General features: G+C 42.4%; 207 protein-coding genes, 1 tRNA gene, 1 other RNA gene, 1 pseudogene and 1 riboswitch (2 of these 211 only partly in view). Of the genes and pseudogenes, 150 read left to right on the forward strand and 60 right to left on the reverse strand.

Annotation, left to right across the window (positions count from 1 at the left end; genetic code table 11):
• Nucleotides 1-133, forward strand: the 3' portion of a protein-coding gene (locus N483_RS03565; protein WP_023397270.1) for a hypothetical protein. Its footprint begins 1,130 nt before the window's first position; the window shows 133 of its 1,263 coding nt (coding positions 1,131-1,263); the start codon falls outside the window, past its left edge; its stop codon occupies nucleotides 131-133.
• A 102-nt stretch (nucleotides 134-235) separates the two neighbouring features.
• Here the strand turns inward: N483_RS03565 and N483_RS03570 are convergent, their stop codons facing one another.
• The gene (locus N483_RS03570; RefSeq protein WP_036974879.1) at nucleotides 236-1,144 is read right to left on the reverse strand and encodes an AEC family transporter; all 909 of its coding nucleotides are present in this window, start codon (nucleotides 1,142-1,144) and stop codon (nucleotides 236-238) included.
• 150 nt (nucleotides 1,145-1,294) lie between these two features.
• Here N483_RS03570 and N483_RS03575 point away from each other — a divergent pair, with 150 nt between their 5' ends.
• Nucleotides 1,295-1,666, forward strand: a complete 372-nt coding sequence (locus N483_RS03575) for a YacL family protein (protein WP_023397268.1) — start codon at nucleotides 1,295-1,297, stop codon at nucleotides 1,664-1,666.
• 7 nt (nucleotides 1,667-1,673) lie between these two features.
• Here the strand turns inward: N483_RS03575 and N483_RS03580 are convergent, their stop codons facing one another.
• A complete protein-coding gene (locus tag N483_RS03580) occupies nucleotides 1,674-2,390 on the reverse strand; it encodes a 2OG-Fe(II) oxygenase (RefSeq protein ID WP_023397267.1) in 717 nt (238 codons plus the stop codon).
• A gap of 29 nt (nucleotides 2,391-2,419) precedes the next feature.
• On the opposite strand from N483_RS03580, the gene N483_RS03585 reads away from it, so the two are divergent.
• Nucleotides 2,420-2,812, forward strand: coding sequence for an acyl-CoA thioesterase (locus tag N483_RS03585; protein WP_023397266.1), 393 nt, complete (start codon nucleotides 2,420-2,422; stop codon nucleotides 2,810-2,812).
• A 38-nt stretch (nucleotides 2,813-2,850) separates the two neighbouring features.
• Here the strand turns inward: N483_RS03585 and N483_RS03590 are convergent, their stop codons facing one another.
• Together N483_RS03590 and uvrA are read right to left on the reverse strand one after the other, a co-directional pair.
• Nucleotides 2,851-3,912: a hypothetical protein gene (locus N483_RS03590; RefSeq protein ID WP_052027325.1), complete on the reverse strand. Its 1,062-nt coding sequence runs from the start codon at nucleotides 3,910-3,912 to the stop codon at nucleotides 2,851-2,853.
• A gap of 67 nt (nucleotides 3,913-3,979) precedes the next feature.
• Nucleotides 3,980-6,799: an excinuclease ABC subunit UvrA gene (uvrA, locus tag N483_RS03595; protein ID WP_023397264.1), complete on the reverse strand. Its 2,820-nt coding sequence runs from the start codon at nucleotides 6,797-6,799 to the stop codon at nucleotides 3,980-3,982.
• A 425-nt stretch (nucleotides 6,800-7,224) separates the two neighbouring features.
• Between uvrA and N483_RS03600 the strand changes: the two genes are divergently transcribed.
• The 4 genes from N483_RS03600 (at nucleotide 7,225) to N483_RS03615 (ending at nucleotide 11,945) form a co-directional block, all read left to right on the forward strand.
• The gene (locus tag N483_RS03600) at nucleotides 7,225-7,914 is read left to right on the forward strand and encodes a substrate-binding periplasmic protein (RefSeq protein ID WP_052027324.1); all 690 of its coding nucleotides are present in this window, start codon (nucleotides 7,225-7,227) and stop codon (nucleotides 7,912-7,914) included.
• Between the two features lie 52 nt (nucleotides 7,915-7,966).
• Entirely contained in the window at nucleotides 7,967-9,334 is a 1,368-nt protein-coding gene (locus N483_RS03605; protein ID WP_023397262.1) for an MFS transporter, read from the forward strand.
• 107 nt (nucleotides 9,335-9,441) lie between these two features.
• The gene (gene ssb / locus N483_RS03610; protein WP_023397261.1) at nucleotides 9,442-10,104 is read left to right on the forward strand and encodes a single-stranded DNA-binding protein; all 663 of its coding nucleotides are present in this window, start codon (nucleotides 9,442-9,444) and stop codon (nucleotides 10,102-10,104) included.
• A 212-nt stretch (nucleotides 10,105-10,316) separates the two neighbouring features.
• Complete coding sequence (locus N483_RS03615; protein ID WP_023397260.1) at nucleotides 10,317-11,945, forward strand: EAL domain-containing protein; 1,629 nt, start codon at nucleotides 10,317-10,319, stop codon at nucleotides 11,943-11,945.
• On the opposite strand, the gene N483_RS03620 is transcribed toward N483_RS03615, so the two are convergent.
• Entirely contained in the window at nucleotides 11,937-12,839 is a 903-nt protein-coding gene (locus N483_RS03620) for a 1-aminocyclopropane-1-carboxylate deaminase/D-cysteine desulfhydrase (RefSeq protein ID WP_023397259.1), read from the reverse strand. The genes N483_RS03615 and N483_RS03620 overlap by 9 nt on opposite strands.
• 211 nt (nucleotides 12,840-13,050) lie before the next feature.
• On the opposite strand from N483_RS03620, the gene N483_RS03625 reads away from it, so the two are divergent.
• From N483_RS03625 to tldD, 9 genes are all read left to right on the forward strand, one after another.
• Entirely contained in the window at nucleotides 13,051-15,063 is a 2,013-nt protein-coding gene (locus N483_RS03625; RefSeq protein WP_023397258.1) for an SUMF1/EgtB/PvdO family nonheme iron enzyme, read from the forward strand.
• 131 nt (nucleotides 15,064-15,194) lie between these two features.
• Nucleotides 15,195-16,238 (forward strand): rod shape-determining protein, encoded by a 1,044-nt coding sequence (locus N483_RS03630; protein ID WP_010376642.1) that lies wholly within the window; start codon nucleotides 15,195-15,197, stop codon nucleotides 16,236-16,238.
• Entirely contained in the window at nucleotides 16,238-17,080 is an 843-nt protein-coding gene (mreC, locus tag N483_RS03635) for a rod shape-determining protein MreC (RefSeq protein ID WP_023397257.1), read from the forward strand. The genes N483_RS03630 and mreC overlap by 1 nt, the downstream gene beginning before the upstream one ends.
• Nucleotides 17,070-17,546 (forward strand): rod shape-determining protein MreD, encoded by a 477-nt coding sequence (gene mreD / locus N483_RS03640; RefSeq protein WP_023397256.1) that lies wholly within the window; start codon nucleotides 17,070-17,072, stop codon nucleotides 17,544-17,546. Before mreC ends, mreD begins: the two co-directional genes overlap by 11 nt.
• Nucleotides 17,546-18,124 (forward strand): Maf family protein, encoded by a 579-nt coding sequence (locus N483_RS03645; protein WP_023397255.1) that lies wholly within the window; start codon nucleotides 17,546-17,548, stop codon nucleotides 18,122-18,124. The genes mreD and N483_RS03645 overlap by 1 nt, the downstream gene beginning before the upstream one ends.
• Nucleotides 18,117-19,589, forward strand: coding sequence for a ribonuclease G (gene rng, locus N483_RS03650; protein ID WP_023397254.1), 1,473 nt, complete (start codon nucleotides 18,117-18,119; stop codon nucleotides 19,587-19,589). Before N483_RS03645 ends, rng begins: the two co-directional genes overlap by 8 nt.
• 6 nt (nucleotides 19,590-19,595) lie before the next feature.
• The gene (locus N483_RS03655; protein WP_023397253.1) at nucleotides 19,596-23,672 is read left to right on the forward strand and encodes a YhdP family protein; all 4,077 of its coding nucleotides are present in this window, start codon (nucleotides 19,596-19,598) and stop codon (nucleotides 23,670-23,672) included.
• A gap of 10 nt (nucleotides 23,673-23,682) precedes the next feature.
• Nucleotides 23,683-24,510: a carbon-nitrogen hydrolase family protein gene (locus N483_RS03660; protein WP_155250702.1), complete on the forward strand. Its 828-nt coding sequence runs from the start codon at nucleotides 23,683-23,685 to the stop codon at nucleotides 24,508-24,510.
• A complete protein-coding gene (gene tldD / locus N483_RS03665; protein WP_023397251.1) occupies nucleotides 24,507-25,946 on the forward strand; it encodes a metalloprotease TldD in 1,440 nt (479 codons plus the stop codon). Before N483_RS03660 ends, tldD begins: the two co-directional genes overlap by 4 nt.
• Nucleotides 25,947-25,985: 39 nt before the next feature.
• Here tldD and yjgA read toward each other — a convergent pair whose 3' ends face one another.
• Nucleotides 25,986-26,510: a ribosome biogenesis factor YjgA gene (gene yjgA, locus N483_RS03670; RefSeq protein WP_023397250.1), complete on the reverse strand. Its 525-nt coding sequence runs from the start codon at nucleotides 26,508-26,510 to the stop codon at nucleotides 25,986-25,988.
• Between the two features lie 151 nt (nucleotides 26,511-26,661).
• On the opposite strand from yjgA, the gene pmbA reads away from it, so the two are divergent.
• The gene (pmbA, locus tag N483_RS03675) at nucleotides 26,662-28,011 is read left to right on the forward strand and encodes a metalloprotease PmbA (protein ID WP_036974897.1); all 1,350 of its coding nucleotides are present in this window, start codon (nucleotides 26,662-26,664) and stop codon (nucleotides 28,009-28,011) included.
• Between the two features lie 38 nt (nucleotides 28,012-28,049).
• Here the strand turns inward: pmbA and mgtE are convergent, their stop codons facing one another.
• From mgtE to N483_RS03735, 12 genes are all read right to left on the reverse strand, one after another.
• Entirely contained in the window at nucleotides 28,050-29,408 is a 1,359-nt protein-coding gene (gene mgtE, locus N483_RS03680; protein ID WP_023397248.1) for a magnesium transporter, read from the reverse strand.
• A 317-nt stretch (nucleotides 29,409-29,725) separates the two neighbouring features.
• The gene (locus N483_RS03685; RefSeq protein WP_023397247.1) at nucleotides 29,726-30,004 is read right to left on the reverse strand and encodes an HPr family phosphocarrier protein; all 279 of its coding nucleotides are present in this window, start codon (nucleotides 30,002-30,004) and stop codon (nucleotides 29,726-29,728) included.
• Nucleotides 30,004-30,846, reverse strand: coding sequence for an RNase adapter RapZ (rapZ, locus tag N483_RS03690; RefSeq protein ID WP_023397246.1), 843 nt, complete (start codon nucleotides 30,844-30,846; stop codon nucleotides 30,004-30,006). Before rapZ ends, N483_RS03685 begins: the two co-directional genes overlap by 1 nt.
• 12 nt (nucleotides 30,847-30,858) lie before the next feature.
• Entirely contained in the window at nucleotides 30,859-31,314 is a 456-nt protein-coding gene (gene ptsN / locus N483_RS03695; protein ID WP_023397245.1) for a PTS IIA-like nitrogen regulatory protein PtsN, read from the reverse strand.
• Nucleotides 31,315-31,317: 3 nt separating this feature from the next.
• Nucleotides 31,318-31,605: a ribosome hibernation promoting factor gene (gene hpf, locus N483_RS03700; RefSeq protein ID WP_023397244.1), complete on the reverse strand. Its 288-nt coding sequence runs from the start codon at nucleotides 31,603-31,605 to the stop codon at nucleotides 31,318-31,320.
• Nucleotides 31,606-31,631: 26 nt separating this feature from the next.
• On the reverse strand, nucleotides 31,632-33,143 hold the full coding sequence (locus N483_RS03705; protein WP_023397243.1) for an RNA polymerase factor sigma-54: 1,512 nt from the start codon (nucleotides 33,141-33,143) through the stop codon (nucleotides 31,632-31,634).
• Nucleotides 33,144-33,184: 41 nt separating this feature from the next.
• The gene (gene lptB / locus N483_RS03710; RefSeq protein WP_023397242.1) at nucleotides 33,185-33,910 is read right to left on the reverse strand and encodes an LPS export ABC transporter ATP-binding protein; all 726 of its coding nucleotides are present in this window, start codon (nucleotides 33,908-33,910) and stop codon (nucleotides 33,185-33,187) included.
• Nucleotides 33,907-34,437 (reverse strand): lipopolysaccharide transport periplasmic protein LptA, encoded by a 531-nt coding sequence (lptA, locus tag N483_RS03715; protein WP_036974896.1) that lies wholly within the window; start codon nucleotides 34,435-34,437, stop codon nucleotides 33,907-33,909. The genes lptB and lptA overlap by 4 nt, the downstream gene beginning before the upstream one ends.
• Nucleotides 34,427-34,981, reverse strand: coding sequence for an LPS export ABC transporter periplasmic protein LptC (lptC, locus tag N483_RS03720; protein WP_023397240.1), 555 nt, complete (start codon nucleotides 34,979-34,981; stop codon nucleotides 34,427-34,429). Before lptC ends, lptA begins: the two co-directional genes overlap by 11 nt.
• A complete protein-coding gene (gene kdsC / locus N483_RS03725) occupies nucleotides 34,978-35,529 on the reverse strand; it encodes a 3-deoxy-manno-octulosonate-8-phosphatase KdsC (RefSeq protein ID WP_023397239.1) in 552 nt (183 codons plus the stop codon). Before kdsC ends, lptC begins: the two co-directional genes overlap by 4 nt.
• A gap of 1 nt (nucleotide 35,530) precedes the next feature.
• Nucleotides 35,531-36,502: a KpsF/GutQ family sugar-phosphate isomerase gene (locus N483_RS03730; RefSeq protein WP_023397238.1), complete on the reverse strand. Its 972-nt coding sequence runs from the start codon at nucleotides 36,500-36,502 to the stop codon at nucleotides 35,531-35,533.
• Nucleotides 36,503-36,510: 8 nt separating this feature from the next.
• A complete protein-coding gene (locus N483_RS03735; protein WP_023397237.1) occupies nucleotides 36,511-37,473 on the reverse strand; it encodes a calcium/sodium antiporter in 963 nt (320 codons plus the stop codon).
• Between the two features lie 234 nt (nucleotides 37,474-37,707).
• Here N483_RS03735 and N483_RS03740 point away from each other — a divergent pair, with 234 nt between their 5' ends.
• Genes N483_RS03740 through murA form a run of 7 tightly spaced genes read left to right on the forward strand, consistent with a single transcriptional unit; the run spans nucleotide 37,708 to nucleotide 42,377 of the window.
• The gene (locus N483_RS03740) at nucleotides 37,708-38,523 is read left to right on the forward strand and encodes an ATP-binding cassette domain-containing protein (protein ID WP_036974877.1); all 816 of its coding nucleotides are present in this window, start codon (nucleotides 37,708-37,710) and stop codon (nucleotides 38,521-38,523) included.
• A 2-nt stretch (nucleotides 38,524-38,525) separates the two neighbouring features.
• On the forward strand, nucleotides 38,526-39,302 hold the full coding sequence (gene mlaE / locus N483_RS03745) for a lipid asymmetry maintenance ABC transporter permease subunit MlaE (RefSeq protein ID WP_023397235.1): 777 nt from the start codon (nucleotides 38,526-38,528) through the stop codon (nucleotides 39,300-39,302).
• 12 nt (nucleotides 39,303-39,314) lie between these two features.
• Nucleotides 39,315-39,860, forward strand: coding sequence for an outer membrane lipid asymmetry maintenance protein MlaD (mlaD, locus tag N483_RS03750; RefSeq protein WP_023397234.1), 546 nt, complete (start codon nucleotides 39,315-39,317; stop codon nucleotides 39,858-39,860).
• A gap of 6 nt (nucleotides 39,861-39,866) precedes the next feature.
• Nucleotides 39,867-40,550, forward strand: a complete 684-nt coding sequence (locus N483_RS03755) for an MlaC/ttg2D family ABC transporter substrate-binding protein (RefSeq protein WP_023397233.1) — start codon at nucleotides 39,867-39,869, stop codon at nucleotides 40,548-40,550.
• On the forward strand, nucleotides 40,543-40,836 hold the full coding sequence (locus N483_RS03760; RefSeq protein WP_036974894.1) for an STAS domain-containing protein: 294 nt from the start codon (nucleotides 40,543-40,545) through the stop codon (nucleotides 40,834-40,836). The genes N483_RS03755 and N483_RS03760 overlap by 8 nt, the downstream gene beginning before the upstream one ends.
• A gap of 5 nt (nucleotides 40,837-40,841) precedes the next feature.
• Complete coding sequence (locus tag N483_RS03765; RefSeq protein WP_023397231.1) at nucleotides 40,842-41,099, forward strand: BolA family protein; 258 nt, start codon at nucleotides 40,842-40,844, stop codon at nucleotides 41,097-41,099.
• A 12-nt stretch (nucleotides 41,100-41,111) separates the two neighbouring features.
• Entirely contained in the window at nucleotides 41,112-42,377 is a 1,266-nt protein-coding gene (murA, locus tag N483_RS03770) for a UDP-N-acetylglucosamine 1-carboxyvinyltransferase (RefSeq protein ID WP_023397230.1), read from the forward strand.
• A gap of 87 nt (nucleotides 42,378-42,464) precedes the next feature.
• Here murA and N483_RS03775 read toward each other — a convergent pair whose 3' ends face one another.
• The 3 genes from N483_RS03775 to N483_RS03785 all read right to left on the reverse strand — a co-directional run bounded on the left by N483_RS03775 (nucleotide 42,465) and on the right by N483_RS03785 (nucleotide 45,625).
• Nucleotides 42,465-43,406 (reverse strand): trypsin-like peptidase domain-containing protein, encoded by a 942-nt coding sequence (locus N483_RS03775; RefSeq protein ID WP_419555102.1) that lies wholly within the window; start codon nucleotides 43,404-43,406, stop codon nucleotides 42,465-42,467.
• A gap of 235 nt (nucleotides 43,407-43,641) precedes the next feature.
• Nucleotides 43,642-44,994 (reverse strand): DegQ family serine endoprotease, encoded by a 1,353-nt coding sequence (locus N483_RS03780; protein WP_023397228.1) that lies wholly within the window; start codon nucleotides 44,992-44,994, stop codon nucleotides 43,642-43,644.
• 175 nt (nucleotides 44,995-45,169) lie between these two features.
• Nucleotides 45,170-45,625, reverse strand: coding sequence for a ZapG family protein (locus N483_RS03785; protein WP_023397227.1), 456 nt, complete (start codon nucleotides 45,623-45,625; stop codon nucleotides 45,170-45,172).
• Between the two features lie 138 nt (nucleotides 45,626-45,763).
• Between N483_RS03785 and zapE the strand changes: the two genes are divergently transcribed.
• From zapE to N483_RS03830, 9 genes are all read left to right on the forward strand, one after another.
• Nucleotides 45,764-46,852, forward strand: a complete 1,089-nt coding sequence (gene zapE, locus N483_RS03790; protein ID WP_036974892.1) for a cell division protein ZapE — start codon at nucleotides 45,764-45,766, stop codon at nucleotides 46,850-46,852.
• Nucleotides 46,853-47,074: 222 nt separating this feature from the next.
• Nucleotides 47,075-47,503: a 50S ribosomal protein L13 gene (rplM, locus tag N483_RS03795; RefSeq protein WP_023397225.1), complete on the forward strand. Its 429-nt coding sequence runs from the start codon at nucleotides 47,075-47,077 to the stop codon at nucleotides 47,501-47,503.
• A gap of 8 nt (nucleotides 47,504-47,511) precedes the next feature.
• Nucleotides 47,512-47,904, forward strand: a complete 393-nt coding sequence (gene rpsI / locus N483_RS03800) for a 30S ribosomal protein S9 (RefSeq protein WP_145925054.1) — start codon at nucleotides 47,512-47,514, stop codon at nucleotides 47,902-47,904.
• 254 nt (nucleotides 47,905-48,158) lie between these two features.
• Nucleotides 48,159-48,464 (forward strand): hypothetical protein, encoded by a 306-nt coding sequence (locus N483_RS03805; RefSeq protein WP_023397223.1) that lies wholly within the window; start codon nucleotides 48,159-48,161, stop codon nucleotides 48,462-48,464.
• Nucleotides 48,465-48,906: 442 nt separating this feature from the next.
• Nucleotides 48,907-49,497, forward strand: a complete 591-nt coding sequence (gene petA, locus N483_RS03810; RefSeq protein ID WP_023397222.1) for a ubiquinol-cytochrome c reductase iron-sulfur subunit — start codon at nucleotides 48,907-48,909, stop codon at nucleotides 49,495-49,497.
• 107 nt (nucleotides 49,498-49,604) lie between these two features.
• Nucleotides 49,605-50,828 (forward strand): cytochrome b, encoded by a 1,224-nt coding sequence (locus tag N483_RS03815; protein ID WP_052027326.1) that lies wholly within the window; start codon nucleotides 49,605-49,607, stop codon nucleotides 50,826-50,828.
• Nucleotides 50,825-51,562 (forward strand): cytochrome c1, encoded by a 738-nt coding sequence (locus N483_RS03820; protein ID WP_023397220.1) that lies wholly within the window; start codon nucleotides 50,825-50,827, stop codon nucleotides 51,560-51,562. The genes N483_RS03815 and N483_RS03820 overlap by 4 nt, the downstream gene beginning before the upstream one ends.
• 98 nt (nucleotides 51,563-51,660) lie before the next feature.
• The gene (gene sspA / locus N483_RS03825) at nucleotides 51,661-52,284 is read left to right on the forward strand and encodes a stringent starvation protein SspA (RefSeq protein WP_023397219.1); all 624 of its coding nucleotides are present in this window, start codon (nucleotides 51,661-51,663) and stop codon (nucleotides 52,282-52,284) included.
• Nucleotides 52,284-52,736 (forward strand): ClpXP protease specificity-enhancing factor, encoded by a 453-nt coding sequence (locus tag N483_RS03830; protein WP_023397218.1) that lies wholly within the window; start codon nucleotides 52,284-52,286, stop codon nucleotides 52,734-52,736. Before sspA ends, N483_RS03830 begins: the two co-directional genes overlap by 1 nt.
• Nucleotides 52,737-52,776: 40 nt before the next feature.
• Here N483_RS03830 and dolP read toward each other — a convergent pair whose 3' ends face one another.
• Genes dolP through N483_RS03850 form a run of 4 tightly spaced genes read right to left on the reverse strand, consistent with a single transcriptional unit; the run spans nucleotide 52,777 to nucleotide 56,225 of the window.
• Nucleotides 52,777-53,343 carry a division/outer membrane stress-associated lipid-binding lipoprotein gene (gene dolP, locus N483_RS03835; protein ID WP_023397217.1) on the reverse strand — a complete coding sequence of 189 codons (567 nt, stop codon included), beginning with the start codon at nucleotides 53,341-53,343 and terminating at the stop codon, nucleotides 52,777-52,779.
• Nucleotides 53,344-53,345: 2 nt separating this feature from the next.
• Nucleotides 53,346-53,930 carry an SIS domain-containing protein gene (locus N483_RS03840; RefSeq protein WP_023397216.1) on the reverse strand — a complete coding sequence of 195 codons (585 nt, stop codon included), beginning with the start codon at nucleotides 53,928-53,930 and terminating at the stop codon, nucleotides 53,346-53,348.
• A gap of 1 nt (nucleotide 53,931) precedes the next feature.
• A complete protein-coding gene (locus N483_RS03845) occupies nucleotides 53,932-54,297 on the reverse strand; it encodes a YraN family protein (protein WP_023397215.1) in 366 nt (121 codons plus the stop codon).
• Nucleotides 54,298-54,353: 56 nt separating this feature from the next.
• Complete coding sequence (locus N483_RS03850) at nucleotides 54,354-56,225, reverse strand: penicillin-binding protein activator (protein WP_036974884.1); 1,872 nt, start codon at nucleotides 56,223-56,225, stop codon at nucleotides 54,354-54,356.
• Nucleotides 56,226-56,287: 62 nt separating this feature from the next.
• Here N483_RS03850 and rsmI point away from each other — a divergent pair, with 62 nt between their 5' ends.
• The 3 genes from rsmI to N483_RS03865 all read left to right on the forward strand — a co-directional run bounded on the left by rsmI (nucleotide 56,288) and on the right by N483_RS03865 (nucleotide 59,588).
• The gene (gene rsmI / locus N483_RS03855; RefSeq protein WP_023397213.1) at nucleotides 56,288-57,151 is read left to right on the forward strand and encodes a 16S rRNA (cytidine(1402)-2'-O)-methyltransferase; all 864 of its coding nucleotides are present in this window, start codon (nucleotides 56,288-56,290) and stop codon (nucleotides 57,149-57,151) included.
• A gap of 43 nt (nucleotides 57,152-57,194) precedes the next feature.
• Nucleotides 57,195-57,555: RNase P RNA component class A (gene rnpB, locus N483_RS03860), an RNA gene on the forward strand.
• Between the two features lie 305 nt (nucleotides 57,556-57,860).
• On the forward strand, nucleotides 57,861-59,588 hold the full coding sequence (locus N483_RS03865; protein WP_023397212.1) for an alkaline phosphatase: 1,728 nt from the start codon (nucleotides 57,861-57,863) through the stop codon (nucleotides 59,586-59,588).
• Between the two features lie 45 nt (nucleotides 59,589-59,633).
• Here the strand turns inward: N483_RS03865 and N483_RS03870 are convergent, their stop codons facing one another.
• Nucleotides 59,634-62,636 (reverse strand): EAL domain-containing protein, encoded by a 3,003-nt coding sequence (locus N483_RS03870; RefSeq protein WP_023397211.1) that lies wholly within the window; start codon nucleotides 62,634-62,636, stop codon nucleotides 59,634-59,636.
• Nucleotides 62,637-63,076: 440 nt separating this feature from the next.
• Here N483_RS03870 and mraZ point away from each other — a divergent pair, with 440 nt between their 5' ends.
• The 16 genes from mraZ (at nucleotide 63,077) to lpxC (ending at nucleotide 80,743) form a co-directional block, all read left to right on the forward strand.
• A complete protein-coding gene (mraZ, locus tag N483_RS03875; protein ID WP_023397210.1) occupies nucleotides 63,077-63,535 on the forward strand; it encodes a division/cell wall cluster transcriptional repressor MraZ in 459 nt (152 codons plus the stop codon).
• Between the two features lie 22 nt (nucleotides 63,536-63,557).
• Nucleotides 63,558-64,493 carry a 16S rRNA (cytosine(1402)-N(4))-methyltransferase RsmH gene (gene rsmH, locus N483_RS03880; RefSeq protein ID WP_023397209.1) on the forward strand — a complete coding sequence of 312 codons (936 nt, stop codon included), beginning with the start codon at nucleotides 63,558-63,560 and terminating at the stop codon, nucleotides 64,491-64,493.
• On the forward strand, nucleotides 64,494-64,817 hold the full coding sequence (gene ftsL, locus N483_RS03885; protein WP_023397208.1) for a cell division protein FtsL: 324 nt from the start codon (nucleotides 64,494-64,496) through the stop codon (nucleotides 64,815-64,817).
• On the forward strand, nucleotides 64,814-66,628 hold the full coding sequence (locus N483_RS03890; RefSeq protein WP_023397207.1) for a peptidoglycan D,D-transpeptidase FtsI family protein: 1,815 nt from the start codon (nucleotides 64,814-64,816) through the stop codon (nucleotides 66,626-66,628). Before ftsL ends, N483_RS03890 begins: the two co-directional genes overlap by 4 nt.
• The gene (gene murE, locus N483_RS03895) at nucleotides 66,621-68,084 is read left to right on the forward strand and encodes a UDP-N-acetylmuramoyl-L-alanyl-D-glutamate--2,6-diaminopimelate ligase (protein ID WP_023397206.1); all 1,464 of its coding nucleotides are present in this window, start codon (nucleotides 66,621-66,623) and stop codon (nucleotides 68,082-68,084) included. The genes N483_RS03890 and murE overlap by 8 nt, the downstream gene beginning before the upstream one ends.
• Nucleotides 68,081-69,469 (forward strand): UDP-N-acetylmuramoyl-tripeptide--D-alanyl-D-alanine ligase, encoded by a 1,389-nt coding sequence (locus N483_RS03900; protein ID WP_023397205.1) that lies wholly within the window; start codon nucleotides 68,081-68,083, stop codon nucleotides 69,467-69,469. Before murE ends, N483_RS03900 begins: the two co-directional genes overlap by 4 nt.
• Nucleotides 69,463-70,545, forward strand: coding sequence for a phospho-N-acetylmuramoyl-pentapeptide-transferase (gene mraY / locus N483_RS03905; protein WP_023397204.1), 1,083 nt, complete (start codon nucleotides 69,463-69,465; stop codon nucleotides 70,543-70,545). The genes N483_RS03900 and mraY overlap by 7 nt, the downstream gene beginning before the upstream one ends.
• On the forward strand, nucleotides 70,545-71,864 hold the full coding sequence (gene murD, locus N483_RS03910; RefSeq protein ID WP_023397203.1) for a UDP-N-acetylmuramoyl-L-alanine--D-glutamate ligase: 1,320 nt from the start codon (nucleotides 70,545-70,547) through the stop codon (nucleotides 71,862-71,864). The genes mraY and murD overlap by 1 nt, the downstream gene beginning before the upstream one ends.
• A complete protein-coding gene (gene ftsW, locus N483_RS03915) occupies nucleotides 71,865-73,040 on the forward strand; it encodes a cell division protein FtsW (RefSeq protein WP_023397202.1) in 1,176 nt (391 codons plus the stop codon).
• Nucleotides 73,037-74,125: an undecaprenyldiphospho-muramoylpentapeptide beta-N-acetylglucosaminyltransferase gene (gene murG / locus N483_RS03920; RefSeq protein ID WP_023397201.1), complete on the forward strand. Its 1,089-nt coding sequence runs from the start codon at nucleotides 73,037-73,039 to the stop codon at nucleotides 74,123-74,125. Before ftsW ends, murG begins: the two co-directional genes overlap by 4 nt.
• Nucleotides 74,126-74,138: 13 nt before the next feature.
• Nucleotides 74,139-75,545 (forward strand): UDP-N-acetylmuramate--L-alanine ligase, encoded by a 1,407-nt coding sequence (murC, locus tag N483_RS03925; protein ID WP_216594440.1) that lies wholly within the window; start codon nucleotides 74,139-74,141, stop codon nucleotides 75,543-75,545.
• Complete coding sequence (locus N483_RS03930) at nucleotides 75,545-76,453, forward strand: D-alanine--D-alanine ligase (RefSeq protein ID WP_023397199.1); 909 nt, start codon at nucleotides 75,545-75,547, stop codon at nucleotides 76,451-76,453. Before murC ends, N483_RS03930 begins: the two co-directional genes overlap by 1 nt.
• A gap of 1 nt (nucleotide 76,454) precedes the next feature.
• Nucleotides 76,455-77,234, forward strand: coding sequence for a cell division protein FtsQ/DivIB (locus tag N483_RS03935; protein WP_023397198.1), 780 nt, complete (start codon nucleotides 76,455-76,457; stop codon nucleotides 77,232-77,234).
• Nucleotides 77,231-78,463 carry a cell division protein FtsA gene (gene ftsA, locus N483_RS03940; protein WP_023397197.1) on the forward strand — a complete coding sequence of 411 codons (1,233 nt, stop codon included), beginning with the start codon at nucleotides 77,231-77,233 and terminating at the stop codon, nucleotides 78,461-78,463. Before N483_RS03935 ends, ftsA begins: the two co-directional genes overlap by 4 nt.
• Nucleotides 78,464-78,484: 21 nt before the next feature.
• Nucleotides 78,485-79,741, forward strand: a complete 1,257-nt coding sequence (ftsZ, locus tag N483_RS03945) for a cell division protein FtsZ (protein ID WP_023397196.1) — start codon at nucleotides 78,485-78,487, stop codon at nucleotides 79,739-79,741.
• A 78-nt stretch (nucleotides 79,742-79,819) separates the two neighbouring features.
• On the forward strand, nucleotides 79,820-80,743 hold the full coding sequence (gene lpxC, locus N483_RS03950) for a UDP-3-O-acyl-N-acetylglucosamine deacetylase (protein WP_023397195.1): 924 nt from the start codon (nucleotides 79,820-79,822) through the stop codon (nucleotides 80,741-80,743).
• A gap of 44 nt (nucleotides 80,744-80,787) precedes the next feature.
• Here the strand turns inward: lpxC and N483_RS03955 are convergent, their stop codons facing one another.
• Entirely contained in the window at nucleotides 80,788-81,261 is a 474-nt protein-coding gene (locus tag N483_RS03955) for a DUF721 domain-containing protein (protein WP_023397328.1), read from the reverse strand.
• A 482-nt stretch (nucleotides 81,262-81,743) separates the two neighbouring features.
• Between N483_RS03955 and secA the strand changes: the two genes are divergently transcribed.
• The 6 genes from secA to N483_RS26850 all read left to right on the forward strand — a co-directional run bounded on the left by secA (nucleotide 81,744) and on the right by N483_RS26850 (nucleotide 91,965).
• The gene (secA, locus tag N483_RS03960) at nucleotides 81,744-84,452 is read left to right on the forward strand and encodes a preprotein translocase subunit SecA (protein WP_023397329.1); all 2,709 of its coding nucleotides are present in this window, start codon (nucleotides 81,744-81,746) and stop codon (nucleotides 84,450-84,452) included.
• Between the two features lie 60 nt (nucleotides 84,453-84,512).
• Nucleotides 84,513-84,908: an 8-oxo-dGTP diphosphatase MutT gene (gene mutT / locus N483_RS03965; protein ID WP_023397330.1), complete on the forward strand. Its 396-nt coding sequence runs from the start codon at nucleotides 84,513-84,515 to the stop codon at nucleotides 84,906-84,908.
• 88 nt (nucleotides 84,909-84,996) lie between these two features.
• Nucleotides 84,997-87,060 carry a M13 family metallopeptidase gene (locus N483_RS03970; protein WP_023397331.1) on the forward strand — a complete coding sequence of 688 codons (2,064 nt, stop codon included), beginning with the start codon at nucleotides 84,997-84,999 and terminating at the stop codon, nucleotides 87,058-87,060.
• Nucleotides 87,061-87,332: 272 nt separating this feature from the next.
• The gene (locus N483_RS03975) at nucleotides 87,333-89,930 is read left to right on the forward strand and encodes a family 20 glycosylhydrolase (protein WP_023397332.1); all 2,598 of its coding nucleotides are present in this window, start codon (nucleotides 87,333-87,335) and stop codon (nucleotides 89,928-89,930) included.
• Between the two features lie 209 nt (nucleotides 89,931-90,139).
• A complete protein-coding gene (gene nagP, locus N483_RS03980; RefSeq protein WP_023397333.1) occupies nucleotides 90,140-91,426 on the forward strand; it encodes an N-acetylglucosamine MFS transporter NagP in 1,287 nt (428 codons plus the stop codon).
• Between the two features lie 398 nt (nucleotides 91,427-91,824).
• Nucleotides 91,825-91,965, forward strand: a complete 141-nt coding sequence (locus N483_RS26850; protein ID WP_023397334.1) for a hypothetical protein — start codon at nucleotides 91,825-91,827, stop codon at nucleotides 91,963-91,965.
• 70 nt (nucleotides 91,966-92,035) lie between these two features.
• On the opposite strand, the gene N483_RS03985 is transcribed toward N483_RS26850, so the two are convergent.
• Nucleotides 92,036-92,111, reverse strand: a tRNA-His gene (locus tag N483_RS03985).
• Between the two features lie 182 nt (nucleotides 92,112-92,293).
• On the opposite strand from N483_RS03985, the gene N483_RS03990 reads away from it, so the two are divergent.
• The 47 genes from N483_RS03990 to N483_RS04220 all read left to right on the forward strand — a co-directional run bounded on the left by N483_RS03990 (nucleotide 92,294) and on the right by N483_RS04220 (nucleotide 149,332).
• The gene (locus N483_RS03990; RefSeq protein ID WP_023397335.1) at nucleotides 92,294-93,109 is read left to right on the forward strand and encodes a mechanosensitive ion channel family protein; all 816 of its coding nucleotides are present in this window, start codon (nucleotides 92,294-92,296) and stop codon (nucleotides 93,107-93,109) included.
• Between the two features lie 19 nt (nucleotides 93,110-93,128).
• Complete coding sequence (locus N483_RS03995; RefSeq protein ID WP_023397336.1) at nucleotides 93,129-93,929, forward strand: DUF481 domain-containing protein; 801 nt, start codon at nucleotides 93,129-93,131, stop codon at nucleotides 93,927-93,929.
• Nucleotides 93,930-94,055: 126 nt separating this feature from the next.
• Nucleotides 94,056-96,677 carry a polysaccharide biosynthesis/export family protein gene (locus tag N483_RS04000; RefSeq protein ID WP_023397337.1) on the forward strand — a complete coding sequence of 874 codons (2,622 nt, stop codon included), beginning with the start codon at nucleotides 94,056-94,058 and terminating at the stop codon, nucleotides 96,675-96,677.
• 69 nt (nucleotides 96,678-96,746) lie between these two features.
• Nucleotides 96,747-97,700 carry a Wzz/FepE/Etk N-terminal domain-containing protein gene (locus tag N483_RS04005; RefSeq protein WP_023397338.1) on the forward strand — a complete coding sequence of 318 codons (954 nt, stop codon included), beginning with the start codon at nucleotides 96,747-96,749 and terminating at the stop codon, nucleotides 97,698-97,700.
• 46 nt (nucleotides 97,701-97,746) lie between these two features.
• Nucleotides 97,747-98,817 carry a UDP-N-acetylglucosamine--undecaprenyl-phosphate N-acetylglucosaminephosphotransferase gene (gene wecA, locus N483_RS04010; protein WP_023397339.1) on the forward strand — a complete coding sequence of 357 codons (1,071 nt, stop codon included), beginning with the start codon at nucleotides 97,747-97,749 and terminating at the stop codon, nucleotides 98,815-98,817.
• Nucleotides 98,818-98,848: 31 nt separating this feature from the next.
• A complete protein-coding gene (locus tag N483_RS04015; protein ID WP_023397340.1) occupies nucleotides 98,849-100,039 on the forward strand; it encodes a UDP-N-acetylglucosamine 4,6-dehydratase in 1,191 nt (396 codons plus the stop codon).
• Nucleotides 100,040-100,051: 12 nt separating this feature from the next.
• A complete protein-coding gene (locus N483_RS04020) occupies nucleotides 100,052-101,200 on the forward strand; it encodes a LegC family aminotransferase (protein ID WP_023397341.1) in 1,149 nt (382 codons plus the stop codon).
• A complete protein-coding gene (gene neuC / locus N483_RS04025; protein WP_023397342.1) occupies nucleotides 101,197-102,351 on the forward strand; it encodes a UDP-N-acetylglucosamine 2-epimerase in 1,155 nt (384 codons plus the stop codon). The genes N483_RS04020 and neuC overlap by 4 nt, the downstream gene beginning before the upstream one ends.
• The gene (gene neuB, locus N483_RS04030; RefSeq protein WP_023397343.1) at nucleotides 102,341-103,360 is read left to right on the forward strand and encodes an N-acetylneuraminate synthase; all 1,020 of its coding nucleotides are present in this window, start codon (nucleotides 102,341-102,343) and stop codon (nucleotides 103,358-103,360) included. The genes neuC and neuB overlap by 11 nt, the downstream gene beginning before the upstream one ends.
• Before the next feature lies 1 nt (nucleotide 103,361).
• Nucleotides 103,362-104,306, forward strand: coding sequence for an ATP-grasp domain-containing protein (locus tag N483_RS04035; protein WP_023397344.1), 945 nt, complete (start codon nucleotides 103,362-103,364; stop codon nucleotides 104,304-104,306).
• A gap of 1 nt (nucleotide 104,307) precedes the next feature.
• On the forward strand, nucleotides 104,308-104,991 hold the full coding sequence (locus N483_RS04040) for an HAD family hydrolase (protein WP_023397345.1): 684 nt from the start codon (nucleotides 104,308-104,310) through the stop codon (nucleotides 104,989-104,991).
• A gap of 75 nt (nucleotides 104,992-105,066) precedes the next feature.
• Nucleotides 105,067-106,128: a nucleotidyltransferase family protein gene (locus N483_RS04045; protein ID WP_023397346.1), complete on the forward strand. Its 1,062-nt coding sequence runs from the start codon at nucleotides 105,067-105,069 to the stop codon at nucleotides 106,126-106,128.
• Between the two features lies 1 nt (nucleotide 106,129).
• Nucleotides 106,130-106,822, forward strand: a complete 693-nt coding sequence (locus tag N483_RS04050) for a cytidylyltransferase domain-containing protein (protein ID WP_023397347.1) — start codon at nucleotides 106,130-106,132, stop codon at nucleotides 106,820-106,822.
• A gap of 114 nt (nucleotides 106,823-106,936) precedes the next feature.
• A complete protein-coding gene (locus tag N483_RS04055) occupies nucleotides 106,937-108,244 on the forward strand; it encodes a hypothetical protein (protein ID WP_023397348.1) in 1,308 nt (435 codons plus the stop codon).
• A complete protein-coding gene (locus tag N483_RS04060; protein WP_023397349.1) occupies nucleotides 108,237-109,547 on the forward strand; it encodes a capsule polysaccharide export protein in 1,311 nt (436 codons plus the stop codon). The genes N483_RS04055 and N483_RS04060 overlap by 8 nt, the downstream gene beginning before the upstream one ends.
• Nucleotides 109,544-110,782 (forward strand): oligosaccharide flippase family protein, encoded by a 1,239-nt coding sequence (locus N483_RS04065; RefSeq protein ID WP_023397350.1) that lies wholly within the window; start codon nucleotides 109,544-109,546, stop codon nucleotides 110,780-110,782. Before N483_RS04060 ends, N483_RS04065 begins: the two co-directional genes overlap by 4 nt.
• Before the next feature lie 95 nt (nucleotides 110,783-110,877).
• On the forward strand, nucleotides 110,878-112,044 hold the full coding sequence (locus N483_RS04070; protein WP_023397351.1) for a glycosyltransferase family 4 protein: 1,167 nt from the start codon (nucleotides 110,878-110,880) through the stop codon (nucleotides 112,042-112,044).
• 21 nt (nucleotides 112,045-112,065) lie between these two features.
• A complete protein-coding gene (locus tag N483_RS04075) occupies nucleotides 112,066-112,779 on the forward strand; it encodes a WecB/TagA/CpsF family glycosyltransferase (RefSeq protein WP_023397352.1) in 714 nt (237 codons plus the stop codon).
• A gap of 312 nt (nucleotides 112,780-113,091) precedes the next feature.
• Complete coding sequence (locus N483_RS04080; protein ID WP_023397353.1) at nucleotides 113,092-114,498, forward strand: mannose-1-phosphate guanylyltransferase/mannose-6-phosphate isomerase; 1,407 nt, start codon at nucleotides 113,092-113,094, stop codon at nucleotides 114,496-114,498.
• Complete coding sequence (locus N483_RS04085; protein ID WP_023397354.1) at nucleotides 114,498-115,937, forward strand: phosphomannomutase; 1,440 nt, start codon at nucleotides 114,498-114,500, stop codon at nucleotides 115,935-115,937. Before N483_RS04080 ends, N483_RS04085 begins: the two co-directional genes overlap by 1 nt.
• Nucleotides 115,938-116,593: 656 nt before the next feature.
• The gene (locus tag N483_RS04090; RefSeq protein ID WP_023397355.1) at nucleotides 116,594-117,760 is read left to right on the forward strand and encodes a nucleotide sugar dehydrogenase; all 1,167 of its coding nucleotides are present in this window, start codon (nucleotides 116,594-116,596) and stop codon (nucleotides 117,758-117,760) included.
• 771 nt (nucleotides 117,761-118,531) lie between these two features.
• Entirely contained in the window at nucleotides 118,532-119,656 is a 1,125-nt protein-coding gene (locus tag N483_RS04095; RefSeq protein ID WP_023397356.1) for a polysaccharide export protein, read from the forward strand.
• 15 nt (nucleotides 119,657-119,671) lie between these two features.
• Nucleotides 119,672-120,106 carry a low molecular weight protein-tyrosine-phosphatase gene (locus N483_RS04100; protein ID WP_023397357.1) on the forward strand — a complete coding sequence of 145 codons (435 nt, stop codon included), beginning with the start codon at nucleotides 119,672-119,674 and terminating at the stop codon, nucleotides 120,104-120,106.
• A 14-nt stretch (nucleotides 120,107-120,120) separates the two neighbouring features.
• The gene (locus N483_RS04105; RefSeq protein ID WP_023397358.1) at nucleotides 120,121-122,358 is read left to right on the forward strand and encodes a polysaccharide biosynthesis tyrosine autokinase; all 2,238 of its coding nucleotides are present in this window, start codon (nucleotides 120,121-120,123) and stop codon (nucleotides 122,356-122,358) included.
• A 79-nt stretch (nucleotides 122,359-122,437) separates the two neighbouring features.
• Nucleotides 122,438-123,556 (forward strand): non-hydrolyzing UDP-N-acetylglucosamine 2-epimerase, encoded by a 1,119-nt coding sequence (gene wecB, locus N483_RS04110; protein ID WP_023397359.1) that lies wholly within the window; start codon nucleotides 122,438-122,440, stop codon nucleotides 123,554-123,556.
• 71 nt (nucleotides 123,557-123,627) lie between these two features.
• Nucleotides 123,628-124,887 (forward strand): UDP-N-acetyl-D-mannosamine dehydrogenase, encoded by a 1,260-nt coding sequence (wecC, locus tag N483_RS04115; protein WP_023397360.1) that lies wholly within the window; start codon nucleotides 123,628-123,630, stop codon nucleotides 124,885-124,887.
• On the forward strand, nucleotides 124,888-125,955 hold the full coding sequence (gene rfbB, locus N483_RS04120) for a dTDP-glucose 4,6-dehydratase (RefSeq protein ID WP_023397361.1): 1,068 nt from the start codon (nucleotides 124,888-124,890) through the stop codon (nucleotides 125,953-125,955).
• 12 nt (nucleotides 125,956-125,967) lie between these two features.
• On the forward strand, nucleotides 125,968-126,837 hold the full coding sequence (gene rfbA, locus N483_RS04125) for a glucose-1-phosphate thymidylyltransferase RfbA (protein ID WP_023397362.1): 870 nt from the start codon (nucleotides 125,968-125,970) through the stop codon (nucleotides 126,835-126,837).
• A gap of 6 nt (nucleotides 126,838-126,843) precedes the next feature.
• Entirely contained in the window at nucleotides 126,844-127,899 is a 1,056-nt protein-coding gene (locus N483_RS04130; RefSeq protein WP_023397363.1) for a TDP-N-acetylfucosamine:lipid II N-acetylfucosaminyltransferase, read from the forward strand.
• A gap of 6 nt (nucleotides 127,900-127,905) precedes the next feature.
• A complete protein-coding gene (locus N483_RS04135; protein ID WP_023397364.1) occupies nucleotides 127,906-128,769 on the forward strand; it encodes a methionyl-tRNA formyltransferase in 864 nt (287 codons plus the stop codon).
• The gene (gene rffA / locus N483_RS04140) at nucleotides 128,769-129,896 is read left to right on the forward strand and encodes a dTDP-4-amino-4,6-dideoxygalactose transaminase (RefSeq protein ID WP_023397365.1); all 1,128 of its coding nucleotides are present in this window, start codon (nucleotides 128,769-128,771) and stop codon (nucleotides 129,894-129,896) included. Before N483_RS04135 ends, rffA begins: the two co-directional genes overlap by 1 nt.
• Nucleotides 129,896-131,152: a glycosyltransferase gene (locus N483_RS04145; RefSeq protein WP_023397366.1), complete on the forward strand. Its 1,257-nt coding sequence runs from the start codon at nucleotides 129,896-129,898 to the stop codon at nucleotides 131,150-131,152. The genes rffA and N483_RS04145 overlap by 1 nt, the downstream gene beginning before the upstream one ends.
• A complete protein-coding gene (locus N483_RS04150; protein WP_023397367.1) occupies nucleotides 131,142-132,470 on the forward strand; it encodes a lipopolysaccharide biosynthesis protein in 1,329 nt (442 codons plus the stop codon). The genes N483_RS04145 and N483_RS04150 overlap by 11 nt, the downstream gene beginning before the upstream one ends.
• Entirely contained in the window at nucleotides 132,471-133,574 is a 1,104-nt protein-coding gene (locus N483_RS04155; RefSeq protein ID WP_036974960.1) for a glycosyltransferase, read from the forward strand. It begins immediately after the preceding gene.
• Complete coding sequence (locus N483_RS04160) at nucleotides 133,571-134,734, forward strand: hypothetical protein (RefSeq protein ID WP_023397369.1); 1,164 nt, start codon at nucleotides 133,571-133,573, stop codon at nucleotides 134,732-134,734. Before N483_RS04155 ends, N483_RS04160 begins: the two co-directional genes overlap by 4 nt.
• The gene (locus N483_RS04165; protein ID WP_023397370.1) at nucleotides 134,734-135,861 is read left to right on the forward strand and encodes a glycosyltransferase family 4 protein; all 1,128 of its coding nucleotides are present in this window, start codon (nucleotides 134,734-134,736) and stop codon (nucleotides 135,859-135,861) included. Before N483_RS04160 ends, N483_RS04165 begins: the two co-directional genes overlap by 1 nt.
• A gap of 1 nt (nucleotide 135,862) precedes the next feature.
• Entirely contained in the window at nucleotides 135,863-137,095 is a 1,233-nt protein-coding gene (locus N483_RS04170; RefSeq protein WP_172642395.1) for a glycosyltransferase, read from the forward strand.
• A gap of 8 nt (nucleotides 137,096-137,103) precedes the next feature.
• The gene (gene gmd / locus N483_RS04175) at nucleotides 137,104-138,225 is read left to right on the forward strand and encodes a GDP-mannose 4,6-dehydratase (protein WP_023397372.1); all 1,122 of its coding nucleotides are present in this window, start codon (nucleotides 137,104-137,106) and stop codon (nucleotides 138,223-138,225) included.
• A 65-nt stretch (nucleotides 138,226-138,290) separates the two neighbouring features.
• Nucleotides 138,291-139,256, forward strand: coding sequence for a GDP-L-fucose synthase (gene fcl, locus N483_RS04180; protein ID WP_023397373.1), 966 nt, complete (start codon nucleotides 138,291-138,293; stop codon nucleotides 139,254-139,256).
• 11 nt (nucleotides 139,257-139,267) lie between these two features.
• Nucleotides 139,268-139,741 (forward strand): GDP-mannose mannosyl hydrolase, encoded by a 474-nt coding sequence (locus N483_RS04185; protein ID WP_023397374.1) that lies wholly within the window; start codon nucleotides 139,268-139,270, stop codon nucleotides 139,739-139,741.
• Nucleotides 139,742-139,744: 3 nt separating this feature from the next.
• A complete protein-coding gene (locus N483_RS04190) occupies nucleotides 139,745-141,151 on the forward strand; it encodes a mannose-1-phosphate guanylyltransferase/mannose-6-phosphate isomerase (RefSeq protein WP_023397375.1) in 1,407 nt (468 codons plus the stop codon).
• Between the two features lie 2 nt (nucleotides 141,152-141,153).
• Nucleotides 141,154-142,566, forward strand: a complete 1,413-nt coding sequence (locus tag N483_RS04195; protein ID WP_080672534.1) for a phosphomannomutase — start codon at nucleotides 141,154-141,156, stop codon at nucleotides 142,564-142,566.
• Nucleotides 142,563-143,324, forward strand: coding sequence for a glycosyltransferase family 2 protein (locus N483_RS04200; protein WP_023397377.1), 762 nt, complete (start codon nucleotides 142,563-142,565; stop codon nucleotides 143,322-143,324). Before N483_RS04195 ends, N483_RS04200 begins: the two co-directional genes overlap by 4 nt.
• A complete protein-coding gene (locus tag N483_RS04205; RefSeq protein ID WP_023397378.1) occupies nucleotides 143,314-144,246 on the forward strand; it encodes a UDP-glucose 4-epimerase family protein in 933 nt (310 codons plus the stop codon). Before N483_RS04200 ends, N483_RS04205 begins: the two co-directional genes overlap by 11 nt.
• Before the next feature lie 12 nt (nucleotides 144,247-144,258).
• Nucleotides 144,259-144,813, forward strand: coding sequence for a sugar transferase (locus N483_RS04210; protein WP_023397379.1), 555 nt, complete (start codon nucleotides 144,259-144,261; stop codon nucleotides 144,811-144,813).
• Nucleotides 144,814-145,007: 194 nt separating this feature from the next.
• Nucleotides 145,008-146,957 carry a polysaccharide biosynthesis protein gene (locus N483_RS04215; RefSeq protein WP_023397380.1) on the forward strand — a complete coding sequence of 650 codons (1,950 nt, stop codon included), beginning with the start codon at nucleotides 145,008-145,010 and terminating at the stop codon, nucleotides 146,955-146,957.
• Nucleotides 146,958-147,208: 251 nt separating this feature from the next.
• On the forward strand, nucleotides 147,209-149,332 hold the full coding sequence (locus N483_RS04220) for a YjbH domain-containing protein (RefSeq protein ID WP_023397381.1): 2,124 nt from the start codon (nucleotides 147,209-147,211) through the stop codon (nucleotides 149,330-149,332).
• Between the two features lie 956 nt (nucleotides 149,333-150,288).
• On the opposite strand, the gene N483_RS04225 is transcribed toward N483_RS04220, so the two are convergent.
• Both N483_RS04225 and N483_RS04230 read right to left on the reverse strand, forming a co-directional pair.
• A complete protein-coding gene (locus tag N483_RS04225) occupies nucleotides 150,289-152,205 on the reverse strand; it encodes a hypothetical protein (protein WP_023397382.1) in 1,917 nt (638 codons plus the stop codon).
• Between the two features lie 236 nt (nucleotides 152,206-152,441).
• Nucleotides 152,442-153,098 carry a Crp/Fnr family transcriptional regulator gene (locus N483_RS04230; RefSeq protein WP_023397383.1) on the reverse strand — a complete coding sequence of 219 codons (657 nt, stop codon included), beginning with the start codon at nucleotides 153,096-153,098 and terminating at the stop codon, nucleotides 152,442-152,444.
• Nucleotides 153,099-153,413: 315 nt separating this feature from the next.
• On the opposite strand from N483_RS04230, the gene N483_RS26535 reads away from it, so the two are divergent.
• Complete coding sequence (locus N483_RS26535) at nucleotides 153,414-153,632, forward strand: YgjV family protein (protein WP_023397384.1); 219 nt, start codon at nucleotides 153,414-153,416, stop codon at nucleotides 153,630-153,632.
• On the opposite strand, the gene N483_RS04235 is transcribed toward N483_RS26535, so the two are convergent.
• Nucleotides 153,629-155,272: an amidohydrolase gene (locus N483_RS04235; protein ID WP_023397385.1), complete on the reverse strand. Its 1,644-nt coding sequence runs from the start codon at nucleotides 155,270-155,272 to the stop codon at nucleotides 153,629-153,631. The genes N483_RS26535 and N483_RS04235 overlap by 4 nt on opposite strands.
• Nucleotides 155,273-155,401: 129 nt before the next feature.
• The gene (locus N483_RS04240) at nucleotides 155,402-155,611 is read right to left on the reverse strand and encodes a hypothetical protein (protein WP_023397386.1); all 210 of its coding nucleotides are present in this window, start codon (nucleotides 155,609-155,611) and stop codon (nucleotides 155,402-155,404) included.
• A 192-nt stretch (nucleotides 155,612-155,803) separates the two neighbouring features.
• On the opposite strand from N483_RS04240, the gene proB reads away from it, so the two are divergent.
• The 4 genes from proB (at nucleotide 155,804) to gltX (ending at nucleotide 159,995) form a co-directional block, all read left to right on the forward strand.
• Nucleotides 155,804-156,922, forward strand: coding sequence for a glutamate 5-kinase (gene proB, locus N483_RS04245; RefSeq protein ID WP_023397387.1), 1,119 nt, complete (start codon nucleotides 155,804-155,806; stop codon nucleotides 156,920-156,922).
• 48 nt (nucleotides 156,923-156,970) lie between these two features.
• Nucleotides 156,971-157,924 (forward strand): GGDEF domain-containing protein, encoded by a 954-nt coding sequence (locus N483_RS04250; protein WP_023397388.1) that lies wholly within the window; start codon nucleotides 156,971-156,973, stop codon nucleotides 157,922-157,924.
• Nucleotides 157,925-158,048: 124 nt separating this feature from the next.
• A complete protein-coding gene (locus N483_RS04255) occupies nucleotides 158,049-158,414 on the forward strand; it encodes a glutaredoxin family protein (protein WP_023397389.1) in 366 nt (121 codons plus the stop codon).
• Nucleotides 158,415-158,507: 93 nt separating this feature from the next.
• Nucleotides 158,508-159,995, forward strand: coding sequence for a glutamate--tRNA ligase (gene gltX / locus N483_RS04260; RefSeq protein WP_023397390.1), 1,488 nt, complete (start codon nucleotides 158,508-158,510; stop codon nucleotides 159,993-159,995).
• 23 nt (nucleotides 159,996-160,018) lie between these two features.
• On the opposite strand, the gene N483_RS04265 is transcribed toward gltX, so the two are convergent.
• The 3 genes from N483_RS04265 to N483_RS04275 all read right to left on the reverse strand — a co-directional run bounded on the left by N483_RS04265 (nucleotide 160,019) and on the right by N483_RS04275 (nucleotide 161,882).
• Nucleotides 160,019-160,465 (reverse strand): MarR family winged helix-turn-helix transcriptional regulator, encoded by a 447-nt coding sequence (locus N483_RS04265; RefSeq protein ID WP_023397391.1) that lies wholly within the window; start codon nucleotides 160,463-160,465, stop codon nucleotides 160,019-160,021.
• Nucleotides 160,465-160,944, reverse strand: coding sequence for a glutathione peroxidase (locus N483_RS04270; protein WP_023397392.1), 480 nt, complete (start codon nucleotides 160,942-160,944; stop codon nucleotides 160,465-160,467). Before N483_RS04270 ends, N483_RS04265 begins: the two co-directional genes overlap by 1 nt.
• A gap of 74 nt (nucleotides 160,945-161,018) precedes the next feature.
• Nucleotides 161,019-161,882, reverse strand: coding sequence for a LysR family transcriptional regulator (locus N483_RS04275; RefSeq protein ID WP_023397393.1), 864 nt, complete (start codon nucleotides 161,880-161,882; stop codon nucleotides 161,019-161,021).
• A gap of 152 nt (nucleotides 161,883-162,034) precedes the next feature.
• Here N483_RS04275 and N483_RS04280 point away from each other — a divergent pair, with 152 nt between their 5' ends.
• The 3 genes from N483_RS04280 (at nucleotide 162,035) to N483_RS04290 (ending at nucleotide 164,894) form a co-directional block, all read left to right on the forward strand.
• Entirely contained in the window at nucleotides 162,035-163,189 is a 1,155-nt protein-coding gene (locus tag N483_RS04280) for an iron-containing alcohol dehydrogenase (protein WP_023397394.1), read from the forward strand.
• A 169-nt stretch (nucleotides 163,190-163,358) separates the two neighbouring features.
• Nucleotides 163,359-163,997 carry a cytochrome b/b6 domain-containing protein gene (locus N483_RS04285; protein WP_023397395.1) on the forward strand — a complete coding sequence of 213 codons (639 nt, stop codon included), beginning with the start codon at nucleotides 163,359-163,361 and terminating at the stop codon, nucleotides 163,995-163,997.
• 201 nt (nucleotides 163,998-164,198) lie between these two features.
• The gene (locus N483_RS04290) at nucleotides 164,199-164,894 is read left to right on the forward strand and encodes a DUF3581 family protein (protein ID WP_023397396.1); all 696 of its coding nucleotides are present in this window, start codon (nucleotides 164,199-164,201) and stop codon (nucleotides 164,892-164,894) included.
• A gap of 14 nt (nucleotides 164,895-164,908) precedes the next feature.
• Here N483_RS04290 and argE read toward each other — a convergent pair whose 3' ends face one another.
• The gene (argE, locus tag N483_RS04295) at nucleotides 164,909-166,087 is read right to left on the reverse strand and encodes an acetylornithine deacetylase (protein WP_023397397.1); all 1,179 of its coding nucleotides are present in this window, start codon (nucleotides 166,085-166,087) and stop codon (nucleotides 164,909-164,911) included.
• Nucleotides 166,088-166,255: 168 nt separating this feature from the next.
• Here argE and argC point away from each other — a divergent pair, with 168 nt between their 5' ends.
• The 7 genes and pseudogenes from argC (at nucleotide 166,256) to N483_RS04325 (ending at nucleotide 172,793) form a co-directional block, all read left to right on the forward strand.
• Complete coding sequence (gene argC / locus N483_RS04300; protein WP_023397398.1) at nucleotides 166,256-167,263, forward strand: N-acetyl-gamma-glutamyl-phosphate reductase; 1,008 nt, start codon at nucleotides 166,256-166,258, stop codon at nucleotides 167,261-167,263.
• Complete coding sequence (gene argB / locus N483_RS04305) at nucleotides 167,260-168,048, forward strand: acetylglutamate kinase (RefSeq protein ID WP_023397399.1); 789 nt, start codon at nucleotides 167,260-167,262, stop codon at nucleotides 168,046-168,048. Before argC ends, argB begins: the two co-directional genes overlap by 4 nt.
• An 8-nt stretch (nucleotides 168,049-168,056) precedes the next feature.
• Nucleotides 168,057-168,974, forward strand: a complete 918-nt coding sequence (locus tag N483_RS04310) for an ornithine carbamoyltransferase (RefSeq protein ID WP_023397400.1) — start codon at nucleotides 168,057-168,059, stop codon at nucleotides 168,972-168,974.
• Between the two features lie 13 nt (nucleotides 168,975-168,987).
• Entirely contained in the window at nucleotides 168,988-170,199 is a 1,212-nt protein-coding gene (locus tag N483_RS04315) for an argininosuccinate synthase (RefSeq protein WP_023397401.1), read from the forward strand.
• A 22-nt stretch (nucleotides 170,200-170,221) separates the two neighbouring features.
• Nucleotides 170,222-171,586 (forward strand): annotated as a pseudogene (gene argH / locus N483_RS04320) (argininosuccinate lyase); the annotation flags it as partial.
• A gap of 528 nt (nucleotides 171,587-172,114) precedes the next feature.
• A complete protein-coding gene (locus tag N483_RS26855) occupies nucleotides 172,115-172,291 on the forward strand; it encodes a hypothetical protein (protein ID WP_155250705.1) in 177 nt (58 codons plus the stop codon).
• A 46-nt stretch (nucleotides 172,292-172,337) separates the two neighbouring features.
• Complete coding sequence (locus tag N483_RS04325; RefSeq protein ID WP_052027327.1) at nucleotides 172,338-172,793, forward strand: hypothetical protein; 456 nt, start codon at nucleotides 172,338-172,340, stop codon at nucleotides 172,791-172,793.
• Nucleotides 172,794-172,839: 46 nt separating this feature from the next.
• Here N483_RS04325 and N483_RS04330 read toward each other — a convergent pair whose 3' ends face one another.
• Together N483_RS04330 and coaD are read right to left on the reverse strand one after the other, a co-directional pair.
• Nucleotides 172,840-174,195, reverse strand: a complete 1,356-nt coding sequence (locus tag N483_RS04330) for a capsule assembly Wzi family protein (protein WP_023397405.1) — start codon at nucleotides 174,193-174,195, stop codon at nucleotides 172,840-172,842.
• Nucleotides 174,192-174,674, reverse strand: a complete 483-nt coding sequence (gene coaD / locus N483_RS04335) for a pantetheine-phosphate adenylyltransferase (RefSeq protein ID WP_023397406.1) — start codon at nucleotides 174,672-174,674, stop codon at nucleotides 174,192-174,194. Before coaD ends, N483_RS04330 begins: the two co-directional genes overlap by 4 nt.
• Before the next feature lie 171 nt (nucleotides 174,675-174,845).
• Here coaD and N483_RS04340 point away from each other — a divergent pair, with 171 nt between their 5' ends.
• Both N483_RS04340 and thiI read left to right on the forward strand, forming a co-directional pair.
• A complete protein-coding gene (locus tag N483_RS04340) occupies nucleotides 174,846-175,502 on the forward strand; it encodes a TetR/AcrR family transcriptional regulator (RefSeq protein ID WP_023397407.1) in 657 nt (218 codons plus the stop codon).
• 180 nt (nucleotides 175,503-175,682) lie between these two features.
• Nucleotides 175,683-177,140 carry a tRNA uracil 4-sulfurtransferase ThiI gene (thiI, locus tag N483_RS04345; RefSeq protein WP_023397408.1) on the forward strand — a complete coding sequence of 486 codons (1,458 nt, stop codon included), beginning with the start codon at nucleotides 175,683-175,685 and terminating at the stop codon, nucleotides 177,138-177,140.
• Between the two features lie 13 nt (nucleotides 177,141-177,153).
• Here the strand turns inward: thiI and N483_RS04350 are convergent, their stop codons facing one another.
• Entirely contained in the window at nucleotides 177,154-178,050 is an 897-nt protein-coding gene (locus tag N483_RS04350; RefSeq protein WP_023397409.1) for a ketopantoate reductase family protein, read from the reverse strand.
• Nucleotides 178,047-178,400, reverse strand: coding sequence for a VanZ family protein (locus N483_RS04355; protein WP_036974981.1), 354 nt, complete (start codon nucleotides 178,398-178,400; stop codon nucleotides 178,047-178,049). The genes N483_RS04350 and N483_RS04355 overlap by 4 nt, the downstream gene beginning before the upstream one ends.
• A 204-nt stretch (nucleotides 178,401-178,604) precedes the next feature.
• Here N483_RS04355 and N483_RS04360 point away from each other — a divergent pair, with 204 nt between their 5' ends.
• A complete protein-coding gene (locus N483_RS04360; protein ID WP_023397411.1) occupies nucleotides 178,605-179,087 on the forward strand; it encodes a YajQ family cyclic di-GMP-binding protein in 483 nt (160 codons plus the stop codon).
• 85 nt (nucleotides 179,088-179,172) lie between these two features.
• Nucleotides 179,173-179,345: riboswitch (cobalamin riboswitch) on the forward strand.
• 39 nt (nucleotides 179,346-179,384) lie between these two features.
• Nucleotides 179,385-181,241: a TonB-dependent receptor domain-containing protein gene (locus tag N483_RS04365; RefSeq protein ID WP_023397412.1), complete on the forward strand. Its 1,857-nt coding sequence runs from the start codon at nucleotides 179,385-179,387 to the stop codon at nucleotides 181,239-181,241.
• A gap of 34 nt (nucleotides 181,242-181,275) precedes the next feature.
• Here N483_RS04365 and msrA read toward each other — a convergent pair whose 3' ends face one another.
• Genes msrA through N483_RS04380 form a run of 3 tightly spaced genes read right to left on the reverse strand, consistent with a single transcriptional unit; the run spans nucleotide 181,276 to nucleotide 185,969 of the window.
• Complete coding sequence (msrA, locus tag N483_RS04370; protein ID WP_419555103.1) at nucleotides 181,276-181,809, reverse strand: peptide-methionine (S)-S-oxide reductase MsrA; 534 nt, start codon at nucleotides 181,807-181,809, stop codon at nucleotides 181,276-181,278.
• Nucleotides 181,806-184,916, reverse strand: a complete 3,111-nt coding sequence (locus N483_RS04375; RefSeq protein ID WP_023397414.1) for an efflux RND transporter permease subunit — start codon at nucleotides 184,914-184,916, stop codon at nucleotides 181,806-181,808. Before N483_RS04375 ends, msrA begins: the two co-directional genes overlap by 4 nt.
• Before the next feature lie 3 nt (nucleotides 184,917-184,919).
• Nucleotides 184,920-185,969, reverse strand: a complete 1,050-nt coding sequence (locus tag N483_RS04380) for an efflux RND transporter periplasmic adaptor subunit (RefSeq protein ID WP_023397415.1) — start codon at nucleotides 185,967-185,969, stop codon at nucleotides 184,920-184,922.
• 228 nt (nucleotides 185,970-186,197) lie between these two features.
• Between N483_RS04380 and N483_RS04385 the strand changes: the two genes are divergently transcribed.
• Genes N483_RS04385 through N483_RS04405 form a run of 5 tightly spaced genes read left to right on the forward strand, consistent with a single transcriptional unit; the run spans nucleotide 186,198 to nucleotide 190,270 of the window.
• Complete coding sequence (locus N483_RS04385) at nucleotides 186,198-186,905, forward strand: DUF2982 domain-containing protein (protein WP_023397416.1); 708 nt, start codon at nucleotides 186,198-186,200, stop codon at nucleotides 186,903-186,905.
• A gap of 17 nt (nucleotides 186,906-186,922) precedes the next feature.
• The gene (locus N483_RS04390) at nucleotides 186,923-187,255 is read left to right on the forward strand and encodes a hypothetical protein (RefSeq protein WP_023397417.1); all 333 of its coding nucleotides are present in this window, start codon (nucleotides 186,923-186,925) and stop codon (nucleotides 187,253-187,255) included.
• A gap of 32 nt (nucleotides 187,256-187,287) precedes the next feature.
• A complete protein-coding gene (locus N483_RS04395) occupies nucleotides 187,288-188,907 on the forward strand; it encodes a DUF1566 domain-containing protein (protein ID WP_023397418.1) in 1,620 nt (539 codons plus the stop codon).
• Complete coding sequence (locus tag N483_RS04400; RefSeq protein WP_023397419.1) at nucleotides 188,897-189,433, forward strand: DUF1566 domain-containing protein; 537 nt, start codon at nucleotides 188,897-188,899, stop codon at nucleotides 189,431-189,433. The genes N483_RS04395 and N483_RS04400 overlap by 11 nt, the downstream gene beginning before the upstream one ends.
• A gap of 54 nt (nucleotides 189,434-189,487) precedes the next feature.
• Complete coding sequence (locus N483_RS04405; protein ID WP_023397420.1) at nucleotides 189,488-190,270, forward strand: YggN family protein; 783 nt, start codon at nucleotides 189,488-189,490, stop codon at nucleotides 190,268-190,270.
• On the opposite strand, the gene N483_RS04410 is transcribed toward N483_RS04405, so the two are convergent.
• The 7 genes from N483_RS04410 to N483_RS04440 form a co-directional block, all read right to left on the reverse strand.
• Nucleotides 190,267-191,106 carry an amidohydrolase family protein gene (locus tag N483_RS04410; RefSeq protein WP_023397421.1) on the reverse strand — a complete coding sequence of 280 codons (840 nt, stop codon included), beginning with the start codon at nucleotides 191,104-191,106 and terminating at the stop codon, nucleotides 190,267-190,269. The two genes, N483_RS04405 and N483_RS04410, sit on opposite strands and share 4 nt — an antisense overlap.
• Nucleotides 191,106-191,834 carry an SDR family NAD(P)-dependent oxidoreductase gene (locus N483_RS04415; RefSeq protein WP_023397422.1) on the reverse strand — a complete coding sequence of 243 codons (729 nt, stop codon included), beginning with the start codon at nucleotides 191,832-191,834 and terminating at the stop codon, nucleotides 191,106-191,108. Before N483_RS04415 ends, N483_RS04410 begins: the two co-directional genes overlap by 1 nt.
• 9 nt (nucleotides 191,835-191,843) lie before the next feature.
• Nucleotides 191,844-192,338, reverse strand: coding sequence for an FKBP-type peptidyl-prolyl cis-trans isomerase (locus N483_RS04420; RefSeq protein WP_023397423.1), 495 nt, complete (start codon nucleotides 192,336-192,338; stop codon nucleotides 191,844-191,846).
• A gap of 49 nt (nucleotides 192,339-192,387) precedes the next feature.
• Nucleotides 192,388-193,887 carry a transglycosylase SLT domain-containing protein gene (locus tag N483_RS04425; protein ID WP_052027328.1) on the reverse strand — a complete coding sequence of 500 codons (1,500 nt, stop codon included), beginning with the start codon at nucleotides 193,885-193,887 and terminating at the stop codon, nucleotides 192,388-192,390.
• A gap of 105 nt (nucleotides 193,888-193,992) precedes the next feature.
• Nucleotides 193,993-194,946, reverse strand: coding sequence for a hypothetical protein (locus N483_RS04430; protein WP_023397425.1), 954 nt, complete (start codon nucleotides 194,944-194,946; stop codon nucleotides 193,993-193,995).
• Between the two features lies 1 nt (nucleotide 194,947).
• Entirely contained in the window at nucleotides 194,948-195,235 is a 288-nt protein-coding gene (locus N483_RS04435; RefSeq protein ID WP_023397426.1) for a cell division protein ZapA, read from the reverse strand.
• Nucleotides 195,235-195,462 carry a hypothetical protein gene (locus N483_RS04440; RefSeq protein WP_023397427.1) on the reverse strand — a complete coding sequence of 76 codons (228 nt, stop codon included), beginning with the start codon at nucleotides 195,460-195,462 and terminating at the stop codon, nucleotides 195,235-195,237. The genes N483_RS04435 and N483_RS04440 overlap by 1 nt, the downstream gene beginning before the upstream one ends.
• A 228-nt stretch (nucleotides 195,463-195,690) precedes the next feature.
• Here N483_RS04440 and N483_RS04445 point away from each other — a divergent pair, with 228 nt between their 5' ends.
• Nucleotides 195,691-196,527: a 23S rRNA (adenine(2030)-N(6))-methyltransferase RlmJ gene (locus N483_RS04445; RefSeq protein ID WP_023397428.1), complete on the forward strand. Its 837-nt coding sequence runs from the start codon at nucleotides 195,691-195,693 to the stop codon at nucleotides 196,525-196,527.
• Nucleotides 196,528-196,644: 117 nt separating this feature from the next.
• Complete coding sequence (locus N483_RS04450) at nucleotides 196,645-197,934, forward strand: EAL and HDOD domain-containing protein (protein WP_036974966.1); 1,290 nt, start codon at nucleotides 196,645-196,647, stop codon at nucleotides 197,932-197,934.
• Between the two features lie 27 nt (nucleotides 197,935-197,961).
• Here the strand turns inward: N483_RS04450 and N483_RS04455 are convergent, their stop codons facing one another.
• The 3 genes from N483_RS04455 to N483_RS04465 all read right to left on the reverse strand — a co-directional run bounded on the left by N483_RS04455 (nucleotide 197,962) and on the right by N483_RS04465 (nucleotide 202,222).
• Nucleotides 197,962-199,458, reverse strand: a complete 1,497-nt coding sequence (locus tag N483_RS04455) for an exopolyphosphatase (RefSeq protein WP_023397430.1) — start codon at nucleotides 199,456-199,458, stop codon at nucleotides 197,962-197,964.
• Nucleotide 199,459: 1 nt separating this feature from the next.
• Nucleotides 199,460-201,547, reverse strand: coding sequence for a polyphosphate kinase 1 (ppk1, locus tag N483_RS04460; RefSeq protein WP_023397431.1), 2,088 nt, complete (start codon nucleotides 201,545-201,547; stop codon nucleotides 199,460-199,462).
• 168 nt (nucleotides 201,548-201,715) lie between these two features.
• On the reverse strand, nucleotides 201,716-202,222 hold the full coding sequence (locus N483_RS04465) for a glycine cleavage system protein R (protein ID WP_023397432.1): 507 nt from the start codon (nucleotides 202,220-202,222) through the stop codon (nucleotides 201,716-201,718).
• A 271-nt stretch (nucleotides 202,223-202,493) separates the two neighbouring features.
• Between N483_RS04465 and N483_RS04470 the strand changes: the two genes are divergently transcribed.
• From N483_RS04470 to N483_RS04500, 7 genes are all read left to right on the forward strand, one after another.
• Nucleotides 202,494-204,728 carry an ABC transporter permease subunit gene (locus N483_RS04470; protein WP_023397433.1) on the forward strand — a complete coding sequence of 745 codons (2,235 nt, stop codon included), beginning with the start codon at nucleotides 202,494-202,496 and terminating at the stop codon, nucleotides 204,726-204,728.
• A gap of 14 nt (nucleotides 204,729-204,742) precedes the next feature.
• A complete protein-coding gene (gene pstA, locus N483_RS04475) occupies nucleotides 204,743-206,392 on the forward strand; it encodes a phosphate ABC transporter permease PstA (RefSeq protein WP_023397434.1) in 1,650 nt (549 codons plus the stop codon).
• A 29-nt stretch (nucleotides 206,393-206,421) separates the two neighbouring features.
• Nucleotides 206,422-207,249: a phosphate ABC transporter ATP-binding protein PstB gene (pstB, locus tag N483_RS04480; RefSeq protein WP_023397435.1), complete on the forward strand. Its 828-nt coding sequence runs from the start codon at nucleotides 206,422-206,424 to the stop codon at nucleotides 207,247-207,249.
• 67 nt (nucleotides 207,250-207,316) lie between these two features.
• Nucleotides 207,317-208,018, forward strand: a complete 702-nt coding sequence (gene phoU / locus N483_RS04485; protein ID WP_023397436.1) for a phosphate signaling complex protein PhoU — start codon at nucleotides 207,317-207,319, stop codon at nucleotides 208,016-208,018.
• Between the two features lie 131 nt (nucleotides 208,019-208,149).
• Complete coding sequence (locus N483_RS04490; RefSeq protein WP_023397437.1) at nucleotides 208,150-208,827, forward strand: TIGR00153 family protein; 678 nt, start codon at nucleotides 208,150-208,152, stop codon at nucleotides 208,825-208,827.
• 174 nt (nucleotides 208,828-209,001) lie between these two features.
• Nucleotides 209,002-210,270 carry an inorganic phosphate transporter gene (locus N483_RS04495; RefSeq protein ID WP_023397438.1) on the forward strand — a complete coding sequence of 423 codons (1,269 nt, stop codon included), beginning with the start codon at nucleotides 209,002-209,004 and terminating at the stop codon, nucleotides 210,268-210,270.
• 75 nt (nucleotides 210,271-210,345) lie between these two features.
• On the forward strand, nucleotides 210,346-211,251 hold the full coding sequence (locus tag N483_RS04500) for a hydrogen peroxide-inducible genes activator (RefSeq protein ID WP_036974996.1): 906 nt from the start codon (nucleotides 210,346-210,348) through the stop codon (nucleotides 211,249-211,251).
• Between the two features lie 31 nt (nucleotides 211,252-211,282).
• Here N483_RS04500 and N483_RS27425 read toward each other — a convergent pair whose 3' ends face one another.
• Complete coding sequence (locus N483_RS27425; protein ID WP_023397440.1) at nucleotides 211,283-211,480, reverse strand: hypothetical protein; 198 nt, start codon at nucleotides 211,478-211,480, stop codon at nucleotides 211,283-211,285.
• A gap of 153 nt (nucleotides 211,481-211,633) precedes the next feature.
• On the reverse strand, nucleotides 211,634-214,141 hold the full coding sequence (locus tag N483_RS04505; protein ID WP_023397441.1) for an EAL domain-containing protein: 2,508 nt from the start codon (nucleotides 214,139-214,141) through the stop codon (nucleotides 211,634-211,636).
• A gap of 269 nt (nucleotides 214,142-214,410) precedes the next feature.
• On the opposite strand from N483_RS04505, the gene queA reads away from it, so the two are divergent.
• The 8 genes from queA to N483_RS04545 all read left to right on the forward strand — a co-directional run bounded on the left by queA (nucleotide 214,411) and on the right by N483_RS04545 (nucleotide 223,655).
• Nucleotides 214,411-215,445 (forward strand): tRNA preQ1(34) S-adenosylmethionine ribosyltransferase-isomerase QueA, encoded by a 1,035-nt coding sequence (queA, locus tag N483_RS04510; protein ID WP_023397442.1) that lies wholly within the window; start codon nucleotides 214,411-214,413, stop codon nucleotides 215,443-215,445.
• Between the two features lie 205 nt (nucleotides 215,446-215,650).
• The gene (gene tgt / locus N483_RS04515; RefSeq protein ID WP_023397443.1) at nucleotides 215,651-216,781 is read left to right on the forward strand and encodes a tRNA guanosine(34) transglycosylase Tgt; all 1,131 of its coding nucleotides are present in this window, start codon (nucleotides 215,651-215,653) and stop codon (nucleotides 216,779-216,781) included.
• Nucleotides 216,782-216,815: 34 nt separating this feature from the next.
• Nucleotides 216,816-217,154: a preprotein translocase subunit YajC gene (gene yajC, locus N483_RS04520; protein ID WP_023397444.1), complete on the forward strand. Its 339-nt coding sequence runs from the start codon at nucleotides 216,816-216,818 to the stop codon at nucleotides 217,152-217,154.
• Nucleotides 217,155-217,175: 21 nt separating this feature from the next.
• Complete coding sequence (gene secD / locus N483_RS04525; RefSeq protein ID WP_023397445.1) at nucleotides 217,176-219,035, forward strand: protein translocase subunit SecD; 1,860 nt, start codon at nucleotides 217,176-217,178, stop codon at nucleotides 219,033-219,035.
• A gap of 8 nt (nucleotides 219,036-219,043) precedes the next feature.
• Nucleotides 219,044-219,985, forward strand: a complete 942-nt coding sequence (secF, locus tag N483_RS04530; protein WP_023397446.1) for a protein translocase subunit SecF — start codon at nucleotides 219,044-219,046, stop codon at nucleotides 219,983-219,985.
• A 159-nt stretch (nucleotides 219,986-220,144) separates the two neighbouring features.
• Nucleotides 220,145-220,675, forward strand: coding sequence for a hypothetical protein (locus tag N483_RS04535; protein WP_023397447.1), 531 nt, complete (start codon nucleotides 220,145-220,147; stop codon nucleotides 220,673-220,675).
• A 193-nt stretch (nucleotides 220,676-220,868) separates the two neighbouring features.
• Complete coding sequence (locus tag N483_RS04540) at nucleotides 220,869-222,647, forward strand: bifunctional diguanylate cyclase/phosphodiesterase (RefSeq protein ID WP_023397448.1); 1,779 nt, start codon at nucleotides 220,869-220,871, stop codon at nucleotides 222,645-222,647.
• A gap of 213 nt (nucleotides 222,648-222,860) precedes the next feature.
• Nucleotides 222,861-223,655: a substrate-binding periplasmic protein gene (locus N483_RS04545; RefSeq protein ID WP_023397449.1), complete on the forward strand. Its 795-nt coding sequence runs from the start codon at nucleotides 222,861-222,863 to the stop codon at nucleotides 223,653-223,655.
• Nucleotides 223,656-223,661: 6 nt separating this feature from the next.
• Here N483_RS04545 and N483_RS04550 read toward each other — a convergent pair whose 3' ends face one another.
• The 5 genes from N483_RS04550 to N483_RS04565 all read right to left on the reverse strand — a co-directional run bounded on the left by N483_RS04550 (nucleotide 223,662) and on the right by N483_RS04565 (nucleotide 227,670).
• Nucleotides 223,662-224,276: a hypothetical protein gene (locus N483_RS04550; protein WP_023397450.1), complete on the reverse strand. Its 615-nt coding sequence runs from the start codon at nucleotides 224,274-224,276 to the stop codon at nucleotides 223,662-223,664.
• A 25-nt stretch (nucleotides 224,277-224,301) separates the two neighbouring features.
• Nucleotides 224,302-224,457 (reverse strand): hypothetical protein, encoded by a 156-nt coding sequence (locus N483_RS26860; RefSeq protein ID WP_023397451.1) that lies wholly within the window; start codon nucleotides 224,455-224,457, stop codon nucleotides 224,302-224,304.
• A gap of 347 nt (nucleotides 224,458-224,804) precedes the next feature.
• A complete protein-coding gene (locus N483_RS04555) occupies nucleotides 224,805-226,436 on the reverse strand; it encodes a methyl-accepting chemotaxis protein (protein WP_023397452.1) in 1,632 nt (543 codons plus the stop codon).
• 145 nt (nucleotides 226,437-226,581) lie between these two features.
• Entirely contained in the window at nucleotides 226,582-227,292 is a 711-nt protein-coding gene (rsuA, locus tag N483_RS04560) for a 16S rRNA pseudouridine(516) synthase RsuA (protein WP_023397453.1), read from the reverse strand.
• A 48-nt stretch (nucleotides 227,293-227,340) separates the two neighbouring features.
• Nucleotides 227,341-227,670, reverse strand: a complete 330-nt coding sequence (locus N483_RS04565; RefSeq protein WP_023397454.1) for a 5-carboxymethyl-2-hydroxymuconate Delta-isomerase — start codon at nucleotides 227,668-227,670, stop codon at nucleotides 227,341-227,343.
• Between the two features lie 207 nt (nucleotides 227,671-227,877).
• On the opposite strand from N483_RS04565, the gene N483_RS04570 reads away from it, so the two are divergent.
• The 4 genes in view from N483_RS04570 to N483_RS04585 are tightly spaced (at most 12 nt apart) and all read left to right on the forward strand, a layout consistent with a single transcriptional unit that may run on beyond the window.
• On the forward strand, nucleotides 227,878-228,663 hold the full coding sequence (locus N483_RS04570; RefSeq protein ID WP_036975000.1) for a hypothetical protein: 786 nt from the start codon (nucleotides 227,878-227,880) through the stop codon (nucleotides 228,661-228,663).
• Nucleotides 228,656-229,279, forward strand: coding sequence for a LysE family translocator (locus tag N483_RS04575; RefSeq protein WP_023397456.1), 624 nt, complete (start codon nucleotides 228,656-228,658; stop codon nucleotides 229,277-229,279). Before N483_RS04570 ends, N483_RS04575 begins: the two co-directional genes overlap by 8 nt.
• 8 nt (nucleotides 229,280-229,287) lie before the next feature.
• Nucleotides 229,288-229,788: a gamma-glutamylcyclotransferase family protein gene (locus N483_RS04580; RefSeq protein WP_023397457.1), complete on the forward strand. Its 501-nt coding sequence runs from the start codon at nucleotides 229,288-229,290 to the stop codon at nucleotides 229,786-229,788.
• Between the two features lie 12 nt (nucleotides 229,789-229,800).
• Nucleotides 229,801-230,686, forward strand: the 5' portion of a protein-coding gene (locus tag N483_RS04585; RefSeq protein WP_023397458.1) for a serine hydrolase. 677 nt of this gene lie beyond the right edge of the window; 886 of the gene's 1,563 nt are visible here — the first part of the coding sequence; the start codon lies at nucleotides 229,801-229,803; the stop codon falls past the right edge of the window.

Genomic DNA, 230,686 nt, shown 5'->3' on the forward strand with positions numbered 1-230,686 from the left:
TACACGCGGACTATTAAAGTTAGACTTTGGTAATACTGATCTAAATATTAAAGGTACATTCGATTTAACTTTACCTAGTTCAACGGGTGTGAGTGAACAGCTTGAAGGTGAATTTGATCTTGTACTTGAATAAGTGTTGATAGCTGTTCAAAAGGGTCGTATTGATAACCAAATTCAACTGTAAAGTTACGAGGGTTGCAAAGATACATTTTGCAACCTTATTTTTTAAAATATCTTAAAGAACAAGCCAGTACAGCCACAGACTCATAGTTAGTGGGCTTAGAAGTGTGGACATGACAACGCTACTTGCCAGCGTTGCTTGCGCACATTTTTGCTGCCTAGCTACAAGGTAAGCATTCACACCAAGTGGGGATGCGGCCATTAACGTCAATACAGAAATATGCACCGAGGGTAAGCCCAACATCGATGCAAACCCCCAAACTATTGCAGGCAATAGCATGAGTTTCACTAGGCTTAGCAGTAGTGCACTCTGCCATGCTTGTTTCAATGAGTATTGCACTAAACTGACTCCCAGTACAAAAAGAGCACCTGCAATAGCGGGTTTAGCCAACCAATCTAATCCAGAAAGCACTAGAGTGGGAATAGAAAATTCAACTGCGTTAAGGAGCAGTCCTAAGCTGATACTCAATACAATCGGGTTGATAAATAAAGGTTTCAGTGTAGTTATAAGAGATTGTTGAGCTGTACTTGAGAACAAAAAGCTCAACGCAAACAGCAATGCACTATGAAAGGTAATAATCATAAATACCATTGCACCAGCATCATTGCCTAGGGCTGCGATGATCACCGGAAGGCCAACCAAAACCGTATTAGAATAGGTTCCCCCAAGTCCCCACATAGCAGCGTCACTTAAAGCCTCTCGATGAACGAGCCACTTTGCTGCAAGGGTTAAAAAGTAGCAGGCAGCCACGGGTAAGTAGAATGCGAGCATAATCTCAGCTGAAGCAACCTGAGACAGATCGGCACGATACATGTTTAAGAATAAAAATACTGGAATGGCGAGATAAAAAATAAAGCGCCTAAGCCCTTCTAGTTGATTGGTTGCAATAAAGCCACTCTTACCGCATACAAACCCGGTGAGTACTAAAAAAATCAAAGGAAAAAGAATTTCAACGGGTGTCATAAGCATACTGTTTACGCGTTAAGGAGCAGTATTATACGAATTACACAAATATTTTCACTGTCTTAATGAGGCTTATATTATTAACCGGATTACCCTTTTATTGTGAGTTAAGGATATAATTAAAGACTGTCCAGAAGAAATGAAAGTAGTATGGAATATCAGTTTATTAGAGATCCAATCACCGGCTATCGTGTTCGTATGTCGCAAGAGCATGCGCTGGTAGGTCGTTGGCTGAACGAAGAATTGGCAATTGCCGATGTGAAACAGTTTGTACAACAAATGGATATGATAGGCCAAGGTCAGGAAGAAATACACTTAGAAGGCAAAGAAGTACGTCTTACGCTATCAAAAGATGAAGCATTATTTGAAGCGCACACGCTGTATCAAAATGAGGTTGATCTATCTCGCTATGAAGATGATTTTTTAGAATTAGACGAAGATGGATTAATGGCAGGGTGTGGGTTTGAAGATTTTCAAGCCCTGATGCTTGACTGGCAAGCATTTACTCAGGGCCGCAGGTAATTGTCGTTTAAGCTGTTGCTTGTTGAGGCGGTGCGCCGTATAAACGTTCGGCTCTTTGGAATAGCACCCAAGAGGTGAGAATATATTTATCATTGGAGCGCGGCATGTTGCCCCTGTGAGTATGGGTGAAATAACTAGGGGCGATCACCATACTGCCCTGCTTTGGTGCTAGCTTTTTGTTTTGATAGAAAAACTCAGTTTCTCCGCCTTCTTCAACATCATTGAGGTAAAACATAAATAACAACACGCGGTGTAGCGCTTCATTGTGATGAAGTTGAGGGTATACCTCACTGTGCCAGTATGGATAGCCGCCTTTATTTACGGGATACTTTTGCGCTTGAATGGGGCCAAGTCTAAACAGTTGTTGAGTTAATACGTGAAGTTGGGGCTTACCTACTTCTTCAAAGTTTTCTACAGTTAGGTTTACTGGTTCACCTGTTTGCGGATGGTAGACATTGAGACCAAACGCCCCTAGCATCATAAAAAAGTGTTCTTCGATGTATTGAAATAGATACTTTGATGTGACTTGTTCAATTTCTCGCAATTGATTTTGATATTCAGGGTGATTGTTGAGATATAAATCTTGGCTGACTTTTTTGCTAAGGTCGACGCCGCCAGAAGTTTGCCCTTGAGCTAAATGTGGACTTTTATCAAAGGTTTGCATAAATTTGTTGCAAAACTCTGCACTGAGTGCATTGTCATAAACGCGAATAAAATCAGTCATCTCAATCCTCAAAGGTTGTTAGAATTATTATGCTTACAGAAAAAATCATGCCACGTTTTAGTGAAACTGACGTGCTAGGCCATATAAACAATACCGTACTCCCCGTTTGGTTTGAAGCGGCAAGGGCACCTATTTTCAAAATTTTTACACCAGATTTAAATCCACGCAACTGGAAGTTGATTGTTGCTAAGGTGGAAGTCACTTTTAAAGGAGAGCTATTTTACGGTCAGGAAGTGGAGATCAAGACCATGATTGAAAAAGTGGGCAATAGCTCCTTTGTTATTTTACAGCAAGCCTGGCAGCACGCAGAGTGCTGCGCTGAGGGGCGAACTACCATGGTACGTTATGACTTTGCAGCGAAAGCATCGCAATCTCTTGATGAACGTGAGCGAACTGCGTTGTCAGAGTATCTCGTAAAGTAGCAATAAGGCGCTGTATATACAGCGCCATCTAGTATTGGTTATTTGGTCATTACCCGAGTCTTAAATTGATGTCCTAGCGCTGCGGAGATGCAGGGGAGGACATCGTATTTGTAGCTTGATAAAGTATTGGAGTCATCGAGTTTGGTGATTTGTAAAATCTCGTAATCATTCAATTCAATTACTCGTGTTCCTGATGCATGTTCACAACGTGAGCGTGAGTCAGCTTCATACTCATAGATAAAATGTGCCAATATACGTTTTAAGTGGGTTTCGTACTTAACCGAATTTTCACTGACTGTAGAAATTCTCATTTTAAAATCTTCAAAGTCAGGGTCTTGCTCTGCCGATACTTTTTGTTGATCTGCGGGCTCAAGTTTTAATACATTCACTGTGCTAGTTTGCGGTCCTTCATTATTTGCAGTTGTCACATTGATAGGTTGATTGGCGATAATCTCAAACCACCCTTTGAAAAACTGATTCACGCCACCAGACAAGCCTGTGTGCGATAACAGATTGGCTACTTGTACCAGAATAAATAAGCTAAAGATAAAACGTAACAGCCCAGTGGTCACTGGGAATTTGTAATCTATGGGTTGCCAAATACGGTGTAAGCCAAATGGCCTAAGTAATATCAGCATTAATAAGTATAACGGCTGAATGATTTGTAAGAGCAGCAACAATACAATGGTGGTAAGAAAAAACCATGTTGGCAGCGAGAGAAGGACACTGAGATTATGGCTATATGGCAAAGGATCTGAACTGACACCTGTAATGTCATTGATCATGCCAGCGGCTTGTACCAATGCATAGTTAGCGATAAAGGCATAAAAGAGTAAAATAATTGCCTTACCAGGTAAACTCTCCCAAAACACCAAAAATTTTGGCCAAAATTCATAGGCCATGGCACACAGAACAAGTACTGCAACCAAATTCACCCAGCCGGTATTATCCTGATTTGCAAATACTATTGCGTAGATGCTAATAAAAAAAGCTGAAAAGTAAAGTCGTTGTGGTGTGTTAAGTGAATGCCAAAAGCGTTCGAATGGTGCGCTTATTTTTGTCGCAGCTTGCTTCATTGCGATCCAAGCGGGGTGGTTCATTGTTATTATCATCCCTACTGTTAAAACCAAGTTGCAGCGGCGAGTATACGCCGCTGCACCTCAGTATTTATAACATAGGCTTAAGATAACGACCAGTATGGGATTGCGGGTGCTGTGCCACTTCTTCAGGTGTGCCTGACACCAAAATTTGACCTCCGCCTGAGCCTCCTTCTGGGCCAAGGTCGACAATCCAGTCTGCGGTTTTAATGACATCCAAGTTGTGCTCGATAACCACAACCGTGTTGCCATGATCTCGAAGCCGATGCAGTACTACTAGTAGCTGTTGAATATCGTGAAAATGCAGGCCTGTGGTTGGTTCATCCAAAATGTAGAGTGTTTTACCTGTATCCCGCTTGGATAACTCACGAGCTAACTTAACTCGTTGTGCCTCACCGCCAGAGAGTGTTGTAGCTGCTTGACCGAGACGGATATATGATAAACCAACGTCCATAAGAGTTTGTAGCTTGCGGTTGATAGCGGGAATTTTATCGAAAAATTCTCTGGCATCTTCAACGGTCATCTCCAAAACTTCATGGATATTCTTACCTTTGTATAACACCTCTAGAGTTTCTCTATTATAACGTTTACCTGTACATACATCGCAGGGAACATAGACGTCTGGTAAAAAGTGCATCTCTACCTTGAGTACCCCGTCACCCTGACAAGCCTCACAGCGACCACCTTTGACATTAAAACTAAATCGACCCACTTTATAACCACGAGAGCGGGCCTCTTGAGTACCTGCAAATAGTTCTCGGATCGCAGTAAAGATACCTGTGTAAGTTGCGGGGTTGGAACGCGGAGTTCTGCCTATTGGGCTTTGATCAATGTCGATGACTTTGTCAAAGTGATCCAGACCTTTAATGTCCTTATGTGGTGCAGGCTCTGACACTGTAGCACCATTTAAAGCACGGTGCGCCAGTTTATATAAAGTGTCATTGACCAGGGTCGATTTACCTGAACCTGATACACCTGTGATGCACGTCATCAAGCCAAATGGGATCCTTAAGTCGACATTTTTTAAGTTGTTACCAGTTGCTCCAAACAGCTCTAACCATTTATCATTTGACTGGTGTCGCTCTTTTGGTACTGCGATTTCTTTACTACCTGCTAAATACTGCCCTGTTAGAGAGTCTGGGTTTGCAATAATGTCTTCTCGACTCCCCTCTGCTACCACATGGCCACCATGAACGCCTGCACCAGGGCCTATATCAATAATGTGATCCGCGGCGCGTATTGCGTCTTCATCATGTTCGACGACAATAACGGTATTTCCGAGATCACGTAAATGTGTCAGTGTGCTAAGAAGTCGATCGTTATCCCTTTGGTGTAGGCCAATTGAGGGTTCATCGAGTACATACATAACGCCTACCAGCCCGGCTCCTATTTGGCTTGCCAGCCTGATCCGTTGAGCTTCACCACCCGATAAAGTGTCAGCACTGCGCTCGAGAGATAAGTAGTTGAGTCCAACATTGATTAAAAATGACAGTCTATCGCGGATTTCTTTTAATACTTTTTCAGCGATTTGTGCTTTTTGGCCCGTGAGCGTCAACGACTCAAAAAACTGACATGCTTCACCAATACTCATCGTTGTGACGACTGGTAGATTAGTATCGCCAATAAAGACGTGTCTCGCTTCTTCTCTGAGGCGTGAACCATTACAGCTTGGGCATGCTTGACTGGTTTGGTATTTTGCGAGCTCTTCACGAACTGAAGTGGATTCGGTTTCATGATAGCGGCGGTTCATATTATTTAACACGCCTTCAAACTCGTGATTTCGGGTGATCAGATCACCTCTATCATTGCGATAATTAAAGGCAATTTTGGTGTTGCCAGAGCCTTCTAAGACAACCTTTTGCGCCGCTTCGGGCAGCTCGCCAAAGGGAAGCTCTAAATCAAAGTCGTAGTGCTCTGCAACAGAGCTGAGCATCTGAAAGTAATAGAAACTACGCTTGTCCCACCCTTTAATTGCACCGCCAGCAAGACTTAACTCAGGATTCTGTACAACTCGATTTGGATCGAAATACTGCCTTACACCTAGACCATCACAGCTTTGACAAGCACCGGCTGGATTGTTAAACGAAAACAGCCGAGGCTCCAACTCCGCCATTGCGTAGCCGCAGGTTGGGCAGGCAAAATTGGCTGAAAAAATAATGTCTTCAGCATCTGGGTCATCCATACTGGCAATTTGTGCAATACCATCTGCTAAATCCAGCGCAGTTTCAAAGGATTCAGCTAAACGTTGTTGCAGGCCATCTTTGACTTTAAATCGGTCGACCACAACTTCTATCGTGTGCTTTTTATGCAGTTCTAATGTCGGAGGATCTGACAGGTCACATACTTCACCATCGATCCGTGCTCGTATGAAACCTTGGCTTGCCAACTGCTCTAATAACTTAACATGTTCACCTTTACGGTTTTTAACTACCGGGGCGAGTAACATGAGTTTACTGCCTTCAGGTTGAGCCAGAGCTGTATCAACCATTTGGCTGATAGTTTGCGCTTTCAGAGGGAGATCGTGGGTCGGGCAGCGGGGTTCTCCAACACGGGCGAATAACAGTCGCAAATAATCATAGATTTCAGTGATGGTACCAACTGTTGAGCGCGGGTTATGCGAAGTTGACTTTTGCTCGATAGAAATTGCAGGGGATAGCCCCTCAATGTGGTCAACGTCAGGCTTCTCCATCAGAGATAAAAACTGTCTGGCATAAGCGGAAAGAGATTCTACATAGCGTCTTTGGCCTTCAGCGTATAGCGTATCGAAAGCGAGCGATGACTTCCCTGAACCAGATAGTCCTGTAATGACGATTAATTTGTCTCTTGGGATGGTCAAAGAGATGTCTTTGAGGTTATGCGTTCGCGCACCTCTTACTTCTATTTTATCCATAGTGGCCTTTTGTGAATCTCATGTGCTTGCAACCAATTCTTGGAGTGTATATCACATTCGCTTATTTTTAATATTTCACCGCTGCGCTGAGATATGTATACCTTACATGACACTATTTGAAGCTAAGTGATCATTCAATGGGTATGCAAACTAAATTATGGGTAGCTGTATACTCATACAGTATACATAAAAGCTGTGGTTATTCTACCTTTGCTACGTGCTAAGCGCTGTGATGGCTCACTCAAATGAGGTAGATTGCAAAACTAGCTGGATTAAGCCCTGCATGGTATCGCATCGCAAAGACAAAATTAAGCTTTTGTAAAAATAAACAACTAAACTTGTTTTTGAGTATTGGCAACAGAGTTGTGTGTGTGCGCTTTTTGCTTTTGAGTCTTTTTTTTCTGTCGCCAGTGTGGGCGTGTGAGATGACGGTGCGATTTGAAAATTACGCCGCACAATCGCGCTTGGATGAAGAAAAAGGCTGGCATGGCATGGATGTAGACTTTGCTAAGGCATTACTTGATGAAGCTGGGTGTAGTTATAAATTTGTCAGTATTCCTTGGGGCCGATCTTTGAAAATGCTCGAAGCAGGTAATATTGATTTGGTGCTGAGTGTTACGCAAACTGAAGAACGTACCAAGTTTGCCCACTTTGTTGGCCCACAACGGATGGAAACTATTGTATTTGCTATGAATGCAGAGCGGTTATTTGATGTGGAAACAATGGAAGACTTATTTTCTCTACCTGTGCCAGTAGCTATTCAACAGGGGGCATTTTATGGCCCTAGATTCACACAGCGGTATGAAAAACAATTAAACAAAGGTACTCAATTTATTTTTGTTCCCGATAATCAAACTAAGCTAAGTTTACTAAAACATGGGCGCATAGCCGGATTTTTGGAAGAAAAATTTAACATCATTTTTCAGTCAACCAATCACCCTGATTTTATGACCATCAAGATCGCGCCCTTAATAATCAATCAGTCTCCTGTTTATTATGCATTTAGCAAAAAAAGTGTGTCTGAGAAGCAATTAAAGCAGTTGACTGAAGCCTTTAGTTCATTAAATAAATCTGGGCGTTTAAGTGAGATATTAAAAAAATATCAGTTAGACTGAGTTTTTGCTAAACTAGCTCGCGATTTTTTACTGTTTGACTTTACATTGCTTTATGTCCAATCAATCTTTGAACCAAATTGAAAAACGCGCCGCATTTTCGTTAGCGGGTGTCTTCGCATTTCGCATGCTCGGGTTATTCATGCTCATGCCTGTGTTGGCGATTTATAGTGATTCTTTCGAAGATGTGTCACCGCTTTGGATTGGTTTGGCCATTGGGGCGTATGGTTTGACCCAAGCGCTATTGCAAATACCAATGGGGTGGCTATCGGATAAGTACGGGCGTAAACCCATTATTATTGGTGGGTTAGTTGTTTTTGCTATCGGCTCTGTGATAGCGGCAACGGCTGAGTCTATTTACTGGGTAACCGCCGGCAGGGCTCTTCAAGGTATGGGGGCGATTGCCAGTGCGCTACTTGCCTTGGCGTCTGATTTAAGCCGTGATGAGCAGCGACCAAAAGTGATGGCCGTAATAGGTATGTGTATCGGGCTAAGCTTTGCGGTGGCGATGTTAGTGGGCCCCATGGTCGCAGCTGCTTTTGGTATTGCGGGGGTATTTTGGTTAACTGCAATTTTGGCTTTAGTGGGCATCTTGATTGTGTTATTTGTGGTTCCAAATGCAGTGCACAAAGCACCTAAAGGCGATACGGTGGCATCCTTGTCAGATATCAAGAACCTTATTAAACACCCACAACTGCTGCGTCTTGACCTTGGGGTGTTAATGCTACATTTAACGCTAACAACCCTGTTTGTGGTGTTACCAGCCAAGTTAATCGACGATGGTCTGGACGCACAGTCTCATTGGCAAATATATATCCCAGTACTCATTTTAGCTTTTGTGTTGATGGCGCCAATGATGATTGTTGCGATCAAAAAACAAAAAGAAAAGCAGGTCTTTTTGGGCGCAATTGCGATGTTAAGCATAAGCACTTTTCTGCTGATTTGGCTATCACATTCACTGTGGGGCATTGCACTGGCTATGACTTTATACTTCATCGCATTTAACTTCCTAGAAGCCACAATGCCAGCATTGGTATCTAGAATATCGCCTGCTACACAAAAAGGTTCAGCGATGGGCGTGTTTTCTTCCGGCCAATTCTTGGGGGCTTTTCTAGGTGGTGTGCTGGGAGGGTATCTCGCGCAAAACTACGAAACGCAATCTGTATTTGCCGCTGCGGCAGGAATTGGGGTAATATGGCTGGTTATTGCATGGCGCATGCAAGTCCCTCCACGTAGTAAGGCGCTGAGCTTTGTAACGGAACTCGATAAACCTCAGCATGCACAAACACTTGCTGATAAACTGGTTACATTACCGGGCGTGTTAGAGGCGACTGTTGTCAGTGAAGAAAATCGCGCTTATCTAAAAGTGGACGAAAGTAAATTTGATTTAAACCAAGCTAAGCAAATTTTATATCCTGCGTAACGGGTACTTGGTTGCGATGAGAAGTCGAATTCGAAGCGCAATCGTTATACAATCGTGTTGTAGAATATAACTAAGCAATGCTTGTAATTGTGTGAGGAGAGGGTGCCATGGCACGCGGTGTGAATAAAGTAATCTTGGTGGGTAACTTAGGCCAAGATCCTGAAGTACGATATATGCCCAACGGTAATGGTGTGGCGAATATTAGTATTGCTACCACTGATAGTTGGAAAGACAAAAATACAGGCCAGATGCAAGAGCGTACTGAATGGCACAGAGTGGTGTTGTTTGGCAAATTAGCTGAAGTGGCTGGTGAATACTTACGCAAGGGTTCTCAGGTTTATATTGAAGGCCGTTTGCAAACGCGTAAGTGGACTGATCAAAGTGGTCAAGATAAATACACCACGGAGATTGTCGTTGATATGGGCGGCCAAATGCAAATGTTAGGCGGTCGCAACGAGCAGGGTGGTCAATATCAGTCTGGTGGTAACCAAGGTGGTTATGGTCAGCAGCAAGGCGGTTTTGCACCTCAGCAAAACAACCAACAGCAATATGGTCAGCAGCCTGCAGCTCAGCAAGGTGGCTTTGCTCCTCAGCAACAAGCACCTCAACAAAGTGCACCTCAACCACAAAACAACAACTTTGGTGGCCAGTCTCAAAGTGCACCAGCTCAAGGCAGTCAGCCACAGGGCGGTTTTGCACCTCAGCAGCAAGGCAGTGCTTCTAATCCAATGGAGCCACCAATCGACTTTGACGACGATATTCCGTTCTAAGCGTTATCTGAGATCGACTGTTGATACAACAGAAAAAGCCTCGTTTGATACGAGGCTTTTTTGTTTTTGGCTTTTAAGACGTAATGAGGTTCAAACCCACTAAAAATAATACATGCAAGATCAGCAGCTTTTAGGATTCTTAATCAGGTCTCCTTGAGTTTTGTATTAGATTGAACAAAACTTTAATCAGAATCATTAATGGCAGCTCTATCATGTTTCACTTTGCGCTTACAGAACACTCAGTTAAACGTGAGTACGTGTTTTTGGGGGCGTGGTGTGTGTTATTCATGGTATTAAACTTGGCGATAGTCCAGTTTACCGGCACTTGGATAGCAGAAGAAGCAAATCGTCTAAATGTTCAATTGGCGTACTACATTGTACCCGTTCCAGCTCAAGAGTTAAGTGTGTTGGCCCAGCAATTTGGGTTTAGTATTTTCCCCAGCAATGATGCGTTAATAGCTTGGCTTTCAAGCCCTTATCATTTTAAAGTTGGTGAGCATTCAATGAGCCTCTATCCAAGTAATATGATCAATTGGGCTGTTACGTGCTGTTTGTGGCTCAATGCAGTATTAGTGAGTGCAGGTGTATTGGGCTGGATTGCTATGTCGAAGCGGGCTAAGTCCCCTGATCGTAGGCGCAAACTGATTGGCGATAAAACGATGAGTGCCAGCCCAGATGTAATGCATGTTGCTACAGAGCAGCAAGTAACCATGTTTGCGATGTTTAAGTGGCGTTGTGAATTACCCAAACATATCGAGCCACAAAGCCATTTTAGCGTGACATTGGCCAAGTGTTTTAACAAATATAAGTACTGTTCGGCCAAGTATCTATCGTCAGGTACACTCACCGTCACACTCAGCGTATTAAATAAAGATGAAGTAGAGCAAACTGTTAAACGATTGCATGAAGTGGTGTATCAGGCTTTGCTAGCTTTCAGGGGGGATTTATCACGCAGCGCGGTAAAATGTGGAGCATGCTTTTACAGCGAAGGAGCAGACCAAACACAAGTATATCAAATTGCGAGGTCGTCCCTCAGTGTCGCGCAAAATCACGTTTGGCAGCATATTCATATGTTACCGCTCAATCACACCTTAGCCGAAAGCCTATTGGATGCTGAAATCAACATCATGGAAGACATTAGAGCAGGTCGGTTTGTGTTATTTTGCCAGCCCTTGTTTGATTTTAAATCACAGGATGTGATCCAAAGTGAAGCGCTGTTGCGTGTAAGACATAAAACCTTGGGGCTGATCACCGCTGGTCAATTTATCCATAAAATACATCTTAATGAACACTTAATTGAACTTGATAAAGCCATCGTTGTACAGGCGTTAAAAGTGCTGGCAAAAGAGCCTAGAGGGTTTTCTGTGAGTGTAAATTTACACGTAGTGAATTGGTCCAATAGTGATTTTTTAAACTGGCTGATTGTGACGCTGAAAGAATCGGGTCGAGCGAGCGAAGTGACCTTGGAATTAATGATTAATGATTTTTACCAACATAAGGCTTATTTTGAGCAGTTTTTTAGCTCGCTGGCGTCATTAGGAACGAATGTGGTATTGGATCATGTTATTAAACCGCTAGACATAGTGCAGCTCCATACATTGCATAATGTGGTGGGGATCAAACTTGCCTTTGAATTAATTCATGACATTAACAGTTGTGCCAAACGCAGGGCGGTCGTCAAACAAATCGTGAATCAAGCGAAAAAGTTGCAGATCCCAGTCTATGCAGTGGGGGTTGAAACACAGGATGAGTTTAATTGTATCAAGCGATTGGGTGTAGATGGAGCACAAGGCTATTTCTTCAGTGCTCCGCTGTTAGAGTTGGAAAACAGTTTAAATTAGTTGTCGATAACGCAAACCATCAAGCCCTTGCAAACCACCTGTATGTATGGCGACGATGGTGCTGCCGCGAGGGAAGTAATCTTGTTGAATGAGTTGCCAAAGGCCAAAGAGCATTTTTCCACTATAAATAGGTTCTAGAGGGAGATGGTATTGGCGTTTCATGTGCTGACAAAACTGCCACAAAGCAGCTGAAAATTTGCCATAACCTCCATCGTGAAACTGCGAAAGTATCTGCCAGTTTGGTTTTGTTGCAGCACTGGGGTTCAATTTAGTGACCTCTTCATTGAGATAGTGAGCGCCTTTTAGTACCGCAAGTCCCAGCACGTGTGTTGCATCATCAATACCGTTTAGTAGCCCCGCGAGTGTTCCACCACTGCCGACAGCACAGCAAAGGTAGTCGCTTCTAGGGAGAGATTGGGCTAGCTCTTTACAACCTTGTAGGGCGAATTTGTTACTGCCGCCTTCGGGAATGATGTACGCGGTTGGAAATTGACGCTGAAGTTGTGCCAAATAGTCTGTTTCATGGCGCTGGCGATACTCGACACGGGTAACTGGAAGCAAATTAACGCCACAGGCTTTTGCAAAGCGAAGTGTTGGATTTTTGGGGTCTAGGTTTGGACCTCTGACAATGAAATGGGCAGGTATCTGAAATACCTTGCTCGCCATTGCTGTGGCGTATAAATGATTGGAAAATGCGCCACCAAATGTAAGGAGCGATTGGTATTGCTGACGTTTTAGCTCTAGGAGGTTGTATTTCAGTTTTCGCCATTTATTACCTTGTACTGTAGGGTGAAGTAGGTCGTCTCTTTTTATAATTAAGTCGATTTTCTTTTCTACCAATAATGGGTGATTAATGGTCTGAAGAGGCGATTCTGTGTGGCTTGAGGTCAGCATATGATTTTCGAATTATCTATAAATAGGCGCTTTGAGGTTATTATTTCATGAAAATGTGCTCAGAACACTGGTAAGGACGTGACTATTAGTTGTAAACTCAGATATTAATTGTGCAAGGCTTGTGTTTTACTTCGTAAGTACATAGCATTAAGCATTAAAACATTAAAAATAACAAAGACCAAAACAACTGCCGCTGTTGGGAATGGAATATATGCGAATTGCTCCTTTATCTCTTTTTGTCTCTGCCGCCTTATTGTCTGTAAGTGTTTGGGCACAAGATACTGCGACTGTGACAGCTATCGAGTCAGAGCGCTCCGAGAAACAAGCTGAGTTAGATAGATATACTCAGGTATTAGACAAACACGTGGCTGAAGAAGCCCGTTTACAATCACAGCTTGAACTGTTGAGGAATAACTCGACAGAGTTGGACAAAGAAAAAAATCAGGCACTAGATGCCATGAATGACTTGTATCGTCGCCTTATCGACGATCCTTCTATCGATATTTCCTCTGCACAGACGAGATATCAGCAATCAGTGGCTGATCATAAGTCTAACAAAGAAGATATTGCGATGCAGTTAGCGGCCATAGCATCGCACCGTAAAGATATTGAGCAAATTCGCGTTAGCAAACACACCTTAGTTAACACACTTGCTAGCTTAAAAGACCAGCTGAGCACGGCGCGCGTTGAGCGACTTCGCAATGAGTTTACTCGAGAGGGGACATTGGAAGTTGAGCATACCATTAACTGTAAGCGCACCGAGACACTGGCAGCGTGTGAACAGAGGGGCCAACAGCTAGGATTGCAAAAAGCGACCAAGCGCTTTATCGATCAAATCTTTGCCAACTTAACCGAGCAGCGTATTGTCGAACCAAAAAGGCACCTAGCAGGTGCTCAAGTGCAGGTTGTCAGTAGCCATGTAATAGGCAGTGCGTTTAGCGGTCAAGGTAATTACAGCGTTAATTTAAGTGTCACAATGCGTGGTGACGTGAACAACAGTCGCCTGTGTGGCTTGTTGACACTTGATAATCGTTTTTGTAGTGAGTATGGCACACCGCTGTCAGTTGGATATCAAGCAAGCTATCCAACAACATTTAGTGATAGCCAGCTCACATTCAAAGATGAGTTAGATAAACCTGAAACAAGTATTCCTAGTGTTACTACATTGCAGCCAAAGGCTGAAATCAAATCACAAATTATTCAGCAATCACCACAAGACAGACAAGTTGATCTGACATTACGTTCAAATGTCTATGATGATGAAGTGTTTATTGATGGCGTAAGCTACGGCTCGACCAAGTTAGTTGTGAGTGTACCACTTGGCTCATACGATATTGAAATTCGCAAGCTCGGTTATGAGTCATATACGGCAAGAGTCGATGTACGACGTGCTCGAACGATTAACGCGAAGCTCATAAAAAAGCCTGAGTCGATTGCTGCACCGACACCCAAAAGAGAGCAAGTTGAGCGCCAAGCAGCGGTACAAAAATCGGTGACTCCTAACTTGATTAAAAACAAAGAGGTCATTATCCCTGCTGGGTCCTTCCAAATGGGGGATTTGACGGGAAATGGACTAGCCAATGAGCGCCCTGTTGTTGAAAAAGTGCTCAGTCATTCGTATGCAATGCAAAGTAATGAAGTGACGGTTGCTGAATTTCGACAGTTTGTCACCAGCTCAGGATTTCAAACTGAAGCAGAAAAAGGCGCTGGATGTGCTCACTACAAAAATGGTGAGCCGATTTGGGAAAGTGAATACAATTGGAGCAACCCAGGTTTTGAGCAGGCAGATAACTTTCCTGTTGTTTGCGTGACATACGAAGATGCAAAGGCTTATGCCAACTGGTTGTCAGCCGAACAGGGGATCCAATATCGTCTACCCAATGAAGTTGAGTGGGAATACGCAGCGAGAGCTGGTACTGGTTCTGAGTACCCGTGGGGCAATGAGATTGGTAGAGGGCTCGCTAACTGCGGTTGGTGTGGTAGTGAGTGGTCAAATAAAAGTCCTGCTCCTGTAGGTGAATTTTCACCAAATAACTATGGTTTATATGATACCGTTGGCAACGTGTGGGAGTGGACGCAAAAGCGAGCTTCACAAGAGGATGTAACGGTACGCGGTGGTGCATGGAATTTTGCACCTAGCTTGGCTCGAGTGTCGACTCGCCTAGCGCTAGCGCCTGATTTTAGAGCCAACTACATTGGTTTTAGATTGGTTCGAGAAAGATAACTAAAACGTGCCCTGAAATAAGGGCACGTTCAGTCAAAGTGCAGTTTGCATTTTGTAGACTTAAATATTTCAGCCTTAGCGCACAGTTGCTTTGGCTTGGTTAAAAGAATTCTTTAAGGTTACCCAGCCTCATGTTTAAAAAGCTACGTGGATTATTTTCAAATGACCTGTCTATTGATTTAGGCACGGCTAATACACTGATTTATGTAAAAGAAGAAGGTATCGTATTAAACGAGCCCTCGGTGGTGGCAATTCGTCAGGAGAGAGCTGGCGGGCCAAAGAGTGTTGCTTCAGTAGGCACTGCTGCAAAACAAATGCTAGGCAGAACACCTGGAAATATTAAAGCCATCAGACCTATGAAAGATGGTGTTATTGCCGATTTCTATGTTACTGAAAAGATGCTTCAACACTTTATAAAACAGGTTCACAATAACAACTTTATGCGCCCAAGTCCTCGCGTTTTGATTTGTGTACCGTGTGGTGCAACACAAGTTGAAAAACGTGCGATCCGTGAATCCGCAATGGGTGCAGGCGCCCGCGAAGTATATTTGATTGAAGAGCCAATGGCAGCAGCGATTGGAGCTGGCCTACCGGTATCTGAGGCGACAGGTTCGATGGTTGTTGATATCGGTGGTGGTACTACTGAGGTTGCAATTATCTCGCTCAATGGTGTGGTTTACTCGTCTTCAGTGCGCATTGGTGGTGATAAATTTGATGAAGCCATTATTAATTATGTAAGACGTAACTTCGGTAGTCTGATCGGTGAAGCTACTGCTGAACATATTAAGCATGAAATCGGCTCCGCATTTAAGAGTGAAACACCAATTGAGATAGAGGTACGTGGTCGTAACCTTGCTGAAGGTGTACCGCGCTCGTTTACCCTGAATTCCCATGAAATTTTAGAAGCGTTGCAAGAGCCTTTGATGGGCATTGTGAGTGCTGTTATGGTTGCCTTGGAGCAATCGCCACCAGAACTGGCTTCAGATATTTCTGCTCATGGTATGGTGTTAACTGGTGGTGGGGCTTTACTGAAAGACCTTGATCGTCTATTAATGGAAGAAACAGGTATCCCAGTTGTGGTTGCTGATGATCCTCTCACTTGTGTAGCACGAGGCGGTGGTAAAGCATTAGAGATGATAGACATGCATGGTGGCGACGTATTTAGTTACGACTGATGAATTTACTGTTTGGCCGAAGCATATCTTTACAACTGCGACTTACTGTCGCAGTTGTGCTTAGTATTGTCCTGATCATAGGCGATAGATACACCTCTGGCGGCACGTTTGTCAGAACCACGCTAAATACGTTAGTAAGCCCTGTTTTGTATGCAGCAAATATACCCTATGAGCTATTTAACGTCGGGGCAAAAAGCTTGCATACCAGAGATAGATTGCTCGATGAAAATGAAGTGCTCAGGGCCAAGCAATTATTGCAAAGCGAGCAACTTCAACAGTACCAGTTTCTGCTCAAAGAAAATAATGAACTAAGGGCACTGCTAGGTGCGTCTGCGCGTCAATCCCATAACCGACAAATTGCGCAAGTGCTTTCGGTGCGTTCCAATCGATATAACCACCAAGTAGTCATTAATAAGGGCACCATTGATGGAGTGTCGGAGGGACAAGCAGTTATCGATGAGTTAGGACTAGTAGGTCAACTAACACATGTAGGCACAACGACATCCCGTGTTTTACTCATGACAGATACAACCCATGCGACTCCGGTAAGAATACTGAGAAATGATGTCAGCATGGTGGTTGAAGGGATAGGTAAAATTAACCTAGTTCAATTGGCACATGTTTCCCATAGCTTGGATATTCGCATCGGCGATATTTTGGTCACTTCAGGGCTCGGTAGTCGTTTTCCTGAAGGTTATCCTGTCGCCGTCGTTACAGAAATCGATAGAGATGAGGGACTGCCTTTTGCCAAAGTTTATGCTGAACCGATTGCTCAGCTAGATAGGGTAAGATTGCTGGTAATTTTGGGAGAGAACTCCACAGAGGTCAGTGATGAGCCGTAGTTTTTCTTTTATTACCTTTAGTGTTTTTTTGGCACTTATCATGGCATTAATGCCATTACCTTTCTCATTAGAACCTTTTAGGCCTGATTGGGTCTTACTGGTATTGATGTATTGGTCTATCGCGCTACCACATAGAGTGAATATAGGCTGGGCTTGGTGTACAGGACTGATCATGGATTTGGCCGTAGGTTCGCCATTGGGTATAAATTCATTGACCTATTCTGTATGTATTTATATTACGGTCAGTAATTTCCAGAAACTAAGAAATTTCTCACTGTGGCAACAAGCCATGTTAATTGGCTTGTTTTTAGCGCTCTACCACTTATTGCAGTTTTGGTTAAATCATTTCCTATTAGATATTTATTTTAACCCTGCATACTTATGGCCAGCATTGATTGGCATGTTATGTTGGCCTTGGATATTTCTATTGCTGAGAAAATACCGTAGACACTTTAGGATCCGTTAATGGCAGTAAAATTATATTTGGCTTCGGCTTCTCCACGCCGAAAAGCGCTATTGAGCCAACTGGGATACACCTTTGAGCAATTTTCTGTTGATGCCGATGAGAGTGCACACCCAAATGAGGAGCCACATGCCTTGGTTGAGCGCCTCGCGCGTTTGAAGGCACAAAGTGGAGTTGGTATTGGTGATGAAGACCGTCCCGTACTAGGCAGTGATACTGTTGTTGTGGCCGATGGAAAAGCCTTGGGTAAGCCACAGAACAAAGCTGACTTTATGTCAATGATGACAATGCTTTCAGGTAAAACTCATCAAGTGATGACGGCAATAGCAGTGGCCGATAAGCATGCAGTAATAAGCAAAACAGTGATAACTGACGTAACATTTAAAGTACTTTCTACGGCAGAAATAGAACAGTATTGGTCAAGCGGTGAACCGCTAGACAAAGCTGGCGGTTATGGAATTCAGGGCTTAGGCGGTCGGTTTGTGACGCAATTGAGTGGTAGTTATTTTGCTGTAGTGGGACTGCCTTTGTACGAAACAGACGAACTAATTCAAACTTTTATGGCGGAACGAGATGAGTAGCGAATTATTGATCAATGTGACACCAAGCGAAAGTCGCGTCGCACTAATTGAAAATGGCGTATTGCAGGAAGTTCAGGTAGAACGTGTTGGCAATTTAGGCATTGTTGGCAATATATATTTGGGCAAAGTGAGTCGAGTCTTACCGGGTATGCAGGCTGCTTTTGTAGATATTGGCTTGGAAAAAGCTGCATTTTTACATGCTTCCGATATTGTCAGCAGTGCATCTATAGAAGAGGCTGTTGATGAACAGCCGGTAAAAAAAGTACAAGATATTAGAGAGCTGGTTAAGCAGGGCCAGTTTATTATGGTTCAGGTAGTCAAAGACCCTATAGGTACCAAAGGGGCACGTTTGACCACAGATATAACCATTCCGTCTCGCTATCTGGTATTTATGCCTGATGCCACCCATGTCGGAGTCAGCCAAAGAATTGAAACAGAAGAAGAGCGCGATCGCTTAAAACGCATTGTCGCTCAGTATAACGATGAAAATGGCGGGTTTATTGTTCGTACAGCAGCTGAAGGTGCAGCTGAGGCTGAATTGAAACACGATGCTGAATTTTTAAAAAAACTCTGGCAAAAGATAGTCAGTAAGCGCAGAAAAACCAGCAAAGCGAGCATACTGCACGAAGATTTAACACTCGCATTTCGTACTTTACGCGACTATGTCGGTGAAGATATGGAGCGTATTAGAGTGGATTCAAAGCTCACATATCAACAGCTAAAGTCTTTTACAGAAGAGTTTGTTCCGCAACTCTCAGAAACACTTGAGTATTATCCTGGTGAACGCCCTATCTTTGACTTGTTTGATGTAGAAGCCGAAATTCAAAAGGCGCTGCATCGTAAAGTGGAGTTAAAATCTGGCGGGTATTTGATCATTGACCAAACAGAGGCAATGACAACTGTAGACGTGAATACCGGTGCGTTTGTAGGCCATAGAAACCTCGAAGAAACGATCTTTAATACCAATGTTGAAGCGACATCCGCAATCGCTCGTCAGCTTAGGTTAAGGAACCTTGGCGGTATTATTATTATTGACTTTATCGATATGATTTCCGATGAACACAAGCGGCGCGTATTGCATTCATTAGAAGCTGCGCTGGCAAAAGATCGTGCTAAGGCAAATATTAATGGTTTATCTGCACTCGGTCTTGTAGAAATGACGCGTAAACGCACTAGAGAAAGCTTAGAGCATATTTTATGTGATGTTTGCCCATCGTGCTCAGGCAGAGGTTCACTCAAAACAGTAGAAACAGTATGTTATGAGATATTACGTGAGATAGTGCGGGTAAATAGGGCCTATGATGCTGACAAGTTTATGGTGTATGCATCTGCGGCAGTCAGTGAGGCGTTGGTGAATGATGAGTATCATAATTTGGCAGAGCTTGAGCTGTTCATCGGAAAGCAAGTGAGTATCCAAACTGAGAACTTGTACAGCCAAGAGCAGTTTGATGTGGTAATGATGTAGGCCAATATGCACCCCAAAACAATCTGCTTTTTTTGTATCAGAAAAGTGTGGCAAATCTTTGCTGTCACTTTGGTTATGATCGCGGTATTGGTTTCGTTGCTAAAATTAAGCCTGCCATATGCCAATGATTACAAAAATAGCATTGAATCTTTGATTTACAGGCAACTTAATGTTGAATTGAGTATCGGCTCTATCAGCGCCAGCTGGCAAGGAACAGGGCCTGCCTTACTACTCGAAAATGTCAGTTTTGAAGACAATCAAAACGCACCGATTTCTCTGCACATTGACAACACCAGTTTACAGGTCAATGTCGTGCAATCTCTTAGGCAATGGCAGTTGGTGTCAAACTATTTCGTGTTAGATGGCTTCAAAGCAAATATTCACCTTGATAGGCTCGATTTGCAGGGAGACTCTGGAGATTTTGAGCAGCAAGCATTGATCGAAGGATTGTTTTTGGGGGAAACGGGGCACTTTGCAGTACAAAACAGTGAAGTAAACTTATTCAAAGAAAATAGACCACACCATAGTGTGCTTATTCAAGATATGGTGTGGCAGAACAGCGTCAGTGCACATCACGGTGAAGGTCGCTTAATATTCCCAAGCCTCTCACTGGGAAGCTTAAATACACGAGTCAAACTCAAAGGGGAAACTCTACAAAGCATTGAGGGTGATATTTATCTGCAAGCCAGTGAACTCAATGTTTTAGACTTAATCGGTGAGCATTTCAATACTAACCATCGCGATTTAAGTGCAAGTATAAACGGGCAATTGTGGGCCAGTTTAGAGTTGGGCAAATTAAAAGATATTTTGGTTCAATTTGAACCGAGTTACATCACTTGGTTGTCCGAAAATAAGCCTAATAAACTGGGTCTAGATAGTGGCCAATTCTATCTCAAGCCGTCAGGTCAAGGCTGGTCACTTTCAAGTTCGGAATTTATATTTCGTAGCGCTGAGCAAGTATATCAACCCGCGCATTTTCAAGGGTCATGGTCTGTCGATCAAGGAGCCCTTTGGCTTCAACAACTTAACTTAGAGCCGTTTGCACATGCACTTGCTCTTACCCACTATAACTGGGCAAAGGAAGTTGGTAAAAGTGATTTTCAAGGCACTTTGAGCAAAGCAAGGTTGCAATGGGGTGCTCAGGAAGGTTTAAGTATTTGGGGTTCCTTACTGGATGTTGGTTGGCAAGAAACCGAAGCAGCCCCTGGCTTAGAGGGGCTTAACCTAGAGCTTAATTGGCACGCGCAGCGTGGTGTCGTGAGCGTCAGTGCGCATCAACGTCAGCTGGTTACCGGGCCGCGTTTTGTAGCGCCGATTGACATCGATGAGCTCAACGGTGACATCCACTTTTGGCAGGACAGTAATGCTAAGTGGCATGTCGATTCCGATAATTTATGGCTGAGTAATTCACAACTTGCGGTAGCGTTAGAGTTTCATACTCGGCTATTTGAGCAGCCTGAGCTGGATTTATACGCAGAGGCCTACGGTAAAGACGCGTCTATTGCAGGGCGATATTTTCCATTGGATCTTATGCATAGCAATTTAGTGGAATACCTTGAACGCGGCATCATTGCTGGTAAGCATGTTAATGCTCAAGTGCTGTTTTCAGGGCCTTTGGCTGCGTTTCCGTTTCGAGATAAACAAGGGCAATTTGAAGTGCTTGCGCTCATTGATGAGGCTGAATTTTTATTTGCTCCGGATTGGCCTAGTGTGAAAAATGCGGGCGTAGAATTGCATTTTCATAATGAGCGTATGGATATTACGGCGGGCTCAGGGCAATTAGCAAATCAATCGATAGCCGGTGAAGTGGTGGTAAGTCTTCCCGATCTTGAGCAAGCCGACAATCTTTATGTCAACATAAAACAGCAAACAGAGGCTGCAAGTTTACTGTCATTTTTTGCGGCCACGCCAATCGCAGATCCACTCGTCAATGTATTTGAAATCGTACAAGGTTCAGGTCAAGTATCCGGCAATATTGAACTCGACATAGACCTTAATAATCTCGACGTTGTCGCCAAAGGTGTTGTTGACCTCAATGATATTGGTGTATTCCTGAGTAAACCGGGTATGCAATTAAACAATGTTTTTGGAGAATTGACTTTCCATGATGATGAAATAGCACTCCTTAATGCCAAAGCAACTTGGCTTAATATGCCAATGGATTTTTCTGTCAATGGCAGTGGCGATCAAGACAGTTATGAAGTGAGTGTGTCGACTAACTTACTGGCATCAAGTGAGCATTTACTCCCCTATGGGCATGGTTTAATGGATGGTTTCATTGCAGGTGAAGCGGCGTTGGAAACCCAGCTAACGTTAAATTTTGCTGAGCAAGGTTTTAACTATTTAGCGAGTTTTAGCTCCGATTTAAGTGATGTGTCTGTCATGTTACCCGCGCCGTATAGCCAAGAGACTGGTACCAAAGGGAAGCTAATTGGCGAAGTGAGAGGTGATGATATTTCCAATCTGATCACCGCAAACGTAAATGATTTACTCTACTTCAATGGCATTTTAGATAACCAAAGTGGCCAGTTTAGCAAAGCACATTTGATTGTGAGCGAGCAAAATCGTGGTTTAGAGCAGTCGGGATTTAACGTAACTATCGACCATGCTCAGTTACAACTAGATGAGTGGTTTGCATTTTTAGATAGGATAATAGAAAAAAGCGAAAACTCAGACAGGGATGCAGAAAGTCTATTACCTGCACTCAATGAAATCCGAGCTAATCTCAGTGAGCTATCTGTCGGAGATGTACTGTTTAACGATGTTGAAATGGTGATGCGTCCGAATGATCAAGGTTTGTCAATGCGCTTAAATGGCAAGGAGCTCAGGGCACAAGTACAGTTTCCCACGCAGCAAACTTCGCCGATAAGAGTGCAGGCAGATTATCTAAGGCTCAACTCAAAACAACCAACTCAAGAAGAGGAAGGCCAAACTAGTTCACCACAAGATGATAGCTGGCTGGCCAATATTCCGGCAATAGAATTTGGCTGTGATGATTGCCGTGTGAACCAATATCAATTAGATAGAGTGACCTTGTCCATGCTTGGTAACGGTGAGCAACTGACGATCAGCAATCTTAACATTGATAAGGGCGCACATTCTTTGACAGCTAATGGCAGCTGGAAAAGTGGTCGCTCACAACTAAGTGGTAATTTAAGTAGCGCTGATTTTGGTGACTTGATGGAAGAGTTTGATATCACCTCTACTGTTAAGGATTCCCAAGCAAATATTGATTTTGATTTAAACTGGCAAGCAGCGCCGTATGATTTTCAGTGGGCAACATTAGGCGGAGATATTAAATGGCGGTTAGGAGAGGGGCATTTAACTGACATCAGTGATCAAGGCGCGCGTGTTTTTTCATTGCTGAGTCTCGACTCTTTGGTACGCAAATTGAAGCTCGACTTTCGAGATGTATTTGCAAAAGGGTTTTTCTACAATCAAATGGAAGGCAGCTTGCAATTAGATAACGGCATTGCTTATACCCAAGACACTAAAATGGATGGTGTGCCTGCCGATCTTAGTATTTCAGGTTATGCCAATTTAAAAACTCACGAAATCAATTATGATTTGGCAATTGCGCCCCAAGTTACTTCAAGCCTACCGGTTATTGTGGGCTGGATGGTTAATCCTGTGACCGGTCTTGCCGCATTGGCAATTGATAAAGTTATCCATTCTGCTCGAGTGATCTCTGAAATTAACTTTAAAGTAACCGGCACAATGCAAGAGCCCATTGTCACCGAAGTGGACCGCAAGAGCAGGGAAGTTACACTCCCTGGTGTAAAGCCTCCAGCTTCAACTGAGTCTAACGACACAAAACAGCCAGATAATGAAAATCCTGAAGGGCCTAAAAAGGATATGGAAAATACCGTGCCTATACAGGCCCCTGTCCAGCAACAAAACCCTTCAGATACAAAAGCCAATCCCTCTGAGACTGAACAAAAGCTCAAACAGCTTGGTAATGGCGTAGTTGAAGCTCCAACCATCACATCGTCTGACAGCGAAGCACAGCAAAGTATCACGGCTGATGAGGGCAGTTTGTCGAGTGGTAAAGCTGAAACACCGTACATCTTTGACTTAAAGTGATATGAATTTTATGACTGTAAATGATGCTAATGTAGTTGTGCTCCCAATGTGTTCAGGCATAGATCCTGAAAAAAACTTTGACTATGTCGCACAACAGTTAGAAGCACTCACCATAGAGGGGCCGACCTTAGTGTGTTTACCCGAAGCTTGGTTGGCGTTTTGCAAAAGTGGTGCTGATACCTTCAAGATAGCAAGTAGCAGCGAGTATTGGATAGAGAAAATCTCGCAGCTATGTAGGAGAAATAAGATATGGCTAAGTGCAGGAACTATTCCTATCCCGTGCACTTCTGAAAAATACTATGCAGCGAGCTGCCTGTTTAACGAACGAGGGGAGCTCGTCGCTCAATACAATAAAATCCATTTATTTGATGCTGATGTACATGACAAATCAAAGCAGTATAGAGAGTCTCAACACACCGAAGCTGGGAATGAAGTTGTAGTTGTAGATAGTCCCTTTGGTAGACTAGGCTTAAGTGTGTGCTATGACATGCGTTTTACAGGACTATATCAGGTTCAGCGCGAGCAGGGTGCCTCTATATTACTGATCCCCAGCGCATTCACTACCGTGACGGGCAAGGCACATTGGTTACCGTTATTGCAAGCTAGGGCCATCGAAACACAGAGTTTTGTTATCGCCGCGGCGCAAGTTGGTGAGCACCAAAATGGACGAGCAACATTTGGTCACAGCGTGATAATTTCTCCTTGGGGAGAGGTACAAGATAATAGTGAATTATCTTTGCAGCCAATACAAAGACGGTTAAATTTAGCCGAGCTGGACAACATCAGGCTGTCTATGCCTGTGTTCAAGCACAATCGATTTAAGAGCAATATTATATGAATCAAGTTGAAAAAAGCTTGTTAGCTGATAGCCAGTTAACTAGAGAACAGCTAGAGCAAACACTCAGCTACATTCACCAGCACAATGTGGATTATTCCGATCTGTACTTTCAATCTAGCTATCATGAAACTTGGGTACTTGAAGATGGCAAGATCAAAGAGGGAAGTTATAACATTGAGCGTGGTGTTGGTGTGCGAGCAGTGAGTGGAGAGCAGACTGGGTTTAGTTATTCTGATGCCATCAATCTGGAAGCCATTAATCAAGCTGCTGAGGCGGCGAGATCGATTGCTCAACAAGGCAAATCGCAAAATGTGCAAGTGTTTACTGATATACAGGCACCAGTTCAATTTCAGCCAGTTCAACCGTTATTGAGTATGAGTGATGAAGAGAAAATCTCATTGCTCAGAGAAGTCGATAGTGCAATTAGAGATTTGGCCCCGGATGCAGAGCAAGTCGTTTGCTCTATCGCGGCGGTATATGAAGAAGTATTGATAGCGGCGAGTGATGGTACGTTTGCCACAGATATTCGTCCTTTAGTTCGTTTAAATTGCTCTGTGTTATTGGAAAACAATGGACGCAGAGAGCGGGGAAGTGCCGGTGGTGGTGCGCGCTTGGACTACGGATACTTTAAAGAGCTTGAAAACGGTAAGCCTCGTTGGATGAGTTATGTCGAAGAAGCGGTAAGACAAGCACAGGTTAACCTGACAGCTATTGATGCTCCCGCTGGTACCATGCCTGTGGTCTTAGGCGCTGGTTGGCCGGGAGTACTATTACATGAAGCTGTAGGACATGGTTTGGAAGGTGATTTTAACCGCAAGGGGGCATCTGCGTTTAGTGGTCGAGTGGGTGAGCAAGTGGCGTCATCACTATGCACGGTCGTGGACGATGGCACCATGGCTAACCGACGAGGTTCTTTAAATATAGATGATGAAGGTACGCCAGCAGGTTATAATGTACTGATTGAAAAGGGTATTTTAAAAGGTTACATGCAAGATAAGACCAATGCCCGTTTGATGGATGCAAAGCCCACCGGTAACGCTCGCAGAGAATCATTTGCCCATTTACCTATGCCTCGAATGACAAACACCTATATGTTGCCAGGAGAGACTAGCCAGCAAGAAATCATCAGCTCTGTGAAGAAGGGAATATTTGCGAGAAACTTTGGTGGTGGCCAGGTTGATATCACTTCTGGGAAATTCGTATTTTCTGCTTCAGAGGCGTACTTGATTGAAGATGGTAAAGTAACGCAGCCAATTAAAGGCGCAACGTTGATCGGCAATGGCCCAGAAGCAATGCAGCAGATCTCTATGGTTGGAAACGATTTAGAGCTCGACAGAGGCGTGGGTGTTTGTGGTAAAGACGGTCAAAGTGTCCCGGTTGGTGTCGGCCAGCCAAGCCTTAAAATTGATCAGCTAACAGTAGGTGGTACTGCGTAATATCAGTATGAGGGGAAGCGTGTCCCCTCATACTATCAACTAAGGCAAGATGGCTTCTTTCAAATATTGAAACAGCTCTTTGTACCCTTTTGCTGGTTTTTCTGCTTTCAATTCTTTGTTCGCTTGACGGACGAGTTGACGCAGTTTTTGTCGCTCCATGTCTGGGTGTTGCTCAAGTAATTCATTTATTTTGCTATCACCTTGCGCCAACACTTCATCACGAACGCGCTCCACCTGACCCAGTAATACTTCCGCTTGGTTGTTTTTATTTAATAACATATCTAATGCAGACTGAAGTTGCTCTACATTATCAGTCGTTCGAAGCACTTTCGCGATGTAATTCATGTGACGGCGGTAGGCGTCGTGTTTACCACGAATTTTGTCAGCGAGCGCCATGGCTTCAATGAGCTCATTGCTCAGTGGTAGTTTATCGCGTTGCTTTTTCCCCAACTCGGCTATATCAATACCAAGCTGTTGATATTGTTGAGCATCTCTTTTTAGCTCGCTTTTGGATACATAGATGATTTCTTCATCTTCGATGTTGTGATCTGGTTTTTTTGCCATAATCTAAGGCCATAAAATATTACAATTATATTGATTATACCAAGAAGCGACAAAAAATATCGCTCATCGTGCGGCCTTTAGTGATCTATCCCAGCGAAAATGCCACTCCTGTGTTAGGATTGTAATGTTTACAAGTATTTGGAAAATCAACATGAACGATAACCAAGCTGGATCTATATACCAGCAAATCGATGAAGTAAAAGACGCTGTCTCCGAAGTACTGGATCTTGCATCCCAGTTGGGTGCAACTTCTGCTGAAGCGGCTATGAGCCGTACTTCAGGGCTATCGGTTAGTACGCGAATGGGCGAAGTCGATACGATTGAGTTTAATCAAGATGGTAGCTTGGGGATCAGTGTATATGTTGGTAATCATAAGGGTTCAGCTTCCACTGCAGATCTAAGTGAGCAAGCATTGCGCTCAGTTGTGAAAAAAGCCATAGAAATAGCTAAGTATACAGCCGATGATGATTGCAATGGTTTGGCTGATAAGGACCTAATGGCGTGTTCTATGCCTGAACTGGATCTCTATCACCCTTGGTCATTATCCCCGCAAGAAGCCATTCAACACTGTATAGAAGCAGAAAAATCAGCGCTTGAATTTGATAGTCGCATTGTAAACTCTGATGGTGCGAGCATAGCCTCTCATCAAGGGTTACGAGTGTATGGAAATAGTCATGGATTTCTTGCCGGTTTCCCTCGCACACGCCACACATTGAGCACTATGGTTATTGGCCAAGAAGGCGATGTGATGCAAAGGGATTCAGCGTTCAGTATTGCGAGAAAACACGAACTGTTAAAAGCGCCCAATACAGTAGGGATTGAAGCCGCGCAGTCTACAATTGCCAAACTAAATAGCCAAAAGCTATCAACGATGAAAGTGCCAGTGGTGTTTCGTGCTGATATAGCAAACAGTCTATTTGGTCACTTGGTTTCTGCGATTGGCGGTGGTGCGCTGTATCGTAAGTCGAGCTTTTTACTTGATACACTTGGTAAGCAAATTTTTAATCCATGTGTTTCTATTGCTGAACGACCGCATTTATTGCAAGGTTTGGCGTCGAGCTCGTTTGACAGTGAAGGGGTGTATACGCAGGACAGAGAGATAGTCGTCGACGGTACATTGCAAACTTATTTAATGGCAAGTTATGCAGCAAGAAAGCTGGGTATGAAGGCGACAGGGCACGCGGGTGGTATTCACAATTGGTTGATTCAAAAGACACATGATGACCTGAGTGCTGTGCTTAAAGAGATGGGCACAGGTTTGTTAGTCACAGAGTTAATGGGGCAAGGAGTGAATACGGTAACTGGTGATTACTCTCGTGGCGCTGCGGGTTTTTGGGTAGAAAATGGCGAGATTCAGTATCCTGTAAGCGAAATTACCATAGCGGGAAATCTCAAAGACATGTTCCAAAATATTCAAGCAATTGGTGGGGATGTCGAGTTGAGAGGGGCCGTACAAACAGGCTCAGTATTGATAGAAAGTATGCAAATCGCCGGAGCGTAAATAGACAAAACTCTATGATTTATTGCTCTAAGCCAAGCTTAGAGCAAGAACCAGGTTGCGGTGCCTAGAAACGCAAATATTCCGACAATATCCGTGACTGTAGTCAGGACTACGCTTCCTGCTAACGCAGGATCTATCTTCATACGCTTTAAAAGCAAGGGGATACTCGCTCCAGCGATCCCGGCAGCAACCAAATTCATAAACATGGCAAAGGCTATCACTGCACCAAGCTTAAAGTCCCACTGCCAAAGGGCTACTACACCCGCGATTAACAAAGACCACAGCACGCCATTGAGCGCGCCGATAGCAAGCTCTTTACCAAGTAAAAACCTTTGGTTAGTTTGATTGACATGGCCTAAAGCAATACCACGGATCACCAGTGTTAAGGTCTGGCTACCTGCAACTCCACCCATGCTGGGTACTATGCCATTGAGTACCGCTAGAATGGGTAAAATATCGAGCGTACTTTCAAAAAAGCTGGCGACAAAGGCTGCAAGTAGTGCTGTTAGTAAATTGATCCCAAGCCAAATTGAGCGTCTTTGGCTACTTTTCATAACAGGTGCAAAGGTATCTTCCTCATCCTCTAGACCTGCCATACTCATTAAGCTATGTTCGGCATCCTCTCTAATTACATCAACGATATCATCAATGGTGATCCTGCCTAATAGCTGCGTTTGATCATCGACTACCGGTGCCGAAATCCAATTGTGGCGCTCAAATAGCTGGGCTACTTCGCTTTCGGGCATTGTCACTGGGATCGTTTCTCTTTCCTCGTTCATCAGCTCTTGTACGAGCTTGTCTGGAGGATTAGTCAGCAATATACCTATGGGTAAAGAGCCCAAAAAGCGGTTTTCTTTGTCGACGACATAAAGGTCGTCGGTACCCTGTGGTAATTCTTCTTTTAATCGCAAATAGCGCAGTACCACATCTAAACTTACATCAGGTCGAATGGTGATGGTATCACCATTCATCAATGCTCCAGCAGAGTCTTCATTGTATGACAGTGCGAGTGTGGCACGTGCTCTATCTTGGCTATCCATTGCACTGATAACATCTTGATAGACAGGGACGGGCAAGCTACGCAGAACTTCACCTAAGTCATCATCGTCCATATCTTCCGTGGCTGCCGCGATTAACTCAGGCTCCATTTTGGCAATTATACTTAGTCGGACGTCTTCAGATAGCTCTTCAAGTACATCCCCCTGGATATCGGGATCAACTAATTGCCATAAGGCTGTTCTAATTTTATGAGGCGATGATTCGAGTAGTAGTGCTGTATCACATGGTGGGATCTCTGCCAATGTCTGTCTGACTTGAACGAACTGTCCACTGTTTATTGCTTTAGTTACTTGCTGTAATTGTTCCAGTGTATAGTCTTGTTCAAAAACGTCAGGCATAGGCTTCCAAATTTCAATTTAAGAATTAGTGATAGTGTTTTTTGATTAGCCATCCAGGACGGCTAATATGTATCCCACTAGATATGTTGACAGTGATCAACCTTGCGGCCATTACTGCCTTAGCATTCTAAAGTTATGGCGTTCAAAATAAATAGATCTGGGAGATCCTATCCGCGCCGTGCCAAATTACTGTAAAAGTGAAAATAATATAATGATTATAGCTGCTTAAATTAAAAGTATTGTATTACAGTTTATTTGCAGTAACAGATCTGTTGGGACAAAAAGTAGAACCCTCACAGCTCATTCGAAGTTAGACGTCATTCTGATTCATGGAACTTATCTTCAATGAGATTTCCAATTGCGAGCAAAGCGTCTTGTGCATCGGGACCTGTGCAGGTTACTTTTACTTCTTTACCCTGACTGCTTTCCAGCAGCAACAGAGCCAATACGCTGTCTCCTGGCGCACTTTTATCACCTTGATATAGAGTAACTTGAGCGTTAAATTGAGTAGACAACTGTGCTAGTACTGTTGCTGCTCGAGCATGTAAACCCAACTTATTTTTTATTAGAAAAACGCCTTCGTATTCTCGCGTCATTACTCTTGTTCTCGGTGACGAATCTTGACATTGGAGTGAGTCCTTTGAAAGCGCTCTCCAAGTGTTTGAGCCAAATATACGGAGCGGTGCTGACCACCAGTACAACCGATAGCGATTGTTAAGTAGCTTCGATTATTACGCTCTAAGTGTGGTAGCCAAGTTTGCATAAAAGTCTGAATTTGCCAAACAAACTTTTGAACTATGCTATGGCTTGATAAATAATCCACTACGGGCTGATCTAAGCCTGTTAAGGGCTTCAATTCAGGCTCCCAATGCGGGTTTGGTAAAAAACGTGCATCAAAGACATAATCAGCCTCTTTAGGGATCCCGTGCTTAAACCCGAATGACTCGAACGTGATAATAAGCTGTTTGTCTTTTTGCCCGAGGATTTTTTCACGTACACTCTCTGCTAACTGATGAACACTGAGATCTGTGGTATCTATGGTGACATCAGCACGGCGGATTAACACATCAAGTAAGTTGCGCTCTTGTTTTATGGCCAAGTCTAGAGGTAAGTCGTTTAAAGACAGCGGGTGTAAGCGTCGCGTTTCAGAAAAGCGTTTAACCAGAGTTTGATCGTCACAATCTAAATAAAAAACACGTGGTTTCGCAAAACCAGGTAAATACTCTAAGATATCATGAAATTCTTGTTGCTCTTTAGGTAAGTTTCTAACATCGATGCTTACCGCAATTTTATTGTAGCTATCAGAGACACTGCGAACTAGAGCAGGCAGCAGGTTAACTGGAATATTATCAGCGCAGTAATAACCCAAGTCTTCTAAAACTCTTAATGCAACAGATTTACCTGAGCCAGAGCGGCCACTGATAATTATGAGTTCCACGTTTAATTCCTATTATTTATCAAACTCAACAAGGACTTGATGAAGCTCGCTATCATTACTTGCTTGCCTAAGTCGTTTACAAAAAGCTTTGTTATTTAGTTTACCAGCGATACTGGCTAAGGTCTCTAAATGTTGTTTATTTTCACCATCTGGTACGATGAGTGCAACAAAAATGTCCACATTGCGATCGTCATAGGCATCAAAAGGAATGGCTTGTTGGTTTACAAGTATGATGGCAATAATGTTATTTAAACCTGGCAACCTGCCATGCGGGATCGCTATCCCTTTACCTATCCCTGTACTGCCTAGCTTTTCGCGGTTTAAAAGTGCTTCTAGAATCTCATGTTGATTGGCACTTGGAATTTTTGACTGCGCCAGCTCACTAATATATTGAAGTATTCTTTTTTTACTATTAAAAAGGACCGCAGCTTTGCTACAGTCCTCGGAAATGAGTGTGCTAAGTTTCATGATTTAGTGTCGAGTTAGCTTCTCTTTATGTTTAATCACTTGTCGATCTAGCTTATCAATTAAACCATCAATTGCTGCATACATATCTTTATGCTCTGTAGAAGCAAACAATTCACCTCCGTTGACATGCAATGTGGCTTCTGCTTTTTGTATGAGTTTTTCGACATCTAAGATTACATGTACGTTGTTGATGTGATCAAAATGCCTTTCTAGCTTCGCAAACTTACTCGTTACGTAGTCTCTTAATGAATCGGTAATTTCTACATGGCGACCAGTTAAATTTAGTTGCATAAGCATTTTTCCTTCTTTTGTTACGCCTAAATCAAGCTCTTACGTTGATTAGACGGTGGAATAGCCAAAGACTCTCGGTATTTGGCAATAGTACGTCTTGCCACCTTAATACCTTGATCAGCTAATACATCTGCAATTTTGCTATCACTTAAAGGCTTAGCAGCGTTTTCAGCAGCAATTAGCTTTTTGATGAGTGCTCGGATCGCTGTGGAAGAACATTCACCACCATTCTCGGTACTAACGTGGCTCGAGAAGAAGTATTTCAATTCATAAATGCCACGAGGCGTGTGCATGTATTTTTGCGTTGTTACTCGAGATATTGTCGACTCGTGCATGTCAACCATTTCAGCAACATCATTGAGTACCATAGGTCTCATTGCCTCAGGGCCATGTTCAAAGAATGCCTGTTGTTGCTGCACAATGCAATTAGTAACTTTCAATAAAGTTTCATTTCTGCTTTCAAGGCTTTTAATAAACCATTTTGCTTCTTGTAAATGAGAGCGAATGAATTGACTGTCACTGCTTGATTTTACAGAGCGAGACATAGCAGCATAATGATCGTTAACTCTTATTTTAGGCATAGAATCAGGGTTTAGCTCAACAACCCAACGTCCCTTGACCTTTTTAACGGAGACATCGGGGATCACGTAATCGGCCTCTTCTTGCACTATACTTGCAGCAGGCTTAGGGTTTAAGCTGTGGATCAACGTCATCACTTCTTTTAGCTCACCTTCTTTGAGCTTTGTTTTCTTCATGATAGTACGATAATCACGATTCGCTAATAGATCGATATGTTCATCGATAACTAGCTTGGTTTGTTCAAGCCAAGGCGTGCCTGCCGCAAATTGATTGAGTTGCACAATTAAGCATTCCTGAAGGCTTCGAGCGGCGATCCCTACTGGGTCAAAGAGTTGGATGCGTTTTAGGACAGCTTCAACTTCATCGAGCTCGACGGGGTCTTGATCATTGTCGAGATTCAAGCTTTCTAAAATGTCTTCGCACGATACTGTTAAAATGCCAGAGTCATCTACACCCTCAACAATTGACAGTGCGATCAACCTGTCCGTCGCGCTAAATGGTGTGAGCTCAAGCTGCCACATCAAGTATTCTTGCAAGCTTTCAGTTGTCTGTCCTTGGTAGACGCTTTCATCTTCAGGCATAGGCCCTGATGAACTTACCGGCGCCGCACTGATGTATTCATCCCAAGTCACATCCATCGCCATCTCATCGCTGAGGGTCTCTTTATTTAGAGCTGTATCAGTGTCTTGTTCATAATCGCTGATCTGTGGCTCAGGGATCTCCTCAGAGCTGGACTCTGCTTTTTCGCTTGCCTGTGATTGCTCTTGCGTTTTGTCTAGACCGTTGTCAAAAGATTCTTGTTCGTTTTCTTCTACTTCCAATAAAGGATTGCTGTCCAGCGCTTCTTGAATTTCTTGCTGGAGGTCTAATGTGCTCAACTGCAGCAGGCGTATCGCTTGCTGTAGTTGTGGTGTCATTGTTAATTGCTGCCCCATGCGCAGCTGTAGCGATTGCCTCATGTATCTCTAACAATCCTTTCTGTTGTTACGCTTATTCTTAACTATAGCCTGAATTGTTCGCCTAAGTAGACATCTCGGACTGTTTGATCCGCTAAAACATGTTCAGGGCTACCTGAAGCAATTAATTCACCATGGGAAACAATATAGGCTTTTTCACATACATCCAATGTTTCACGTACATTGTGATCTGTGATCAACACACCGATTCCACGATTTTTTAAATGCTCAATAATTTTCTTTATATCTAACACTGAAATGGGATCAACGCCAGCAAAAGGCTCATCTAATAGAATAAATTTTGGATCTGCGGCTAAAGCGCGAGCAATTTCTACTCGACGACGCTCTCCACCGGAAAGCGCCATTCCTAAACTAGAGCGAATATGTTGAATATTAAATTCGTCCAATAATTCGTTTAGTATCGTTTCACGCTGAGCTTTATTTAGGTCTTTACGTGTTTCCAAAATAGCCATTAAATTTTGATAAACCGTCAACTTTCTGAATATCGATGACTCTTGTGGTAAATAGCCGATCCCCATACGTGCGCGGCTATGCATTGGCAGCAAGGTGATATCCTGCTGATCAATATGAATGCTGCCTTTGTCACTTGGCACTAAACCCACAATCATATAAAAAGTGGTGGTTTTACCTGCGCCATTAGGCCCTAGCAATCCCACTATGCTTCCAGCTTCAACACTTAGTTCGACGTTTTTTACAACTTGTCTGCCTTTGTAGCTTTTGGCGAGTGCTGTGGCTTTTAGTGTGCTCACTGTTGCTCCTTGTTACCATCTTGTTTTTTATCAACAGGGAGTAAGACAGTTCTTACACGCTTACCTTCGTCATTGGCTTTTTGTGCGCTGATCAGCTGTTTCTCCATATCGTAGAGAATTTCTTGAGCGGAAATCTTTTGACCGGCTTGACTGATCTCTGCGTTGCCTTTGATTGTCAGAAGACGATTTGCTACATCGTAACGCACTTCGTTGGCGCTGGCTTTTAGTAGTGAGCCATCAGTTTGTCGTTCCTGAAAGATTGCTGGGGAGCCAGTTGCAACTAATAATTGTTTATTTTCGCCTAGCTCCTCTCGTCTGTGCACTTCAAGTCGATCGGCAAAGATTTTTCTCTGGCCATGAATAATTTCGACATTTTCTTCAAATACGCCGATGTTAGTCTGTAATTGTGCTTGCTGCTTGCCTGAACTGATAATGACTTGCTCTGGGTTACTATTAGCCAATACGCAGTGTGGCAGTAGTCCAATAGCACAAGTGAATAGTAGGGTTGCACTTAGTTTATTGCTTATCATAAATCGTTTCGGTGTGGTTGATGAGTTCAATGACCTCAATATTGAGATCGGCGATAAGGCCTTTTCCAGTAATGGTTACACTCGGGCCTGTAATGACCACGGGCTGTTCTGAGCGCATCATCCGGTTGGTGATCTCGAGCCGGAGGTTGTCTGCGTCAATGTGCGTGATCATTGCTGTTTCGTTCAAGTTGGTTGCTTTAACGTTGCCTTCTAAAATCAAGGTATCGTTTTCATATAAAGTGGCTTCGTTTGCAGCGAGTTGCCAATTGTGCTGCCCATTGTGTAATACAAAAATAGGGGCTTCAAAATGGCTAAATCCCAACTCCTGATAGAGCTCCATTCTTTTTGCTGTAATTTGATAACTGAGCTGCCCATTTTCTGCAAAAGAAGTCTGTTTCAAATCGACTGCTACATAATCAGGCTTGGCAATTGTTTCTTCTTGTTGTTGAGTTTGCTGCTCTGTTTGTATTAAAAAAGGATACCAAAGCCACAGCATGGTAGCGCCGAAAACTACGAGTAGTATGACTCGTAAATTAGTCATGTACTGCTCCCATTAGAGAGTAGCTCGTTGCCCTGACTTAACATTAATAAGTCGGTGAGTTCCCTGACGGCGCCAAAGCCTCCAGGCATCATAGTCGTATAGTGAGCCAAGTTTTTCACCAGCGGATGCGCGTCAGCAACAGCCACTGCAAAGCCAACTTGTTGCATGACAGGGATATCAGGTCCGTCGTCACCAATATAGGCGATTTGCTCGTCAGTTAAATTAAGTTCGGCCTTTAATTTGTCATAAGCTTGCAGCTTGTTTTCTTGGCCTTGGTAAATATGATTAACGTTTAGGCTAGTCATTCGCTGCTTAACAATTTCTGAATGGCGGCCTGTGATCACGGCAACTTCAACACCTGTTTCAATGAGTGCTTTAATCCCAAAACCGTCTTTGGTATTAAATGCTTTTAGTTCTTCACCTTGATTTCCCAAGTAAATGCGGCCGTCAGAAAATACACCGTCAATATCACAAATTAGCAGTTTGACTGCTTTGGCTCTGTCACCTATTTGAGATGTGATGGGTTGATAAAGCTCACTAAACTGCATGTTATAATACTCCTGCGCGCAATAAGTCTTGGGTATTTAATGCCCCAATAGGGTGCTGGTTTTCATCGATCACAATGAGGCCATTAATTCGTTTCTTTTCCATAATATTGAGTGCTTCAGCTGCGAGCATATCTGGTGAAGCCGTAGTACAGCAAATCGTCATAACCGAATCAATAGTATCATTATGCAGATCAATTTTTTGCTCAATAACCCGGCGTAAGTCACCGTCGGTAAACAGACCACACAGTTGACCTTGTTGATCGACAATAGCGGTCATGCCTAGCCCTTTGGCTGACATTTCAAACAACGCATCTTTTATTAAGCTACCAGTCGGTGTTTTAGGCACCCCGTCACCTTTGTGCATAATCTCTTCTAAAGTAAGGAGAAGTCGTTTTCCGAGACTGCCGCCGGGATGAGAGAGTGCAAAATCATCAGCGGTAAAGCCTCTGGATTCTAGTAGGGCTACAGCAAGTGCATCCCCCATTACCAGTGTTGCCGTGGTGCTTGCGGTGGGGGCTAATCCCAACGGACAAGCTTCTTTAGATACCTTGATGCAAAGATGGACATCTGCTTGCTGTGCCATGGTCGATTGCTCATTGCCAGTCATGCTTATGATATGCGCCCCAATTCGCTTAATAACAGGGATGATACCGATCACTTCACCAGTTTCGCCAGAATTTGAAATCAGCAAAACGACATCATCGGAGGTGATCATGCCTAAATCGCCGTGGCTCGCTTCTCCGGGGTGAACAAAGAACGATGGCGTCCCAGTGCTCGCTAATGTAGCAGCAACTTTATTGCCGATGTGACCGGATTTGCCCATACCGATAACGATGACACGCCCTTTACAGTTCAGCATAAGCTCGCAGGCGTTAGCAAAGCTAGTATCGATAAACTGGTTTAATTCAGTAATTGCTTGTTGTTCAATTTCCAAAACACGCTTTGCAGATTCAATAAATGACAGGTGCTTCATGCCAACTCCTAAATAATGGCGTACATATAGCCAATAAACGCAGCGAGTAACACGCCACCTTCCAGACGATTAATTTGTCGTTTACCTCTGAGGTTTACGCTCATTACAATGAGCGCGACCGTCGCACCCAGCATTACGTAGATATCTCGCTGTGCGATGTTCATATCGAGTGATGCTGGGTTTAAAATACCAGCAATAGACAATACTGCGAGGATATTGAAAATATTCGAGCCAATGATGTTGCCAAGTGCTAAATCATCTTCATTCTTAAGCACACCCGCTACACATGCAGCTAGTTCAGGTAAACTCGTACCAATAGCGATAATGGTCAAGCCGATCAATAAATCACTCATACCAAAGAATTTAGCAATATCAACAGCGGAGTCAACGAGCACGTCAGCACTGATTGGCAGTATTATCATGCCAACAATCAACCAAAAAACAGCCTTGCCAGTAGGTACATTGTCTGGGACTTCATCACATGCCTCAGAAACTAACGGGTCGTCTTCTTGAGCGTGATTACTGTTTTTAGTGATATAAATTAGGCCTAGAATAAACGTTGCGAATCCGACAAGTAAGACATAGCCCTCTGTTGCACTGAAATAATTATCGCTCACAATGTACCAAGCACCCAGCGAAACAATAATTAAAAGTGGCATCTCGCGTCGTAGTATTCCTGAGCCGACGGCCAAAGGTCTGAGTAAAGCTGTAATACCTAAAACCAACAGTATATTGGCAATATTGGAACCAATGGCATTACCGACAGCTGTGTCGGTTTTATCAGATAAAGCGGCTTGTGCTGCAACCATCATTTCGGGTGCGGAAGAACCCATGGCAACAATTGTTAGGCCAACAATTAAAGTGGGGACGCCAAGGTTTTTTGCTAAAGCAGCCGCACCAAAAACAAATCTATCTGCGCTCCAAACCAGTGCAACAAAACCTAAGATAAGAATGACAAAAGATAAAACCATGAAACCTATGCCGAGCAACTAAATACAGTGCGGTAAATATTATCAAATGCGTTGTCAAATGTATAAATAATCTGTTCTTGATAGCGTATTACTGTAGACGGGTAAACCGATAAATTTACGAGAACGGGTGATAATCCACGTTTTGTAACCGTGTCCATTACAAAATTTTACCAATTTGCATTTTCCATCTTGGTGTAAAAAAACGTATTATTCACCAATTGGTGAAATCGATATATGGAGAGCGACTTGTCGCAGTCAATCGTTGAAGTCAAGGATGTAACCTTTTCTCGCGGTGATAGGGTCATATATAAAAATATGAGCTTCTCAGTGCCTAGAGGTAAAATTACAGCCATCATGGGGCCTAGTGGTATTGGTAAAACAACCATGTTGCGCTTGATAGGTGGTCAACTTCGCCCAGATAGTGGCGATATTACGTTTATGGGCTCAAGTGTGCCAGCTATGTCTCGTTCTGAGTTATATCAAGCACGAAAACAAATGAGCATGCTATTCCAAAGTGGCGCACTTTTTACCGACATGTCCGTTTTTGACAATGTTGCTTTTCCACTACGTGAACATACTCAGCTAAGTGAAGACTTAATTCGCCTTATCGTATTAATGAAACTACAAGCGGTTGGCTTACGCGGTGCGCGATCGCTTATGCCTGCAGAGCTGTCAGGTGGTATGGCTAGGCGAGCTGCATTAGCAAGAGCAATAGCACTTGACCCTGAACTAATTATGTACGATGAACCCTTTGCGGGGCAAGATCCGATTTCAATGGGTGTGCTGGTCAGAATGATTAAATCTCTGAATGAAGTGTTGGGACTGTCATCACTCATTGTGACCCATGATGTCACTGAAGTACTCAGTATTGCTGATCATGTTGTTATCATCGCAGAGCAGGGTGTTATAGGCAGTGGCTCACCAGAACAGATGTTGGCACATAGTTCTCCGCTTGTGCAGCAATTTTTGCAAGGATTGTCGGATGGTCCAGTCCCGTTTCATTTTAAAGCTGCGCCGTATGAACAGGAATTATTGGATGGAGGCCTATAAGCGTGGATTTTTTACAAAAGTTAGGACATAAAACGCTCAGCCGCTTTGCATCTATCGGTCGTGCGACACAAATGTTACTAGGGGCTTTGTTGAATGTGCCCAACCTCCGACAAGGAACACCTTTACTGATAAAGCAGCTTTACATGGTTGGTCACCAGTCTCTTTTGATCATCATGGTATCAGGTTTATTTATAGGCATGGTGTTAGCGCTGCAAGGCTATACGGTGTTAGTAGGTTATGGTGCTGAAGACAGCTTGGGGCCATTGGTAGCACTGAGCTTGTTACGAGAGCTTGGCCCTGTTGTGACAGCCTTATTATTTGCCGGTCGTGCAGGCAGTGCTTTAACCGCAGAAATTGGTTTGATGAAAGCAACAGAGCAGCTATCTAGTTTAGAAATGATGGCTGTGGACCCTTTAAAACGCGTTGTAGCACCTCGTTTTTGGGCCGGCTTTATCAGTATGCCTTTATTGGCATTGATATTTTCCGCTGTGGCAATTATTGGCGCACACTTAGTCGGTGTTGATTGGCTAGGCGTGGACTCTGGAAGCTTTTGGTCAATCATGCAGTCTCAGGTTTCGCTACAACAAGATATAATGAATGGTCTTATAAAAAGTTTTGTATTTGCGTTAATCGTTACGTGGATCGCATTGTATAAAGGCTATGATTGTATCCCTACTTCAGAAGGGATAAGCAAGGCGACAACGGAAACCGTTGTGCATTCTTCACTGGCTGTTTTAGGCTTTGATTTTGTATTAACAGCAGTGATGTTTTCGAGTTAAGGGTTAGGAAAAATGAATACACGGAAAATAGAAATTTTAGTTGGCTTATTTGTAGCCTTAGGTGTCGCTGCGTTTGTTATGCTTGCTATGAAAGTGGCTAATGCTGGGATCAGTGGCAATGGTGAAACATATAGACTGGAAGCCAAGTTTGACAATATCGGCTCGTTAAAAACTCGTGCTCCAATTAAGGTAGGTGGTGTTGTCATTGGTCGTGTTGAGGGCATTCAAATTCATCCTGAAGAGTTTGTCCCAGTTGTGAGTATGAGCATTGATAAAACGTATGAATGTCAGTTCTCTGATACCACTTCTGTATCCATTTTGACCTCGGGTATACTTGGGGAGCAATACTTAGGTATTTCACCTGTTATCGCTTCAGAATCTGCAAAACAAACGTGTTTAGGGAATGAAGTTTCAGCACAGGATGAAGTAGATCTAGACGATCTCTTTGGTGTTGAAAGTCTAGCGCTGAAAGACGGCGATGCGATAACGGATACTAAGTCAGCGCTCGTATTAGAAGAACTGATAGGTCAATTCTTGTTTAATCAAAGCAGCGAGTAAGCAGATATGTCGAAGAATCATTTTTTTGTTGTGAGCATTTTTATTTTCTCGTTGTTGGTATCGTTTGCCAATGCGATGCAGGTTGACTTGAAAGACCCGTATAAAATGGTTCAACAGGTTGCAGAAAATACCTTTCAGCGAGTAGCCAAAGATCAAAATATTATTGCCAAAGATAAAGAGCACTTGAGAGTGATCGTTGAGCAGGAGCTTTTACCTTATATCGACTATAAATATGCGGCTTATAGAGTATTGGGCAGCTATATTCAAAAAGTGCGTACGATTAAAGATAAGGAAGAGAAAAAGCAGGCGGTACAGAACATCAAGGTGTTCATTGAGGTGTTTAAATCGTATTTAGTTGCCACGTATGCGGGCGTATTCACTCAGTACACAGATCAAAAAGTAGAGTTTGAAACACCACGTGCTATAGGCGACGCGAATGTGGCTACTGTAAAAACTAGGATCATTGAAGCGGGTAAACCTGATATCAAAATTGACTTTAAGGTACGTAAAAACAAACAAGGCGAGTGGCGTGCATTTGATATGATGGCAGAAGGGATCAGCCTACTTGATGCGAAACAAAGTGAGTTACATGGTATTTTGCGTCAGCAGGGGATTGAGCATGTGATCACGCTGTTAGAAAAGAAAAGTCAGCTGCCGGTCCAGTTTAGAGGGGACGATGGAAATGCCTAATTTGCACTTCACTAAGGTTGCTGATGATACGGTCGCGGTTAAAGGTGAATTGACTCGTGACACGCTGATAAATGAATCACTTCTTAATCAATTGTTAGAAAATGCGCAGTCAGAGCTGTATTTTGACCTTTGTGAGGTCTCAAGGGTTGACACCGCGGGTTTAGCTTGGTTAATTCACTCTTTAGGAAAATTGAAACAACAAGGCACACGCCTTGAGTTAAAGAATAGACCTGAGCAATTGCAAAATTTAATGGAATTGGGGCAGGTCACAACCTTATTTGAGTGAGTCCAATGGAAACGAATCAAGTCGAAACTGTTTTACAACAATCTTTGACCTTAGACGAAGTAAAAGTAAAAGCGAATGGCAGTCACTATGAAGTGATTGCCGTTGGTGAGTGTTTTGATGGACTAAGACGCGTTAAAAGAGAACAAATGGTATACGCCCCATTGATGGAAGTAATCAAAGATGGGACGATCCATGCAGTAAGCATAAAAGCATTCACACCTACCGAGTGGCAGCGCGAGCAGAAGTTTATTTTGCCACAATAATTAGGAGCCACAATGGATCAATTTGTAATCCAAGGTGGCACCACTTTAAACGGTGAAGTCACTATATCTGGAGCCAAGAATGCGGCTCTACCCATCTTATTTGCTGCATTACTTGCAGATGGCAAAAGTACATTTAGTAACGTACCTCAGCTGCGCGATATTGTTACGACAGAAGCGCTACTGCGAACACTAGGTGCTGAAGTAAATTGGCGTGGAGAATTACTGGAAGTAGATGGGCGCTGTGTTGACAAAGTACTGGCCCCTTATGAGCTTGTAAAGCAGATGCGTGCGTCTGTTTTAGCGCTAGGACCATTGTTAGCGCGTTTTGGCAAAGCACAGGTCTCTTTGCCAGGCGGCTGTGCCATTGGTGCTCGTCCGGTTGATTTACATATCTCAGGCCTTGAAAAGATGGGCGCTCAAATTAGTGTTGAAAATGGTTATATCAATGCTCAAACGCCACAGGGAAAGCGCTTGCAAGGCGCGGAAATTTTCATGGAAACCGTGTCGGTCGGTGCGACAGAAAACCTCTTAATGGCCGCAACTTTGGCTGAGGGGACCACTGTGTTAGAAAACGCAGCTCGCGAACCTGAGATCATCAATTTAGCACTGTGTCTAACTGCCATGGGTGCCAAAATTCAAGGGGCGGGTTCAAGCCGCATTGAAATACAAGGTGTTGAAAAGTTAGATGGCTGTGAGCATAAAATTCTACCTGATCGCATTGAAACAGGCACATTTTTAGTCGCCGCAGCAATGAGCAAAGGTGAAGTATTGTGTCGCAATACGGATCACGCTAGTCTCGAACCTGTACTTGAAAAGCTACGTCAAGCCAATGCCGCAGTTGAGGTCAATGGCGATAGCATATTTGTCAGTATGAAAAATCGAGATCTTAAAGCGGTAAATATCAAGACCATGCCACATCCTGGTTTCCCAACAGATATGCAAGCGCAATTTACGGCACTCAATGTGGTTGCAAATGGCAGTGCAACGATTACCGAAACGATTTTTGAAAATCGCTTTATGCATGTGCCAGAGCTTCAGCGAATGGGCGCCAATATTCGTCTTGAAGGCAACACTGCAATTTGTGATGAAACCACGCGTTTATCGGGTGCACAAGTGATGGCAACAGATTTGCGTGCTTCAGCTAGCTTGATTTTAACGGGCATTGTCGCACAAGGTGAAACTGTCGTTGACCGCATTTATCATGTTGATAGAGGTTATCAAAAAATAGAAGATAAGCTCAGTCGTCTTGGGGCAAATATTCGCCGTAAGCACAACTAAGATCGCGCGCTAAGTGAAGAAGCTCACCATAGCTGGATGAACCAATTATGGTGTCGCTTCACCGCTCGCTTTTTCTAGATAGGAGCACTAGTAAATCGGGGTTTCAAGCTCGACTACCTCGACCATAAATACGAGGCGCTCTCCATTGCGATTCACTTCAAACTCAAGCTCGGTACCGGGTTCTGTGTTGCCAATGGTACGCAGTGTTTTTTGCGGGTTGGTAATGGCATTTCCCGCAACTTTGGTGACAATGTCTCCATCTTTCATGCCCGCTTGCCAAACAGGACCTAGGGGGTCAAGCTCGCTGATCCGTAGACCCATGATCGGGGTGTAAACATCGGTAATAACCTGCCCCTTGTTATCCACTGCGGTGCCTTTGAAACCCAAATAGCCCCGAATAACGCGGCCGTCTTCAATAATTTTAGTCATAACATCCTTGGCAAGCCGATAGGGTACTGCAAAGGAGATACCTTCAATATCAATGTTGTATCGAGTGGTGAATTGAGCAGATGTAATACCAACTAAAGTACCATTTGAGTTGACCAGAGCGCCGCCTGAGTTACCCACGTTGACCGCAGCATCGGTTTGCAGCAGGCTATTATATTGGCTCTCTGTTAAAGTTTGTTTACCTGTGGCACTAATGATCCCTTGCGTGATGGTTTGTCCAAGGTTGAGCGGGTTGCCGATGGCCAGTACTACGTCCCCAATACGCGGGATTAAATTGTCATTCATTGGAATAACTGGCAGATGATCTTCATTGACTTTGATGACCGCGAGGTCTGTAATGGTGTCGAATCCGATCAGCACACCATAATATTGTCTACCATCGGGCAATAAAACAATGATTTGATCTGCACTATTGATAACGTGATAGTTAGTTAAGATATAGCCATCCGAACTCATGATCACCCCAGAGCCCAATTCTTGGATGCGATTTTGGCGCTTAAATCGAGGTACAGAACTAAAACTTTCTGAAAATATGGTGACAACAGCAGGTGCTGCTCTGCTAACACCATTGGCAAAACTCATTTGCTGAACAGTGTATGGCACGTTTAGATTGGCTGCTTTTTCTCTTAACTCAGGTTTTAACCAGAGGATCAAAAGAGCAATACCGAGCCCTATCAAAGCGGGGGCGAGAATAAATCTAATAAATTGAAGCACGGTTTATTGTTATACGTATTTTATTTTGTGATAAAGCTATCATGACACAAAACAACGCAGCGGCAAGAGCCACTGCGCAATTCTAGCTGTTTTTTGTAACTCTTTACTGAATTAGGTAGAAAACAGAATCTCTTCCGCGTTTAATGCCAAGTACAATGTTGCCTTGAATATCGTCAATCAGACTCTTCATTTCTCTGACAGTAGTTACTCGTTGGCGGTTAACCTGCATTATCACATCGCCTTCTTGCAGTCCGACTCGAGCTGCTGGCGAACGCTCATCAATACTGACAACTACAATACCTTGATTGCCATTGCGCTCATTACTTTCAAGGACCGCACCTCGTAAGCTTGGATGGATCCGGTCAGCCTGAGCTTGTCGTTCATTTTGGCCTTGTAATTTAACATCTAAGGTACGTTTTTTACCATCACGGTAAATGCCGACTTCAATTTCACGGCCTTCTCCAAGGGTGGCGATTTTTCCGCGCAGCTCTTCAATACTTTCTACTTTATCGCCGTCGATACTGGTAATCACATCATTTGCTTTAACTCCAGCTTCAGCGGCTGCTGAATCAGGGGTGACTTCTTGAATATAAACACCTTGTTTGACATCAAATCCTTGGGCTTCAGCAAGACCAGCATTGAGTGTGCGGCCGACAATACCAAGGGAGCCACGTCGGACTTGGCCATACTCGATGATTTGGTCGACTAAGTTTTTCATCATGTTGGACGGGATTGCAAAGCCTATCCCAACATTACCGCCTGAAGCGCCCAGAATTGCGGTGTTAATACCAATTAGCTCACCTTTTAAGTTGACTAATGCGCCGCCTGAATTCCCTTGATTGATTGCTGCATCAGTTTGAATAAAGTCTTCATAACCTTCGATATTCAGGCCACTGCGGCCAAGTGCACTGACGATACCTGATGTCACTGTGTGGCTCAAGCCAAATGGGTTACCGATGGCAACTGAAAAATCACCAACACGGAGTTTATCTGAATCAGCGAGCTTTACTTCTGTAAGATCTTCGTTATCAATCTGAAGCAGTGCAATGTCAGATTCTTTGTCAGCACCAATTAATTTGGCCTTAAATTCGCGGCCATCTTTGAGTGTAACAATGATATTGTCGGCTTCGTCTATCACATGGTTATTGGTGACAACATAGCCTTCTCCGGCATCTATGATCACCCCTGAACCTAAACCGCTAAAAGGACGTTTTTGTGTTCGTGGAGCTGGGTTGCCGAAGAAGAAATCAAATGGGTCAACACGGCGGCGTACTTCTTTAGCGCCTGAAACTTGGATACTCACGACGCCTGGTGTTACACGCTCTAACATCGGCGCTAGCGTCGGCAGTTGTTGGCCATCGACCGCAACAGGTAGCCTAGCTTCTGCGCTATGTGGAAGCAAAAGTAAGCTGGAAGAGAAAAGCGCTGCGGATAATAAAGTTAATTTTAATTTCATAGTCTGGAAATTCTCCTAAATAACAGCGTTAAACACATCACTTTTACTGCTTATTAAGCAGCCGCTTAGAATGCCCTTTAAGCGGTATGATGTGAGTCAGAATTAAAGAGCGGATAATACCCGCTCTGTTATTCGGTGGTTATTTCTAAAGACTATGAGGCTGAAAAAAAGTTCATCAAGAAGTTTTTAATTGCTCGCTTTTTGCGCGATCATCGTTAAATAAACCGCTTTCTCCTTCGGCATAATCAACCGGTTGTTGGTGATGAGTTGACTCACTATTACGCCTTTTTTCAGGTCTTGCGCGCAATGATGCTTGAAGTTGTTCAGTGGTCTCTTTAGAGAAAAACGGCTCACTTGAGTGACTGCGTTTTTCTTCAAGTAAAAGCTGGTTGGTGTCTTCTACGTGCTGAAGCAGTTGGCTGTAATTGTCCTGCATTTTGCCAACTAGCTTTTTAGTATTTGCTAAGTGGTCTGCGACGTCCTGCCTATATTGTTCCAAGTTTTGCTCAGCTTGCTGCGCTTGCTGTTCTAATTCTTCATGTTTGAACTGCTTTTTGGTAAAGAGTGAACCTAAGAAAAATGCACTGATCGCCACGATGATCAATAAGCCCAACCATGCAATTGTTGTCATATTTACTCCTGTGTAAGGTGAGTATCACCTAATTACTTTTACTAAAATGCTATCTATCGATAGGTTAAATATACGCTGAGATTGGATGCGTGTTAATATATTGGGCAAATAAAACTGCTCTGTTTAATAAAAAATATGATGACGCCGTGGGAAAAGTATCAACAAGATCTTACAAGAGATGACTTTCAGTACGACAGTGCGCAAGAGAATGCGGTAAAGCATTTGCAGCGTTTATATGACGATTTGATATCTCAACCGCCTGAGCCAAAAGGCTTCTTTGCTAAGCTTTTTGGTAAAAAACAAATGGAGCCCGTAAAAGGACTCTATTTTTGGGGAGGGGTAGGCCGAGGTAAAACGTATTTGGTTGACACATTCTATGAAGCTTTACCCGGTGACAGAAAAATGCGCGTGCATTTTCACCGTTTTATGCATCGTGTTCACGATGAATTAAAAAAGCTCAAAGAGGTAAAAAACCCACTCAACGTTGTTGCCGACATATTTAAGTCAGAGACGGACATCATTTGCTTCGATGAGTTCTTTGTCCAAGATATTACCGATGCGATGTTATTAGGTGGCTTGATGGAGGCGTTGTTTGAACGCGGAATTGTCCTTGTTGCGACGTCCAATATTGTGCCTGATGAGCTGTATCGTAACGGTTTGCAGCGAGCGCGATTTTTACCTGCTATAGCACTTGTTAAAGCCAATACAGAAATTGTCAATGTGGATTCTGGTATAGACTATCGATTACGTACGTTGGAGTCCGCAGAAATTTTTCATAGTCCGCTTGATGCACAAGCCGATGACAATTTATTTGAGTACTTTGATAAGTTGTCACCAGAACCTGGCGTGTTTGATTCTGAAATCGAAATTGAAGGGCGTATGATTAAAACGCGTAAGGTATCAGATTGCATCGCTATGTTTGATTTTACGCAGTTATGTGAAACGGCTCGTTCGCAGGTAGATTATATGGAGATTAGCCGTTTGTATAACACGGTTATCTTATCGAATGTAAAGCAAATGGGGCAGTCTAATGATGATGCTGCACGGCGTTTTATTGCCTTGGTCGATGAGTTTTACGAGCGCAATGTGACCCTGATCATTTCTTCAGAGGCACCCATTGATGACATTTATACGCAAGGTACATTAAACTTTGAATTCAGACGTTGTATCAGTCGCTTACAAGAAATGCAATCCCTCGAATACCTGTCACGAGAACACTTAGCTTAATTAAATAACATTTCTAGTGGAAAAATCAGCCACACGCTGGTTTTTCCAAGTTACCCTTGCTATAATCCGCGGCCTGCCACGTTGCGTTCTATAGCCCTCGTCGGCTTAGCCACCGACTTGAGCGGCAAAAAAGTCTTAAACTCGAAGGGGTTGAAGCACCATTAGTAGAGCGGTAGTCCTTTGACTACCAGTGGTTTTAACTGAAAACTTTGGATTTTATAAATGAAAACGTTTGTTGCTAAACCAGAAACTGTAAAACGTGACTGGTACGTAGTTGACGCTGAAGGTAAAACTTTAGGTCGTATTGCTACTGAAATCGCTGCTCGCCTTCGCGGTAAGCACAAGGCTGAGTACACTCCACATGTTGACACTGGTGATTACATCATCGTTATCAACGCTGAGAAAGTTACTGTAACTGGTAACAAAGCACAGCAGAAAATGTACTACGCTCACTCTGGTTACCCAGGTGGTCTTAAGTCTGTTAACTTCGAAAAACTTCAAGCTAAAAAGCCTGAAATGATCATCGAAAAAGCAGTTAAAGGCATGTTACCTCGCGGTCCTCTAGGTCGTGAAATGTTCCGTAAACTTAAAGTTTACGCTGGTAACGAGCACAACCATGCGGCACAACAGCCTCAGGTTCTAGACATTTAAGGAGCACTATCATGGCAAATCAATACTACGGTACAGGTCGTCGTAAAAGTTCAAGTGCTCGCGTATTCTTACGCCCAGGCACTGGCAACATCGTAATTAATCAACGTTCTATCGAAGAATACTTCGGTCGTGAAACTTCTCGCATGGTTGTTCGTCAGCCACTAGAGCTAGTTGAACTAACTGAGAAGTTTGACCTTTACATCACTGTTGCAGGTGGTGGTATGACTGGTCAAGCTGGCGCAATCCGCCACGGTATCACTCGTGCACTTATGGAGTTTGACGAGTCACTACGTCCTACTCTACGTAAAGCTGGCTTCGTTACTCGTGACGCTCGTCGCGTTGAACGTAAGAAAGTTGGTCTTAAGAAAGCACGTAAGAAGACACAGTTCTCAAAACGTTAATTTATTACGTTTCAGAATTTGCAAAAACCCAGCCTTGTGCTGGGTTTTTTGTTTTAAGTACTATTGTGATGTTTAAACTATTGGTACAATTGCGATTAGCCGCTTTTCATTCACCGAGGGGGTGATTGAAACGACAGGTGAACAGCCACAATTTGTTGGGTTCCTTCGATTTGAAAAGTTTCATTGAAGCAAACTACAGGCGAATATTGTGGTTTTATATTTTAAAAACAACAATAAAAATGAAAGGATTAGTCATGAAATACCTTATTAGTATCTTTATTCTCATTTCCACATTTGCAGTTCAAGCAGAGGTGACCTGTAAGGGTAAAATTATTAAACTAGTGAAGTGGACAGATAAGAATCAAGCGGCGATTTATTTAGACAACACAAACACTCGCTGGATCTTATTACCCGACGATCAAACTTCATTATCCATGGCATTGACTGCATATGCATCGGGAAAAGAGGTTGCATTATATTGGCGAGATCGTGATGTAACGAGCTGTTCAGCTGGCTGGGAGCACTATCGTAAATTGAATGGCTATTTTTTAATTCAATAGTGATATTTAAACATAAAAGCAAAGCGGTTTATGCCGCTTTGTATGTCCTCTAAAAATACCTTCCGTACTATTTTAAACTTTCTAAAAAGCCTAAATGTTATTTTTCGGCTGACCAATTTATCGCCATTTCTCTGCTACACTTGCAGGGCAAGTAAATTATATCGCGATATCATCTGATTAATTTTTCATTCATTTGAAAAGAGGTTGATCTTGGTCAGGGAATCATTGCGAAAGACGTCATATCATAACCTGTCGTTTCTAGTCTTGGCTGTTTATTGAAGCGTTTAGCACTTTATATGGTCATCATTAGAATAGTAATAACCTTGTTAAATAAATGGTTTTTACTAATGATCGCGTCTATTTTGAAATATCTTAAAATTAACCTGCTGTAACTGATGTTCTCAATATAGCAAGTGTTGAGGATCATAGTGGAGATAAGTGGATGAGCAATGCGCCTGTTGACAACAGCCGACGCCGTTTTTTAACTATCGCTACCTCTGTCGTAGGTGGTGTTGGTGCGGTTGGAGCTGCTGTTCCTTTTATTGCGTCTTGGAATCCAAGTGAGCGTGCTAAATCTGCAGGGGCTCCTGTAGAAGTGGACATAAGCAAACTTGAGCCTGGACAACTAATTCGTGTTGAGTGGCGAGGGAAACCTGTATGGGTTATTTATCGTACACCAAAAATGCTAGAACAAATGAAACAACACGAAGATCAACTTCGTGACCCCAACTCCAACGAGGCACAACAGTTGGACTCGGCAAAAAACAGCTACCGCTCAAAGCGAGAGGAAATTTTTGTTGCGGTTGGGATCTGTACCCACTTGGGTTGTTCTCCAACGTTTATGAATGGTGGGTTCGGCGAGAAAGTGGAAGGTACGGCTGATGGCTTTTTCTGCCCATGCCATGGTTCTAAATTCGATATGGCTGGACGTGTTTTCCAAAATGTTCCCGCACCATTGAACTTGGAAGTACCACCGTACACCTTCCTTGATGACACCACAATTCTTGTGGGCGAAGAAGAGGAGGTGGCATAATGGCAACTAAATATGAAGAACAAAGCCCGGCTACAGATGCGCCGAGCAAGCAATCTAGCGATGGTGTTGTCAGCTCTGTAGTAGGCTGGATCAACGATCGCATTCCTATGACGCGTGTGTGGAATATGCACATTGCGCAATACCCAGCTCCGAAAAATTTCAATTTTTGGTATTTATTTGGTTCCTTAGCGATTTTGGTTTTGGTTAATCAAATTGTGACAGGAATTTGGTTAACAATGAACTTTGTGCCTTCTGCAGAGGGCGCATTTGCTTCAGTTGAATACATCATGCGAGATGTTGAATACGGTTGGTTGTTGAGGTACCTCCACTCCACTGGTGCTTCTGCATTTTTTGTCGTCGTATACTTGCATATGTTCCGTGGCATGATCTACGGCTCTTATCAGAAGCCAAGAGAATTGTTATGGCTCTTTGGCATGCTGATATTTCTCGCGCTAATGGCTGAAGCCTTCATGGGTTATTTATTGCCTTGGGGTCAGATGTCATTTTGGGGGGCACAGGTAATTATTTCGTTATTTGGTGCGATCCCGTTTGTCGGCGAAGATCTAACTCTTTGGATCCGAGGTGATTATGTTATCTCCGGCGCGACCCTAAACCGTTTCTTTGCATTGCATGTAATTGCCTTACCTTTAGTATTAGTTATTCTTGTGTTCCTACATATTGTAGCGCTACATGAAGTGGGCTCTAACAACCCTGACGGTATTGAGATCAAACGTAAAAAAGGCTCAGTGGCTGAAGAGGACAAGCCTAAGTTTGAATTCCATGAATACTACACGAGTAAAAAAGACATTGTAGATGCCATTCCATTCCATCCTTATTACACTGTAAAGGACGTCTTGGGCGTTGCTGGTTTCCTTATTTTGTTCTGTTGGGTCGTGTTTTTCATGCCTGAAATGAATGGTTTCTTCTTAGAAGCGCCAAACTTTGAAGCGGCAAACCCACTTAAAACACCAGAACATATCTTCCCTGTTTGGTATTTTACGCCTTTCTATGCGATTTTACGTGCTATTCCTGATAAACTATTTGGCGTAGTGGCGATGGGCGCCTCAATTGTTATGCTGGCATTATTGCCATGGCTAGATAGAGGTAAGGTGCGCTCCATTCGTTATCGCAGTATTTGGCATAAGTTAAATATCGCACAGTTTGTAGTGACCTTCTTAATTTTAGGTTGGGCTGGTGCTACACCACAGACGGTATTTTCTACAATCTTGTCGCAAATTTGTACTGTGACGTATTTCATGTTCTTTGTATTGTTATATTTCTATTCAAAGAATGAAGCGACAAAGCCACTACCGACGAGGTTGACGAAATGATGAAAAAGCTATTAATCGGTTTGTTCGCATTGTTGCCAACCTTCGCAATGGCAGCAGGTCCATCAGTTCCGCTTATGGACGCTAATATTGATTTGAGGGACAATGCATCTTTGCAGCGTGGCGCTAAACTATTTATGAATTACTGTTTAGGTTGTCACCAGATGCAATATCAACGTTATGAACGCACCTTTCGTGATATTGGTATCCCTGTTGAAATAGGTAAAGAGACATTAATTTTTGATGACTCTAAAGTAGGTTCGCACATCCTTAACTCAATGTCTCAGGATGATGCTGCCAAATGGTTTGGTGCGGCACCGCCAGATTTAACCTTGATATCTCGAGTTAAATCACCAAATTACATTTATACCTACTTAAAGTCGTTTTATAAAGATGAGTCTCGTCCTTTTGGTGTGAATAATGTTGTATTTCCACTGGTGGGAATGCCTCACGTTCTACAAGAACTACAGGGCTTACCAACGGCAATTACAGAAGATGTCGTTGAAAATGGTGAGACTGTAACCAAAATTGTGGGTGTCGAAACTGACGGCTCCGGTGAGATGAGTGATGATGAATACGATCAAGCAGCAAGGGATCTCACTAACTTTTTAGCGTATGTGGGTGAGCCTTCTCGATTAGAATCAGAAGCAATAGGTATCAAAGTGCTTGGATTCTTGGTAATCTTCTTCATCTTAGCTTTCTTATTGAAGAAAGAGTACTGGAGAGACGTTCATTAATTTGAACACTCAATGGTGATTATAGGTAATAGGGGCATATGCCCCTATTGCTGTTTAAAGTGATTTGATTACTTTGTGATTAATTTATGGAGGTAGGCATGGCCGTAGCTGCCAATAAGCGCCCAGTTATGACTCTTTTTTCTGGTGCAAACTGTATGTATAGCCATCAGGTTCGTATCGTTTTAGCAGAAAAAGGTGTAAGTGTTGATATTCATCTGGCTGAAAAGGATAACTTGCCAGAAGCGCTACACGAAATTAACCCATATGGTACTGTTCCGACGCTGATCGATCGTGAACTTGGCTTGTATCAAGCAAATATCATTATGGAATATTTGGATGAGCGTTTCCCGCATCCACCGTTGATGCCAGTATATCCAGTTATGCGTGGTCGCAGCCGCTTAATGATGCACCGTATCGAAAATGATTGGTACAGCCTTGCTGATAAAATTCTATCAGGAAACGATGCTGATAACGCGCGTAAAGAGTTAACTGAAGCTCTGCTTGCTGTGGCACCTATCTTTGGCGAAGCACCTTACTTTATGAGTGAAGAGTTTAGCTTGGTAGACTGCTTTATGGCACCATTACTATGGCGTTTGCCTCAATTGGGTATTGAACTTAACGGCAGTGGCGCAAGTGAATTGAAAGATTACATGCTTCGTTTATTCGAACGTGAGTCTTTCCAGGCGTCTCTGACTGATATTGAGCGCGAGATCCGCAGCTAATGACATCAAATCGACCTTATTTACTAAGGGCGTTCTATGAGTGGATAGTGGACAATCAGTGCACTCCACATATAGTAGTCAATGCCAACTATCCTCATGTTCAAGTGCCAGTCCAATTTGTACAAGATGGACAAATTGTACTTAACGTGAGCCCTAGCGCGGCAAACAACTTCTCAATGGATAACGACGCACTGAGCTTCAGTGCGCGTTTTTCTGGCCAGCCTATGCAGGTATATGTACCTGTTGAGGCGGTTCTGGCTATCTACGCGAGAGAAAATGGTGAAGGGACTATTTTCTCTGAGGCAAGTATTGAAGAGGATTACGAAGAACAAGCGTATGACTCTGCTGATGACGTAGAGCAGGAAGTTGAAATACAGTCTGAGGACACTGAAGAGAAACCTTCAGGTACAGACAAGCCTAAAAAAGGCGCGCATTTGCGCGTTATTAAATAGAAAAAAACCTGCAATAGCAGGTTTTTTTATATCTGATCACTTATAAATATTCGAATGCTTTAATAACCTTTTCAACTCCGTGGATATTCCGTGCAATCTCAACGGCCTTTTCGGCTTCTGCGGGAGCGACCATTCCCATTAGAAAGACTTCAGCATTTTCAGTAACAACTTTGATATTACTCCCATTGACATTGTCATCAGCAAGGAGTTGTGTTTTTACTTTTGACGTCAGCCAAGTATCGTGTCCTTTTGTAGCAAGGCCGATATTGCTGCCAATACGGATCTGATTGAATAATTTCTTTACACCAATAACAGACTGTACTGCCTTGTTTGCTTCGGTACGCATTTCTACATTGGCAACTTGCCCCGTTAGCAATACAGTTCCGTTTACACTTACTACATTAATGTTGGCATGTTTTGCTAGCCTTTGAATTTTCTTGAGTGCGATGGTCGCTTTAATTTCAATGCTATTGTCGTCGATTTGGGAGCCAATTGTGCGCCTGTCATTGGCTGCCGATACGGCGCTGGCTGTTCCTGCAACAACAGCGGCTGCACACCCTTGAAGCAAAGACAGTATCGAGATTAACAAGATGGTTCTTAACATCATAATTAGGCATCCTGTGGGAATAAAATGTTGTCGATGAGCTGGCTTAGGCAATGTACTGTAAACATGTGAGACTCTAAAATTCGACTAGGTCGTTTACTAGGGACTCTAATTTCTACGTCATTAGGTCCCAATAATCCTGTTAGTTCGCCACCGTCATTGCCCGTCAATGCAATGACCTTTAAGTCTTTGGTCAAAGCAGATTCGACTGCACTGATAACTTCTTTTTCATTACCATTGAGCGCAACAGCGAAAAGTAAATCTCCTTCTTGAGCTACAGCCCTGATCTGACGAGCATACAGCTCCGTGAGAGTATTAGTGTGTTGGCTACTCAAATTGATGTTGGATTGACTCAATGTCAATGCAGGTAAACATGGGCGCTCAGTTTCATAAAAGTTAATCAATAAGCTGGCAAAATGCTCAGCAAGCATGTGGCTGCTAGGCTCACCACAGCAGATCAATTTATTGCCATTAATTAAGGTCTGAGAAATGACGTATGCAGCCGTTTCTAGTTGTTCTGGAAGTGCCTCTCCCGCCGCTATTTGCGCTTGAATGCTTTCGGTAAAGATGGCTTTGATAGATTCTTGCATATTAAAAAACGTTCTTTATCCATTGTATCGCATGTGGGGTGTTCCCCTGTATTGCAACAAAGTCTACGCGCAGCGCAACATTATGCAAGGTAAAATCTTGCATATATTGGTAGATACTGCGCCTTAGACGCTGTTGTTTTTGTTGTGAAAGTGTATTGAGTGCACCGCCATATTTGAGACTTTTGCGGTATTTAACTTCCACAAATACCCAAGTTTGGGCATCTTTCATGATTAAATCAATTTCTCCATGTCTACACAAGTAATTACGTGAAACTGGTGTTAGGCCGTGTTTTTTTAAGTAACGCTCTGCAATAGTTTCAAAGTAAAGACCTTTCTCTCGTGTATTAGTAAAAATTCCTTTTAGCATTTCATCTGTCCTTAATTGATTGCTCCTAGCAGCTTAGGGTGCCCCAGAACCATACTTTATTCTTTTTGCATAAAAAGAGGAGTCGGCAGGCGTTCATCTAAACTCACGAGGCGAATACTATTTTTATGGTATTGTCCCCAACTTAATTTTCTGTGTATTTGATTGGCTTCTTTTATGCTCAAAGAGCCCGTTAAACCATCGAATTCTTTGCCTGGAATTTTGCTTAACTGCTTAAGTTCCGGAATGAGATTGAGTGCATCATGTGCCATCGCAAACAGCCGCTGCTCAATATCTGCTTGTTCAGGCCACAAGCGGGCATAGGTATCACGTAAATTTCGTTCGTTGATGGCATCGGGAAGCATCCAAGGAAGCTCGGTAAAATATAACCCTTCTAAATCACCTTTGTCTGTTTTGTCGATTTGTTTGCTGTAACTTCGAGAACTGGCGTAGAGCGGGATCCGCTCCGCAAAGGTACTGACATTGACATCCAGGTACGGTTTGATCAAACGGGTTTCAATTGCGTCGCCTAAAATATAAATCGCGTCTATGTCTCGCCTAGAGCGTGTTTCACTTTCCACTTCACTACGAAATAAGCTTTTAACTTCTTTGATCCTAGCTTTTGAGCTATCCACCTCAAGCAACCCAGTGATCACCTCGACCATGTCTTCACTGTTGTTGTAAAACCCAGCCTCAGGCTCTGTTTTACTGAAGTTTTGCCACTGTGAATTAAAGTGAGCAATGAGACGTTGGCCAGATGGTGTATTCGGTGCGAGCAGCATAGGCTTTTGAAAACCTTTTGCTAAAAAGTGTACCATTGCTTGTTCTACTTCATGCTCAGGGTTAAGAGCAAAATAATAGTGTTCAGTATGGATGCGCTCGGCATCTTCTGGGTCTATTTCATTCAAAAAAATAGCAGCAGATTGAGCGACAAAACTGCTGGATTTAACTTTGACTATATTGGATTTTAAAAGTGGCCCTATGATGAAATCTGCTTGAACTTTTTGTAGTTCTCTCTCAATCAGCTCTGCGCTGTCCATTTCATCAATAAAGTAAATTTCATTTACTTGGCTTTTATCCATCGCAGCTAAGAAACCATTTTTCAACGCGGCACCTAAACGCTCGCTACTACCTGATTGTGGTAATAAAATTGCTAGCTTAGTTGCTTGGTAGGGCGCCAAGTTGATGGTCGATTTGACTTCACTGGGAATAATGAAACTGCCCGGGTGATTTTTATAGCGCCTTTGCCAATTATTCATGGCTTGGTGCAGTTGCACGGTTGAGCCTAAATAGACTTGGTGATACTTTGCAAGTTTGACCCACCCCTGTTGAATGACTGAACCGCGGTCAAAGCGCTCGAGCGCATAGGAAGATAGCTGTTGTAAAGCGGACCAAATATCTTTGTCTAGTCCTGCGATGGTGAGTTTATTTTGTTGCGCGATATCTGCGCTCTTAAAGTAGTGAACGAGCGCCTTTTTGGGTAATTTTTGGGAGGCAAAAATACTGCCTGTCAGATACTGGTGCCATCCTCTATGCTCTGCAAGCTTTAGCTGTGCATTGACGGTTTGTAATATGGTGTGGGCACTCTCATATTTTCCTTGTTCTTTTTGCGCAAAGGCGATGTATAGCTTGTTTTGCACATGATCGACACTTGCTTTAGTCTCTAGTTCAAAACATACCTGCTCTAGCACCGGCCAGTTTTGTTCGCTGATAGCTGCTTCTCTAGCACTGTAGAGTAACTGTATTCTGCTAGCGCCTTGTTTGGATAGAGCAAGGGTATACAATGCATTTGCATTTAGATTTTCCTGTGGCTGGGCTTTTTGGACCTGAGATTGCGGGTTACTTACAGGTTGTTGGTTTTTGGGGGTTGTACCACACGCTGATAACCCGGACAATATAGCCACTATTAGACTTAATTTTTTCAGTTGCACGCGTATACCTTCACTCATCACCTTGTATGTGAATATCTTACTGACTGATCTTGGAGAGCTCAATGACAAAAGCCGAAACCTTAGACAAAATAGGCACCCTTTACATCGTCGCAACACCTATTGGCAATTTAGACGATATTAGTGAACGCGCGCTGAAAACCTTGGCTGAAGTAGATCTGATCGCAGCAGAAGATACGCGCCACACTGGCAAACTATTGAGCCACTTTAATATTAAAGCAAAAACCTTTGCTTTGCATGATCATAATGAAAAACAAAAAGCGCAACAAATCGTAGACTGGTTGAACGAAGGAAAAGATATCGCTTTGGTGTCTGATGCAGGCACTCCTTTAATCAGTGATCCTGGCTATGCTGTGGTCAATCTGTGTAGAGATGTCGGCGCAAAAGTTACACCCGTGCCTGGCGCGTGTGCTGCGATTGCCGCTGTCAGTTGTTCCGGGTTGCCGACCGACAAATTTCAATTTGTCGGTTTTACCCCAGCAAAAAGTCAGGCAAGACAACAGTTTTTTAAAGATGCGTTTGATTCGGGGATCACCAGCATTATGTACGAAAGCACTCATCGCATTATGGCCAGTTTAGGAGATTTAGCTACCGCGCTGGGGGAACAACAGCAGGTGGTGTTTGCGAAGGAGTTGACTAAAACGTACGAGACGTTTTTTAGTGGTCCTGTGTGTGAGTTGATAGAGTTTTTGACTGATGAGCCGGAGCGCCAACGAGGTGAGCTGGTGTTAATTTTGCCTGGAAAAGGGAAAGAAACGGCAGCAATCACACCTGAAGCACAGAAATTAATCACACTTTTAGAGAGCGAGATGCCGCTTAAGAAGGCATGTGGAGTTGCAGCAGAGTACTTCGGATTAAAGAAAAATGCACTGTATAAAGCCATCATTGCTCAAAGAGAAGAATCCTAGAAAAATCGCTGTGATTTAGCCTAGAAAAGGGTATAATACGCGCCGAGTTGGCCGGATAATCGCTGCTTGTGACGAAAATGATCAAGGGGAGGAAAGTCCGGGCTCCACAGGGCAGGGTGCCAGCTAACGGCTGGGGGGTGAAAGCCCACGACAAGTGCAGCAGAGAGAAGACCGCCAACTTCGGTTGGTAAGGGTGAAAGGGTGCGGTAAGAGCGCACCGGACCACTGGTAACAGTTGGTTGCAAGGTAAACTCCACCCGGAGCAAGACCAAATAGGGTTCCTTATGGTGTGGCCCACATCGGAACCGGGTAGGTTGCTTGAGCCTAAGAGCGATTTTAGGCCTAGACGAATGATTATCACCTCGCAAGAGGGACAGAACCCGGCTTATAGGCCAACTCACATTTTTAACTGATCGCCCATTGTTTTGGGCGATCAGAACTTACCTTACGAACTTACTATACTCTATCTAGCTATCAAAGCTCACGTATACCTCGGCATGCAATTTTACGCACTTTTAAATAAGCTCCCCTTTTCATATTACACAGGCAAGCAGAGTTAATAATTGCCTATGTTTTATATAATTTCCATAAATACAATAATATAGGAATAAAAGCGTAACTTAGTTGACATGTTCCTGAAATAAAAAAGTCATTTTTAAATCGTAGACTTGCCGCTGCTCACAATCGATTACGTTTTAGGAACATAAAAATGAAAATGAAGCTTATTGCGCTTGCGGTGTCCGCAGCTGTGCTTTCCGGGTGTAATGATGATACTTCGACAGTTGAAGTCCTCAAAGAAGTTGAAGTCGTCAAAGAAGTCCCAAAAGAAGTTGAAGTGATCAAGGAAGTTGAAGTAATTAAAGAAGTACCAACAAAACAACCTGAACCACCTGCGCCACCAACACCAGTTACCTCAGTTAAAAATGTCATCTTAATGATTGGTGATGGTATGGGACCTCAGCAAGTTGGTTTATTGGAAGAATATGCTCAACGCGCACCGAACTCCATTTATAAAGATAAAAATAATCAAACTGCACTATCCAAATTTGCCAATGCTGGGCACCTAGGACTTTCGCTTAATGCACCTCATGGTCCTTCCGGTAGTCTGGTAACTGACTCTGCGTGCTCTGCAACTCAGCTTGCAACCGGCATTGCGGCTGGATCAGAGATGATAGGCCTAGATACACAAGGCAACAAAGTTGCGACTATCCTTGAAAAAGCCAAGGCCATGGGTAAGGCAACGGGTTTAGTTTCTGATACGCGTATTACTCATGCTACTCCAGCGGCATTTGCGTCACACCAACCACATCGCTCCTATGAAGATAAAATTGCGCAAGAACTTATTTCATCAGGCAATGTGGATGTCATGCTTTCTGGCGGTGCGCGAGTTTTCCTTCCTAAAAATGTGGCAACAGATACAAAAACGCAGGATCAATTAGCTAAGCTAGGCATGCCTGCAAGTGTGTATAAGAAGTCAAAACGCGATGATTTGAAGAACCTTGTTTTAGATGCGAAAAATGAATACGGCTATACGCTAGCGTTCGATAAGACGCAATTGAGTAAAGTCGAAGGCGATAAATTGCTTGGCTTATTTGCAAATTCTGGCATGGACGATGGTATTGCTTACAGAAAGTGTCAGCAAGCCAATGACTGTACTCAGCCATCACTGAAAGAAATGACAGTTAAAGCGCTTGATATATTGGCCAAAGATGAAGATGGCTTTTTCTTGATGATTGAAGGTGGCCAAATTGATTGGGCTGGTCATGCAAACGACGCGGGCTGGATGCTCAACGAATTGCTGAAGTTTGATGAAGCTGTGGAAGCTGTCTATGAGTGGGTCAAAGATCGTGACGATACGCTTGTCGTTGTGACGGCGGACCACGAAACGGGTAGTTTCGGCTTTAGTTATTCTGATCACAACACGCCTACAGCTGTGGCTTTGCCTGGTGATGGTATGGGTGATGCTCTTTATAAACCTAAGTTTAACTTTGGCGCACTGTCTTTACTTGATACTTTGTACAATCAAGAAGGAACATTTTACGACATTATGGGTGACGTAGATGGTAACTATAATTTTGCAAATAGCAGCGCTGAGCAATGGCAAACTGCCATTACTAAACACACACCTTACACCGTTACACTAGAGCAAGCGGCAACCATTCATGAATCTCATGAGGTCAATGGCGATGGCCACCCACTGCCTCATTTTGAAGATTTCTCTGACTTTTACGTCTACGGCACGGAAGACTTTACTGGAAAGATCGCACGTGTTGTTGCAACTCAGCAAAATGTGGTTTGGGGTACTGGTACCCATACAGCAGCGCCTGTACCTGTCTATGCATTTGGCCCTGAAGGCGTGACAAAGCAATTCTCAACACTACAGCATCATGTTGATATCGCGACCAAGATGATGAATGCGTTGGGTGTAAATGAATAATTGATTCAATCCAAACGACCAAAGCCATCTTAATGATGGCTTTTTTTATGCTTTACCACGCTCTAGGTACGAGATAAACGCCTCTTTTGGTAATGGTTTACTATAAAAATATCCTTGTCCAAAGTCACAACCGGCTTGTTTGAGAAGTTCATGCTGTGTTGCTGTTTCAATGCCTTCAGCTATCACTTTGAGCCCCAGCTGGTGCGCCATCAAAATCATAGTTTCACACAGTACTAAATCGTCTTCATTGATTTCGATACCGTCAACAAAGCGTTTATCAATTTTGATAAACTCGGTATCCATTTGTTTGAGGTACGCTAGTGATGAATAGCCTGTGCCAAAGTCATCTAAAGCAATGGCAAACCCTTGCTGGATTAATTTTGTAAGGCGTTTTTGACTGCGCCCTTCACCTTGCATCATTAAACCTTCAGTTATCTCAAGCACTAACATATCTGGTGTGAGTTGATGTTTAGAGAGTTGATGTTGCCAAGCTAGCAGCGTTGTGTGTTTAGCGCTAAATTGGATCGGTGAAACGTTAATGCTTAATTGTAACTGGCTATGCAAGTTGCGGGTCTTTTGCAGCACTTCAACAGCTTGGTCAAAAGCAAACTCGCCCAACTGATGGATCAACTGAGTTTCTTCCGCTAACGGAATAAACTGAGCTGGACTTATCATCCCTTTATTAGGGTGTTGCCAGCGGATCAATGCTTCTGCTTTAGTGATCTGGCGCGTATGCATTGAAACAATAGGTTGAAAGTGCATTTCAAACTGGTTTTGTGCCAGCGCAAAGCGCATATCTTTTAGTAGTAAAATGCGTTGCTCTGCTTTTTCTCTCAATTCTGAGCTAAATAGGGCAAAACCATTTCTGCCAATCTGTTTGGCTTTATACATGGCTTGATCGGCTGCTTTTAGTAATTGCTCGGTGTTCTTACCATCCTCTGGGGCGAAGGCGATACCAATACTTGCCGCGATGGGGTAGGTGTCGTTTTCCAATGTAAAAGGGACTTTTAGTGCGTCTAAGATCTGCTCGGCTAATTCAATTGCATTTTTACGGTCTGTACAACGATCGTAGATCAACACGAATTCGTCACCACCTATCCGCGTTAGCCTTGCTGAAGACTCGGATAATTTTTTGAGGCGTTTGGCAATTTGTTTTAGCAGGATATCTCCGTAATAGTGCCCCAGCGTATCATTAATGTCTTTAAAATGATCAATATCGAGTAGCAGTATTGCAAAGGTGTGTTCCGGCAGTCCAAACAGAGTATTCAGCTGTTTTTTAAGGCTGGTGCGGTTGGGGAGATCAGTGAGCTCGTCAAAGTGGCTTTGTCGCCAAAGCTGTTCATCTTTTAACTTTTTATCCGTGATATCTGCAAAAATACCAACCCGGCGGTAGGGTTCATCATGTTCATCGTAAACCGTATCTATGGTCAACCACTCTGTATAGAGCTCACCATTTTTACGTTTATTGATGATTTCACCTTGCCACTTTCCTGTCTTGATAATTGATTGCCAGAGTTGCTCATAAAAGCTGGCATCGTGGCGACCTGAACTAAGGATCGAAGTTGTTTTACCAACGACTTCACGCTGCTCAAACCCAGTTACTCGAGTAAAAGCAGGGTTAATATCTAAAATATACCCTTGGGCATCTGTGATCACCATGCACTCACTGCTGTTATTGTATGTTAACGCTGCTAAGTTAAGAGCCTCTTCTTGCTGCTTTTTCTGACTAATGTCGCGCATAATGAGTATCGCTTCATCCTTGTGATCGATACGCTGTATACGGATCTCAAAAACAGTATTCTGGCCATTTTCTTTGTGTGCATATTCAAAATAAGTACTTGCTTGGTTTTCAAGCATTGCCATCGCGGCTTTGATGCGAATATTGATATGAGTGGGAAAGATTTCTTGAATGTACTGCTTATTGTTGACTCGATCACCATGTTTATCGAGGATTTTAGCCGCTTTGTTTAGCCTTAGATAGTTATCGGGAAGGGCTTTTATCAAGGTATTGAGTTCGGCATTTTTATTGTGTGCGATGGTTTCAGCATGCAGTCGCACTGCTGCCATTCGTTCAAAGTGTGCCGCAAGCTCTGCCAGCTCTTTGGGCATATCGGCGTGCTCAAGTTTATGTTCTTTTCCGTGCGCCAATGCACCTATTGCCTTACTAAAGTTATTTAGAGGCGTCAATAATGAGCGATTGAGCTGAGCACGGCCAGTCCAAAAAAGCACCAGTATTGTAAGTAAAAACAACGCGGTTACAAGTATAAATTGACTGTTTACTTCATGCAGTGCGTCATCGAATGGAAAATCAAAATAGATACTGAGCTCAGATTGGGGGGCTTGCAACGGCAGCCTAAAGTAAACGTGATGAAGCCCTTTTTTATCTTTGACTGTCTTGGTCACATAAGGTTGAAGGTCACTAGGCCAATCGTCGCTTACCGAGCGCCCGAGTGTTTTTTTCGAATAAGGGTATTCGGCTACTATCTGGGCATAGTTGTCTGCAACCATAACACGTGTGCCTATTGGCAAGGGCAGGTGAGAGAGTGACTCACTCCAATTTGTTAGTCTGCGTACGGCAAAAATTACCATTTTTAACTGACTTTGTTGATAGACAGGCTGTGCAAAATTGAGGGTTTCGCTATATACACTGCGATCGTTTTGGTACTCACCGATGCTAAATGTTCCAGTTCTGATAGCCTGCAAAAAGTAGGCTCTGTCGGCAATACTAATGGGGGCTTTGAGTGGATGTAACGAACAAAAAACATGGCCTGTGGGGGTCGCTAAGCCAAAATTTGCAAACTCTTTATTAATAATCAACGCATGTTTTAGTAACTTTGGACAGCCTTGTTGTTGCGTATCTAACAGTGTCGCATCTTTGGCTAAATTATAGAGCAAATGCTGCGTGTCAGTAATGTCTACACGTTGCAAGGTCGCGATCTGGTTGGCAAAAAATAGCGCATCTTGCTCTTTGCCATGCAAAATATCCGAACGCTGTTCAACCAAAAGTGCAAAAACCGCTAAAAAGCCAGGTATGGAGAGCAGCAGCATTAGTCTAAAAAAGCGGTGTTTTATTGATGAATAAAGAATAGTGAGATCTCAATTTGTAAATACATGTATATGATAACCGCGAGTTTGTAAATCGCCAAACACAAGCACAATTTATCTAATTTAAGATATGATTTTTATCAAAGAGTTGAGTGAGAAAGGCTTAATTGGTGGTGATATTTTTCATTCATCAAAAGCGATTTTCCGCAAAATTTATTATTAATTTGCGCTTTGTTTTCTTCTATTCCCACTTTTTACCACACTTATCATAAACTTCGTTGAAAGCCTGATTTTTTCTGGATTTTGGCTTGCTTTATGACGCCCTGATAGCTTGACAAAATGGCTTGTCAAGCCCTAGACTTGTCAACTGTGGTAGAATGTGGGTTAAAGTGGATCAATTTGGATCAAAATGTACATTTCTTAGTGAACAGGGCAACAGCAAGATGTTTCGCGGCGCGAACTTAATTAGCCTTGATGATAAAGGGCGATTCTCGATACCGACCAAGTATCGCGATACTTTGTTGTCTGAAGAAATGGGCACTGTCATTTGTACCATTGCGATTAATGAACCCTGCCTGTGGGTGTATCCCTTATCTGAGTGGCAGGATATTGAAGCGCGTTTACAAAAGTTATCGAATACAAATCCAAGGGTCAGACGGTGGCAAAGAATGCTGTTGGGGCATGCCACTGAGTATCAATTGGATAAAAATGGCCGCATTTTATTAGCTCCAGCCCTGCGCAGTTATGCCAACTTAGGGAAGAAGTTAATGCTTGTCGGCTTGTTAAATAAGTTTGAGATCTGGGATGAAGCACGTTGGAACGAACAAATGCGTCTCGATACAGAGATCGAGCGCAGTGGTGACGTGGAAGAAAGTTCAGATCTTGATGGTTTTTCTTTATAGAGTACAGGTGTAGCTCACAATTATGAGTTCAGAATTAGAACATATATCGGTGTTAATGGATGAAACACTCGATGCACTAGATATCAAACCCAGTGGTACATATATTGACGGCACTTTTGGACGTGGCGGTCACTCGGGACAAATTCTGAAACGTTTGGGTGAGTCAGGGCGTTTACAGGCAATAGATCAGGATCCTCAGGCGATCCAAGCGGCACAGAAGTTTGCTCAAGATACACGCTTTTCTATTGCACACAATCGTTTTTCAAATATTGCGCAAGTTGCCAGTGAAGCAGGACTTACCGGCAAAGTGGATGGTATTTTGTTAGATATTGGTGTGTCATCTCCGCAGCTGGATGATGCCGATCGTGGTTTTAGCTTTATGAAAGAGGGACCATTGGATATGCGCATGAATCCAGAAGCTGGACGTAGCGCAGCTCAGTGGCTTGCCGAAGCCGAACTGGAAGACATGGTGTATGTAATTAAAAAGTATGGTGAGGAAAAGTTTGCCAGACGTATTGCGCACAAAATTATTGAAACCCGTGAAGAAACTGAGATCACAACAACAAAACAATTAGCAGATCTAATTGATGAAGCTGTGCCAGTTAAAGATAAACACAAACACCCTGCAACACGCACATTTCAAGCTATTCGTATTTACATCAATAGTGAACTAGAAGAAATTCAAACGGCACTGTCGGCGTCACTTGATGTATTGAAACCAGGTGGCCGATTGGTTGTTATTTCTTTTCATTCACTAGAAGACAGAATCGTTAAACAATTTATTAAAAAGCAGAGCAAGGGGGAAGCAATTCCGAGAGGGCTACCGCTGACAGATGACCAAATCAATAAAAATTTGACACTAAAAGCGATAGGTAAAGCGATCAAGCCAAGCAAGACGGAAATTAATAATAACCCCCGAGCAAGAAGCTCTGTACTGCGTATTGCTGAGAAATTGTAAATGGCTAAACCTGTGCAACGTCAACCTCAGCTTTTTTTGGAGATTTGCCAAGTTTTGTTGGCGAACAAGCTGACTTTTTTGCTGCTCGTCAGTGTATTTATATCATCTTTGGTGGTGGTGCAAATAACACATTCGACTCGGCAACAGTTGATATTGCAAGATCAGCTACTCCAGCAAAGAGATGAGTTGGACCTAGAGTGGCGCTACTTACTTGTAGAAGAAGAGTTTTATTCTCAGCATGCAAGAATAGAAGAAATCGCAAAAACACAATTAAAAATGTTGCGTCCTACAAGTAAAGAAGAACAGGTGATAGAACTACCATGAAAACGAAGAATACGTCACCACAAAACTTAATCGCATGGCGGTTCATCCTTGTTTGTGTGATGTTGGGCTCTGTGTTTTTAGCCTTGATAGCTAGAGCTGCATATCTGCAAGTTATAGAGCCAGACAAAGCGCGAGAAGAAAATGCCAAGCGTACTGTGAGAAAAGAAAAACTGCATGTTCAGCGTGGTATGATCTATGACCGCAACGGCAAAGAACTCGCAGTGAGCGTACCGGTTGTCAGTGTATATGCTGATCCTTATGCACTGGAAAAAGCATTGAAGAAAAAGGTGTTACGTCAGGCGAGAAAAAACCGCGAAGACCATGTTGCGCTGGCCGAAAATGAAACCCAGCTCAAAGCTCGTACACAGCAATTGTACCAAGGTCAGGCTCGTTGGCGTGAGTTGTCCGATGTCCTACAGCTTCCAGCTGATCAAGTAAATACTAAATTGCGTGGTAACGCAAAGCGTCGTTTTGTCTATTTGAAACGTCAAGTAACGCCTGCGGTGGCTAAATATATTAGACAAATGCGGTTGCCCGGAATCCATTTGCTTGATGAATCAAAGCGCTTCTATCCAAGTGGTGAAATTGCTGCACACGTTTTAGGTGTGACCAATATTGATGGCATTGGTATTGAAGGAATTGAAAAACGTTTCGATACGGCACTGACGGGAACCGAAGGGCTAAGGACTATTCGTAAAGATGCACAAGGTCGAGAAGTACAAGTTTTGTCAGAGGAAGAGCGTGTCGAACCTGAAGACATTCATCTCAGTATTGATCATCGTATTCAAACCATTGCTTATGTAGCGTTAAAGTCAGCAGTTTTGACATATCAGGCGACTTCAGGATCAGCCATGGTTGTCGATGTGCATACCGGTGAAATCCTCGCAATGGTGAATAGTCCGAGTTTTAATCCAAATGATATGAGCACGGCAGCACCATATAAACGCCGTAATCGCGCTATTACAGATTTATTTGAACCCGGTTCTACTCTTAAGCCCTTGGCAATATTAGCGGGTCTAGAATACGGTGCGATCACAGCGGATGAAATCATCGATACTTACCCCGGTTGGATGCGTTTAGGTGGTAGCTTAGTAAAAGATACGCGTAATCATGGTGAAATGTCGCTGCGAGAAATATTAAAAGTGTCCAGCAATATGGGCGTGGCCAAAATCAGCCAAAAATTGCCCAAAGATTATTTTGTTGGCACGTATCAAAAAGCGGGGTTTGGAGAAGATACTGGCACCATGATGATTGGAGAAAGCTCAGGATTATTCTATCCAAATAGAAGGTGGTCAGATTTTGAAATTGCTACATTATCATATGGTTATGCTGTTTCTGCCAGTACGGCGCAGATAGCAAGACTTTATGCGATGATAGGTGCTGGTGGTATTTCTAGACCTCTAACAATACTAAAGCAGGAGCAACCTCAACCTGGCGAACGCATCTTTAAAGAAGAGGACACCAAAGCGGTGATCTCAATGATGGAATCAATTTTTGAGAAAGGCGGGACGGCATCCATGATCAAAGTGGACGGCTATCGGGCTGCTGGCAAAACAGGAACATCGGAAAAAGCCATTGCCGGTGGTTATGGTGATGAATATGTTGGCTACTTTGCCGGTGTTGCTCCTGTTAGTGACCCTCGTTTAGCGGTCGTGGTGATGGTTAATGAACCTGGTGGTGATGTGTATTATGGAGGTCAGACCGCAGGCCCTGTTTTTGCCGAGATTGTTTCTAATTCATTACGTATGTTGAACGTAGCTCCAGACAAAGAAAGCGTAGCATATTTATCAGGAAAAAATGACGATGCGTGACTTAACTAAAGTGCTCAAAAACTTTGGCGTAGTAAGTCCCCAAATCAGCGTGAATGCACTGCGTTTAGACAGTCGCGAAATATGTGTGGGCGATTGCTTTATCGCTGTTGTTGGACACCAATTGGATGGTACACAATTTATATCCGCAGCAATTAAACAAGGCGCAACATGTATTTTGGTTGACGACAGTACACACCTAGGCAGTTTCGAGGTGCCTGTCATACGCGTTACAAATTTAAAGCAAAATTTATCGCAAATTGCAGCTCAATTTTATCAAGAGCCAAGTACAAAAATGACTGTTGTTGGTGTCACAGGCACTAATGGAAAGTCAACAACAACGGCTATGATTGCGAACCTAGCACAGCAGTGTGGTACACCGAGTGCCGTGATAGGAACGTTGGGCTATGGCGAGCCTGAGCGACTAACACCTTTAACTAACACGACCCCTTCGGCTGTATTGTTGCAGCAAATATTTAGTGAGCTACAGACTCAATACCAGCAGGTGGCGATGGAGGTGTCGTCACACGGTATTGTGCAAGGGCGAGTTGAACATGTTGACTTTGACATTGCTGTTTTCACCAATTTAAGTCGTGATCACTTAGATTATCATGGTGATATGGAAAATTATGCGCGAGCTAAAAAGCGTCTGTTTAGCGAGAGTAATGCCAAAATTAAAGTGCTTAATATCGATGACGCATATGCGCAGCAGTGGCTTGACGAGTTTGACACACAGCAGTGTGTAGTTTATGGCAAGCAACCACAGGATAATGTGTACGAGCACTATGTGTTTTTTGATAACGTACAGTGCCACCAAAATGGAATTTCTCTAAACCTTAATACTTCTTGGGGCAATACTGAGATCACAACAGGCTTGTTTGGACAGTTTAATATTTATAATTTGTCGGCCGCGATCGCTTCTTTATTAATTCAAGGCTACGCGCTTGAACAGCTTCAGGCCGCAGCAACCAAACTGTTGCCTGTTGATGGTCGCATGCAAGCGTTTTATCAACCCGGATTCCCAACCTGTATTGTCGATTATGCGCACACCCCTGAAGCGCTGGAATTAACACTGCGGGCTTTGCAGCAACATGTGCCGGGCAAGGTTAGCTGTGTGTTTGGATGTGGCGGTGATCGTGACAAAGGAAAAAGGCCACTGATGGCCCGCGCAGCAGAGCAATTTGCTGATACGGTGATCATTACCAGTGATAACCCTCGAAGTGAAGACCCTAACACAATTATTAGTGACATTAAGGCTGGGCTCAGAGAACCTCAGTATGCTGTGTCACAACCAGATAGAGAAAAAGCCATTAGATATGCGATTGAACATGCTGATGAAAACAGCGTGGTATTGATTGCAGGTAAAGGCCATGAAGACTATCAAATTATAGGAAACCAGACATTAAGCTTCTGTGATAGAAGTTTAGTGAAATTAATTTTACAGGGGGAAAGTGCATGATCAAGATGGATTTTTCTTGGCTTGCAGAAGTACTTGAGGCCCCTTTTAGTGGGCAGAATTTGGCGGTTGCCAATATCAATACAGATACAAGAACAATAACCGATAACGAAGTCTTTTTAGCGCTCAAAGGTGCAAATTTTGATGGTCATAAGTTTGTTGAAGAAGCAAAAAATAAAGGTGCTATAGCGGTCATTGTATCAGAGCGTGTCGACGCTGATATTGTTCAGTTTGTGGTATCTGACACACGTGTTGCGTTAGGCAAGCTTGGGCAAGCGGTTATAAAACAGGTTGCGCCAAAAACCGTCGCAATAACGGGCAGTGTGGGAAAAACCACGGTAAAAGAGATGACTGCGGCAATATTATCACGCCGTGGCAAAGTGCTCGCGACCAAAGGGAATTTCAACAATGATATTGGTGTCCCTTTGACTTTACTGCGTTTATCGGAAGATGACGAATATGCTGTCATTGAACTGGGCGCCAATCATATTGGGGAAATAGCCTATACAAGCGGTTTAACCAACCCAGATGTTGCTGTTGTGTGCAATGTTGCTCCTTCTCATTTAGAAGGTTTTGGCTCTATTGAAGGTATAGGTCAAGCCAAAGGAGAAATATTTGGCGGGTTAAAGTCTGATGGTGTAGCAATTATAAACTGTGACAGTGAGTTCGCCCCCATGTGGGAGGAGAACTTGACTTCTCAATCAGTTCAACGCTTTTCTATGAACAGTAAACTGGATGTGTGGGCTCAAGACATTCAACTGGATGAGTCTGGATGTGCCGAGTTTGTGCTTTGTACGCCGCATGCGTCACAAAATGTAAAGTTAGCACTGCCAGGCAAGCACAATGTGATGAATGCCGTGATCGCAGCCTCTTTAACGCTTCCTTTTGGTACGTCGTTAGAGGATATCGCCGTTGCACTTAAAGATATGCCAATTGTAAAAGGCCGAGTCAATGTCATTGATGTGTCCAGTTCATTGCGTGTTGTTGATGACACATACAATGCCAACGTACGTTCAGTCAAAGCAGCCATAGAGTTATTGAAAGACATGCCTGGTACACGAGTATTGGCACTGGGAGACATGGCAGAGTTAGGTGAAGATGCACGGGCTTACCACAAAGAAGTCGGTGAATATGCGAAGCAGCAAGGTATTGACGCAGTGTATACGCTGGGTGTGTTGAGTCGCTATGCAAGCGAAGTATTTGACACGCCAAATCGTCACTTTTCTACCCGTGAACATATGCTCGAAGAGCTTTCACAATTCATTAAACACGAGACAGAGCAGTGCACACTGCTTGTCAAAGGATCGCGTAGTGCCCGCATGGAGCTATTGGTCGCTGATCTGATTTCAGCGCATACAAACTCAGAAAGTGGGGACCGACAATGTTAGTTTGGTTAGCAGAGTATTTAACGCAATACTACAGCGGTTTTAACGTATTTTCTTATTTGACAGTACGAGCTATTTTAGGGATTTTAACCGCCTTACTTATATCGCTGTATTTTGGTCCTAAACTGATCCGTGCATTACAGCGCATGCAGATAGGTCAAACGGTAAGAGATGATGGTCCTGAGTCTCACCTATCCAAATCAGGCACACCCACAATGGGTGGTTTGCTGATCCTAGGAGCAATCTTTGTCAGCTCCTTAATGTGGGGGGATTTGAGTAATAAATACGTGTGGGTCACATTGTTTGTGATTGGTTCACTAGGTATCGTTGGTTTTGTTGATGATTACAGAAAAGTGATCCGTAAAGATAGTAAGGGATTGATTGCAAGGTGGAAGTATTTTTGGCAATCCGTTATTGCAATATCCGTCGCGGCATTTTTATATTCAACGACTACCTCAGCTGCTGAAACGTCTCTTGTTGTGCCGTTTTTCAAAGATGTATTGCCACAGCTGGGACTGTTTTATCTTGTAATGAGCTATTTTGTGATTGTGGGAACATCTAATGCGGTGAATCTAACCGATGGTTTAGATGGTTTGGCAATAGTACCTACTATTTTGGTAGCAGCAGCTTTAGCGATCATTGCTTATTTAACTGGTAACGTAAACTTCTCAAATTATCTCCACATTCCTCATATACCATTGGCCAGTGAGCTGGTGGTTGTCTGTACTGCTATCGTCGGAGCTGGACTTGGATTTTTGTGGTTCAACACCTATCCGGCCCAAGTATTTATGGGTGATGTTGGCTCTTTAGCGCTGGGTGGAGCTCTTGGAATAATCGCTATTTTAGTCAGACAAGAATTGGTACTAGTGATCATGGGAGGGGTGTTTGTAATGGAAGCCTTATCTGTCATTTTACAGGTAGGTTCATATAAGTTACGTGGCCAGCGTATTTTTAGAATGGCACCTATACACCATCACTATGAACTAAAAGGTTGGCCTGAACCACGTGTTATTGTGCGTTTTTGGATCATCTCCTTCATCTTAGTATTGGCTGGTTTGGCAACCTTAAAGATAAGATAATGAATTATTTAGAGACGTTGAAGCAGAAAAAGGTCACAGTGCTAGGGCTCGGTATATCCGGGCTTGGTACCGTGCGCTTTTTGTTACAACAAGGGATCTTTCCTAAAGTAGTTGATACGCGACCTGTTCCACCAGGTGCGGATTGGCTCGCGCACAATGCTCCAGAATGTGAGGCTGTGTTTGGCCCACTTGCTGAAGGCGCGTTGATTGATACCGATATAATTATTATTAGTCCAGGGATCCCGCTGTATGACAGATATGTTGTAGAAGCGATAGCGCACGGTGCTGAAGTGGTCGGTGATATCGAGGTTTTTGCGCGACTAAACACGGCTCCAGTCGTTGCCGTCACTGGATCAAATGGAAAATCTACTGTGGTAAGCCTAGCAGAAACGGTTTGTCAGTCAGCGGGATTGAAAGTGGGTTTGGGTGGTAATATCGGTACTTCAGTGCTGGACTTACTTGATCAAGATTTAGATATTGTCATTTTGGAATTGTCGAGCTTTCAGCTCGAGACCACACAAAACTTAAAGTGTCGCAGTGCCATGATCCTCAACATTACTGAAGATCACATGGACCGATACCCTGACTTTGAAGCTTATTGCGCGGCGAAAAAGCGCATCTATCAAAAAACAGACTTACTTGTTTTCAATGCTGATGATGAAAAAACCCATCAAGCACACAGACACTCAGTTGGCGTTGGTTTGCACAAAGCGGACTACTGTATTGCAACGACTGAGCAGGGCGACTTTTTTAGTATAAATGGCAAACACGTTTTCACAGTGGATAGCTTAAAGCTATCAGGCAAGCATAACCAGTTTAATGCTTTGGCTGTCATGGCATTATTGTCACCTTTTACAATTACTAAACAGGCTTATCAAGACGCTTTTTCGCGCTTTGGTGGGCTTTCACATCGCTGCCAGCTGATTGCAGAAGTAGCCGGGGTAAAATATTTTAACGATTCTAAAGCGACGAATGTCGGCGCAACGGTCACGGCACTTGAAAGCTTGCAAGCCGAAGCTCAGAAAATAATTCTAATTTTAGGTGGAGATGCAAAAGGGGCTGATGTCTCTCCATTGGCTGCACCAATTCAAAGCTATTGCAGGGCAATTTACTGTTTTGGCAAAGATGCGGCTCTGTTTTCTTCGATGCATACTCATAGTCACTTGGTTGGTTCATTAAAAGATGCAGTTATTGGGGCAAGTCAGCAAGCGCAAGCTGGCGATATCGTATTACTAGCCCCGGCGTGTGCAAGCATTGATATGTATCCAAATTATATGGCTCGTGGTGATGAGTTTTGCAAATGGGTTGGGGAGTTGTAAATGATTGCGACCATCAACCTAAAAGGCATATTTAAATCGAGCAAAGCAGATACCTTGTTTGATTTACCATTGTTATATGCAATGTTGTGTTTAATCGGGGTCGGGTTTGTGATGGTCACCAGTGCCTCTATGCCTGTTGCGGAAAGGCTGTACGATAACCCTTATCATATCATTGTGCGTCACGGCATGTTTTTGATTATGGGAATGGTGCTTTTTTGGTTAAGTACGTCTGTATCCATGGCTTGGTGGAAACGCTTTAATCCTTATTTGTTGCTCTTTGGGGTGGTGCTGTTGATCTTGGTTTTAATCGTTGGTCGAGAGGTGAACGGAGCTAAACGTTGGATCCCAATTGGACCCGTTGGTGTGCAAGCAGCGGAAGTAGCAAAGCTTTATTTTATAAGTTATATCGCGGGCTATTTGGTTCGTAAACGAGATGAGGTGCAAGAAAACATAAAAGGGTTTGCAAAACCTATTGTGGTGTTTGCGGTTTATGCCTTTTTAATACTGATGCAGCCAGACTTAGGCACGGTTGTTGTGATCTTCGTCACCACAGTTGGTTTACTGTTTTTAGCTGGTGCAAAGCTCTGGCAATTTTTTGTGCTCATGCTCACCGGCATTTTCTTGGTGATTATGCTGATCATTTTTGAACCTTATCGAATGGCAAGGGTGGTAGGATTTTTAGAGCCCTGGAAAGATCCATTTGGTAAGGGATATCAGCTTGTTCAGTCTTTGATGGCTTATGGACAAGGCGGCTGGTTTGGTCAAGGGCTTGGTAACAGTGTGCAAAAACTACAGTATTTACCCGAAGCGCATAACGACTTCATTTTTGCAGTAATTGCCGAAGAACTGGGCTTTTTGGGTGTTGTTTGTGTGTTATTTATGTTGGGTATGTTGGTCTTTCGTGCTTTGGTCATCGGCCAACAAGCACTCAAGTCGCAAAAAGAATATGAAGGATATTTAGCCCTCGGAATAGGAATTTGGTTTGCGTTTCAGACATTAGTCAATGTCGGAGCGAGTGCAGGTATGTTGCCAACGAAAGGACTCACTTTGCCATTTGTATCTTATGGTGGCTCAAGTTTATTGGTCATGACAATTGCTGCAGGATTGCTGCAACGAATAGATTTCGAAACCAAAATGTCTACGAGGCAGGCAACTTCAAGAGGTGGTAAGCGATGAGTAGGCGATTATTGGTTGCTGCTGGTGGTACAGGTGGGCACATTTTCCCGGGTATCGCTGTCGCAGAAAAATTGAAACAACTTGGCTGGGAAGTTTCTTGGGTTGGTACTGAGGATAGAATGGAAGCTCAGGTTGTACCTAGTCATGGCTTTGATATTGACTTTATTAAGGTAAAAGGGTTGAGAGGCAATGGTTTAAAACGCCTGTTAAAGGCCCCTTTTATGATCCTTAAAGCCATCATTGCAGCGAGAAATATACTCAAAACCCATAAACCAGATGCTGTGCTTACGATGGGGGGTTATGTAACTGGGCCTGTTGGGATCGCAGCAAAAATGTTAGGAGTACCACTTATCATCCACGAGCAAAATGCGGTGGCTGGTTTTAGCAATAAACTATTAGCCAAGTTGGCTACGCGTGTATTGTGCGCCTTTCATGGTGCGTTTGCGGATAGGGCGTGTGATATTGTAGGTAATCCAATAAGAGATTCGGTGACCCAGATTCAGTCTAAACCGATTACACAGCAAGTGAATTGCCTAGTGGTTGGTGGTTCTTTGGGGGCAAAAGCATTAAACGACACATTACCTGACGTCTTTTCATCTCTCAATGAGAATAACCAAGCATCGTTAGCTGTTTGGCATCAGTCAGGTAAAGGGCATGGTGACGGCGTAGCCAAGCGCTATGAAGGTCAATCGTTTGACTGTAAAGTCACTGAGTTTATCGAAAATATGGATCAGGCTTATGAGTGGGCTGATATTATAATTTGCCGCGCGGGCGCTTTGACTGTTAGTGAAGTTGCGGCGGCAGGAAAAATGGCCGTTTTTGTGCCACTGCCTCACGCTGTAGATGATCACCAGACATTAAACGCTCGCGCTTTAGTGGATGAACAAGCTGCCCTAATGGTTCCTCAGTCTGAGCTGAATATGTCAAATATGGTTTCACTGTTAGAGCCATTTTTTGCCGAGCCACACTTAATTGAAGAAAAAGCATTGCGCGCCAAAGCGTGCGCGCAACTTGATGCCACAAGTTCAGTGGTTGAAATAATTAAAGAAGTTACTAATCGAAGAGAAAGTTGTGAAAGAAAATAAATATCGCCGTGCTATGAGACGAATCAACACCATTCACTTTATTGGAATAGGTGGTGCTGGTATGGGCGGTATAGCAGAAGTGTTGGCGTATGAAGGGTACCGGATCACAGGCTCAGACATTGCACAAAATGCGATGACAGAAAGGCTGTTAAAAATTGGTGCTGAGATTTTTATAGGTCACGATGCGGCTAATGTAACTGATGCTGATGTGGTGGTGGTCTCCAGTGCAATTGATACAAACAACCCTGAGATCATGGCCGCTCAGCAGGCACGTATTCCGGTTGTAAGGCGTGCTGAAATGCTCGCTGAGTTAATGCGTTTTAGGCACGGAATTGCGGTGGCTGGTACTCACGGAAAAACAACAACAACTAGCCTAGTCGCAAGTATTTTTGCTGAAGCTAAGTTAGATCCAACATTTATTATTGGTGGGTTGCTAAATAGCGCAGGAAGTAACGCTAAAGTGGGCAGTAGCGACGTACTCATTGCCGAAGCTGATGAGAGTGATGCTTCTTTTTTGCATTTACAACCAATGGCTTCCGTGATCACCAATATTGAAGCAGATCATATGGATACGTATGGTGGTGATTTTGAAAAGCTCAAAGATACCTACGTTGATTTTATTCATAACTTACCGTTTTACGGATTGGCAGTTGTGTGTATTGATTCGCCAGTGGTTAGAGAGCTGTTGCCACGATTTGCAAGGCCAACAATTACTTATGGTGAGAGCGAAGATGCGGATTATCGAATGACCGACTATGTGCAAAACGTGGAGAGTTGCAGCTTCACGGTATTGCATAAATCTGGTTCAAGCGTTGAGATCACGCTAAATATGCCAGGTAAACACAATGCACTTAATGCGACGGCTGCCATCGCAATAGCAAAAGATCACGATATTGATAGCAGTGCTATCCAAGTTGCTTTAAAAGAGTTTGCAGGTATCGGGCGACGCTTCCAGCACTACGGTACGTTTACAAATGATTCTGGTGAAGTGATGTTAGTCGATGATTATGGTCATCATCCATCTGAGGTGGCTGTGACAATTGAAGCTGCGCGTGCCGGTTGGCCTGATAAGCGGTTAGTAATGCTGTATCAACCACATAGATATACGCGTACTCGTGATCTTTATGAAGAGTTTGTTAAAGTGCTCGCGGAAGTTGATCAATTGATCTTATTAGATGTCTATGCTGCTGGTGAATCGACCATTGTTGGTGCAGATAGTAAAGCTTTGTGCAGGAGTTTACGTCAGCGAGGAGTTGAACCTATCCATGTGGCCCAGCACGAAGAATTGATGACTGTGTTGGCGGATGTGATAGAAGACAATGATTTAGTGATCACTCAAGGTGCAGGTAACATAGGTCAGATCGTGAAGCAATTAGCCGCGACAGAACTATCCAAGCAAAAGTTAAGAGCGGAGAGTTAATGAGTAAATTTGGAAAGGTTGCTGTTTTACTAGGCGGTAGTTCAGCTGAACGAGAAGTCTCTTTGGCCTCAGGTAATGCGATTGTCGCAGCACTAAAAAGCCAAGGGGTTGATGTGATCGCCTTTGATCCTGCACAGCGCAATATCTCGGAACTAACCGCGCTCAATGTAAAGCGTGTTTTTATCGCTTTGCACGGCAGAGGTGGTGAGGATGGTACAGTGCAAGGTGCTCTTGAGTTTATGGGCATCCCTTACACTGGTAGCGGTGTACTGGGAAGTGCATTGGCAATGGATAAAATTCGTTGCAAGCATCTATTTGAATCGGCTAAGTTGAGCACGGCAAAATATGCGGTTGTTGATAAACATAGTGGCTATGATGCCAAAGCTATTATTAAAGAATTAGGTCAAGTCATGGTAAAGCCGAGCCACGAAGGGTCGAGCGTTGGTATGGCGAAGGCACACGATGAAACATCATTAATAGAAGCTTTGAATGCAGCGTTTAAGTTTGATAATCAAGTGCTAGTAGAACAGTGGATAGAAGGGCGAGAATTTACAGTTGCTATCTTAGATGGGCAACCGTTGCCTGTTATTGAGATGCGTACTCCACGTGGGTTTTACGATTATCAAGCAAAGTATAAAGAAACGACAACAGAATACATATGCCCAGCAGAGTTAACACCCGCTTATACTGAGCAATTGCAAGTGATGTCGTTACATGCATTCGAGTTGGTTGGTGCTAGCGGTTGGGGGCGTGTTGATGCAATGCAAGATGCAAATGGACAGTTTTATTTACTTGAAGTAAATACTGTACCAGGCATGACGGAGACTTCTTTGGTACCTAAGGCGGCAAAAGCACAAGATATTAGCTTTGAACAGTTAGTCGTTCGCATTTTAGAGCAAACGTTATAATATGCGCCCAAATATGAAAAAAGCGTTTACGAAAGTCGGCAGATTGAATTGGTCTGCGATACTTGGTGTTGGCTTTTTTCTAGGTGTGTTGTTTTTTTTAGTGCGCAGTGTGTTTTGGGTCAGCGACTGGTTGGTCGAGCACCGAGATGCGCAGATTAAAACGTTAACCGTGTTGGGAGATCCTTTTTACACTGAGGAACACGACATTGTTGAAGCGATAAAACGAACAGACTTAACCAGCTTTTTTCAATTAAATGTGAAAGCGGTTCAGGCTGCCGTTAAGGATTTACCTTGGGTTGCATCTGTGTCTGTGCGTAAGCAGTGGCCTGACACAATTCAGGTTTATGTTGTTGAGCATAAACCCGTCGCATTTTGGAATAGTGATTCACTACTAAATGCGGATGGCGTCATATTTCAAGCTAATAGCACTAAGTTATCTACTAACTTACCTCAGTTGTATGGCCCCGAGGGAAGTGAAGGTGAAGCTTGGGAAACGTTTTTGCAATTGAAGGCCATGTTGGCAGTCAATTCATTCGAGTTGACTAGTTTGGCGCTTTCCGAGCGGTTTGCTTGGCAGTTATGGTTAAAAAATGGCATCGAACTAAATTTAGGCAGAGAAGAAAAAGCAAAGAGAGTGCAAAGATTCATTGACGTGTATCCGCTTTTAAAAAGACCCGAAGGTGCACTGCTTGATGTGATCGATTTGCGTTATGATACAGGGCTGGCGGTAAGTTGGAGATACCCCCAGGTACATGAGAAAAAAGAAAAGAGTAAAGCATGACCAAGTCAGCAGAAAGAAACTTAGTGATAGGACTCGATGTAGGTACTGCAAAAGTAGTTGCTACCGTCGGTGAGATCACATCCGATAATCAATTAAGTATTGTTGGCGTTGGTAACCAAGTTGCGCACGGTATGGATAAGGGCGGAGTCAACGATCTTAATTTGGTATCTGATTCGATTAAACGTGCAATTGATGAAGCCGAATTAATGGCAGATTGCAGAATTAGCTCGGTGTATCTGGGTATTTCGGGTAAACATATTCAATGCCAAAACGAAAGTGGTGTAGTTGCAATTAATAACACAGAAGTCACAGATGATGATATTGCAAATGTTATCCATATTGCTCGGTCTGTGCCTATTTCGGCAGAGCGCAAAATGCTGCATTCGTTGCCGCAAGAGTACAGCATTGATATGCAAGAGGGGATCAAAAACCCGCTTGGTATGAGTGGAGTAAGGATGGAAGCGAAAGCACATATTATTACTTGCTCCAATGACATGGCTAAGAATATAGAAAAGTGCGTAGAGCGATGCGGGCTTGAAGTTGATCAGCTCACTTTTACAGCTTTAGCTTCTTGTTACTCAGTTTTGACAGAAGATGAAAAAGAGCTGGGGGCTGCTGTAGTAGATATCGGTGGCGGTACTATGGATATTGCCATTTATGTAAATGGCGCGCTGCGTCATACGGCAGTAATTCCTGTTGCCGGTAACCAAGTTACCGGAGATATTGCAAAAATATTTAGAACGCCACTCTCACATGCTGAGTCTTTGAAGGTACAATACGCGTTTGCTAGCAGTCAAATGGCCAGTGTTGAAGAAACAATTGAAGTGCCAAGCGTAGGCGGACGGCCCTCTCGGATCATGTCTCGTCATACCTTATCTGAGGTAGTTGAGCCGAGATTTAGAGAGCTGTTTGAGTTAGTTCAAGAAGAAATTCGTCGCTCTGGTTTTGAAGACCAAATTGCGGCAGGTGTTGTCATGACCGGTGGCAGCGCCAAAATGAAAGGGGCTTTGGAAGTTGCAGAAGACATCTTTCAAATGCCCGTAAGGATAGGAAAGCCTGTTGGGATCACAGGATTAACAGATTATGTTGATGATCCGGCATATGCAACAGCGGTAGGTTTGTTACAATACGGCCGTACGCTGCAAGCCAAAAATGCACAAAAGGCGAAAGTAGATGCCGAAGAAGGTTGGTGGAGCCGAGTAACTAAATGGTTTCAAGGTGAGTTTTAAAGCTCAAGTCGGAGAGTGAAGATGTTTGATATTATGGAGCAACACGGCGAAGAAGCCGTAATTAAAGTAATTGGTGTTGGCGGCGGCGGTGGCAACGCCGTTGAGCACATGGTAAAGCAAGAAATAGAAGGTGTACGCTTCATTGTTGCCAACACTGACGCGCAAGCGTTAAGAAAGTCATCTGCGGATGTCACTGTCCAGCTTGGTACGCAAATTACGCAAGGCTTAGGGGCAGGTGCTAACCCAGAAGTTGGTAAAAGTGCAGCTGAAGAAGACGTTGAAACGATTAAAGCGAGCCTCGAAGGTGCTGATATGGTCTTTATCGCCGCAGGTATGGGTGGCGGTACAGGTACTGGTGCTGCACCTGTGGTTGCGCGTGTCGCCAAAGAGCTGGGGATTTTGACCGTTGCCGTTGTTACGCGTCCTTTTGACTTGGAAGGTAAAAAGCGTATGGCAGCAGCCGATCATGGGATCGGAGAGTTGTCTGAAATTGTAGATTCACTTATTACAATTCCTAACAACAAGTTACTGAAAGTACTTGGCAAAGGGACTACATTATTAGACGCATTTGCAAAAGCTAACGATGTTCTTTATGGCGCGGTGCAAGGTATTGCAGAATTAATTACCCGTTCAGGTCTGATTAACGTCGACTTTGCTGATGTAAGAACGGTAATGTCGGCAATGGGTACTGCCATGATGGGTACCGCAGCAGCATCTGGTCCAGATCGCGCACAAGAAGCTGCTGAAGCTGCTATTTCAAGCCCGCTGCTTGAAGATGTGGATTTGACAGGTGCAAAAGGTATTTTGGTTAATATTACCGCTGGTATGGATATCACCATTGAAGAGTTTGAAGTGGTGGGTAACCACGTCAAGGCACTGGCGTCTGAAAATGCAACAGTGGTGGTAGGTGCAGTTATTGATCCTGAAATGAGTGACGAATTACGCGTTACTGTTGTGGCCACGGGCCTTGGTGGCGAACGTAAACCTCAGTTTGGCATTGTCGATAAAGGCATTCAAGGTCTTGCTGGACAAGCTGCAACTGGGACTCATGGCCCAAGTCATACTAACGATGACTTTGTGCCAAGCTTTGGCGGTGCGGGCAATAAGCCTGTTGAATCACAGCCTAGCAGTGATACAGGTGCAGGGTTTAGCGCAGAGCCCAACACAATACAGACCAAAGAGACAATTAAAACGACTGAGCAACCAAAAGAAACTGGTGAAAAAGAAAAAGGTGACTATTTCGATATCCCAGCGTTTTTGAGAAAGCAGTCAGACTAGGATAAAAAATGACCGATTGGCAAGGGGTGTTATATGTGATACACTCCGCGGTCTATCTAACTTAAAGTGGGCGAATATATGATTAAACAACGTACAATTGCAGAAGTTGTTAAAGCCACAGGTGTAGGTTTACACAAAGGTGAAAAGGTCACGATCACTCTCCGACCTGCGAGCGCAAATACTGGTATTGTATTTCGTCGCGTAGATCTAGACCCTGTTGTCGATTTCGAGACAACTCCTGAAGCTGTGGGTGATACGCAATTGTGTACTTGTTTAACTAATAAAGATGGTGTTCGCCTTTCTACGACTGAGCATTTAATTGCGGCGGTCGCAGCTTTAGGTATCGATAATCTTATCGTTGAACTAGACAGTGCCGAAGTACCAATTATGGATGGTAGTGCATTACCATTTATATATTTGATCCAAAAAGGCGGTATTGCTGAGTTAAATGTAGCGAAACGATTTATTCGTATCAAAGAAACTGTACGTGTTGAAGACGGTGACAAATGGGCTGAAATCGAGCCGTATGACGGGTTCCATATCGATTTTGAAATTGCATTTGATCACCCTGCAATTAATGCAAGTCGTCAACGCATTGGTCTGGATATTACTGCACAAAGCTTCACGCAAGAAATTAGTCGAGCGCGTACTTTCGGTTTTATGAAAGATATTGAGTATATGCATGCCAATAACCTAGCGCTTGGCGGGAGCATGGATAACGCTGTTGTATTAGATGACTTTAAAGTGCTAAACCCAAATGGTCTGCGTTACAAAGATGAGTTTGTAAAGCACAAAATATTAGACTGTGTGGGTGATTTGTTTATGACGGGTCACAACATTTTAGGCAAAGTGACATGTTATAAATCTGGTCACGGTTTAAACAATAAACTACTGCGCGAGGTCATGGCAAATGAACAAGCGTGGGAGTGGGTTAGCTTTGACGAGCCTGTTACCATGCCAGCACCTGGTTTGGAAGCTGGACAACAAACAGCAACAGCATAAAAAAATGACGCGAAAGCGTCATTTTTTTTAGATTGCTTCAGCAATTATTTGTTGGCGTGTTTTGCCAATTTTAAAAGTTTTTCTTTAAGCCCAGCAGGAGCTGCGTCGGCCAGCATTGTGAGTTGCTGCGCAGTAGATTCACTCAAACGGTGTTGTTGGGAGGCGGGCTTTTTAGACTCGACGACACGTTTTGATAACCGTTGTTGAGCTTCTGGGGTGGCGGTGATTTTCACTTGGCTGCAATCATGAAAGCCTGATTGTCTGAATTCCGACAAGATTTCCATTTTGAGATAACCAAGGCGAGTAGCCAATGTTGCGGAAGCTGCTTCGATGTGTAAAGTACCTTGACTATAATTAGAAACACGACACTTTTTACTCAGAATTGGTCCCAATGCCTTATTCAAAGGTGCTTGTAACGCTGCAATATCTTGCGCTTTTTCGACATAGTTGGATAATTTGTTAGACCACTTAGGTGCCAACTCAGAGAGCGATTTAGGGTCAAATCTATTTTTAGCCATACCGTCTCCTCTATATAGTATATAGTTTGCGCTTATTTAACATTACACCTAGCAAAGGCCATTGCAATATTTCCACCTGCTCTATTTTACCTTAATTTTACGCTAGGGTAATGCTTAGTCGCATTCGAAATGTCGATATCTAATATAGGGCAGTCTTGTTCTGTATATTCGACTTGAAGTTTAGAGCAGCTATCCCCATATCTGCATAAATGACAAACAATACCGTCATATCCGAAGGATATTATAGAGTGACCATATGCGTAATTACGTGTATTCTGAACCCCCCTTGCGATAGACATGTTATTAAATAGGAACAGTTTTCGCTTAGGTGGTTTGCAGATGCGCATAGTCTGGTATGATAGGGTATAAAATTAACTCGGCACACAGCACAAATTCGACTTTGTCGCCAACAGGACTTAGTAAGCCTTTTGGGAATACGCGAATGCACGGGCTTACAAACATAAGATTGAAATGGTTTAAACATGATAACTAAAATTTTTACCAAGATTTTTGGTAGCCGTAACGACCGGATGATCAAAAATTTACGCAAAACGGTCGCTTTAGTTAATGCTTTGGAAGAGCAGTATAGCAAGCTATCTGATGAACAACTAAAAGCAAAAACAGCAGAGTTTAGACAAAGATTTGAGCAAGGAACCAGCTTAGACGAATTACTTCCTGAAGCATTCGCTACTGTTCGTGAGGCCTCAAAACGCGTCTTTGAAATGCGTCATTTTGACGTGCAAATGATAGGTGGTATGGTTTTGCATCAAGGCCGTATTTCTGAGATGCGTACTGGTGAAGGTAAAACACTGACAGCAACCTTGCCTGCATACCTTAATGGTTTAACAGGTAAAGGTGTCCACGTGATCACCGTGAATGATTATCTGGCAAAGCGTGATGCTGAAAATAACCGCCCGTTATTTGAGTTTTTAGGCCTGAGTGTAGGCTGTAATATTCCAGGTATGATGCCTGCACAGAAAAAAGAAGCTTATGCAGCTGATATCACGTACGGTACAAACAATGAGTTTGGCTTCGATTATCTGCGTGATAACATGGCGTTTAGCATTGAAGAACGTGTACAGCGCCCATTGCATTATGCGGTTGTGGATGAAGTTGACTCGATCTTAATTGATGAGGCAAGAACACCGCTGATCATTTCAGGTCCGGCAGAAGACAGCTCTGAACTTTATACCCAGATCAACAAAATCGTCCCTGAGCTTATTCAACAAGAAAAAGAAGATGAAGAAGGCGTTGAAGGCGATGGTGATTACACAATTGATGAAAAATCAAAGCAGGCCCATTTAACCGAGCGTGGTCAGGTTAAAGTCGAAGAACTGTTGATTAAGCACAGTTTGATTGAAGAAGACGATTCTTTGTATTCAGCAGGTAACATCACGTTATTAAGCCATATTTATGCGGCGCTACGTGCACATAAGTTGTATCAAAAAGATGTCGACTATGTGGTTAAAGATAATGAAGTTATTATTGTTGATGAACACACGGGCCGTACAATGGAAGGCCGTCGCTGGTCAGAAGGTCTACACCAAGCTGTAGAAGCCAAAGAGGGGGTTCGTATTCAAAATGAAAACCAAACTCTTGCTTCGATCACATTCCAAAATTACTTCCGTCTATATGACAAACTATCGGGCATGACGGGTACAGCAGATACTGAAGCATTTGAATTTCAGTCAATCTATGGCTTAGATACTGTAGTTATCCCTACCAATAAGCCGATGATACGTGATGATCGTGCAGATTTGGTTTACCTGACTCAAGAAGAAAAGTTTGAAGCAATTTTGGCCGATATTAGAGACTGCCAAAAGCGAGGACAGCCTGTTCTTGTTGGTACTATTTCAATTGAAAGTTCTGAATATCTATCTCACTTTTTACGTAAAGAAAAGATTGAGCACAATGTCCTTAATGCTAAGTTCCATGCGCAAGAAGCTGACATCATCGCTGATGCTGGTTTACCGGGGAATGTTACAATCGCTACAAACATGGCGGGCCGTGGTACGGATATCGTACTAGGTGGTAACTGGCAAAATGATATTGCAAAAATTGACAACCCAAGTGAAGAGCAAATATCAGAGGCTAAAGCAAAATGGAAAGAGCTTCACGATAAAGTACTAGACGCCGGTGGTTTACATATCATTGGTACCGAGCGCCATGAATCACGACGTATTGATAATCAGCTACGTGGTCGTTCTGGTCGCCAAGGGGATGCAGGTTCAAGCCGTTTTTACCTGTCTATGGATGATGCATTAATGCGTATTTTTGCTGGTGAGCGTATGACAACAATGATGCGCAAACTAGGTATGCAACGCGGCGAAGCAATTGAGCACCCATGGGTAAACCGAGCAATAGAAAACGCACAACGCAAAGTGGAAGCGCGTAACTTTGATATTCGTAAACAGTTACTAGAGTACGATGATGTAGCAAACGATCAGCGTCGAGTTGTTTATGAGCAGCGTAACGAGCTACTGGAAGAAGGCGATATCTCAGAAACAGTGAACGCTATTCGTAGCGATGTACTCAATGGCACGATTGACCGCTTTATTCCACCGCAAAGCTTGGCTGAAATGTGGGATATCCCAGGTTTAGAAGAGCGCTTAAAAGCCGACCTACTGTTGGACTTACCAATTGGTAAATGGCTTGAAGAAGACAGCAAATTGTATGAAGAGTCACTACGTGAGCGTATCATCGAAGAGGCCGAAGCTGCATACAAGCAAAAAGAAGAACAAGTTGGTGTTGAAGTACTGCGTCATTTTGAAAAAGCAGTCATGCTACAAAGCTTGGATCAACATTGGAAGGATCACTTGGCTGCAATGGATCACCTGCGTCAAGGTATTCACCTACGTGGTTATGCACAGAAAAACCCTAAGCAAGAGTATAAACGTGAGTCATTTGAACTGTTCTCTAATATGCTTGAAACGCTTAAAGTTGATGTGGTTGGTGTACTGAGCAAAGTACAGGTGCGCGCCGAAGAAGATGTTGAGAAAGTTGAAGAGCAGCATCGTCGTAGCGAACAAATGCCAAGACAATATCAGCATGAAGAAGCTGAAAAAGTCGGCGGTGAGGCTCCGCAAGGCGCAGCGGTTGCTGCGAGAGCGGAACCTAAAGTTGGCCGCAATGAGCCGTGTCCGTGCGGTTCAGGTAAGAAATATAAACAGTGTTGCGGTAAACTAAGCTAGGCGTACACTGAAATTAATACAAAAGCGGCCTAAAGGTCGCTTTTTTTATGGGGTAAAAAGATGACTAAAAAAGTAGTCAATGTTGCAGTTGGTGTGATTGAAAAACAAGCACAGTACTTTGTCTGTAAGCGAAGTGATGAGCAACACCAAGGTGGACTCTGGGAGTTTCCGGGTGGAAAAGTGGAAGACAATGAAAGTGTTGAGCAGGCGCTTTCAAGAGAGCTCGCCGAGGAAATAGGTATTCAAGTTGAACGCTCGGAGCACTTAATTACTATTGAGCATGATTATGGTGATAAGCAAGTCTGTCTTGTTGTACATGTCGTGAAAGCGTTCTCTGGTGAAGCCACAGGGCTAGAAGGGCAACCAAGTCAATGGGTCAACTTTGAACAGCTTAAAGCCCTTGATTTTCCATCAGCTAATGTGGCCATTATTGATGCTTTGGCAACGTCAAAATAAGCAGTTACAAATGAATTAAGTGCCTTGGATTTTAATCTGTATTGCTGCAAGGTATGATTCATATATGATTTAAAAGGAGCCGACATATATGCGTAAAACATTCGCGGCAATTGGTGTGGCCCTGGCACTGGGCCTTGTTGGCTGTAGTGAGCAGCCACAAACAGAGCAAACTCAAGAAATCGTACAGCAACAAACGTTAATTTCGGGCATTGAGCTCGAAAATATAGACTCATCCGTTCGTCCTCAAGATGACTTTTATAGGCATGTGAATGGTAAGTGGTTTGAAAGAACTGAAATCCCTGCTGATAAATCAAATTACGGATCTTTTACTGAGCTAAATGAGAAATCAAAGGCTGCACTCAAGGTGATCTTAGAAAGTGCTGCCAACAACCCTTCGGCAGCTCCGGGAAGCGACGAATACAAATTGGGTGCATTTTATAAAAGTTATATAGATGAGCTCGCGCGAGAAGAAATAGGTGTTTCGGCGCTTGATGAATATTTAGAACCGATAAAAGCCTTAAAAAATAAGTCTCAGTTACCGGCATTGATTGCCAAATTGCAATTGCAAGGTGGCACGACTCCTTTTTCTTGGTATGTTCACAACGATGCAAAAAACTCTACCATTAACACTTTGTATCTGTACCAAGCTGGCTTAGGGTTACCTGATAGGGATTTTTACCTGACAGAATCTGAGAAATTCAGTAAAACAAAAGCGGCATATCAAAATTATATTACCAATATTTTATTTGAGTTTGGATACAATGAGCAGCAGTCTGAACAAGCCGCTAAGCAGATATTAGAGCTTGAGACGAAAATAGCACAGGCGCAATGGAGTCGTGTTGATAGTCGTGATGCATCAAAAACATATAATAAACTTAAAGTCGGTGAACTAAACCAACAAATGGCTGGGTTTGATGTCGCGGATTATTTCGATGCACTGGGTATTAAAATTGAGGAGTTGGTTGTCTCTCAACCTTCCTATTTTAGCCAATTATCAAACATCATTCAAAACACTGACGTTGAAGTATGGCGCGCATATTTGACTTTCCATTTTGTAAGTAATTTTGCAGATTTACTTGAACGCAAGTTGGTGGATTTACACTTTGACTTTTATGGAAAGACTTTACGCGGTTTGGAAGCACAATCGCCGATGTGGAAAAAAGCAGCAGATGCCAGCAATGATGTGCTAGGAGAGCTACTCGGCAAAATTTATGTCAAAGAGCACTTTCCGCCAGAGGCCAAAGCTCGAATGCGTGAAATGGTTGACAATTTGATCCTTGGTTTCGATAAGTCGATTGATGACTTAGATTGGATGAGTGCAGAGACAAAAGTTGCTGCAAAAGCGAAGCTCAAAAAATTTACTCCGAAAATCGGTTATCCAGACAAGTGGCGTGACTACTCTAAACTGGAAATTAATGCCGATGACTTGGTGGGTAACTATGTTCGTTACAACCAGTGGTCATATCAAGCAATGATCGATGAAGTTGGCAAGCCTGTAGATCGTTCAAGGTGGTACATGACGCCGCAAACAGTGAACGCATATTACAACCCAGTAAATAATGAAATCGTTTTTCCTGCTGCTATTTTACAGCCGCCATTTTTTAACTTAGAAGCGGATGATGCCGTAAATTATGGTGCGATTGGCGCAGTAATTGGACACGAAATTGGCCACGGCTTTGATGACCAAGGCGCTAAGTATGATGGCGATGGAAATTTAAGAAACTGGTGGAGTGATAGTGATTTATCTCAGTTTGAGGCCCGCGGAAAACAACTCATTGATCAGTTCAATGGTTATAAGCCTTTCGATGATGCCCATGTTAATGGTGAACTGACTCTCGGTGAAAACATTGGTGATTTAGGTGGTTTAACCGTTGCCTATAAAGCCTATAAATTGTCTTTGCAAGGCAAAGAGGCCCCTGAAATTGATGGGTATACCGGCTCACAGCGATTCTTTATGGGCTGGGGGCAGATTTGGCGCAGAGAATACCGTGACGAAGAGCTCAGAAACCGCTTAATGACAGACTCTCACTCGCCAAGTGAATATCGCGTGATCGGTATTTTATCTAATATGCCGCAGTTTCATGAAGCCTTTGATGTGAAAGAAGGTGACGGTATGTACATAAAGCCAGAGGAACGAGTAAAGATCTGGTAATACTAAGTACACGTTAACAAAAGCCCGCTCCTAGTAAATCTTGAGCGGGTTTTTTTGTGGAATAAACGGGCTTTTATAAAATTTGATAGCGCTGTCATTTTTTCTTCGATATGATGAAAAGCTAACAATAAGTTGGTTAGTATTATTCCCTTGAGTCGCGTCAATCGTCTGCAGTAACGCTATACCATAAAGTCGTATAATTCAGTATGCGCGGCAGCGACGAGTAGCTTTTGCTAGAATGTGGTTTCAAGGAATAGCCTTTAGGAGCGAATATGAATCTACGAAAAAACATGCTGGCGCATATGTTTGCGACGACCCTGATCACGTCCTCGTGGGGGGCGAGCGCAATGCTTTCTCAATCACAGCTTGATGCCTTTGCTAAAGACACGCAACTCACTTTCGCGGTTGAAAATAACTTTCATGGTGGTGCAGGCAGTTTTATTGGCTCCATCTCTTTAAAAAACAACTCGAAAATCGCACTACCTAAAGGTGAAAGCGATTGGCAGATTTATGTGCATTCGGTGAGAAAAATTAAGACCTTGGCGTCAGCAGGTTTGCGTATTGAACATGTCAATGGAGACTTACACCGCTTTGTTCCTACACCGGAATTTGCGGGGTTAGCTGCAAATGGCTCGCTGAAGATCGAATTTGAGGCTGGCGCGTGGATTGCCGCTTATACGGATTTTATGCCTCGATCATTTATTGTTTCAGGTCAATCACTACCAGTCGTGTTTGCTAATACTGATACTGAAGACATGCAGGCTTTTGTAGCCCCCATCGAGCGTGATAATCAGCTAAAAAGACATAATGAGCCGCTTGATTATTCTCCGATAGCTAATGCAGCTTGGCGTTATGAGCACAATCAGCATAGTGTCAAAGTAAATAGAGAAGCGGCACTAAAGCGAATTATCCCTAAACCTCAGAATGTCGACTTTAATCGTGGTGTTGCTGAATTGAACGGGCAGTGGCAAATTAGGTTTGCGGGCCGACTGAAGTCAGAAGTGAGTGTTTTCCAAGAGGATCTTTCTGAATTTGGATTAAAATTAGATGCCAAAGCAGATCACATTCCAGCTGGTGAATCTCCAACTATCTATTTGAAAGTTGAATCAGAGCAGGGACGTTATGAAAGTCGTTCTGGGAGCTACAAACTAGAAATTGATGACGATAAAATTGAGATTGTCGGTGTTGATAATGCTGGTGTATTTTATGGCATACAAAGTCTGTTGGCATTGCTCTCAAAAGAGTCGAACGGCGGGGTAACTGCACCAAACGTTGAAATTGAAGACACGCCGAGATATGACTGGCGAGGTATGCATTATGATAATGCGCGAAACTACCACGGCAAAGACGCATTATTTAAACTTGTTGAGCAAATGGCACGTTATAAACTCAATAAGTTTCATTGGCACTTTTCTGATGATGAAGGCTGGCGATTAGAGATCCCGGGTTTACCTGAGTTGTCAGAAATAGGCGGATATCGCTGTTTTGACTTAGAAGAGCGTCAATGTTTGCTAACCCAACTAGGCACAGGTCCATTTAAGTCAGGATCAGGCAACGGCTATTTATCGCGAGAAGATTTCGTCGAACTCCTCAAATTTGCTAAAGCGAGGCATATCGACATAATTCCAGAGATAGAGGGACCAGGTCACGCTCGAGCAGCTATTATTGCGATGGAAGCGAGATATCACACGTTAATGGAGCAGGGTAAAGAAGCTGAAGCACGTGCTTTCTTATTAAGCGATCCTGACGATAAGTCTGAGTACTTAACTGTTCAAAATTACACAGATAATTCATTCAATGTCTGTATGGATTCTACTTACGCATTCATAGAAAAAGTGACTTATGAATTGCAAGGTATGTATCGTGAAGCAGGCACCCGACTGGAGAATTTACACTTTGGTGGTGATGAAGTTGGCGCGGGCTCTTGGACCCAGTCACCTGCTTGTGATGTACTGTTCAAAGACGCTAACAACGGCATTGCTGGCCCTGCGGATTTAAAGCCCTATTTTACGCAACGCATCGCAAAGATCTTTGCCAAGCGTGGTATCGCACCAGGTGCGTGGGAAGATGGCTTAATGTATGACAGAGTGAATCCATTTAAGCGTGATGAGTTTCCAAATCAAGTGTTTACTGCCAATGTGTGGGATAACATCTGGGAATGGGGTGTGGCAGATAGGGCATATCGTTTAGCCAATGATGGATATCAAGTTGTACTATCTCATGGTACGCATCTTTACTTCGATCACCCGTATGAGGCACATCCTGAAGAGCGTGGGTACTATTGGGCTGCAAGATACACCGATACTAAGAAAGCATTCGGCTATATGCCTGATGATGTATATGCCAATGCTGATTTCACACGTAATGGTGAAGCAATTGACAACCTTGAAGCGCTAGTTGGCCGACCTTTACCTAAATTAGAAAAGCCGCACAATATTTTAGGTATGCAAGGGCAGGTATGGACAGAAACAATCCGCACGGAAGAGCAGGTGATGGCGATGATATTTCCGCGCTTACTTACCGTAGCTGAACGAGCTTGGCATAAAGCTAGCTGGGAAGGTGAGCTGCCAAATGAAAAATTGCGTGCAGCAGATTGGCAAGAGTTTTCAGCGACACTGGCACTTAAAGAGTTAGATAAACTCGTTGCGTCAGGTGTCAATGTGAATTTACCAGTCCCAGGCGCGGTGATTGAAGGTGGTAAGTTACTAGCAAATAGCGCGTTTTCGTTCTTGACCATAGAAGTGAGCCAAGATGCAGGACAAACGTGGCAAACTTATACAGGTCCGATGACGGTTTCAAAGCCATCTGACATTCGTTTGAGAACAGCATTAGCTGGTAAAAAATACAGCCGAATTACAGGTTTAGAGTAATTTAATTGGGTCTTTTGGAATTAAGTAGGGGCGTTTGCCCCTTTTTTAAATCCAGAATAGTATAATTTCTAACTAGAAATACGTGTAAAATTAACGTAAAGTTAAATGTCAGCGCTGTCATTTGTTGGCGGGCATGACGATTAGATGGTGGAATATAATTCGAAAGCACCGTCAAAAAACAATAAACTTTTAACAACGAGTAAAAATTTATGGAAGCCACTGTGTCGAATTCAACACCTCGAAGCAACGCCATACCATTGGCCATAGTTGCTGCTATGTTTTTTATTTTGGGTTTTGTGACTTGGTTAAATGGGTCACTGATGCCTTACTTGCAGCAGCTATTTGATCTCAGTTCAGTTCAAGCTTCATTAGTTTTGTTTTCTTTTTATATTTCGGTGACGATTACAGCAATACCGTCGGCAAAAGTTATTAAGAAAATTGGTTACAAAAATGGTATGGCATTATCTGTCGCTATGATGATGGGTAGTGCTTTGTTGTACATTCCAGCTGCACAAGCACAGCTTTTTATTTTGTTTATTATTGCGCAATTTACGATGGGTATAGCTCAAACGCTGCTACAAACAGCAGTAAACCCTTATATTGTTAGATTAGGCCCTGAAGAGTCTGCAGCTGCACGAGTTAGTTTGATGGGGATCCTAAATAAAACTGCTGGTGTTATCGCGCCAATCGTGTTTACCGCATTAGTGTTGGGTGGATTTACTGAAGTTTCTGACACTGCTTTAAGTCAAGCAGAAAAAGATACAATGGCTCAAAATCTGATATTACCGTACCTTGGACTAGCTGCGTTTATTGGTTTGTTTGCATTGGCAATTAAGTTTTCACCACTACCTGAAATTACTGAAGAAGAAGAGTCGGGAGCACGAGGTACTGTGAGGGAAGCGCTTGCTCATCCAAATCTAGCCCTTGGTGTTGTTGCACTATTCTTATATGTTGCTGTAGAGGTAATTGCAGGAGATACAATAGGCTCATTTGCTCTGGCTTTTGGTATGGATAATTATACGGTCATGACTTCATATACAATGGGCTTCATGGTGTTTGGTTATATCTTGGGTATTTTATTGATCCCTCGTGTTATATCACAGCAAAAAGCTTTGGCATCATCAGCTATTCTTGGAATGGTGTTGTCTTTTGCGATTGCATTTTCAAATCCAGAAAGTACAATCAATGTTATATTTGCAGGTGAAATGCCTTTAGCAGTACTATTTTTAGCAATTTGTGGTTTGGCAAATGCCATTATGTGGCCTGCGATTTGGCCACTTGCATTGTCAGGGCTTGGTAAATTGACTAGCGTTGGCTCAGGCCTACTTGTTATGGGTATTGCTGGCGGTGCATTTGGCCCTTTATTCTTGGGTTTAGCTAAGGGCCCAGAAGCGACAGTAGCTTCAAGCCAAAGTGCGTATTTAATTTTATTTCCTTGCTACGTCTTTATACTTTTCTACGCCTTGAAGGGTCATAAGATGAAAAGCTGGAAATAGGTAAACAGAATTTCTATTTATAAGTAGAAATAATCCCGTGTGTAATGCCACCTAATTTAGGTGGCATTTTTTGTTTTCAGGATAATACTAACAATACAAAGATAAGAACTCTGGAACAAAAGCTCTTAAAGAGCTAATAACCTTTCTTTTTTGCAAAGAAATTTGATTTAAGTGATGTACTAAGAATTTAATCTCAGTGTGTTTTTGTACTAGGTTATGGTGCAACATAGCTTGTTAAGTAATTGTTGATGAGCGTATAAAGTGGAGGTGCTTATTTGAACGGTTCTTGACTTGGCTCGAGAAAATTTTTCAATTTACAAACTGTAACTTAATTGTAATCATTTTTAAGCTTACAATTAAGCACCTTGAATTTATAGAAAAGTCATAAGGAGATTGAAATGAAATTTCAAGTTAAGAAAAAACAGTTGAAAAATATTTCCAAAACAGAGAAGAGTATAGATATTAATTTAACTCGTCAAATAGCGGGCGCAAGTGCAACACATACGGTGTATAGTGCGGGAACAAATTGTGTTCATTGATTAACAAGATATTAGGTTAAGGGCTTGTTTTGCCCTTATTCGTTCTGAATAAGAACATATAAGAGGGAGATGGGGCGACTGATGGGGCTCGAACCCACGACAACCGGAATCACAATCCAGGGCTCTACCAACTGAGCTACAGCCGCCACAATGTTTCGTGTAACACCTCTTGGGTGTGGCGCGCATATTACAGAACTTTTCTTTTAATGCAAAGCCTTTTTTAATTTTTTTGAAGATTTTAGTCGGTTTGGGGAAAAATTCCACATTGTGACTAATATTTATACCTGTTGTTAATGGTTGTACAAAAATTTCAGTAACAGGAAACTTTATGGATATATTACTCGATTGGTTCAATAACAATTCAGACTTGGTTACGCATTATATACTCCAAGGTCTGCTCGCCTTACTCATTTTCTTTATAGGGCTCAGAGTCACACGCTTTTTATCGAGCTTAACTGAAAAGGCAATTTGCAATCGAAAAGTAGATAAAGCGGTTGGCGTGTTTTTGTCTAACATTGTCTACGCATTAGGTTTTGTCGCTACATTACTAATGGCATTGTCACAGGTCGGGGTGGAAACCACCTCTTTCATTGCTATTCTAGGTGCGGCAGGGTTGGCTGTTGGTTTGGCGTTACAGGGATCATTGTCTAATTTTGCCTCTGGGGTGCTCATCATTATTCTTAGACCCTTTAAATCGGGTGACTATATTGATGCGGGTGGGCAATCTGGCAGTGTTAGGAAGATTGAAATCTTTTCTACAGAATTGGTTACGCCAGACAATAAAGTCATTATAATACCCAATTCTTCTGTCATGTCTGGCGCGATAGTAAACTATTCCAGAGAGTCGACCAGGCGTATCGATTTGGTCATTGGGGTTAGTTATGATGCCGACCTTAAGCAGGTTAAAGCTGTGTTGGAGGGGATCTTGACGGGTGAATCTCGAATCTTAAATGACCCAAGCTATACCGTGGCTGTGTTAGAGTTGGGAGACTCTAGCGTAAACTTTGCAGTTCGACCATGGGTGAACACCAGTGATTACTGGCCAACGTATTTCGATTTGCTTGAAAACATTAAAAATGCATTAGATGATGCGCAAATTAATATTCCGTATCCGCAAATGGATGTGCACTTACAAAAAAACTGAAAATAAGGTTGATTTTAGAATGAAATTAAAACTGATCTCTCTGTGTGCATTAGTCGCTATGTCGTCACAGTTAGCTGCCAAAGAAACAAGCTCTGATAGTACGCCTGTTGAAGAGAAAGAGTGGGATATAACGAGTGAAGTAGGTGCTATCGTAACTAGCGGTAATACGGAAACAACGACACTAAAAGGTGAAATCAAAGCGAAACACCACTTAGACAATTGGCGCAACGAATATAAGGTCGACGGCATTTTCAAAGAAGATGAAATAGAAAATGAAGATGGCGAAAGAATAAAAGAGCGCACCAACGAAAAGTACTCTTTATCAGTGCAAGGAAATTACAAGCTAGTTGAAGATCACAGTCATTTGTTTATCTACGGTGCGTATGACTCTGATTATTTTGGCGCCTATCGTAGCGAAACAGTATTTTCGGTCGGTTACGGGTTAAGGCTTGTAAAGCGCAGCGATATGTACCTCGATTTTGAAATTGGGCCAGGTATAAAGCGTTTTGAATATCAAGAAGACAGTACAGAAATGAAAGATGGCAAATCTTTGGCTGGAGAAACTGAGAGTGAAGCGATTGGTGTTGCTAAACTTGACTACGAGTGGACACTGTCTGACAACGCAAAGTTTACCCAAGTGGTGGCAATAGAATATGGTGATACGAATACGAAGACAGAGTCAGAAACTGCATTGCTAGCAAAAGTTAATGGTTCTTTACAAATGAAAGTAGCCTATAAAATCACCAATAATTCAGAGGTTGACGATGATAAAGAGAAAACTGATACAGAAACATCGTTGACTCTGGTTTACAGTTTTTAACGTGGTGGTACGTTTGGTAACAAAGATATGACAAAAAAAAGGGCTTTGGCCCTTTTTTTATTGGTTTGATCTCGTGTAAAATGCGCAGTCTTAAATTTTTGATGTGCTTCAAGGTGTATAAATCAGATGATTCTTAAACGAATATTAGTTTTTGTTTTGCTAAGTTTTAGTGCTATTTCTGTGGCTTTTACGCCTACACCAGAGCAAATCGAACAATTTTCAAAGTTACCTAAAGCGCAACAAGAAGCACTTGCACGTCAGTATGGCTTTGATATGTCTAGCCTCAGTAATTCAACAGATAAGAACAAAGATTTAGACAGTTTCAAATCTAGTATTAGACCTCGTAATGGTGAAGAGGGTGACGCCGAAAAGCAAAAAGATGAATTTGACCCAACTGAAGAGCCTTTGACACCTTTTGGTTATGAACTATTCTCAGGCGAGCCCACTTCTTTTGCACCTACTGAAATCGCATCTGTACCATCTGACTACATCATTGGCCATGGTGATTCTGTAAGCGTAAATCTGTATGGTAAAGAAAGCACCACGCACACTTTATTTGTAGACAACGAAGGTCGATTGACTATTCCTGACTTTTCACCAGTGCAAGTTGCTGGTCTTACATATGATGAATTAAAAAAGTTAATTGCAAATAAAATTGCAAAAGAAGCGATTGGCTTAAATGTGTTTGTTTCGATGGCTGAATTACGTTCAATGCGTGTCATGGTGGTCGGTGAAGCGTACAAACCGGGAAGCTATACTGTATCTCCTTTATCTACGGTTACTCATGCTTTATATGTTAGCGGCGGACTGACAGAAATCGCAAGCTTGCGTAATATTCAAGTCAAACGTGCAGGAAAGACTGTAGCGACCTTAGATCTATACGACTTACTTTTGAATGGTGATACTAGCGGTGATGTAAGTTTACGTTCTGGTGATGTTGTATTTATTCCTTCTGTAGGACCTCAAGTTTCAGTAGAAGGTGCAGTAAAACGTGAAGGTATTTTTGAGCTGACAGCAAAGGATGACAAAGATTCACTGGTTAAAATGTTTGGTGGATTTAAAGAGAATGCCTTTACTAAACGTGTTCAAGTTCGCCGCGTTTTTAATGGCACTAAAAACCTTGCTGTATCTGCAGATTTTTCGTCAGAAGATAGTGAATTCGCCCCGCAAGGTGGTGACCACTATGTGGTACAAAGTGTTAACGATGAAGTGGTTGACTCTGTCACTTTAATTGGTGCTGTAGTAAGGCCTGGGTTATATGAGTGGCAGTCAGGAATGACAGTAGACCAGCTGTTAAGCAACTTAAAATCAGACTTATTACCTCAAGCTGATTATAGCTATGCGCTTGTAGTTCGTGAAAAATCGATTTTAGGTGATGTAGAAGTTATTCAATTCTCTTTAGCTGAAGCTCTAAAAAGCAAAAATATGCCATTACAAAAAAATGATGAGATTTATATCTTTAGTCGCTTTGAATTGAGAGAGACAGAAGAACAAGCACTGGCAAATTTAGCGTTAACTGAAGAGCAAAAAATTCAGCAGCAGAAAGTTAAGTTGTGGCATTTATTTGAGTATCAAGAGTTCAAAAACAAAGTACAAACATTTGATGATGTTGTACAAATTGAGTTAGAAAAAGCCGAATTACTAGAAGATGAGTTAGAACCTCAAGATGGACAATATGCTACTTTCAGTCGTACAGAATTACTAAAACCGCTGTTAAAACGACTTGAGTTTCAAGCTTCGTCGTCTGATAAGTCTGCAACAATAGAAGTAATAGGTCAGGTACGTTTTCCTGGTGTATATCCACTTGCAAAGAACGCTACTGTTGGAAAAGCCATTGATGCTGCAGGTGGTGTATTAGAATCAGCTTATGCCCAGCGAGCTGAACTTACTCGTTTTATCAACCAAAACGATCAGCAGTTTAAACATATTCAAGTCAATATTGATGAATTGGAAGCGCTTGATATGAAACTGCAAAGCCGAGACACGCTAAACATCCTCATGCAACCAAACTGGCTAAATGGTTATAAGGTAACAGTAGAGGGTGAAGTTCGTTTCCCTGGAACTTATACAGTGAGTCGTGGTGAGACGTTGCAAGATGTTATCAAGCGCGCGGGTGGACTGTCTGAATATGCAGAGCCAAAAGCGGCCGTGTTCACACGAGAATCAATCAAAGAGCAAGAGCAACTTCAATTGGCAAAACTGTCCGATGAGCTTAGAAAAGATATTGCTTCTAAAAGCTTCCAGAATTCAATCGGTATGAACAATAGTATCAGCTATGACGAAATGAATATGCTTTTGAAAGATCTAGCAAGTGTAAAAGCTGTTGGCCGCTTAGTAATTGATTTACCAAATATACTGGACAATAAAGATTCTGTTGTTTTACAAGACGGTGACGCTTTATATGTTCCAGGAAAGCAAGATTCTATTTCTATTATTGGCGAAGTTAACTATGCTTCATCTCACTTATTTAAATCAGGTGTAACGATTGATCAATACCTTGAGCTGAGTGGTGGTGTAAAAGACAGAGCGAAAGAAGACCAAATTTATGTCATTAAAGCAAATGGGGCTGTATTTATTCCTAATTCATCAAGTTGGTTTGCAGTCAGTAATGAACATGAATTAGGTCCTGGAGATACGATTGTTGTTCCAATGGATGCCTCTCATATGGATAACCTAACGCTGTGGAGCACAGCAACACAGATCTTTTATCAGCTAGGTGTTGGTGTCGCTGCTATTGCGAGAATATAGGCATTAAAGTGTATTCATTTTATAGTTTTTTAAATGTGCAGTGGTTAGAGAGTAGGATTAAGAGATTCAATGGAAACATCTAAATTAAATACTGAAGACGGTTATCAATCTAGACTCGAAAAAGATGAAGTTGATGTTTCTGAGCTGTTTACGGTCGTAGCCTCTAGAAAGTGGTTTTTGTTCGGTATAACATCGATTTTTGCAATTTTGTCTATTGCGTTGTCTTTGTCTTTGCCAAATATATATAAATCAGAAGTGCTGCTTTCTCCTGCACATGAGTCAAAAAGCTCGAATCTTGGTGGGTTAGCGGGTCAACTAGGTGGGATAGCTGGCCTGACCGGGATTTCTTTAGGTGGCGGCGATGATAAAACAACGCTTGCATTAGAAGTTTTAAAGTCGAGACAATTCATTAAAAGTTTTATTGAAAAACACGATTTACTGCCAGATCTAATGGCTGTAAAAGAGTGGAATCAGGGGAAAAATGAAATTGTTTATGACGAAGAGTTATACGATGTTGATAGTAAAACTTGGGTAAGGGATGTCGAACCGCCAAAGACAGCTAAGCCTTCTCGTCAAGAAGCATATATAGAATTTAAGAAGGTCTTTGAAGTTAATGAAGCTAAAGATACTGGTTATGTAACAATCAGTATTGACCATCAGTCGCCAGAAATAGCACAGCGTTGGGTCGAGCTTCTTGTAATGGAAATTAATCAAACTATTAAAACTATGGATGTTGTTGAAGCTGAGAAAAGTATAAAGTTCTTAGAAGAGCAGCTTTCAAAGAACGATATCGCTGAGCTTAAAACGGTTTTATTTGGCTTAATTGAAGAGCAGGTTAAGACTATTATGTTCTCCGAATCTCGCGCCGAATATGTGTTTAAAACAATAGATCCTGCGATTGTACCTGAGTTAAAACACTCTCCAAAGCGCGCTGTAATCTGTGTCGCGGGTACATTATTTGGATTTATTGTTGGCATTGTAATAATTCTAATTGGCTTATTTAGAAATGGTCAAAAGGGTTAGGTAAAGGGTTACTGACCCTTACTAATTAAACTGAGTGAAGTCTTAGATGGTTTATTTTTTACCTTTTATAACATCTTTCGTTGCTTGCGTTTTAGCCGTTTATTTGGTGTATCCGTTGTCTATTAAATATGGACTAGTGGATTCGCCATGTGCGCGTAAGCAACATAAAGGAGAAATCCCTTTAGTTGGAGGGATTGCAATCTACATAGCCATATTGCTCTCTTCATTGCTGTTTTTTAGAGATGATCTCTTGATCGTGTATGTTATATCAAGTACTGCAATACTCATTGTAGGGGTGTTGGATGACAGATTTGAGTTATCGGTAAAGTCACGCATCCTTATTCAAATTATCGCAGCACTGTTCTTGATCTCTCAATCGGGCCTGTACATTGATAGCTTCGGTTATATTTTAGGTAACGAATTTGAGTTATATCTTGGTAAGTTTGGTGTGGTTGTTACTGTGATCGCTGTTGTTGGGGCGATCAACGCATTTAATATGGTGGATGGCATAGATGGCCTTGCAGGTATGTTGAGCTTGGTTTCATTCACTTGCTTAGGTTTCCTGTACTATTACACCGGTAGTCAATGGGCTATTTTACCAACCGTATTTATGGCCGCAATTTTGGCATTCCTCATGTACAACTTGCGTTGGCCCTCTCGCTCAGTACATAAAATATTTATGGGTGACGCTGGCAGTATGCTTATTGGCTTCACCGTTGTTTGGTTACTTATTGTTGGTGTTGATACGAAAGGAGAGGCAGAGGCAATTCTAAAACCTGTCACAGCTTTGTATCTAATCGCCGTTCCTTTTATGGATATGGTTGCAATTATGTACAGACGGGTGAAAAAGGGTAAATCTCCGTTTAAACCAGACAGAGAGCATCTGCATCATATATTTGAACGTATCGGGTTCAGTCGTAAAAGGTCGTTACTCTACATTTCCCTAATAGCAATTGTTATCGCCATTGCTGGATGTTTGATGCAAGTCTTAGGTGTACCTGAGTGGATAATGTTTTCAATATTTTTGTCGCTGTTTTTAATTTACAACTTTGCTTTGATGCATGTATGGAAAATCACGACTTGGGTGAGAAAGCATCGTGATAAACGACTTTCCTAACGTTAGTAAAAGTTAATTTAAGAGACTCAGCATGAAACAAATTCTCAATTTGATTGGCAGAAAAGAAGCACTATTTACGCAAGATATCTTATCTGCTGAAAAAGAACTAAAAAAAGCCGTATCTACATCTAGGTTTTTGGTGTTAGGTGGTGCAGGTTCAATCGGTCAAGCCGTTACCAAAGAAATATTTAAAAGAAACCCAAAGAAACTCCATGTTGTTGATATTAGTGAAAACAACATGGTGGAGTTAGTCCGTGATATCCGGAGCTCATTTGGCTATATAGATGGTGACTTTCAAACGTTTGCGCTAGATATTGGTTCAATTGAATATGACGCCTTTATCAAAGCGGATGGTGAGTACGATTACGTTTTAAACCTATCCGCATTGAAGCATGTACGCAGTGAGAAAGACCCATTCACTCTGATGCGTATGATTGATGTAAATGTTTTCAATACAGACAAGACAATTCAGCAATCAATTGATAAAGGTGTAAAGAAATACTTCTGTGTATCAACAGATAAGGCAGCTAACCCAGTTAATATGATGGGTGCATCAAAGCGTATTATGGAAATGTTCCTAATGCGTCGCAGTGAACAGATTGACATTTCTACTGCGCGTTTTGCTAATGTTGCATTTTCTGATGGTTCTTTATTACACGGATTTAATCAGCGTATCGAGAAAAAACAGCCTATCGTGGCTCCGAGTGATATCAAACGTTATTTCGTTGTACCTCAAGAGTCCGGTGAATTATGTTTAATGTCTTGTATATTTGGTGAGAATAGAGACATTTTCTTCCCTAAATTGAGTGAGTCGTTGCACCTTATCACTTTTGCAGATATTGCCGTTAAATACCTCAACGAACGTGGTTATGAGCCTTATCTGTGTAAAGACGAGAATGAAGCGCGGGAGCTTGCTAAAACACTCCCAGCAGAAGGTAAGTGGCCTTGTTTATTTACTTCTAGTGATACAACCGGTGAGAAAGACTTTGAAGAGTTTTTCACTGATAAAGAAGTGTTGGACATGGAACGATTCGAAAACCTAGGTATTATCAAAAACGAAGCACTCTACGAGAATGAACTTTTAGAATTGTTCGAAAATACCATTGCCAAATATAAATCAGATAAGCAGTGGAGCAAAGAGGAAATCGTAAAGCTATTCTTTACTATGATCCCTGATTTTGGACATAAAGAAACTGGTAAATACCTCGACAGCAAAATGTGATTTGGAGCCACCATGACGCCATTAAAAATCAATGACTTTGTGCGTGAACTGTACGCAACTAATGAATTCATTCCTCTGCATGCTCCAACATTTTGTGGTAACGAAAAAGCCTATGTTACGCAAACAATTGACAGTACATTTGTCTCAAGTGTGGGTAAATTTGTCGATGAGTTTGAAACAAAAATGGAAGAGTTAACTGGTTCTGCTAAGGCGGTTGCCACGGTAAATGGTACTGCCGCATTACATGCCGCTTTGTACATGGCAGGGGTCCGCGCCGGTGATCTTGTAATTACTCAGGCCTTAACATTTGTGGCAACGTGTAACGCTGTGCACCATATGGGGGCAGAAACTGTTTTTGTTGATGTATCGCCAACAAGCTTAGGATTATGTCCTAAAGCGTTGGATGAGTTTTTGCAGGAACATGCAATTCAAACTGAACAAGGGTGTATTCATAAGCAAACTAAGCAACGCTTTCAGGCTGTAGTGCCAATGCATACCTTCGGTCATCCTGTTGAGCTAGATGAATTAATGCAAGTATGCAGTAAATGGAATATAGCAGTTGTTGAAGATGCGGCGGAAAGCTTAGGCTCATACTATAAAGGCATGCATACTGGGACTTTTGGCGAGTTTGGTGCAGTTAGCTTTAATGGCAATAAAATAATAACAACTGGTGGTGGTGGCATAGTTTTGTGTAAATCAGCGGAAGCTGGCGCTCATACCAAGCATATAACTACCACCGCAAAAGTGCCCCATCCATTCGAGTTTTTTCACGATGAAGCTGGCTTCAATTATAGAATGCCAAACTTGAATGCCGCATTAGGGTGTGCCCAATTGGAGCAGCTTGAATTATTTGTAAAACAGAAAAGATCGCTTGCTCACAAGTATTGTGACTTTTTTGCAAACTCAGACTTTAAGTTCGTTGTTGAGCCTGAATACGCACAGTCAAATTATTGGTTAAACGCCGTAATTTGCCCAGACAAAGAGGCAAGGGATAGACTACTTAAAGAGACCAACGCAGCGGGTGTGATGACGAGGCCAATTTGGCAATTAATGCACAGATTACCTATGTTTGAAAATGCTCCGCGAGGTGATCTTAGCAACTCTGAATATATTGAATCTAGGCTAGTTAACTTACCAAGTACTCCTTTGGAATTAATATGAAAGTAGCAGTCGTTACAAGCACAAGAGCTGATTTTGGCTTATTGTTGCCTCTGATACAAAAGTTAGAAGCCGACCCTTTTTTTTCTGTTAGTATTTTGGCTACGGGCAGCCACACTGATAGCTCCCGGGGTGATACACTTCAAGAAGTTCACAATGAGGGTATCCAAGACCTTCATGTGATAGAAGTTGATACTAATGATACGTCAGATGTAGGGGTAGCGGTTTCAGCTGCACACACTTTAGAGAAGTTCTCGACTAAATTCGAAGAGTTGAAACCGGATCTAGTAGTTTTATTGGGCGATAGGTATGAGATTTTATCGGTCGCAATGGCTGCATTTTTATTAAAATTACCAATTGCGCATATCTCAGGTGGAGATGTGACCACTGGTGCTTTGGACGACTCTATAAGACATAGTATTACCAAATTATCTCATATTCACTTCCCTACTACTAAGGAATATCGACAGAGGGTTATCCAGTTAGGTGAGCAACCTGACCGTGTTTTCAACGTCGGAAACCTGTGTATTGATAATGTAAAGATGCTTGAGAAAGTCGAGGCTAAAGAACTAGAACAGTTTTTAGATTTTGACTTGAATAGATTCAAGCAAAACATATTAGTTACTCTGCACCCGGAGACAACGAGAGATAACCAAGCGTCCTTGAATGAAATTTTCTTTAATGCGTTAGCACAGTTAGAGGATGTGGGTATAATTATTACCTACCCAAACCATGATGCGGGCGGGGATTCCATTATTGAAAGTATTCTGAACCTTAAGCGACAAAAAATAGACGCAGTGTGTGTGCGTGAGTCGTTAGGCATGCGCCGTTATCATTCATTATTGACTCATGTAAATGCAGTGATTGGTAACTCCTCCAGTGGGATCACTGAAGTACCGTCATATGGTATACCAACAGTTGATGTTGGTGATAGACAACAAGGTAGGATCAGAGCTAAGTCCGTTATTAACGTCGATTATTGTGATGCAAGCATTCAGAATGCAATCACCCTAGCTCTTGGTGAAAAAATGCAGCAAGAGTGTCTATCCGCAAAAAATCCATATGGCGATGGCAATACCGCAGAGAGAATAGTTAAAACCCTGAAGCGTATTGAAACGAATGGGTTAATTAAGAAGGTTTTTTATGATGCATAATATTAAGCATGTTTACATTATTGCTGAGGCGGGCGTAAATCATAACGCAGACTATGATATGGCTAGGGAAATGATTAAAGTCGCAAAGGACTCCGGTGTAGATGCGGTTAAGTTTCAAATAGCTGTGCCAGAGCTTGTTATGACTAAGTGGGCAGATAAAGCTGATTATCAAGAAGCAAATACTGGCGGTGATGAAAGCCAGTTAGAAATGTGTAAAAAATTGCACTTAAAATTGTCAGACTATGCTGGTCTTAAAGATTATTGTGATGAGCTTGGAATTACGTTTTTAGCAACTGCATTTGACCAACCTTCATTCGAAGTACTCAAAGAGTTGGGTGTAGATACTTATAAAATACCTTCTGGTGAAGTAAACAACCTGCCTTATTTAAGAATGCATTGTGAAAAGGATATTAAGGTTATTCTTTCAACTGGTATGGCAACAATGGCAGAAGTTAAAGAAGCTGTTGCTGTATTGACAGAGGGCGGTGTCGACAAAGCGAATATCACGGTGCTTCATTGCAATACTGAGTATCCAACGCCGATGGGAGACGTCAACCTTAAGGCTATGGCTCATATTCAGACAGAGCTAGGGGTAGAAGTCGGTTATTCTGATCATACAAAAGGTATCGAAGTACCTATTGCTGCTGTTGCTCTAGGGGCAACTTGTATTGAAAAGCATTTCACATTAGATCGGACATTACCTGGACCAGATCACATTGCAAGCATTGAGCCAGATGAACTGAATTTAATGGTAAGTTCTATCAGGAATATCCAAACAGCGATAGCTGGAAGTGGTGAAAAGAAGCCTTCAGAAAGTGAAAGTAAAAATATCGCCATTGCGAGACGTTCAATCGTTGCGAGTGGACCAATCAAAAAAGGTGAAATTCTGACGGAAAAAAATATCACGGCAAAGCGCCCAGCAACGGGGTTGAGCCCAATGCTTTGGGATGAAGTAATTGGTACTGCTGCGATTAAAGATTACGCTGAAGATGACTTAATTGAGCTATAAAATGAACAAGACTGTATTATTTCCAAATGCTGGCCGCAGAGTTGAGTTAATTGAACGTTTTAGAGCTGCGGCAAAAAAAAGCGACATTCAACTGACCATTATTGGTACAGATATTACAACGGATGCACCAGCACTCCAGTTTTGTGATGTAACTTACATCTTTCCAAGAGAGCGTAATGAAACGACAGTAGGAAAGTTTAGCGATCTTATTGAAAAGCACAGCATTGATATTGTTGTTTGTACTATTGACCCAGATCTTGAGTTTTTTTCTAAATACAGAGATCAGCTGTCAAATGTCAATGGGCGTAAAATCAATCTGTTATTATCCGATGCAAATGTTATTAATGCATCTTCAGACAAACGTAAGACCGCAAGCTTTTTTGAAAACATTGATGTTCGAACGCCTAAAGTTCTAGATAAACCGACAACTTTCCCTGTATTTGCAAAGCCAAATAATGGAAGTGGTTCATTTGGAGCTAAGTTACTTAAAGATGAATCTGAACTTGAGACGTATTTAAAAGAGTTTGGTGAGCATGATCCCATTTTTCAACAGTTTATTTCTGGGACTGAATACACTATAGACTGTTTTGTAACCGATGAAGGTATAGCGGTCGCTTCTCCTCGAGAGCGCGTCAAGGTCAGAGGTGGTGAGGTAACAGTCAGCAAAACGGTCGCACTTCCTGAGTTGGAAGCACAAGCCAAAGAGGTTTTGTTATCAGGTGGTTTTTATGGCCCTGTAACACTTCAGGCAATTGTAGATGAAAAACTAGGTATCGGTTATTTTATTGAAATAAATGCACGTTTTGGTGGCGGCTCTATTTTATCTATTGAAGCAGGTTTAAATAGCCCGAATTACATACTGTCTGGCAGTCCAGACTGGTTTAAAGGTTTACGAAGAAACCTCACGATGATGAGGTATGACATGTCGGTGTTTAGTGAAGGTTAAGATGAAGAAGCTGGTAATCTTTGATTTAGATGACACTATATATGCAGAAAAGCAATATAACTTGGCATGCTATCGTGCGGCTTCCGATAAATTTTACGAAGATTTTAAAGTAGATATATACCCTTATATTTTTCAGGAGTTTAATCAAGGTAATTACCGTGATTTATTCTCATTGGCAATAAAAGAGGTTGGGGTGGAATGCTCAGAAGACTATATTCGAAATGAACTAGTTTCGACTTATAGAAGTTTCCAGCCCGAGTTGACACCTTACAAAGGGTTTGAGCGTCATATCGATAATCTACGTGATAAATATGCATTAGCAATCATCACAGATGGACCCCTAGATATTCAGAAGGCAAAAATTAAGGCTTTGGGGATTTCAGAGTACTTTGATGTTATTCTTTGCTCCTCAGAGCTGGGAGCTGATGTACGCAAACCAAGTGCTCAGCCTTATGAATATGTTTTAAATAAACTAGGTATGTCATACAAAGATAGTGTTTACATTGGTGACAATAAAAAGAAAGATTTCGTGTATCCAAATAGTTCAGGTATGCATTCTATCCATATATTGAATAAAGTGGAGAATGACAATCTGATCTACGGACGCCAAGACGGTGAAAGTGCGCAGCATTACTGTGAGTCATATGAAGAGTTGGTAATGTTGTTAGAGTCTATTTTTGAATAATCACGTATTGTAACTAAGTATGCTGAACAAAGTTAAATCGCTGAAAAAATCACTAACTAGTGATAGAGAGAGTATATGAGCCACTGTTGGAAAAACGCATTAATTTTTGAAAATTACACAATCAAGCAAGCCCTTGAAGTAATAAATAGAGAAGCTTTGCGTATTGCAATTGTTGTTGATGAAGACGGCAAATTAACAGGAATGATCTCAGATGGTGATATTCGCCGAGGTTTACTAGAGGAAGTAGCGCTGACTGATTTGGTTACTGAAGTAATGAATACTAGCCCAGTAACAGCGATAGAAGGGACGCCTAAGCATCAACTTGTTGCACTAATGCGTGAAAGAGATATTTTGTCTATACCTTTGCTTGACTCTGAAAATAAAATAGTAGGCCTTGAAACACTACACAGCGCACTTCAAATAGAAAAGCACGACAACCCTATCTTTATTATGGCTGGCGGGTTTGGTACGCGGCTTAGACCACTTACAGATAGTTGCCCTAAGCCAATGCTTAGAGTCGGCGGTAAACCTATGCTGGAAACTTTGATAAATCACTTTAAGGCAAGTGGATTCTATAAGTTTTACATTTCGGTACACTACTTGCCAGAGGTCATCACTGAGTACTTCGGTGATGGCAGTCAATTTGGTGTAGAAATAACCTACGTTTACGAAGATAAACCATTAGGCACAGGCGGTGCTTTATCACTGTTACCGGATGATATCCCTAAATCTCCCCTTATAATGGTTAATGGCGATATCTTAACAAACGTTGATTTCGCAAAAGTTGCGCATTTTCATGAACAAAATAGCGCAGACGCGACAATGTGTGTTAGAGACTATGAAATCAAAATACCGTTTGGCGTTATTGAAGGGGAAGGACATACGATTTCGGGCATCGTGGAAAAACCTACCTACCGTTACTTTGTTAATGCTGGGATTTATGTGATATCTCATAAAGTGATAGAGTCTCTAAAAGGGAAAAATGAGTATTTGGACATGCCAACACTGTTTGAGTTGAAACAGCAGGAAGGACAGAAAGTGCTCAAATTCCCAATTCATGAATACTGGTTAGATATAGGCCGACATGACGACTTTAATAAAGCGCAAATTGACATTCACAATTTAGGCCTAGTTTAATATGTTGAAAATATTAGCTATTGTACCTGCAAGGGCAGGAAGTAAAAGGCTTCCTAAAAAAAATGTTAGAAAACTCAATGGTACTCCGCTAGTTGGCTACACTTTGAATGCCGCAACGGCTTCAAAATATATTAGCCACACTATCGCAACGTCAGATTGCCCAGAGGTTTTAGCGATAGCCAAAGAGTATCCAAACACAACTGCATTGCTACGTCCAGATGAACTGGCAAGTGATACCGCGACATCTATTGATGTTGTTAAACATGCTATTGATTATGCGCAAGAGCAAGGTATTGAGTTTGACACAATTTGCTTATTGCAGCCAACTTCCCCGTTGAGAGATTCGGAAGATATAGATAACGCGATCGAGCTATTTATAGCTAAAAATGCGAAGGGTGTCGTATCAATGACTGAATGCAGCCACTCACCTTTGTGGGCGACGCCTTTGGAAACTGAGGGGCAGTTTAAGCAATTTTTAAGTACGCTGACGGGAACACGTTCACAAGATTTGCCAAAATATTACCAACTGAACGGTGCTATTTACCTCGTTGATAGGGTTATTTTCAAGCAAGAGGGTAAATTGCTTTTTGAACACGAATTTTATCCTTTCATTATGTCTAGTGAAAACTCAGTCGATATAGATACTGAAATTGATTTTCTAACAGCTGAGTTGATAGTTAAAAATAGAATTTAGTCTTTATCTAATGCAATTTAGCATTAGTTCTTTTTGTGGGTGCCAACTAACTGCGCTCAAGCCTCTATAAGTAACTACAAGTTAGTTGAGTTTTATTATTCGGATGAAAAATATATGCAGTTAAGTGGTATCTATTACCAAAACGCAATTTCAAGGCTGGTATTATTCCTATTTTTCTTTACACCATTTTTATCATTGTTAGTTTACAATGCCTTTGGAGTAAAGATTCTAGCCGCAGTACCTGCTTTGCTCAGAGACATGCTGGTATTGCTTTTTGTCGTATTTGGTGTGATTTACAAATTCTTCTTAGATAGAAGAATTCACTTTACTCTGTTGCTTTTTTTCTTACTAGTTACATCTATCTCTATTTCAATTCTATCTGTAAATTTAAATTCAGTAGGCTTTGATGAATTCGTAAGTGTTATTGCTAACAATATTAGACGGTTTATATTCCCGTTTCTAATTTTTTACTTTTTCTTATTTTACTTTAAGTACAAAGATATTAGCTTACTCGCTAAGTTTATTACGGCGTTTTGGGTTTTTGGCCTTTTTGAGTGGCTTATGCCACTTATGTTTTGGGAAAAAATGGGGCTTTTAGAATACTGGAACGAGTATGCCAATTCAGTATCTTCGACTGGTGGAACTCATGATGAACTGCAAGGTTATCCTCGACTATTTACATTTGATACGTATTACTTGATAGGTCAGAAATCGAGACGATTGATCTCTTTTTATATCGAGCCGACAACGACTGCTGCATTAGCCCAAGCGTCTGTGATTTTTGGGTTGCTGTTCAAAAGAAAAGCGATTGTTTGGCTAGCGAGTATTGCTGGTTTTCTGACCTACTCCAAAGGTTTTATTATATTTTTTATTCTTTTAACTCCAATGTTAATTCTGTATAAATATGTATCTCTACGTTTGCTGAAATTTTATTGTAACATAATTGCCTCTTTGCTCTTTGGTATGTTATTCGCAGGCTTTTTTATCTTTTTAGCATTCCCGCAAATTGTTCAGTTCGGATTGTTTGCACATTTAGAAGGGCTGTACGAATATTTCATACACTTTAATATTCTTGGTTACGGCGTTGGTAACGTAGGAAGTTTTAGGTTTGACTCTATGTGGGGAGGTGTATACCATCGCGTCGGAGTTGAATCTTCACTGGCTAATTTAATATCTCAACTCGGTGTATTGGGCTTCCTCGCTGTTTATGGTTTGTTCGTATTTTTCTTAAATAGGGCTATCACAGAAAAAGAGACAATTTATGTCTATTTTGGGGTGATCTTGTATGTATTTGTTTATTCAACAAGTAATTCATCCACAGGCTACTCAGGCAACTTCCTAATTTATCTACTTGTTGTGATTGTATATAAGTATTCATCTATGAATTCCGTGAAATTGAAGAGAGGGGAAGAAAATGCCTAAGGTTCTGTATTTAGATAATTTTAATAACTTTGACTTTTTTCTTGAGCTTTCTAAGCAGGCGCATGATATTGATATGGATTTCATTGTTTTTAACAACCTGAAAGATGCGGTGGTTAAAAAAACGGATTCTCAGAGCTTTATCTTAAAAGCAAACATGACAAAAACTCCCAAGTGTAATGCAATTACTGATCAAGAATTTCGAATTGCAATAAAAAATGATCGCTTGTTAGGGTTATTACCAGAGAAGTTAAGTTTGAGGTTGATGAAAGGTTATGTAAGTCAGCTTGAAGAAATCCTCGATGCTAAGCAGTACGACATTGTGTTGGGTGAAATATCTTGGGCGCTGGAATATTTAGCATTTTTGTTGTGCGAGAGAAAAGGGATTAAATACAGGCATCTATTAAATTTACCTCTACCTGAAGTGAAAGCAGTGGCGTTTGATGCAGACCATAGTATGGCAAGCTTAAAAGAATGTGCGAATTGTGCATCTGACTCTTCATTTGAAATTAGTTATCAAAGCATGTGTGTACGCGTAAAAGAATGTTTTGAAAAAGGCAATATTCCAATGAATTATAAACCACTCATTTCGAGTGACTATAGAGAGTGGAAACCTCTTTGGTGGCTGAGTGCGCTTTCATACCATTCTAACAAGAGAACATATGCGCCTTTATATGAGAAAAGAGCGGTATCATTGAAAGAAGCTTTGAACGTTTCCAACAAAAAAGTGCTTTATTTTCCTCTTCATGTTCAGCCTGAGTCTACGCCAGATTATGTATCGCCTTATTACAGTGATCAGTTTGAGTTAATAGCAAGGGTGAGTGAACAGCTTGGTGACGAGTTTGTGATACTTGTAAAAGAGCATCCAAATAAGTTTTCTCCGAGATCTGTTAAAGGGTTTGAACGGCTTATGAGAATTAAGAATGTTATATTCTTGTCGTTATCTGAAAATGCAAAAGATATTATGGAAAAAGCCGATCTAGTGCTCACTATAGCTGGTACAAGTTGCTTGGAAGCGGTCAATATGCGCAAACCTTCAGTTGCTTTCTCCAATATCTATTACACAGATCTGCCGGGTGTCTTCGACGGCAGACAAGCACTAGAGAAAAATCAGCTAAAATTATTGCTTGAAACTGCGCTAGAACACACTGAATTCAGTGACAATGCCAATGGCCTTGTTGAAGAGTTTGGTGTAACAGGCTTTGTGCACGATCCAGCTTTATTTCCGGAGTTATTTGAAAGCCAAAATCTCAAAGCCGTAGAAGACCTCATCGTTCACCTGTGTGAAAATAGGGTTGATTCTTGAAAAAAGCAATAAGTGGTGTCCTTGGTATCAAGGTTTTAAATCAGTTGTGTGCATTTTTGGTATCTATCGGAATTGCACGATTTTACGGTGAGTATCAGCTGGGTCAATTTGCTTTGTTTACGACACTGGCTATGGTGTTTTGTATCGTTTCTTCTCTCGGAAGTAATGTTTATTTACAGCGAGAGCTTTCGGGGGAATCTTTAGAGCAGAGTAAGAACTTGCTGGTGCAGGCTTGCTTATTTCGGGCACTTAATACCGGTATTTTGATTATTTTAGCGGGTTTATTTAATGCCGTAACAGCCTCTTTTGAATGGGGTCAATTTGCCGTATTCTTTGCTGTTTTATTTTTCTTTCAGTTTCTTAATTTTGCTGCTTATATACTTAAATCTCAAAGTAAATTTGTCGTCTCAGAATTGCTTGAGTGGGGCGTATTCAGGCTCGGTATTGTTATTGGCTTTATTGCATCGTTGCTTTACCTAAATGCTGACATCATTTACATATCATTATTGGGCATACTGGCACTGACTAGCTGCTTTGTAATTTACAAAGGTCAGTTACAACTGGGGTTGGAACCAACAAACTTTACTTTTGATTTCGAGAAAGTAAAAACAATCGCAATCGGATCACTACCATTTTTAGTAACACAGATCTCCGCATTATTACTAATTTACACTGATACATTATTTATCGCGGCCTTGCTTGGTTATGAACAGCTGGCTTATTACGATGTATGTTATAAATTGGCGGCAGTGGTGCTATTTTTAAATGCCTCTATCACATCTGTCATTTCTACCAGAATTAGCCAGCTTTATAAGGCAGGAGAGCTAAGCTCTGTACACAACTTGGTTAAAAAAGTTTGTGGTTATGCGTCACTTGCTGCAATTGTTGGCTTTTTTGTAGCCATTGCACTATCTAAATTTGCATTAGGCTTATGGGGAGAGGAATTTATACAGTATAATGATCTGTTTATGCTGTTATTGGTAGGAATTCTCTTGCAATTTGCACTGAGCGCAACGTCGACGTACCTTTCTATGTCAAGCAGAGCAAAATTGTGTGCTAAAATTACGCTTTTGTTTGGTACGGTGAACTTATTGCTTAATCCATTGTTAATCTCAAAATTTGGGCTTATTGGTGCTGCTGTTGCAACGCTATCAGCTCAGGTGGCAATAACGTTATCATGTGCATATTTCTATTTAAAACAGCGCAAGGCTGAGCTACTCACTGTGGGTAAATAAGCTCGTCTGCGAATTCGATAGTTTTGTTAAATAAATATTTGCGTGGCTACTTTAGGTGTTTGCATTGAAGGTAGCTACAAACCTATGGTTTCCTAATGAAAAAAATGTTGTTTATCAGCCCGCGTGAACCGGTCAATGTAGCAGGCGGCGGGTTATATAAGACTAAAAGGCTACTGGCTTATTTTCGCGAAAAGTTTCACGTCAAAGAGTTTTATCTAACTGAATCAAGCTCTGTTAGTCAAGAAAACATATATCAAGTTAAAATCAATGATAAGAAGTACCAGCCGACGCTCGCAAACTTGATTGGAAGCTATATAGAGGGTGTCCCGTTATCTGTGTATAGAAACACACCTGAAGATTTTGATAGTAGGCGATTTAACGAGCTGGCGAGCTGGGCCGATATCATTTTTGTTGATCACTTCTTTATGTATCAGTTCGTACCAGACTCTTTTGCTGGTAAAATTATATTTCACGAGCATAATGCGGAATTTAATATTTGGGAAAGGCGCGCTTCAATTGAGGGGAATATTCTCAAGTCTTTATTACTAAAGCGTGAAGCCAAACGTGTTTTCCAATATGAGAAAAAAAGTGCATTGGCATCTGATCTAGTATTCGCTGCGCCAAATGATATTGCCTGCTTGAAGGATGCTGGCTGTGATACAGCTCGTTTTGCGACAACTTATCACTTAGGTGAAGATAGCCTATTGAATACAGCGTTAAACAACTTCCATGGTCTTGAGAATAACTTGGTGTTTCTCGGCGGGTTAGATTGGGAGCCAAACTTTAATGGTGTGTTGTGGTTCTTAGAAAATTGCTGGGATACTCTACGTAGTGAAACGAATGGTGAAGTTAAGCTACATTTAATTGGTAAAATTAGTGAGCAGCAAAAAGTTCAATTGTCAGAGTATTCAGGTGTAGTGTGTTTAGGCTTTGTTGATGATCTCAATGATGCATTGTCTCAAGCTAAGGTGTTTATATGCCCATTGCAGTTTGGCAGTGGAATGAAAGTTAAAAATATAACCGCTTGTTATAAAGGGCTGCCTGTTGTAACGACCTCTATCGGAGCTGAAAGCATTGAGTTTGTGGATGGTGAGAATTGTCTAATTGCGGATCAGCCAAGAGAGTTTGTTGATGCTATTCGTTCTTTGCTAGACAGCAATGAATTATGTGCTGAGATCGGCGCCAATGCTAGGGCAATGTCAGAGAAACAGTATTCTTGGGAAGAAATGCTAAACAGCATGTATCTTGAGATAATTAAATAAAAGGTTTGTAGAGTTAAATTCATGTCTTTAAAAGTTTTTGGAATCGATTTTAAAGGGTTGTCTAAAAAAGAAGTAATGAACGTCGACGACGAGTTGAAGTTCGTAACAACGGTGAATGCAGAGTTCATCGTTGAGGCCAATAAAAATAAAGACTTTCTTAGAATCCTAAACAACAGTGTTGCAACGTTCGATGGGCAAATTCCATATATAATTGCCAAGCTAAAGTCAGGTAAAAAATTTGACAAAATCAGTGGCTCGGATCTGATTTACGATGTCATAAAAAAATCAAAAGATAGCCAAGAACATGTGTTCCTGCTTGGCGATAGGGAAGATGTTAATCAGCGCGCTGTAGATAAAGCAATAAATGAATATGGTGCTCGCTGTTCGGGCTTTTCACCGCCATATGAAGCTAATGGGTTTTCTGAGCAATCTAATAATGCCATGCTAGAAAAAATTTCTAATGCTAAACCCACATACTTGTTTGTTGCATTTGGTGCTAAAAAACAAGAGCAATGGATTTATGACAACTTAGAAGCCTTGCAAAATATTGGCGTAAAGTGGGTAGTCGGGTGTGGCGGAAGCATTTCATTTTTCTCAGGAGAGATTAAGAGGGCGCCGCTGTGGGTTCAGAAGGCTGGCCTTGAAGGGGTATATAGACTAGTCCAAGAGCCTAAATTATTTCGCTTAGTCAGACTAGTTAAGAGCCTGAGGGTTTTCTTTTACGTCTGGAAGTAACCTTTTGCAATTGGTTATAAGGTCACTCTGCAAATACTAGATAAAGTAGAGATAACCTTAAAATTTAGAGTTTGAAATAGCTTAATTGAGCCTTATGCCCGATTTTGTGCCTATTAATAGGCAGGTATTTTCAATCATTCAATGTGATACTCCTTTGCCATAGCGTGCAAACAGACACTGCTTGCAAAGGTTTACAATATTATTGTTTATTTGGTGTCTAGTTACCAATAAATAGACAAGTAGTTTTTAGGGTAAGTCTGCAATTTAGTTGTAAGGGTTGGCCCATATTATATTTAAGAAGTTAGGTGACATATGATTTTACCAATTATAATGGCGGGTGGTTCAGGTACACGCCTATGGCCTTTATCACGCGGCAATTATCCTAAGCAATTTTTAAAACTACATGGTGAAAACACCATGTTGCAAGAGACTATTTCTCGTTTGAATGGTCTTGAGCATAGCCCTGTTATGTTGATCTGTAATGAAGAACATCGCTTTATCGCGGCAGAGCAAGTGCGTCAGCTTGATGTGAAACACAGTGGGATTTTTTTAGAGCCGGTAGGCCGTAATACTGCACCTGCTATCGCGTTGGCGGCTTTCAAAGCGATTGAAAATAATGAAGATCCATTGCTGTTGGTACTAGCAGCAGACCATGTGATCGAACATCAAGCTGCATTCTTAGAAAGTGTTGAAAAAGCTACATCTTTGGCACAGCAAGGGAAATTAGTGACTTTTGGTATTGTTGGAACCACGCCTGAAACTGGCTATGGCTATATCAAAAGAGGTGAAGCGGTCGAAAATGGCTTTGTTGTAAATAGCTTTGTGGAAAAGCCAGACTTAAGTACAGCAAAGCAATATATTGCAAGTGGTGATTATTACTGGAATAGCGGCATGTTCTTATTCAAAGCAAGTCGTTACCTAGAAGAGTTAAAGGCATTTCGACCTGATATTTACTCAGCCTGTGAAAAGGCGGTTGAAGTGCAAAATAGTGATATGGAATTTGTTCGCGTTGATAAAGACGCCTTTGAAGCCTGCCCAGATGAATCTATTGACTACGCGGTAATGGAGCACACTCAAGATGCTGTGGTTGTTCCTATGGATGCGGGCTGGAATGACGTTGGTGGATTTGCTGCGTTGTGGGAAGTTTCCGAAAAAGATGAAAATGGCAACGCGTTTATTGGTGATGTTAAGTCTGTTGATACAAAAAATACTCTAGTATTTGGCGAGGACAAGCTTGTCTCAACAGTAGGCGTTGAAGATCTTGTTATTGTTAACACTAAAGATGCAGTACTGGTTGCCCATAAAAACGAGTCGCAAAAAGTAAAAGAGATAGTGAATCAGCTCAAACGTGATCAACGCTCTGAAGTTACCTTCCATAGAGAAGTATATCGCCCTTGGGGTAAATATGACTCAGTAGATAATGGTGAGCGCTTCCAAGTTAAAAGAATCACAGTTAAGCCTGGCGCTAAGCTGTCAGTACAAATGCATCACCACCGTGCTGAGCATTGGATTGTTGTGTCTGGTACAGCAAGAGTACACTTGGATGGTGAAGAAAGATTTGTTACTGAGAATGAGTCAGTCTATATCCCAATTACATCTGTTCATGCATTAGAAAACCCTGGCAAAGTTGATTTAGAGTTAATTGAAGTTCAGTCCGGATCTTACCTAGGTGAGGATGACATTGTCCGCTTTGAAGATCGATATGGAAGAGTTAAATAATGACAAACGCGAGCCATTTAATTAAGCAAAGCGGCATTGCATTTGGTACAAGCGGTGCGCGTGGGCTGGTTGAACAATTTACACCAGCCGCGTGTTATGCATTCACTGTCGCATTTATCAAAGCGATAGAAACAGACTTCTCGTTTGAAAAGGTTGCTATTGCAATTGACAACCGCCCTAGTAGTGCTGCTATGGCGAAATCTATTTCAGCAATGGTCAATGCACTAGGCTATGACGCGGAGTTTTTTGGTGTAGTACCTACCCCAGCTTTGGCGCTGTATTCTATGCAAAACCGCATACCATGTATCATGGTTACAGGTAGCCACATTCCTTTCGATCGCAATGGTTTAAAGTTTTATCGACCTGATGGCGAAATCACAAAGGCAGATGAGCTTAATATTATTAAGAGTGATGCAGAAGTTGTGGCGCCTGAGAGTGAACCTGAACTTGAGACGCTGAGCGCTGCGAAGGACTTGTATATTGAAAGATATACACAGCACTTCCCGAATAAACCTTTTTCAGGTAAGAAGCTTGGTGTGTATGAACACTCAAGTGCTGGACGCGATATCTATAAACAGATTTTTGAATCACTGGGTGCTGAAGTTATCTCATTAGGCAGGAGTGATCAGTTTGTACCAATAGACACAGAGGCAGTTTCTGAAGAGGATAAGACTAAAGCGCTTAATTGGTCTAAAGAATTAAAATTAGACGCTATTTTTTCAACTGATGGCGATGGTGATAGACCCTTAATTGCTGACGAGTTAGGGCAGTGGTTACGAGGTGATATATTAGGTCTTGTGACGGCAAAGTATCTAGGTGCTAAGTTGTTGGCAACCCCTGTGAGTTGTAATAGTGCAATTGAGTCTTCAGGCGCTTTCAAGCAAGTTGTGAGAACAAAAATTGGCTCACCTTATGTGATTGAAGCATTTTGCAACCAAGAGGAAAGCTTTAAACCATATGCTGGTTTCGAAGCAAACGGCGGCTTTCTTTTAGGTAGTGATTGTTATTATGCTGATGGGCTGTACCACGCGTTGCCGACAAGGGATGCGGTACTTCCAGCTCTGGTTCTCTTTAATGAATCATGGTCAAAACAAAAAGCTATCAGCACTATCATTAGTGACCTGCCAAAGCGATTTACTGCCAGTGATCGAATAAAAGAAATTCCGCGTGAAACCAGTCTTTCTTTGATCGATAAACTAGCAAACTCCGAAGACGTTAGAAATGAGCTTAGACAAGCACTTGTCTTAGAGGGGACTTTGGAATTAACCAATGCCATAGATGGTTTTAGAATGTTTTTTACCAGCGGTGAAATCGTTCACTTTAGGCCATCTGGAAATGCACCAGAGTTAAGGTGTTACGCTGAGGCTGATACGCAGAGTCGAGCCGAGGAATTAGTAGTGCTTGCTTTGGGTTATATAAATCAAATCTCAGCTATCTAATGCGAAGCAATGTAAAGTGAACTTATCTTTATAGAGTTCACTTTATCTTTACTTGAGATTGGTTTGACTCAAGCGCCTATTTGCGAACTTGGCACTGATGTGACATGTTCGCAAACAACGTATAAATTTGTACTGCATAACCTGCTGAGTTAATAGCCATAACGACAGCCAAGACAATCAGCTCTATCTGTGAAAAGCTTTGTTTTGAGGTGTCTTGGCCAAAATTACTAAGCTTTTAGACGACAACTTCAGTGTTTTACCGCTGAACTTTTAGTAAGCTCACACCAAATGATAATAATCTAACCAACCGAGAGTTACTTCTCTTACTTGCAGGAGTTGTTCGTCAGGCGCTACTCTTTCTTAAGCTTTTAGGAGGTTGCTTGCCAGTGGTGTTCACTCTTAAAGCGCCGTCGAGTTGTCTTTAGCCGCGCCAAACTGACCGCCTGTTACCCCTTGAGTTGGGCTTTGTTTCAACCGCATTTAATGAAGCATGATATCCATGTTCATATCAAAAAGAGCGTTAACCTCTAGCGCATTAACATTCTTGACACTTTTGCCATGCATTATGGAGCTTAATCCTTGATATTGTGATCAAGCCCATTTTAAGCACTGGCTAATGAAAGTTAGTTAACCATTTGGTTGGCAGGGAAGGTGGAATGAAGATAGCTGTGGCAGGTATAGGTTATGTTGGACTCTCAAACGCGGTGCTTTTAGCGCAACACAATGATGTTATTGCTTACGATATTGACCCGACTAAAGTAGAAGCTGTCAATAACAGGGTTTCCCCAATTCTTGATCCAGACATCAGCAATTATCTAACTGAAGGCAAGCTGATGCTAGCGGCGACGACAGACAAAGTAACGGCTTTTTCAGAGGCCGAGTTTATCATCGTTGCTACACCTACGAATTATGATCCTGACAGTAACTGCTTTAATACAGTGTCCGTTGAAAATGTGGTTGAAGATATTCTCGCTATTAACTCAGATGCCTCCATTATCATAAAGTCAACGGTTCCGGTAGGTTATACAGCTAGTTTGAGAGAGAAGTATCAAACTGACAGATTAATTTTTTCTCCGGAGTTTTTGCGTGAGGGGCGAGCACTGTATGACAATTTATATCCATCACGCATTATCGTTGGAAGTAAGTGTCAAAAAGCACATCATTTTGCAGAACTTATGAGTCTTGGTGCAAAGAAAAACGCTATTGAAACAGTGTTTACAGGCTCAACAGAAGCAGAAGCAGTGAAGCTGTTTTCGAATACGTATCTCGCTATGCGTATCGCGTATTTCAATGAATTGGATAGTTATTCGGAAGCGCACAAATTAAACACACGAGAAATAATACAAGGAGTGTGCTTAGACCCCAGAATTGGTGATTATTACAATAACCCTTCGTTTGGCTATGGGGGCTACTGCCTTCCTAAGGATACCAAGCAGCTTGTTGCCAATTATCAAGACGTGCCAAGTAACATTATTGGCGCGATCGTAGATGCTAACCGAACAAGAAAAGATTTTATTGCAGAATCTATAGTGAGCAAATTACCCAAAGTTGTAGGTATATACCGGTTGGTGATGAAATCTGGCTCGGATAACTTTAGGGCATCTGCCGTACAGGGAGTGATGAAACGAATTAAAGCTAAAGGTATTGAAGTTATTGTATATGAGCCCACGTATCATGAAGATAGATTCTTTAATTCAAAAGTCACCAATAGCCTTGAGCTACTAAAGCGTGATGCGGATATTATTATTGCTAACAGGATGTCTCCTGAGTTAATGGACGTCAGGGATAAGGTGTATACGCGCGATTTGTTTGGAAAAGATTAAACATTGAAGTTGAACTGACTGTGCTAACCCCTTCGAAATGGTTAGACATAGGTCGAATGGAGTTTGGCTAGCAATCCTATTTTTTTGGTAAGGCTATGTATATAAGATATTTATTAGTGCCAAAATAGAAGGGGGGCTGTATAGAATCTTTTGCCTTGCTGTGAATGGCCGTATTGAGGTTAGTCTTGTGAAGCCGTAATGTCGCTTTTTTTATGCGTTTCGCTATGTTTTATAATTGGCGGTCGAAAAATTATTCTGTATAATGCATCGCGTTTAGGGAGTTCGTCCAATCAAATACAAGGAGTAGTATGATATCAATCCCAATTTTTGTTCCGTTATATTCGTATGTGATTGTCACTGAGCCTAGCCTTTAAGATTGAGAGCAAAGATAGATAGGGCTTTGTAAGGTTAAAATTGCATTAAAATGTTAAAATTTCAATTTCTCATTGGACTTATTTTTGCAATTATCTATTTGGGTTTATCCAAACTCGTAGTGTGAATCTTATAAAATTGAAACCTCTCGAAAAGGCGTGAAAATCGGCACAAGATCAGCCTTTTTATGTTTGAGCACCTTTTATCTTGGCAAGATTCTACTTAGATGGCTATTGCAATAAATCTTTAGTAAAGCTCATGTAACATTAACGCAATGTAAACTTGCGATTGGAATCCGTGCATGCTTTAATTAGCCATCGCGTAAGCAGGACTAATGCTCTTAAGTGACTGAGAACTTAGTAACAAAGAATAAGTATTAAAATATATTAGGAATAACAAATGGCCCGATGCTGTAAAAATATCATTGCCACTTCCCTTGCAGTTGCAAGTACATTGGCAATGAGTGGCTGCACCTTGATCCCAGGTGGGCATTTTGAAGGAATTACGTCAGGTGATAAAACTACTGGTTTGGAGCAAGAACTCTCAAAAGTTAACATTCAACTTATCGACTCCGAAACAATAAAGCAGCAAAAGCTTAAATCTCAAGTAGTGCAAAAAACAGGCCTTCAGGGTCTAGATGTATCTAATTATGAATACCATTTAGGAATTGGCGATGTAATCACGGTTGGTGTTTGGGACCATCCTGAATTAACAATTCCTGCTGCTGTGCAAAGAACAGCAGAATTTGACGGTTTTAGAGTACAAGCTGATGGTACAGTGACATATGCGTATGCTCCTAAGGTGCCGGCAGCAGGAAAAACTGTTGTAGAGCTTAGAGAGGAGCTTGTTAATCGTCTCAGCCGCGTTATAGAAGACCCGCAAATTGATGTCAAAGTCGTTGGCTTCAAAAGTCAAAAAGTGTATGTCACCGGCGAAGTTGACAGACCGGGTGTTTACCCGATCACTGAAACACCTTTAACCCTAATCGATGCCATTAATACTGCCGGCGGACTAAATGAAAGAGCTGATTGGCAGACGGTCACTTTTACTCGAGGGGATATTGTTGAGCACATCCAGTTAGACGATTTTTATTCTGAGGGTGACATTTCTCAAAATAGATTGCTTAAGCATGGTGATATCATCCACATCGCGCGCAATGACAAACGCAATGTTTACGTCATGGGTGATGTAAGTAGAGTTGGCACAGTTGAAGTTAAACGATATGGCCTGAGCCTAGCCGAAGCGCTTTCAGAAGTTGGCGGCATCAATGAGCGCAGTGCGAATGCGAACGGTATTTTTGTCTTGAGAAAAAGGGACCTAGAGAAGGATGGCGTTATTGCTGATGTTTACCAGTTGAGAGCAAATAATATTGCTGCGTTGGTATATGCAGAGCAATTCTCATTGCAACCTCAAGATATTGTATATGTTACTAGTGCACCAATTGCTCGCTGGAACAAAGTAATAAGTCTGTTATTACCATCATTGTCTACTGTAGATGCAATTCAAGATATTGATAATCAATAGGTGGGTATCAAAATAATGTTTGATAGTATATTGGTCGTTTGTGCCGGTAATATCTGCAGAAGCCCAACTGCAGAGTATGTTTTGAAAAAAAAGCTGTCACAAAGTAGCATTCATGTTTCTTCAGCAGGCTTAACCGCATTGGAAGATAAGCCTGCGGATCCTATGGCTTGTGATATCGCAGATACTCAAGGCATTGACATGTCTGCGCATAGAGGGCGCCAGCTCAACTCACAACTTGTTGCAAAAAACTCAGTTATTCTTGTTATGGAAAAGCAACATCTAACTGATTTATGTAATAGATACCCACAAGCACGCGGCAAAACCTTCCTATTAGGTAAATGGTTAGACGACAAAGAGATCCCAGATCCATACCGTCAAAGTCGAGAAGCATTTGAACACGTGTATGATTTAATCGATAGCGCATGTAGTGCGTGGCAGAAGTATTTATAAGGATGAAAGAGTCAATGAATGCTCAATCAAACCTATTAAACGATGGACAACAGAAGCAAGTCAAACAGCAAGCGCAGGAAATCGACTTAATGGCGCTTTTAGGTGCCTTGTTAGACCGTAAGCTATTTATTATTTGTGTCACAACGCTTTTCATGATCATTGGCGTGGCTGTTGCTGTTTTCAGTACTCCTGTTTATCAGGCGACTGCGATGATCCAAGTGGAAGAAAAAGGCGGTGCAGTCCCTGGATTTGATGAATTAGGCGGTATGTTTGAAAGTACCTCAGCTGCTGTCACTGAAATTGAACTATTAAAGTCTCGCAGCATTATTGGTGAGGCTGTTGATAGCCTAAACCTTGACGTTGTCGTAACGCCAAAATTATTCCCAGTGATCGGCGGGCGTTCATTTCGTAAGTTTACGCCAATGCAACAAGGTGCTTTAGCTGAACCAAGCTTTGGTGCAGACAGCTACGCATGGGGTGGAGAACAAGTTGATGTATTCAGATTTGAAGTACCTAAAAATGCAATTGGTGTAGGTTTTACGCTTGTTGCACTTGAGCAACAACAATTCGAACTGCTAAATGGTAGTGAGCAGAGCGTGTTAAAAGGTCGTGTAGGTGAAGAAGTTACCAATGGCGATTTTTCTTTGACGTTAGAAACTATGATTGCACGACCTGGTACAGAGTTTACGCTAGTAAAACGAGATCGTCTCAATACGATTTTGAACTTACAAGCTGCGATTAGTGCTAGTGAAAAAGGAAAAGACTCAGGCATTATCAACCTCAGCTTACAAGACTCAGACGCAACATATGCGGAAACTGTTTTAAATAAAGTGGCTGCAATCTACGTGCGTCGCAACGTTGAGCGTAATAGTGCCGAAGCGCAAAAATCTTTAGAGTTTTTAGAGTACCAACTTCCACAAGTGAAGAAGCAGCTCGAGGCTTCTGAGCAGCGTTTTAATGACTATCAAGTTAAACAGCAATCGGTTGATATTTCTCTAGAGACAAAGGGAGTGTTAACTCAGCTTGTTAAACTTGAAACTCAGTTACAAGAATTAGAACTGAAAAAACTAGAGCTAAGCCGTAAATTTAAACGCAGCCACCCAAGCTATCAGGCTGCAGTAGAGCAAATTGAGGCTGTTGAGAATCAAAAACGACGTTTGGCAGACGAAGTTCAAGTATTGCCTGAAACGCAACAAGAGCTACTGCGTTTAACTCGAGATGTTGAAGTTAACAACGAAATCTACACTTTGCTGCTTGCTAAGACGCAAGAGCTGGATATTGTACGTGCGGGTACCGTTGGTAATGTCAGAGTGATAGACATGGCCGAGGTTAATGTATCAAGACCTGTTAAGCCACAAAAAGTATTTATTGTAATAATGGCGACAATGCTTGGTGGTATGCTTGCTGTAGCTATCGTATTAATTCAAAAAGCGATGCACAGAGGTATTGAAGACCCAAGTGAAATTGAAGCACTAGGGCTACCTGTTTATGCAAGTGTTCCTTATTCAGAATATCAAGTTAAATTGACTGGCTTTGCAAAGGCTCGAAAAGGTAAGGCTGCCAAAGCGAAATCAATTTTGGCAGTAGATAACCCAGCGGATCTGTCAATCGAAGCATTGAGAAGTTTGAGAACAAGTTTGCACTTTGCAATGATGGAAGCCAAGAATAATGTAATTGCTATTTCGGGACCAAGTCCGGGCGTAGGTAAGTCATTTATATCCGTAAATTTGGCGACGGTTTTAGCACAAAGTGATAAAAAGGTGTTGATCATTGATGCTGATATGCGTAAGGGCTATTTGCAAACTCAATTTGGCATCAAATGGGACAATGGACTGAGTGACTTTTTGTCAGGCCGCATTGACTTGGAGGCTGCAACTAAGAAAACTCAAGTTGAAGGACTTGATATCATGACTCGCGGCCAGATCCCACCAAACCCGTCAGAGCTGTTAATGCACGAAAATTTCGTGAAATTAATTGAAAGTGTCAGCGCAAAATATGACTTAGTAATTATTGATACGCCACCAATTTTGGCTGTAACCGACCCTGCAATAGTAAGTGCTCATGCTGGAAGCACCTTACTTGTAACGCGTTTTGGTCAAAACCATGCTAAAGAGCTTGAGTTAACTCGAAATAGGTTCGAACAAAATGGTATTGATGTAAAAGGTGTTGTATTTAATGGCGTAGTCAAAAAAGCAAGTAATGCTTATGGTTATTATGGATACTACAACTACGAATATAAATCGGATAAGTAATTAGTAAGTCAGCAAGTCAATTACTTTGCTCTGAATAGAAGAAAGATGTTTAAGTTTGTAGCTTACATGGGAAGTTTTTATGAAAGTGTTAACCGTTTTTGGTACTAGACCGGAAGCAATTAAAATGGCGCCTCTAGTTCATGCATTAGCGAGCGATGAGCGCTTTGAAGCTAAAGTATGTGTGACTGCGCAGCATAGAGAAATGCTAGATCAGGTATTGGAGTTATTCAAAATAAACCCTGATTATGATTTGGATATCATGCAAGCAGGGCAAACACTGCCAGAAGTAACTAGTAGAATCCTACTGAATATCACGCCGATCTTGAAAGAGTTTAAGCCTGATGTGGTATTGGTACATGGTGATACGGCAACTACGTTTGCAGCGAGTTTAGCTGCCTACTATGAGCAAATCGCGGTTGGCCATGTTGAAGCTGGACTGCGTACTGGCAACATATATTCGCCTTGGCCTGAGGAAGCAAATAGAAAGCTGACAGGCGCACTTACTCAATTTCACTTTACGCCGACGGCGACATCAAAACAAAATTTGTTGGCGGAAAACTTTAGCGAAGAAAATATTTACACGACAGGAAATACTGTTATCGATGCGCTATTGATGGTTAAAGAGCAAATAGAGCAAAATGCAGACCTGTCAGATACATTGTCGGCACAGTTTCCGTTTTTAGATGAAGATAAAAAGTTAATCCTAGTTACAGGACATCGCCGTGAAAGTTTTGGTGGTGGATTTGAGCGTATTTGTGAGGCGTTGGCACGTACCGCTAAAGCTCACCCTGATGCGCAAATTTTATATCCAGTTCATCTAAACCCAAATGTTCAGGAACCAGTAAACCGCATTTTGAAAAATTTGGACAATATCCATCTAATTGAACCTCAACAGTATTTGCCATTTGTTTATTTGATGAATCGCGCTCATGTCATTCTAACTGACTCGGGCGGCATTCAAGAAGAAGCACCTAGTCTTGGAAAGCCCGTACTTGTTATGCGGGAAACGACTGAGCGTCCGGAAGCTGTAGAGGCTGGTACGGTTAAGCTAGTTGGGACTGATGTGGAACTGATCACGTCATCAATCAATGAGTTACTAACAAACGAGCTAAGCTACGAAAAGATGGCTAGAGCGCATAACCCGTATGGTGATGGAAAAGCATGCCAGCGAATTTGCGATGCTTTAGCAAAAGCTTAGTACAGTTTCGTTTTTGCCTTTATTAGATCTAAATATTTAAAATTGAACATTAAACTTGTAAAAGGGATCTCATGTCTTTGAACACAATCTCTGTAATTGGTCTTGGTTATATAGGTTTGCCAACGGCTGCGATGTTTGCTTCGCGAAAAAAGAAAGTCATAGGTGTTGATGTAAATCAGCACGCAGTTGACACGATAAACCGAGGGGAGATTCATATTGTAGAGCCAGAGCTCGATATGATTGTTCATGCAGCGGTTACAGAAGGTTATTTGACTGCGACGACGTCGGCTCAAGCCGCAGACGCATTTTTAATTGCAGTGCCTACGCCTTTTACAAATAGCAACTCAGAAATACCTGAGCCTGACTTGTCATATATCCAAGCTGCAAGTAAAGCTATTGCACCAGTTTTGAAAAAAGGCGATTTGGTCATATTAGAGTCGACTGCGCCTGTAGGTGCCACTGAGCAAATGGCAGATTGGTTAGCGGAACACCGCCCAGATTTGAGCTTCCCACAACACGCAGGCGAAGCGTCTGATATTCGTGTCGCCCACTGCCCTGAAAGAGTATTGCCAGGACATGTTGTTCGCGAGTTAGTTAAAAATGACCGCGTAATTGGCGGCATGACGCCGAAGTGTTCGGCCTTAGCAATTGAGTTATATGAGACTTTTGTTGAGGGTGAGTGTGTAACAACAAATGCACGCACTGCGGAAATGGCAAAACTCACGGAAAACTCGTGTCGTGATGTTCAGATCGCATTTGCCAATGAATTATCAGTGATTTGTGACAAGCTAGATATCGACGTTTGGGAGTTAATTTCACTTGCAAACCGCCACCCGCGAATAAACATCCTTAATCCAGGACCGGGTGTTGGTGGTCACTGTATCGCGGTTGATCCATGGTTCATCGTTTCAAAAACACCTGATGAAGCGAAGCTGATTCAAACAGCTCGCCAGGTGAATGATGCAAAACCTGAGTGGGTCATCGATAAAGTAAAAATGGAAATTGCAGATCTATTGTTAAATGAACCAGACAAAGCTTCTCGAGATATTACAATCGCATGTTTTGGCCTGACATTTAAACCTGACATTGATGATTTAAGAGAAAGCCCTGCGTTAGAAATTACGAAACGGGTTGCTGACATTCATAGCGGTAGAGTTGTTGCTGTTGAGCCTAATATAGATACGTTGCCTACAAGCTGTAAGGGAATAGAGATGTTAGAGTTTGAACAGGCCATTGATGAAGCTGATATATACGTTTTATTAGTTGATCATAAAGAGTTTAAGAATAGAAGCGTCAAGGGACGTGTAATAGATACAAAAGGGGCTTGGTAAATGAAATACCTTGTAACTGGAGGCGCTGGCTTTATTGGTTCAGCTGTGGTTCGACATATTATTAATAGCACTGAACATTCAGTAGTTGTTGTAGACAAGCTAACTTATGCAGGTAATTTAAATTCGTTAGCTGATGTGTCTGAGAATGAACGTTTTGCTTTTGTTAAAGCTGATATATGTGACCAAGAACATATAACACAAGTCTTTTCAGAACATAAGCCTGACATTGTGATGCACCTAGCCGCTGAGTCACATGTAGATAGATCTATTGATGGACCAGCAGAGTTCATTCAAACAAATATTTTTGGTACATACGTAATGTTAGACGTTGCACGTAAGTACTTTAATGGCTTAGAAGAAGCACAAAAGCGCGCATTTAGATTTCATCATATTTCTACTGATGAGGTCTATGGTGATCTGGATGGGACGGATGATTTGTTTACCGAAGAAACATCGTATTCTCCAAGCAGCCCTTATTCAGCATCGAAAGCTTCTAGCGACCACTTGGTTAGAGCTTGGAACAGAACGTATGGTTTACCTGTTGTAGTGACAAACTGCTCAAATAACTATGGGCCATATCACTTCCCTGAAAAATTAATCCCGCTAATGATCCTCAATGCACTAGAGGGCAAAGCGCTGCCAGTTTATGGTAACGGTGAGCAAATTAGAGATTGGTTGTATGTTGAAGATCACGCCGAAGCGCTATTCCTGGTCGCGACCAACGGCAAAATTGGTGAAACATATAACATCGGCGGACACAATGAAGTTGCAAATATTCAAGTGGTTAGAACTATATGTGGCCTACTTGAGGAAATCAGACCTGAAAAACCGGCAGGCGTTGAAAACTATGCCGATTTAATCGAGTTTGTAACAGATAGACCTGGGCATGACGTTCGTTATGCGATCGATGCTGCAAAAATAGAAAAAGATTTAGGCTGGACGCCAAAAGAGACTTTTGAGACCGGCCTGAGAAAAACAGTTGAATGGTATTTAGCCAATGAAAGCTGGTGGACATCTGTATTAGATGGTTCATATGCACGCCAACGACTTGGAAATGAAAACTCTTAAAAAGGAAATACGATGAAAGGTATTGTACTCGCTGGTGGCTCAGGTACTCGGCTTTACCCAATCACAAAAGGTGTCTCTAAGCAGCTTTTGCCAATTTATGATAAACCAATGATTTACTATCCGTTATCGGTATTAATGTTGGCCAATATTAAAGATATCTTGATCATTACTACAGAAGAAGATCAAGCAAGCTTTAAGCGTTTGTTGGGAAATGGTGAAGATTTCGGATTGAATTTAGAGTTTGCTATTCAAGAGAAACCAGAAGGCTTAGCTCAAGCGTTTATTATCGGTGAAGAGTTCATTGGTGATGATGACGTTTGTATGGTGCTAGGTGACAATATTTTCTATGGCGCAACATTCACACCTAAGCTTTTAGCAGCTGCGCAGTCAGTACAAGAAGAGCGAGGTGCAGTGCTATTTGGCTATGAGGTGAACGATCCTGAGCGCTTTGGTGTTATAGAGTTTGATGACTCCAACAAAGTGATTTCTATTGAAGAAAAACCACAGGCACCTAAATCTAACTTTGCCGCAACAGGACTCTATTTCTATGACAGCTCAGTGGTAGAAAAAGCTAAGTCGTTGACTCCGTCAGCACGTGGAGAGTTAGAGATCACCTGTTTGAATAATCTCTATCTAGAAGAACAAGCTTTGAGTGTTGAGCTACTAGGGCGAGGTTTTGCTTGGTTAGACACGGGCACACACGAGTCGCTAATGGAAGCCTCTCAATTCGTACATACAGTAGAGAAAAGGCAAGGTTATAAAATCGCATGTCTAGAAGAGATTGCATATAACCAAGGCTGGATCTCGCAAGAAAAATACGAAGAAGCTATCAAGCTGTACTCTAAAAACGGTTACGGTGCATACCTGAAGAGAGCTATCTAGTTAGGTATGAAGATACTTCATGTCAGTCATGCAAGCCGGTTTTACGAAGATTTTATTGATTTAAACTCGCATTTCGATGGCTTGCATGAGCATAGCTATTTTTTATTTGGTGGTTCTGCGAAAGAGTCAGTAATAAATAATAGCAACGTACATATCGTCAATAAGAGTGCAAAAAGCTACTTGTGTGGCTATGCAGCGCTGCTAAAACGTTTGTTTACTGCAGATAAAGTCATGCTGCATGGACTGTTTGATAATCGGCTTTTGATGTTGCTGAGCGCTATGCCATGGCTTTTAAAAAAGTGCACGTGGTTTCTTTGGGGCGGTGATTTGTACGTTTACAAAGAGCGTAAGCAAAATGCATTCAACGAATTTTTTCGTAAAAGAGTAATAAAAAAGCTTGGTAATATAGCAACTTACGTTAAAGGTGACTATCAATTAGCTCAGCAATGGTACCAGACTGAAGCTGAATATATGCCCTGCTTACTATATCCAAGCAACATCATAGTTGGTGATCCAAATGTGCATTCTATAAGCAAGCCAGCTGATAGTGAAAAGAAGGTGTTGGTTGTCGGTAATTCAGCTGATCCTCAAAACAATCACTTAGAACTATTGCAAGTTCTCAGGGAATGGAAGGGGGCCATTGGCAAGCTGTATTTACCTTTGTCTTATGGTGACAATAAGTATGCTGGTCAGGTAATCGAACAATATAAAAAAGAATTTGGAGAAGATGTAATCACTCCGATTTTGGATTACTTACCGCTGCAAGAATATTTAGCCATGATTGCTGAAGCAGATATTGCAGTATATGGCCATCGTAGGCAACAAGCTATGGGCAATACACTGCAATTATTGAGCAAGGGAAAAACGGTATATTTGCGTGGAGATGTAACCCAATGGGCATATTTCGATTCTGTTGGTATAACGGTTAAAGATATCAACAAAGTCGACGAAAATAACTTGATGCTCAGTGCGGATCAAGCTTCGATGAATATCGAAAAATTACATCAAATTCACCATAAAGACGTTTACCTCCAACAACTACAGACAATTTATTCGGAGTAGATGATAATGTTTAGGCTTTGTGTTCAGGGTCAAAAAGGGCTGGAGTCTCTAAAGGGATTCCACTCTGTTTTGGGGAATGAAGGGATTATTGTCTCGATAGGGAAAGATGCCAATGTAGTGAATGACTTTAGCTCTGAAATTCAAACATATTGTGAGTCAAATGAGATAAAAACGTTTGATAAAAGTATGGGGTTAGAAGCTATTTCTTACACTGTAGCAGTTGGTTGGCAAAGGATCATAAATGATGTGCCAATGGACAGTATCATTGTAATGCACGACTCAATCTTACCGAGATATCGTGGATTTAACCCACTTGTATCTGCGCTACTAAACGGTGATGAACAAGTCGGAGTAACGGCGATAATTGCAGAGGAAACTTATGATACCGGGCCCATCGTGGCTCAGGAAATTGCGGATGTTTCTTACCCGATTAAAATATCTAACGCCATTGAGCTGGTTTCTGGCTTATATAAAAGCCTGTCGGTTAAAGTCGCAAATGCAATTGCCGATGGTAAATTGACTACTTCGGTACAGGATGAATCAAAAGCAACCTACAGCCTGTGGCGCGACAATGAAGATTACTTTATCGATTTCTCTTTGAGTGCAGAACAGATACAGAGACATGTCAACTCTGTTGGTGCGCCGTATATGGGAGCGCAAGCGTATCTAAACGACGAACATGTCTTTATTGATGAAGTAGAAGTTGTTGAAGACGTGCATATAGAAAACAGAGCTATCGGCAAGGTTATCTTTTTGAAAGATCAAATTGCGACAATAGTTTGTGGTAAAGGCTTAATAAAAATTCTATCGATGCGCGATAGTCAGGGCCAAGCGATTAGAGTAAATAAATTTAGAAGTAGGTTTAAATAGTGATTGAATTTAATATCCCTTACGTCGGCCCTAAAGCGGGCGAGTATCAGTTAGATACATTAAAAAGAAAAAAGTTAAGCGGTGACGGTTATTACACACACGCTTGTTCATCATTTTTTGAAAACCATTATGGTATTAATAAAAGCCTATTGACAACGTCATGCACCGACTCATTAGAGATGGCGGCTATACTTCTGAATATTCAGCCTGGTGATGAAGTTATTGTGCCTTCATATACTTTTGTTTCCACAGCGAATGCATTTGCATTACGTGGTGCAAAACTGGTTTTTGCCGATAGTAGCGCGGAAAACCCAAACATTTGCCCTAAGAGCATTGCGTCTGCAATTACTGAAAAAACCAAGGCTATCGTGATCGTACACTATGCGGGTATCGCCTGTGATATGGATGAGATCTTATCTGTGGCCAATGGCATTCCGGTTGTAGAAGATGCGGCTCAAGCAATTGACTCATATCACAATGGTAAACTGCTAGGTACTCTTGGTGTATTCGGTACCTATTCGTTCCACGAAACTAAAAATATTATTAGTGGCGAAGGTGGACTGTTACTGGTAAATGATGATGAGTATTCAGACCGCTCTGAAATCATCCGCGAGAAAGGAACCAATAGAAAGCAGTTCTTTAAAGGCGAAGTAGATAAATATGGTTGGGTTGATATCGGCTCATCATTTTTACCGTCTGAATTGAATGCGGCATTGCTATTTTCTCAGCTGGAAGAGTTGGACACGATTCAGGCGCGCAGAATTGAAATTTGGGAAAAGTACCAAGAAGGCTTTAACAGTCTAGGTGAACAGGGTGTTGTTGGGCTGCCATACTTGCCGAGTTATGCGACCAATAATGCGCACATGTTTTATCTATTATGTAACTCGTTGGAAGAGCGTGATAACTTGATTGCGTTTTGTAAATCAAACGGGGTTAAAATCGTATTCCACTATTCTTCTTTACATAAAAGTGATTACTTTAGTGCGAAACATGATGGGCGCGAATTACCAAACTCCGATCGCTATACGGATGTGTTAGTCAGACTCCCGTTATATCCAGATCTAGATAACTCAGAAGTGGAAAAAGTAATTGCTACGATTAAGGAATTTTATTTAAAGAGTTTGTAATGTTAAATATTATTCACTTTTCTACGAATGACTTTGGGGGCGCAGGACTCGCTGCCCTCAGAGTCCATGAAGAATGCCTTTCTGCTGACTTTAATTCAAAGCTGTATGTTTTAAATAAAAGAAGTACGTCAAGCCATGTCTATTCAAAGTCATCCAAAATTAAGCGAATTTTTAATGCGCCAATAAACCGGTATGACAACTTTAAGAAGTCTTTATTTCTGAAGAACAGAAACTCTTTTTATTCTTTAGTTGGCAACGGCAATGTACTGGATGAAACCGCGCTCAGAGAGGTCATTACACAAGACACCAATATTGTTGTGCTGCATTGGATAGCTGGCTTCATTGATATCTCACTGATTGAGAATGTGTGTAGAGAAATGGATGTAAAGATAGTTTACTATCTTATGGATATGGCCATGTTGACTGGCGGTTGTCATTTTAGTCACGGTTGTGAACAATACAAAAAAATTTGTGCAAACTGTCCCGAGACAAGCAATGAGCAGTATCGGGTTAAAATAGCGGAACACCACTTTAAACAAGTCAGGTATAGCATTCGGTTGGCGCCTTATGCCATGGCATCAAGCAAGTTTTTACTAGATCAAGCTAAGGATTCTGCGCTTCAATTTGCAGACTACCTCATGACACGTCCACCAATTAGTAAAAAATTTGAATATCGTCCCAAGGCACAGAGCTCTGGGAGTTTTAAGGTTCTAATGGGGGCCTATAAGCGTTCTGATGAGCGCAAAGGGTATCGAGATGCTCTAAGAGCATTGGCAATACTAGATTCATTTTTGAATGAAATAGATCAAAAAGTCGAGGTGCTGGTCCCGAGCGCTGACTTTGAAGCTGATTTTCAAAGCTTTAAGAATATTACGCTTAAGATTTTTAGCTTTGCAAAAAACGATGAGCAATTAATTGCTTTATACAACAGCGCAGATCTGCTGTTTAATACCTCTTTGGATGATTCAGGTCCAATGATGGTTTTGGAGTCGCAGATGTGTGGTGTGCCATTTGTCGCCACAGAAGTTGGTGTCGCCAGTGAAATCGCACAAATGTTTCCAGACAATGGTGAAGTTGTTGCGCCGAGTGATGCAGGCAAAATGGCAGAAAAGATTTTTGCCGCGATTAAGTCGCAAAAAAGTTGCGCCCAAAGAAGCGCAATATCGGTGAATGTGAGGGAATATTACAACCTTTTCAATGGTAACGTTGAAAACTTAAGAAAAATCGGCGCTTCTGAGACAGCAAATGAAAATTAACTTTCTTCAGCAGATAATCAGTGGCGGTGTCGCAAAAGTCTTTTCAGCACTGGTTGGCTTTTTGTTGGTGTCTGTGTCCATCCGGTTTTTAGGTGGTGAAAAATATGGGTTATGGATGAGTTTGTACACATTCGTAACCTGGTTTTCGATGCTGGATTTTGGTATTGGCGGTGGGTTGCGAAATAAGCTTTCCGAGTCCCTTGCCGAAAAGGATTATCAAAAAGCAAAAGAATATGTCTCAACTGCGTATATTTCTTTAGCGGCTATTTGCTCGGGGCTCATTGTTGCTTTTGTTGTTTTTTCTCAGTTTATAAATTGGGAAAGTGTGTTTTCGCTGGATCCAAATTTGGTCAGTGTTGATGATTCTGTGGCAATTATCCAATTAACGATAGTGACGTTTTTAACTACGTTGTTTTTCAAACTTTGCGTTAACGTATCGTTTAGCTATCACAAGTCTCAACACTCAACTTATGTTTTCCTTGCCCAGCAGTTATTGGGATTGATAGTTGTGTTTACATTCAACTATCACGGAGAAAGCGGTTTCGAAGCCTTTATCGTATATGGTTTTGTGATAAATGCAGCTAACTTTTTAGTGCTAGTGCTCTTTAACTTGTATGTTTTTATTTCATTGGCACCGGAGTTGAAGCCAAGTTTAAAGTGCTTCCATTTTGACAAGCTTAAGTCTGTATTCAACCTAGGTGGAAAAATTTTCTTAATACAAATTTGCGCTGTATGTTTGTATTCGACTGATATATTTCTGCTTAATAAATATGATGCGGCAATTTCTGCGACGCAGTATGCGGTTTTACAAAAGTATTTTGGAATTGCCGTGTTTGCCTCGAGTATTCTAGTCGCGCCAGTTTGGTCGGCGATCACATCCCTAAAAAATAGTGGTGACTTGAGTGAGTTGAGGCGCTTTTATCAAAAACTGTTAAAGTTATTCTCGGGCATATTTCTGATGCTACTGGTGCTGTATTTCAGCTTCCAATATGTAGCTCCCATATGGCTAGGCGATACGGTTTCCTTTCAAAGTAATAGTATCCTGCTTATGGCCGTGTACACCGGGATTTTAATTTATTTGCAATTGTTATCATCTTTTCTCAATGGATATGGCGCGGTCTTTGTCCAGCTTATATTTGCCAGTTTTGCAGCTGTCGTAAATATAGTAGCCACTGTGTGGGTTCTAAAAGTCATGAACGGAACCGTTGAGCACGCGCTAATGATATCAATAATTGTAAACGTACCGTCAGTAATTGTTTTTAGTGTGCAGGTATCAAAGCTCCTGAACACTCAAGCTAAAGGAATTTGGGCTAAGTAAATGAAAATATTATATAATCGCTATAAAGGCTCAGGAAACATGACTCAGTGGCAGGCCGTCAATTACATTGACGAATGGCAGCGTGCTGGTTATGAAATAGAATACCTAGAAGTTAACTACTCCGACAAAGAGGGGTCAGCCGAGCTAATTTCATCTACATTACTTGGTAGTGATTTTGATATCTTTATTTCAGCTTGTGACGACCAAGTTATGACAAGTGACGTTCGCGATGCCATGAAGAAAAAAGGTGTACCGAGCCTGCTCATTTGTTTTGATAACTTATCAGTCCCGTTTAAACATAAAAAATGCAGCACCTACTTTGATCTTGTCTGGCTCACTTCACATGAGACTAAATATTTGTTTGATAAGTGGGGCGCAAACACCATGTTTATGCCGTATGCGGCTAACCCATTCACTTATCAGCCTACGAGCGGTGAAGAGTTATCTGGGATGGCGTTTGTGGGCACAGTTTACGGGGGTCGCATAAATAAAGTCGAAGAAATTCTAAAGCGCGATATTGACGTTAGGTTGTATGGTGGCAACTCTCCTTCAGCAGAGGGGGAAAATCCTGCAAAGAATTTACTCGCGAACCTTTCTTCTAGTTTAGACAATGTTTATCGACTGTCTTCATTTCCAATTGGTAGACAGGCGCTTAAAGCGGCCGCGATCAAGTCGACTAAGAAATTTGAGATCTCTGACTCGTTACAAGCATTGATAAAGAACCGCTCTAGCCTGTCATTTGAAGAGGTCGCGAAAACATACAGCCGCAGTAAGATGTCTCTGAATATTACAGAGCTTTGGAACACTTATTTATTGGCTAAACCTATTCATAAGCTGCATTTGCGTACGTTTGAAATTCCAATGAGTGGTGGATTGCAAATCGCTTCTCGTACCGATGAGATCCAAGATTATTTTGAAGAAGATAAAGAAATTGTTTTATATGATTCAATGGATGAGTTTGTAGAGAAGAGTCGTTTTTACCTGCGAGATGACAACGCGGCATTGCGCGAACAAATTAAACATGCGGCCAGAGAGAGAGCTGCCTCAGAGCACAGTTGGCAAAAGAGGTTTTTAAAAGCATTTGCAGCTTTGGGGGTTAAATGAAGTATGCACTCTTTTTTAACTCATTAATATTTATCTCCCCTATTTGTGCATACTACTTAGGGGGGGCAAAGCTGCCTACGCTCTTTATTGCATTGGTCACGATTGTTTACTTAGTTTTTGGACTGAGAAAGATAAATATTTATGCTGGCTTTTATCCTATGCTAGCTGTTTTTCTACTATTTAGTGTATCAGCTCTTTACTGGCAGGATATGCGAGTAGTCAGTGTACCAATTTATTTTTACGTAGCACTGCTGCTGGGATCTGTCTGTACTAGGGATGATGTCAGTGATTTTGTTGATCTAGCCAGCTATTTCATGCTCTTTCTTTGTATAGGGGCTGTTTTGTCCATGTTTTATGTGGTTTTAGGTGGCGGGCCGATATTCACCTTCCCGAACCCGGATGGACGCTTAAACTATGTGTTTTTTGGCACGATGACGAATAGCTATTGGAGTGGCTTGATACGGCCAAGTGGTATTTTTGATGAGCCAGGCGCATTTAGCTTTTTCATTTGCGCTGTTGTGACACTGAGAAAGATATATAACAAAAGTAATAATATTAGCTGGGCTTTACTTGTACTGGGGATGTGTACATTGAGCATAGCTCATGTTGTATTTGTCATCTTTTACTTTTTGAGTGAACGCCCTGATACTCGGCGCATACTCGTGATGTTTTTAATACTGTTTTTGTCATTTTTATTGATTAAAAATAGTAGTTCGTTTGAACTCTTTCAGCAGGTCTTCTTAAATCGATTCCAAATAGGGGATGACGGCATGATGAAGGGAGACAACCGAAGTGAGTCTATTTTTGCTGCAATAGAAATACTTATGAACAATAGTAAAGTCATTATTTGGGGCTTGTCACCAGATTCTTATCTTAATTCTGTAGAATATATGAGATCGAGTGGCTTGCCAGAAATAGGTTCAAACCCTTTGAGTCAGCTAGTGAGAATGGGTTTACTTCTTTCATGTGTGTACTACACCGTGTTGCTTATTTTGTTTAGCACTGTCAGAAAAGGCGCTAAATATCTGGCAGTCGTCGGCTTTGGTATGTTACTGCTGCAGCGTGATTTTATATATGTAGTGTCATATAGCATGTTTGTTGTTCTTATAGTAAGAGCATCAATGAATATTGAGACAAATAAAAATATTGAGAGTCAGTGATGAAGGTGCTTTTCTTTCAACGTGTTCCTGCCCTTTTTCGCAAGGAATTCTTTGAGCAACTAAATACCAAAATAGATGTTTTCTTGGCGACAGGTACGCCCAGCGAAAATGAAAACATGAAGTGTTTTGAGGAAGTATCGATAAAGAAGCACCTCAAATCAGAAATAAATTACCACTTAGGTGATCGGGTCAGTTACGACAGCAATTGGAAGAAATTTGTTGAAGACATCGAACCTGATGTGGTTGTGATCACACCTACGCCAAGAATGCTGAGTAATTATTTGCTGATTAAGCATTGTAAAAAGAAAGGGATCCCTGTGATTGGTTGGGGGATGGGGGAGATGCCAAATCGAGCTGGTTTTAAGCGAGATCTTCATGCCAAGATCCAGCGTACATTAGTCGCTCAACTTGATGGTGTAGCGTGTTACTCGTCAACCGCTAAGTCTTACTACCAATCTCTTGGTGTTAATTCCCTTACAGTGGCGCACAACTCAATTGATACCAACAAGGCTATTGAGGATTTGGACGTTGTAAAAAGCTACGATGAAGACAAGCTATCTGAAATTACAGAGGCACTAGGCGTCGATATGTCAAAGCGCAGGCTGGTGTATCTTGGTCGGATCATCCCTTCAAAGCGGTTAGACAAGTTGGTTGAATCGCTTGCGAATGTTGAGAATGTACAGTTGATTGTTGTGGGAGGCGGAGCTGAGGATTACGTCGAGAGTATTCGTCGCCTAGCGCAAAACAATAATGTTGATATTCTTTTCGTAGGCCATAAATCAGGGGTCGAGTTAGCTGAAGTGATGCATTTGGCGGAGATGTTTGTGCTGCCTTCTTTAGGCGGGCTGGCAATTAATCATGCGATGAGCTTCGAGCTTCCTTGTATCGTGTCTCAAGGTGATGGTACAGAGCGTGATCTGGTGACAGATGATGTAAATGGCTACATATTTGAGTCTGAGAATTTTGATGATTTAAGACAGGTACTGCTCAAAGCTCTGAAAAAAGACTCATTTGAAGAAATGGGTGCAGCTTCGCGTTCGGTTATAAAAAACAAAGTAAATATTAACCTGATGGTAGAGGCAATGGAAAAGTTTTTACGCAGCCATAGTAATGTCAGCAACAAATAAAATGAAGATACTTCATATTAGTACCAATCTGAATGGCGGTGCAGGTAAAGCGACATTCAGGATACACGACTTAATGAGAAAGAGTGGCATAGAGTCAAAAATGCTGGTCAGATACGGAGCTCCGAGCGAGGGCAGTGACGTATTTGCAATGTCGGATTCATATAGTTTTTTGAGTAAAGGTTTAAGCGTTGTTAAGCGTAAACTGCACTTTAAGGATAAATACTGTGCTTATGAAGTCAGTGATCCTGCTGTGGACAACTTCTACGAGTTTTACAACTCCTTGGATTTTGAACCTGACATAATAGTGCTGCACTGGGTATCAGGATTTATTTCGCACAAACACATTGAATGGCTGAGTAATCATAGCACTGCTAAAAAGATATTTTGGTTTTCCATGGATATGGCGCCGTTTACAGGTGGTTGCCACTATTCTTGGGGTTGCGAGGGATATGGCAGTAGCTGCAAACAGTGCCCTGCAACGACAAATATTCTGGCATCGAAGCTTGTATCAAACTATTTTGCAGAAAAAGCACAAATTATTCAAAAATGTGATATTGATTTAATTGTGCCCAACAGGTTTGTTGAGTCGCAAGCAAAGCTGAGCGCACTGGGTTTTTCAGATATACATACTTGTTATTTACCAATTGATTCTAATGTGTTTTCTGTTAATCAAACGAGAGAATTTGATAAAGAGATTGTAATACTTTTTGGTGCTGCTAATTTTAAAAATAAGCGAAAAGGATTGCAGGAATTTATTAAAGCCATTGATTATTTAAGCGAACAAGTGCCGTTTGAATCCATGGCTGAACATGTTAAAGTTCTCATACCTGGCGTAAGTGAAGAGATTAGACGCCTTTTTAAGTTCGATTGTGAATTTATAGAGTATGCTAATTCTGACGAAGAGCTCAGTAATATTTATTCTCAGGCCCATATCTTTGTAAGCACATCGCTTGAAGACAGTGGGCCGATGATGGTTGTAGAGGCATTGATGAGTGGTTTACCTGTTTTGTCATTTTCAACAGGTATCGCGAAGGATGTTATATCAGAGGGAGACAATGGCTATTGCTCTCCCATTGGTGATTCTAAAAGTGTTGCAGAAAACTTAATAACCTACTTAAACTTGACACCTCAAGAGAAGAGGGATATGAGCCTGTGTGCTCGAAATTCTGTAATAGAAAAAATGGACGTTAAAAAGCACAGCGAGAGCTTTTTAAAAATATTGAATATAATTTAGGGTGAATAATGAGTAAAAAAGTAGCTTTAATCACTGGTGTGACGGGTCAGGATGGCTCTTACTTAGCTGAATTTTTATTAGAAAAAGGTTATGAAGTACATGGAATAAAGCGCCGTGCTTCGAGCTTCAATACTGAACGCGTAGACCACATTTACCAAGACAGACATGAAGAAAGCCCTAATTTTTTCTTGCACTATGGTGACCTAACAGATACTTCTAACTTGACTCGTATTCTAAAAGAGGTAGAGCCAGATGAAGTATACAATTTAGGTGCACAAAGCCACGTAGCTGTTTCATTTGAAGCGCCAGAATATACTGCTGATGTAGATGCAATAGGTACTCTGCGTTTGCTTGAAGCGATCCGCTTCCTTGGATTAGAAAAGAAAACAAAATTCTATCAAGCATCAACTTCAGAGTTATACGGTGAAGTACGAGAAATACCACAGAAAGAGACTACTCCTTTCCACCCTCGTTCACCTTATGCAGTAGCTAAAATGTACGCATATTGGATTGCGGTAAACTACCGTGAATCTTATGGTATGTATGCTTGTAACGGTATTTTATTTAACCATGAATCACCTCGCCGTGGCGAAACGTTTGTAACACGTAAAATTACACGTGGCCTAGCAAATATCTCTCAAGGTTTAGAAAAGTGTCTATATCTAGGTAACATGGATGCTTTACGTGACTGGGGTCACGCAAAAGACTATGTACGCATGCAATGGATGATGTTACAGCAAGATCAACCTGAAGATTTTGTTATCGCAACAGGTAAGCAAATTTCTGTACGTGAGTTTGTCACCTTATCTGCAAAAGAGCTAGGTATTAGACTTGAATTTAGCGGTAAAGGCGTTGATGAAATTGCAACAATTGTAGCGATTGAAGGTGACAATGCATCAGCATTGAAAGTTGGCGATGTTATCGTACGTGTTGACCCGCGTTACTTCCGCCCAGCTGAAGTTGAAACACTATTAGGTGATCCAACAAAAGCGAAAGAAAAACTAGGTTGGGTACCAGAGATCACTGTTGAAGAAATGTGTGCTGAAATGGTGCAGCACGACTTAGCGAAAGCTAAGCAGCATGCAATATTGAAATCACATGGTTATGATGTAAGTGTATCGGTGGAATAACACCTCATTTTTATCATTGAGTGTTTAATAACCCAGCACCTGCTGGGTTTTATAATGGAAAGAAGATGAAAAATAAAACTGTTTTTGTCGCAGGGCATAATGGCATGGTTGGTAGTGCTATTGTTAGGAAGCTAAAGGAAGCCCAAAATATAGAGGTGATCACCCGCAGTCGCGCCGAATTGAATTTGTTGGACAAAGAAGCGGTTTTTAGCTTTTTCCAAGAAAATGATATTGATCAAGTATATTTAGCCGCGGCTAAAGTGGGTGGAATTGTTGCAAATAACACTTACCCTGCAGAATTTATCTATGAAAACCTGACTATCCAGAATAATATTATTCATGGTGCGCATTTATCAGGTGTCAATGACCTACTATTTTTAGGCTCGAGCTGCATCTATCCGAAGTTTGCTGAGCAACCTATGGCAGAAAGTGCTCTGCTCACTGGTACATTGGAACCGACAAACGAACCATATGCCATCGCTAAGATTGCGGGTATCAAGTTATGTGAGTCATACAACCGCCAATATGGTCGTAACTACCGTTCTGTTATGCCAACAAATTTATATGGTGAGAATGACAATTTCCACCCTGAAAATTCGCACGTTATCCCTGCGCTGATCCGTCGTTTTCACGAAGCCAAGTTGGCGGGTGACGACAAGGTAACGGCTTGGGGTAGTGGCAAACCAATGCGTGAGTTTTTACACGTTGATGATATGGCTGCCGCGTCAATTCATGTGATGAACCTAGACTCAGAAACTTACCACGCAAACACGCAAGAAATGTTAAGTCATATTAACGTTGGTACAGGTGTCGACTGTACGATCAGAGAGCTAGTTGAAACAGTTGCAAAAGTTGTTGGCTTTGAAGGCGCGGTTGAGTTTGATACTTCGAAACCTGACGGAACACCTCGTAAATTAATGGATGTTTCTCGCCTTAAATCTTTAGGTTGGGAGTATTCGATTTCGTTGGAAGAAGGTCTCAAAGCAACTTACGAATGGTTTTTGGCAAATCAAGATAACTTCAGAAAGTAATTGGTTTTGCCATGTTTCTTGATAAAAATACATTTTCAACTGTTATTGAGAGTACGCCTTTAGTTTCTATTGATTTAGTGATTTTAAATCAGCATGGAGAAGCTTTGTTGGGGCAGAGGCTAAATCGCCCTGCTCAAGGCAACTGGTTTGTTCCAGGAGGACGTATCCAAAAGGATGAGTCGTTGGCCAATGCCTTTGAAAGGCTAACGTTAGAAGAGTTGGGTGAGCAGTTTTCTATCACCGAGTCGGAACTGCTAGGTCCCTATGACCACTTCTATCATGACAACGTTTTTGGCCAAGACTTCAGCACGCATTACGTTGCGATTGCATATGTACTTAGATTGAACAAACAGCTTGAAAAGCTGCCAGTGGATGTTCAACACGGTAAATATCAATGGTTTAATGTAGAACAGCTTTTGATGGACCCTAAAGTACATAAACATACCAAATGGTACTTTGAAAAGTTACAGAACACACAGGAATAAAAAATGATACTTCCAGTAATTATGGCAGGAGGCTCTGGTACTCGTCTTTGGCCTCTTTCTCGTGGGAATTACCCAAAACAGTTTTTAAAGCTTCATGGTGATAATACTATGTTGCAAGAGACCGTTGCTCGACTGAACGGACTAGAGCACTCTCCTGTGATGTTAATTTGTAACGAGGAGCATCGCTTCATTGCAGCAGAGCAAGTTAGGCAGCTCAATGCCGAGCACAGTGGCATATTCTTGGAGCCTGTTGGCCGTAACACGGCTCCCGCTATTGCTTTGGCCGCGTTCAAAGCTGTAGAAAACGGTGAAGATCCGATGTTACTGGTTCTAGCCGCCGACCATGTCATAGAAGATCAAGCTGCATTTCAAGACAGTGTAAATCAAGCTAAGTTACTAGCTGAAAAAGGTAAATTAGTAACCTTTGGCATTGTTGGTAACACACCTGAGACGGGTTATGGCTATATCAAACGCGGTGATGCGTTTGACAGTGGCTTCGTGGTGGATAAGTTTGTCGAAAAGCCAGATTTGGCTACTGCTAAACAATACGTAGAAAGTGGCAATTATTACTGGAATAGCGGTATGTTTTTATTTAAAGCGAGCCGTTATTTAAATGAGCTTAAGACGTATCGCCCGGATATATATGCAGCCTGTGAGCAAGCTGTACAGGTGCAAAATAATGATATGGATTTTGTACGTGTTGATAGAGCTGCATTTGAATCATGTCCTGATGAGTCTATAGATTACGCAGTGATGGAACACACCAAAGATGCTGTCGTTGTACCCATGGATGCCGGTTGGAATGATGTGGGTGGCTTTGCTGCGCTTTGGGAGGTATCTGAGCAAGATGACAATGGCAACGCCTTTATTGGGGATGTGAAAGCTGTTGATACGAAAAATACCTTGGTATTTGGTGAAGATAAGCTAGTAGCAACCGTAGGTGTTGAAGACTTGGTTATTGTAAACACAAAAGATGCCTTGTTAGTGGCTCACAAAAACGAGTCTCAGAAAGTGAAGCAAATCGTCAGTCAACTTAAAGAAGATAGCCGCTCCGAAGTGACCTTCCACCGCGAAGTATACCGCCCGTGGGGTAAATACGACTCGGTTGATAACGGCGAACGTTTTCAGGTGAAGCGTATTACCGTGAAGCCGGGAGCTAAATTATCGGTCCAAATGCACCATCATAGAGCTGAGCACTGGATAGTGGTATCAGGTACGGCTAAAGTGCAAATTGATGATACAGAGCAATTCGTGACTGAAAATGAATCTGTATATATTCCTATTACAGCAGTACACGCTTTGGAAAACCCAGGCAAAGTAGACTTAGAACTTATTGAGGTTCAATCCGGTTCTTACCTTGGGGAAGATGATATCGTACGCTTTGAAGACCGATATGGACGAGTAAAGTAATGATGAATACACGGAATATAATTGAGCAAAGCGGTATTGCTTTTGGTACTAGTGGAGCAAGGGGGTTAGTGGTCGACTTTACACCACAAGTGTGTGCCGCTTTTTCAATCGCATTTGCTCACAGTATAAAAGACAAGTTTAGCTTTAAAACGATTGCTATTGCTATTGATAACCGCCCAAGCAGTTTTGAAATTGCACAAGCTTGTGCAGCTGGCTTGCAACAGCTGAATATTGATGTTGTTTATTATGGCGTGGTTCCGACCCCAGCACTGGCTTATACCGCAATGCAAGATGATATGCCGTGTATTATGGTCACAGGTAGTCATATCCCATTTGACAGAAATGGTCTCAAGTTTTATCGGCCAGATGGGGAGATCACTAAGCAAGATGAACTGGCTATTTTAAGCGCCGAAGTGAGCGTTGACAATATAGACCTTGCCAATGTGAACTTAGCCCAAAGCGGTAAAGCTTCGGAGCTGTATATAGCGCGTTATACTACGCTTTTTTCTAGCGACGTATTGGCGGGTAAAAAGATAGGTATTTACGAGCACTCAAGTGCTGGGCGCGACATATACCGTACTCTATTTGAGCAGCTTGGTGCACAAGTAATTAGCTTGGGTCGAAGTGAGCAGTTTATTCCGATCGATACTGAGGCTGTATCAGAAGAGGATAAAGAGAGAGCCAGAAAGTGGGTCTCTGAGCTTCAGCTAGATATGTTATTTTCGACTGATGGTGACGGTGATAGACCCCTTGTTGCCGGAGAAGATGGTGAGTGGCTAAGAGGCGATATTTTAGGTCTGCTTTGCAGCCAAGCGCTCAGTATCGAAGCATTGGCTACACCGGTTAGCTGTAACACAGCTATGGAGCTGTCAAATGAGTTCCAGGAAGTTGTACGTACCAAGATTGGCTCACCGTATGTCATTGAAGCGTTTGCGGCTCTGACCGAGAAGTACAATCAAGTCGCAGGTTTTGAAGCCAATGGCGGCTACTTATTGGCCAGTGACTTCGAATTTAATGGCAAGCTCATTAAAGCCCTTCCAACAAGAGATGCTGTATTGCCAGCGCTTATGCTCATTGCGCAAGATAAACTATTCACAGAGCTGAAGGCGTCACTGCCACAGCGCTATACCGCTAGTGACAGATTAAAAGACTTTGCTCGTGAAAAAAGTGCAAAACTAATTGCTGATTTAGGAGAAAATCCCTCTGAATTTTTAACCTCGTTAGCAATTGGTACACTGAAAGCAGTATGCACTACAGACGGTTTAAGGCTCACAACTCAAAGCAATGAGATTGTTCACCTGAGACCATCAGGAAATGCACCTGAGCTGAGGTGTTATGCTGAATCTGAATCTGAGACAAAAGCTCAAGCACTTGTAGAAGATGTTTTAAAATTAATTGTGGAAACGCGTGGATGAAAGTAAGTATTGTTACTGTTTGCTACAATAGTGCAGAAACGATCGAAGATACAATCAGATCGGTTGTCTCTCAGACATATGATGACATTGAATACATTATTGTCGACGGCGGGTCTACAGACAATACGCTGAAAATAGTTGATAAATACAAAGCACATATCGATGTTTTGATCAGCGAACCTGATCGTGGTATTTACGATGCTATGAATAAGGGCGTTGAAGCGGCTACTGGTGACGTTGTTGGTATTTTAAACTCTGATGATTTTTATGAAACAAAAGAGTCCGTTGCAAGCATCGTATCCGAGTTTGATGATGCAACAGATATTGTGTTTGGCGATCTCGTCTTTGTGAATGCAGATAATTTATCTAAAGTTACGCGTTTTTACTCGTTACCTAAGTTTGCACCTTGGAAACTTAGATTTGGTTGGATGCCTCCTCATCCAGCCACTTTCATTCGCAAAAGCAGTTACGATAAGCATGGTTTGTATAAACTAGACTATAAAATTTCTGCCGATTACGAGATGTTTGTTAGATTACTTTTGGTTCATAAGTTGTCGTTTAAACATGTTGCAAAAACACTGGTACGGATGAGAGATGGCGGGGTCAGCACGTCGGGAATTCAGAGTTCGATAAGGCTGAATCAAGAAATTGTAAAGGCTTGTTTAGAAAACAGCATTTATACAAATTTGTTGTTTTTACTAACTAAGATCCCATTTAAGCTTTTTGAGCTAGTTAAAAGGCCTAAAAATGAAGTCTAAGTTACTTGTGACTGGCTATTCCGGGTTTGTTGGTGGTCATTTAATAGATCACCTTGGAGATGCTTTTGAACTGAATTTGTTGGGGAGAAAAGCGTCAAGCCAGGGTAAGGTGTATAAATCCAATATAGATGCGACGTCAGATTATAGTGACGCGCTAAATGGAGTTGAGGTGGTGATTCATTCCGCAGCGCGCGTTCATGTTATGAATGACGATGCTGCGGAGCCGCTAGAAGCATTTAGAGCAGTCAATACTGCTGGTACGCTAAATTTAGCACGCCAAGCCGCTGACGCTGGTGTTAAACGCTTTATTTTTGTGAGCACAATCAAAGTCAATGGTGAAAAGACCTCTGGTCGAAGTGCTTTTTCATCAACTGATGAGTCTAAGCCCGAAGACCCTTATGGTATTTCAAAAGCGGAAGCCGAATCACAACTCAGGTCATTGAGTGCACAAACGGGTATGGAAGTCGTGATTATCCGTCCCCCGCTTGTATATGGCAGAGGCGTCAAAGCAAACTTTGCATCATTGATGAAATGTGTTGGTAAAGGTTTTCCGTTACCATTTAGATTGATTAATAAAAACAAGCGCAGTTTAGTGTCGGTTTATAACTTAGTTGATCTTATCGAGACCTGCATCTCGCACCCGATGGCTGCAAATCAGGTTTTTTTGGTGAGTGATGATCACGATGTTTCGACTGCTGAAATGATTGCGTTAATGGCGAGGGTACAGGGGAAAACCGATTATTCATTACCCGTCCCTAGTGTACTTTTTTTGTTGGCGGGAAGGTTGCTTGGCAAGTCAGATGTAATTGATAGGCTGACAGGTTCATTACAAGTAGATATTGAGCACACAAAGAAAACATTAAACTGGAAACCACCTCATTCAATTGAGGAAGGGTTTAAGTTGTCGGCTAATCGAGCTTAATGGAATTTTAAAATGATAAGATTATTAGATTTTTTACTGGCCTTATTTGGCTTGATTGTGGCATTTCCTTTTTTAGTCCTAATTTTTATCATAGGTCTTTTTGATACAGGATCACCTATCTTTACTCAAGAGAGAGTTGGTAGAAATAAAAAGCCCTTTATTTTGGTTAAATTCAGGACGATGAAAGTCGATACGGCATCTGTAGCAACGCATTTGGCAACGCAAGCTTCTATCACGCCATTAGGTGGGTTTTTACGTAAAACTAAATTAGATGAGTTACCGCAATTGTGGAACGTGCTTAAAGGAGAAATGAGCTTAGTGGGACCTAGACCTGGGTTGTTCAATCAAGATGAGCTGACTAAAGCGCGTGATGCACAGAATGTTTATGCAGTTCGCCCTGGCATTACAGGGTTATCGCAAGTAAATGAGATCGATATGTCTACGCCTGAGCTACTGGCAAAAACAGACAATGAGATGATTGCAACGATGAGCATAGGTAACTACTTCAAATACATTATTATGACAGTCGCAGGTAAAGGAAGCGGTGACAGAGTTAAAAAACACTAGTTTTTATACAAACCGAGATCTTTTACAAACTCTTTAGAAGCACAAAAGCGTATTTTTCACACCCAGTGATGAAGGTGAGATCACACAGAGTGAGTGCTTCTAAAATGACAGAAGTTGAATAAATGTGTATATTTAACTTCTATAACTTTATTATTACAGCGTAAAACCGAATTACGTTAGCTCAAGGATTTACAGTGGATAGTTGGTTCCGAACTTTACTCAATACTTCCCGTTCAAAAAAGCGAATTTTAACGCTTGTTATCGACTCTATATTTATTTTTAGTGCATTTTGGTTAGCACTAGTTGTAAGACTTGATAGCTTAGCGCCATTCTTTGAAATAAAAAATTGGTTGTTACTTGCTTTAATTTTACCGGTCAGTTTGTTTGCGTTTGTAAATTTAGGGTTATATCGCGCAGTATTGAGGTACGTTGGCGCTCACGCGGTTGGCGCAATCGTAGTAGGAACAGTTATTAGCACAGTTGTGCTTGTATTGTCGTCTTTTTTCACCAATGTCTCCATCCCTCGTACCATGCCTATTATTTACGCTTGGCTGTTAGTGCTTTCTGTCGGTGGCTCTCGAATTATGGTGCGGGCAATGGTAGGCAGGCTTGCAACGGTAAATAAAACACCAGTAGTGATTTATGGTGCAGGTTCAGCTGGTCGGCAATTGGCACCAGCGATAGGCGCAGGCGAGGAGTATTATGTAAGTGCGTTTATCGATGATGATAAGTCGAAACAGGGCGCGATATTGCAAGGGATCCCTGTAATTTCATTCGATGGTATATTCAGCTTAATTGAGCGTAAGAAGGTGAGAAAAATACTGATGGCGATGCCAAGTGAGAGTCGTGCACGCCGTAGAGAGATCCTTTCACAATTAGAAAACTTACCTGTAGAAGTAATGACCATTCCAGGTATGGCTGACGTTGTAGAAGGGAGAGCGACATTAGACGAAATAAAAGATGTTGAAATAGAAGACTTACTTGGCCGCGATCCTGTGACTCCACGTCAAGAGTTATTAGATGCCAACATTAAAGGCAAGTCAGTTATGGTCACGGGCGCTGGTGGCTCAATTGGGTCTGAATTGTGTCGTCAAATTATAAAACAAGCGCCAAAAAAACTGGTGTTGTTTGAACTCACAGAATTTGCCCTTTACTCAATAGAAAAAGAGCTTAGCGAAATTATAAACTCCAAAGAGTTGGGGATTGAATTAATCCCGATAATGGGCTCTGTTCAGCATATCAATCGCCTAGAAACCTGCATGATGGCATTTGGTGTGCAGACGGTTTATCACGCCGCTGCATATAAACATGTGCCATTAGTGGAGCACAATGTGGTTGAAGGGGTGCGAAATAATGTATTTGGCACTTATTACTCAGCGAAAGCAGCCATTAATTCCAAAGTAGAAACTTTTGTTTTAGTAAGTACGGATAAAGCTGTTCGTCCAACCAATGTGATGGGGACGACTAAGCGGATGGCGGAGCTATGTCTTCAAGGGCTCGCTCAAGATAAAGAAAAAGGTATACATCAAACGAGATTTTGTATGGTCCGCTTTGGTAATGTTTTAGGGTCATCTGGCTCGGTGGTTCCCTTGTTCCGTCGACAAATAAAAGAAGGTGGACCCATTACATTAACCCACCCTGACATCACAAGGTTCTTTATGACCATCCCAGAAGCGGCACAGCTCGTGATACAAGCAGGTGCCTTGGGCAAAGGTGGTGATGTTTTTGTTTTGGATATGGGTGAGTCTGTGAAGATAAAAGATCTGGCGACGAAAATGATCCACTTATCAGGACTCGAAGTGAAGAGTACGTCAAACCCGCACGGAGATATTGAGATCCAGTGCACAGGTCTAAGACCTGGGGAAAAACTGTATGAAGAGCTTTTGATTGGAGATAATGTTGGACAAACAAGTCACCAAAGAATAATGACAGCCAAAGAAGTTATGCTGCCATTGACAGAGCTCAATGTGTTTTTGGAAGCACTTGATATCGCCTGCCACAATTTTGATCACGAAATGATCCGAGAGTTACTGCTGGACGCGCCTACAGGGTTCAATCCAACAGATGGTATTTGCGATTTAGTGTGGAATGAAAGGAAAAAACAAATGGAGCCAGCTGACTCAAACGTTGTTAGCTTTAAATAGACCCATCTACCTGAATATATCAGTGCGAAATACCGGTGTATTTAATTGCACTGATATATTTAACTCGTAAAGTAGTACAACACCAGTGTTATGTTTTTTTTATCTCGTTTAGCGTAAACTGGTGATGAAAATTAGCACAGCCCTTTGCAAATACTTGTTTGGAATAGCCTTTAGAAGTACTCGAGCAAGTGATCAAAGTTATATTGTAATTAGTTATTTTGGATTAAATAATAATCATCGGAATTTAGAATATGTCTAAGCTTTTCCCTTATGTGGCATCATGTTTTGTGGTGGTATCTGCTCCTAGCATAGCAGCAGAGCCGTTAAATACTTATCAATCTTTTACTGGATTTACAGGGCTTATCAACACTTCTAATGCCGAAGTAATGGAAAAGGGTAACTGGGGAGTGGGCTACAATAACATGCTTGATTTTCGAGGGAATCAATATGTTGATGGGCACAACTTTGTGTTTTCTGCAGGTATATTCGATGGGCTTGAAGTAAGTGGCTTGGTTGCATCGAATAAAATGCATGAAAACTTATTTTATCCAACTTCAGGACCTGTCGGCTCACAAACACGGGACCTGTCATTTAATGCTAAATATCAAATTCCACTGATCCCCAATGATTGGTTTAAGCTGAGCATAGGTAGCAAAGATATCGGCGGTGCTGCAAATAATTATAAAACCAACTTTGCTGTAGCTTCAAAAGAGTGGAGTGATTTTCGCTTCTCGCTTGGTTTAGCGAGCAGCGATCATAGTACTGGGCTGATGAATGGCGCGTTTGGTGGTGTGGAGTGGTTACCGACCGAATGGTTTGGATTACAGATAGAACATGATGCAGAAGCGTTTAACGCCGCGGCAAGGTTAACAGTACCAAAAGAGTGGCTATTTGATTTGGGAGAGCTGACACTAACTAGCCGTTTTTATAGTAATACCGACTACTCTCAAGAGGATACTTACTGGGCTGTAAACTTTATCGCGCCATTTTCTGAGCATGCCCAACCACACCGAGATAGGGTAAAGGCCGCGCCAGCGCCTGTAGTTGTGCACAGTAGTACAGCAAAAAATACCCCAATGAAACCAAGCCATAAAGCACCTAGAGCGTTTAAACAGTCTAACTCTCAAAGCGACGCGGTTGGTTCGAAGAAGGCCGATAGAGCCGAAATGAATAGGTTGGCTAGAAAGTTGAGAAATGTGCTCATTGCGGATGGTTTTGAAGCGGTAAGAGTTGGCTTTAACTCGCAGCCTATGGTTATCGTGTCATTTGAAAACGCCGTTTTTAATAATAACGAAATAGACGCCTTGGGTTTAGCTGCCGGCAGAGTCGCTGAAGTATTCTCGGGCACGCCCGCTAAGTTTATGTTAGAGCTTCAAAACCACGGTATTGCAATGCTTGCGCTATCTGGTGATACCACAAACTACGAACAGTTTATAGAAAACGACTTTGATCCACAGGTTTCCGTCAAAATGGGCGGTATGCGCGGTGTAAGCGGAGTAACTTGGGTTGGTTTAGAAAGCGCTAATCAACGCTTTTTGAAACCAAGGGTAACACTGAGTCCTGAAATTAATTCAGCTCACGCCACTGAGTTTGGCGTTTTTGATTATTCATTGGCGTTAAAAGCAGATATTAATGTGCCTTTATGGCGTGGTGCGGGTTTCAATCTCACAGCCCAAACTCTAGTATCTGAAAGTGATGACTTTGAAGACAAAAAATTCTTTGATGACTTGTCCGAGGATAATGGCGTAAGAAGCGCATTCTTCTATCAAACTTACCAGCTGCCTTGGGGACTTTACAACCAGACTAAAATTGGCTTTTTCAGAGAGTTCCATAAATATAAAGGCCTAATTAATGAAACTGCATGGGTGAGCCCAAATGGAAGCCATAAAGTCACCAATACATATGGCTACTTTGAGTATCAAGATTACAGCGGTGATAGAGACTATCATACGGTTGACTACCAATATTACTGGGCTGATAAAGATGTTAGCTTTCACGTGACGGGTGGTAAGTTCTGGCGTAAAGATAGCGGTATCAAAGTCGAATCTAGATTCTGGTTCGGCGACAGTTACGTAGCAGTATATGGTGAAGACACCAACGCTAGGGTTGCGGGGATAGCAGTCAATATTCCATTATCTAAGCGTAAAAATATGAATGTAACCAAGTTTGGACAGATAAAAGGAACTAGTGCTTGGCGTTATCAGGTAGGTACTCGAATCGGTGAAAGTCACAACAAGTTGGTTTATCAACAAGCGTACCAACCAAAAGTACCTGTGACTTTGAGCGACACCTTTTTCAACCAAGGTCGTAGTTCTGTAGAGTATATTCACAACAACTTATCGAGATTGCGAGATGCTTATTTAACTTATAAATAAGTAGTTCTTTTTACAGGCCTGAATTGACGCGACTCCCGTTAACATAACTGTTTTCTGAGCGTTTCAATTTAGGCTTGAACTCAATCTAGTTACCCCCTGAATTATAAATAACTCCTAGACAAGCCCTATCTCAAAGGGGCATTATCAATCACAGCACCTTAATAGCGCCAACCTCTAATTATTTAAGTGATCCAGACAGATATGACATGTTCTCTAATTGGTTAATTTCTTAGTAGTTTGAAAAAGAGCAGGGTTGGCAAGAAAGTCCAACGCTACTCGTAGTCATTTTCAAACTGGCAGTTGTTTGCAAACGTGTCGAGATACTAAATAGAGACTTTAAACCATCTCGCGACACTACAATGTCATCCTGCTTTTTGACCAAGCTAAATGAAGATTGATACTCGATGCGTTCTACATTGTTAAATCAGGGCGAAACATACTACGTACAGTGTCATATAAATTTATTAGCAGTTAACGTCAAAACGAAGGTGACATCGCATCGAGCACTTGCTACACCGTCGTACGATTAAAAGAGCAATAGACGCTAAGCTTAATAATAAGCAAATGGCTAACTAGGTGAACAAGGGGGTTGTCTATTGCTCAGTCGCCAAATCAGCCTCTAGCACGCTGATATTAAATCTGTAATACCTAAGCGTAGGTGGATTGAGTTTGTTTATCTGGCGCACATTTAGATGTGTTTAAATTAATCTCCAAATATACTCTTGTCTGGCATATCTCTAAATACTTCTTGAACAAAACCTGTTGGCGACCCAGTACTAAAATTAGGTCATTTATTTGAAGGGGGTTTTTAAGGGGGTTTTTAAGGGGGTTTTTAAGGGGGTGGGTGTTTTGTTATTTATCTACCGAGCAAGCAGACAAGGCACGCAGTTTTATGCCTTGTAAAATAAAAAAGCCGCGATAAATCGCGGCTTTAAGTTTCAGTTTACTTAGTAAAATTAGTTACCACCAGTAGCACCAGTAGTAGTTGTAGTATCACACACTGTAAGCATGTTTAGAGACAATGCATCAGTACTACCTGTAGCAGTCTGTGTTTCCCACGTATTAGTGAAAGTATTGAAGAATCGGAATGTGTAATCAACACCTGATTCTAGGTCAATACTGAATTCACTGCCGTAGTAGCTGTCTTGTAGGTTAGACGCAAGTACTGCACCACGGTAAAGTTGAACTGTTGTAGGACTAAGAACTGGGTCAGCAGCTTGGTCTACGTCATCATTGTTGCTACATACTGCAAATGTAGATACAGGCTTAGTAACAATTTCAACGTTGTCAACTGGCGCTAGTTGTAGAGTTGCACCATTTAGGTCACAAAGAGGACCGCTGTATACAGATACTGTGCTGTCAACTGCTGTTCCAGTGTTACCTTGAATACCGTCAAGTACATTTACGTTGTTTTCTAGAACACGTACTTCTACATCAAAGCTAGGCGGGTTGCGGAAAGTTGCGCGGCTTAGTGCTGCACGGTTCCAAGGTTGTGCGTCAAATCTGTAGCTGTTTGTTAGTAGCTGTACAGAAGTGAAGCGTGAGCTTGGCTGGCCGTCGCTGTCAACAATATTGAAAGAAGAAACGTTACAACCACGTTGTGCGAAGAAGTCCAAGTTCCAGTAAGATAAGTGATCAACTTCAACTTCTACGTTGTATGTTGAGCTGTTCGCATTACCATCGTCTGCAACAACACCGAAGCTTTCAAATGACCATTGACCGTTTGATTCTTCGTAACTCCACACTGGGAAGATTTGACCAGGTTGAACAGGAGTTGGCTCACTTACAAGTGCTGAAGCTAGACATACACCAGAGTCTGTGTTGAAACCTCTTGCAGCCGCTTGAGCTACAGTTTCACCGTCTTGTTGAGTAATTGGACAAGGAGTACGAGTGTCTTTGTCAACTTTCATCGCAACAGTGATAGAGTTGCCATCACCGAAAGTTTTTACTTTTTCGCCTTGTTCGTTAACAAGTTCGATAGCAACGAAACCACCAGTTGTGAAGTTACCTTCAACAGTTTCTGCACCGTTTGCAACAGCAAGGTTTAGACCGCCTGGGAACGCGTCTAGTGAAGACGTTTGGTCTGTTGACGCAGCTTCAGTGCTGGCCTCTACTGCCGCAGCTTCGTTTGCGAAGTAAGCAACAGTTAGAGATGGAGCTGATTGAAGTGGCTCACCATTGTCTTGTACGAATTGAGTACCTGCAGGAAGGACAACCTCTGCACCACCAACTGCTTTCTCAGCTTGAGCTGCATCAATTTCAACAGGTAAAGTGATTGAGTCTGCACCGTTTACAACAAGACCACCAGCAGCGCTATATTCTACAGTAACATCTGCACCAGCAAGTTCTGCAAGTGTTTTAGTCTCTGCGACAACAGGAATGTCAGCACTTTCGAAAGTACGAGCTGTTAATCTTACAACTTCAGTTAGAGTTTCACCTGCACCAATTGTTACTTCAGCAGTATTTGAAAGGAAGTTGTCAGACTGAACTGTGAATGCAAAAGTCTTGCTTTCGCCTTCAGCAATTCCGTCAACTGTGTACGAGAACGCACCAGCTGTGTTGGTGTTGTATTCGTCATTTGCTGTGATTGCAACACCTGAAGCTGTTTGTAAGCCTTCAATTGAAGAATTGAATACAACTTGAACAGATGTGCCATCAGCTAGCGGAGCACCTAGTGAATCAGTTACAGTGACTACGAAGCCACCATCAGCCAATTCAACAGCAGTTGGTGGAACCGCGACTGTTTGATCTCCACCCGGATCTGGCGGAGTAATTGTAACATCGTTGTCATTGTCGCTGAAGCAGCCTGTTAAACCTACTGTTAACCCTAGTGCGAGGGCAAGTTTAGTTAGCTTCAAATTTTTATTTCCCATGATTTTTACCTTTTCCTTTAAATACAAGTAAACTGAGAGTTTTAACCAATTAAGTGCAGATGTAAGACAGCCTTGCCCTGCATACAAATTAGTGAATAAGAGAATAAGCGTACATTAAATGTTCGTCAAGTGAACAGGTCTAACTTTATCCAAAAATTCACGTTTAATAATAACACATTGATCTAGAATTGGGATCTGAACTGTGCAATGTTAATAAAATAATAATATACAACTCATTACAGTCTCGAGAAAGCATCGACAAAATCGTTTAAAGCTTCCAAATCTACTGGCTTTAATCCTGAGCCTGTTCTCTCAATGAGACCCTTTTCAACGAGCTCACTGACTACTCGGCGATAGGCTCGTTCTGTCGTCGCAAAGCGCTCTGCTTCTGCACTCACCGTTGAGTACGCTCTGAGCAGTGTCGAATGTTTATCTTCAGCTCTTAACAAGCAATCTTTTGCAATATTGTAACTCAGGGGCAACAGCAATTTATCAAGGTTTATTTTTTGATTTTCTGTAAATTTGGCGGCAATTGTTTGTGCTGTATAAAGGCTTAATTCAGGTTGCTCGAGCAGTAACTGGCGCCAGTGTTTTAATTCAATGAGGTTGTATTGAACATCACTTAAACATGTAACGGTGTAAATACAAGGCTGGTTGTTGAGCGCTTCAATTTCCCCAATAAGTGTATTGTTGCAATCTAACTGGCCAAGTAATAACCTTCTGCCATTGCCTACATCATAGCTGAAAGAGACAGTACCACTTCTCACCAAGATCAATTTGCTCAGCGGTTCATCCTGATGGATCAAAACTTCTTTTTTGCGATGCTGAAAACTATTACCGGCAAAACTTAATAATTGTTCGACCAAAGTAGTTGAAAAGTGATATTGGAACATCTGGTTAGCTCTCGGACAATTGTCCTATTTATTAAATTATTATAAAGATAGCATGAACTGAATTATTCAAGGCTATACGCGTTACAACTTTTTAAGACTTTATTCTTGCTTATCCTTAAATGGGTGAATTTGATACTCAGGGTTCCGCGCACAAACTGAACTGTGCAAAATACGGCGGATTAACTGAATAAAAGTGTAGAGAGTCTAAGCTTTAATTGGGCTCTAGAGGCTCTATATGGTCTGCTATTATCCTTAAAAAGTGACTTGAATATCGTTTTACTTACTAATGCTAACCCAACTGAGAGGAGAGAACAAATGACTTGGGAATATTTAGGCTATCTGGCCTCAGTCTTTTTGGTGGTTTCTCTTATGATGACCAATGTCACTAAATTACGCTGGTTTAATTTAGCTGGGTGCATCTGTTTTACGATATACGGTGCAATGATAAGTGCATGGCCAGTGGTTTTGACCAATGGCTTGCTGGCATTGGTCAATATTTACCACCTTTTCAAACTTGTCCGATCTAAGGACTAATTACGTTTGTATTTAGGTTTACCTGCAATCCAAGTTTGCTGTACTTGTATATTGTGCAACTGGGCCTCTTCAATTTGGAAATAATCGCGGTCAATCAAAATAAAGTCAGCCCATTTTCCATGTTCTAAGCTGCCGACTTTAAATTCTTGAAAAGCCGCGTACGCTGCATCTAAAGTAAATGCAGTGAGTGCTTGCTCTCTGCTCAACTTCTCAGTGTTGCGCCATCCTTGTTTCGGTTGCTGTGTTTTATCCATTCTTGTTATTGCCGCGTATAAGCCATCGAATGGATTGGCTAATTCAACAGGGAAATCAGAGCCCGCAGCGACCTTAATTCCATGTTTAAGAAATGTTTGCCATGCATAAGCCCCAGTCAGTTGAGACTCTCTCAATCGCTGTTGCGCCATATGCATATCTGAAGTTGCATGTACAGGTTGCATTGATGGAATTATTTTCAGGCTTTTAAATCGAGGGATATCATCTGTATCGACAATTTGAGCGTGTTCAATTCGATTGCGAAGTAACTTACCACCGGTTTCCTTGAACACGGTTTTATAGCTATTCAATACAATGCGATTGGCACGATCACCAATGGCATGGGTGTGCGCACTAAAGCCATGTTTAACACTCTGACGTATTAGTGCTTCCAGCGCCGGCTGTTGCTCGAGCATTAGACCTCGGTGTCCCGGCCTATCTTTGTAATCTTTTAATAGAGCTGCGCCTCTACTACCTAGCGCACCGTCAGCATAAATTTTTACACTGCGTATCGTGAGATAGTCAGTTTGTTCTTTCACAATACCGGCTTTAAGCATTTTTTCGAGACTGGGGTCAGATGCGCTTAGCATAGCGTATATTCTAAGCGGCATAGAGCGTTGCTCTGACCTGTTTTTATACAGGCGCCAAGTTGCTTCATCGATACCTGCATCGTGTACTGAGGTGATCCCTAAACTGAGGAGGTGGGCAGCGGCCTTATCAAGCGCAGTGTTTAATTGAGCTGGTGTTCGTTTAGGCACATGTTTTAGGATGAGCGGTTCCGCTTTGTCAATAAATATGCCGCTGGGCGCGCCATCGGCCAGTCGCACAATCTCTCCGCCATCTGGTGTCACGGTATCTTTGTTTATTCTGGCGAGTGCCATGGCTTTGGAGTTAACCCAAATCGCATGACCGTCGACACGGGTAAGAACCACGGGTCTATTAGCTACGAACTTATCAAGGTCTTGTGCTGTTGGGAATTGGCTGGGTGTCCACTTTGTCTGATCCCATCCTCGGCCAATGATCCACCCTGTGGGGTTATTTTCGGCGTATTGCTTTAGACGTTGACCAACTTCAGCGATGGATTTAGTGTGTCTTAAGTCAAGTCTGGAGAGGTTTTCACCTAGTCCAATCACATGACCATGTGCGTCTATCAAGCCAGGTAACATGGTAAGTCCTTGACCATCAATAACCGTTGACTGTGGGTATTGTTTTAGCGTGTCTGCATTACCTGTTTTAACGACTTTTCCATCTTTGATCACTAAAGTAGAAAATTGCGCAATTTTCCCAGAGCGTGTCGGTGTGTACCCTTTGACATTATGAACGACTGTAAATTGTGCGTGGCTGACATAACTTGCCAAGCACAAACAGAGCAAAAATAATCTTCTCACGATATGGCCTTTTTGTTGTTATTTTTCCAAATAATATAAATGCTTTATTTATAAGTGTATATCAAGCTTTGGAATTTATTATTTAGGCATATTTCAAGCCAATGCCTAGATCGGAACTGATGAGAGGTGTTATTCCTCTTTATCCGCCTTAACCGCCAGTTTAATTGCAATGATCACAATCGCAAACATCAAAAATGGTAAAGCCGCAAGGCTGTACTCTGCCCAAGAAGTGTCTTGGTAGCTTGGTTGCAAAATAAAGTGCCCGCCTATGCACAGCCCGATACTGATAAGGAGCAGCGGCAGCATGATCAATTCCTTTTTGTAGTGTGATTTTTTCATGTTTACCTCCGACTTTGAGTATACACACTTTAGTGGCCACGAGATTGACATCGATCAGAAGAGTTCTGCTCATTAAACATCAAATGACCCCACACCTTGAAATAATTTATATTTGTCTGATCGTTTTGTATCCAATTAATTTAGCCCATGATATAAAAATAGCCTTGTATTGGATTTGTGGAAGTAAAATAGATGGCTAGTCGCAAAGTGGTTGTGGTGAAGCTTGGAACTAGCGTGTTAACCGCTGGTGGGACACTGTTGAATAAGCCTCGGTTGGTCGAACTGGCAAGTCAGTGTGTTGAGCTGCGCTCTGCTGGTTGGCAAGTAGTTCTGGTGTCTAGTGGCGCGGTTGCTGCCGGGCGAGCAGCTTTGAACAAAGAAATAGGAAGTTCCATAGCTGAAAAGCAAATGTTAGCAGCAATTGGACAAGGTCAGTTAATACATTTATGGCAAAGTTTATTTTCAATCTATGACATTTCGGTTGCACAGCTATTGTTGACCAGGGCTGATGTGGAGAACAGAGCTCGTTATCTCAATGCCAGAGATACGCTAAATCAACTTCTGAGTCACGATGTGGTGCCAATTATCAATGAAAATGATGCGGTAGCGACGTCTGAGATAAAAGTGGGCGACAACGACAATTTATCCGCGATGGTCGCAATTTTAGCAAATGCCGATAGGTTACTGTTGTTGACTGATCAAGCTGGTTTATTTACTGCCGATCCTAGGCAAAATCCAGATGCGCGTTTAATTGAAACTGTAGATGAAATTGATGAGGATATTATAGCTATAGCGGGTGGCTCAGGTACGACATTAGGTACTGGCGGTATGGCAACCAAGTTGCAGGCGGCTCAAATTGCGCAACGGGCAGGCATTGAAACGGTGATCGCAAAAGGGAGTGAATCCAATGTGATCGTAAACATTCAATCGGGACAGGCGAAAAGCACTAAGTTTATTCGTTTTGATGCGCCGTTGGATGGACGCAAAAAATGGTTGCTATCGGGTCCGAGGTGCAGCGGTGCTTTGATCTGTGATGATGGCGCGGTTGATGCCGTATGTACACAGGGAGCAAGTTTATTGGCTAAGGGTATTACGGATGTAAGTGGGCAATTCTCGAGAGGGGATCTAATTGAACTTAAAAGCTTGCAAGGGCGAGTGATTGCCAAGGGGCTAGTGGCATTTGATCATCAAGAGTTACAACAAATCAAAGGATTGCACAGTGCTCAAATCAGTAAGGCACTCGGTTATCAAACTGCAAACGTGGTTATTCATAGAGACGACCTTGTCTTATTGGAGCACGTTGCAACCTAACTTAGAGGGGCTAAGCTATACAATGTGAGAGTATTGGGAGGCTTAAGTGTGGATATATCGCCATGCGGACATGATTTTGCGATTAGCTTACTGCAAATGCGCAGTGAAAATGATCTATACAAACGCATTCAACAAATCCTGACTGAACTACTTCCCAATATTCCTATGGCAATGTATTTGGCGCCAAGTTTATCAGAAAAAGAACGCCTGAAACTATTGACGTTATCATCAGCAGTTTCACCCCCCGACCTCGAATATCTGCTAGCAAGAGCGGAAACCTTAAAACACCAACATATATTGCGCGGAGAAAGCCATCTTTGCATTGTTCTGAGAAATAATAAGGCAGTCATGGGGTTACTGTGGATTGGAGAGAAGCTACCGACAGCGCGCAGTCACTTAATAGCACATTTGATAAACGTGTTTTATCACCAATTAAACACCCTTGCACTGAGCCGTATAGATCCTCTGACTCAGTTGCTCAATCGGCAGACCTTTGATGATAAAGTCATTGAAATCACAACAGGGGAGGGGTTTGTGATTGAGCGTGAGCAACAAGGCGTGAGAAAGTGGTATTTAGCATTATTCGATATTGACCATTTTAAAATAGTCAATGACGATTTTGGTCATGTAATTGGTGATGAAGTTTTACTGCTAGTTGCACAGCAACTTAAGGATAACTTTCGAGCGGAAGACTTTGTCTTTCGATATGGTGGGGAAGAGTTTGCAGTGCTATTCCAGGCACATGACAGAGCTGAAGCTAAGTCATTACTTAACCGTGTTCGCAAGGTCATCGCCAATTTTAATTTTCCTCAGGTACAGCGCTTGACGATTAGCATTGGTTACACAGTTTTGGAAGAGATAGCTCAAGTTTCTGAATTGGTGCATGAAGCCGATTTAGCTTTGTATCACGCCAAGAAACATGGCCGAGATCAGGTGGTCGACTTTGAAGAGTTAGGCATAGCTGGTCAAGCCAAAGCGGACACAGACATCGAACTCTTTTAAAGCGTTTAACGATAATATTGTCGTACTTTTGAACACATAATTAGCCAGCGTTTTTGGGATCTTTTGCGCGTATGTTGTGCAACAATGTGATATTCTAGCCGGAAATTTGATTGGGAGAATATTCATGAAACTGATCCGTTGGTTACTTGGTCGACTTATCTTACTATTTGATTTTATCTTTACACCAAGAAGCAAAAAGCGCTCAACGCAAGCGCAACAACAACTGGACAATATTACGCAAAACCTCAAGCTCTATCAGTTTAAGGCTTGTCCATTTTGTGTCAAAGTCAGACGCGCAGCAAAACGAGAGGGGCTCAAGCTTGAAACTCGTGATGCAAAGGACAATACAACTTACCGTCAAGAACTGCTGGAGCAAGGTGGTAAAGTTAAAGTACCGTGTTTAAGAATTGAAGAACAAGGTCAGGTTACTTGGCTCTATGAATCAAGTGATATTGTGAGCTATTTGCAGCGATTAGAACAACCAGCTTAACTTTCGGTTCTTTATGTTGGCTATTTTCCCTGTATTGAGGCTGTGCTAGCATTCCATTTATTATTTTAAAGTAACAAATTTAAGAGATTTATCATGACAATCCGTACACGTGTTGCGCCTTCTCCAACGGGTGATCCGCATTTAGGAACTGCATATATTGCCTTATTTAACTACTGTTTTGCCAAGCAGCAAGGTGGTGAGTTTGTACTTCGTATTGAAGACACTGATCAGGTTAGAAGCACCCCTGAATCAGAGCAGGCTATTATGGATAGCTTACGTTGGTTGGGCCTTAATTGGGATCATGGTCCGGACGTGGGCGGTGAATTTGGCCCTTATCGTCAATCTGAGCGCACTGAGTTATATCAAAAATTTGCGCATCAGTTGGTAGAAGAAGGCAAAGCATTTTATTGCTTCGCAACAGCAGAAGAGCTTGACCAAATGCGCGAAGAGCAAATGGCTGAAGGCCTTCGCCCTAAGTACGATGGTCGTGGTTTGCGCCTGAGCAAAGAAGAGATCCAAGCCAATTTGGATGCCGGTAAACCCTATGTGATCCGTATGACGATCCCTGAAGAAGGCACATTTAAGTTTAACGATTACCTACGTGGTGAAATTGAAATCCCGTGGGAAAATGTTGATATGCAAGTGCTATTAAAGGCTGATGGTTTCCCAACTTACTTTATGGCCAACGTGGTTGATGATCACCACATGCAGATCAGTCACATTTTCCGCGGTGAAGAGTGGATCAACTCTGCGCCTAAGTTATTAAAGTTGTATCAGGATCTTGGCTGGGAAGCGCCTGTACTGGGTCATTTACCCCTGCTTCGTAACCCAGATAAATCTAAGCTTTCTAAGCGTAAAAACCCAACTTCGATCAATTATTATAAAGAGATGGGCTTCCTACCTGAGGCGGTGCTCAACTATCTTGGTCGCATGGGTTGGTCAATGCCTGATGAGCGTGAAAAGTTTACCTTGGCAGAGATGATCGAACACTTCGATATGAAACGAGTTTCACTTGGTGGGCCTGTTTTTGATGTTGACAAACTAAGCTGGTTAAACGGTTTGTGGATCCGCGAAAACTTGAGCGACGAAGAGCTGATCCAGCGTTTTGTTGATTGGAAGTTTAATGCGCAAACACTGGCTAGAGTATTACCAGAAGCAAAAGCACGTATCAATACGCTGTCTGATCTAGTTGACCTTGCTGGCCATTTTGTCGGTGGCATTCCTGATTACGACCCTGCACTACTAACTGCGGGCAAAGCAGATGATGCGGTGATCACACAAGCACTGCAATTCTTTATTTGGGAGCTTGAGAAGCTACGTAGTTGGAATAAATCGGAAATTTTTGCGATTGCGAAAAGTGTCGCAACTTTCCATGAATTGAAGATTAAAGAGTTTTTAGAGCCGATTTTTGTGGCGATCACAGGCAAAACTTCTTCAACATCAGTGGTTGATGCGATGGAGGTACTTGGATCTGACCTTTCTCGTGCTCGTCTACGTGTAGCCCTTAACCACATCGGTGTGTCTAAAAAGCTGGCTAAAAAGCTAGAAAAGGCGTACCGAGAGTACCCAACTATCGGCTAACCGACAATGCATGGCAAGTGGGTTTACTTGCCATGCGGATCTTGAAGCAGTATCAATTGATCTAGTAGCTGTTTAAGCTCAATGATTTTTTCCAACGGCATATCAGTTTGCTTGAGCATTTGTGATGGAATACAAGCGCACTGAGTTTCCAAGCTTTTTCCCTTTTCTGTCAGAAATACATAACATTGCCTTTCGTCTTCAGTGTCTCTTTGGCGTTTTAGTAAGTTTCCTTGCTCTAAACGTTTTAACAGCGGTGTGAGTGTATTACTTTTAAGCTGAGCACGATTGCCAATTTCTTTGACAAGAAGCCCATCTTGTTGCCACAAAATCAGCATTACAATGTATTGTGGGTAAGTTAAATCATACTTTTTTAATAGTGGCTGATAAAGCCTTGTCACGTGTCTAGATGCGGCGTATAGACTGAAACAAAGCTGGTTATCCAAATTGAGTTCAGGAAACTTATCACTCATTAGCTGCTCTGTAATGCCTGTATAATATCTGCTTTAATTTTCTCTGGTTTTGTCGTCGGTGCATAACGTTTAAGAGGTTGCCCATCTTTACCGATAAGGAATTTAGTAAAGTTCCATTTGATATTATTGGTCAACAACCCAGGCAGCGCTGTTTTCAAGTATTGATAGATTGGATGTGCATGTTCACCGTTGACGTCAATCTTTTCCATCATAGTAAAATCTACGCCATAATTGATCAGGCATCCCTGTTGAATATCTGATGCACTGCCAGGCTCTTGCTGTCCAAATTGATTACAGGGAAAGCCAATAATTTCCAGTCCGTCACCATACAGTTCTTGATGAAGCTGCTGCAAGCCTTCATATTGTGGGGTTAATCCGCATTTGCTGGCAGTATTCACGACAAGAACAACTTTACCTTTAAGGTTAGAAAAAGCATATGGTTTGCCTTGCAGTGTATTTGCTGTGAACTCGTAAAACATATTTAATCTCTTATGATTTAATCGTGTGCGATTTAAATGTTAGATCAAATATATTGGACTCGCAAGATTAAAGATCAACTTGTGTGTTTAAGTAAGAAGTCAATCAGCAGCCTAACGCGCAGTGGAATAAGGTCCTTTCGTGGATAAACCAACCAAGTCGCATTGTCCGTAACTTGATGGTCATCTAATAGTGAAATTAGTTCACCATTGACAATACTGCGTTCAGCGATATCTTGCGCAAGGTGAGCGATACCTAGACCAGACTTACAGGCATGTAGGATTGCTTGAGGGTTATTACTGCGCCAGCTTCCCGTTACTTTGATTTCATCGATCCCTTTGTCGCCCAGAAATCGCCAGCGATTTGAGATAGCAATTAAACAGTTATGTTTGGATAAGTCCTGCGGTTTTTCTAGTGGTGGGGCATTTTTTAAGTATTCAGGGCTGGCTAGCAGTTTCATATAGCGTGTGCTGAGTTTTCTCGCAATCAGCCGTGAGTCTTGCAGGCGACCAAAGCGAATAGCTAAGTCGAAACCATCTTCTACCAAATCGACGTTGCGGGCATTAAAATCAATATGTACATGCACCTCCGGGTATAGTTTACAAAACTTGGCAATAATGGGAGCAACCCGGTTGGCCATAAAGTCTCCAGCACCGGTTATTTTAATGGGCCCCTTAGGAGTATGTTGAACGCCTTGTAGTTCGTTATTGGCATCGAGTAACTCTTGCTGGATCACTTTTAACTTATTGGCATATGCGAGCCCCTCGTCAGTGAGCTTAATACTGCGCGTCGTTCTTTGTAATAGCACTGTACCCAAACGAGTTTCCAGTTGTTGGATTTGGCGGCTAACATGTGATGTCGATACATCAAGCGCGGTGGCTGCCTTGCTAAAGCTACTATGCTCTACAACCGCTAAAAATATATCCAAGCCCTGCCACATCTTTTAATTCTACCTGTGCAATTATCTATCACTATATTAATTGATTATTGCTGTTGTGCAAAAGTGAATTGCGTTATGAATAATGATTTTCTGTGCTCTAGTTATTAGACTGTGTGCGAATTAACAAACCGACCGTCATTGCAGGAGCATGCATGCTGAACTTTAATTTTTACAATCCAACAGAGATTTTTTTTGGTGAAGGCCAAATAAGTCAAGTGACTAACGCAATACCAAAAAATGCCAAAGTATTAGTTGTTTACGGTGGCGGAAGTATTCATAAAAACGGTATTTACGAGCAAGTAAGTGATGCGCTAAGTGACTTTAGCTGGGAGGAGTTTGCCGGTATAGAGCCAAACCCTACTTACCAAACATGCATGCAGGCTGTGGCAAAAATTAAGGCTGAAGGGTTTAACTTTATTCTCGCTGTCGGTGGCGGCTCAGTAATTGATGGTAGCAAGTTTATTGCGGCAGCAGCTGAGTTTAGTGGTGAACCTTGGGATATTTTGAGCAAGGGGGGTGAGGTGAAATCAGCGCTGCCAATAGGTGTGGTGTTAACACTGCCCGCGACGGGATCCGAATCGAACAGCTTCAGCGTTGTATCAAATAGTGATACTCAAGATAAACTGCCGTTTGCCTCAGCTTATGTTCAACCTAAGTTTGCAGTGCTTGACCCACAAGTGATGAAAACATTACCTGTGCGTCAACTGACCAATGGTGTGGTAGATGCGTTTGTTCACACCATGGAGCAGTATTTAACGTATCCAGTTGATGCAAAACTGCAAGATCGTTTCGCAGAAGGGCTACTGATGACGTTAATGGAAGAAGGTCCAAAGCTGGTATCTGACGATGTCGACTATAAAGTACGTGCCAATGTGATGTGGTCAGCGACTATGGCGTTAAATGGCCTAATAGGCGCGGGCGTACCGCAGGATTGGTCGACACATATGATTGGACATGAAATCACTGCCGTATATGGCTTAGACCATGCTCAAACACTTGCCGTGATATTACCGAGAATGATGTTTGCACAGCAACAATCAAAACGCGCCAAAATCCTACAATATGCAGAGCGTGTTTTAGGTCTAGATATATCAGACGAAGAGCTGGCGATAGCATCTGCTATTGAGCTTACGGAGCAATTCTTCCATTCTGTTAATATGAAGACTCGGCTGAGTGACTACGGTGTGGGAGAAGAAGCTGTTGAGGCTATTACCAACCAACTTGAGCGTCATGGGATGACAGCCCTTGGTGAACAGCAATCCGTTACTCTTGACAAGAGCCGTCAGATTATAGCCGCTAGTTTATAATATAGTCAGCTCATATGCGGGCCACATCGGTTGGCCCGTAATTTTTGATAATTTAATTCCTCATTGTTGTCTTGCCACAATAATTTTGCGCTTTATAACGCAAAAGCATCGTTTTTGATTTATTCCTCAGGTAACCTCTGCTGTCACACAATCAATAATAGGGGCAATTATGATTAAAGTGTGGGATGGGTTTATTCGTGGCTTTCACTGGTTGTTAGTGATCGGAATTGCAGTTTTATACGTGTCAGGAGATGAGGGGTGGCTTGATCTCCACTTTGTCACGGGTTATTTATTATTGGCCCTTATGGTGGCAAGAGTGATATGGGGCGTGGTTGGTAGTGACACGGCAAAGCTCAGTGCACTGTGCCATCACCCTAGAGCGATATTTAGAGCGCTCAAAAGTAAAGCACCCCATGTTGGCCACAACCCCGCAGGGAGTTTGATGGTGCTGTTTTTCTTTGTGGTTATTTTTGTACAGCTAATCTCAGGTTTATTAACCTCAGATGATATTCTAATGGATGGACCGCTAGTGCAATATGTTAGCTATGACTGGGTAGAGCTGGCTGGAAATATTCATAAAACCAATATCGATATATTGTTACTGGGTATTGTTATCCATATCCTCGCCATTGCAATCTATCGCCTTAAAGGTGTTAAACTGCTACGCACTTTATTGACGGGAAAAATGACAGCATCTGAGCACTCTCCAAAGTTGAGAAATGGGATGTGGGGTTATATTATTTTTGCCGCGCTTGCTGCTACTCTTATCGTTTTTTGGGGCTTAGAGCCGCTGGGTGCCATTCTGTAGTTTTTAGGCTGTGATACGTCTACTTAACTATTGTTGCACTTTGAGGTCAAATTCACGCATCAACTCCACTGAGGCGCAGTCTCATTTCCACAAGACTTGGGTTGAACGTGAAGAGATAGCGTATTTTATCCAGTGATATGACCTCTCTGTGCTTATTTTCTGCTAATATAGCGCGATTTTCATGCAAGAAAGAAGTTAACTATGCTTACACCTTACTATCAACAAGAAACCAATAAACTCGTGATCAGCCGTGAACAAGGTAGCCAATTTGCCAAGCAAGTGGCAGATGACTTTAACCCTTTGCACGATATAGACGCAAAAAAGTTCTGTGTTCCTGGTGATTTACTATTTTCATTGGTACTTGATAAATACGGTGTGAGTGAAAATATGCACTTTACATTTGCTGGGATGGTAGACGAAACCTCTCAATTAGAGTTTCCTGAAGGCAGTGATGCGTTTGATATTATTTCAAATGAAAAAACCATGCTTTCAGTGAAGCGCTCAGGTCAAAGTAAACAATGTGCTCAATTGGTCGAGAGTTTAATCAAGAACTATGTGGCTTTTTCTGGTAAGGCATTCCCACATGTAATCATTCCTTTAATGGGTCAACAAGAGGTAATGATAAACCCGGCACGCCCTATGGTTATCTATGAGTCTATGTCGATCCATTTAGATACGCTGGACATTGAAGAAGTGACACTTGAGGCTGCAGATCCTGAGTTTAGCTATGAAGGTAAACGTGGGAAAATCATTTTACGTTTTGAACTGCTCAGCAATGGTGAGAAAGTCGGCTTTGGTGAAAAGCACATGCTAGTTTCTGGCATCAAAGAGTATTGCCAGCAGGCAATTGATGACCTCATCGATTACTACAATGAACGTAAAGTAACATTAAAATAAAAAAGAGCCAGCAATTAGCTGGCTTTTTCTTTATTGAAGCAACACGTTTGGATCAAGTTTAAAATGATCTCTTGGCTTGGTTTGATCTTGTCCATTGCCAAATGCTCATCAGGCTGGTGGGCTTGGGCAATAGAGCCTGGACCCATTACTATGGTTTCACACCCTAGTTGTTGCAAAAAGGGCGCTTCTGTACAGTAATTGACAGCAATAGCTTTTTGTTTTGATAGCTTCTCTGCTAGCTTTACGAGTCCCGAATCGGTTCTACCGCTAAACGCGGGAATTGGATCATGAAGATCAATGACATCTACGCTGCCCGGATATTGTTCGTTAATAGGCTTGAGTGCAGTAAGTAACATCTGTTCTAATTCAACAATACTGAGCCCAGGCAGCGGACGAATATCAATGTGCAACTCACAGCAGCCACAAATTCGATTGGCGTTATCCCCGCCATGGATGTGACCTAGGTTTAGAGTTGGATGTGGTACAGCAAAATGCTCAACTGAATATTTATTCTTTAACTCTTCTTTTAATTGCAACACCTGTGTAATCACTTGCTGCATAATTTCAATGGCATTCAACCCTTTTTCCGGATCTGAGCTGTGGCCTGATCGTCCAGTAATACGGATAGCGCTGCTCATATGCCCTTTGTGTGTAAATACTGGCACCATATCGGTTGGTTCACCGATGACGCAATACTTCGGTTTAAGTGAGGTGTGCTGTGCAACTTGTTGAGCGCCCGCCATTGTGGTTTCTTCATCTGCGGTGGCAAGGATCATTAGTGGGGTAGTTTGTTGGCTGTGTTCAAGCTGACGAATGGCATTTAGTACAAATGCGAAAAACCCCTTCATATCAATACTACCAAGGCCAAACAGCTTATTATCTTTTTCTGTTAATTCAAAAGGATCTGAGTTCCATCGTATATCATCGAAAGGCACTGTGTCGGTGTGACCTGCGAGCATCAAACCGCCTTCACTTAAATTTTTATCTAGCGGTTCTCGCCTTGCTAGCAAATTGAACTTGCCGGGGGAGTGAGTCAATTCAGTGATCTCCACCTCAAAGTCCAGCTCTCGGCACCAGTTGGCAAGTTCGTCTATAACTGCTTTATTGCTGAGGTCTAAAGATTTATCGATGGCACTAACCGATGGATTGGCGATCAGCCTTTTATACATATCGAGAAAATTGGGCAAAGACATAATACTCCAAAATATTTATTCAAAGATGTTGCATAAAAATTTATATGTGTTTAGTATGAATATCAATTCATTTTTAAAGAATAATTATCTTAGGGGTGGGCGATGCGAAGAACATTTCATCTATAGCAAGTTTGACTCCCCAATCAATCAACTATAAAAGAGTTATCGATGTTAAATGTTTCTACTATCGGCGCCAGTGGATATAGTGGTGCAGAATTAGCCAAATTACTAGCAAATCATCCTGAATTTAATTTGATTGGCTGCTATGTGTCAGAGCAAAGCTTAGACAAAGGTAAGTTGCTCAGTGACCTTTACCCAGAGCACGCAGGACTGCTGGATATACAATTAGCACCATTAACAGAACAAGCGTTTGTACAGATCGCTGCGCAATCTGAGTATGTGTGCTTGTGCACAGATCACAAGGTAAGTGTTTCCCTCGCTCCTAAACTGCTCGACCTAGGCCTTAAAGTTTTTGATTTGTCAGGAGGCTTTCGCTTAGCGGATGCGTCTCAATACCAACATTTTTATGGCTTTGAGCATCCACACCAAGCCTTATTAGATGAAGCCCAATATGGTTTGGCTGAGTGGAATGCTCATGCGATTAAAGATGCTCAGCTGATTGCCGTAGCAGGATGTTATCCAACCGCCGCACTCAACGCACTAAAACCGCTTAAAAATGCGGGTTTATTAACTGATGCACAAATTATCATCAACGCGGTTTCCGGCGTGACTGGGGCAGGAAGAAAAGCATCTTTGACGACGCATTTTTGCGAAGTCTCCCTCTCACCTTATGGATTATTCAATCATCGCCACGGCCCTGAAATAACGCAATATTTAGGACACCCAGTTTTATTCACACCCCATTTAGGCAATTTCTCACGGGGGATCCTCGAAACTATCTATGTACAGTTGAAAGAGGGAACCACGCCACATGACGTCGAAGCTGCTTTCCAATGTATTGCTGATGAGCCTTTGATCAGACTAAAAGGAGACAAATTGCCGTCTATCAAAGGTGCTGCTAACTCGCCTTATGTTGATATTGGCTGGCAACAACAAGATCAGCAATTGATCGTGGTTGTGGCAATTGACAACCTCCTTAAGGGGGCCGCAGGGCAAGCACTTCAATGTATGAACATTGCCAGTGAATTTACACCGACTTTGGGGTTAAAAGGATGAATAAACTAGCTAAGAAAACCTGGGTTATTAAAGTTGGCGGCGCGGTTTTAAATACAGAGCAAGCCGCGCTATCTCTGTTCCAAGTATTGTATGAATTGAGTCAAGAGCAAGACAAGCAATTTGTAGTTGTGCATGGTGGAGGGGCTTTAGTCGACCGCTGGTTAGAAGATGCGGGTTTTGCTACAGCAAAACATCAAGGATTGCGGATCAGCCCAAAAGAGCAGTTACCATACATTGTTGGTGCATTGGCCGGATGTGCAAATAAACAGTTGATGTCTCAAGCCATTGTTGCTGGCTTACAACCCGTTGGAACATGTTTATACGAAGCCGGTTTTTTAGCCAAACAAAAGCTCAAAGCCTTGGGTCAGGTTGGTACCTGTGTCGCCGAAGAAGGACTTGGCTTGCTAGAGAGTCTTTTGGCATTAGGCCGGATCCCTCTAGTCAGCTCGGTAGGTATCGGCCAAGACGGTGGGCTTTACAACATAAACGCAGATGAAGCCGCAGCCGCAATCGCTCAAACGATTGGTGCAGAGTTGGTTTTTATGACCGATGTCGAAGCGGTTTTAGATGCACAAAAACAACCTTTGCATTCGTTGAATGTTGAGCAAATAAATGAACTTATCCAACAGAAGGTTATTGTGGGCGGGATGGAGGTCAAAGTTAAGACCAGTCTTCACGCTGCCCAACACTTACGACGTGGTGTTTATATCTCAAGCTGGCAAAAGCCAGAAAACTTAATCGCCTTATTACAAGGTGAGCATGTCGGAACACAAATTTTACCTTAGGATAGAACATGAATCAGTCATTCATTACGGGCTTAGAACTCGATAAAAATAAACTTTTAGATCTTTTCAATCTAGCCCATCAAATAAAAGCACAACCGCAGGACTTTACACAGGCATTGGCAGGTCAATCCATTGTTACTTTGTTCGAGAAGCCAAGTCTACGAACTCGCTTATCTTTTGATATTGGAATTAATAAGCTAGGTGGTCATGCGGTTTACTTGGATCAGCAGAACGGAGCAATGGGAAGCCGTGAGTCCGTCAAAGATTTTGCATTGAACATTTCGACGTGGGCAGATGGTATTGTCGCTCGCGTAAATCAGCACAGTACACTGTCAACCTTAGCTGAATATGCTGATGTACCTGTGGTAAATAGTTTGTGTGACCTTTATCACCCATGTCAGGCTTTAGCTGATTTTATGACGTTGCAGGAGGTATATGGAGACGTTAGTGGCCTTAAGTTAGCGTACTTGGGAGAGGGGAACAATGTGACACACTCCTTAATGTTATTGGCCGCGAGCTTAGGAACAGACTTTGTTGCGGTATGTCCCAAAGGCCACTCCCCTGATGCACAAATCGTTAAACAGGCTGAGCAAATGGCCGCAGTTAACGGAGCGAGTATTTTGATCAGCGACCGAGTGGAAGCGGCCGCAGGTGCCAATGTGCTGTACACGGATACTTGGGTTTCAATGGGTAGCAATGTATCACTTGAACAAGCAAAAGATACATTTATGCCATACCAAATTAATACGCAGCTGCTAGAACAGACTGGTGCACAGACAGTGTTGCATTGCCAACCTGCGCATAGAGAGTATGAAATTACCTCTGAGGTTATGGATGGCAAGCACGCAAAAATTATTCAACAAGCTGAGAACCGGATGCACGCCCAGAATGCGCTACTGGTGACTTTGTTAAACAAACAATATTAGAAAGGTAATGAAAATGAGTGAAGTAAAGAAGGTCGTACTGGCGTATTCTGGCGGTTTGGATACGTCTGCAATCGTACCCTGGTTAAAAGAAAACTACGGCTGCGAAGTGGTCGCCTTCGTCGCCGACGTCGGTCAAGGTGAAGAAGAACTTGCCGGTGTAGAGGAAAAAGCCATAGCCTCGGGTGCCAGTGAGTGCCATGTTGTTGACTTAAAAGAAGAGTTGGTGAGCAATTATATTTACCCAACGCTCCAAACTGGAGCTATCTATGAGGGTACGTACTTGTTGGGGACCTCAATGGCGCGTCCGATTATTGCAAAAGCGCAGGTTGAAGTTGCGCGCAAAGTCGGTGCTGATGCCTTGTCGCATGGATGCACGGGCAAAGGTAATGACCAAGTGCGTTTTGAGTCATGCTTTGCAGCGTTGGCACCTGATCTGAAAGTAATCGCGCCTTGGCGTGAGTGGAGCCTATCAAGTCGTGAGTCACTGCTTGACTACCTTGCGCAAAGAGATATTCCATGTACTGCGTCGGCAACCAAAATTTACAGCCGTGATGCAAATATTTGGCATATTTCTCACGAAGGCGGAGAGCTTGAAGATCCTTGGAACCAACCGAGTGATCAGGTTTGGACGTGGACATCTTCTCCTGAACAAGCGCCAGACTCTCCAGAGTTTGTGTCTGTTTTGGTTGAACAGGGGCAAGTTGTGGCAATTAACGGCGAGAGATACAGTCCCTACCAATGCTTAGTAGCGTTAAATAAAGTTGCTGCAAAGCATGGTGTTGGTCGAGTAGATATCGTCGAGAACCGGCTTGTAGGCATGAAGTCTCGAGGTTGTTACGAAACTCCTGGAGGCACAGTGATCATGGCTGCACTGCAAGCGATTGATGAATTGGTGTTAGATAAATCGAGTCGTAAATGGAAAGAAACCTATGCCAGTGAGTTTTCTCATCTGGTTTACGATGGCCGTTGGTTTACACCACTAAAAGACTCTATTTTGGCAGCCGCGAAAGCATTGGCTGAATGTGCAACTGGTGAAGTGGTATTAAAGCTATATAAAGGCCAAGTGGTTGCCGTACAGAAACAGTCGATCAATAGTTTGTATAGTGAAGATTTTGCGACCTTTGGTGAAGATGATGTTTATGATCAATCACATGCGGAAGGTTTTATTCGTCTGTTTTCACTTTCAAGCCGGATTGCGGCATTGAATAAACAAAATCAGTCCTAATTCGCGCAAGGAGTTATATATTATGGCATTATGGGGTGGGCGCTTTTCAACAGGGCCTGATCAAGCGTTTAAACAATTCAATGACTCACTGCCGTTTGATTATCAGCTGGTTGAGCAAGATATTGTCGGTTCAATAGCTTGGGCGGGCGCTTTAAGACAAGTCGAAGTCTTGTCCAGTGATGAGTATGACCAGTTGGTTGCTGGGCTAAATGCGCTGTTGGATGAGTCTTTAGAAAATATGGCCTCGATTGCAAATAGTGGCTTTGAAGACATTCACTCTTTTGTTGAAGCAAAGCTCATTGAGAAGGTCGGGGAGCTTGGCAAAAAGTTGCATACAGGTCGCAGTCGAAATGATCAAGTCGCAACAGATTTTCGCTTGTGGTGTCGTCAAACTGCCGAGCAGATCGTAACTGCGTTAAAGTCATTTCAAGGTGCATTGGTAGAGTTAGCGCAGCGAGAGCTTGGCACGATTTTACCTGGCTACACACATTTGCAACGAGCACAACCTGTGTTGTTTAGCCATTGGTGTATGGCCTACGTAGAAATGTTGAACAGAGACATTTCGCGGTTGAGCGATGCCATTGATCGCTTAAACGAATGTCCTTTGGGGTCTGGCGCACTTGCGGGCACCGCTTACCCTATAGATAGAGAGGAACTGGCACAGCAGCTTGGCTTTCAACGCGCCACTCGAAACAGTTTGGATGCAGTATCAGATAGAGACTTTGTGGTAGAGATATTAAGCTGTGCATCCATATCTATGATGCATTTATCTCGGCTGGCAGAGGATATGATTTTTTACAACAGTGGTGAGTCTGGCTTTATAGAACTGGCAGATAATGTTACTTCTGGTTCGTCTTTAATGCCACAAAAGAAAAACCCCGATGCTTTGGAATTGATCCGGGGTAAGACAGGCCGCGTGTTTGGTGCATTTAGCGCGATGATGATGACTTTGAAAGCGCTTCCTTTGGCATATAACAAAGATATGCAAGAGGACAAAGAGGGGCTGTTTGATGCACTGCCAACTTGGATTGCTTGTATTCATATGGCTGAGTCATGTATTCGCGGTGTAAAAGTGAATGCTGATGCCACGCTTAAAGCCGCACAGGGTGGGCATGCAAATGCCACCGAGCTTGCTGACTATTTGGTAGCGAAAGGGATCCCGTTTCGAGAGGGGCACCATATTGTCGGGCAGCTAGTGCAAGTCGCAATTGCGCAACAAAAGTGCCTAGAGGAGCTTTCTATCGCAGAGTTTCAATCAATTTGTCCACAAATTGATGATGACGTATATCCGCGGCTAGAAATTGCCGCCTGTATTGCCGCTAGACAGGCTTTGGGCGGCACATCATTGCCTCAAGTCCGCACTGCAATACAGCAGTTTAAGTCAAAAGGCTAAATTTTTAGATATCTTCTATTGTAGTGAGGTAGGGTGGCTGCCTCACTAGACTCTTAATCTGTACCCATCATACCTTACACATCTTTGTTGCTATATTTTGATTATTTTAATAATGAAAATTATCAAGCTCTTAACCTAATTTATTTTTATTGGAACAGTGGCGAGAGGTGTAAAAGCACAGCACCAAATGATTGGCCAAGGTACACTGACGCATCGTACATTTTACATATATTTGGTTAGAGAAAAATTTATAACTTGATACTTTATAACGAGTTATAAATTTTCTCCTCCAGCTCAGAGCCATATGAAAGTGGCAAGAAGTAATATTTGATAATTCGTCATGCAATGATGGAGCTGCAAATTTAAATTGTGCAATTGTTAATCGATTGGTCTTTTTGGTAAAATATTTGTATTTATTTTGAAGGTTTTGGCTTGTTTGTTGCTTATTTACAGTCGCAATTAGTTTTGGCTGTGAAAATTATTGTGTAGGCCGAAATGAATATATTTATTAAAGGGAAAACAATGGCTAATTTAAATATCAAAAATATTGATTCATCGAAAAGTGCTGGTAAAACAAAGACGCTTTCTGTTAATGTGATTAAATCTTTAGCAAGCTTGAAGGCAATATCTGGTGGACGTGCTAGTGGTAATTATCCCAAAAAGCGCTTTCCAACTATCATCGTAGATAATGGCATATGATTACTTCGGATTAAGTATAGGAGCCCTCGTAATTTGGGGCTTTTTTATGGCCAGTTTACTCCATGTATCCTTTTACATACTGGCTGTTAATAAAAATGTGCAAGCCTTGGCGTGTGCGTTCATTCTTGCTGCATCATACAGTCTCAGCGATTTAACGACGTCTGTTAATTTTGAGTCGATCGACTTTGCGATCTACTTTGTCTATGACATAGTTACGTTGGCTATTGTCATAATGTCTCGGCATTTCTTTTACAAATGTGACTCAAGACAGCCATGCTACATTTATTGCACGCTCGGCTTAACGATTAACGCAATGTTATTTCTGGCGATGTTTATTGACTCTCATTTACTTGGCACTGATGAACCATGGGCACTTTGGTACTTCTATTCATCTATGGTCAATATCGTCGACTTGGTGATGGTGGGGGCACTGATCCTCAATAGAGATTTTCTGGGTTTACAACTGATTTCTCGCAAAGTGCTAAATATTAAAACCACATAAAGACGAGGCTGCTACTCCTGCGCGTCATAGCAGCCACTTGCCATTGTTAGTACTGAAACTCCCAGCTTACTCCGAGGGCATGGTGTGTATCGCTTTGTTGGTCTGTTTCATCCTCCCACATAGTGATACTTGCTTTAAATAACCCTTTTGCTAACGCGTGCTGAAAACCAAGCTCAACCAGTGACCGCTCGGTGTTAATCGCTTCGAAGTCAGTAAGCTTGACTTTACCGTATCCGCCCGCACCTTCAATTTGAAAGTAGTCAAAAGCCACTGTCAAACTTTTAGCTTGAGGGCCGATGGCAGCGCCAAGCCAAAGATCATATTCTTTGTAGTCTGAGCCTTTGCCCAATTGTTGAAAGTTACACTGGAAGCTCGCCGATTGGGCTAAACAATCCGTGGTGGTATCACTGTATTCGACATAGCCTTTAATGCGGTAATCTTTATCGGACCAAAAGCTTTCTATACCGGCGCTAAATAACGCTTCATCTGGCAAAACGCCATTGTCATTGTTTCCGCTGTATTCGCCATAAATTGCAAAAGGTTGCCCACCAAGAATTGAAGAGTACTTGAAGTCAACGCTGGTGATACGCTGCTTTTTAAGCTCAGAGCTGGTGTCCAAATGAGTAAACAAAAAGTCGCTTCCAGTTGTTGCAAAGCCCAGTTCTAGGCCTTGTATGGGAGTCGCAGAAAAGCGTGCACCCCAAAAGTCGCCTTCTTTGTCGACTGGCTTGTGTTTCGCTGCGATAGCAGTGATTTGCCAAGGTCCAATAAAGGATAGAAACTTTGGTCCACTATAATTGGTGTTTGCTCTACTTAAGCGTACCGCTTTCATTGGCGGTGCGTTATTTGACAGCAGCAAGGCCGTTTCATTACCTGGACCCCACCAATAATCTATTCGTTCAGCACTTAGAGACCAATCACCAAGAAGCACTGCAAGGTGGCTGCCGTGGTGATTGACATGCTTTCCATCTAGTGCTTCGTCGGCGTAATTTACCTGTACTCGTGCACTGACATTATTGCTGGTAATTTCCCCAAATGTGGTGACGCCAGACTTTTCTCTGCTGTTTTCACCCATACCCGTGTCAGTGTTTGGTTTTTCTCTGAAATGCATTTTTACGCCAGAGTGTGCTTTATTTTTTGCGTGTTGAAGTGCGTGACGAAGATGAGAAACCGCAAAGGCACTTTCTGTGCTTAGAGTCGCTGAATCGATCTGTTTTAGGTCATGTGCAATACCTTGCCATAACAGCGGGTACTGATTGACCGGGCGGTTGATTAGACCATGGCTAACAAGCAAGTCTATAGAGTGTTTAAGCGCGCTGTCTTCGGCTGATATCCAAGGGCCTGCGTGGCTATTTAGTGACAACGTGCATAGACCAATAGCACTGAGGTACCTTAATTTCATTGATGTAATTTCTCCATAAGTGCTGTAGCTACAATTGGGTCTACAAACTCACTGACATCTCCATGGTGAAGTGCCACTTCTTTGACTAGCGTTGATGAGATAAAAGAGTTTCGCTCTGAAGGGGTGAGAAACACACTCTCTAACTGCGGGTATAATCTGCGATTCATATTGGCAAGTTGAAACTCATAGTCAAAGTCTGACACTGCACGGATCCCCCTGATCAAGACGTTTGCATTTTGTGCTTTAGCTAAGTCCACGAGCAATCCCGAAAAGCCAATTACTCTGACATTAGGTATATCGCCAAGTACTTGCTTTGCAAGATCAACCCGTTCTTCCAATGTAAAACAAGGTTTTTTTGTTGGATTATGGGCGATGGCCAGTATAACTGTATCAAACATGTTTGCTGCGCGTTTGATAAGATCAGCGTGTCCATTAGTTAAAGGGTCAAATGTACCAGGGTAGAGAGCTATGACTTTCATGGGATTATTGTAACACTAAAAATTTTTGCTATGTTAGCAAGCTTCTCAAGCAAATTCACTGGTCTGCTTTCAAATTTGCTCATTTAACCTTGTATATGTTTAGTGCTATTTTCAATTAACCAAGTGGCCGCTAAGCCGTTAGTATAATTAAGCGTGTAAAGAGAGTTGGATATGAATACCAAGGAAAAAATAATCCGTACGAGCATAGCCTTGTTTAACCTGCATGGTGAACGAGCGATAACGACCAATCATATTGCCTCTAATATGGGGATAAGCCCCGGTAATTTGTATTATCACTTTAAAAATAAAGAAGATATTATTAGACATATCTTTTCTCTTTACAGTGAGCATTTAAGTACTCACTTCAAGCCGCTGAGTATTGACCATGAACCTTTGGAACAATTGACGCAATACTTAGATTCATTGTTTGAACTGATGTGGCGCTATCACTTTTTCTACGACAACCTGACGGACATTCTGGCACGTGATAAAGGTCTAAAAAAAGACTATATTGAGTTTCAGTCGCAGCTGTTTGAGCAAGTAAAAGCCGTTGTTATCGGCCTGCGCAGTGCCGGTGTGATTGACATCGAGGATTACGATGTTGATGAGCTGGCTCACATGTTAAAAATGGTTGTGAGTTTTTGGACTCCTTATGTCAAAGCGCGTCGGTTGACAGGTGTTTTAGAGCAAAAAGATATCTACAACGGCATTGTTAAAGTATTGATGTTGTTTAAACCCTACGCCACACAGATGAGCAGTGACAAGATTGCTCAGCTGCGTGACTACTATCAGGAGCAAGCGGACACCAGTTTACCGAGCATTGCTTAAATACATTTTTCAATTCAATTTAAGCTGCTGAATTACTTAGCAGCTTAATGTTTCAACTGTAAACAAGTTGCCATTCTGTCTGTTTATTTCCTAGTCTTTAATAAGTTTGCTATAATCCCGCGCCTTAAAATGATTCAACGTTTTGTACGTTTATAGTTTCACACCAGCGAGTAACTTCTTATGCTTAAATTTATCGTCAAGCTGCACCCTGAAATTGTCATCAAAAGTAAGTCGGTGCGTAAGCGTTTCACTAAGATTTTAGAGAAAAATATTAAACTCTTGCTCGGTCGTGTTGATGAAGCAGTCACAGTTAAAAATAACTGGGATAATATCACCGTGGTTAGTCAGTTAAGTGATGACAATACTCGGTTGGCTTTAATTGATGGTTTAAAGCGCGTACCAGGGATCACCTTGTTTCTAGAGGTCCAAGAAGTTACTTTTGAAACGCTAGACGATATTTACCAACACACGCTGCCACTGGTGCGTGAGCAGATAGAACATAAAACGTTTTGTGTGCGTGTCAAACGCCAAGGTAAGCACGACTTTACGTCTAGTGATGTTGAGCGTTACGTCGGTGGTGGTTTGAATCAGAATGTTGAAACGGCTCGCGTTAAATTAACCAGACCTCAAGCGACCGTAAAAATAGAGATTAAAGATCAGTTTGCTTACATTGTGCGAGCTCAGTATCGCGGCCTTGGTGGATTTCCACTACCTACTCAAGAAGATGTTTTATCACTTGTTTCCGGCGGATTTGACTCTGGTGTGGCAACTTATCAAATGATCCGCAAAGGCGCGCGTACACACTTCTTATTCTTTAATTTAGGTGGCGCTGCTCACGAAATTGGTGTGAAGCAGGTAAGCCACTATCTTTGGAAGCAATATAGCTCTACCCATAAGGTGAAATTTATTACTGTCGATTTTGAGCCTGTCGTCGCTGAAATTCTTGAAAATGTTGAAAACAGCCAAATGGGTGTTGTACTTAAGCGTATGATGATGCGTGCGGGCAGTTCAGTGGCACAAAAACTGGGTATTCAAGCGCTGGTAACAGGGGAGAGTATCGGGCAAGTCTCAAGCCAAACTCTTGCCAACTTAAGCGTTATAGATCGAGTGACAGACACCTTGATTTTACGCCCTTTGATCCAAAATGATAAAGAAGAGATCATTCGTATCGCCAGAGAAATAGGCACATGTGAGATGGCTGAAGCAATGCCAGAATACTGTGGCGTTATTTCTAAAAAACCAACTGTTAAAGCGGTACTGGAAAAAATCGAAGCGGAAGAAGCTAATTTTGATTTTGACGTACTTGATACTGTGGTGAGTAACGCGGTTATTAAAGATATTCGCGATATTGAGGCTGAAGCAAAAGAAGAAGTGAAAGAGGCTGAAAGTGTTCAGGAGCTGCCGGAAAATGCTGTGGTAGTGGACATTCGCTCACCTGAAGAAGAAGATGCAGATCCGCTTGAGATAGAGGGAATTGAAGTGATCCATTTACCGTTTTTCCGTCTCGCGACTAAATTCGGTGATCTGCCTCAGGATAAAGATTATTACCTATACTGCAGTAAAGGAGTTATGAGCCAGCTGCAAGCGTTGATTTTGCACGAGAACGGCTTTACTAAGGTAAAAGTGTATAGACCATAATGACAGAGCAGGCTTAAGTCTGCTCTTTTCTTTTTACTTGTTGCCACAAGATTTCGTTTTCTGTGGCTTGGTATCCGTACTTTTTCGCTGTGGTGGCGATATAGCCACATATTGCATCAATTTCAGTTTGGCGTTTTAGCTTAATATCTTGGGCCATAGATGAAGTGTTATGCTGTGTGAGCGCCATGACTTTATACGCTCGCGCTAACTCGGTTGCGAGTTGCAATTCCACCCCCTCACATTGAGCAACAAAGCAGGCTTCATTGAGTAGTTTTAACACTTGTGTTGCATAGGCGGGAGTTTGCAATGCACCGTTTGGACACTCCAATAAGGCCGTCAAAGGGTTGATTGCAATATTCACACATAACTTTTGCCAGCGGACTTCAGCAATATCATTGGTGAGCTCAATGGGTTCAAAGTGTTGCATAAAGTAGTGGTTATATAGTTCTGTAACTTGCCTCCTAGCCTGTACATTACAGGCCCCTAACTGTGTAAGCCCTGGTCCTTTGAATATCACAGTATTATAATCAGGTTTCATCCCTCCCATTGATGTACTCAAAAAGTAGAGAGCTTGAGTCGGTTGCAAAATACTATTGAAATGGTTGAGGTCGCTCATCCCGTTGTGGCTCAAAATCACATTGGCATCTTGGCTTAGGTGAGGGGAGAGCGCTTCCATGGCCGAAACTAATTGGTAAGCTTTGACTGGGACAATACATGTGTGTATTTTTTCATTGAGGTCCGCCAGTGTAGTCAAATTAACATTTAATCGTGTACGTTGCTTGCCATTGATAAAAAAGAAGTCTTGCTTTGAAGCGGTGCGGGTAATTAAAGTCACACAGTGGTTATGCGACAGTTTTTCAGCGAGTAATAAGCCGACGGCACCACACCCCAAAATGTAAATATCACTCATTGCTCCCCTCGGCGCAGTCTATATTTGCGAAACAGCCAGATGGCTACAAAATAGCTGATGGCGCCCATCACATCGGCAATGAAATCACCGAGTGATGCTTGTCGATATGGTAAGGTAGATTGCATCCATTCAACTGCTGCCCCGTAGCCGATTAAGAGTGTCATATGAAACCAAATTTTGAATCTAAATGCGTGGTGGGAAAAAAACGCTAGCGCGAAAAACACACCAAAATGCACCACTTTGTCTAGGTGCTCAATTCTAACGACATGATTTTTAACTTCTTTTGCAAACAGATAAGTAATGACTATCAAAAATAACAGCAACAGTGTTCGATATACTTGTCTTGTCACATGCACTCCAACTCCAACGTGATGAAGATTCAGTATAACACTGAAATATTAAAAGTGGCTTAATAGTAAACGTATGAATAGTCAACAATATAAGCGCTTGATCGTTTCTAAAAATAACTGGCGTGAGCATTGTGTAAAAAACTATATATTATTGCGTCTGAGCGTTGTTATAATTCTCCGTAAATTTGTTTTGAGGAGAAAGCAATGCCTTCTTTTGATATCGTATCTGAAATAGAAATGACGGAAGCTAAAAACACCGTTGACAATGCAAACCGAGAGCTGGAAACACGCTATGACTTTCGTGGTGTTGAAGCATCAATTGAGCTTAAAGATGAAGTAATTCAATTAAAATCTGAATCTGAACAGCAGGTAATGCAATTGTTCGACATGGTGGTTGGCAAAGCAGCAAAGCGAGGCTTGGATGTTGGCAGCTTCGAGTTGAAAGATGTAGAGCGCAGTGGTAAAACTTTTGCTCGCAAAGTTGCGTTGAAGCAAGGTATTGATAAAGATATGGCGAAAAAAATCGTCAAACTTATCAAGGATTCTAAGTTGAAAGTACAGGCTGCTATTCAAGGTGAAGAAGTGCGTGTAACGGGTAAAAAACGAGATGATTTACAAGAAGTCATGCAGTTGATCCGCACAGCGGAACTCGGTCAGCCTTTCCAATTTAAAAACTTCAGAGACTAATCTTAAAACTCTGAGAGTTTCAGTGTCTAAATATGGCACTGGAACTCTAGACGTCCATTGACAATCCCCCCTTAAATCTCGGACAATATGCGCGGAATTTCGAGGTGCCAAAAGATATATACGGAATATAAATGTAATGGATAATCGGGAAGTTGGTGCGCAAGTATAGGACTTGGTAAACCCAACGCTGCCCCCGCAACGGTAAAACTAAATTTAAATAGTTGAGCCCGGAGACCGGCCTTGAATTTGACTTATTTGATGAAACTTTGTGCGGTGGGCACAAGGTAGGGGATCTTCATGATAAAAATATCTGCGCTAAGCGCTGCTGTAATAGCAGCGGTTTCATTTCACACGTCTGCTTCTCAAGAAATTGAACGCATTACAGTAACCGCAAACAAAATCGAACAGTCACAAAAAGATGTGCTAGCAGCTGTGTCGGTTATAGACCGCGCTGACATTGAGCGCAGTGGCGCACGTGACCTTGCAACCATATTATCTCAGCAAGCTGGAATTCAAATTAATGCAAACGGCAGTTTTGGTCACACGACGAGTATTGCATTGAGAGGCGGAAGTTCAGATCACACTTTAGTGTTAATTGATGGTGTTCGAGTGGGTTCAGCGACATTAGGTTACAAGTCGATTGAAAAAATCCCATTGCAAAGTGTTGAGCGTGTTGAAATTGTTAAAGGCTCACGCGCTGCGATTTATGGTTCGGACGCAATGGCAGGTGTGATCAACATTATTACTCGTCGAGCTGAGCATACCACAGCTGATGTTACTGTTGGCAGTAACAGTTACCGCAATGGGCAAGTGGCGACGTCTTATACCTATGAAGACCTGACAATATTGGCTAACTTAGGGCATGAAGAAAGCGATAATTTTGACGTATTACAAGGTACACAGCCAGACTCAGACGGTCATGACAATACCAGTTTGGGCCTCAAAGCCGAGTATCAAATCGCACCTGATAGCAAGCTATTTGCAGCTTTCCAAGGCAGTGAAGGGGATACATTCTATGATAATCCTTTTGGTTCACAAAACGACACTGCGTATCTTGATGAATACGATAATCAAGTGCTGAGTTTGGGCTTTGAAACTCAGTTAGGTCGAACCTCACACGCCTTTACAGTGACAAAATCTCAAGATGAATCAGTGAGTGTAGACGAGTCTAAAAGACAGAAAACGATCACTAAGCGCACCATATTTAACTACGATGGGCATATCGATGTCCAAGAAAACCTTGTTGTTTTGGGCGGGGTAAGTGCATCAGAAGATGATGTATCGGCTTCGACGTTAGTTTATGAGCAAAGCACACGAGATACTTTGGGTGTGTTTGTGGGGTCAGTGTATGAATATGACCAAGCGCTTGTTGAAGCGACAGTGCGTTACGATGACGATGACCAATTTGGCAGTGAAGTTACACACAGCGTAGCATTGGGGTACAAGGTACACCGTGATGCAACATTTAGATTTGCGCATAATACAGGCTACAAAGCTCCAACTTTCAATGACCTGTATTATCCTGGTTCAGGAAACCCGGCACTACTGCCTGAAGAGTCAGATAACTTTGAGCTTGGCTTGAAAGCGTCACTGGCTGATACCACGGTTGATTTTGCAGTTTATCGCACCGATTATACAAACAAAATAGCTTGGGCGCCGAACGCTCAAGGCAATTGGGCACCTGCCAATATTGACAATGCTTTGCACCAAGGTTTGGAGGTCAGCGTGTTAAACACGTTGATGTTCGGTATCGAATCTAACTTTAACTATGCTTTTGTGAACGCCAAAGACGAGTCGAAGGGCAAGCCGTTGCCACGTATCGCTAAGCACTCTGCCAACTGGTTGCTTTCAAAACAATGGAATGAACTAGAGGTGGTAACTGAGCTTCAATTCCGAGGTCAACGAGACAGCTCTAGATCTACACCTACTGGGGAAGCTTTCAACTTGAGTTCATATACATTGGTTAATTTAGCAGCCAATTACGAACTATCTGATGCACTAAAACTATCGGCGAGAGTAGAAAACTTGTTTGATAAAGAATATGGTGCGGTGGTATCAAGTCTAGTATCGAATGAACAACAAGAGGTCGTTTCTGTAAACTACTACAATACACCTGAGCGACGCTTCTTTGTTAATTTACAATACCGCTTTTAAGTCATAAAACAAGGTGAGCTGATGCTCACCTTTTTTACTTTAAATAATCGCTAAATCGCTGTTCAAACTTAGCAACTTTTGGCGCTATCATGATACTACAATACCCTTGGTTAGGGTTTTCATCAAAATAGTTTTGATGATATTGCTCAGCATCATAAAATACCTCAGCCGCACTCAGTTCGGTCACAATAGGCGCATCGTAGTGTTTTTGAATCGCGCAAATATGTGCTTGTGCGAGGGTTTGCTGTTCATCTGAGTGATAAAAAATCACACTTCTGTATTGAGTTCCAACGTCATTTCCCTGCCGGTTCAATTGTGTCGGATCATGAAGCGTAAAAAACATCTCAAGTAATGTCTCGTACGTAACCAGCTCGGCATCAAATTCCAATTGCACTACTTCCGCATGTCCGGTTGTGCCCGAACAGATCTCTTTGTAGGTCGGATCAAGTGTGCTACCACCAGTGTAACCTGAGGTTACTGCCGTGACGCCGTTAACTTTGCGAAAGGCGGCATCAATACACCAAAAACATCCACCACCAAACGTGGCTAAATGTAGTTTGCTCATTATTCAACTCCTTCGTTTTGCTCACGATGAGGGTAAGCTTGCTGCTGTTCACCAAGTGCAATGGCCGTATGCTCTGGTGATCGTGTGCGTCTAGCTAGTATGCTATAAGCTGTTGGGATCACAAACAAGGTGAGAATTGTGGCTAAACTAACACCAGCAAAAACCACGACACCAATTACCATTCTGCTTTCGGATCCAGGACCAGTTGCGAGAACCAGTGGAATGGCGCTCATCACTGTTGTAAGTGAGGTCATGACGATCGGTCGCAACCGTTGGGTCGCGGCGGTAATAATGGCTTGTTCAAATGCGACTCCTTTATCGCGCAGCTGGTTCGCAAATTCAACAATCAAAATGCCATTTTTAGCACTGAGGCCAATTAACATAACAATACCGATTTGACTGTAAATGTTTAATGAGCTGTCACTGAAGTATAGACCTAGCATTGCGCCTATCAATCCAAGTGGCACGGTTAACATGATCACTAACGGGTGAACAAAGCTCTCGAATTGCGCTGCCAGCACTAGGAAAGTCACAGCCAGAGCCAAAATAAATACATAGGTCATTGCCGATGCCCCTTCATAAAAGAGCTGTGATTCACCTTTATAGTCGATAACGCCATCGGTGTGGTTTTCGTCAGCTGCGACTTGATTTAAAAAATCAAGCGCTTGTTCTAGGGTATACCCTTGTGCAAGGTTGGCAGTAATCGTGATAGCGCGCATGCGGTTAAAGCGGTTAAGCCTTGCCGCTGTCGCTTCTTCTTTGACTGTGATCAGGCTATCTAGTGGCACAAGCTGGCCTGTACGTGAAGAAACATAGACATTGTTGATATCTGTAGGGGCACTAAAATCCGCTTTTTCTCCTTTTAGGATGACGTCGTATTCTTCGCCACGATCAATGAATGTGGTAACTCGTCGTTGGCCTAACATGGTTTCAAGAGTACGGCCAATGTCATTGCTTGATACACCTAAATCAGCCGCTTTTAGTTTATCAATACTGATGAGAAACTGCGGGAAGGTCTCTTTGTAATCATGATCTAACCTGACTAGCCCCGGATTGTTGCGGGCTCGCTCAAAAATGCGATCTCGCCAAGCTGCTAGCTCTTGATAGTCATTACCTTGCAACACAAACTCAATTGGGCGGGAAGAGCCACCACCACCTATGCCACGGCGCATGATCGCAAATGCTCGGACGTCAGTAACTTGTTGCATCTTGCCACTGATCTCAGACATTACTTGCCAGGTTGAACGTTTGCGCTCATCCCAATCTGGCATGCCCACGATAGCGACACCCCCGCGGTTACCCCACCCAGGCACGCGAACCAAGACTCGGCTGAGCTCTTCGTTTTCCAAATATGGCATTAAGTGCTGTTCTATTTGTGCCATATTTGCAGCGTTATTTTCATAACTCGCCCCTTCAGGGCCATTCATCATAATAAAAAAGGTGCCGCGGTCTTCTTTGGGAGTAAGTTCAGAGGGAATTTGCTTAAAGAGTCCGTAGCTGGCGGCAACTGAAAGTGCTAGCACCAATATCAAGCCATATCGGCTATGAATATTATTTTTTAGTACATTTTGGTAGCCAAGCTCCAGCTTACCAAACTGTTGGTTCATCCACTGTGAAAAGCGGCCTTCTTGGCCTTGCTTGAGTACTTTTGAGCAAAGAGCAGGTGATAACGTAAGGGCGGTGATACTCGAAAATATAACCGCAGCGCTGACTGCCAGAGCGAACTCGGTAAATAGCGCACCAATACGACCATCCATAAAGACGAGCGGCACAAAAACCGATACCAAGACTAACGTGGTTGCGATAATTGCAAACCCAACTTCTCGTGCACCACGAAATGCGGCGAGTAGCCTAGGTTCTCCTTGCTCAATTCGGCGGTGAATGTTTTCCAACATGACAATGGCATCATCAACAACCAAGCCAATTGCGAGAACCAATGCTAATAATGTTAGCAAGTTAATAGAATAACCCATTGCCAGTAAGAACATAAAAGTTGCCACCAAGGCAACGGGGACCGTGACTGCGGGGATCAAGGTCGCGCGAATATTACCGAGGAAAATAAAAATGATCAGTACCACTAGGCCCATGGCGATGGCGAGTGTTCGGTATACTTCCGATATCGATTCACGAATAAAGATAGAGGAGTCATAACTGTCTTCTATCCGAGTGCCTTCAGGCAGATTTCGTTTAATAGCAACAAGTTCTTGTCTAACGTTATCAACTACTTCCAGAGTATTGGCTTTGGCTTGCTTTACGATACCCAGGCCTATCATATTGTTGCCATTGCCGCGGAATGTACTTTCTTCATCTTGCGCTTCTAAAGATACCTTGGCAACTTCGCTCAATCGGATCAGGTAGCCATTCTCTCCCCGTTTGATAACAAGATTATCAAAATCGGTTTGAGAGGTATAATTACGTGCTATCCGCACTGCGAAGTCACGATCTAGTGATTCAATTTCACCGGCGGGCAGTTCAACATTCTCTCTACGTAACACATTTTCTATATCGCTACTTGTCACACCTCTGGCGGCCATTGCTTTGCGATCAAGCCAAATTTTCATCGCATACCTTCGCTCTCCACCGATTTGTACTCGGGAGACACCGTCAACAACGGCTAGACGGTCCACTATATAACGTTGAGCGTAGTCTGAGAGTTGCAGTGTATCCATTGACGTACTATTGAGTACAAACCAGGCTACGGCGTTTTCATCATCGCTGGATTTAGACACTTCTGGAGGGCGAACTTGCTCGGGGAGTCGATCTAGGGCGCGAGAAACTCGTTCACGAACATCGTTTGCTGCGGCGTCAATGTCTCTATCAATATTAAACTCGATGGTGATGTTAGAGCGACCATTGCGACTCGATGAATTAATGCTTTTAATACCTTCGATGCCTGAAATACGATTTTCAAGTACTTGGGTTATTTTGGCTTCGACTACTGCCGCTGACGCGCCAGTGTAATCTGTGCTGACATTGACGATAGGGGTTTCAATATCGGGGTATTCACGCAGAGGTAGCATGGTAAAAGCCACAATACCGAAAGTAAGCAACAGTAAATTTATGACAATGGCAAAAACAGGGCGCTTTACGGCCGTATCAGTGATCTTCACGCTTTACCCCTTTACCGTAACTTGGCTACCGCTGCGAATTTTAGTTGTGCCTTCGGTCACAACCAACTGTCCCGACTCGATGCCTTTAACCGCAACCCAGCCGGAAAAGCGATTTAACAAGGTGATCTGTTGTTGTTTAACTTTATTATCCTCAACAATATACACAAAATGTTTGTCTTGCCTTGGGATCAGGCTTTTTTCGGGCACCATTAAGGCGTCTACCTGTTGTAGTTGCACTGCGACGTTAAGTAACATACCCGGACGAAGTTGCTTTTCAGCGTTGTCGAAACTGGCGGTGACTTGAATACTGCGAGTGGATTCGTCAATACGTGGGTCGATATGAGAAATGTGCCCCCAAAACAGCTGTTGTTGATATGCGTCACTGACTACACTGGCCTTCATGCCTAAAGTTAATTTTGCTAAGTATTTTTCTGGGAGCTGAAAATCTACTTTGATGGTGTTGATGTCATCTAAGGTGGTCAGTGGTGTGTTGTCTTTTACGTAGCTGCCGATTGACACCAAGCGCTTCCCTAATACGCCATCAAAGGGCGCATAAATAGTCATTTCTGAGAGCTTGAGTTTTGTGGCTTGAAGCTGAGTATTGAGCGCCTCGACTGTCGAACGCTGTGCATCAAGCTGAGAGCGAGCGGCAGACTGTGTTTTGGCCAGCTCTGTTAAGCGGGTCAGTTGTCTTTGTTGTTCTTTTAAATTGATAGTCAACTCTTTGACAGCTAAAAGCTCCTCTTTATTGTTCAGCTGCGCTAATTTTTGCCCACGCGATACTGATTGACCATCGCGGAATAAAATGTCGCTGATATAATCACTGTGTGAACTTGTAATGTCGACCGCTTGGTTGGCCCGAGCAGAGCCAATAGCTTCGGCGGTGATTGCGCGATGTTGAGGGATAACCGTATGAACAGAGACTTCTACAGCCCTGCTGGCACGATTTGATTGCTCACCTTGTGATGCGGGAAAATAGAGATAGCCGCACAATGCAATTAGCATTAAAATAAGGGTAGGAAAAAGGGCTTTGCCCGACTGGTTTGCACGCATAATTTAATCTCACTATTTGTAGATGATTAGTGTACAAAAATTCTTGAGGGAGAAAATTGCGGATATCTTGTATATTTGTGTATTAAACGAAAATATAACAAGACTCCTTACTGTGTACCCAAAAGGTTACGAAAATGCGTAAAGTAAAACCCTGTAAAAAGTGTCTGCAATTACGAAAACTATTCGTGTGGTTGATTGCTATGCTGATATTTTATTGGTGGTTCTACTATGCATAAAGTATCACTGCGCGCCACAGCCAATCGTCACAGTATCGAGTTTATGCTCGCAGGTGGTATCTGCCTTGTTATTATTATTGTGTTTGTTACGCTGCGGGCCACGCCGCCCACAATATTGGAGCTGGCGCTTGCAGCAGCTGCTATTTGCTCGATATTACTGGGCTTTTTAAAAAGTCAGCAGCCTTTTTACAGCATTGAAATGAGCGCCATTACACTCAATTATGTCCATAAATATGGCGTTATGCATGTTTCTCACAAGAATTTTCATTCCAGCGGTGTCCCTTTTGTAACACAAGGAGTTGAAAACCTTGAGTTAAATGCTGTAGGTATTAAACTAAACAATATTGATGAGTTTTTGATAGAGCTGACCCCCCGTTTGGCTGGGAAGCTATTAATAGAACAGCGGCATATTTTTTTACAAGCTGTTAAAATACATTGCGCAAATGGCAATTGTCCATCAGAATGGCTAATAGAAGAAACCTGCTATGAATCGCCGGACGGGCGCTCATATTCAGGCCTGATGGCCATGTTTGCAAATCGGATGCAAAACCTTAAAACGATTACTGGGTATGATCTCATCTTACCTGCGAATGTTTTAGACAGGGATATATGGCAATTTGCTAATATTTTAAACCACTGGAAGTTAACGCCAGAAAAGGTGGTCAAAGATTTGCATGAGCAAATTGCCACCGCTAGATGAAGTAACAGGATATATACATGAGCTTCGATAGAGCCTTTATTAAAAGTGGTCGTAATACCATTATCCATAAAGATAAAAAGCTCGATTTAGTGATCGTGAATGGGGAAACTCACCCAAAGATTAAGGTAACAGCCACGGGTTTAGTGCCGTTTAAAGAAGAGTTACCGAGAAATCGTCGGGAAGCTAAAGAGCGCTATTTAGAGGTGGTGCAAATTTCAAGTGCAGACGTATTCAGCGAAGTTAAGCGACTGCTGTTTATTCAGTCATTAGACGGTCGTGAATACAAAGTAGATTACAGTAAGGTTGGCACTAAGTTATTTGTTCGTATCCATCAAGATAGCTACCTCTAACATGACACGGAGGTAGTCAGTTAGGAGTTGTAATGCTAAAAAAATCGCTTGTCGTCATGGCCATCTCAACGGTGTTGAGTGGCTGTGGAGGTTCAGGTGGCTCAAATGAAGAAGTTGTCAGAGCCAGTGTCAATGCAGGACAAGATGTCACTGTCATCGAAAAGAACGAATTTACGCTTAAAGCTGCTGCTTCTCCCTCTGGAGGAACATTTAACTGGCAGGTCACATCAGGCCCGTCTTTTGATGGATTTCCACAAACTGGGGAAGAGTTGACTGTCACTGCTCCCGATGTAAAAGGCAACAGCCTCGCTGTACTGAAAGTGGACTACCTTGCGCCAAATGGCGAGCTGGTGAGCGATACTCTGAATGTCAATATTACATCTAATAACCAGTTGCCTGTTGCGGTTGTAAAGCAAACCGCGCCGGAAGAGTCGTCAAAATATAAAGACACGATAGTTTTATCGGCGTCGGAGTCGAGTGACCCCGATGAAAACGGTCAGGTGGTAGGGTATAAATGGCAGTTGATCTCAGGGCCGAGCAACATCTCAGTGGAAGATACGGGCAAGGTCACTTTAAGTTTTGTACATCCTTTATTAGCTGAAACACAAACTGCGGTCTGGCGCTTAACTGTCACTGATGATGAAGGGGGCAGTACAACAACGGATATCAGTGTTGCTCTGGCTAAAAATGATGAGGTTGTGCTTGCCGAAGCCGGTGAGGACCAGCAGGTACTTGAGTTTGATACAGTCACGCTGGACGCAACCAAAAGTGTCACTGTTGACGGACAATATACGTGTAACTGGCAGCAATCCAGCACCGGCAGCGCTATCACCCTTGCCAATAACACCGAATGTAAAACGACTTTTCAAGCCCCTGATAAAGAACAAAATACCTTTGCTACCTTTAAAGTGACGGTGACAGACTCTTCTAATCGCAGTGGTGATGATGAGGTTCGAATTGATATATTACCCAAACCACTCAGTAACCTGAATGACAGTGGTTCAAGCACCTGCTACAACAATTCTACAGCTATTTCGTGTGGCGATAGTTCGTTTCCAAGGCAAGATGCTGAGCTGGGTAGAGATAGCGTAGCGCAAGTGATCTCTAAAGAGGGGTCTGGCAATTTAGCTTTTGACTTTACTAAACTTGATGCTGACGGCAAAGAGCTGCAAGATGATGCGCCGACATTTAGCTGTGTGCGGGACAACATCACAGGGCTAGTTTGGGAAGTTAAAGATCAAACTGCAACATCAGTTCGTTATGCGCAAAACCATTATACTTGGACGTTTAATGCAAATACAGCTGGTGGTATTCAAGCGTTTATCAATAATGTCAATGGACTAGCTGGTGGTTATTGTGGCGGTAACACGTGGCGTTTACCGAGTTATACCGAGCTGATGAGCATTGTCGATTTTGGTCGAAATAGTGCCCATGTATTAGATCCTGCCTTTTTCCCCAATATGCCAGATGAAGCAATACAGGGACATTTGTACTATTGGACAAATCAAACGGCAGTAGGTGGAACCGATGGACTGGATGCTAATCTTACCAGAGCTTATGTAATTGATATGATAACCGGAAATGACGTGCCAAGAGCAAAGGCACAAACCGCGTATGTGAGACTTGTACGAGGAAATGCCAATGCAAATTAAACTTCTAATAGCCACTTCCTTGTTTAGCTCTGTGGCATTTGCTCAGCAATGTGCCTCGGACACTTCTGTTCCGCTGTCTACGCCTGACGAGCGATTTATCGTAAATGAAGACGGTACAGTCTGCGACACCAAAACGGATATAATGTGGCAACGTTGTACTTTCGGTTTTGTATTCAACGCAGAAACAGGGAGCTGTGATAACAAGGAGCAGCAGCTTAATTGGCAGCAGGCTTTAACGGCAGCAAATAATAGCCGGTTAGGGGGTCATGATGACTGGCAGGTGCCAAATGTTAAGGAACTTGCAACCATTGTGGAGCGCAGCTGTGAAGATCCTGCGATTAATGCCACTGTCTTTTTGGGTAATCACAGTGGTAATTACTGGACTAGCACGACTTATGCAAAAGATATATCACGAGCTTGGACATACCAGTTTGCGGATGGGTTGAACGATAGATCAAGTAGCAAAACCTCAGACGCGTTTGTGCGTTTAATGCGATATACATTTTGCCCGCAATCAGAAAAATAAGTTTGGTTAAAAATTAAAATTTGCTACCCTCATGCTATTACGTATGGGGGTAGTATGAAGTTGTCTATATCTAGCACTAAGTCTGTTTTATTCTCGCTGTTGTTTGGCGCATCAAGTATTGCCTATGCAGATGATAAATGTGACGTAGAGTTAGGGCATGGTTTAATTATCACTGATTCGGTGATCCGCATTTTAGATAATGGTCAAACACGTGTTCAAATCAACAATGACAACCAGCTGCTCGTCCGTGGGCTTTGGGTGCAACTCAATGAGCAGGAAACTCAAGTATTACAAGAATATGCAAAGGGGATCCGGGACACTGTACCCGAGCTAGTTAACCTTGCCACTGATGGAGTAAACCTTGGATTGAGCGCCATTGAGCAAGTGGTCGAGGGAATGTCAGATAGCAATCCAGAAGTACTGAAAACACAACTCCAATACGTTGAACGCGCACTGATGGACAAGTTCAAGCGCGGAGAAGACTTCTATTACATTGCTCCTCAATCACTCTCCAAAATTGACGACTTCTTTACAAAAGAGATCAGCGGAAAAATTCACTCCGCAGTACATGGCTCACTAGGTGCTATCTTAGTTTCGGTAGGTGATGCGTTCAAATCTCGAGAAGGCAATATTGAAAGTCGATTTTCGGATATGGGACAGCGTATGGAGATCATCTCCAAAGAAATCGATAAATCTTTACAGCAAAAAGCGGCACAGCTAGAAGTGAAGGCCAATGAATACTGCGAGTGTCTCAATACACTGGACGAAACAGAAAAGCGCTTACAGGTCATTGTGCCAAGCTTAGCCGCATTTGATTTGGTTCAGATCCGCTCTTAAAGTGTAATCCCATAAATGCGTTTGGCATTGCCAAAACTAAGCGCTTGCCAAAGCGTCGGATCAATTTGTTGTACCAGTTCGTAATAGTGCGCCCACAGCCTTTGATAGTTATGCTCGATTAGGCACACCGGGTGATTTGAAGCAAGCATTACGCGTGTCGGTCCAAAATTCGTTAACAAAACGTCGAGTTGTTGTTTTGGGTTCATTGGTGCATCAAGCAGCTCTTGACCTGAAAATTTAATAAAGCAGTTATTCAGCTTTGCTAGCTTTTCAATATTGTCCTGCCAATCGTCACGGCAAGTCATAAATCCGGCGTGGTTGATGACCAAACGGCTATTTTTATGAGTTTGATGTATCTCGAACAAGTGTTCACAGACCGCAGTATTATGAATTTCAAATTGTGCTTCGAAGTGCAGACCTAACTCGCTTAAATGCTGTATGTTTCGGATCACATTAGGAGACAGTAGGCGCTCGGCATCTTCTCCCTCTGTAATATCTCGTATGGCCACCAAGCTGGGATGGTGTAGTTTTTTAAGCGCCGCGTTAAAAAGTTCTGGAGGGTTATCTATTTTAGCGTAAGCGACCGCTTTATAGGGTAATGGTGGGACGACATTTGCCAGCCATTGGAGCTCGTTAATTGGATTGCTATTATCAAACCCTGCTTCAACATGAACACATGCTGCCACTGCAATCGAAGGCATGTCCAGCAAGTCTGATGGCAAGTGGTTTTGCTTTATCTGTTCAATATTATTCCAAGCTGGTGGATTGTGCTTGAGCCATTGGTATTGGCCTTTTTCAAGGTCAAAAAAATGCAAATGTGGGTCGATAATCTTCATTAGCGTGCCGTATAACCACCGTCTATAGTTTGTAAGCTACCGGTAATAAAGGCAGCATCGTCACTCAGTAAAAATGCAACCAGAGCGGCAATTTCCTTTGGTTGACCGAGTCGTCCTAAAGGTTGTAGTGCCGCCTCTTCTGCGACAATCTCGGCCTTATCAGCGCCACTTTTAGCACAATACTTATCAATGGCATTGTGAAAAAGAGGAGTTTCTATGGTGCCTGGGCAAACAGCATTTGCGCGAATATTATACTGCGCGTAATCTAATGCCGTTGTTTTAGCCATAGAAGCCAGAGCGTGCTTGGTTAAGTTGTATGCAAATGAGTTTGGCTTGCCAACATGTGCTTGATCTGAGGAAATAAACACAATTTTGCCATTTTGTTGTGTTTTCATACTCGGTAGTACAGCTTGTACCGCCGCATATGCGCCTTTTACGTTAAGCGCAAAAAGTGCATCCAGTGTTGCTTCGTCAGTTTGTTCTATGGTGGCACTGAGGTGTTTACCTGCATTTGAAACGAGCGCATCAATGCGGCCTGTTTCGGCGGTAATTTCAGCTATTGTTTGTTTAACTTGCTCAACTTGACTGACGTCACAGTGACGAAATTCGCCAGTTTCGCTGTGGGCAATGTCGAGGTTAAACACTCGGTAGTTTTGGCTTTGCAGCTTCTCAACAATGGCTTTACCAATGCCGAAGCTGCCACCAGTGATGATGGCAACAGGTTGCATATATTTTCCTTAGTGATCGTGTCCGCAGCCACCAGCACCATGAACGTGGCCGTGGGAAAGCTCTTCGGTAGTTGCAGCTCGAACACTCACAACTTCTACATCAAATGTTAAAGTCTTACCTGCGAATGGGTGGTTCAGATCGCAATCTGCATTAAAACGGCCAACTTTTACGATAGTTACTTGGTGTCTACCCTGATTCGAGTCGACGATGGCTGTCATGCCAGGTTTCCAAACTTTACTGTTGCCAAGACCTTGTAAGTGCTTGATCGGAATTCGCTGCACTAGACCTTCTTGATATTCACCGTAGCTGTCTTTAGGCTCAAGAGTCACAGTGAACTTGTCACCAGCGGCTTTACCATCCAACGCTTGCTCTAAGCCAGGTAACATGCCTTCTTGGCCGTGCAGGTAGCTAAGTGGTTCTCCACTCGTGCTTGACTCAATCTGCTCAGTGCCTTCTGTCAGCGTGTAGTGAAACTCTACCGCGGTATCTTTTGCTATTTGCATATGTGCTCTTTATATCTCTTTGATGTGAGCCTATATTCTACGCTAGCCCTTAGTCTGGGGGCAAGTTAGGTTGATTTGGCTTAGGTGCTTCTTTGAGCTGTAGAGCACCTTCCAAGACATCTAAATAACTCGGTTCGTTGGCGTGTGTCTCTGGCTGCGGGTTGGCTTGGCTTGGTAGGTGTAATATCAGCACTTTACCCGGTGATAATATACTGGCAGCTTGTAAGTTATTCCAATCAAGCAAATCTTTTAATGGCACTTGATAATGCTGGCTTAAATCCCACAGTGAGTCGCCGGAAACTATTGTATGGTGATGTTCAATGGTGGGCTTTTTAGGTATGGCTTGCTGCTCTAAATAAGGGCTTATCTGGTAGTCGACGGTCAGTGAACGGTCTAAGTTTGCTTGATTGATCAGCAGTGTTTCACCAACCCGAATTAGGTTACTTTGTTTATTATTTAACAGCTTTATTTTTTTTACCGAGGTGCCAAACTGGCGTGCAATGCCATAGAGCGTGTCATTTAATTTTACGTTGTAGCTGCGGCTGAATTGCTCACGATAAAACGGACTTTGCATAAGCGCTTTTTCTGAGAGTGGAACGAGTATTTTGTGGGGGCCTTGCTCAGGGCTTTGATGGCGTAAAAAGCCTGTATTAAGGTCGTGAAGCTGTTGTTTATCAATGTCGAGTAATTTTGCGAGTACACCAAAGTTAAAAGCTTGACCAACATCCAACATTGTCGTGCTCGGTGTGTTATTTAAATTCGGGCGTTTGAACCCTGTTTGGGGGTGCTTGAGCAAATAACTCAGTGCTAGCAACTTAGGAATATAATCAGCGGTTTCTTTTGGCAGTTTGAGGTGCCAATAGTGCGTACTTTTACCTGCTTCTCGATTGCGTTTTATCGCCGCTTTAACGCGCCCCTCACCAGTATTATATGCAGCAATGGCATGTAGCCAATTGCCTTTAAAGGTTTTATGCAAGTACTGTAGGTAAGACAATGCGGCATCCGTGGATGCCAATACATCGCGACGGCCATCATACCAATCATTGCTTTGCAGGCCAAAGTGATAGGCCGTGGCGTCAACTAACTGCCAAACGCCGACTGCACTTTGCTGTGACACTGCAAGCGGGCGAAAGTCACTTTCAACAAAAGGTAAGAGCGCGAGATCAAGCGGCAAGTTGCGCTGTTCTATCTTTTTTACGATATGGTATAGATAAGGTGAAGCTCGGCGATTCACCGTGAGTAAGTATTCAGGTTGAGACAGGTACCAATCAACTCTGGTTTTAAGGCGAGGGTGTGGAGTCTGCTCAAAACTGAGGTTCTGGGCTATGTGCTGCCAAATATCAGGCGCTTTATACGGTTTTAGAGGTTCAGGCTCCGGTTTAACAACACGCTCAATCACTTCAGGTACCGGCTTAAATATTTTTTGCGTCAATAGATCATTCAACACATCTTGATGGGATGCGCTTTGGGTAGGCGTTTGCTTACATCCTATTATGCTGATTAAAGTGATGCAAAAACAAAAGTTTGCACATAGGTTTTTATACTTCATAAAAGTAACGCACAAGAAACCACAAAGGGTATTCGATAGTTGAAGTAGCATAGTTCATGATCAGTACTATACCTGTTGATGGTTATTTGTTCAAAATCTAGCGTGTTATTTTTGCTTTAGCGCCTGTTCAAAATATGCATTGAACTGCACTGAAGAGATGTTGTGTTTTAAATATACTTGGCGTAACTCGCTGAGTTTCTGTGGTGTATGAGCTGAATTTAGCAACTCAAAAAAAGCGATCGGCAGATGTAATTGTGACTTTTTATAGGGCTTGCCAAAACTGGGTAATACCCAATTGAATGCCTCGGATTGTTCGATTGAACGCAGTGTGTTGTGCCATGCTTGGGTATTCGACTGTGCAACGTAGGGCAAAGGGTTGACCGTGTGGCCACCATACAGGGCACCATTGCTTGGAGTCTGTATGTAAAGTCCGTGGCCCTTGTAACCATGTAAAGGTTTTGCGTGCAGAATGAAGTTCCCTAATTCCAAATGGAGTGGTTTATCAATTTGTGTAATTTTCGGTGCTTTTAGTGCGCGCCAGCGCGCTAATCGCTGTTTGGCTTGTTGTAATTTTGCATGCCAATCTAGTTGTGCCGACTTAGGTGCTGAAGCAATACGCTTCTCACTCAATTGTAAACTCTGTTCAAAGCCCTGTAATTTATGTGCAATTTCTTGTTCTAGGGCACTATTTAGCTGGGTGTTTTCATGTCCGTACGAGGCGGTATAAATAACCGTTTCGGGAAATGCTCCTTGCAGCAACATCACACCAGATAATTGCTTTAAATCTAAATTGGTGGCGAGCACGTAACAAAGTGGTACAGTGAGCTTTGAGCGAATTTGCGCAATCAGCAACTCAATCGCAACGAAGTCCCCGTGGCTGTCGACTAATGCGGCGCATTTGTCTCCTTGGATCAGTGCTTGATTGGGCAGTAAATAACTGGCTTGTTTAGCAGGTTGAATAAGGGTTGTATGGTCGTCTATTGGATGCCAAGTTGCGGCGAGTGATTGGATCGGAAGAAGCAGCAGAAAAAAGAGGCCGACGCCGATTCTTGATGGCATGTTACTTAGCCCCTAAGTGGGCACCTAGTCGCTCAACTAGCTGACTGCTCTTTGCTCTCGCCGATTGCTGTTCTTGCTCTAGTGCCTGAAAATCGTGACAGAGATGAAGAGCTGCCATTAGTAGGGCATTTTGATCTGTACGAACTGTATCTTTGCGTTTCATTTCGTCGACACGCGAATTGAGTAGCTCAACAGCATCCACAAGCGCTTGCTCTTGACCTTCAGGACACGAAAACTGGTGACTTTTACCAAGTAAGGTAACAGCCACCTGGCTTACTTTATCTGTCATTAGCTCGCCTGATGAGCACTCTGAAGTTTATCAAGTAGGCTGCTAAGTGTTGTGCTGGTTTCTTTTTGCTTTTCTTCGCGTTCAAGTAACTCTAGCTGCAACGTCTCATTTTCATCAACTAATTTGCTGTTTTGCTCTTTTAATTGATTGATTTGCTGCTCTAGTTGCTCATTTTTGCCAATAAGCTGATCTACCAGTTGTTCGAGTTGTGGAAGAATATCGTTCATTTTAAATGCGCTCTTATCACTGTGTTTTGTCATGCAAATGTAAAGCAAAGTGGGCTTTATTACCAGTATTTGCGTAGCTTTATACTGATTTTTGCGCCGTTTTGAGAGATAATTCCGATAACTTCGTATTTTGTTCATTTGTTATTCATTAAAGTGGTCAGATTTCGGCCGCACGGATTTGAGACGAATTTTCAAAAAGCCACTTATAGTCAGTGAATAAGGCATATTATGCTCAGTTATAGACACTCTTTTCATGCTGGTAATCCAGCAGACGTAATCAAGCACTTAGTATTGGCAGAAGTGCTCTCATACATGACTCGCAAAGATAAGCCTTTTGACTATATAGACACACATTCTGGCGCTGGGTTATTTGAGTTGGCTTCCAGTGACGCGCAAAAGACTCAAGAATTTGAAGACGGAATAGGGCGCCTTATGCACTATGGCGGCAGTAACGAGGCAATTGTCCGCTATCTAGATATGGTAAAAGGTTTTAACGAAAAAGCTTTAGCCTACTACCCTGGATCCCCAAAAGTGGCCGAACAATACCTGCGTAAACAAGATAAGGGGTGGTTCTTTGAATTACACCCGCAAGACTTGCCGATATTGCAAAAAAACACGGCACATAAACGTTCATTGCGTGTAAAGGGTGAAGATGGTTTTAAAGGCCTTCTCGGTTTGGTTCCTCCGTTGTCTCGTCGTGCTGTGGTGTTGATGGATCCGCCTTACGAAATAAAAACAGACTACCAAAAAGCGGTAAATACCATTTTAAAAGCGCATAAAAGCTTCACCTCGGGTACGTACATGATTTGGTACCCAGTCGTTGACCGAGCGCGTATTGATCAAATGGAAGCCGAACTGATAGTCTCTGGCGTGAGGAATATCCAATTATTTGAATTAGCGACTTCGGCGGATACTGAAGAGCGAGGTATGACGGCATCGGGAATGATAGTTATCAACCCTCCCTACGTGCTCAAAGATACAATGGATAGTGTACTGCCGGAATTGGTCAAAGAGTTAGCTGCCGATGAAGGGGCATTTCGCAGTATTGAACTGGTTGGCGAATAACCCCAACTGTATGGCCTCCTGATCTTAACTAAGATCAGGTTGGATTTTATTTGCTCCGCTGGCGAACTTTTCATATGCTGAAGCTATGGATGCCAGAAATGCGTGCAAGAGTGAAGGATGTTAATGAGTAGTGAAACTGCCAAGGTAAAAAAAAGTGCCGTTCAGTATATCGCTCGCCAAGCTATCTTAAATGGCGAGTTACAGGTACATGCCTACGAGCTGCTATATCGGGACTCTCACAATAATGTGTTTCCCAGTGGTATCAGTGATGGGTTAGCAACGGGTCGGCTATTTTTTAATTCACTGCTGTTTATTGGTTTAGATAGACTCGCCGCGGGTGCGCTGGCGTTTGTAAACTTCTCTGATGAAACGCTGATCCAAGAGCTTCCTAAATTATTGAGTCCACAGGGGCTCGTGGTTGAGATCGTTGAGCGATCTCAAGATATCGAAAGTCTGACTTCCACGGTCACGAAACTCCAAAAGGTAGGTTATCGTTTTGCGCTTGATGATTATGACGGTGATCCTCGTTGGCAGCCGCTGTTGGAATTAGTGGATTTTGTTAAGATTGAAGTCGAACTGCCGATCATCAAAACAACCATGATGGTTAAAAAACTTAAGCGTCAATATCCTCACCTACAGGTGATTGTTGAGCGAATTGAAACACAAGAGCAGTTTAACTTTATCCGCAGTGCGGGTGCCGATTACTTTCAAGGTTTTTTCTTCGCTAAACCTGAGATGCTTAATCACGGTAATGTTGAACCATCTAAACTCGCGGTATTCGATTTGTTGCGTTGTACCGCGAAAAAATCCCTCTGTTTTAAAGAAGTACAAGATCGCGTATCGAAAGATTTGAGTTTAACTGCACGTGTATTGCGCCTTGCAAATGCCAAAGCAGGTGAAGATCGTATTGAGATCCGCTCCATATCCCAAGCTGTCATTTATCTTGGCGAAGATGCAATACGTCAGTTTGTGAAAGTGCTAGCTTTGAGTGAGTTGGGTGCTGATAAGCCGACAGAGCTGACTAAGTTAGGCTTAAACCGAGCTAAGTTTCTCGAGCTATTTTTGGCTCCTGGTGGCGAAGAAATGGCGGAGCAGGGTTACCTGATAGGCTTGATGTCTGTATTGGATGCCATCTTAGATGTAGAGTTGTCTGTTGTGGTTGATGAGTTTTCGCTCGATCCAGACTTAAGCAGTGCACTGCTAAGTTATAAAGGTTTGATTGGTGGAGCACTTCGGCTTGCTATTGAAGTAGAGCGCAACAACCTGACAGAAGCGGAATTGATTTTGAACGCCATTCGCCCAGCGACCGATGTACAAGTGTTATTTGACTTGATCCTTAAGAGCCGTGCGTATGGCGACGAAATGTTCGCTGTGGCGCGAGATGATTTGGGGCAGCATGAAAATTAATGCGCCGTGAGCCAATCGCGCGTTTTGTCACTTGGTACTGTATGTGTTGATACAAAGCGACAACGGTAAGCTTTTCCAATATATCTGTTCTTGTTCAAGATCTGCTGCAAACAAACTATGTTGTTCAAACCAGCTTTGATCAAATGACAATTCAACAGTGCTATTGGTAACTGACAGTGTGTAGTCAGGTACTTGGCTTTTTTGGCGCTTTTGATGAAAAAGAATAGCCAATCGCAATAAGGTGAGCAGTTTGGCAAACTGGCCTTGCGACTCCAATTCAACGAGTGTATTGAGCTCCGATGGTTTGATTTTTTTTCGGTGAAATCGAATGAGCGCACCGAGCAGCTGTTGCTGCTCTTGCGTAAATCCTGGAAGTTGGCTATTGCTCACAACATAAGCACTGTGTTTATGAATACCCGAAGAGTTTATCGCAATGCCAACCTCATGTAGTTGTACTGCCCAGCGCAATATTTCAAGGTCTAAACTCTCCAATTGCCAGTGTACTCTAGCGGCTTTGAATAGACGAGCGACGGTGTGACAAATATGCTGTGCATGCAAGGTATCAACTGCATACTGTTCAGCAAAAGAGGTAATGGTTCGGGTGCGAATATCGAACTCTGCATTTTGCGCCAGCTCGTGCAGTAGGCCTTCACGTAAAGCATAATCACAGTAAACCATCTGTTCAATATTAAGCTGGTTAAATGCACCAATTAGCACTGCAAGCCCCCCAGCAATACTGGACTTACGCTCTTCTGGTAACGTTTTGAGGTTAATGTCAGCAAGTGACTGAGCTTGAACAAAGTAAGCTTGGATCAACTCTAAAGATGCTAAAGTTAACGTTTTATTGGCAAATAATTCTTCATTGATGGCTGCGAGGGTTTTAATCGTGCCTGACGTACCTAAACACGTTTGCCAGCCAGTCCTTGAGTAACTGGCTGTGATGCCCTCAATATTTTGTTCGGCATGGATGATGGCTTTTTTAAAGCGTTTCTCTGAGAGCTTGCCATCTTCGAAAAAAAGTTTACTCATGGTTACGCATCCAATGTTACGGCTGGTCAGTAATTTGTGATGCTGATGTTTACCAATGATGATTTCTGTGCTGCCACCACCAATATCGATCACTAAGCGGTTGTTTTCGTCATGGATATAATTGGCAACACCTTGATAAATGAGTCTTGCCTCTTCTTGACCAGAAATAACGTTGATTTTATATGGGAAAACGGATTTTGCTTGTTTTAAGAAGGTGCGAAGATTGCTGCAGTTTCTCAGCGTGTAGGTTGCTGCTACTTCAACATTTTGTTTATCAAACCCCTTTAGAGTTGCTGCAAACTGGGCCAATACATGCATTGCGCGCTCGATGGCTGTGTTGTCGAGGTCGAAATTTTGATTGAGACCGGCAGCCAGATATACCCGCTGCTTTTCTTTATGGAGAATTTGCAATCGACCATCCACCTCCCTTGCTACCACTAAATGAAAACTGTTTGAGCCCAAATCAATGGCTGCAAAAGAGGGGTATGTTGTCATGTTAAATCCTACTGCTTTCCCATTTTTTTATGTGATCGTATATTGCGATCTGTGAGCGAATTTTTTTCTTATTGCCGCGATTTACATAGTTGTTCTTTTGTTCACCGTCTATCAAGCGCGCCTTCACCCGATCTCGAAATTGTAGTTCCAATGTATCAATGATCAACTGTTTTAATGTGTCGTCATAAATAGGTACGCCGACTTCAACACGGTGATCTAAATTGCGTGTCATCCAATCCGCGGAAGAAATATAAACCTGAGGGTCGCCATTATTTTCAAACACCATGACTCTTGGATGCTCTAAAAAACGGTCGACAATGCTGATCACGCGAATATTGTCACTAAAGCCTGCAATTCCTGGTACTAAGGCACACATACCACGAATGATCATGCGAATTTTTACACCTTCCATTGCGGCGCTGTAGAGTTTTTCGATCAGCTCTTTGTCGACTAAGTTATTGACCTTAACAGTAATACGAGCTGTTTTCCCCGCGCGAGCATTTTCTACTTCTTGCTCTATGAGCGAGTATATTTTTTCTCTGGCATTGAGTGGAGAAATCATTAAATGCTTGAAGCTAAAAGGGCGATAGCTGGTTTCGATGAATTTAAACACATCGTCACACTCATTACAGATCTCCGGATGTTTGGTGAATAAGCTAAAGTCAGTGTAAATTCGCGCGGTTTTTTCGTGGAAATTACCCGTCCCAATATGAGCATATTTAACGATTTGTCCTTTTTCTTTCCTGTGGATCACACAAAGCTTACTGTGTACCTTCAGTGCGGGTAGACCAACCATGACTTTGATACCATATTCACTGAGCATTTTGGCCCATTCAATGTTGTTCTGTTCGTCAAAACGAGCCTTTAATTCGACCATCACGGTGACTTTTTTACCGTTTTTGGCTGCATTGATAAGCGAGGCTATGAGCTGTGAGCGGCTCGCAACACGATAAATATTGATTTTTATCTGTGTTACTTTTGGATCAAATGCAGCTTGGCGCACATATTCCAGCATGTGATTAAAGGTATGGTATGGATAGTAAAGCAAAACATCTTGTTCAGAAATCGCTTTAAATGCACTGTCATGTTTATCAAACGCACTGCTTTTGAGAGGAGGCAAAGGTTTATTTTCCAAATAGCCTCTACCAACATTAGGAAAAGCGATAAAGTCCCTAAAGTTACGATAGCTGCCACCTGGGATTAACGCATCTTGCTGTGTCACGCCTAAACGTTTTTTCATCACTTTCATAATGCTGTCAGGCATGGCTTCGTCGTAAGTTAGTCTTACCGGCTCAGCATATAAACGCTGTTTGAGGCCTTTGGACATTTTGTCTAACAGGCCTTCTTCTAGTTCATCATCAAGGTTGTACTCTGCATCACGGGTCAGCTTGATTTCATAGCCTTCAATATGTTCAAAGGATAAGAAGTTACTAAACACTTCACGCAGGTGATATCTAACCACATCGTCAAGTAGCATCAGGGTTTTTTGCCTACGTGTTCTTTCTGGCGGCAAAATAACAAAACGATCGAGGCGATCAGTTGGTAGCTCTAATAGGGCGTGATGATGTTTGTCATTGTCGTTACGCATTTCTACAAACAGGTAGGTCATCGTATCGTTGATAAGATCAGAGTAATCTTTATTTTCGGTCAGTAAAATTGGTGATAGATGCTGCAATACTTGATCGTTAAAATAATCTCGTAGCCAAACTTTATGAAATTCGGAAAGCGCTTCAGGCTGTTTTACATGAATATTGTGTGCATTTAAATCCGTGAAAATTTGTTTGTGGATATGATTAAACTTCTTGCCTAAAGACAGTACTTTTTTTTGTATTTGATTTAGAAGTGCTTCGTTTTCTTCAAAATTAGCATCGGGTAAATTGCTCAAAAGTATACGGCGTTTTACATCAGCGACACGAACGCGAAAAAATTCGTCAAGGTTATTAGAAAAAATACCCAAAAAGCGAATACGCTCAATAATTGGGTTATTTTTATCTTTGGCTTCTTGTAAGACTCGTTCATTAAATGACAGCCAACTAAGCTCTTTGGCAAAAAAGCTGATTGCTTTAGGGTCGCTAGATAGTGCGTGCATTTTACATTCCGTAGTAACGATAGCTTATTCTAGAGTATGTCCAGAATGTGACACTTATATGACATTGGGTACAAGCTATGCAGAAAAGAGATATATGGCAGTGGTAAACCTCCCTGCCATATAAAGTTTAGAATGTAATTGAAATATTGGGTTATTTAAAATCAAAGATTAGTCAGGTTCAACATCAACTATCAGGTCGCTGGTGATAGCTTCCAGGGCATCCACAACATGTTCTTTATCCATTCCTGGCGGTAAGCTCACTGTGGCAAATGCGCTAAATATGGGCAAACCCCAGTTGGGTGCACTTTGCTGCCTTGAATTCAAGTGCGTGATATTGGCGCCTTTGTGGCGGATCACACTCGAAAGTTCTTGGATTATTCCCGGGCGATCGTTACCGGTGATCACCAAGTTTAGTTTTTCAATTTGAGATTCTGGCTGGCTGTGTTCGCCATGCTCTATACGGACTTCAAGCTCTGGTAATGCGTGAAGGGCGTCTTGCAATGTTTGCAAATGCTCTTCTGCAACTTCAACGAGTATAATACCTGCAAATTGTCCAGCTAAGTGGCTTAAATTACTGGTTGCCCAGTTACCATGATACTGAAAAATTGTGGCAGATATTTCTTCAACGAGACCAGGCCGGTCCTTACCTATAAGTGTTAATACTAACTGCTTCATATCACATGTCTCTTATTATTAAATGCCTTTTTGGCGGTGGTGGAAAAGCGATCTATCGCCTGTTAAGCCTAGTAAATGTGGCAGATTTTTCCAATAAGATGACATTTGCTTTGTAAACAAATGCAAATGAAAATACAGTGCATTCAATGTGGGATTTGCGCAGGCGTAATAAAAGTTAAAAAAAGGCACAAAATCATCATGGCTGATGTAACATAACTGTCATCTTGATGAAATATAATGCGCCGCAACTTGATAATAAAAAGGTGTTTTGATGACTTCCAATCCGCAAAAACCGTCCTTCAAAACGGATAGAAGCCGTCTCTTTAAAGACCGCTTTGCCCAATTTGGCATTACCTCGGGTGGGGTGATGGTATTGGTTGCTTTGCTTTTGATCTTCTTCTACTTACTTTATGTCGTACAGCCGATTTTTGAATCTGCAAGTGTGACTAAGCGTACCGAATTAGCCCTACAAAGTGAAAAAACTTACTTGGGTCTTGGCATGGAGGAGCAAACTGAAATAGCTTATCTACTAGATAGTGCTGGCCAAGTCGACTTCTATCAGATCAAAGGTGACAAAACCGGTGAACAACTTAGCTCATTAGCAGTTGAGTTAGATGGTCAAGTTAGTAGCTTTGCTCAAAGTGCACCTTTTTTAGGCATGTATGCATACGGCTTAGACAATGGTCAAGTTCAGCTTGTTAAGCCGAGTTTTTTAATCTCTTTCCCAGGCAATCAACGCGTGATGAAGCCGCGTCTGAGCTATCCTTTAGATGGCGTGCAGTTAGTGGTTGATGAGCAAGGGCAGGCCATTAAACAGTTTGCATTTAGCCATTATGAAGATAAAACCGCAGTCATTGCACAAATGGCGGATAAGCGCGTTATTTTTGCATCTTTCAGCGCTGAAGAAAATATGTTCTCTGGCGAGATAGAGTGGGCGGTTGAACGTAGTTTACTGCCGATTGAAGGGCGTGTTGATGAAATATTGATTTCACCAGATACAACACGTGTATTTGTACGCTCGGCAAACCAAATTTATGTATTTGACACACGATTTGCTGATGAAGTAGAGCAAATTCAATTGTTGGCAGCAAATGAAGAAAACGCCAACTTAGTCAATATGAATTTATTAGCGGGCGCTAACTCACTGATGATCAGTAATGACAATGGTGAAGTATCTCAGTGGTTTGAAGTCAATTCAGAGCAAGGTCGTCAATTTGCCAAAATACGTGCGTTTGAAAGTGTTGTTGGTGCGCAAGTTGATATCTTTAGCGAATTCTACCGCCGTACTTTCTTTACTACCACGAATACTGGTGAACTAGGCTTGTATTATACCACCAGCGAAGCACATTTATGGCAAGGTAAAGTAACGGATGGTGCAATTGAACATTTTGCTGTATCACCTCGAGCAAATGCTGCTTTGCTACTTTCAGGCAATACGCTAAATGTGGTTGAGTTACACAATGAGCACCCTGAAGTAACGTGGTCGGCGCTATGGCAAGAAGTGTGGTATGAAGGTTATCCAGAACCTGCGTATATTTGGCAGTCAACTTCTGCAAGTGATGACTTTGAGTCTAAGTTTTCGTTAGTTCCTATCTCATTTGGTACCATTAAAGCTGCGATGTATGCGATGTTGTTTGCTGTGCCAATTGCCCTATCAGCAGCGATTTACACGGCATATTTTATGTCACCAGAGCTACGCCGAGTTGTGAAGCCAACCGTTGAGATCATGGAAGCGCTTCCGACCGTAATCCTTGGTTTTCTTGCAGGCTTATGGTTAGCGCCACTGATTGAAGCGCATTTACCAGCCATTGTTGCGCTACTAATAATGCTACCGCTTGCAATTCTAGGGACGGCATTTGGTTGGACTAAGCTACCAAAGCAAATTCGCCATCTATTACCTGATGGTTGGCATTCAGTGTTGTTGATCCCAGTTGTATTAATCGTTGGCTGGCTTTCATTTGCTATCAGCGACAGCATTGAAACTTGGATGTTTGGCGGAAATGTGCGCCAGTATCTAACCAATGAATTAGGCCTGACATTTGACCAACGTAACTCTTTAGTCGTGGGTATCGCAATGGGCTTTGCCGTTATTCCAACTATCTTCTCTATTGCGGAAGATGCGGTGTTCAGTGTACCTAAACATCTTTCTAATGGCTCTCTTGCTCTGGGAGCGACGCAGTGGCAAACCCTAGTACGAGTAGTACTATTGACTGCTAGCCCTGGTATTTTCTCAGCCGTGATGATGGGCCTTGGCCGTGCGGTAGGTGAAACCATGATTGTACTAATGGCGACGGGTAATACACCGATCATGGATTGGAGTATTTTCCAAGGTATGCGCACGTTGGCCGCAAATATTGCTGTCGAAATGCCGGAATCAGAAGTAGGTAGTTCGCACTACCGAATCTTATTCTTAGCTGCATTTGTTCTGTTTATTTTTACATTTATCTTTAACACCGTGGCCGAGTTTGTTCGTCAGCAGCTACGTGATAAATACAGCTCGATGTAATGGAGTGAAATGACATGGTAAGACAATGGTTTAAGTCAGGATCTCCGTGGATCTGGATGACAGGTGGTGCTGTTAGCATCAGTTTAATCTCGGTCATCGGCTTGTTGGCGATGATCGCGTGGAAAGGGTTGAGCTTTTTCTGGCCAACCGAAGTAGTTCAGTTTGAGCTGGAAGGGTCAGTTGCCAAACAAACCGTAATTGGTGAAGTTTACGACAGAGAAATGGTACCTAAATCACGCCTAGAAGCAGCGGGCTACGATTTGTCTGATTATCAAGATGAATTTGTAGAGCGCTTGTTGGTTAAAACCGGTAACCGTGAATTTGTAGAGTTGGATTTCCGCTGGATCTTAACGACAGATATCCAAAGTCGTTCAGTACCAGAAGAAATGGCAGTATTTGAGCGAACTAAAAATGGTAACTTCTATGGCTACGTTGTACGTGTTATCGAAGACGGTCAAGTTGTTTCGCAAAGCCCAGTGGAGCGCCTGGAAGAGCTCGTTGAGCGCGCAGTAGATTTAAACGAAGAGGCGCTGGATTTACAAAACGGTGATATTGGCCATATCAACTATGAGCTAGAGAGACTGCGTTTAAAAGAGCGCGGCTACCAGCTGGACAACGATCTGACGCCTGAAATTAAAGCAGACTTGGAAGCACAACGTGCTCAGTTACGTGAAGATTACAAAGTATTTGAAAAGCGTTTATTTGAACTGCGTTCAGACGCCAAACGAGATTATGTGGTAGTGCGTGATATGCGTGGTGAAGAAGTCACCTTACCGCTATACCAAGTGCTCGACGTTTGGTTCCCAAATAACATGGGCTTCTTTGCAAAAGTAGGTCATTACTTCTCACAGACGAGTAAATTTATTAGCGATGACCCACGTGAAGCAAACACAGAAGGCGGTGTATTCCCTGCTATTTTTGGTACTGTTTTCATGGTTATGCTGATGGCTGTGATCGTGACACCGTTTGGGGTTGTTGCAGCTATTTATCTACATGAGTACGCGGCTAAAAATGCCGTCACCAAAATGATCCGTATTGCAGTAATTAACTTGGCGGGTGTGCCATCTATTGTATATGGTGTATTTGGTCTAGGTTTCTTTGTTTATATGCTGGGCGGCTCTATTGACCAGTTATTTTACCCAGAAGCAGCGCCTAGCCCGGTATTTGGTACGCCAGGTGTCATTTGGTCAGCGCTTACATTGGCAATCTTAACTTTACCAGTGGTAATTGTGTCGACAGAAGAAGGCTTATCTCGTATTCCAAGTTCAGTACGCCATGGTTCTTTGGCGTTAGGTGCAACCAAGGCTGAAACGTTATGGCGTATTATCGTACCGATGGCGAGTCCTGCAATTATGACGGGTCTGATCCTTGCGGTTGCACGTGCTGCCGGTGAAGTAGCACCACTGATGTTGGTAGGTGTAGTTAAAATGGCGCCAACCTTACCGCTAGATGGCAATTTCCCATATATCCATCTAGATCGTAAATTTATGCACTTGGGTTTCCACATTTATGATGTTGGTTTCCAAAGTCCAAATGTAGAAGCGGCACGCCCACTTGTGTATGCGACAGCTTTCTTACTTGTTACGGTGATCATCGCACTGAATATCACAGCGATTGGCATTCGTAACCACTTACGCGAAAAATTCAGAGCTCTAGAGCACTAATAGTACAGATTTGAAATAGGTATCCTTTTATGATTACAGTAGCGCCACAAGTAAATAATGCAGATGCTAATACGAAATTAGATCTTGCCAACTTGAGCCCAGAGCAAACCGCTTTAGAGATCAAAGACCTTGACCTTTACTATGGTGATAAACAAGCTCTGAGTAAAATCAATATGTTGATCCCCAAGGGTCAAGTAACCGCTTTTATCGGCCCGTCTGGTTGTGGTAAATCCACACTATTGCGCTGTATCAACCGAATGAATGACTTGGTAGATACATGTCGCATTGAAGGTGAGATTAACCTCCATGGTCAAAATATATATGACAAAGGCGTCGACGTTGCAGCACTGCGCCGCAACGTGGGCATGGTATTCCAAAGACCTAACCCGTTTCCTAAATCAATTTATGAAAATGTGGTTTACGGTCTTCGCCTGCAAGGTATCAAAGACAAACGTAAACTTGACGAGGTTGTAGAGCGCTCACTACGCGGTGCTGCGCTTTGGGATGAAGTTAAAGATCGTCTTCACGACAGTGCATTTGGTCTATCTGGTGGTCAGCAACAACGTTTGGTTATCGCTCGCTCTATTGCGATTGAGCCAGAGGTTTTACTGCTGGATGAGCCAACGTCGGCACTTGACCCAATCTCGACATTGGTTATTGAAGAACTCATTAATGACCTAAAAGATAAGTATACTGTTGTGATTGTTACACACAACATGCAACAAGCTGCACGTGTATCTGACCAAACAGCCTTCATGTATATGGGTGAGCTGATTGAGTATTCGGATACCAATACACTATTTACAACACCAACGAAGAAAAAAACCGAAGACTACATCACAGGTCGTTACGGTTAAGATGAGGAATCTCTGCTGCCCCTGGGTGGGCAGCGCGTCTGGGTTGTTATCAAAGGTAGGGTTTTAGATGGAACACAATATTAATAAGCACATATCTGGCCGCTTTAATGAAGAGCTAGAAAACGTACGAAACCATGTATTGAGCATGGGTGGATTGGTTGAGCAGCAATTAAACCTGGCACTAGATGCGGTGAGCACAAGTGATGCTGAAAAAGCCCGCAAGGTGAGTGAAAACGACTACAAAGTCAATGCGATGGAAGTCAACATCGATGAAGAGTGTACACGCATTATTGCAAAGAGACAGCCTGCTGCAAGTGACTTAAGACTGGTTGTCGCAATTGCCAAAACCATTGCGGATCTAGAGCGCATAGGTGATGAAGCTGAACGCATTGCGAAAGTTGCGTTGGACTCATTTACCAAAGATCAGCAACATCTACTTGTGAATGTTGAGAACATGGGTCGTTTAGTGTCTAAAATGCTACACGATGTTCTGGATTCTTTTGCAAGAATGGATGCGCAGTGTGCTTTTGAAGTGCATAAAGAAGATGCCAAAGTGGATCGTGAATATGAAGCGCTTACGCGTCAGATCATGACTTACATGATGGAAGACCCACGCTCGATACCCAAAATAATGGACCTTGTTTGGTCTGTACGTTCGTTAGAGCGCATCGGTGACCGCTGTCAGAATATTGCAGAATATGTAATTTATTTCGTGAACGGAAAAGATATTCGCCATACCTCTCAAGAAGATATCGAAAAAACCCTTTAATCTGGGAATGGATTATTCGAACAAAAATGAACGAATAATCCTAACTTCACGATAAAAATCGTTCACAATTTCGGTTAATGCTGTAAACTTGGCCTCTGCACATGCATATTATTATGATTTAAGGGTCAGTTATGCCTAGTAATGCGTTTTTAGGAGTGTTTGCAAAGTCTCCTATAAAGCCGATTGAAGAGCACATTAAGATAGTGCATCAAGCCAGTGAAAGCTTGATCCCGTTCTTTGAACATGTCTTCAAAGGGGAGTGGACTGAAGCGGATGCACTTCGCGTTAATATTCGTAACCTAGAACGTGAAGCGGATGCGTTAAAGCGAGAAGTACGTCTTCAGCTACCTCGTGGTCTATTTATGCCAGTTGAACGGACTGATTTACTGGAACTTATTACCCATCAAGATAAAATTGCCAATAAAGCCAAAGACATCGCTGGTCGAGTCGTAGGCCGAGAAATGGTGATCCCCGAGTCAATTCAAAATGATTTCGTCGCGTATTTGAGCCGTTGTGTAGACGCTACGAAACAAGCCTCAAAAGCTATTAACGAACTGGATGAGCTGTTAGAAACAGGCTTTAGAGGTCGTGAAGTTGTATTAGTCGAGAAGATGTTGAGTGAGCTAGATGCCATTGAACAAGACACTGACGATATGCAAATTAAAATTCGCCAAGAACTTCGCCAAGTCGAAGCTGAACTTAACCCGGTAGATGTGATGTTTTTATACAAGATCATCGAGTGGGTAGGTGAGCTTGCCGATATTGCTGAGCGCGTAGGCGCACGCCTTGAGGTGATGTTAGCACGCTGATCTTGATCAGCGACAGTTTATAAAGAAGTACACCGTTGTTACTCTCAAAGCGTAGACTAGAGAGCGGCGGTGTTGTGTTTGTTTAATGGTTATTTATATGTCGTCTCGTTAAGACAGTGAGAGATAAACATATAAATACACAATCAGTGTTTTAAGAACACTAAAGGTTTTTCAATGGATATCATTGCTTCTCATGGCTCGATGTTAGTTCTCATCGCAGCGGCAGTTGGTTTCTTTATGGCTTATGGTATTGGTGCAAACGATGTTGCAAATGCCATGGGTACTTCAGTGGGGTCGAAAGCGCTCACAATCAAGCAGGCAATCATCATTGCGATGATTTTTGAATTCGCGGGTGCTTATCTTGCTGGTGGTGAGGTAACGTCAACGATCCGCAAGGGCATTATTGATGCAGCCCCATTCGCTGAGATACCAGAATTAATGATTCTGGGCATGATCTCTGCGTTATTTGCAGCAGGTACGTGGTTGTTGTTAGCGTCGGTATTGGGCTGGCCTGTTTCAACTACACACTCAATCATTGGCGCAATCATTGGTTTTGCTTTGGTCGCCGTAGGTAGCGAAGCTATACAGTGGGGCAAAGTTGCAGGTATCGTTGGCAGCTGGATTGTTACCCCTGCGATTTCAGGCTTTATTGCTTATTTAATCTTTATGAGCGCACAAAAGCTGATTTTCGATACCGATAAGCCTTTAAGTAACGCAAAACGATTTGTACCTTTCTACATGGGTCTAGCTGGTTTTGTAATGTCTTTAGTCACGATTAAGAAGGGTCTAAAGCACATTGGTATTAATCTGGGCACCTTTGAAGGGTATGCGCTTGCGGTTGGTATCGCGGTAATCATTGGCCTGATTGGTAAAGTTGTTATTGCACGCATGAAAATGGATCCAAATGCTGACAAACAAATGCAGTTTAACAATGTTGAAAAAGTATTTGCTGTCTTAATGGTCTTGACCGCGTGTTGTATGGCATTTGCGCATGGTTCAAACGACGTTGCGAACGCGATTGGTCCATTAGCTGCGGTTGTTAACATCGTTGAGAACAACGGTGAAATGGCGAAAAAAGCTGCGCTTGCATGGTGGATTCTACCTTTGGGTGGCTTAGGCATCGTAGTCGGTCTTGCTGTACTTGGTAAGAAAGTAATTAAAACGATTGGTGAAGGTATCACGCATTTGACACCGAGCCGTGGTTTCGCAGCTGAACTTGCAGCAGCTTCTACCGTGGTGATCGCTTCAGGTACTGGATTACCTATTTCGACCACGCAGACCTTGGTTGGTGCTGTACTAGGTGTGGGAATGGCACGTGGTATTGCTGCATTGAATATGGGTGTGATCAGAAACATTGTGGTTTCTTGGGTTATCACATTGCCAGTCGGTGCTGCCCTTGCTATTGTTATATTCTATATTTTGAGAAGCGTGTTCGGCGTTTAACAAAAAAACAGACTTTTAGCTTGAAAAGATCTCAGCGCCAGTGGTGTTGGGGTCTTTTTATTTATGGGTATATCAGTGAATAACTTACCAAGTATAAAACAATTACAATACCTCATTGCAGTTCATCAACAACAACACTTTGGTCGCGCAGCTGAGGCATGCTTTGTCGGTCAGTCTACGCTGAGCAGTGCAATCCAAAATTTAGAAGAAACACTTGGCTGTCAGTTAATCGAGCGGGAAAATCGCAGCTTAATGTTTACTGATGTAGGTGAAGAGGTGGTTGCTCGTGCAAAAAAAATCATTGATGACTCTATTAGTGTGGTGGAATTAACAAAGAGCTTTAAAAACCCATTATCGGGAAAGTTGGTGCTGGGATTAATCCCGACCATTGCTAGTTTTATTGCCGCACCTCTATATCAGTATTGTCAGAGTGTCTTTCCTAACCTCCAGTTGGTGCTGGTAGAAGATACCAGTGACAGGCTGCTTGATAAATTAGAGCACGGTCAGATTGATATGGGTATATTGGCGTTGCCTTACCGGACAGATAAATTTCATACCCAAGTATTGACGAAAGACCATTTTTCTTTAGTGCACCACAAAGATTATGAAATCCCTGATGCGCTTGAGGATTTTAACCTCTTACCTAAAGACAGTGTATTTTTATTAGAGCGTGAGCACTGTATGACTGGTCATGCATTGAGTGCATGTAACCTGACTCGAAGTGAGTGTATCAATCCGTTTGAGGCGGCAAACTTGCACACACTGTTAAGCATGGTCGAATACCAGAATGGGGTGACCTTTTTACCTCAAATGGCATTAAATGCTGGTATTTTGCAAGGCAAGCCTATGATCACATTGCCACCACAAGCGGATGCATACCGAGAAATAGGCTTGCTGTGGCGCAAAACCACAGGTCGTATTCGCGATTTTAGGCTGTTTAGTAATGAGGTTGGTGAGTTCATTAAAAAGCAGTGTCAATAACACTGCTTTTGATAAAATGATGAAGCATTTTTTAAGTCGAACTGAGCTTGCTCTGTGACATAATATTGGGTAAAAATAATAAGTACACCCAAACAACTAAGTTAAAATACGGTATAAATCCTAATACAGTAAACAACTTAGTTGGATACCCTTTTTGTTTGGCGCAGCGGTAACATTGTACTGTGATTAGACAATGCACCAGTGATAGAAACAGAATAAACTGAAACATACTTATCTCCCCGAATTCCATTACGAGATGTGCTCAAATCCATTGTATGTCTTCTACTTATATGTAAATAAGTGAATTAAGAAGACATTCATTGCGAACTTTTATTATAGTTGAGTTTTTTGGGGGCTGCAGTGACTTTTTTCCCCATTTTAATTAGCATGCTGTTTTTAAGGATAAAATAGTTTTCATAGCCTGCTTAAGCTGCTCGACTGGAAGTGGTTTAGAGATATAGTAACCTTGCCCATAATCCACACCGATGTTTTTTAGCTCATCAAAAATTTCTTTACTTTCAACGTACTCTGCGACAGAACACTTGTCCAAAGAGTGACTGATATCATTGACTGCCTTAACCAGCGCAAGGTCAATGGGGTCATTTAACATATCGCGAACAAAGGAGCCGTCAATCTTTACATGCTGTGCAGGCAGTTGCTTCAAGTAGCTAAATGTACTGAATCCAGTGCCAAAGTCATCGATTGAAAAGTGACAACCCAGCTGGTTCAATTGGTTGATCATAGCTTGTGTTGCACTGAGGTTGTTTATACTTGCCGATTCAGTAATTTCAAATATGATGCAGTGTGCCGGGACTTGGAAGTCTCGTAAACACGCTTGTATATGTGGCATCAAGCGTTCATCAAGAAATGACTGGGCAGACAAGTTCAGAGAAATCTGATGTAGCTCGGGGTGATTAGCCACTGCTCGAATGCTTTCTCTGATAACCGACTGGTCCATTAAATAAGTATCGTTGAGCAGCTCCAAGGCCGGAATAAATTGATTAGGGTATATCAGTTTGTCGTCGATAACTAAACGTAACAAGGCTTCAAAATAGGCGATTTTGTTGAGCTTAAAGTCCCAGATCGGCTGATAGTGTAACTCAAATTGATTGTTCTTAAGCGCTTCGCGAACACTATGACCCCACTCTAAACCCGTTTGTAGGGTACTATTTTTGGCATCTTCTTTGGAGTAGCAATGAACCAGATTACGGCCAAGGTTTTTTGCAATATACAGCGCGATGTCTGATTGCTTAAGGCACTCATTGGGATCGCAGTTGACGCGGGAAATTTGCGTTAAGCCAATGGAGCAGCTGATGGTATAGCTGGCTTCTTCGGAATGAAATTGATGGCCTTCTATGGCACTGCAAATACTCTCAGCCATCATATGGGCATCTAACAAACGCGTATTTTTCAGTAAAATCGCAAACTCATCGCCACCGATCCGGAAGATTAAGTGCTCTTGACTGATATGCGCTCTGAATAATTGCGCCACTTCTTGCAAGACAATATCGCCCTGCTGGTGCCCCTTACTGTCATTAATGATCTTGAAATGGTCCAGATCTATGTAAATCAGCGCGTGCTCGGTATCATCTTTGAGTTTTGCATCTTTGCAAAAGTGGTTGAGCTGTTGGTCAAAAAAGTAACGGTTATGCAAGCCTGTCAGCGTGTCGTGTAATGCCAAGTGACGTAGCTGTAACTCAGCTTCTTTGCGCTCGTGAATATTATCTATTGTGGCTGTGATTGAAGCGATATTTGTTTGGTTTTTAATTAGCTGAAAACGGCACTCCACCCACACAGATGCACCAGAGTGATGAATTAGTTGAAGTTCAACGGTCGATGTATAAGGGCCGCTTAGCACCTCTTCAATGGCTTTATTTAAAGCTGGTAAATCACTCTTTTGAACATAGTCACAGAGGCGTGTGGCCAGAGTTGATTTTAACTTGTGACCGGTCAATTGCTCCCAAGCTGGGTTAATAAAGCGAATACAACCAGTGGCATCCAATTCAAGGACCACGGTATTTAAATGTAATAAAATGCGTTGGTGGGCTGAAAACAGTTCTTTATAACTTTGTTCTCGTCGGCTTAACTGTTCTACTTTATGAGCAAACTCCGCGTAGCTCACCATAAAGTCTTCGCGCCTCGCAGCGTGATCGCAGACTTTGCTCAGGACAGATAAGTTGTAGGGGACACGGACGAAATCTGTTACCCCTAATAGCAACAGTTGTTCGGCATAATCTGCATTTTGATTGTCAATAATGGTGACTATAGCTTGGCTGGGCTTATGTTGCAGAATATTCTCGACAAGTTCTTTGGTGGTCTCTGCGCGTGTAGATGTTGCATCTAGCAACACAATTGAATAGTCGTTTTGTAAAAACTCTGAGAGCGCCGCATTTTCAGTGGCTACCTGATTGCATGTGAAACTCAGGGCCAAGTGCTCGCTAATATCGGCAGCTTTTTGTTCATTGGGCTCGAGCAATAACAAGTTTAAGCGACTACTCTTTTCTAAATGTGTGGACAACACATTGGCCAAAACTTGTGGTAGTACATCGTGACGTTCCAAAGGTAAGACTGCATCTATGCTATAGCTTCGAGCTGTGGTTTCAGCTATGCGCTCGCAATAAGTCGGGGGAATTAACACGATAGGAGTATTCTTGGGTGTTTTAAGTAATCCAGAACGGATCATACGGGAAAAGCGCCAGCCATCTATTTTTCCGACATTTAAGCCGCTTATTACCAAATCAACGGCCCGTTGCTTCAACACCTGCAAAGCTGCCTGCGTATCATTGAGCTCTATTATTTGAAATACATTGAGCTTTTGTAACGTTCTTATTACGGTTTGACGCTCACCATGATCTGCATTGACGAGTAATAAAGTAAGCTGTTTAGCCATGGCGTTACGACCCCAAACCCATGTTTTAAGTTTTTAAATGTTGCCCAATATTGCTTATTTACATGTTTTATATTGCCTTTTAAGCAACATGCCAAGGCTTGTTCGAGCGCTTTGACGAATTCTAATACATGTAAATCAGTCCGTAGAGTAATGCTATTTGGCAGAGCTGACAAGAGGTGAAAAAGTATGAATAGATCATGTTTGTTGCTTGATTTCGTTATCTTGCAGCACTAGACTTGCCGCCTTATTGCACGAATATGAGGTCTGATATGCGCGTTGCTGACTTTAGTTTTGAACTACCAGATGAATTGATCGCTCGCCACCCGAAAGCGGAGCGAACAAGTAGCCGCCTTTTAACATTGAATGGAAACAGTGGGGAATTAGAACACAAAATATTTAAGGATATTATTGATCTGATTGAACCTGATGATTTAATCATTTTCAATAACACCAAAGTGATCCCGGCTCGTATGTTTGGTCAAAAATCTACAGGTGGTAAAGTCGAAGTTTTAGTTGAGCGCATTTTAGATGAGCATCGGGTACTTGCACATGTTCGTTCAAGTAAGTCACCTAAGCCGGGGGCCGAGCTGATCCTTGAAGGCAAAGCGAATGCAACCATGGTTGCCCGTCATGGTGAACTGTTTGAACTGGAGTTCAAAGGCGAGCACTCAGTTCTAAATATCTTAGATGAAATAGGCCATATGCCGCTACCGCCTTACATAGATCGCCCAGACGAAGAAGGGGATAAAGAGCGTTATCAAACCGTGTATGGGGAAAAGCCAGGTGCTGTTGCTGCACCTACAGCGGGTCTGCATTTTGATGATAGTTTGATGGCACAGCTTAAAGACAAGGGCGTAGATATGGCCTTTGTTACTTTGCATGTGGGCGCAGGGACTTTCCAACCAGTTCGTGTTGATGATGTACAAGAGCATCATATGCACTCTGAATATATTGAAGTACCAGATGAAGTTGTTGATGCAGTTGCTAAATGCAAAAGCCGTGGTGGTCGCGTTATTGCTGTGGGCACTACATCGGTGAGGTCTTTAGAGTCGGCTGCAAAAGTTCACGGCGGAGAACTTAAAACATTCTACGGTGATACTGATATTTTTATTTATCCAGGTTACAAGTTTAATGTCGTCGATGTGATGATCACCAACTTTCACTTGCCAGAGTCAACACTGATCATGCTAGTCAGCGCGTTCTCGGGCCAAGAACATATCATGAATGCGTATCAGCAGGCTATCGCTGAGCAGTATCGCTTTTTCAGTTATGGCGATGCGATGTTTTTAACTAAAAAACAATAATATAGTTTTAAAAAGCCGGCTAAGTGCCGGTTTTTTCATATTTATACCCCACCTTTTTTGGTTGTGACTTTATTTATTCCTTTTTAGCCCCAATATTAGAATTGCGCTGGCTTTATTGATAGAATCTGACGGTTTATATGACCCCATTGTAAATGGGCGTCACAGGTTGAGTTTTGTTGGACTGTTTTTCCGACACGAGGTAGTTATGAAATTTGAATTAGATTGCACACATGGCAAAGCACGTCGCGGACGCTTGGTATTTGATCGCGGCGTTGTAGAAACACCAGCATTCATGCCTGTTGGTACGTATGGCACCGTTAAAGGTATGACACCAGATGAATTGAAAGATACAGGTGCACATATTTGCTTGGGTAATACGTTTCACTTGATGTTACGTCCTGGCACAGAAATCATTAAACAGCATGGTGACCTGCATGACTTTATGAATTGGGATAAGCCAATTCTAACCGACTCAGGTGGTTTCCAAGTATTTAGCCTAGGTGCAATGCGTAAAATTTCTGAAGAAGGTGTATTGTTCAAGTCACCTGTCAACGGTGAAAAGATCATGTTGTCTCCTGAAAAAGCCATGGAAGTGCAGCGTGACTTAGGCTCAGATATCGTGATGATATTTGATGAATGTACGCCTTATCCTGCAACTGAAAAAGAAGCCAAAGACTCTATGGAGTTATCACTGCGTTGGGCGAAGCGCTCAAAAGAAGCCCATGCTGATAACCCGTCAGCTTTATTTGGGATTATTCAAGGTGGTATGTACCCTGAACTGCGCGCTGAATCACAAAAAGGTCTAGAAGAAATTGGTTTTGATGGTTATGCGTTAGGTGGACTATCAGTGGGCGAGCCAAAAGAAGAAATGGTTAAAATTTTGGACCACTGTGCCTACAAAATGCCGGAACAAAAGCCTCGTTACTTAATGGGTGTGGGTAAGCCTGAAGACTTGGTAGAAGCCGTACGCCGCGGTATTGATATGTTCGACTGTGTAATGCCGACACGAAATGCACGAAATGGCCACTTGTTTGTTACCGACGGTGTGATTAAAATCCGTAATGCTGTTCATAAAACAGATACAAGCCCGCTTGATGCAGAGTGTGATTGTCATACATGTAAAAATTACTCGCGTGCCTATCTACATCACTTAGATAAGTGTAATGAGATACTTGGAGCGCGTTTAAATACCATCCATAACTTGCGTTACTATCAACGTTTGATGGAAGGTATGAGAAATGCCCTTACTGAGGGCACATTTGATGAATTTGTCGCTGACTTTTATGCGCGTAGAGGGCTACCTGTTCCCCCTCTTGCTGATGTAGAAGCAGAATAACAGTTTTATATAAAAAATTAGATGAGGAAAAGCAATGAGCTTATTTATTTCTAGTGCCCATGCAAGCACAGCGGCAGCAGCGCCAGCAGGTGGTGGCATGGAAATGCTTATCATGTTAGCTATTTTCGGTTTGGTATTTTATTTCCTAATTTACCGTCCGCAAGCGAAGCGTGTTAAAGAGCATAAAGACCTAATGGGTGCACTTGGCAAAGGCGATGAAGTCTTAACGTCAGGTGGTCTGGTTGGTAAAGTTTCGAAAGTTGCTGAAGACAAGGATTTCGTGGTAATTGCCTTGAATGATCAAGTTGAAGTAACTGTACAAAAGTCAGCAGTGGCAGCAGTTTTACCTAAGGGTACGATGAAGTCGCTATAACAATAACAAAGGGATAATCCAGTGCTAAACAAGTATCCAATGTGGAAATATTTACTTGTACTCGCTGTATTGGCCGTGGGCATTCTTTATGCCACCCCTAATATGTATGGTCGCGATCCGGCCATACAGATCTCTGGAAAGAAAGGGGCCAGCGCCGATTTAAGCGTGCTTGATCAAGCAAATAAAACACTACAAGACAATAATTTACCTATCAAATCTGCTGTCCTTGAAGAAGGGCAAGTTCTCATTCGCTTCAAGAATGTAGAAGATCAGCTTAAGGCACAGGATATCCTGCGTGGAACACTAAGCGAAGACTACATTTCTGCAATCAACATGTCTCCAGCGCAACCGGACTGGCTTAAGAGCATTGGGGCAAATCCAATGAAATTGGGTTTGGATCTCAGCGGTGGTGTTCACTTCACAATGGAAGTAGACATGGCAACAGCACTTGGCAAAGCGCTTGAGCAGATGGAGCAAGACTATAAGAGCGATTTACGCGGTGAGAAGCTTCGCTATCGCACTATTCGTGAAGTAGCCAATAGTGACCGTATTCAGGTTGTGATGCGCTCTGTCGAAGACAAAAAAGCTGCTGAACGCTTTTTGAAAAGTCGCTACCCAGGCAATGTATTTGTTAATGACAGCAGTAACGAGTTGGCATTTTTCTCTAGCCTGAGTGACTTAAAGGTTCGTGAACTTCGCGATTACGCCATCAAGCAAAATGAAACCATTATTCGTAACCGTATTAACCAGCTGGGTGTTGCTGAACCAAACGTACAAAGACAAGGTTCTGAGCGCATTATCGTGCAATTACCAGGTGTACAAGACACGGCTCGTGCGAAAGAGATCTTAGGTGCTACCGCAACGCTAGAGTTCCGTGAAGTGGATGACAGAGCGGATACACGTACAGCTACACAGGGCCGCGTACCTGCGGGCAGTGAGGTGTTGTATCACAAAGATGGCTACCCTGTAGTATTGAAAAAACGTATTATCCTCGAAGGTGTTCATATTACAGGCGCACAGTCTGGTATGGATGAATATCAGCGCCCGCAAGTGAGTATTAACCTTGACAGCAAAGGTGGCGCGAAGATGAGCGCCTTTACCAAGCGTGCTGTTGGCAAGAGCATGGCAACGGTATTCATCGAATATAAACCTTCAGGTAAGAAAGATGCGAACGGTAAAGCGCTGCCACCTATTAAGGTAGAAGAAGTCATCAACGTAGCGACTATTCAATCTCGTTTGAATAACTCTTTCCGTATTACAGGTATTGATAATCCAGCTGAAGCCCATAATTTGAGCTTGCTGCTAAGAGCGGGTGCTTTGGTTGCACCAATTCAAATTGTTGAAGAGCGTACGGTGGGTCCAAGCTTGGGTCAGGAAAACATCGAAGCTGGTATGACGGCGGTAGTACTAGGCTTTGCCTTTGTACTTGGATTCATGTTGATGTATTACAAAGGGTTTGGTTTAGTTGCTAACTTGGCACTGGCTGCAAACCTTGTGATGATCATTGGTGTGATGTCAATGATCAGTGGTGCGACACTCACCCTACCTGGTATCGCAGGTATTGTTTTGACCGTTGGTATGGCTGTTGATGCAAATGTGCTTATTTTTGAGCGTATTCGTGAAGAATTAGCCGATGGACGAAGTCCACAGCAGGCTGTTCACTTTGGTTACGACAGCGCATTCAGTACGATTTTCGATGCGAATATCACAACACTAATCGCTGCAATTATCCTGTTTTCAGTGGGTACGGGTCCAATTGCGGGCTTCGCAGTAACACTTGCGATTGGTATTTTGACTTCAATGTTTACCGCGATCATTGGTACTCGTGCCGTGATCAACGCCTTTATCGGTGGTAAACGCATCAATAAATTGTCGATATAGGAGCGCGCATGCAATTATTAAAGTTATCAAGCACGATTCGCTTTATGTCGGCAAGAAAGATGTCGATGGCGTTTTCTGCTTTATTGATTTTGGCTTCTATCGCATCGTTTATGACCAAGGGTTTAAACTTTGGTCTGGACTTTACCGGCGGTACGGCAGTTGAAGTTGGATTCTCACAACCTGCGGATTTGCCTAAAATTCGTAAAGTATTGGCTGAGAATGGCTTCGCAGATGCTGCGGTTACCTTGTTTGGTTCAAGCCAAGAAGTGTTGGTACGTATCGCACCGCGTGATGATGTCAAAGCTGAGACCATTGGTAACCAGTTAATCGATGCATTGAAGTTGGCTGATAGCAGTGTTGAAATGCGTAGAATTGAATTTGTCGGACCAAGTGTCGGTGAAGATCTGAAAGAGCAGGGTGGTCTAGCGATGCTAACTGCGCTTTTATGTATCTTAGTGTACGTTGCATTTCGCTTTGAGTGGCGTTTTGCGGTCGGAGCGGTTGCGGCACTATTTCACGATGTAATTTTAACGATGGGCCTATTCTCGTTATTGGGCTTAGAGTTTGATTTGACGATTCTTGCAGCAATCTTGGCTGTAATCGGTTACTCGCTGAATGATACCATCGTTGTTTCTGACAGGATCCGTGAAAACTTCCGTAAAGTTCGTATTGATGACACATTGGAAATCATCGACATTTCATTGACGCAGACAATGAACCGTACACTTGTGACTTCAATCACAACAATCTTGGTACTTATTGCCTTGTTTGTGTGGGGTGGTCAAACAATCCACGGTTTTGCAACTGCACTGTTGTTTGGTGTATTCATTGGTACATACTCTTCTGTATATGTTGCGAGCTCTGTTGCGGTTGCAATGGGTGTAAGTAAAGAAGACTTGATCCCAGTAGAAGTAGAGAAAGAAGGTGCAGATTTAGACGCTATGCCTTAATTATGAGTATTTGAGCAGTACTTAGTATTTGCTCATTCAACTCAAATCTATTTTGAACTGAATCAAAAAGGCCACATTTATTGTGGCCTTTTTGGTTTCAAATTCATGACAAGACTGTATAATGAGAATTGTTATCAATAATAATGAATTGAGGATTGTATGTATAAACAGCTAGGAATTGCATGCGCTGCTTTGGCACTATTTGCATGTTCAGAACAACCAAGCACGCAAGAAGCTAAGTCTGAAGCAAAAGCACCTGCAAGTGAAAACGCACTGGGCCAGTATAAAACTCAGGCTACTTCATTGTTAGCAAACATCAGGGAACAAAAATCAGCTGCCGCTCTAGAGCAAGAATCAGCTGAGTTAGTAGCAACATCTCGTGATGTGCTAGCGAATTTTGTGACCAAATACCCTCAATGTAAAGATTATCTAGACGCGCTCGATAAAGCTGCGGATGTGATCCCTACACTGCCTTTGGAAGAGATTGAAAGCGGCTACCACGAAGATGGTAAACTGCCTAAATACAGCGATCCTGTATGCTATCATGCCAAAGATCTGTTGGTGCACCCAGCAACTGTTCAAGCGATTGCTAAACTAGGCTTCACTGAGAAAACGCATTACCAAGACGCTGAGCTAGAAATTGTCGAAGTGATTGCACATTTTGATCAAGTAGAACGCGCTTTGAATTAATCGCGTATTGAGATGAAAACATCCTGTTTTCATCTCATTGGCTTGCCCACAAATTCACCTTCACTCCACATTTATCCCTGAAATTGGTAATTTCCATTGGATTGCAATCTAACTGTCATAAATCTTTGATATTTTGCTCGATTATTGAGCACTTGAATTAAGTTTGGTTGTTTCGGTGGATCCTTTATACGTCATGTTGGATGACATTTTGCAAAACGAAGCTGTATATCCAATGTTTCAACCCATTTTTGATATAGCAAAAGAGCAGGTACTAGGCTTTGAAGCATTGAGCCGAGGTAGTTTAGATAACGAGTTAGTGCAGCCTGATAAGATGTTTGCAGTTGCCAGTAAATATGACCGACTATCTGAACTTGAACTACTTTGTCGAAAAAAGGCGATTGCGCAGTTTGCTGCATTGAATTTACCCGGCAAGCTTTTTCTGAATGTAAGCCCTAAGGCCTTACTCGATCCTCAACACCCAAAAGGGGAAACACTTCATTTAATCGAAGAAGCGGGATTAAATTGCAACCGAGTTGTTATTGAAGTAACAGAGCAGGACAAAGTGGACGACGGGTTTTTATTGCTGAAAACCATTTCACACTATCGCCAACTAGGTTTCCAAATTGCCATTGATGATTTGGGGGCAGGTTACTCAGGGTTAAAGCAGTGGTCTGAACTGTGTCCGGACTTTGTTAAAGTAGATCGTTACTTTATCGATTACTGTGATCAAAGTATCGTAAAAAGAGAGTTCCTCAAGTCGATCATTGAGCTGGCTAAAGCGACCAATACCGCGGTGATTGCCGAGGGGATCGAGCGAGTGGAAGAATTAAAGTTGCTCAAAAAAATGGGCATTATCAATGCTCAAGGCTTTTTGTTGGCGAGGCCAAGCCGAGAATCAAATGATTTGGCTGTTAGCCCTAGCCATATTCTCAATGCCCAAATTAAATCTGAACCAACCGTAAGTCAGTTTGAACAGTCGATGGCGATTGGCTGGTTAGCACATGATGTACCTGCTATTCACATGAATACCCAATGTTTGGACGCACATCGACGTTTTGAACAAAATAAAAGGTTAACAAGCATTGCTGTATTAAACGATACGCGACAACCTGTAGGGCTGTTACACCGTGACCAATTAACAGAAGTATTCGCGGCTCCTTATGGACACGCTCTATTTGACAAAAAACCTGTTGTCAAACTCATGGATAAGCAGCCTTTGATCGTTGATGAGCAACAACAGCTCGATTTTGTCAGTCAACTCATTACCGAAAATGAGTTTGATATTAGACGACATATAGTGATCACCAAAGAGGGTGAGTATATTGGTCTGGCGCCTCTGAGGGATATTCTAAAACATATTACAGAGGATAAGATCCGCCATGCGCAACATGCCAACCCTCTGACTATGTTGCCTGGCAATGTTGCAATCAATGAGGCTATTGAGCAGCGGCTTCGCGCCAAACATACTTTTTCACTGGCTTATATCGACTTGAATCACTTTAAGCAGTTTAACGATCTTTATGGCTATGCCAGTGGAGACAGTGTCATTAAATTACTTGCGGATGTCACGCTACAGGTATGTCAACACAGCCAGTGTTTTGTTGGTCACATCGGTGGAGATGACTTTATGGTGGTGTTTGACCAAGCCGATGCCGAGTGTCTGTGTCATCAGATCATTGAACAATTTGAAGCGCGATCAAAGGCGTTATTTACTCCCGAACATGTTGCTGCCGGTGGCTACTGGGCAACTAATAGAGAAGGGCAAAAACAGTTTGTACCTTTACTGACACTTTCAATTGGCTTAGTAACACCTGACGTAGAATCATGTAAAAATAGCCATCAGGTAGCAGCGTTAGCTACTGATGCAAAAAAAGAAGCTAAGCGCTACAGAAATAGCTACCTGTTTGTATGCAATCGACGTAAACCGAGTGCCCCAATGGTGAGGTTAGAAGTTGAAGCCGCTGTTAATTAAAGCACGTACGTGTATCATCACTTAAATTTGGTACTGAGGAATAATGTGTGCAGCCCCAACTGAGTTTGCAGCTAATTGGCGCAAACTTATTGCTTCGTGAATATAAATTGTGAAATATATATACTTAAGGCGAAGAGAAATTCTTTCTTTGTTTATATATAGTGATTTATAACGTCGTAATTGCCGAGCTAATTAGCACGTTTGGGGAACATTATGATCAGACATATTTTTTACTTTTGCCTAATTGCGCTAGCCATTGCAGCAAGTGCAAACGATAACGAAAAAGAAACCATCTATGTCGCTAAAGAGCAGCGTCCGCTCTATGATCGTGACCTTTTTTTATATGAGCTACTGCAACAGGCATTAAAAGCTGTTGACCATGACGTTAATATCGAACATGTGAAAGTGCATCCACACCAGCAGCGGACATTAATGGCGCTCAGCAAAGGGCAAGTTGACTTACATTGGAGTATGACAAGCCCCGCGCGTGAGAAATTGGCAATAGCGGTAAAATTCCCTTTGTTTGATGGCCTAATAGGTAAACGAGTATTGATCATCCATAAGGCCCAATACGCTCGTTTTAAAGCAGTCACAGAGATAGCGCAATTAAGCCGTTTTACAGCGGTACAGGGACACGATTGGCCAGACACCAAAATTCTGTCAAGCAATGGGCTTAACGTAAAACCGATCGTAAATTACCAGGCGATGTTTGATATGGTGTTGGATAAAAAAGCAGACTATTTTCCTCGCTCGATTGTCGAGGCACAATCGGAAATCGTAAACCAAAATCGCCCAGAATTAATGATAGTGCCCGATTACTATTTATCTTATCCTGCAAGGTTTTATTTTTTCGTCAATAAAGACAAACCAGGGTTGGCCAAAAAGCTTGAAATGGGGTTAGCTAAACTGAAAAGCAGCGGTGCGTACCATGCGCTATTACAGCGCTACTTTGACCTCAATATGTTGTCAAAGAGTCATATGCTGCCGCTAACAAACCCATTTCATTGAAATTACTTAGCGCCTTATTGAAGGGACTTTGAAGTCATACGCCTCTTTATATGTGATAAATGTCAACACTACTAAAACACCACAAAAGAGCGAATAATTTAAGTAACCTGTGATGTCAAAGGCATAGAAAAAGAACGTCATATCATACCCCTTACCATTACGTATATAATTCTCTATCAGCGCAAAGAAGCTCATTGCTGCACTGATAAGGCAAAGCCAAGGTAATATACTGTCAGCAAATGTATATCGGATTTTGTGCTTAGGAAAGAGGCGCTTAGATATTTCTACCCGATAAGTAAGCGGCACTAAAATAATGAGCTCTTTAAATAAGTGAACACCGTAAATCAAACTATTTTGGATAAGTCTATCTCCGGGTGTTGATACCAAGCTGATCAAGCCCGTCGTGAAGATAATGTTTTCAAATAAGACCGGGATCATCGCGATAAATGAAATGGAGCATATATTGACATCTCGGAGTCTATGTCCAATCAAAAATACCAAAGAGATAATAGAGATATAGGCGAGAAAAAAGAAATATGTCGCGTCTTGAATAATAAAGATCACCACTACCATTACAACATAAGGTAGTAGTAAATCTTTGAATGCAAACTGTTTTGCCATAAGTGATGCTTATCAGAAAAATAAGTTAAGGGTATTGGCTGGGCTTTTTTTGGCCCGCATTATTATTTGCAACAAGCGCCTCTCGTTGTGAGTTCCGCTTTTCTGAAAAAGGGTCCGCAGGACCTAATAAACCTGAGCCGCCTGCAATTAAACGGCATTGTTTGTTAGCAATCATCTTCATTGTGATTATCCTTATTTCATTATCGTCTAGTCAGCTATTTGAATGTGAGACATTCTCTAGTTTCCAATGGCAATAGGCACAACGCAAAGCCTTACTGCTTTACCAGAAGAAGTATCACCAAAAATCATTAAAAAGAACCAAAATAAAAAACAAAGTTGGTACTTTACGTTCGATTTATTCTGGGCGACTCAATGAATTTAACACCAAATAATTTAGAGTTAAACATTTTTTTACAAAAAAATAGGATGCTAAATTCAGGCCAATTTGTGAAAAAAAATACCCAAAATAGAAAAGGTTAGATGTACCTATTCTACTTTGGGAAAATGCATTATGGTAAAAGTGTGAAATTAAAGCTTAAATTTCGCCATTTCACTTTCTAATTGCGCCGCTTGCGCCTTAATGCTGTCAGTTGCACTGTGGGCTTGTTGCGATACATTTGCTGTTTGTGCAGCTGTATCAGAGATGGTTACTACCCGTCTTGCGGTGTCTTCTCCTGCCATTAATTGCTCTTTTGCTGCCAAGGCTATTTGGTCACTCATTTGAGAAATTGCGCTCAGTGAAGTGGCTACACTGCGTAGTGCTTCGCTGGCCTCATTGGACATCGAAACCGTTTTTTCACTGGTAGCAATACTCAAAGAAACTGAAGATTTGGCTTCTTGTGTCGCTGCTTGCAAGTTGCCAATCATCGTATGAATTTCTTCTGTGCTAGATTGGGTGCGCTGAGCAAGTTGGCGTACTTCATCAGCAACCACGGCAAACCCTCTGCCTTGTTCGCCAGCACGAGCTGCTTCAATTGCTGCGTTTAGTGCAAGTAAGTTAGTTTGTTCCGCAATGCTCTGAATAACACTGAGCACATTGGCAATATTATTCACTTCTTCATCAAGTGCTTGAATATTGTTGCCTGCGCTATCAATTTGTTGCTCAAGTAGCACAATGGCTTCACTTGCATTTGCGGTAAGCCGATCAGCGTTTTGACCTTGGTTTTCTGCCTCTTGTACTGAAAAAGCAGCTTGCTCAGCATGTTCTACGACTGTTTGAGCTGAAGCCGTTAATTCTGTTATAGCAGATGCAACCATCTGAGTTTCTTCACTTAAACTCAATGTTAGGCTTTCGAGATCATTAGAGCGCGCTTCACCGTCATAACTTTGCTCTTTTAACTTGTCACTGACCACCATAAGTCCGCTAACAACACCTTTTAGACCGTCTTGCATATAGCTCATGGCAGCCATAATGCTGTAATCCTTAGCACGAGACGTATCTATTAGTGATGTGAGATTGCCGTGAGAGACATGACGTACGATATCAAGCACCTCATTTAGCTCCGCACCCAGTTTATTGGACAGCGACAGTCCATAGCGCGTGACGGTGAAAGTGAGTGCGATTGCGATAATCAGAGACAGTGTGAGCAGCCAGCTAGCGGTTTCCCAATATCTCGCATCAACTTCTTTGTAACTGATACCTGTGCCAACATACCACCCGAATAGAGAGGTTTTTTGCACCACAGATGTTAAATCAACCACTTCTCCGTCTCGTCGAGAGTTCCAGTGATAGGTAATGATGCGATTCGTTTTGTTGCCAACCTTTCTCTCCACCAGTCGTCCAATACTGTTGCCATCGGCGTCTTTAAAGTCGTTAAAGCTGGTGCCGTGTAGTTGTGGGTCATGGGGGGCAGCAACGAAATTAAGCTGCTCATCGACGACGTACACATATTCGGAGTCGTGATATTTATTTTCTCTAAGAATTTGTGCTGCCAGTTTTTTTGCTTCCTGTTCAGTTAATTCGCCAGCTCGCACAAACTGCTCAAATTGTTCTACGATATTGACGGTACTTTTCATCAATTGATTAATTCGAGCGATATTATCCGTTTCACTGGCGTGACGAAGTGATTGCAGCCCGAGCACCGCGATGGAGATTAAGGCGATAAAAATAGCAGCTGCAAAAAATATTATTTTTAGTCTTAAAGTCAGAGTCGAAAACACAATATGCACCTTAGCGAGGAAGTTAAAAGTTTATGGCACTCTACCTTTATGATTTATCATGTTTGAGCGCGCTATGTAAGTAGGGCTTTGCCGTATATAAGTAAAAATTAGATGATTTTTCCTCATATGACGACCTTATTACGACCTATTTTGCATTGATTATGTCTATTTCATGCTCTGTAAGAGGGCGGTATTCACCTGCTGACAGTTCGTGATCAAGTTCAATATCACTTATTTTTTCTCTATGCAATTCAACAACATGATTTGATACTGCTGCTAACATACGTTTCACTTGATGATATTTCCCTTCGCAGATAGAGAGCCGCAGTGCATATTTATCAACAGCTTGCGCTTGTGCTGGTCGAGTTAATTGCTTTTCATTGTGTAAAGCGACACCTTGGCGTAATTGCTCCAGCGCTTCTTCTGTAATTATTTCTTTTGTTTCAACAAGGTATGTCTTGTATTTTTGCTTTTTTGGCGAGGTAATTTGGTGTGACCACTCACCATCATTGGTGATCAGTACGAGCCCTGTAGTATCGATATCAAGTCTACCTGCGACATGAAAATCTTTTAAGTTCGGCTCATCAAGTAAATCAAAAACAGTAGGGTGTAATTCATCGCTATTAGCGCAGACATAGCCTTGTGGTTTGTTCAACATGAAGTATCTTTTACCTAAATATTTCAGTGGTTTACCGCTTACTTCAACACTGTCTTCGCGAGTGATTTGAACATCACTTTTTTTTGTTACTATGCCATTGATAGACACTTCTCCCTTTTTGATCAGGATTTTTACTTTGCTACGCGGCAGTTCGTTTATATGACTAACGAATTTGTCTATTCGGCATGGGAATTTCATCTATTTTCTCTTACTTGATGGTATTGCTAGGTACACATTATGAATCATTTAATTTTTTCGATAAATAGCAGGGTCTAAATCATAGGGGTGCACACTCAAACTGACGGATTCAGAAAATAGGGTTTGCAATGTGCTCAGTAAGGATTCGCTTAGGTGTTGTTTTTGGGTTTGCGTTCTTCCTGTTAAGAGATGGACTTGGACATGAACAAAGTCAGTTTTACCATTTCCCAGTATGCACTCCGGGAAAGCCACTCGACGTGTTTTAATGGTGCTTGCATCAAATAGATTTGTGTCAATGGTGCTTTGGTGTATGGATTTGAGTAGTTGTGAAAAGTCGGTATCTAGAGATGCTGAATGTTCAATAATGATGTGTGGCATAAGGTTGCGATTATTTATTCTTGGTGCTTCATGATAATTGGCTTCTCGCTGTTAGCCAAGTCTAGAACTCCATATCTTCAAGTATGGTCCGCAGAGATTTTGCTACCGTGCTTTTAATGTTATTTTATCATCGTCTTACCTTGCTTTAACTGAATAGGCCTTGGTAAGGTGTTGAGTTATTATCCTCTAGAGATGTCGAAAAAGCGTATGTTATCAATTTTTAAGCCAAAGCCTCTGTTAGAGTCCCCTGAGTCACAATCGCTAATTGATTTATTCCTGTGGGCTGCAGAACATTTTGATAGTGAGTATTTTTTACAAAAAACCCAAGTTGTACAGCCGACAGAAAAACACTTTCCTGACAGGGTCACCAGCGTTGAAGAGATGGCACAATCTGTGTTTGAACGTGTAAGAAGCTACGCAGGTTTATCTCACTGGCCAGTTCAGTTAAGTGCGCCACAACATATGCCTATGCAGCAGGCATTTCCTCGGTTCACATTGTCTGGTGGGCTAAGAGGAGAGGATATTTCGTTGGTGAGTAAACCAAGTCAGCCAATTTTGTTGTCTTATAATCCAAACCAAATTAATCAACCACAAGATCTTGTGGCCAGTATGGCTGGTGGTATGGCGCTGATGCTAATTCATCATGTTGGGAAGTTACCGCCAGGCGGACAGCAAAATTTATCTGTGGCGGCAGATGTATTGGCGATATTTATGGGCTTTGGCACCATGTTATGTAACACCGCGTATCATTTTAGAGGCGGGTGCGGCTCGTGTTACAATCCATATGCAAATCGTCAAGCCGCGCTGAGTGAGCAAGAAAGTATATTTTTACATGCTTTAGTATGCCACTTTAAAGGAGAGCAACAAGGTGGGAAGCACCTTAAACCTCACTTAAAAAGCATGTTTAAAAAGGCGCAAAAGCAACTGAAAAAAATATTAGAAACGTCGCCAGATCCTATGTTATTGGCATTAGAGGAACGCGGTCGTGGTTGAATATCTCGATGAATTTTTAATCATCGCACTGGCTCATTTTCTTGCGGTTGCAAGTCCGGGACCTGATTTTGCGATTGTTTTGAAACAAAGTGTCCAGCAGGGCAGACGGAATGCTTTGTATACTAGCGCGGGTGTCGGTTTAGGCATTTTTGTGCATGTTTCATATTGTCTACTGGGTGTGGCGATACTACTGGCCAATTCACCTGAACTTTTTGACTTGTTTAAGTATGTTGCTGGCGCTTATTTAGCTTATATGGGCGTACAGGCATTACGTGCTAAAAAGAACACGGAGCCTGAACAACATCTTGATGCATCGTCTAACACTGAGTCTGATTTTAAAGCCTTGCGACGTGGCTTTTTAGTCAATGCATTAAACCCAAAAGCGACGCTGTTTTTTCTATCTTTATTCACCTTGATGATAGATCCTGAAACGCCACAGGCAGTACAAATTTTTTACGGCTTGTATATGGCTTTAGCAACTTGGGTTTGGTTTTCTCTGTTATCAGTAATTTTATCTAGGCCGAGAGTTCGACGGTTTTTTCACCGTGCCGGACATTGGTTTGATAGAGGGATCGGGGTGGTGTTGCTGCTTTTGGCAATGCGAGTTGTAATATAGGTAGTGCAATGCAAACTGACGATTATTTTTATTTTGCCTACGGTTCAAATTTATCAACTTTGCGGCTTAAAAAAAGGCTGCCGAATGCACGCTTAATTGGCACCGCGGTTTTGCAAGGACATCAACTCACATTTGATATGCTGAGCAAAGATGGTTCCGCCAAGTGCAATATTGCTGGTGCGCCTGCGCCCATGGTTGTCTATGGCGTTGTGTATGGCTTGTCCCAATTAGAAATGACGGAGCTAGATAACATTGAAGGTGCTCGCTATGATCGTGTCATATTCAACGTCGACTTAATGAATCGAAGAACGATTAAAGCCCATTGTTATGTTGCAAATACTTTCGTAAGTAATCAGCTTCCTTTTGATTGGTATAAACAACATGTGCTAAACGGGGCTTTGGAGCATGGGTTTCCAGAACCGTATATTGAAAAAATTAAAATGCAAAGAAGCATTGTTGACGAGAATAAAAATAAACATTTATTGGAATCAAACATTTATAAAAAATAAGGCAATACGGATATGAAAAAAGCTTTTTGGCGCAAAGTATGCTGTGCAACAGCAATGTTGATGAGTAACAGTGTTTTAGCTTTAACTGCGCCACAGTTGGCTGAAGTTGAAAAGTCTGTACAGCAAGCTATGGATGATTTTTCAATTCCAGGTCTGGCGATCGGGATTGTAAATGACGGCAAAGTTGTATTAGCGAAAGGGTATGGCGTTAGGCAGTTTGGCAAAGAGGGCCTAGTAGATCAACATACGTTGTTTGGAATAGCTTCAAACAGTAAGGCATTTACTGCAACTGCATTAGCGATGTTAGCGGAAGAAGGTAAATTAAACTGGGGAGACCCCGTAATTAAGCATTTACCTGAATTCCAGTTACATAGTCAGCAATTAACTGAGCAAATAACTATTCGAGATCTGGTGAGCCACCGCAGTGGGTTGGCACTCGGTGCTGGTGATCTGATGATTTGGCCAAATACAGATAAATCGATAAAAGATATATTGGCTGGACTAAAGCATATTAAACCTATTGCTGCACTGCGCACAGAGTACCATTACAATAATTTGATGTTTGTTGTAGCAGGTGAGGTTGTTGCAAGAGTCAGCAATATGAGCTGGCAAGACTTTGTTGAAAAACGCATCTTTCCTCAGGTTGGGATAGATAACTCGTATGCAGGTTTTTCTCGTATTGGAAACAGCAATAAAAATTTTGCGACAGGCACAATTAAATACAATGGGCAGCTAGAAGAGTTTGTCGGTGACTATCTCGAGGATTTCCGAGGAGCTGGTGCCATTGCATCAAACGTAACGGATATGACTAAGTGGTTGCAGACACAGGTCAATGCAGGTAAAACGCCTTTAGGAAAGCAGCTGATTGATCCGTACATGCATCAATATTTATGGCATC

This window comes from Pseudoalteromonas luteoviolacea NCIMB 1944 (assembly GCF_001625565.1).
Taxonomy (GTDB): Bacteria; Pseudomonadota; Gammaproteobacteria; order Enterobacterales; family Alteromonadaceae; genus Pseudoalteromonas; species Pseudoalteromonas luteoviolacea_F.

Bases quoted from the DNA above. Each gene is read 5' to 3' on its own strand.
- N483_RS03630 (WP_010376642.1), top strand. From the start codon at position 15,195: ATGTTTAAAAAGCTACGTGGATTATTTTCAAATGACCTGTCTATTGAT.
- mutT (WP_023397330.1), top strand. From the start codon at position 84,513: ATGACTAAAAAAGTAGTCAATGTTGCAGTTGGTGTGATTGAAAAACAA.
- N483_RS04200 (WP_023397377.1), top strand. From the start codon at position 142,563: ATGAAAGTAAGTATTGTTACTGTTTGCTACAATAGTGCAGAAACGATC.
- N483_RS04495 (WP_023397438.1), top strand. From the start codon at position 209,002: ATGGATATCATTGCTTCTCATGGCTCGATGTTAGTTCTCATCGCAGCG.
- mlaD (WP_023397234.1), top strand. From the start codon at position 39,315: ATGAATACACGGAAAATAGAAATTTTAGTTGGCTTATTTGTAGCCTTA.
- pmbA (WP_036974897.1), top strand. From the start codon at position 26,662: ATGAACGATAACCAAGCTGGATCTATATACCAGCAAATCGATGAAGTA.
- secA (WP_023397329.1), top strand. From the start codon at position 81,744: ATGATAACTAAAATTTTTACCAAGATTTTTGGTAGCCGTAACGACCGG.
- N483_RS04190 (WP_023397375.1), top strand. From the start codon at position 139,745: ATGATACTTCCAGTAATTATGGCAGGAGGCTCTGGTACTCGTCTTTGG.
- N483_RS04325 (WP_052027327.1), top strand. From the start codon at position 172,338: ATGGCCAGTTTACTCCATGTATCCTTTTACATACTGGCTGTTAATAAA.
- lpxC (WP_023397195.1), top strand. From the start codon at position 79,820: ATGATTAAACAACGTACAATTGCAGAAGTTGTTAAAGCCACAGGTGTA.
- N483_RS04080 (WP_023397353.1), top strand. From the start codon at position 113,092: ATGATTTTACCAATTATAATGGCGGGTGGTTCAGGTACACGCCTATGG.
- N483_RS04440 (WP_023397427.1), bottom strand. From the start codon at position 195,462: ATGAACGATATTCTTCCACAACTCGAACAACTGGTAGATCAGCTTATT.
- N483_RS03580 (WP_023397267.1), bottom strand. From the start codon at position 2,390: ATGACTGATTTTATTCGCGTTTATGACAATGCACTCAGTGCAGAGTTT.
- coaD (WP_023397406.1), bottom strand. From the start codon at position 174,674: ATGAAAGTCATAGCTCTCTACCCTGGTACATTTGACCCTTTAACTAAT.
- N483_RS04360 (WP_023397411.1), top strand. From the start codon at position 178,605: ATGCCTTCTTTTGATATCGTATCTGAAATAGAAATGACGGAAGCTAAA.
- N483_RS03900 (WP_023397205.1), top strand. From the start codon at position 68,081: ATGATCAAGATGGATTTTTCTTGGCTTGCAGAAGTACTTGAGGCCCCT.
- N483_RS04205 (WP_023397378.1), top strand. From the start codon at position 143,314: ATGAAGTCTAAGTTACTTGTGACTGGCTATTCCGGGTTTGTTGGTGGT.
- N483_RS04550 (WP_023397450.1), bottom strand. From the start codon at position 224,276: ATGGCAAAACAGTTTGCATTCAAAGATTTACTACTACCTTATGTTGTA.
- N483_RS03930 (WP_023397199.1), top strand. From the start codon at position 75,545: ATGAGTAAATTTGGAAAGGTTGCTGTTTTACTAGGCGGTAGTTCAGCT.
- N483_RS03660 (WP_155250702.1), top strand. From the start codon at position 23,683: ATGACTGTAAATGATGCTAATGTAGTTGTGCTCCCAATGTGTTCAGGC.
- N483_RS03775 (WP_419555102.1), bottom strand. From the start codon at position 43,406: ATGAGTTTTGCCAATGGTGTTAGCAGAGCAGCACCTGCTGTTGTCACC.
- N483_RS04395 (WP_023397418.1), top strand. From the start codon at position 187,288: ATGCTAAAAAAATCGCTTGTCGTCATGGCCATCTCAACGGTGTTGAGT.
- rsmI (WP_023397213.1), top strand. From the start codon at position 56,288: ATGACAAAAGCCGAAACCTTAGACAAAATAGGCACCCTTTACATCGTC.
- N483_RS04225 (WP_023397382.1), bottom strand. From the start codon at position 152,205: ATGGGAAATAAAAATTTGAAGCTAACTAAACTTGCCCTCGCACTAGGG.
- N483_RS04050 (WP_023397347.1), top strand. From the start codon at position 106,130: ATGTTGAAAATATTAGCTATTGTACCTGCAAGGGCAGGAAGTAAAAGG.
- N483_RS03890 (WP_023397207.1), top strand. From the start codon at position 64,814: ATGAAAACGAAGAATACGTCACCACAAAACTTAATCGCATGGCGGTTC.
- N483_RS04155 (WP_036974960.1), top strand. From the start codon at position 132,471: ATGAAAATATTATATAATCGCTATAAAGGCTCAGGAAACATGACTCAG.
- queA (WP_023397442.1), top strand. From the start codon at position 214,411: ATGCGCGTTGCTGACTTTAGTTTTGAACTACCAGATGAATTGATCGCT.
- lptC (WP_023397240.1), bottom strand. From the start codon at position 34,981: ATGACTAATTTACGAGTCATACTACTCGTAGTTTTCGGCGCTACCATG.
- N483_RS03865 (WP_023397212.1), top strand. From the start codon at position 57,861: ATGAAAATGAAGCTTATTGCGCTTGCGGTGTCCGCAGCTGTGCTTTCC.
- N483_RS04350 (WP_023397409.1), bottom strand. From the start codon at position 178,050: ATGAGTGATATTTACATTTTGGGGTGTGGTGCCGTCGGCTTATTACTC.
- rng (WP_023397254.1), top strand. From the start codon at position 18,117: ATGAGTAGCGAATTATTGATCAATGTGACACCAAGCGAAAGTCGCGTC.
- N483_RS03840 (WP_023397216.1), bottom strand. From the start codon at position 53,930: ATGCAAGAATCTATCAAAGCCATCTTTACCGAAAGCATTCAAGCGCAA.
- N483_RS04385 (WP_023397416.1), top strand. From the start codon at position 186,198: ATGCATAAAGTATCACTGCGCGCCACAGCCAATCGTCACAGTATCGAG.
- N483_RS04160 (WP_023397369.1), top strand. From the start codon at position 133,571: ATGAAGTATGCACTCTTTTTTAACTCATTAATATTTATCTCCCCTATT.
- wecC (WP_023397360.1), top strand. From the start codon at position 123,628: ATGTCTTTGAACACAATCTCTGTAATTGGTCTTGGTTATATAGGTTTG.
- argE (WP_023397397.1), bottom strand. From the start codon at position 166,087: ATGTCTTTGCCCAATTTTCTCGATATGTATAAAAGGCTGATCGCCAAT.
- zapE (WP_036974892.1), top strand. From the start codon at position 45,764: ATGACGCCGTGGGAAAAGTATCAACAAGATCTTACAAGAGATGACTTT.
- N483_RS03755 (WP_023397233.1), top strand. From the start codon at position 39,867: ATGTCGAAGAATCATTTTTTTGTTGTGAGCATTTTTATTTTCTCGTTG.
- N483_RS04240 (WP_023397386.1), bottom strand. From the start codon at position 155,611: ATGAAAAAATCACACTACAAAAAGGAATTGATCATGCTGCCGCTGCTC.
- N483_RS04330 (WP_023397405.1), bottom strand. From the start codon at position 174,195: ATGAAATTAAGGTACCTCAGTGCTATTGGTCTATGCACGTTGTCACTA.
- petA (WP_023397222.1), top strand. From the start codon at position 48,907: ATGAGCAATGCGCCTGTTGACAACAGCCGACGCCGTTTTTTAACTATC.
- uvrA (WP_023397264.1), bottom strand. From the start codon at position 6,799: ATGGATAAAATAGAAGTAAGAGGTGCGCGAACGCATAACCTCAAAGAC.
- N483_RS04580 (WP_023397457.1), top strand. From the start codon at position 229,288: ATGCAAACTGACGATTATTTTTATTTTGCCTACGGTTCAAATTTATCA.
- N483_RS04415 (WP_023397422.1), bottom strand. From the start codon at position 191,834: ATGCAACCTGTTGCCATCATCACTGGTGGCAGCTTCGGCATTGGTAAA.
- N483_RS03970 (WP_023397331.1), top strand. From the start codon at position 84,997: ATGCGTAAAACATTCGCGGCAATTGGTGTGGCCCTGGCACTGGGCCTT.
- tgt (WP_023397443.1), top strand. From the start codon at position 215,651: ATGAAATTTGAATTAGATTGCACACATGGCAAAGCACGTCGCGGACGC.
- N483_RS04040 (WP_023397345.1), top strand. From the start codon at position 104,308: ATGAAGAAGCTGGTAATCTTTGATTTAGATGACACTATATATGCAGAA.
- N483_RS04070 (WP_023397351.1), top strand. From the start codon at position 110,878: ATGAAAAAAATGTTGTTTATCAGCCCGCGTGAACCGGTCAATGTAGCA.
- ftsA (WP_023397197.1), top strand. From the start codon at position 77,231: ATGACCAAGTCAGCAGAAAGAAACTTAGTGATAGGACTCGATGTAGGT.
- N483_RS04435 (WP_023397426.1), bottom strand. From the start codon at position 195,235: ATGACAGATAAAGTAAGCCAGGTGGCTGTTACCTTACTTGGTAAAAGT.
- N483_RS04405 (WP_023397420.1), top strand. From the start codon at position 189,488: ATGAAGTTGTCTATATCTAGCACTAAGTCTGTTTTATTCTCGCTGTTG.
- N483_RS04570 (WP_036975000.1), top strand. From the start codon at position 227,878: ATGTTATCAATTTTTAAGCCAAAGCCTCTGTTAGAGTCCCCTGAGTCA.
- mreD (WP_023397256.1), top strand. From the start codon at position 17,070: ATGAGCCGTAGTTTTTCTTTTATTACCTTTAGTGTTTTTTTGGCACTT.
- murC (WP_216594440.1), top strand. From the start codon at position 74,139: ATGAGACGAATCAACACCATTCACTTTATTGGAATAGGTGGTGCTGGT.
- pstA (WP_023397434.1), top strand. From the start codon at position 204,743: ATGGTAAGACAATGGTTTAAGTCAGGATCTCCGTGGATCTGGATGACA.
- N483_RS04000 (WP_023397337.1), top strand. From the start codon at position 94,056: ATGATTCTTAAACGAATATTAGTTTTTGTTTTGCTAAGTTTTAGTGCT.
- wecB (WP_023397359.1), top strand. From the start codon at position 122,438: ATGAAAGTGTTAACCGTTTTTGGTACTAGACCGGAAGCAATTAAAATG.
- N483_RS04445 (WP_023397428.1), top strand. From the start codon at position 195,691: ATGCTCAGTTATAGACACTCTTTTCATGCTGGTAATCCAGCAGACGTA.
- wecA (WP_023397339.1), top strand. From the start codon at position 97,747: ATGGTTTATTTTTTACCTTTTATAACATCTTTCGTTGCTTGCGTTTTA.
- N483_RS04275 (WP_023397393.1), bottom strand. From the start codon at position 161,882: ATGTGGCAGGGCTTGGATATATTTTTAGCGGTTGTAGAGCATAGTAGC.
- N483_RS03735 (WP_023397237.1), bottom strand. From the start codon at position 37,473: ATGGTTTTATCTTTTGTCATTCTTATCTTAGGTTTTGTTGCACTGGTT.
- N483_RS04015 (WP_023397340.1), top strand. From the start codon at position 98,849: ATGAAACAAATTCTCAATTTGATTGGCAGAAAAGAAGCACTATTTACG.
- N483_RS03645 (WP_023397255.1), top strand. From the start codon at position 17,546: ATGGCAGTAAAATTATATTTGGCTTCGGCTTCTCCACGCCGAAAAGCG.
- N483_RS03820 (WP_023397220.1), top strand. From the start codon at position 50,825: ATGATGAAAAAGCTATTAATCGGTTTGTTCGCATTGTTGCCAACCTTC.
- N483_RS04045 (WP_023397346.1), top strand. From the start codon at position 105,067: ATGAGCCACTGTTGGAAAAACGCATTAATTTTTGAAAATTACACAATC.
- N483_RS03590 (WP_052027325.1), bottom strand. From the start codon at position 3,912: ATGAACCACCCCGCTTGGATCGCAATGAAGCAAGCTGCGACAAAAATA.
- pstB (WP_023397435.1), top strand. From the start codon at position 206,422: ATGATTACAGTAGCGCCACAAGTAAATAATGCAGATGCTAATACGAAA.
- N483_RS04130 (WP_023397363.1), top strand. From the start codon at position 126,844: ATGAAGATACTTCATGTCAGTCATGCAAGCCGGTTTTACGAAGATTTT.
- N483_RS04060 (WP_023397349.1), top strand. From the start codon at position 108,237: ATGCCTAAGGTTCTGTATTTAGATAATTTTAATAACTTTGACTTTTTT.
- ppk1 (WP_023397431.1), bottom strand. From the start codon at position 201,547: ATGCACGCACTATCTAGCGACCCTAAAGCAATCAGCTTTTTTGCCAAA.
- N483_RS03845 (WP_023397215.1), bottom strand. From the start codon at position 54,297: ATGCTAAAAGGAATTTTTACTAATACACGAGAGAAAGGTCTTTACTTT.
- N483_RS04545 (WP_023397449.1), top strand. From the start codon at position 222,861: ATGATCAGACATATTTTTTACTTTTGCCTAATTGCGCTAGCCATTGCA.
- N483_RS04095 (WP_023397356.1), top strand. From the start codon at position 118,532: ATGGCCCGATGCTGTAAAAATATCATTGCCACTTCCCTTGCAGTTGCA.
- N483_RS04270 (WP_023397392.1), bottom strand. From the start codon at position 160,944: ATGTTTTACGAGTTCACAGCAAATACACTGCAAGGCAAACCATATGCT.
- nagP (WP_023397333.1), top strand. From the start codon at position 90,140: ATGGAAGCCACTGTGTCGAATTCAACACCTCGAAGCAACGCCATACCA.
- N483_RS04365 (WP_023397412.1), top strand. From the start codon at position 179,385: ATGATAAAAATATCTGCGCTAAGCGCTGCTGTAATAGCAGCGGTTTCA.
- N483_RS04450 (WP_036974966.1), top strand. From the start codon at position 196,645: ATGTTAATGAGTAGTGAAACTGCCAAGGTAAAAAAAAGTGCCGTTCAG.
- N483_RS04380 (WP_023397415.1), bottom strand. From the start codon at position 185,969: ATGCGTGCAAACCAGTCGGGCAAAGCCCTTTTTCCTACCCTTATTTTA.
- N483_RS03655 (WP_023397253.1), top strand. From the start codon at position 19,596: ATGCACCCCAAAACAATCTGCTTTTTTTGTATCAGAAAAGTGTGGCAA.
- N483_RS04230 (WP_023397383.1), bottom strand. From the start codon at position 153,098: ATGTTCCAATATCACTTTTCAACTACTTTGGTCGAACAATTATTAAGT.
- murE (WP_023397206.1), top strand. From the start codon at position 66,621: ATGCGTGACTTAACTAAAGTGCTCAAAAACTTTGGCGTAGTAAGTCCC.
- N483_RS26535 (WP_023397384.1), top strand. From the start codon at position 153,414: ATGACTTGGGAATATTTAGGCTATCTGGCCTCAGTCTTTTTGGTGGTT.
- N483_RS04290 (WP_023397396.1), top strand. From the start codon at position 164,199: ATGCTTACACCTTACTATCAACAAGAAACCAATAAACTCGTGATCAGC.
- N483_RS04465 (WP_023397432.1), bottom strand. From the start codon at position 202,222: ATGAAGCAGTTAGTATTAACACTTATAGGTAAGGACCGGCCTGGTCTC.
- N483_RS04220 (WP_023397381.1), top strand. From the start codon at position 147,209: ATGTCTAAGCTTTTCCCTTATGTGGCATCATGTTTTGTGGTGGTATCT.
- N483_RS27425 (WP_023397440.1), bottom strand. From the start codon at position 211,480: ATGTTTCAGTTTATTCTGTTTCTATCACTGGTGCATTGTCTAATCACA.
- ftsW (WP_023397202.1), top strand. From the start codon at position 71,865: ATGATTGCGACCATCAACCTAAAAGGCATATTTAAATCGAGCAAAGCA.
- N483_RS04255 (WP_023397389.1), top strand. From the start codon at position 158,049: ATGAAACTGATCCGTTGGTTACTTGGTCGACTTATCTTACTATTTGAT.
- gmd (WP_023397372.1), top strand. From the start codon at position 137,104: ATGAGTAAAAAAGTAGCTTTAATCACTGGTGTGACGGGTCAGGATGGC.
- murD (WP_023397203.1), top strand. From the start codon at position 70,545: ATGAATTATTTAGAGACGTTGAAGCAGAAAAAGGTCACAGTGCTAGGG.
- sspA (WP_023397219.1), top strand. From the start codon at position 51,661: ATGGCCGTAGCTGCCAATAAGCGCCCAGTTATGACTCTTTTTTCTGGT.
- N483_RS04210 (WP_023397379.1), top strand. From the start codon at position 144,259: ATGATAAGATTATTAGATTTTTTACTGGCCTTATTTGGCTTGATTGTG.
- N483_RS03620 (WP_023397259.1), bottom strand. From the start codon at position 12,839: ATGCTGACCTCAAGCCACACAGAATCGCCTCTTCAGACCATTAATCAC.
- N483_RS03955 (WP_023397328.1), bottom strand. From the start codon at position 81,261: ATGGCTAAAAATAGATTTGACCCTAAATCGCTCTCTGAGTTGGCACCT.
- N483_RS04005 (WP_023397338.1), top strand. From the start codon at position 96,747: ATGGAAACATCTAAATTAAATACTGAAGACGGTTATCAATCTAGACTC.
- N483_RS03585 (WP_023397266.1), top strand. From the start codon at position 2,420: ATGCTTACAGAAAAAATCATGCCACGTTTTAGTGAAACTGACGTGCTA.
- ssb (WP_023397261.1), top strand. From the start codon at position 9,442: ATGGCACGCGGTGTGAATAAAGTAATCTTGGTGGGTAACTTAGGCCAA.
- N483_RS03935 (WP_023397198.1), top strand. From the start codon at position 76,455: ATGCGCCCAAATATGAAAAAAGCGTTTACGAAAGTCGGCAGATTGAAT.
- thiI (WP_023397408.1), top strand. From the start codon at position 175,683: ATGCTTAAATTTATCGTCAAGCTGCACCCTGAAATTGTCATCAAAAGT.
- N483_RS04150 (WP_023397367.1), top strand. From the start codon at position 131,142: ATGAAAATTAACTTTCTTCAGCAGATAATCAGTGGCGGTGTCGCAAAA.
- N483_RS03705 (WP_023397243.1), bottom strand. From the start codon at position 33,143: ATGAGGCAATCGCTACAGCTGCGCATGGGGCAGCAATTAACAATGACA.
- N483_RS03575 (WP_023397268.1), top strand. From the start codon at position 1,295: ATGGAATATCAGTTTATTAGAGATCCAATCACCGGCTATCGTGTTCGT.
- ptsN (WP_023397245.1), bottom strand. From the start codon at position 31,314: ATGAAACTTAGCACACTCATTTCCGAGGACTGTAGCAAAGCTGCGGTC.
- N483_RS04400 (WP_023397419.1), top strand. From the start codon at position 188,897: ATGCAAATTAAACTTCTAATAGCCACTTCCTTGTTTAGCTCTGTGGCA.
- N483_RS04425 (WP_052027328.1), bottom strand. From the start codon at position 193,887: ATGAAGTATAAAAACCTATGTGCAAACTTTTGTTTTTGCATCACTTTA.
- N483_RS04020 (WP_023397341.1), top strand. From the start codon at position 100,052: ATGACGCCATTAAAAATCAATGACTTTGTGCGTGAACTGTACGCAACT.
- rfbA (WP_023397362.1), top strand. From the start codon at position 125,968: ATGAAAGGTATTGTACTCGCTGGTGGCTCAGGTACTCGGCTTTACCCA.
- murA (WP_023397230.1), top strand. From the start codon at position 41,112: ATGGATCAATTTGTAATCCAAGGTGGCACCACTTTAAACGGTGAAGTC.
- secF (WP_023397446.1), top strand. From the start codon at position 219,044: ATGCAATTATTAAAGTTATCAAGCACGATTCGCTTTATGTCGGCAAGA.
- N483_RS26850 (WP_023397334.1), top strand. From the start codon at position 91,825: ATGAAATTTCAAGTTAAGAAAAAACAGTTGAAAAATATTTCCAAAACA.
- gltX (WP_023397390.1), top strand. From the start codon at position 158,508: ATGACAATCCGTACACGTGTTGCGCCTTCTCCAACGGGTGATCCGCAT.
- N483_RS03760 (WP_036974894.1), top strand. From the start codon at position 40,543: ATGCCTAATTTGCACTTCACTAAGGTTGCTGATGATACGGTCGCGGTT.
- N483_RS04535 (WP_023397447.1), top strand. From the start codon at position 220,145: ATGTATAAACAGCTAGGAATTGCATGCGCTGCTTTGGCACTATTTGCA.
- N483_RS03785 (WP_023397227.1), bottom strand. From the start codon at position 45,625: ATGACAACAATTGCATGGTTGGGCTTATTGATCATCGTGGCGATCAGT.
- N483_RS04135 (WP_023397364.1), top strand. From the start codon at position 127,906: ATGTTTAGGCTTTGTGTTCAGGGTCAAAAAGGGCTGGAGTCTCTAAAG.
- N483_RS03615 (WP_023397260.1), top strand. From the start codon at position 10,317: ATGTTTCACTTTGCGCTTACAGAACACTCAGTTAAACGTGAGTACGTG.
- N483_RS04195 (WP_080672534.1), top strand. From the start codon at position 141,154: ATGAATACACGGAATATAATTGAGCAAAGCGGTATTGCTTTTGGTACT.
- N483_RS26860 (WP_023397451.1), bottom strand. From the start codon at position 224,457: ATGAAGATGATTGCTAACAAACAATGCCGTTTAATTGCAGGCGGCTCA.
- N483_RS03765 (WP_023397231.1), top strand. From the start codon at position 40,842: ATGGAAACGAATCAAGTCGAAACTGTTTTACAACAATCTTTGACCTTA.
- tldD (WP_023397251.1), top strand. From the start codon at position 24,507: ATGAATCAAGTTGAAAAAAGCTTGTTAGCTGATAGCCAGTTAACTAGA.
- mraY (WP_023397204.1), top strand. From the start codon at position 69,463: ATGTTAGTTTGGTTAGCAGAGTATTTAACGCAATACTACAGCGGTTTT.
- N483_RS03740 (WP_036974877.1), top strand. From the start codon at position 37,708: ATGGAGAGCGACTTGTCGCAGTCAATCGTTGAAGTCAAGGATGTAACC.
- rfbB (WP_023397361.1), top strand. From the start codon at position 124,888: ATGAAATACCTTGTAACTGGAGGCGCTGGCTTTATTGGTTCAGCTGTG.
- N483_RS03815 (WP_052027326.1), top strand. From the start codon at position 49,605: ATGACGCGTGTGTGGAATATGCACATTGCGCAATACCCAGCTCCGAAA.
- N483_RS04265 (WP_023397391.1), bottom strand. From the start codon at position 160,465: ATGAGTGATAAGTTTCCTGAACTCAATTTGGATAACCAGCTTTGTTTC.
- mgtE (WP_023397248.1), bottom strand. From the start codon at position 29,408: ATGCCTGACGTTTTTGAACAAGACTATACACTGGAACAATTACAGCAA.
- N483_RS03605 (WP_023397262.1), top strand. From the start codon at position 7,967: ATGTCCAATCAATCTTTGAACCAAATTGAAAAACGCGCCGCATTTTCG.
- N483_RS04470 (WP_023397433.1), top strand. From the start codon at position 202,494: ATGACTTCCAATCCGCAAAAACCGTCCTTCAAAACGGATAGAAGCCGT.
- murG (WP_023397201.1), top strand. From the start codon at position 73,037: ATGAGTAGGCGATTATTGGTTGCTGCTGGTGGTACAGGTGGGCACATT.
- kdsC (WP_023397239.1), bottom strand. From the start codon at position 35,529: ATGCAGTTTAGTGAGCTTTATCAACCCATCACATCTCAAATAGGTGAC.
- hpf (WP_023397244.1), bottom strand. From the start codon at position 31,605: ATGCAACTAAATTTAACTGGTCGCCATGTAGAAATTACCGATTCATTA.
- N483_RS03830 (WP_023397218.1), top strand. From the start codon at position 52,284: ATGACATCAAATCGACCTTATTTACTAAGGGCGTTCTATGAGTGGATA.
- N483_RS04085 (WP_023397354.1), top strand. From the start codon at position 114,498: ATGACAAACGCGAGCCATTTAATTAAGCAAAGCGGCATTGCATTTGGT.
- N483_RS03990 (WP_023397335.1), top strand. From the start codon at position 92,294: ATGGATATATTACTCGATTGGTTCAATAACAATTCAGACTTGGTTACG.
- N483_RS04455 (WP_023397430.1), bottom strand. From the start codon at position 199,458: ATGACAACATACCCCTCTTTTGCAGCCATTGATTTGGGCTCAAACAGT.
- N483_RS04105 (WP_023397358.1), top strand. From the start codon at position 120,121: ATGAATGCTCAATCAAACCTATTAAACGATGGACAACAGAAGCAAGTC.
- N483_RS04490 (WP_023397437.1), top strand. From the start codon at position 208,150: ATGCCTAGTAATGCGTTTTTAGGAGTGTTTGCAAAGTCTCCTATAAAG.
- N483_RS03685 (WP_023397247.1), bottom strand. From the start codon at position 30,004: ATGACGCGAGAATACGAAGGCGTTTTTCTAATAAAAAATAAGTTGGGT.
- N483_RS04280 (WP_023397394.1), top strand. From the start codon at position 162,035: ATGCTGAACTTTAATTTTTACAATCCAACAGAGATTTTTTTTGGTGAA.
- argC (WP_023397398.1), top strand. From the start codon at position 166,256: ATGTTAAATGTTTCTACTATCGGCGCCAGTGGATATAGTGGTGCAGAA.
- N483_RS04410 (WP_023397421.1), bottom strand. From the start codon at position 191,106: ATGAAGATTATCGACCCACATTTGCATTTTTTTGACCTTGAAAAAGGC.
- N483_RS04540 (WP_023397448.1), top strand. From the start codon at position 220,869: ATGTTGGATGACATTTTGCAAAACGAAGCTGTATATCCAATGTTTCAA.
- argB (WP_023397399.1), top strand. From the start codon at position 167,260: ATGAATAAACTAGCTAAGAAAACCTGGGTTATTAAAGTTGGCGGCGCG.
- rsmH (WP_023397209.1), top strand. From the start codon at position 63,558: ATGAGTTCAGAATTAGAACATATATCGGTGTTAATGGATGAAACACTC.
- neuC (WP_023397342.1), top strand. From the start codon at position 101,197: ATGAAAGTAGCAGTCGTTACAAGCACAAGAGCTGATTTTGGCTTATTG.
- N483_RS03805 (WP_023397223.1), top strand. From the start codon at position 48,159: ATGAAATACCTTATTAGTATCTTTATTCTCATTTCCACATTTGCAGTT.
- proB (WP_023397387.1), top strand. From the start codon at position 155,804: ATGGCTAGTCGCAAAGTGGTTGTGGTGAAGCTTGGAACTAGCGTGTTA.
- N483_RS04315 (WP_023397401.1), top strand. From the start codon at position 168,988: ATGAGTGAAGTAAAGAAGGTCGTACTGGCGTATTCTGGCGGTTTGGAT.
- yjgA (WP_023397250.1), bottom strand. From the start codon at position 26,510: ATGGCAAAAAAACCAGATCACAACATCGAAGATGAAGAAATCATCTAT.
- N483_RS04075 (WP_023397352.1), top strand. From the start codon at position 112,066: ATGTCTTTAAAAGTTTTTGGAATCGATTTTAAAGGGTTGTCTAAAAAA.
- N483_RS03730 (WP_023397238.1), bottom strand. From the start codon at position 36,502: ATGAAGCACCTGTCATTTATTGAATCTGCAAAGCGTGTTTTGGAAATT.
- N483_RS03625 (WP_023397258.1), top strand. From the start codon at position 13,051: ATGCGAATTGCTCCTTTATCTCTTTTTGTCTCTGCCGCCTTATTGTCT.
- N483_RS03600 (WP_052027324.1), top strand. From the start codon at position 7,225: ATGACGGTGCGATTTGAAAATTACGCCGCACAATCGCGCTTGGATGAA.
- N483_RS04170 (WP_172642395.1), top strand. From the start codon at position 135,863: ATGAAGATACTTCATATTAGTACCAATCTGAATGGCGGTGCAGGTAAA.
- dolP (WP_023397217.1), bottom strand. From the start codon at position 53,343: ATGATGTTAAGAACCATCTTGTTAATCTCGATACTGTCTTTGCTTCAA.
- N483_RS04430 (WP_023397425.1), bottom strand. From the start codon at position 194,946: ATGCCATCAAGAATCGGCGTCGGCCTCTTTTTTCTGCTGCTTCTTCCG.
- N483_RS04145 (WP_023397366.1), top strand. From the start codon at position 129,896: ATGTTAAATATTATTCACTTTTCTACGAATGACTTTGGGGGCGCAGGA.
- phoU (WP_023397436.1), top strand. From the start codon at position 207,317: ATGGAACACAATATTAATAAGCACATATCTGGCCGCTTTAATGAAGAG.
- N483_RS03975 (WP_023397332.1), top strand. From the start codon at position 87,333: ATGAATCTACGAAAAAACATGCTGGCGCATATGTTTGCGACGACCCTG.
- N483_RS04310 (WP_023397400.1), top strand. From the start codon at position 168,057: ATGAATCAGTCATTCATTACGGGCTTAGAACTCGATAAAAATAAACTT.
- N483_RS04055 (WP_023397348.1), top strand. From the start codon at position 106,937: ATGCAGTTAAGTGGTATCTATTACCAAAACGCAATTTCAAGGCTGGTA.
- ftsL (WP_023397208.1), top strand. From the start codon at position 64,494: ATGGCTAAACCTGTGCAACGTCAACCTCAGCTTTTTTTGGAGATTTGC.
- N483_RS03870 (WP_023397211.1), bottom strand. From the start codon at position 62,636: ATGCTGCTGCTCTCCATACCTGGCTTTTTAGCGGTTTTTGCACTTTTG.
- rsuA (WP_023397453.1), bottom strand. From the start codon at position 227,292: ATGAAATTCCCATGCCGAATAGACAAATTCGTTAGTCATATAAACGAA.
- N483_RS04505 (WP_023397441.1), bottom strand. From the start codon at position 214,141: ATGGCTAAACAGCTTACTTTATTACTCGTCAATGCAGATCATGGTGAG.
- N483_RS04390 (WP_023397417.1), top strand. From the start codon at position 186,923: ATGAGCTTCGATAGAGCCTTTATTAAAAGTGGTCGTAATACCATTATC.
- N483_RS03995 (WP_023397336.1), top strand. From the start codon at position 93,129: ATGAAATTAAAACTGATCTCTCTGTGTGCATTAGTCGCTATGTCGTCA.
- rplM (WP_023397225.1), top strand. From the start codon at position 47,075: ATGAAAACGTTTGTTGCTAAACCAGAAACTGTAAAACGTGACTGGTAC.
- yajC (WP_023397444.1), top strand. From the start codon at position 216,816: ATGAGCTTATTTATTTCTAGTGCCCATGCAAGCACAGCGGCAGCAGCG.
- N483_RS04285 (WP_023397395.1), top strand. From the start codon at position 163,359: ATGATTAAAGTGTGGGATGGGTTTATTCGTGGCTTTCACTGGTTGTTA.
- N483_RS04165 (WP_023397370.1), top strand. From the start codon at position 134,734: ATGAAGGTGCTTTTCTTTCAACGTGTTCCTGCCCTTTTTCGCAAGGAA.
- ftsZ (WP_023397196.1), top strand. From the start codon at position 78,485: ATGTTTGATATTATGGAGCAACACGGCGAAGAAGCCGTAATTAAAGTA.
- N483_RS26855 (WP_155250705.1), top strand. From the start codon at position 172,115: ATGGCTAATTTAAATATCAAAAATATTGATTCATCGAAAAGTGCTGGT.
- mraZ (WP_023397210.1), top strand. From the start codon at position 63,077: ATGTTTCGCGGCGCGAACTTAATTAGCCTTGATGATAAAGGGCGATTC.
- N483_RS04185 (WP_023397374.1), top strand. From the start codon at position 139,268: ATGTTTCTTGATAAAAATACATTTTCAACTGTTATTGAGAGTACGCCT.
- N483_RS03780 (WP_023397228.1), bottom strand. From the start codon at position 44,994: ATGAAATTAAAATTAACTTTATTATCCGCAGCGCTTTTCTCTTCCAGC.
- N483_RS04340 (WP_023397407.1), top strand. From the start codon at position 174,846: ATGAATACCAAGGAAAAAATAATCCGTACGAGCATAGCCTTGTTTAAC.
- N483_RS04100 (WP_023397357.1), top strand. From the start codon at position 119,672: ATGTTTGATAGTATATTGGTCGTTTGTGCCGGTAATATCTGCAGAAGC.
- N483_RS04090 (WP_023397355.1), top strand. From the start codon at position 116,594: ATGAAGATAGCTGTGGCAGGTATAGGTTATGTTGGACTCTCAAACGCG.
- N483_RS04420 (WP_023397423.1), bottom strand. From the start codon at position 192,338: ATGCAAATAGCAAAAGATACCGCGGTAGAGTTTCACTACACGCTGACA.
- fcl (WP_023397373.1), top strand. From the start codon at position 138,291: ATGAAAAATAAAACTGTTTTTGTCGCAGGGCATAATGGCATGGTTGGT.
- neuB (WP_023397343.1), top strand. From the start codon at position 102,341: ATGATGCATAATATTAAGCATGTTTACATTATTGCTGAGGCGGGCGTA.
- N483_RS03570 (WP_036974879.1), bottom strand. From the start codon at position 1,144: ATGACACCCGTTGAAATTCTTTTTCCTTTGATTTTTTTAGTACTCACC.
- N483_RS04565 (WP_023397454.1), bottom strand. From the start codon at position 227,670: ATGCCACACATCATTATTGAACATTCAGCATCTCTAGATACCGACTTT.
- mreC (WP_023397257.1), top strand. From the start codon at position 16,238: ATGAATTTACTGTTTGGCCGAAGCATATCTTTACAACTGCGACTTACT.
- N483_RS04035 (WP_023397344.1), top strand. From the start codon at position 103,362: ATGAACAAGACTGTATTATTTCCAAATGCTGGCCGCAGAGTTGAGTTA.